Source organism: Billgrantia sp. NRB1, assembly GCF_056921725.1.
In genome coordinates this window covers 2599971-2826503 of record NZ_CM167783.1, presented here as the reverse complement: position 1 = coordinate 2826503, position 226533 = coordinate 2599971, and the positions used below count along the sequence as shown (strand labels likewise).

The 226533-nt window shown below is 66.9% G+C and carries 205 protein-coding genes, 6 tRNA genes, 3 pseudogenes and 1 riboswitch (2 of these 215 running past the window's edge); of the genes and pseudogenes, 126 read left to right on the top strand and 88 right to left on the bottom strand.

What is annotated here, in order from left to right; genetic code table 11:
* Positions 1–714, top strand: the 3' portion of a protein-coding gene (rlmM, locus tag ACZIYR_RS12865; RefSeq protein ID WP_483526945.1) for a 23S rRNA (cytidine(2498)-2'-O)-methyltransferase RlmM. Its footprint begins 381 nt before the window's first position; only the last 714 of its 1095 coding nucleotides appear in the window; its start codon lies off the left edge, out of view; its stop codon occupies positions 712–714.
* 44 nt (positions 715–758) lie between these two features.
* On the opposite strand, the gene ACZIYR_RS12860 is transcribed toward rlmM, so the two are convergent.
* The gene (locus tag ACZIYR_RS12860; RefSeq protein WP_483526944.1) at positions 759–1046 is read right to left on the bottom strand and encodes an antibiotic biosynthesis monooxygenase family protein; all 288 of its coding nucleotides are present in this window, start codon (positions 1044–1046) and stop codon (positions 759–761) included.
* 31 nt (positions 1047–1077) lie between these two features.
* On the opposite strand from ACZIYR_RS12860, the gene tusA reads away from it, so the two are divergent.
* Positions 1078–1329, top strand: coding sequence for a sulfurtransferase TusA (gene tusA, locus ACZIYR_RS12855; protein ID WP_483526943.1), 252 nt, complete (start codon positions 1078–1080; stop codon positions 1327–1329).
* 233 nt (positions 1330–1562) lie between these two features.
* Here tusA and ACZIYR_RS12850 read toward each other — a convergent pair whose 3' ends face one another.
* The 3 genes from ACZIYR_RS12850 to ACZIYR_RS12840 all read right to left on the bottom strand — a co-directional run bounded on the left by ACZIYR_RS12850 (position 1563) and on the right by ACZIYR_RS12840 (position 4923).
* Positions 1563–2285 (bottom strand): hypothetical protein, encoded by a 723-nt coding sequence (locus ACZIYR_RS12850; protein ID WP_483526942.1) that lies wholly within the window; start codon positions 2283–2285, stop codon positions 1563–1565.
* A gap of 144 nt (positions 2286–2429) precedes the next feature.
* Positions 2430–3503, bottom strand: a complete 1074-nt coding sequence (locus tag ACZIYR_RS12845) for a DUF3080 family protein (protein WP_483526941.1) — start codon at positions 3501–3503, stop codon at positions 2430–2432.
* Positions 3475–4923: an MATE family efflux transporter gene (locus ACZIYR_RS12840; RefSeq protein ID WP_483526940.1), complete on the bottom strand. Its 1449-nt coding sequence runs from the start codon at positions 4921–4923 to the stop codon at positions 3475–3477. The genes ACZIYR_RS12845 and ACZIYR_RS12840 overlap by 29 nt, the downstream gene beginning before the upstream one ends.
* Before the next feature lie 112 nt (positions 4924–5035).
* On the opposite strand from ACZIYR_RS12840, the gene ACZIYR_RS12835 reads away from it, so the two are divergent.
* Positions 5036–5608: an elongation factor P hydroxylase gene (locus ACZIYR_RS12835; RefSeq protein ID WP_473034146.1), complete on the top strand. Its 573-nt coding sequence runs from the start codon at positions 5036–5038 to the stop codon at positions 5606–5608.
* Here the strand turns inward: ACZIYR_RS12835 and ACZIYR_RS12830 are convergent.
* Complete coding sequence (locus ACZIYR_RS12830; protein ID WP_483526939.1) at positions 5569–6450, bottom strand: LysR family transcriptional regulator; 882 nt, start codon at positions 6448–6450, stop codon at positions 5569–5571. The two genes, ACZIYR_RS12835 and ACZIYR_RS12830, sit on opposite strands and share 40 nt — an antisense overlap.
* A 247-nt stretch (positions 6451–6697) precedes the next feature.
* Here ACZIYR_RS12830 and ACZIYR_RS12825 point away from each other — a divergent pair.
* The 3 genes and pseudogenes from ACZIYR_RS12825 to ACZIYR_RS12815 form a co-directional block, all read left to right on the top strand.
* Positions 6698–8170: pseudogene (locus tag ACZIYR_RS12825) on the top strand (thiamine pyrophosphate-dependent enzyme); the annotation flags it as partial.
* A 116-nt stretch (positions 8171–8286) separates the two neighbouring features.
* Positions 8287–8772, top strand: a complete 486-nt coding sequence (locus tag ACZIYR_RS12820) for a transketolase C-terminal domain-containing protein (protein ID WP_483526938.1) — start codon at positions 8287–8289, stop codon at positions 8770–8772.
* Entirely contained in the window at positions 8769–9809 is a 1041-nt protein-coding gene (locus ACZIYR_RS12815) for an ACP S-malonyltransferase (protein ID WP_483526937.1), read from the top strand. The genes ACZIYR_RS12820 and ACZIYR_RS12815 overlap by 4 nt, the downstream gene beginning before the upstream one ends.
* A 600-nt stretch (positions 9810–10409) precedes the next feature.
* Here the strand turns inward: ACZIYR_RS12815 and ACZIYR_RS12810 are convergent.
* From ACZIYR_RS12810 to ACZIYR_RS12790, 5 genes are all read right to left on the bottom strand, one after another.
* Positions 10410–10775, bottom strand: a complete 366-nt coding sequence (locus ACZIYR_RS12810) for a transposase (protein WP_483526936.1) — start codon at positions 10773–10775, stop codon at positions 10410–10412.
* 161 nt (positions 10776–10936) lie between these two features.
* Positions 10937–11302, bottom strand: a complete 366-nt coding sequence (locus ACZIYR_RS12805; protein ID WP_483526936.1) for a transposase — start codon at positions 11300–11302, stop codon at positions 10937–10939.
* A gap of 161 nt (positions 11303–11463) precedes the next feature.
* Entirely contained in the window at positions 11464–12492 is a 1029-nt protein-coding gene (locus ACZIYR_RS12800; protein ID WP_473033380.1) for an IS110 family RNA-guided transposase, read from the bottom strand.
* A gap of 312 nt (positions 12493–12804) precedes the next feature.
* Complete coding sequence (locus ACZIYR_RS12795) at positions 12805–13284, bottom strand: hypothetical protein (protein WP_483529082.1); 480 nt, start codon at positions 13282–13284, stop codon at positions 12805–12807.
* Positions 13284–14183, bottom strand: a complete 900-nt coding sequence (locus tag ACZIYR_RS12790; protein WP_483526935.1) for a TatD family hydrolase — start codon at positions 14181–14183, stop codon at positions 13284–13286. The genes ACZIYR_RS12795 and ACZIYR_RS12790 overlap by 1 nt, the downstream gene beginning before the upstream one ends.
* A gap of 105 nt (positions 14184–14288) precedes the next feature.
* Here ACZIYR_RS12790 and ACZIYR_RS12785 point away from each other — a divergent pair, with 105 nt between their 5' ends.
* Positions 14289–16256: an ATP-binding cassette domain-containing protein gene (locus ACZIYR_RS12785; RefSeq protein WP_483526934.1), complete on the top strand. Its 1968-nt coding sequence runs from the start codon at positions 14289–14291 to the stop codon at positions 16254–16256.
* A gap of 156 nt (positions 16257–16412) precedes the next feature.
* Here the strand turns inward: ACZIYR_RS12785 and ACZIYR_RS12780 are convergent, their stop codons facing one another.
* Complete coding sequence (locus ACZIYR_RS12780) at positions 16413–16868, bottom strand: universal stress protein (protein WP_483526933.1); 456 nt, start codon at positions 16866–16868, stop codon at positions 16413–16415.
* A 105-nt stretch (positions 16869–16973) separates the two neighbouring features.
* On the opposite strand from ACZIYR_RS12780, the gene ACZIYR_RS12775 reads away from it, so the two are divergent.
* Entirely contained in the window at positions 16974–17516 is a 543-nt protein-coding gene (locus tag ACZIYR_RS12775) for a preprotein translocase subunit YajC (RefSeq protein ID WP_483526932.1), read from the top strand.
* A 14-nt stretch (positions 17517–17530) separates the two neighbouring features.
* Here the strand turns inward: ACZIYR_RS12775 and slyA are convergent, their stop codons facing one another.
* Positions 17531–17974 (bottom strand): transcriptional regulator SlyA, encoded by a 444-nt coding sequence (gene slyA, locus ACZIYR_RS12770; RefSeq protein ID WP_483526931.1) that lies wholly within the window; start codon positions 17972–17974, stop codon positions 17531–17533.
* Between the two features lie 224 nt (positions 17975–18198).
* On the opposite strand from slyA, the gene fadB reads away from it, so the two are divergent.
* The 3 genes from fadB to ACZIYR_RS12755 all read left to right on the top strand — a co-directional run bounded on the left by fadB (position 18199) and on the right by ACZIYR_RS12755 (position 21946).
* Positions 18199–20388 carry a fatty acid oxidation complex subunit alpha FadB gene (gene fadB / locus ACZIYR_RS12765; protein WP_483526930.1) on the top strand — a complete coding sequence of 730 codons (2190 nt, stop codon included), beginning with the start codon at positions 18199–18201 and terminating at the stop codon, positions 20386–20388.
* A gap of 27 nt (positions 20389–20415) precedes the next feature.
* Complete coding sequence (gene fadA / locus ACZIYR_RS12760) at positions 20416–21594, top strand: acetyl-CoA C-acyltransferase FadA (RefSeq protein WP_483526929.1); 1179 nt, start codon at positions 20416–20418, stop codon at positions 21592–21594.
* Between the two features lie 148 nt (positions 21595–21742).
* Positions 21743–21946 carry a CCGSCS motif protein gene (locus tag ACZIYR_RS12755; protein ID WP_473034134.1) on the top strand — a complete coding sequence of 68 codons (204 nt, stop codon included), beginning with the start codon at positions 21743–21745 and terminating at the stop codon, positions 21944–21946.
* Positions 21947–22054: 108 nt separating this feature from the next.
* Here the strand turns inward: ACZIYR_RS12755 and ACZIYR_RS12750 are convergent, their stop codons facing one another.
* Positions 22055–23083 (bottom strand): TAXI family TRAP transporter solute-binding subunit, encoded by a 1029-nt coding sequence (locus tag ACZIYR_RS12750; RefSeq protein WP_483526928.1) that lies wholly within the window; start codon positions 23081–23083, stop codon positions 22055–22057.
* 244 nt (positions 23084–23327) lie between these two features.
* Positions 23328–23789, bottom strand: a complete 462-nt coding sequence (locus tag ACZIYR_RS12745) for a flavodoxin family protein (protein WP_473034132.1) — start codon at positions 23787–23789, stop codon at positions 23328–23330.
* A gap of 89 nt (positions 23790–23878) precedes the next feature.
* Between ACZIYR_RS12745 and ACZIYR_RS12740 the strand changes: the two genes are divergently transcribed.
* On the top strand, positions 23879–24358 hold the full coding sequence (locus ACZIYR_RS12740; RefSeq protein ID WP_473034131.1) for a YbhB/YbcL family Raf kinase inhibitor-like protein: 480 nt from the start codon (positions 23879–23881) through the stop codon (positions 24356–24358).
* Positions 24359–24425: 67 nt separating this feature from the next.
* Here the strand turns inward: ACZIYR_RS12740 and ACZIYR_RS12735 are convergent, their stop codons facing one another.
* The 3 genes from ACZIYR_RS12735 to ACZIYR_RS12725 all read right to left on the bottom strand — a co-directional run bounded on the left by ACZIYR_RS12735 (position 24426) and on the right by ACZIYR_RS12725 (position 27070).
* The gene (locus ACZIYR_RS12735; RefSeq protein ID WP_483526927.1) at positions 24426–25190 is read right to left on the bottom strand and encodes a class I SAM-dependent methyltransferase; all 765 of its coding nucleotides are present in this window, start codon (positions 25188–25190) and stop codon (positions 24426–24428) included.
* A 70-nt stretch (positions 25191–25260) separates the two neighbouring features.
* Positions 25261–26106, bottom strand: a complete 846-nt coding sequence (locus tag ACZIYR_RS12730; protein ID WP_483526926.1) for a nitrilase-related carbon-nitrogen hydrolase — start codon at positions 26104–26106, stop codon at positions 25261–25263.
* 79 nt (positions 26107–26185) lie between these two features.
* On the bottom strand, positions 26186–27070 hold the full coding sequence (locus ACZIYR_RS12725; protein ID WP_483526925.1) for a LysR substrate-binding domain-containing protein: 885 nt from the start codon (positions 27068–27070) through the stop codon (positions 26186–26188).
* Between the two features lie 122 nt (positions 27071–27192).
* On the opposite strand from ACZIYR_RS12725, the gene ACZIYR_RS12720 reads away from it, so the two are divergent.
* From ACZIYR_RS12720 to ACZIYR_RS12705, 4 genes are all read left to right on the top strand, one after another.
* On the top strand, positions 27193–28074 hold the full coding sequence (locus ACZIYR_RS12720) for a HalD/BesD family halogenase (RefSeq protein ID WP_483526924.1): 882 nt from the start codon (positions 27193–27195) through the stop codon (positions 28072–28074).
* A 110-nt stretch (positions 28075–28184) separates the two neighbouring features.
* On the top strand, positions 28185–29468 hold the full coding sequence (locus tag ACZIYR_RS12715) for a M24 family metallopeptidase (protein ID WP_483526923.1): 1284 nt from the start codon (positions 28185–28187) through the stop codon (positions 29466–29468).
* A 16-nt stretch (positions 29469–29484) separates the two neighbouring features.
* On the top strand, positions 29485–30975 hold the full coding sequence (locus tag ACZIYR_RS12710; protein WP_473034124.1) for a CoA-acylating methylmalonate-semialdehyde dehydrogenase: 1491 nt from the start codon (positions 29485–29487) through the stop codon (positions 30973–30975).
* 133 nt (positions 30976–31108) lie between these two features.
* The gene (locus ACZIYR_RS12705; RefSeq protein WP_473034123.1) at positions 31109–31480 is read left to right on the top strand and encodes a thiol-disulfide oxidoreductase DCC family protein; all 372 of its coding nucleotides are present in this window, start codon (positions 31109–31111) and stop codon (positions 31478–31480) included.
* Positions 31481–31489: 9 nt separating this feature from the next.
* On the opposite strand, the gene ACZIYR_RS12700 is transcribed toward ACZIYR_RS12705, so the two are convergent.
* The 6 genes from ACZIYR_RS12700 to ACZIYR_RS12675 all read right to left on the bottom strand — a co-directional run bounded on the left by ACZIYR_RS12700 (position 31490) and on the right by ACZIYR_RS12675 (position 36767).
* A complete protein-coding gene (locus ACZIYR_RS12700) occupies positions 31490–31912 on the bottom strand; it encodes a secondary thiamine-phosphate synthase enzyme YjbQ (protein ID WP_473034122.1) in 423 nt (140 codons plus the stop codon).
* A 117-nt stretch (positions 31913–32029) separates the two neighbouring features.
* Complete coding sequence (locus ACZIYR_RS12695; RefSeq protein WP_473034121.1) at positions 32030–32911, bottom strand: glycine betaine ABC transporter substrate-binding protein; 882 nt, start codon at positions 32909–32911, stop codon at positions 32030–32032.
* Between the two features lie 53 nt (positions 32912–32964).
* On the bottom strand, positions 32965–33696 hold the full coding sequence (locus ACZIYR_RS12690; RefSeq protein WP_473034120.1) for an ABC transporter permease: 732 nt from the start codon (positions 33694–33696) through the stop codon (positions 32965–32967).
* Positions 33697–33699: 3 nt separating this feature from the next.
* Positions 33700–34860 (bottom strand): ABC transporter ATP-binding protein, encoded by a 1161-nt coding sequence (locus ACZIYR_RS12685; RefSeq protein WP_473034119.1) that lies wholly within the window; start codon positions 34858–34860, stop codon positions 33700–33702.
* Positions 34861–34902: 42 nt separating this feature from the next.
* Positions 34903–35568 (bottom strand): ABC transporter permease, encoded by a 666-nt coding sequence (locus tag ACZIYR_RS12680; RefSeq protein WP_473034118.1) that lies wholly within the window; start codon positions 35566–35568, stop codon positions 34903–34905.
* Between the two features lie 260 nt (positions 35569–35828).
* Positions 35829–36767, bottom strand: a complete 939-nt coding sequence (locus ACZIYR_RS12675; RefSeq protein ID WP_483526922.1) for a 2-dehydropantoate 2-reductase — start codon at positions 36765–36767, stop codon at positions 35829–35831.
* Between the two features lie 221 nt (positions 36768–36988).
* Here ACZIYR_RS12675 and ACZIYR_RS12670 point away from each other — a divergent pair, with 221 nt between their 5' ends.
* Together ACZIYR_RS12670 and ACZIYR_RS12665 are read left to right on the top strand one after the other, a co-directional pair.
* The gene (locus ACZIYR_RS12670; RefSeq protein ID WP_483526921.1) at positions 36989–38569 is read left to right on the top strand and encodes a thymidine phosphorylase family protein; all 1581 of its coding nucleotides are present in this window, start codon (positions 36989–36991) and stop codon (positions 38567–38569) included.
* Positions 38569–39474 (top strand): ribose-phosphate diphosphokinase, encoded by a 906-nt coding sequence (locus ACZIYR_RS12665; protein ID WP_473034113.1) that lies wholly within the window; start codon positions 38569–38571, stop codon positions 39472–39474. The genes ACZIYR_RS12670 and ACZIYR_RS12665 overlap by 1 nt, the downstream gene beginning before the upstream one ends.
* A gap of 49 nt (positions 39475–39523) precedes the next feature.
* Here ACZIYR_RS12665 and ACZIYR_RS12660 read toward each other — a convergent pair whose 3' ends face one another.
* Entirely contained in the window at positions 39524–39772 is a 249-nt protein-coding gene (locus ACZIYR_RS12660) for a hypothetical protein (RefSeq protein ID WP_483526920.1), read from the bottom strand.
* Between the two features lie 234 nt (positions 39773–40006).
* Between ACZIYR_RS12660 and ACZIYR_RS12655 the strand changes: the two genes are divergently transcribed.
* Entirely contained in the window at positions 40007–40528 is a 522-nt protein-coding gene (locus tag ACZIYR_RS12655) for a hypothetical protein (protein WP_483526919.1), read from the top strand.
* 195 nt (positions 40529–40723) lie between these two features.
* Positions 40724–41557: a hypothetical protein gene (locus ACZIYR_RS12650; protein WP_483526918.1), complete on the top strand. Its 834-nt coding sequence runs from the start codon at positions 40724–40726 to the stop codon at positions 41555–41557.
* Between the two features lie 26 nt (positions 41558–41583).
* On the opposite strand, the gene ACZIYR_RS12645 is transcribed toward ACZIYR_RS12650, so the two are convergent.
* Positions 41584–42543 carry a zinc metalloprotease HtpX gene (locus ACZIYR_RS12645; protein ID WP_483526917.1) on the bottom strand — a complete coding sequence of 320 codons (960 nt, stop codon included), beginning with the start codon at positions 42541–42543 and terminating at the stop codon, positions 41584–41586.
* 417 nt (positions 42544–42960) lie between these two features.
* Here ACZIYR_RS12645 and ACZIYR_RS12640 point away from each other — a divergent pair, with 417 nt between their 5' ends.
* From ACZIYR_RS12640 to ACZIYR_RS12630, 3 genes are all read left to right on the top strand, one after another.
* Positions 42961–43626: a hypothetical protein gene (locus ACZIYR_RS12640; protein ID WP_473034108.1), complete on the top strand. Its 666-nt coding sequence runs from the start codon at positions 42961–42963 to the stop codon at positions 43624–43626.
* A 232-nt stretch (positions 43627–43858) separates the two neighbouring features.
* On the top strand, positions 43859–44986 hold the full coding sequence (locus ACZIYR_RS12635; RefSeq protein WP_473034107.1) for a Na/Pi symporter: 1128 nt from the start codon (positions 43859–43861) through the stop codon (positions 44984–44986).
* 26 nt (positions 44987–45012) lie between these two features.
* Positions 45013–45687, top strand: a complete 675-nt coding sequence (locus ACZIYR_RS12630; protein WP_473034106.1) for a phosphate signaling complex PhoU family protein — start codon at positions 45013–45015, stop codon at positions 45685–45687.
* Between the two features lie 19 nt (positions 45688–45706).
* Here ACZIYR_RS12630 and ACZIYR_RS12625 read toward each other — a convergent pair whose 3' ends face one another.
* The 3 genes from ACZIYR_RS12625 to ACZIYR_RS12615 all read right to left on the bottom strand — a co-directional run bounded on the left by ACZIYR_RS12625 (position 45707) and on the right by ACZIYR_RS12615 (position 47479).
* Positions 45707–46612, bottom strand: coding sequence for a complex I NDUFA9 subunit family protein (locus tag ACZIYR_RS12625; protein ID WP_473034105.1), 906 nt, complete (start codon positions 46610–46612; stop codon positions 45707–45709).
* A gap of 131 nt (positions 46613–46743) precedes the next feature.
* On the bottom strand, positions 46744–46947 hold the full coding sequence (locus ACZIYR_RS12620) for a putative motility protein (protein ID WP_309636760.1): 204 nt from the start codon (positions 46945–46947) through the stop codon (positions 46744–46746).
* 67 nt (positions 46948–47014) lie between these two features.
* Positions 47015–47479, bottom strand: a complete 465-nt coding sequence (locus ACZIYR_RS12615; protein WP_483526916.1) for an Lrp/AsnC family transcriptional regulator — start codon at positions 47477–47479, stop codon at positions 47015–47017.
* Between the two features lie 144 nt (positions 47480–47623).
* Between ACZIYR_RS12615 and ACZIYR_RS12610 the strand changes: the two genes are divergently transcribed.
* Positions 47624–48559, top strand: coding sequence for a DMT family transporter (locus ACZIYR_RS12610; protein WP_473034103.1), 936 nt, complete (start codon positions 47624–47626; stop codon positions 48557–48559).
* 67 nt (positions 48560–48626) lie between these two features.
* On the opposite strand, the gene ACZIYR_RS12605 is transcribed toward ACZIYR_RS12610, so the two are convergent.
* Complete coding sequence (locus tag ACZIYR_RS12605) at positions 48627–49643, bottom strand: TAXI family TRAP transporter solute-binding subunit (RefSeq protein WP_483526915.1); 1017 nt, start codon at positions 49641–49643, stop codon at positions 48627–48629.
* Between the two features lie 513 nt (positions 49644–50156).
* Here ACZIYR_RS12605 and ACZIYR_RS12600 point away from each other — a divergent pair.
* From ACZIYR_RS12600 to ACZIYR_RS12570, 7 genes are all read left to right on the top strand, one after another.
* Positions 50157–50621: an SUF system Fe-S cluster assembly regulator gene (locus ACZIYR_RS12600; protein ID WP_473034101.1), complete on the top strand. Its 465-nt coding sequence runs from the start codon at positions 50157–50159 to the stop codon at positions 50619–50621.
* 86 nt (positions 50622–50707) lie between these two features.
* Positions 50708–52150: a Fe-S cluster assembly protein SufB gene (gene sufB / locus ACZIYR_RS12595; protein WP_473034100.1), complete on the top strand. Its 1443-nt coding sequence runs from the start codon at positions 50708–50710 to the stop codon at positions 52148–52150.
* A gap of 199 nt (positions 52151–52349) precedes the next feature.
* On the top strand, positions 52350–53102 hold the full coding sequence (gene sufC / locus ACZIYR_RS12590) for a Fe-S cluster assembly ATPase SufC (protein WP_483526914.1): 753 nt from the start codon (positions 52350–52352) through the stop codon (positions 53100–53102).
* A complete protein-coding gene (gene sufD / locus ACZIYR_RS12585) occupies positions 53099–54463 on the top strand; it encodes a Fe-S cluster assembly protein SufD (RefSeq protein ID WP_483526913.1) in 1365 nt (454 codons plus the stop codon). Before sufC ends, sufD begins: the two co-directional genes overlap by 4 nt.
* A 3-nt stretch (positions 54464–54466) precedes the next feature.
* Positions 54467–55726, top strand: coding sequence for a SufS family cysteine desulfurase (locus tag ACZIYR_RS12580; RefSeq protein WP_483526912.1), 1260 nt, complete (start codon positions 54467–54469; stop codon positions 55724–55726).
* A gap of 2 nt (positions 55727–55728) precedes the next feature.
* Positions 55729–56301, top strand: a complete 573-nt coding sequence (sufT, locus tag ACZIYR_RS12575) for a putative Fe-S cluster assembly protein SufT (RefSeq protein WP_473034098.1) — start codon at positions 55729–55731, stop codon at positions 56299–56301.
* Positions 56302–56360: 59 nt separating this feature from the next.
* On the top strand, positions 56361–57020 hold the full coding sequence (locus ACZIYR_RS12570) for a SanA/YdcF family protein (protein WP_473035048.1): 660 nt from the start codon (positions 56361–56363) through the stop codon (positions 57018–57020).
* A gap of 241 nt (positions 57021–57261) precedes the next feature.
* Here the strand turns inward: ACZIYR_RS12570 and ACZIYR_RS12565 are convergent, their stop codons facing one another.
* From ACZIYR_RS12565 to ACZIYR_RS12550, 4 genes are all read right to left on the bottom strand, one after another.
* Positions 57262–57705 (bottom strand): hypothetical protein, encoded by a 444-nt coding sequence (locus ACZIYR_RS12565; RefSeq protein ID WP_473034097.1) that lies wholly within the window; start codon positions 57703–57705, stop codon positions 57262–57264.
* 88 nt (positions 57706–57793) lie between these two features.
* Positions 57794–58702 (bottom strand): 30S ribosomal protein S6--L-glutamate ligase, encoded by a 909-nt coding sequence (rimK, locus tag ACZIYR_RS12560; protein ID WP_473034096.1) that lies wholly within the window; start codon positions 58700–58702, stop codon positions 57794–57796.
* Between the two features lie 35 nt (positions 58703–58737).
* The gene (locus tag ACZIYR_RS12555; RefSeq protein ID WP_473034095.1) at positions 58738–59175 is read right to left on the bottom strand and encodes an ATP-dependent zinc protease family protein; all 438 of its coding nucleotides are present in this window, start codon (positions 59173–59175) and stop codon (positions 58738–58740) included.
* A 33-nt stretch (positions 59176–59208) separates the two neighbouring features.
* A complete protein-coding gene (locus ACZIYR_RS12550; RefSeq protein WP_483526911.1) occupies positions 59209–60243 on the bottom strand; it encodes a DUF3549 family protein in 1035 nt (344 codons plus the stop codon).
* Between the two features lie 259 nt (positions 60244–60502).
* On the opposite strand from ACZIYR_RS12550, the gene ACZIYR_RS12545 reads away from it, so the two are divergent.
* Both ACZIYR_RS12545 and ACZIYR_RS12540 read left to right on the top strand, forming a co-directional pair.
* On the top strand, positions 60503–60835 hold the full coding sequence (locus tag ACZIYR_RS12545; protein WP_473034093.1) for a YqcC family protein: 333 nt from the start codon (positions 60503–60505) through the stop codon (positions 60833–60835).
* Between the two features lie 10 nt (positions 60836–60845).
* Positions 60846–61346 carry a gamma-glutamylcyclotransferase family protein gene (locus ACZIYR_RS12540; RefSeq protein ID WP_473034092.1) on the top strand — a complete coding sequence of 167 codons (501 nt, stop codon included), beginning with the start codon at positions 60846–60848 and terminating at the stop codon, positions 61344–61346.
* A gap of 42 nt (positions 61347–61388) precedes the next feature.
* On the opposite strand, the gene putA (ACZIYR_RS12535) is transcribed toward ACZIYR_RS12540, so the two are convergent.
* The 4 genes from putA (ACZIYR_RS12535) to ACZIYR_RS12520 all read right to left on the bottom strand — a co-directional run bounded on the left by putA (ACZIYR_RS12535) (position 61389) and on the right by ACZIYR_RS12520 (position 68514).
* Positions 61389–65054: a bifunctional proline dehydrogenase/L-glutamate gamma-semialdehyde dehydrogenase PutA gene (gene putA / locus ACZIYR_RS12535; protein ID WP_483526910.1), complete on the bottom strand. Its 3666-nt coding sequence runs from the start codon at positions 65052–65054 to the stop codon at positions 61389–61391.
* An 86-nt stretch (positions 65055–65140) separates the two neighbouring features.
* Entirely contained in the window at positions 65141–66646 is a 1506-nt protein-coding gene (gene putP / locus ACZIYR_RS12530) for a sodium/proline symporter PutP (protein WP_483526909.1), read from the bottom strand.
* A gap of 423 nt (positions 66647–67069) precedes the next feature.
* Positions 67070–67696 carry an OmpW/AlkL family protein gene (locus tag ACZIYR_RS12525; protein ID WP_473034091.1) on the bottom strand — a complete coding sequence of 209 codons (627 nt, stop codon included), beginning with the start codon at positions 67694–67696 and terminating at the stop codon, positions 67070–67072.
* 224 nt (positions 67697–67920) lie between these two features.
* Complete coding sequence (locus ACZIYR_RS12520) at positions 67921–68514, bottom strand: OmpW/AlkL family protein (RefSeq protein ID WP_483526908.1); 594 nt, start codon at positions 68512–68514, stop codon at positions 67921–67923.
* A 290-nt stretch (positions 68515–68804) separates the two neighbouring features.
* Here ACZIYR_RS12520 and ACZIYR_RS12515 point away from each other — a divergent pair, with 290 nt between their 5' ends.
* On the top strand, positions 68805–69101 hold the full coding sequence (locus ACZIYR_RS12515) for a hypothetical protein (RefSeq protein ID WP_473034089.1): 297 nt from the start codon (positions 68805–68807) through the stop codon (positions 69099–69101).
* A gap of 88 nt (positions 69102–69189) precedes the next feature.
* Here ACZIYR_RS12515 and putP (ACZIYR_RS12510) read toward each other — a convergent pair whose 3' ends face one another.
* The 6 genes from putP (ACZIYR_RS12510) to ACZIYR_RS12485 form a co-directional block, all read right to left on the bottom strand.
* Positions 69190–70668, bottom strand: a complete 1479-nt coding sequence (putP, locus tag ACZIYR_RS12510) for a sodium/proline symporter PutP (protein ID WP_483526907.1) — start codon at positions 70666–70668, stop codon at positions 69190–69192.
* 43 nt (positions 70669–70711) lie between these two features.
* Entirely contained in the window at positions 70712–73903 is a 3192-nt protein-coding gene (putA, locus tag ACZIYR_RS12505; RefSeq protein ID WP_483526906.1) for a bifunctional proline dehydrogenase/L-glutamate gamma-semialdehyde dehydrogenase PutA, read from the bottom strand.
* Positions 73904–74065: 162 nt separating this feature from the next.
* The gene (locus tag ACZIYR_RS12500) at positions 74066–74887 is read right to left on the bottom strand and encodes a helix-turn-helix transcriptional regulator (RefSeq protein ID WP_473034086.1); all 822 of its coding nucleotides are present in this window, start codon (positions 74885–74887) and stop codon (positions 74066–74068) included.
* Between the two features lie 51 nt (positions 74888–74938).
* The gene (locus ACZIYR_RS12495) at positions 74939–75319 is read right to left on the bottom strand and encodes a hypothetical protein (RefSeq protein WP_473034085.1); all 381 of its coding nucleotides are present in this window, start codon (positions 75317–75319) and stop codon (positions 74939–74941) included.
* A gap of 85 nt (positions 75320–75404) precedes the next feature.
* Positions 75405–75478, bottom strand: a tRNA-Gly gene (locus ACZIYR_RS12490).
* A gap of 566 nt (positions 75479–76044) precedes the next feature.
* A complete protein-coding gene (locus ACZIYR_RS12485; protein WP_473034084.1) occupies positions 76045–76452 on the bottom strand; it encodes a CBS domain-containing protein in 408 nt (135 codons plus the stop codon).
* A gap of 215 nt (positions 76453–76667) precedes the next feature.
* Here ACZIYR_RS12485 and ACZIYR_RS12480 point away from each other — a divergent pair, with 215 nt between their 5' ends.
* The 12 genes from ACZIYR_RS12480 to ACZIYR_RS12425 all read left to right on the top strand — a co-directional run bounded on the left by ACZIYR_RS12480 (position 76668) and on the right by ACZIYR_RS12425 (position 88778).
* Positions 76668–77162 carry a YqaE/Pmp3 family membrane protein gene (locus tag ACZIYR_RS12480; protein WP_483526905.1) on the top strand — a complete coding sequence of 165 codons (495 nt, stop codon included), beginning with the start codon at positions 76668–76670 and terminating at the stop codon, positions 77160–77162.
* Between the two features lie 476 nt (positions 77163–77638).
* Positions 77639–78460, top strand: a complete 822-nt coding sequence (locus ACZIYR_RS12475; RefSeq protein WP_483526904.1) for an MIP/aquaporin family protein — start codon at positions 77639–77641, stop codon at positions 78458–78460.
* An 83-nt stretch (positions 78461–78543) separates the two neighbouring features.
* Complete coding sequence (gene glpK / locus ACZIYR_RS12470; protein ID WP_483526903.1) at positions 78544–80049, top strand: glycerol kinase GlpK; 1506 nt, start codon at positions 78544–78546, stop codon at positions 80047–80049.
* Positions 80050–80172: 123 nt separating this feature from the next.
* On the top strand, positions 80173–81825 hold the full coding sequence (locus ACZIYR_RS12465) for a glycerol-3-phosphate dehydrogenase/oxidase (protein ID WP_473034080.1): 1653 nt from the start codon (positions 80173–80175) through the stop codon (positions 81823–81825).
* Between the two features lie 78 nt (positions 81826–81903).
* Positions 81904–82773 (top strand): carboxylate/amino acid/amine transporter, encoded by an 870-nt coding sequence (locus tag ACZIYR_RS12460; RefSeq protein WP_473034079.1) that lies wholly within the window; start codon positions 81904–81906, stop codon positions 82771–82773.
* Positions 82774–82832: 59 nt separating this feature from the next.
* Entirely contained in the window at positions 82833–83714 is an 882-nt protein-coding gene (locus ACZIYR_RS12455; RefSeq protein WP_473034078.1) for an NAD(+) kinase, read from the top strand.
* A 10-nt stretch (positions 83715–83724) separates the two neighbouring features.
* Positions 83725–84711: a metallophosphoesterase gene (locus tag ACZIYR_RS12450; RefSeq protein ID WP_483529081.1), complete on the top strand. Its 987-nt coding sequence runs from the start codon at positions 83725–83727 to the stop codon at positions 84709–84711.
* Between the two features lie 257 nt (positions 84712–84968).
* Positions 84969–85817: a rhomboid family intramembrane serine protease gene (locus ACZIYR_RS12445; protein ID WP_483526902.1), complete on the top strand. Its 849-nt coding sequence runs from the start codon at positions 84969–84971 to the stop codon at positions 85815–85817.
* A 12-nt stretch (positions 85818–85829) separates the two neighbouring features.
* On the top strand, positions 85830–86114 hold the full coding sequence (locus ACZIYR_RS12440) for a YeaC family protein (protein WP_473034077.1): 285 nt from the start codon (positions 85830–85832) through the stop codon (positions 86112–86114).
* A gap of 49 nt (positions 86115–86163) precedes the next feature.
* Positions 86164–86964: a DUF2797 domain-containing protein gene (locus ACZIYR_RS12435; RefSeq protein ID WP_483529080.1), complete on the top strand. Its 801-nt coding sequence runs from the start codon at positions 86164–86166 to the stop codon at positions 86962–86964.
* A 259-nt stretch (positions 86965–87223) separates the two neighbouring features.
* Positions 87224–88219 (top strand): zinc-dependent alcohol dehydrogenase family protein, encoded by a 996-nt coding sequence (locus tag ACZIYR_RS12430; RefSeq protein ID WP_483526901.1) that lies wholly within the window; start codon positions 87224–87226, stop codon positions 88217–88219.
* Between the two features lie 121 nt (positions 88220–88340).
* A complete protein-coding gene (locus tag ACZIYR_RS12425) occupies positions 88341–88778 on the top strand; it encodes a CopD family protein (RefSeq protein ID WP_483526900.1) in 438 nt (145 codons plus the stop codon).
* Between the two features lie 41 nt (positions 88779–88819).
* On the opposite strand, the gene ACZIYR_RS12420 is transcribed toward ACZIYR_RS12425, so the two are convergent.
* Positions 88820–89335 (bottom strand): DUF2231 domain-containing protein, encoded by a 516-nt coding sequence (locus ACZIYR_RS12420; protein WP_473034074.1) that lies wholly within the window; start codon positions 89333–89335, stop codon positions 88820–88822.
* A gap of 84 nt (positions 89336–89419) precedes the next feature.
* On the opposite strand from ACZIYR_RS12420, the gene coxB reads away from it, so the two are divergent.
* The 23 genes and pseudogenes from coxB to ACZIYR_RS12305 all read left to right on the top strand — a co-directional run bounded on the left by coxB (position 89420) and on the right by ACZIYR_RS12305 (position 115954).
* Positions 89420–90406, top strand: a complete 987-nt coding sequence (gene coxB, locus ACZIYR_RS12415) for a cytochrome c oxidase subunit II (RefSeq protein ID WP_483526899.1) — start codon at positions 89420–89422, stop codon at positions 90404–90406.
* On the top strand, positions 90403–92922 hold the full coding sequence (gene ctaD / locus ACZIYR_RS12410) for a cytochrome c oxidase subunit I (RefSeq protein WP_483526898.1): 2520 nt from the start codon (positions 90403–90405) through the stop codon (positions 92920–92922). Before coxB ends, ctaD begins: the two co-directional genes overlap by 4 nt.
* Positions 92919–93266 carry a hypothetical protein gene (locus tag ACZIYR_RS12405; RefSeq protein ID WP_483526897.1) on the top strand — a complete coding sequence of 116 codons (348 nt, stop codon included), beginning with the start codon at positions 92919–92921 and terminating at the stop codon, positions 93264–93266. The genes ctaD and ACZIYR_RS12405 overlap by 4 nt, the downstream gene beginning before the upstream one ends.
* Positions 93257–95530, top strand: coding sequence for a heavy metal translocating P-type ATPase (locus ACZIYR_RS12400; RefSeq protein ID WP_483526896.1), 2274 nt, complete (start codon positions 93257–93259; stop codon positions 95528–95530). Before ACZIYR_RS12405 ends, ACZIYR_RS12400 begins: the two co-directional genes overlap by 10 nt.
* A gap of 95 nt (positions 95531–95625) precedes the next feature.
* Entirely contained in the window at positions 95626–96687 is a 1062-nt protein-coding gene (gene cobT, locus ACZIYR_RS12395; protein WP_483526895.1) for a nicotinate-nucleotide--dimethylbenzimidazole phosphoribosyltransferase, read from the top strand.
* Positions 96684–97661, top strand: a complete 978-nt coding sequence (gene cbiB / locus ACZIYR_RS12390; RefSeq protein ID WP_483526894.1) for an adenosylcobinamide-phosphate synthase CbiB — start codon at positions 96684–96686, stop codon at positions 97659–97661. Before cobT ends, cbiB begins: the two co-directional genes overlap by 4 nt.
* Positions 97658–98749, top strand: coding sequence for a threonine-phosphate decarboxylase CobD (gene cobD, locus ACZIYR_RS12385; RefSeq protein WP_483526893.1), 1092 nt, complete (start codon positions 97658–97660; stop codon positions 98747–98749). The genes cbiB and cobD overlap by 4 nt, the downstream gene beginning before the upstream one ends.
* Positions 98746–99272, top strand: a pseudogene (locus ACZIYR_RS12380) (bifunctional adenosylcobinamide kinase/adenosylcobinamide-phosphate guanylyltransferase). Before cobD ends, ACZIYR_RS12380 begins: the two are co-directional and overlap by 4 nt.
* A gap of 201 nt (positions 99273–99473) precedes the next feature.
* Positions 99474–100295 carry a Fic family protein gene (locus ACZIYR_RS12375; protein WP_473034065.1) on the top strand — a complete coding sequence of 274 codons (822 nt, stop codon included), beginning with the start codon at positions 99474–99476 and terminating at the stop codon, positions 100293–100295.
* A gap of 49 nt (positions 100296–100344) precedes the next feature.
* Positions 100345–101115, top strand: coding sequence for an adenosylcobinamide-GDP ribazoletransferase (cobS, locus tag ACZIYR_RS12370; RefSeq protein WP_483526892.1), 771 nt, complete (start codon positions 100345–100347; stop codon positions 101113–101115).
* Positions 101067–101702: a histidine phosphatase family protein gene (locus tag ACZIYR_RS12365; protein ID WP_483526891.1), complete on the top strand. Its 636-nt coding sequence runs from the start codon at positions 101067–101069 to the stop codon at positions 101700–101702. Before cobS ends, ACZIYR_RS12365 begins: the two co-directional genes overlap by 49 nt.
* Positions 101654–102091, top strand: coding sequence for a bifunctional adenosylcobinamide kinase/adenosylcobinamide-phosphate guanylyltransferase (locus tag ACZIYR_RS12360; protein ID WP_483526890.1), 438 nt, complete (start codon positions 101654–101656; stop codon positions 102089–102091). Before ACZIYR_RS12365 ends, ACZIYR_RS12360 begins: the two co-directional genes overlap by 49 nt.
* 199 nt (positions 102092–102290) lie before the next feature.
* Positions 102291–102538: riboswitch (cobalamin riboswitch) on the top strand.
* A 125-nt stretch (positions 102539–102663) separates the two neighbouring features.
* Positions 102664–104481, top strand: a complete 1818-nt coding sequence (locus ACZIYR_RS12355; RefSeq protein ID WP_483526889.1) for a TonB-dependent receptor domain-containing protein — start codon at positions 102664–102666, stop codon at positions 104479–104481.
* Positions 104426–105382: a cobalamin-binding protein gene (locus tag ACZIYR_RS12350; RefSeq protein WP_483526888.1), complete on the top strand. Its 957-nt coding sequence runs from the start codon at positions 104426–104428 to the stop codon at positions 105380–105382. Before ACZIYR_RS12355 ends, ACZIYR_RS12350 begins: the two co-directional genes overlap by 56 nt.
* Positions 105363–106370 (top strand): FecCD family ABC transporter permease, encoded by a 1008-nt coding sequence (locus ACZIYR_RS12345; protein ID WP_483526887.1) that lies wholly within the window; start codon positions 105363–105365, stop codon positions 106368–106370. Before ACZIYR_RS12350 ends, ACZIYR_RS12345 begins: the two co-directional genes overlap by 20 nt.
* An 82-nt stretch (positions 106371–106452) precedes the next feature.
* Positions 106453–107220 carry an ABC transporter ATP-binding protein gene (locus tag ACZIYR_RS12340; RefSeq protein WP_483526886.1) on the top strand — a complete coding sequence of 256 codons (768 nt, stop codon included), beginning with the start codon at positions 106453–106455 and terminating at the stop codon, positions 107218–107220.
* Position 107221: 1 nt separating this feature from the next.
* Complete coding sequence (locus ACZIYR_RS12335; protein WP_483526885.1) at positions 107222–108553, top strand: cobyrinic acid a,c-diamide synthase CobB; 1332 nt, start codon at positions 107222–107224, stop codon at positions 108551–108553.
* Positions 108554–108563: 10 nt separating this feature from the next.
* On the top strand, positions 108564–109175 hold the full coding sequence (gene cobO / locus ACZIYR_RS12330) for a cob(I)yrinic acid a,c-diamide adenosyltransferase (RefSeq protein WP_483526884.1): 612 nt from the start codon (positions 108564–108566) through the stop codon (positions 109173–109175).
* Positions 109176–109220: 45 nt separating this feature from the next.
* A complete protein-coding gene (locus ACZIYR_RS12325) occupies positions 109221–109502 on the top strand; it encodes an RES family NAD+ phosphorylase (RefSeq protein WP_483529079.1) in 282 nt (93 codons plus the stop codon).
* Between the two features lie 456 nt (positions 109503–109958).
* On the top strand, positions 109959–110654 hold the full coding sequence (locus ACZIYR_RS12320) for a hypothetical protein (protein ID WP_483526883.1): 696 nt from the start codon (positions 109959–109961) through the stop codon (positions 110652–110654).
* Between the two features lie 8 nt (positions 110655–110662).
* A complete protein-coding gene (locus tag ACZIYR_RS12315; protein WP_483526882.1) occupies positions 110663–112273 on the top strand; it encodes an ORC-CDC6 family AAA ATPase in 1611 nt (536 codons plus the stop codon).
* A gap of 181 nt (positions 112274–112454) precedes the next feature.
* Positions 112455–113921, top strand: a complete 1467-nt coding sequence (locus ACZIYR_RS12310; RefSeq protein WP_483526881.1) for a cobyric acid synthase — start codon at positions 112455–112457, stop codon at positions 113919–113921.
* Between the two features lie 587 nt (positions 113922–114508).
* Entirely contained in the window at positions 114509–115954 is a 1446-nt protein-coding gene (locus ACZIYR_RS12305; protein WP_483526880.1) for a xanthine/uracil/vitamin C permease, read from the top strand.
* A gap of 56 nt (positions 115955–116010) precedes the next feature.
* Here ACZIYR_RS12305 and ACZIYR_RS12300 read toward each other — a convergent pair whose 3' ends face one another.
* Positions 116011–116781: a glycerophosphodiester phosphodiesterase family protein gene (locus ACZIYR_RS12300; protein WP_483526879.1), complete on the bottom strand. Its 771-nt coding sequence runs from the start codon at positions 116779–116781 to the stop codon at positions 116011–116013.
* A gap of 175 nt (positions 116782–116956) precedes the next feature.
* On the opposite strand from ACZIYR_RS12300, the gene ACZIYR_RS12295 reads away from it, so the two are divergent.
* Both ACZIYR_RS12295 and ACZIYR_RS12290 read left to right on the top strand, forming a co-directional pair.
* Positions 116957–117517 carry a hypothetical protein gene (locus ACZIYR_RS12295; RefSeq protein ID WP_483526878.1) on the top strand — a complete coding sequence of 187 codons (561 nt, stop codon included), beginning with the start codon at positions 116957–116959 and terminating at the stop codon, positions 117515–117517.
* A 90-nt stretch (positions 117518–117607) separates the two neighbouring features.
* Positions 117608–118585, top strand: coding sequence for an NADPH:quinone reductase (locus tag ACZIYR_RS12290; RefSeq protein WP_483526877.1), 978 nt, complete (start codon positions 117608–117610; stop codon positions 118583–118585).
* Positions 118586–118966: 381 nt separating this feature from the next.
* On the opposite strand, the gene ACZIYR_RS12285 is transcribed toward ACZIYR_RS12290, so the two are convergent.
* On the bottom strand, positions 118967–119893 hold the full coding sequence (locus tag ACZIYR_RS12285) for a MurR/RpiR family transcriptional regulator (protein WP_483526876.1): 927 nt from the start codon (positions 119891–119893) through the stop codon (positions 118967–118969).
* A gap of 306 nt (positions 119894–120199) precedes the next feature.
* Between ACZIYR_RS12285 and ACZIYR_RS12280 the strand changes: the two genes are divergently transcribed.
* The 8 genes and pseudogenes from ACZIYR_RS12280 to ACZIYR_RS12245 all read left to right on the top strand — a co-directional run bounded on the left by ACZIYR_RS12280 (position 120200) and on the right by ACZIYR_RS12245 (position 132009).
* Positions 120200–120994 carry an enoyl-CoA hydratase/isomerase family protein gene (locus tag ACZIYR_RS12280; RefSeq protein ID WP_473034041.1) on the top strand — a complete coding sequence of 265 codons (795 nt, stop codon included), beginning with the start codon at positions 120200–120202 and terminating at the stop codon, positions 120992–120994.
* Positions 120995–121081: 87 nt separating this feature from the next.
* The gene (locus ACZIYR_RS12275) at positions 121082–123271 is read left to right on the top strand and encodes an acetate--CoA ligase family protein (RefSeq protein ID WP_483526875.1); all 2190 of its coding nucleotides are present in this window, start codon (positions 121082–121084) and stop codon (positions 123269–123271) included.
* The gene (locus tag ACZIYR_RS12270; protein WP_473034039.1) at positions 123268–124086 is read left to right on the top strand and encodes an enoyl-CoA hydratase-related protein; all 819 of its coding nucleotides are present in this window, start codon (positions 123268–123270) and stop codon (positions 124084–124086) included. Before ACZIYR_RS12275 ends, ACZIYR_RS12270 begins: the two co-directional genes overlap by 4 nt.
* 358 nt (positions 124087–124444) lie before the next feature.
* A complete protein-coding gene (locus tag ACZIYR_RS12265) occupies positions 124445–126358 on the top strand; it encodes an SLC13 family permease (RefSeq protein ID WP_483526874.1) in 1914 nt (637 codons plus the stop codon).
* Between the two features lie 310 nt (positions 126359–126668).
* Positions 126669–127187, top strand: coding sequence for an Hcp family type VI secretion system effector (locus ACZIYR_RS12260; RefSeq protein ID WP_473034038.1), 519 nt, complete (start codon positions 126669–126671; stop codon positions 127185–127187).
* 156 nt (positions 127188–127343) lie between these two features.
* A pseudogene (locus tag ACZIYR_RS12255) lies at positions 127344–129350 on the top strand (type VI secretion system tip protein VgrG); the annotation flags it as partial.
* 1106 nt (positions 129351–130456) lie between these two features.
* A complete protein-coding gene (locus ACZIYR_RS12250; protein ID WP_473034037.1) occupies positions 130457–131209 on the top strand; it encodes a PoNe immunity protein domain-containing protein in 753 nt (250 codons plus the stop codon).
* Between the two features lie 2 nt (positions 131210–131211).
* On the top strand, positions 131212–132009 hold the full coding sequence (locus ACZIYR_RS12245) for a PoNe immunity protein domain-containing protein (protein WP_473034036.1): 798 nt from the start codon (positions 131212–131214) through the stop codon (positions 132007–132009).
* 618 nt (positions 132010–132627) lie between these two features.
* On the opposite strand, the gene ACZIYR_RS12240 is transcribed toward ACZIYR_RS12245, so the two are convergent.
* The 4 genes from ACZIYR_RS12240 to betI form a co-directional block, all read right to left on the bottom strand.
* Positions 132628–135075, bottom strand: a complete 2448-nt coding sequence (locus ACZIYR_RS12240) for an acyl-CoA dehydrogenase (protein WP_483526873.1) — start codon at positions 135073–135075, stop codon at positions 132628–132630.
* Between the two features lie 368 nt (positions 135076–135443).
* Positions 135444–137135: a choline dehydrogenase gene (gene betA / locus ACZIYR_RS12235; RefSeq protein ID WP_473034035.1), complete on the bottom strand. Its 1692-nt coding sequence runs from the start codon at positions 137133–137135 to the stop codon at positions 135444–135446.
* Positions 137136–137378: 243 nt separating this feature from the next.
* Positions 137379–138848, bottom strand: a complete 1470-nt coding sequence (gene betB, locus ACZIYR_RS12230; protein ID WP_483526872.1) for a betaine-aldehyde dehydrogenase — start codon at positions 138846–138848, stop codon at positions 137379–137381.
* A gap of 12 nt (positions 138849–138860) precedes the next feature.
* Entirely contained in the window at positions 138861–139466 is a 606-nt protein-coding gene (gene betI / locus ACZIYR_RS12225) for a transcriptional regulator BetI (RefSeq protein WP_473034034.1), read from the bottom strand.
* A gap of 188 nt (positions 139467–139654) precedes the next feature.
* Between betI and ACZIYR_RS12220 the strand changes: the two genes are divergently transcribed.
* The 4 genes from ACZIYR_RS12220 (at position 139655) to ACZIYR_RS12205 (ending at position 140196) form a co-directional block, all read left to right on the top strand.
* Positions 139655–139731: transfer RNA gene (locus ACZIYR_RS12220), tRNA-Met, on the top strand.
* Positions 139732–139886: 155 nt separating this feature from the next.
* Positions 139887–139962 (top strand) — tRNA-Asn (locus tag ACZIYR_RS12215).
* A 30-nt stretch (positions 139963–139992) separates the two neighbouring features.
* A tRNA-Asn gene (locus ACZIYR_RS12210) sits at positions 139993–140068 on the top strand.
* Between the two features lie 52 nt (positions 140069–140120).
* Positions 140121–140196: transfer RNA gene (locus ACZIYR_RS12205), tRNA-Asn, on the top strand.
* Positions 140197–140430: 234 nt separating this feature from the next.
* Here the strand turns inward: ACZIYR_RS12205 and ACZIYR_RS12200 are convergent.
* Positions 140431–142485 carry a carboxy terminal-processing peptidase gene (locus ACZIYR_RS12200; protein WP_473034033.1) on the bottom strand — a complete coding sequence of 685 codons (2055 nt, stop codon included), beginning with the start codon at positions 142483–142485 and terminating at the stop codon, positions 140431–140433.
* 127 nt (positions 142486–142612) lie between these two features.
* Between ACZIYR_RS12200 and ACZIYR_RS12195 the strand changes: the two genes are divergently transcribed.
* Positions 142613–143911 carry a M18 family aminopeptidase gene (locus tag ACZIYR_RS12195; protein ID WP_483526871.1) on the top strand — a complete coding sequence of 433 codons (1299 nt, stop codon included), beginning with the start codon at positions 142613–142615 and terminating at the stop codon, positions 143909–143911.
* A gap of 244 nt (positions 143912–144155) precedes the next feature.
* Here the strand turns inward: ACZIYR_RS12195 and ACZIYR_RS12190 are convergent.
* The 8 genes from ACZIYR_RS12190 to ACZIYR_RS12155 all read right to left on the bottom strand — a co-directional run bounded on the left by ACZIYR_RS12190 (position 144156) and on the right by ACZIYR_RS12155 (position 151479).
* Positions 144156–144232 (bottom strand) — tRNA-Met (locus ACZIYR_RS12190).
* A 56-nt stretch (positions 144233–144288) separates the two neighbouring features.
* The gene (ychF, locus tag ACZIYR_RS12185) at positions 144289–145380 is read right to left on the bottom strand and encodes a redox-regulated ATPase YchF (protein ID WP_483526870.1); all 1092 of its coding nucleotides are present in this window, start codon (positions 145378–145380) and stop codon (positions 144289–144291) included.
* 161 nt (positions 145381–145541) lie between these two features.
* Positions 145542–146132: an aminoacyl-tRNA hydrolase gene (pth, locus tag ACZIYR_RS12180; protein ID WP_483526869.1), complete on the bottom strand. Its 591-nt coding sequence runs from the start codon at positions 146130–146132 to the stop codon at positions 145542–145544.
* Positions 146133–146403: 271 nt separating this feature from the next.
* A complete protein-coding gene (locus ACZIYR_RS12175) occupies positions 146404–147042 on the bottom strand; it encodes a 50S ribosomal protein L25/general stress protein Ctc (RefSeq protein WP_473034030.1) in 639 nt (212 codons plus the stop codon).
* 98 nt (positions 147043–147140) lie between these two features.
* The gene (locus ACZIYR_RS12170) at positions 147141–148082 is read right to left on the bottom strand and encodes a ribose-phosphate pyrophosphokinase (RefSeq protein WP_473034029.1); all 942 of its coding nucleotides are present in this window, start codon (positions 148080–148082) and stop codon (positions 147141–147143) included.
* A gap of 91 nt (positions 148083–148173) precedes the next feature.
* Positions 148174–149013 (bottom strand): 4-(cytidine 5'-diphospho)-2-C-methyl-D-erythritol kinase, encoded by an 840-nt coding sequence (gene ispE, locus ACZIYR_RS12165; protein ID WP_483529078.1) that lies wholly within the window; start codon positions 149011–149013, stop codon positions 148174–148176.
* Between the two features lie 40 nt (positions 149014–149053).
* Positions 149054–149674, bottom strand: a complete 621-nt coding sequence (gene lolB, locus ACZIYR_RS12160; RefSeq protein WP_483526868.1) for a lipoprotein insertase outer membrane protein LolB — start codon at positions 149672–149674, stop codon at positions 149054–149056.
* Positions 149675–149715: 41 nt separating this feature from the next.
* On the bottom strand, positions 149716–151479 hold the full coding sequence (locus ACZIYR_RS12155) for a tetratricopeptide repeat protein (RefSeq protein ID WP_483526867.1): 1764 nt from the start codon (positions 151477–151479) through the stop codon (positions 149716–149718).
* 245 nt (positions 151480–151724) lie between these two features.
* Between ACZIYR_RS12155 and hemA the strand changes: the two genes are divergently transcribed.
* The 7 genes from hemA (at position 151725) to ACZIYR_RS12120 (ending at position 159408) form a co-directional block, all read left to right on the top strand.
* Positions 151725–152990: a glutamyl-tRNA reductase gene (gene hemA, locus ACZIYR_RS12150; protein ID WP_483526866.1), complete on the top strand. Its 1266-nt coding sequence runs from the start codon at positions 151725–151727 to the stop codon at positions 152988–152990.
* 11 nt (positions 152991–153001) lie between these two features.
* Positions 153002–154093, top strand: a complete 1092-nt coding sequence (gene prfA, locus ACZIYR_RS12145; protein ID WP_483526865.1) for a peptide chain release factor 1 — start codon at positions 153002–153004, stop codon at positions 154091–154093.
* Entirely contained in the window at positions 154093–154938 is an 846-nt protein-coding gene (gene prmC, locus ACZIYR_RS12140; protein ID WP_483526864.1) for a peptide chain release factor N(5)-glutamine methyltransferase, read from the top strand. The genes prfA and prmC overlap by 1 nt, the downstream gene beginning before the upstream one ends.
* Before the next feature lie 439 nt (positions 154939–155377).
* The gene (locus tag ACZIYR_RS12135; protein WP_483526863.1) at positions 155378–155878 is read left to right on the top strand and encodes an Lrp/AsnC ligand binding domain-containing protein; all 501 of its coding nucleotides are present in this window, start codon (positions 155378–155380) and stop codon (positions 155876–155878) included.
* A 5-nt stretch (positions 155879–155883) separates the two neighbouring features.
* On the top strand, positions 155884–156639 hold the full coding sequence (locus ACZIYR_RS12130) for a HesA/MoeB/ThiF family protein (RefSeq protein WP_483529077.1): 756 nt from the start codon (positions 155884–155886) through the stop codon (positions 156637–156639).
* A 96-nt stretch (positions 156640–156735) separates the two neighbouring features.
* On the top strand, positions 156736–158028 hold the full coding sequence (locus ACZIYR_RS12125) for an NAD(P)/FAD-dependent oxidoreductase (protein WP_473034026.1): 1293 nt from the start codon (positions 156736–156738) through the stop codon (positions 158026–158028).
* A gap of 33 nt (positions 158029–158061) precedes the next feature.
* Complete coding sequence (locus tag ACZIYR_RS12120) at positions 158062–159408, top strand: glutamine synthetase family protein (protein ID WP_483526862.1); 1347 nt, start codon at positions 158062–158064, stop codon at positions 159406–159408.
* A 194-nt stretch (positions 159409–159602) separates the two neighbouring features.
* Here ACZIYR_RS12120 and ACZIYR_RS12115 read toward each other — a convergent pair whose 3' ends face one another.
* On the bottom strand, positions 159603–161336 hold the full coding sequence (locus tag ACZIYR_RS12115; RefSeq protein ID WP_483526861.1) for a formate--tetrahydrofolate ligase: 1734 nt from the start codon (positions 161334–161336) through the stop codon (positions 159603–159605).
* 208 nt (positions 161337–161544) lie between these two features.
* Between ACZIYR_RS12115 and ACZIYR_RS12110 the strand changes: the two genes are divergently transcribed.
* Entirely contained in the window at positions 161545–162582 is a 1038-nt protein-coding gene (locus ACZIYR_RS12110) for a GlxA family transcriptional regulator (protein ID WP_483526860.1), read from the top strand.
* A gap of 25 nt (positions 162583–162607) precedes the next feature.
* Here ACZIYR_RS12110 and ACZIYR_RS12105 read toward each other — a convergent pair whose 3' ends face one another.
* Positions 162608–165175 carry a GcvT family protein gene (locus tag ACZIYR_RS12105; protein ID WP_483526859.1) on the bottom strand — a complete coding sequence of 856 codons (2568 nt, stop codon included), beginning with the start codon at positions 165173–165175 and terminating at the stop codon, positions 162608–162610.
* Positions 165176–165444: 269 nt separating this feature from the next.
* Here ACZIYR_RS12105 and ACZIYR_RS12100 point away from each other — a divergent pair, with 269 nt between their 5' ends.
* The 3 genes from ACZIYR_RS12100 (at position 165445) to ACZIYR_RS12090 (ending at position 168996) form a co-directional block, all read left to right on the top strand.
* The gene (locus tag ACZIYR_RS12100) at positions 165445–166641 is read left to right on the top strand and encodes a glycine cleavage T C-terminal barrel domain-containing protein (RefSeq protein ID WP_473034021.1); all 1197 of its coding nucleotides are present in this window, start codon (positions 165445–165447) and stop codon (positions 166639–166641) included.
* A gap of 234 nt (positions 166642–166875) precedes the next feature.
* Positions 166876–167532, top strand: coding sequence for a glycine zipper 2TM domain-containing protein (locus ACZIYR_RS12095; protein WP_473034020.1), 657 nt, complete (start codon positions 166876–166878; stop codon positions 167530–167532).
* 66 nt (positions 167533–167598) lie between these two features.
* Entirely contained in the window at positions 167599–168996 is a 1398-nt protein-coding gene (locus ACZIYR_RS12090; protein ID WP_483526858.1) for a DNA recombination protein RmuC, read from the top strand.
* A gap of 3 nt (positions 168997–168999) precedes the next feature.
* On the opposite strand, the gene ACZIYR_RS12085 is transcribed toward ACZIYR_RS12090, so the two are convergent.
* On the bottom strand, positions 169000–170682 hold the full coding sequence (locus ACZIYR_RS12085) for a methyl-accepting chemotaxis protein (protein WP_473034019.1): 1683 nt from the start codon (positions 170680–170682) through the stop codon (positions 169000–169002).
* A gap of 296 nt (positions 170683–170978) precedes the next feature.
* Here ACZIYR_RS12085 and ACZIYR_RS12080 point away from each other — a divergent pair, with 296 nt between their 5' ends.
* Both ACZIYR_RS12080 and ACZIYR_RS12075 read left to right on the top strand, forming a co-directional pair.
* Complete coding sequence (locus tag ACZIYR_RS12080; protein ID WP_473034018.1) at positions 170979–171149, top strand: DUF6435 family protein; 171 nt, start codon at positions 170979–170981, stop codon at positions 171147–171149.
* A 194-nt stretch (positions 171150–171343) separates the two neighbouring features.
* Positions 171344–172636 carry an NAD(P)/FAD-dependent oxidoreductase gene (locus tag ACZIYR_RS12075; protein ID WP_483526857.1) on the top strand — a complete coding sequence of 431 codons (1293 nt, stop codon included), beginning with the start codon at positions 171344–171346 and terminating at the stop codon, positions 172634–172636.
* A 196-nt stretch (positions 172637–172832) separates the two neighbouring features.
* Here ACZIYR_RS12075 and ACZIYR_RS12070 read toward each other — a convergent pair whose 3' ends face one another.
* Entirely contained in the window at positions 172833–174209 is a 1377-nt protein-coding gene (locus ACZIYR_RS12070; RefSeq protein ID WP_483526856.1) for a glutamine synthetase family protein, read from the bottom strand.
* Between the two features lie 247 nt (positions 174210–174456).
* Between ACZIYR_RS12070 and ACZIYR_RS12065 the strand changes: the two genes are divergently transcribed.
* Genes ACZIYR_RS12065 through ACZIYR_RS12055 form a run of 3 tightly spaced genes read left to right on the top strand, consistent with a single transcriptional unit; the run spans position 174457 to position 178152 of the window.
* A complete protein-coding gene (locus tag ACZIYR_RS12065) occupies positions 174457–175284 on the top strand; it encodes a gamma-glutamyl-gamma-aminobutyrate hydrolase family protein (protein WP_483526855.1) in 828 nt (275 codons plus the stop codon).
* The gene (locus ACZIYR_RS12060) at positions 175271–176647 is read left to right on the top strand and encodes an aspartate aminotransferase family protein (RefSeq protein WP_483526854.1); all 1377 of its coding nucleotides are present in this window, start codon (positions 175271–175273) and stop codon (positions 176645–176647) included. The genes ACZIYR_RS12065 and ACZIYR_RS12060 overlap by 14 nt, the downstream gene beginning before the upstream one ends.
* Positions 176644–178152: an aldehyde dehydrogenase gene (locus ACZIYR_RS12055; protein WP_483526853.1), complete on the top strand. Its 1509-nt coding sequence runs from the start codon at positions 176644–176646 to the stop codon at positions 178150–178152. The genes ACZIYR_RS12060 and ACZIYR_RS12055 overlap by 4 nt, the downstream gene beginning before the upstream one ends.
* Positions 178153–178278: 126 nt before the next feature.
* Here ACZIYR_RS12055 and ACZIYR_RS12050 read toward each other — a convergent pair whose 3' ends face one another.
* The 4 genes from ACZIYR_RS12050 to gatC all read right to left on the bottom strand — a co-directional run bounded on the left by ACZIYR_RS12050 (position 178279) and on the right by gatC (position 182170).
* Positions 178279–178830, bottom strand: coding sequence for a cupin domain-containing protein (locus tag ACZIYR_RS12050; RefSeq protein ID WP_483526852.1), 552 nt, complete (start codon positions 178828–178830; stop codon positions 178279–178281).
* An 80-nt stretch (positions 178831–178910) separates the two neighbouring features.
* Positions 178911–180365, bottom strand: coding sequence for an Asp-tRNA(Asn)/Glu-tRNA(Gln) amidotransferase subunit GatB (gatB, locus tag ACZIYR_RS12045; protein WP_473034013.1), 1455 nt, complete (start codon positions 180363–180365; stop codon positions 178911–178913).
* On the bottom strand, positions 180365–181825 hold the full coding sequence (gene gatA / locus ACZIYR_RS12040; RefSeq protein WP_473034012.1) for an Asp-tRNA(Asn)/Glu-tRNA(Gln) amidotransferase subunit GatA: 1461 nt from the start codon (positions 181823–181825) through the stop codon (positions 180365–180367). Before gatA ends, gatB begins: the two co-directional genes overlap by 1 nt.
* Before the next feature lie 57 nt (positions 181826–181882).
* Positions 181883–182170 carry an Asp-tRNA(Asn)/Glu-tRNA(Gln) amidotransferase subunit GatC gene (gene gatC, locus ACZIYR_RS12035; RefSeq protein ID WP_473034011.1) on the bottom strand — a complete coding sequence of 96 codons (288 nt, stop codon included), beginning with the start codon at positions 182168–182170 and terminating at the stop codon, positions 181883–181885.
* Positions 182171–182353: 183 nt separating this feature from the next.
* On the opposite strand from gatC, the gene ACZIYR_RS12030 reads away from it, so the two are divergent.
* The 7 genes from ACZIYR_RS12030 (at position 182354) to tldD (ending at position 192257) form a co-directional block, all read left to right on the top strand.
* Positions 182354–183391, top strand: coding sequence for a rod shape-determining protein (locus ACZIYR_RS12030; protein WP_473034010.1), 1038 nt, complete (start codon positions 182354–182356; stop codon positions 183389–183391).
* A gap of 69 nt (positions 183392–183460) precedes the next feature.
* The gene (gene mreC, locus ACZIYR_RS12025; RefSeq protein ID WP_473034009.1) at positions 183461–184339 is read left to right on the top strand and encodes a rod shape-determining protein MreC; all 879 of its coding nucleotides are present in this window, start codon (positions 183461–183463) and stop codon (positions 184337–184339) included.
* A complete protein-coding gene (mreD, locus tag ACZIYR_RS12020; protein ID WP_473034008.1) occupies positions 184339–184830 on the top strand; it encodes a rod shape-determining protein MreD in 492 nt (163 codons plus the stop codon). The genes mreC and mreD overlap by 1 nt, the downstream gene beginning before the upstream one ends.
* Before the next feature lie 13 nt (positions 184831–184843).
* The gene (locus ACZIYR_RS12015) at positions 184844–185461 is read left to right on the top strand and encodes a Maf family protein (RefSeq protein WP_473034007.1); all 618 of its coding nucleotides are present in this window, start codon (positions 184844–184846) and stop codon (positions 185459–185461) included.
* A gap of 49 nt (positions 185462–185510) precedes the next feature.
* On the top strand, positions 185511–186974 hold the full coding sequence (gene rng / locus ACZIYR_RS12010; RefSeq protein ID WP_473034006.1) for a ribonuclease G: 1464 nt from the start codon (positions 185511–185513) through the stop codon (positions 186972–186974).
* 4 nt (positions 186975–186978) lie between these two features.
* Positions 186979–190806: a YhdP family phospholipid transporter gene (locus ACZIYR_RS12005; RefSeq protein WP_483526851.1), complete on the top strand. Its 3828-nt coding sequence runs from the start codon at positions 186979–186981 to the stop codon at positions 190804–190806.
* Positions 190803–192257 carry a metalloprotease TldD gene (tldD, locus tag ACZIYR_RS12000; protein WP_483526850.1) on the top strand — a complete coding sequence of 485 codons (1455 nt, stop codon included), beginning with the start codon at positions 190803–190805 and terminating at the stop codon, positions 192255–192257. The genes ACZIYR_RS12005 and tldD overlap by 4 nt, the downstream gene beginning before the upstream one ends.
* 417 nt (positions 192258–192674) lie before the next feature.
* Here the strand turns inward: tldD and ACZIYR_RS11995 are convergent, their stop codons facing one another.
* From ACZIYR_RS11995 to yjgA, 4 genes are all read right to left on the bottom strand, one after another.
* Entirely contained in the window at positions 192675–193703 is a 1029-nt protein-coding gene (locus ACZIYR_RS11995) for an IS110 family RNA-guided transposase (protein WP_483526849.1), read from the bottom strand.
* A gap of 617 nt (positions 193704–194320) precedes the next feature.
* Entirely contained in the window at positions 194321–195349 is a 1029-nt protein-coding gene (locus tag ACZIYR_RS11990) for an IS110 family RNA-guided transposase (RefSeq protein ID WP_473033380.1), read from the bottom strand.
* A 467-nt stretch (positions 195350–195816) separates the two neighbouring features.
* A complete protein-coding gene (locus tag ACZIYR_RS11985) occupies positions 195817–196845 on the bottom strand; it encodes an IS110 family RNA-guided transposase (RefSeq protein WP_483526849.1) in 1029 nt (342 codons plus the stop codon).
* Positions 196846–197104: 259 nt separating this feature from the next.
* A complete protein-coding gene (yjgA, locus tag ACZIYR_RS11980; protein ID WP_473034001.1) occupies positions 197105–197638 on the bottom strand; it encodes a ribosome biogenesis factor YjgA in 534 nt (177 codons plus the stop codon).
* Between the two features lie 110 nt (positions 197639–197748).
* On the opposite strand from yjgA, the gene pmbA reads away from it, so the two are divergent.
* A complete protein-coding gene (pmbA, locus tag ACZIYR_RS11975) occupies positions 197749–199089 on the top strand; it encodes a metalloprotease PmbA (protein ID WP_483526848.1) in 1341 nt (446 codons plus the stop codon).
* A 131-nt stretch (positions 199090–199220) separates the two neighbouring features.
* Here pmbA and ACZIYR_RS11970 read toward each other — a convergent pair whose 3' ends face one another.
* From ACZIYR_RS11970 to ACZIYR_RS11920, 11 genes are all read right to left on the bottom strand, one after another.
* Entirely contained in the window at positions 199221–199490 is a 270-nt protein-coding gene (locus ACZIYR_RS11970) for an HPr family phosphocarrier protein (RefSeq protein WP_473033998.1), read from the bottom strand.
* 2 nt (positions 199491–199492) lie between these two features.
* Positions 199493–200413, bottom strand: coding sequence for an RNase adapter RapZ (gene rapZ, locus ACZIYR_RS11965; protein WP_473033997.1), 921 nt, complete (start codon positions 200411–200413; stop codon positions 199493–199495).
* Between the two features lie 49 nt (positions 200414–200462).
* A complete protein-coding gene (ptsN, locus tag ACZIYR_RS11960) occupies positions 200463–200933 on the bottom strand; it encodes a PTS IIA-like nitrogen regulatory protein PtsN (protein ID WP_483526847.1) in 471 nt (156 codons plus the stop codon).
* A gap of 6 nt (positions 200934–200939) precedes the next feature.
* Positions 200940–201248, bottom strand: coding sequence for a ribosome hibernation-promoting factor, HPF/YfiA family (gene hpf / locus ACZIYR_RS11955; protein WP_473033996.1), 309 nt, complete (start codon positions 201246–201248; stop codon positions 200940–200942).
* 112 nt (positions 201249–201360) lie between these two features.
* Entirely contained in the window at positions 201361–202773 is a 1413-nt protein-coding gene (locus ACZIYR_RS11950) for an RNA polymerase factor sigma-54 (RefSeq protein WP_483526846.1), read from the bottom strand.
* Between the two features lie 162 nt (positions 202774–202935).
* On the bottom strand, positions 202936–203661 hold the full coding sequence (lptB, locus tag ACZIYR_RS11945; protein WP_473033995.1) for an LPS export ABC transporter ATP-binding protein: 726 nt from the start codon (positions 203659–203661) through the stop codon (positions 202936–202938).
* Positions 203662–203671: 10 nt separating this feature from the next.
* The gene (gene lptA / locus ACZIYR_RS11940) at positions 203672–204199 is read right to left on the bottom strand and encodes a lipopolysaccharide transport periplasmic protein LptA (RefSeq protein WP_473033993.1); all 528 of its coding nucleotides are present in this window, start codon (positions 204197–204199) and stop codon (positions 203672–203674) included.
* Positions 204196–204798 (bottom strand): LPS export ABC transporter periplasmic protein LptC, encoded by a 603-nt coding sequence (gene lptC / locus ACZIYR_RS11935; protein ID WP_483526845.1) that lies wholly within the window; start codon positions 204796–204798, stop codon positions 204196–204198. The genes lptA and lptC overlap by 4 nt, the downstream gene beginning before the upstream one ends.
* A gap of 3 nt (positions 204799–204801) precedes the next feature.
* The gene (locus tag ACZIYR_RS11930; protein WP_473033990.1) at positions 204802–205353 is read right to left on the bottom strand and encodes a KdsC family phosphatase; all 552 of its coding nucleotides are present in this window, start codon (positions 205351–205353) and stop codon (positions 204802–204804) included.
* A gap of 33 nt (positions 205354–205386) precedes the next feature.
* Positions 205387–206394 (bottom strand): KpsF/GutQ family sugar-phosphate isomerase, encoded by a 1008-nt coding sequence (locus tag ACZIYR_RS11925; protein ID WP_473033989.1) that lies wholly within the window; start codon positions 206392–206394, stop codon positions 205387–205389.
* 28 nt (positions 206395–206422) lie between these two features.
* Complete coding sequence (locus tag ACZIYR_RS11920; protein WP_473033988.1) at positions 206423–207373, bottom strand: calcium/sodium antiporter; 951 nt, start codon at positions 207371–207373, stop codon at positions 206423–206425.
* 158 nt (positions 207374–207531) lie between these two features.
* Here ACZIYR_RS11920 and ACZIYR_RS11915 point away from each other — a divergent pair, with 158 nt between their 5' ends.
* From ACZIYR_RS11915 to hisD, 9 genes are all read left to right on the top strand, one after another.
* Positions 207532–208344 carry an ABC transporter ATP-binding protein gene (locus ACZIYR_RS11915; protein WP_483526844.1) on the top strand — a complete coding sequence of 271 codons (813 nt, stop codon included), beginning with the start codon at positions 207532–207534 and terminating at the stop codon, positions 208342–208344.
* Entirely contained in the window at positions 208341–209123 is a 783-nt protein-coding gene (gene mlaE, locus ACZIYR_RS11910; protein ID WP_473033987.1) for a lipid asymmetry maintenance ABC transporter permease subunit MlaE, read from the top strand. The genes ACZIYR_RS11915 and mlaE overlap by 4 nt, the downstream gene beginning before the upstream one ends.
* 36 nt (positions 209124–209159) lie before the next feature.
* Positions 209160–209624: an outer membrane lipid asymmetry maintenance protein MlaD gene (mlaD, locus tag ACZIYR_RS11905; RefSeq protein WP_473033986.1), complete on the top strand. Its 465-nt coding sequence runs from the start codon at positions 209160–209162 to the stop codon at positions 209622–209624.
* A gap of 54 nt (positions 209625–209678) precedes the next feature.
* A complete protein-coding gene (locus ACZIYR_RS11900; protein ID WP_483526843.1) occupies positions 209679–210329 on the top strand; it encodes an MlaC/ttg2D family ABC transporter substrate-binding protein in 651 nt (216 codons plus the stop codon).
* On the top strand, positions 210326–210664 hold the full coding sequence (locus ACZIYR_RS11895; RefSeq protein WP_483526842.1) for an STAS domain-containing protein: 339 nt from the start codon (positions 210326–210328) through the stop codon (positions 210662–210664). The genes ACZIYR_RS11900 and ACZIYR_RS11895 overlap by 4 nt, the downstream gene beginning before the upstream one ends.
* Positions 210665–210792: 128 nt before the next feature.
* Positions 210793–211062: a BolA family protein gene (locus tag ACZIYR_RS11890; RefSeq protein WP_473033984.1), complete on the top strand. Its 270-nt coding sequence runs from the start codon at positions 210793–210795 to the stop codon at positions 211060–211062.
* 13 nt (positions 211063–211075) lie between these two features.
* Positions 211076–212338 (top strand): UDP-N-acetylglucosamine 1-carboxyvinyltransferase, encoded by a 1263-nt coding sequence (gene murA, locus ACZIYR_RS11885; protein WP_483526841.1) that lies wholly within the window; start codon positions 211076–211078, stop codon positions 212336–212338.
* A 47-nt stretch (positions 212339–212385) separates the two neighbouring features.
* Positions 212386–213048, top strand: a complete 663-nt coding sequence (gene hisG / locus ACZIYR_RS11880; RefSeq protein WP_473033982.1) for an ATP phosphoribosyltransferase — start codon at positions 212386–212388, stop codon at positions 213046–213048.
* Positions 213049–213102: 54 nt separating this feature from the next.
* Positions 213103–214428: a histidinol dehydrogenase gene (gene hisD, locus ACZIYR_RS11875; protein WP_473033981.1), complete on the top strand. Its 1326-nt coding sequence runs from the start codon at positions 213103–213105 to the stop codon at positions 214426–214428.
* 108 nt (positions 214429–214536) lie between these two features.
* Here the strand turns inward: hisD and ACZIYR_RS11870 are convergent, their stop codons facing one another.
* Positions 214537–215763, bottom strand: coding sequence for a Do family serine endopeptidase (locus ACZIYR_RS11870; RefSeq protein WP_473033979.1), 1227 nt, complete (start codon positions 215761–215763; stop codon positions 214537–214539).
* Between the two features lie 104 nt (positions 215764–215867).
* On the opposite strand from ACZIYR_RS11870, the gene ACZIYR_RS11865 reads away from it, so the two are divergent.
* Positions 215868–216629, top strand: coding sequence for a Nif3-like dinuclear metal center hexameric protein (locus tag ACZIYR_RS11865; protein ID WP_473033978.1), 762 nt, complete (start codon positions 215868–215870; stop codon positions 216627–216629).
* 36 nt (positions 216630–216665) lie between these two features.
* Here ACZIYR_RS11865 and ACZIYR_RS11860 read toward each other — a convergent pair whose 3' ends face one another.
* A complete protein-coding gene (locus tag ACZIYR_RS11860) occupies positions 216666–217118 on the bottom strand; it encodes a Z-ring associated ZapG family protein (RefSeq protein WP_483526840.1) in 453 nt (150 codons plus the stop codon).
* 187 nt (positions 217119–217305) lie between these two features.
* Between ACZIYR_RS11860 and zapE the strand changes: the two genes are divergently transcribed.
* The 8 genes from zapE (at position 217306) to ACZIYR_RS11820 (ending at position 223620) form a co-directional block, all read left to right on the top strand.
* Positions 217306–218490, top strand: a complete 1185-nt coding sequence (zapE, locus tag ACZIYR_RS11855) for a cell division protein ZapE (protein ID WP_483526839.1) — start codon at positions 217306–217308, stop codon at positions 218488–218490.
* Positions 218491–218645: 155 nt separating this feature from the next.
* Positions 218646–219074 (top strand): 50S ribosomal protein L13, encoded by a 429-nt coding sequence (gene rplM / locus ACZIYR_RS11850; RefSeq protein WP_473033976.1) that lies wholly within the window; start codon positions 218646–218648, stop codon positions 219072–219074.
* Positions 219075–219087: 13 nt separating this feature from the next.
* Positions 219088–219477 carry a 30S ribosomal protein S9 gene (rpsI, locus tag ACZIYR_RS11845; protein WP_483526838.1) on the top strand — a complete coding sequence of 130 codons (390 nt, stop codon included), beginning with the start codon at positions 219088–219090 and terminating at the stop codon, positions 219475–219477.
* Between the two features lie 211 nt (positions 219478–219688).
* Entirely contained in the window at positions 219689–220282 is a 594-nt protein-coding gene (gene petA, locus ACZIYR_RS11840; protein ID WP_483526837.1) for a ubiquinol-cytochrome c reductase iron-sulfur subunit, read from the top strand.
* Entirely contained in the window at positions 220282–221541 is a 1260-nt protein-coding gene (locus ACZIYR_RS11835; protein WP_483526836.1) for a cytochrome b, read from the top strand. The genes petA and ACZIYR_RS11835 overlap by 1 nt, the downstream gene beginning before the upstream one ends.
* A complete protein-coding gene (locus tag ACZIYR_RS11830; protein WP_483526835.1) occupies positions 221541–222308 on the top strand; it encodes a cytochrome c1 in 768 nt (255 codons plus the stop codon). The genes ACZIYR_RS11835 and ACZIYR_RS11830 overlap by 1 nt, the downstream gene beginning before the upstream one ends.
* Positions 222309–222471: 163 nt before the next feature.
* Positions 222472–223098, top strand: a complete 627-nt coding sequence (gene sspA / locus ACZIYR_RS11825) for a stringent starvation protein SspA (RefSeq protein WP_473033972.1) — start codon at positions 222472–222474, stop codon at positions 223096–223098.
* 48 nt (positions 223099–223146) lie between these two features.
* Positions 223147–223620 carry a ClpXP protease specificity-enhancing factor gene (locus ACZIYR_RS11820; protein ID WP_473033971.1) on the top strand — a complete coding sequence of 158 codons (474 nt, stop codon included), beginning with the start codon at positions 223147–223149 and terminating at the stop codon, positions 223618–223620.
* Positions 223621–223706: 86 nt separating this feature from the next.
* Here ACZIYR_RS11820 and ACZIYR_RS11815 read toward each other — a convergent pair whose 3' ends face one another.
* The 4 genes in view from ACZIYR_RS11815 to ACZIYR_RS11800 are tightly spaced (at most 28 nt apart) and all read right to left on the bottom strand, a layout consistent with a single transcriptional unit that may run on beyond the window.
* Positions 223707–224285: a BON domain-containing protein gene (locus tag ACZIYR_RS11815; RefSeq protein WP_473033970.1), complete on the bottom strand. Its 579-nt coding sequence runs from the start codon at positions 224283–224285 to the stop codon at positions 223707–223709.
* A gap of 5 nt (positions 224286–224290) precedes the next feature.
* Positions 224291–224884, bottom strand: a complete 594-nt coding sequence (locus ACZIYR_RS11810) for a phosphoheptose isomerase (protein ID WP_238975221.1) — start codon at positions 224882–224884, stop codon at positions 224291–224293.
* A 28-nt stretch (positions 224885–224912) separates the two neighbouring features.
* Positions 224913–225281: a YraN family protein gene (locus tag ACZIYR_RS11805; RefSeq protein WP_483526834.1), complete on the bottom strand. Its 369-nt coding sequence runs from the start codon at positions 225279–225281 to the stop codon at positions 224913–224915.
* A protein-coding gene (locus ACZIYR_RS11800) for a penicillin-binding protein activator (protein WP_483526833.1) crosses the window boundary here: on the bottom strand, positions 225265–226533 show its 3' portion. Its footprint extends 558 nt past the window's final position; only the last 1269 of its 1827 coding nucleotides appear in the window; the start codon falls outside the window, past its right edge; it ends in the stop codon at positions 225265–225267. The genes ACZIYR_RS11805 and ACZIYR_RS11800 overlap by 17 nt, the downstream gene beginning before the upstream one ends.

The window sequence follows — 226533 nt, the reverse complement described above, 5'->3', positions numbered from 1 at the left end:
GCGGGACTGATCAAGTCGTTGAGCCGGCCGCTGGCCTCGACGCTCAAGAAACGCGGGGCGCTGCGGCGCAGGGCGGCGGGACGGCGGCTACACCTGCTGTGGTGCGACGGCGACCGAGTCCTGCTGGGCATGAGCTTCCCCGGCAACCGCAGCGAGCTGCCCGGCGGGATTCGCCGGCTGAAATTTCCGCCGGGGGCGCCCAGCCGCTCGACGCTCAAGCTGGAAGAGGCGTGGCATGAGTTCGTGCCGCGGGATGAATGGCCGCAGCGGCTAGGCGAAGGCATGCAGGCCGCCGACCTGGGCGCGGCCCCGGGCGGCTGGACCTGGCAGCTGGTGAACCGCGGCATGCACGTCTATGCCATCGACAACGGCCCCATGGACAAGGGGCTGATGGCCACCGGGATGGTGGAGCATCGGCGCGAGGATGGCTTCGTCTGGGAGCCGCCCTGTCGGCTCGACTGGCTGGTGTGCGACATCGTCGACAAGCCGACGCGCGTCACGGCCATGGTCGAGCGCTGGCTGGTGCGGCGCTGGTGTCGAGAGGCGGTATTCAATCTCAAGCTGCCGATGAAGCGGCGCTGGGAGAGCGTGTCGGGCTGCCTGATGACGCTGGAAGGTGCCCTGGCGGACGCCGGCGTGGCGGCCGAGATTCGCTGCCGACACCTCTATCACGACCGTGAGGAGGTCACCGTGCATGTCCGGCTGCGGGATTGAGGCGGCCCGACATGCCCGGCGAGGAAGGGAAGGTAATGCCTTGCTCAGTAGGAGGGCTCATAGACGCGAATGGTCTCGTCCTCGGTCAGCAGCGGCCAGATCCGCTGCATGACGCGGGTGCGCTCCTCGCTGGTGTACCACTCCTTCCAGGCGCGCATGTCGCGCCACTTGGTGATCATCAGACGCCGGTCGCTGTGGCCCAGCTCGACGAGGGTCTCGCCGCCCACGAAGCCCCTGGCGCCCAGCGACCAGCGCATGGCTTCGCGGGCGGCCTCTTCGTACTCCTCCTCCAGGCCGGGCATGATGCGACGTTCGATAATGATCTTTATCATCTAAGCTGCTCCCTAACACCGAGGTCGATCGATGGCTGATACCGCCGACTCCCTGCCCGACTACCAGGCCGAACTGGATACTACCGGACTCTACTGCCCGGAACCGATCATGCTGATGCACAACAAGGTGCGAGACATGGGGTCCGGCGAGGTGCTCAAGGTGGTCGCCACGGATCCGGCGACCACCCGCGATGTGCCGAAGTTCTGCAGCTTCCTGGGCCATGAGCTGCTGCTCCAGCAGGAGTCGGGCGGACACTACTGCTACTATATCCGCTTGGGCTGATGCACCGCTAGGCTTTGCCCGAAAAGTGCCTGCGCTCGGCCATACGGCGTTAAAAATCAGCTCGTGCGCGAGTCCGATCAAAGTACTCATTTACACCCCGTAAACTCGAACGCGAGCCCGGTCCGCCTTCACGCCGATTTTTGCCTTGCGACCCACAGAGATGTGGGAAGTGCGTTGGCCCGTAGGGAACGGGCCTAGCCCTGACCATCGCTCGTCGACTTTTCAGGCATAGCCTAGTCTTCGGAACCGTGAGGCGATCTCGTCGAGTCGGGGATCACCATCAGTGCCAGGGCCTCCAGGGTGCTGGGGTCCTGCTCGCGAATCCGATTGGCGATGTGGCGCTGGAAGAAGTAGACCACCCGGTGGCGACTGTGGCCGGTGTAGAGGCAGGGGTCCCCGGGAAGGATCGGGGTGGTGTCGATCAGCGCCTCGTCGGCCAGCAGCGCTTCGATGCCGCCGTCGTTGTAGAGCCGCCAGCCGAACACCTGCTTGAGCTGCCAGGGCTCCTGGCCGTCGTTGATGCATAGGGCGTGGGTGCCCAGGGTGTCGGGGAGCTGCTGGATAAGGGTGACGTCTTCGGTCTCCTCGTAGTCGAAGTAGGCCGCGGCGTGCTCCAGCTCGAACGCCTTGTGGGGGGGCGCCGTTTCCAGCAGCTCTTCGGTCTCGGGGTCGCGATAGCCGATGAAGCAGCCGTGATCCGGGTCGTCGAGCCGATGGCAGGGGGTGAGCGATTCCATCCAGGGCACCAGCCCCACCACCTCTCCGTCTTCGCGCAGGCCCCAGGCGAGGATCGGCATGCCGTAGAGGGAGTCGGGATCGGACGCCAGGCTGTAGACCATTTCCAGGCCATCGAGCTCCGGGGAGAGACGCACCAGGCGCTGCCTGGCCTTGTGCCGCCGACGCATGGTATCCAGGTCGATCACCTGGGCAGGGCGGGGTGACAGTTGAGTACCCATGATCTACCTCCAGGTTCTGCACGGTCCGTGTCGGTCACGGCAACAGCAAGGCTGACGGTATCGGCGCATGCCACCTGCCTCCACCAATAGCATAGAGTGGCAGGGCAAGTTAAGCCTGGGATCATGTTTTTCGCCCACCGGGGTTCAGGGGCACCGCGCGGCCAGCGCCTGCCAGTGGTGGCGGTGCGTCTCCAGGGCCGCGCGGTAGGCGGGCAGCGGTGCCTGCGAGTTGTCCAGGGAGAGCCAGCGCCGGCGGTAGTCGGCCACGGCCGTCGGCGGTTCGATATGACTGTCCAGCAGCCCCTCCACGGCGCCCAGCCAGCGCTCGGCGTGGGACTCGAGTCGCGTCAGCCAGTCGGCTGCCGGCTGTGCCTCGAAGGCGGTCTTGAGCGCGCTCTCCGATGCCTCCAGCGCCCGGCAGGAATCCGCGCGCGAGAGGCGCTCCTCGAGCAGGGCGTTGGCCTCGCCTAGCCGCTGCTCGGCCAGCATCAGGGCGCGTAGCACCTCGGCGGTGAGCGGCCGGGAGCGCAGTGTCTTGAGGTGATTTTCCAGGGTGGAGGAGTCGTGCTGCCACGCCGGATTGAACTGGTTACGGGTGGCCTCTTGCAGCCAGACCACCGCGTCGAGCTGGGCGTCGATGGCGGTGTCTGCACCGGGTTCCAGCGGTGAGCTGGCCCGGGAGAAGCTGCCGGTCCACTCTTCGGAGTCGAACAGGGTGTTCCAGCTGACAAGCGGGAGCTGCTCGGTCTTGGTCTCGGTGAGGCGGGCCAGCCGCTCGCGATGGCTGTCGCTGAGCGTCTCGGGAATATCGCTGTTGTGGCAGGCGTGCAGCCGCCGCCACAGCTCGAGCTCGTAGATCCAGCGCTGGCTGGGCGGCGCCACCCGGCCCAGCTGGTTATTGCGCTCGGCGACCAGCGAGGTGATATGGCACTCCCGCAGGGCGTAAACGTTGAGCATTCCGTCGCGGGTCTCGGCCACCTCGAAGAGGCGTTCGCTGCGCTGTGGGAAGGCGCCGATATTGTCCGGGGCAGAGGGCTCGGGCTCGGCCAGGTCCAGGGCGGCGGCAAGCTCGCGCTGGTACGCCTGCAGCAGCGCCTCGCCCTCGCCGCTGCCGCCGCAGCCCGCCAGCAGCGCGGTCAGCAGCAGCGCCGCCAGCGGCGGGAGTCGCCTTGCCCCGGCATATGGCGTGCTAGCCTTTGGGAATCTCGATCTTGCCATGCGCCACTCCGCTTGCCATGCGCCGCAGCCGTTCTCCCAGCAGCAGCGCGGCCACGCTGAGCCCGGCGATCAGGCCGATCCAGTAGCCATGCACGCCCATGGGGGCGAGCCAGCCGAACAGTCCCTGGGTGCCCAGCCAGTGTCCGCCGCCCAGGCCGACCAGCCAGTAGGCGATCAGCGTGATCACCATGATCACCCGCGTGTCCTTGTAGCCGCGCAGGGCGCCGGCCAGGTTGACCTGCAGCGAGTCGGACACCTGGAAGATCATGGCCAGTATGACCAGTGAAAGCGTCAGGCGTTGCACTGCCGGGTCGTGGGTATAGAGCCCGATCACCGGCTCGGCGGTGAGCCACAGCACCAGGCAGTTGAGGCCGGCCACCAGCAGGCAGAGGGCGACGCCGTTCCAGGCCACCAGGCGGGCGAACTCGGGGCGCTGCTGGCCCAGGGTGTTGCTGACCCTGACGGTCAGCGCCATGCTCAGCGAGAGCGGCAGCATGAACAGGATCGAGGTGTAGTTGAGGGCCACCTGGTGGGCGGCCACCGTGACTTCGCCGAGGCTCGCGATAAACAGCGCGATCAGCGTGAACAGCGTCACCTCCACGAAGATCGCCACCCCGATGGGCACGCCGACGTAGAGCAGCTCGCCGATCATTTGCCAGCGCGGCGGGGTGGGCGAGTGCCACAGGGCGACGCGGCCGTAGGCGCTCGAGCGCCGGGTGTAGACGATCATCGCCAGGCACATCACCCACATCGACAGGGCGGTGGCGATCCCGCAGCCCAGCGCGCCCAGCGCCGGCAGGGCCTGGAGCCAGGCGGGTAGCCAGTCGCCGAAGAGCCCGGTGAGGCCGTCGCCGCCGTAGATCAGCACGAAGTTGCTGGGCACGTTCACCCCCAGGCCGATCAGGCTGATCCACAGCGAGGGGCGAGTATGGTTCATGCCGTCGGAGAAGGCACGCAGCGCCTGGAACAGCGCCACCCCGGGCATGCCGAAGGCCACGGCGGCGAGATAGGCGGCCGAGCGCGTGGCGACCTCGTCTGGCACCGCCATCAGGCGGAAGATCGGCATTACCGTGAACCACAGCAGCAGGGCGGCCAGGGTCCCCAGGGCCAGGGCCACCCACAGCGCCTGATGCACGTTGGGGCGGATGCCGGCGGTGCGTCCGCCGCCCAGCAGCTGGGCAACGATGGGGGTCAGCCCCATCAGGGTGCCGGTCATGAACAGCATCAGCGGCAGCCACAGGCTCGAGCCCACCGAGACCGCCGCCAGGTCGGTGGCGCTCAGGCGCCCGGTCATCATCACGTCGGTGACGCTCATGCCGGCCTGGGCCAGCTGGGCCCCGCAGATCGGCAGGGCGAGGCGAATCAGCGGCCGCGTTTCCGTGCGGCTGGCGCTCAGCAGGTCGGTGAAAAACGTTGCCAAGGGAGCGGCTCCATGCCAGGGAAGAAACCGTCAATAGTAGCAATCGCCGGCGATGTTCGCTCGCCGCCACGCGTTTTATAATGCCGGCCTCTCAGCCACCCCTGGAGCCTGCGTGACACATCGACTCGACGACATCATCGCCCTGTTCGACGGCCTCTTCGCGGATACCTTCGCAACGAGGCTGGTGCGGGGCGGCGACGAGCCGCTCTACCTGCCCGCCGATGCCGACTGCCCCTATCACCGGGTGATCTTCGCCCACGGCTTCTATGCCAGCGCCCTGCATGAGATCAGCCACTGGTGCATCGCCGGCGAGCGGCGCCGCCGACTGGAGGACTACGGCTACTGGTATCTGCCCGACGGACGCAGCGCCGAGCAGCAGCGCGACTTCGAGGCGGTGGAGGTGGCGCCCCAGGCCTTGGAGAGGCTGCTGGCCGAGGCTTGCGGGCACCACTTCCATGTCAGCGTCGACAACCTTGGCGGCAACGCGGAGGTGGATCGCGAGGCCTTTCGTGCCCGGGTCGAGGCGCGGGCGGCCCGCTATGTACATGAAGGCTTGCCGCCCCGGGCCGCCGCCCTGTGCGAGACGCTGCACGGCTTCTATCACCGCGGCCTCGGCCGGGAGCGAGCGGTGGCCGCCGGCCGCGCTCAGCTGCTCGCCGGCGAGGCAGCGACCGCACCGGCCTGAAGCCCGGCCCCCCAGGCCTCCCGGCCCAGCGCCAGCAGCGGCGCCAGCGCCGCCGAGGCGTGGCGTGCCGGATACGCCACGCCGATGGTCTGGGCAATGGTCAGGCCCTCCAGGGGGCGGCACTGGACGTCGTGGCGCTCCAGGATCTCCGGCCAGACGGGCACCAAGGAGGCGCCGACCCCCGCTGCCACCAGCCCCAGGGTGTACTCGATGGTGCGCAGGTGGGCGCGTACCTGGCAGCGGATGCCGGCGCCGTCGAGCGCCTCGCCCAGCCGCTCCATGGCCGCGCAGGGGCGGCGCCAGACCATGGGCAGCCCCTCCAGGTCGGCGAGCGCCACGGTGGCATGCCGGGTCAGCGGGTGGCCGGTGGGCAGGGCCAGGCGATAGCGGTCGTGCCAGATCGGCTGGAAGGCCTCGCCGGGGGCCAGGTCATGCTCGCCGATGATGCGGGCGTCGCAGGGCTCCTCCGGATTGACCAGGGTCAGCGCCAGGTGCTCCCCGCGGTGGATGACCTCCTTGAGCAGGGCGGTCATGCGGCTGGCGCCCAGCGAGCGCATCAGGCCCAGACGCACCGGGGTGGGGGAGGCGGGGTGGCGGAACTGCCGGGTGATCGTGTCGAGATCCTCGCTGACCCGGCGGGCCAGGGGGTAGAGCCGGTGGCCCTCCTCGGTGGCGGTGATGCCGCGGCGATGGCGTTCGAAGAGCGTGGTGTCCAGCCGCGCCTCCAGCTGGGCCAGGGCCGCCGAGATGGAGGGCTGGGCCACGTGGCAGCGTCGCGCGGCGGCGCTGATCGAGCCGCCCTCGTAGGCGGCGATGAAGTAGCGCAGGCTGCGCACATCCATAAGGCATTCCTATACCTGGTCCAGGATATCGATATTATCCCTTTGCCTGCCGGGCGCGCTAGGCTGTAGACACTCCCCTAGTGACTGCCGACAGGAGCCCGCTACCGTGTTCGATTCCCTGCCCCAGGAGGCACTGTTCTTCCAGGCCCTGCGTTCCGGCGACTGGCCCACACCCGACCGGGCTTGGACCCTCGATGACGCTGAACTCAGCCGTGCCGGCCTGGTCGAGCTGTTCGAGTCCCAGCTGATGAGCCGCCATCTGGACCTGCATGCCCGGCGGCTGCAGGCCCGCGGCGAGGCGTTCTACACCATCGGCAGCGCCGGTCACGAGGGCAACGCCGCCATCGCCGGCGCCTTTCGACCCACGGATCCCGCCTTTCTGCACTACCGCGACGCCGCCTTTCTGATCCAGCGCGCCCGTCAGGTGCCCGGCCAGACGCCGCTATGGGATCTGCTGCTCAGCTTCGCCGCCTCGGCCGAGGACCCCATCTCCGGCGGCCGGCACAAGGTGCTGGGCTCGAAGGCACTCGCGGTGCCGCCCCAGACCAGCACCATCGCCTCGCACCTGCCCAAGGCGATGGGGGCAGCCTATGGGCTCGGCCTGTGGCGACGCCTGGGCGGCGGGGGTGACTGGCCGGCCGACAGCGTGGTGATCTGCAGCTTCGGCGACGCCTCCTTCAATCACTCCACCGCCCAGGGGGCGATCAACGCCGCCGGCTGGGCCGCCTACCAGGGCGCCCCGATGCCGCTGGTGCTGGTCTGCGAGGACAACGGCATCGGCATCTCCACGCCCACCCCCGAGGGCTGGGTCGAGGCCAGCATGCGCGCCCGCCCCGGCTTTCACTACCTGAGCTGCGACGGCCTCGATCTGCTGGATACCCGGCGGGCGGCCCGGGAGGCGGCGCGCATCGCCCGGACGCACCGCCAGCCCGTGTTCCTGCACATGCGCTGCGTGCGGCTGTTCGGCCATGCCGGCTCCGATGCCCAGCAGGCCTACCTCACGCCCCAGCGCATCAAGGCCGACGAGGCGCGGGACCCCCTGCTGGTCAGCGCCGGGCTGCTGCGCCATCACGGGGGGCTCGACGATGCCCGGATCGGTGAGCTCTACCGGGCGGTGGGGGAGCGGGTGGCCCATGTCGCCGAAGCGGCAATTCAGCGTCCCAAGCTGGAGACGGCCGAGCAAGTGATGGCCAGCATCGTGCCGCTGGCGCGGCCGGGGCGCTGCCGCCCCTGGCAGGGAGAGCTGGACCCGGCGCCGGCCTCCATGGCGAAGCTGCTCAACCAGGCGCTGGGGCGCCTGATGGGCCGCTATCCGCATCTGGTGATGGCCGGCGAGGACATCGGCCGCAAGGGCGGCGTCTACGGGGTCACCCAGCGGCTGCAGGCCCAGTTCGGCCCGCACCGGGTGATCGACACCCTGCTCGACGAGCAGAGCATCCTGGGGCTCGGCATCGGCCTGGGCCACAACGGCCTGGTGCCGATTCTCGAGATCCAGTTTCTGGCCTACCTGCACAACGCCGAGGACCAGCTGCGCGGTGAGGCGGCCACCCTCAGCTTCTTCTCCAACGGCCAGTACACCAACCCCATGGTGGTGCGTATCGCCGGGCTCGGCTACCAGAAGGGCTTCGGCGGCCATTTCCACAACGACAACGCCATCGCCGTGCTGCGCGACATCCCCGGCCTGCTGGTGGCCTGTCCGTCCAATGCCGCCGATGCCGTCGGTCTGATGCAGGAGGCGGTGCGCCTGGCCGACGAGGAGCAGCGGGTGGTGGTGATGCTCGAGCCGATCGCCCTCTACCACCGCCGCGACCTGCTGGAGGAGGGCGACGGCGGCTGGTGCTTTGCCGACCCGGGGCCGGAGCACCGCCTGGGGGTGGGGGAGCTCGGCGTCTGGGGGAGGGGCGAGCGCTTGCCATCGTCACCTACGGCAACGGCGTCTACCTCTCGCGTCAGGCGGCGGCGCGACTGGAGGCCGAAGGCATTGCCCTGCGCATCATCGACTTGCGCTGGCTCACCGCCATCGACCACGCGGCCGTGCACCGCGGGGTCGCCGACTGCGACCAGGTGCTGGTCGTCGACGAGTGCCGCCGCTCGGGCTCGGTCAGCGAGGAGCTGATCGCCGCCCTGGTGGAGCGTGGGGTGGAAAGCCAGCGCCTGCACCGCCTGACCGCCGAGGACAGCTTCATTCCGCTGGGGCGGGCCGCCACGGCCACGCTGCCCTCGGCGGACGCCATCGTCGAGCGGGCGCGGGCCCTGATCGACAGGGCCGACAATAGTGGCGTTGACGCCCAGAAGACGCTGACAGGGAGCCAGCAAGCATGAGCGAGAGACGCGAACGACTGCTGATCGTCTGCCCCGGGCGGGGCACCTACACCCAGGCGGAGTGGGGCAGCCTGACCCGCCATGCCGGCGGCGCGGAATGGCTGGCGCGCTTCGATGCCCGGCGCCGCGAGGCGGGGCTGCCGACCCTTTCCGCACTGGATGCCGAGCTGCCGTTTCGTGCACGCCTGCATGGTCGCGGCGAACACGCCGCGCCGCTGATCTATGCCTGCGCCCTGGCCGACCTGCTGGCCATCGACCGCACTCGCTACGAGGTCGTGGCGGTCACCGGCAACTCCATGGGCTGGTATATCGCCCTGATGGCCGGCGCTGCCCTGGGGCAGGAGGACGCCTTCGAGCTGATCGGCACCATGGGGCAGATGATGCAGGAGCGGCTGGCGGGCGGGCAGCTGCTCTACCCCTGGGTCGACGAGCAGTGGCGCCCGCAGTGGGAGAGGCGGCGTGAGCTGCTCGCGCTGATCGACCGGTTGCACGGCGACCAGGGGGCCGAGCTCTATCTCTCCATCGAGCTTGGCGGGATGCTGGTGTTCGGCGGCAACGAGGCGGGGCTGGCGCGACTGACCGAGGCGCTGCCGGTTAGGGATCGCTTCCCGCTGCGCCTGCATCAGCACGCCGCCTTCCATACGCCGCTACAGCGGGAGGTGCGCGACGCCGCTCGCCAGCGTCTGCCGGCAGCGCCCTTCCGGGCGCCGAGGGTGCCGCTGATCGATGGACGTGGGCACCTCTGGACCCCCTGGAGCAGCGACCCCGAGGCCCTGTGGGATTACACCCTGGGGGAGCAGCTGGTGGCCCCCTACGATTTCACCGCGGCTCTGCGGGTCGGGGTGCGCGAGTTCGCCCCCGATCGGGTGGTGGTGCCGGGGCCCGGCACCAGTCTGGGAGGAGCCACCGCCCAGGCGCTGATCCAGTTCGGCTGGCAGGGGCTGGACAGCAAGGCGGCCTTCCAGGCGCGCCAGGCCGAGGACCCGCTGCTGATCGGCATGGGCATTCCCGAGCAGCGCCGCCTGGTGGTGGCTTAGGCACTGTCTGAAAACTGGCTACGCTCGACCATACGGCGTTAAAAATTTCGCCTGTAGGAGCGCCGGTCCCCGTCGCGACTGGCGCCGCAGGCGCCTCGGCGGAGGCTGCCGGAGTTGGCAACAACCGGGCCCATTGGCAACGCCGCCGGGAGGCTTCGCCTCCAGTCGCGAGCTGAAGCTGCTCCTACATTAGTAAATTTCGCCTGTAGGAGCGCCGGTCCCCGTCGCGACTGGCGCCGCTAGGCGCCTCGGCGGAAGCTGCCGGAGTTGGCGCTGACCGCCAGCGCAGGCAACCCCGCGGGGAGGCTTCGCCTCCAGTCGCGAGCTGAAGCTGCTTATATGGACCCGTCCCGTTGTGCAAGCCCGACACGTATCGGCGGGGGTGAGACTGCACGCTTATATCCGGCCTGTCAGTGGCACTTCGTCGGTACCTGGCCATGATGGGATGCGCGCTCTCCGATCTGATCTCCTACTCGGCCTCACGAGTGGCCATACAGCTTCACAGAGTGGCGGAGAGCCGGTCTGACCTGTCCTGCCATCTACGTACGTACCTGCGCAACCTCCGGGGGAATCTAAGTTATTTCATGCCATCTTCGTGCTTCACGGCATGGCTGTGTAGCGCGTGTCACGCGCCATCACCGCCCAGCAGATTCTGCCGAGCTTGTTCGCCAGGGCGACAGTGGCCTTGGCAGCGCCGCGTCGCGCGGCCAAGGAGCATGCCCAACGTGCCAACCGATCCGGCTGTTGCTGGCGCTGCAAGGCACGCAAGGCCGCTCGGGCACCATGCACGAGCTGTCGACGCACCTCGCCGTTGCCCCGTCTGGAGATGCCCATCAATCGCTCCTTGCCGCCACTCGAGTGCTTATATGGACCCGTCCCGTTGTGCAAGCCCGACACGTATCGGCGGGGGTGAGACTGCACGCTTATATCCGGCCTGTCAGTGGCACTTCGTCGGTACCTGGCCATGATGGGATGCGCGCTCTCCGATCTGATCTCCTACTCGGCCTCACGAGTGGCCATACAGCTTCACAGAGTGGCGGAGAGCCGGTCTGACCTGTCCTGCCATCTACGTACGTACCTGCGCAACCTCCGGGGGAATCTAAGTTATTTCATGCCATCTTCGTGCTTCACGGCATGGCTGTGTAGCGCGTGTCACGCGCCATCACCGCCCAGCAGATTCTGCCGAGCTTGTTCGCCAGGGCGACAGTGGCCTTGGCAGCGCCGCGTCGCGCGGCCAAGGAGCATGCCCAACGTGCCAACCGATCCGGCTGTTGCTGGCGCTGCAAGGCACGCAAGGCCGCTCGGGCACCATGCACGAGCTGTCGACGCACCTCGCCGTTGCCCCGTCTGGAGATGCCCATCAATCGCTCCTTGCCGCCACTCGAGTGCTTATATGGACCCGTCCCGTTGTGCAAGCCCGACACGTATCGGCGGGGGTGAGACTGCACGCTTATATCCGGCCTGTCAGTGGCACTTCGTCGGTACCTGGCCATGATGGGATGCGCGCTCTCCGATCTGATCTCCTACTCGGCCTCACGAGTGGCCATACAGCTTCACAGAGTGGCGGAGAGCCGGTCTGACCTGTCCTGCCATCTACGTACGTACCTGCGCAACCTCCGGGGGAATCTAAGTTATTTCATGCCATCTTCGTGCTTCACGGCATGGCTGTGTAGCGCGTGTCACGCGCCATCACCGCCCAGCAGATTCTGCCGAGCTTGTTCGCCAGGGCGACAGTGGCCTTGGCAGCGCCGCGTCGCGCGGCCAAGGAGCATGCCCAACGTGCCAACCGATCCGGCTGTTGCTGGCGCTGCAAGGCACGCAAGGCCGCTCGGGCACCATGCACGAGCTGTCGACGCACCTCGCCGTTGCCCCGTCTGGAGATGCCCATCAATCGCTCCTTGCCGCCACTCGAGTGCTGGCGGGGCACCAAGCCAATCGAGGCGCTGAAGGCGCGGCCATTGGCAAACCGTTTCGGATCGCCGATATGGCTGACCAGCAAGGTGGCATTGACCGGCCCGATGCCGGGCACGCTCATCAAGCGCTGACAAACCGGCGTCGTCTTGGCCAGCCGTGCCAGGCGCTGATCATAGGCACGGATGCGGGCATCCAGCGCCAGCCACTGGTCCAGGACATCATCCAGTACCACGAAGAGGTCGTCGCCCAGCTGGGCTCGATGCTCGGCGAGCACGCGCCTGACCTCCCCCTGGCGAAACACCGAGTGCCCCTTGGCCACGATGATCCCCATTTCGGCGAGCAAGCCATGCAGCTCATTACCCAGCGCCGTCCGGCTGGTGATGGCCCGTGAGCGCACGCGATGCATCGCCTGCAGCGCTTGCTGTTCCAGTGTCTTGGGCGCCACCCGTGGCGTGGCATCCCGGGCCGCTGCCTCGGCAATCGCGCGGGCATCCCGGGCGTCGCTCTTGTGCCCGAGGACGAAGGGCTTCACGTACTGGGGCGGAATCAACTGGACCTCATGCCCCAGCGCCTGGATCTCCCTGGCCCAGTAATGGGCCCCACCGCAGGCCTCCATGGCGACAACGCAGCGAGGCAGTTGGGCTAGCGTGGTGGGAAATGCCGAGCGTGACACCGTTTTGCTGAACACCTGCCGCCCTTTGGAATCGACGGCGTGAAGTTGAAAGACATGCTTGGCGAGATCGATCCCGACGATGCTAATGTGATTCATGGATGGACCCTCTCTTCGAGATGCCGTGTGGTGCCCCGTGCACCCAAGATGGCGTTGCAAACTCATCTTGGCACAGGGAGGGACGGGTCCATCCCATTTCCTACATTAGTAAATTTCGCCTGTAGGAGCGCCGGTCCCCGTCGCGACTGGCGCCGCAGGCGCCTCGGCGGAGGCTGCCGGAGTTGGCAACAACCGGGCCCATTGGCAACGCCGCCGGGAGGCTTCGCCTCCAGTCGCCGAAGCGTCGGACCGGAGCTAAAGCTGCTCCAGCAGAAGACACCTACTGCTGTAGTACTAGGAGCCGGCCCAGGGTTACTCCGGCATGCCCAGCCGCTGATGCAGGCGCAGCATCACCGCTACCTCGTGCTCGGGGCGCAGCGGTTCGAGGCCCAGCTCGCCGAACAGCTCGCCCCGGGCCCGGGTCCACTCGCCGCTGTCCAGATCGGGATAGAGGCTGTCGGCCGGGGCCAGCTCCACGAAGGGGTCGATGCCGAAGGTGTCGAAGAGCCGTGACAGGGCGGCCTCGTCGTCGCTCACCCCGGCGGTGAACAGGGTGGCGTTGAAGTGATCGTTCTCCAGCTCGCGAATCACGTCCAGGGGGCTCACGCCGAAGCTGTTGAGCTCCTCCATGCTGTAGCCGTTGAGGGCGTTCATCTCATCGTCGAGCCAGCCGTCGTCGGGCTGGATCAGGGTGTGCTTGATACGCCCGTCGGGAAGCACCCAGGCGATCGCCAGGGGCAGCTCGCCGTCCTCGCCGGTTTCCACGGCAATGAATCCGGGGATCTCTTCCATCATGCGTTCTCCTGCCGGTGGTCGGGCGCTGCGCTCTCCTGTTGCCGCTGGTCCAGGCGGAAAAAGGCACTGGCGGTGGTCGAGGTCGCCGCGGCCAGTTCGGCCTCTTCGATCCCCCGCCAGTGGGCGATTTCCCGCACGATCCAGGGTAGCAGCGCCGGCTCGTGTCGCCTGCCCTTGAGTTTGGCAGGTAAATTGCGCGGCAGCAGGTAGGGGCAGTCGGTTTCCACCATCAGCCGGCTAAGCGGGATCTCGCCGACCAGGTCGCGCAGGTGGTGGCCGCGACGCTCGTCGCAGAGCCAGCCGGTCAGGCCGATATGCAGGTCCAGGTCGAGATAGCCATACAGGGTGTCGCGATCCGCGGTGAAGCAGTGGATCACCGCGTCGCCGATCGCGTCGCGCCAGGCGTGGAGCATCTCGCGCATGCGGCGGCCGGCGTCGCGCTCGTGGACGAACAGCGGCAGGCCGCTCTCGGCGGCGAGCTCCAGCTGGGCCTCGAAGGCGCGCTCCTGCTCGGCCGGCGTCGAGAAGTTGCGGTTGAAGTCGAGCCCGCATTCGCCCACCGCCACCACCTCGGGCTGGCGGTGCAGGTCGCGCATCGCCCGCGCCAGCTCGCCGCTCCAGCGGCTGGCGTCGTGGGGGTGAACGCCGGCGGTGGCGTAGAGCCCGGGATGCCGGCGCGCCAGCGCCACGGCCTGCTCGGCGTGCTCGCGGTCGGTGCCGGTGAGGATCAGGGCGGTGACATTCGCTGCCCGCGCACGGGCGATCACCGCCTCGAGGTCGCGGGCGAAGCTCTCGTGGGTCAGGTTGGCGCCGATGTCCACCAGCGGCGCCGGGGAGCGAAAGCGCAGCGCCTCGGGCAGCGTCGTGTCGCCGTCGGGGGGGAGCGTCTCGTGCATGGCCGTGCTCAGTCTCCAGGGGCGAAAACGGCCTATTGTCACATGCCCGGTCGAGGCCTGCCATGCGTTACACTAGGGCGCCCGATGACTGGATGAGGACTGCGCGTGACCCTGCTACGTCTGGAACGTCTGCAACTGGCCTATGGCACCCATGTACTGCTCGACGGCGCCGACCTGGTGCTGGAGCGGGGGGAGCGGCTGGCGCTGGTGGGCCGCAACGGCACCGGCAAGTCGACCCTGCTCAAGCTGGTGGCCGGTGAGATTCTCCCTGACGGCGGCAGCATCTGGCGCGCGCCGGGGCTCAAGATCGGCGTGCTGGACCAGAACCTGCCCGAGGCCAGCGGCGAGACCATCTTCGATGTGGTGGCCCAGGGGCTTCCCGAGGCGGGCGAGTTGCTCTCGGAGTATCATCACCTGATTCATCAGGACGATCCGGACATGCGCCGCATGGCGACGCTGCAGACCCAGCTCGAGGCCATCGACGGCTGGTCCTTCCACCAGCGTATCGATGTGGTGCTGACGCGCCTCGGGCTGCCCGAGGATGCCGAGATGGCCTCGCTCTCCGGCGGTTGGCGCCGGCGCGTGGCCCTGGCCCGGGCGCTGGTGGCCGAGCCCGACCTGCTGCTGCTCGACGAGCCCACCAACCACCTGGATCTGGATACCATCGCCTGGCTGGAGGAGCAGCTGGCCGCCTTTAACGGCGCGGTGCTGTTCATCACCCACGACCGAACCTTCCTGTCGAAGCTGGCCACGGCGATTCTCGAGCTGGATCGCGGCCGCCTGGGGCGCTATCCCGGCGACTACGGCAAGTATCAGGAGCAGAAGGTCCACGAGCTGGAGGTGGAGGCCCGGGAGCACGCCGAGTTCGACAAGAAGCTGGCCCAGGAAGAGGCCTGGATTCGCCAGGGCATCAAGGCGCGGCGGACCCGCAACGAGGGCCGCGTGCGGGCGCTGGAGCAGATGCGCCGCGAACGCAGCCAGCGCCGCGAGCGCCAGGGCAAGGCCTCGCTCTCGGTGGACAGCGGCGAGCGCAGCGGCAAGCGGGTGGTGGAGCTCAAGGGCGTCAGCCACCGCTACGGTGAGGAGACGGTGATCCGCGATCTCTCCCTGGAGATCCAGCGCGGCGACCGCATCGGGCTGATCGGTCGTAACGGTGCGGGCAAGACCACCCTGCTCAAGATCCTGCTCGGCGAACTCGCGCCGAGCGAGGGCCAGGTGCGCCTGGGCACCAACCTGCAGGTGGCCTACTTCGACCAGCTGCGCGCGGGCCTCGATCCGGAGAAGAGCGTCTACGACAATGTGGCCCAGGGCAGCGACCGGGTCACGGTGGGCGGCAAGGACAAGCACGTCATCAGCTATCTTCAGGACTTTCTGTTCACCCCCGTGCGCGCCCGCCAGCCGGTCAAGGCGCTCTCCGGTGGGGAGTCCAACCGCCTCCTGCTGGCCAAGCTGTTCACCCAGCCGGCCAACGTGCTGGTGCTCGACGAGCCCACCAATGACTTGGATGTCGAGACCCTGGAGCTGCTCGAGGAGCTGTTGCTCGACTTCGACGGCACCCTGCTGCTGGTCTCCCACGACCGTGCCTTCATGGACAACGTGGTGACCGGGGTGCTGGCCTTCGAGGGCGATGGCGTGGTGCGCGAATACGTGGGCGGCTACAGCGATTGGGTGCGCCAGGGGGGCAAGCTGCCGCCGGCGCCCTGGGAGGGCGCGGCGCGCCAGCGGGCGGAACCCGTCGCCACGGCGACAGAGGGGGCTAGCGCAACGGCGCCTGGCACGACGGCGCCCGGCACGGTGGGGGCCGCACCAAAGGCCGACCCGGCCCCGGCGGCGAAAAAAACCGCCAAGCTCTCCTACAAGCTGCAGCGTGAACTCGACGGCCTGCCGGCCGAGATCGAGCGGCTGGAGAATGAGGTGTCGGCCTTCGAGGCCAGGGTCGGCGACCCCGGCTTCTACCAGCAGGAGAGCACGGCGGTCACCGCGACGCTGGAGGCCATGGCGGCGAAACAGGCCGAACTCGACGCCGCCATGGAGCGGTGGATGGAGTTGGAGGCCCTCGCCGCGGGGGAGTAATGGGCATAGAGGAAATGCCTCGTGGGAGGCCGTTTCATCGGGCGAAGGCGCCGGAGGGCGCCCCGCACTTGCCGCTCTGGCAGCGCGAGGCGCTGCTTGGTCGAAGCGTTGAACCGGAGCTGAAGCTCCCTCCCGCAGGACAGTGAGGGGAGGCGACTACTCGGCGCTCTTTTCCCCCTTCTTCCCCACCCGCACGGCCAGCACGTCGCACTGGGCGCCGTGGAGCACGCCGGTGGAGGTGGAGCCGAGCAGCAGGGCGAAGCCGTGCCGGCCATGGGAGCCGACCACGATGAGGTCCACACCGTGCTCATCGGCGAAGCGGTGGATCTCGGTGTCGGGCATGCCGACCACCACGTGCTGGTTCTCCTTGGCCACATGGGCGTCGGCGATCTCGGCGAGGCGCTGCTTGGCATGCTCGTCGAGCTGGTCCTGGATGCTGGTGAGATCCATGGGGATATCGCCGCCGTAGGCGAAGCCCAGCGGCTCCAGGGTGTGCATGATCGAGAGCTTGGCCTGGTTGCGCTCGGCGATCTGCAGGGCGCGCTCCAGCACCTTGTGGGAGTCCTTGGTCAGATCGACGGCGACCAGGATGTGACGATATTCATTGCTCATGAGAGGCTCCTGAAGGGTGTCGGGGTGACGAGAACATGCCTTCACTCTAGGACGAACGGTGAGCGAGGACAACGACTTGCGTCAAGATTCATTCAGGAGATACCGATGGTCTGGTTGCTGATACTGTTCGTGCTGATGCTGATGATCTCGCCGGTGCTGTGGCTCAAGCCCAGCCCGCGGCAGCGGCGCATCGCGCCGCTGCGCAGCGCCGCCGGCAAGGCCGGGGTGCAGGTGACGCTGGCGTCACCGCCGCTGCACGGTATCGCCACCGCCATGCCGGGCTATCGCTGGCCCTATCCCCAGGACGCGCCGGGGCCGCGCTTCGTGCTGGTGCGCGACAGCGAGGCCAGCGAGGCCCTCAAGACCTTTATTCCCGGCTGGCGGTGGCGCATCGAGCCGCTGCGGCCGCTGCCTGAGGCGGCGCGCAAGCCATTGGAGGCGCTGCTGATGCGCCTGCCCCAGGATGCGCTGGTGATCGAGTCGCGGGAGCCCGGCATCACCCTGTGGTGGTGGGAGTCTCAGGGTGCCGAGCGCTTTCTGACCTACGTAGCGGACTTTCGTCGGCTGCGCGATGCCCTGGCCGGTCGCGCCGACCGGCTCGAGGGGCCGCGCCCCTTTGGTCACGCCGAGGGCACCGCGCCGGAGTGAGACCCGCCCGGCGCTCAGCCGTCGCTTTCCCGGGCCTGGATTTCCAGGCCGTTATTCTCGATGTGGGCCAGTAGGGCGTCGAGCTGGTGAACCTCGGCGTCGCTCAGGCCGTCGAGCATCTCGCGGCGGGCCTGGGTGACCACCTCGTCGATCTGCTCCAGCAGCGGGGTCGCCTCCAGGGTAAGAAAGACGCGTTTGGTGCGGCGGTCCTGCTCGCAGGGGCGTCGCTCGATCAGCCCCTGCTCGGCAAGCTGGTCGAGGGTGCGCACCAGCGACGGCGCCTCGACGCCGATGGCCCGGGCCAGGTCGCATTGGGGCTGGCCGTCGCCCAGGCGCCATAGGTGGTAGAGAGTGATCCAGCGGGTCTGGGTCAGGCCCAGCGGCGCCAGTCGCCGGTCGATGATCGCCCGCCACAGGCGCGGCAGGCGTGACAGCCGGAAGCCGATGTTCTGGTGCATGGGACTCCGCATTTGCGTTGAATTTGCCGAATTGTCCGGAGCCGCCGCGTGTAATGCAAGCGGTACTCCGCTGCCCCCCCTCCTAGGGTCCGACTCGCGTCCGCCCCATTCAGTGCCACTCAGGGCTTGACGAACCGCGCCGACTGCACCAAGCTTCCAAAATCAAACGGCCGTATGAAATCGGGCGCTCCTCCAATGCCAATCCTCTGTGTGGAGATTCGTGGATGATCTATCAAGGCAATGCCATCACGGTGTCGCGCGGTACCCAGAACGGGGGCGACGACATCGCCACGCTCACCTTCGACCTGAAGGATGAATCCGTCAACAAGCTCTCCAGCGCGGTGGTGGGCGAACTGGGCGAGGCGGTCAAGGCGATCGAGGCCGAAAGCGGTCTGAAGGGGCTGGTGATCACCAGCGGCAAGGAGGCGTTCATCGTCGGTGCCGACATCACCGAATTCCACGGCCTGTTCGACAAGGGTGAAGACTACCTGGTGGAGATGAACCTCAAGGTGCATGACATCTTCAATGCCATAGAGGATCTGCCGTTCCCCACCGTGACCGCTATCAATGGCCTGGCGCTGGGCGGCGGCTGCGAGGTGCTGCTGACCACCGATTTCCGTGTGATGAGCGAGAAGGCCAAGATCGGCCTGCCGGAGACCAAGCTGGGCATTCTTCCCGGCTGGGGCGGCTGCGTGCGCCTGCCGCGCATGATCGGCGCCGACAACGCCATCGAGTGGATCGCCGGCGGCACCGAGAACCGCGCCGATGCCGCGCTCAAGGTGGGTGCCGTCGATGCGGTGGTGCCCGGCGAGCAGCTCGAGGCCGCGGCGCTGGATATCCTGGCCCGCGCCAACAGTGGCGAGCTCGACTACCGGGCGCGCCGCGATGAGAAGAAGCAGCCGCTCAAGCTCGGTCCTATCGAGCAGATGATGGCCTTCGAGACCGCCAAGGGCTACGTGGCCGGCAAGGCGGGGCCCCACTACCCGGCGCCGGTGGAGGCGATCAAGGTGGTCCAGAAAGGGGCCGGGGAGGAGCGCGGTCGCGCCCAGGCCATCGAGGCCAAGGCCTTCGCCAAGCTGGCCCTGAGCAGTGTCGCCTTCAACCTGGTCGGCCTGTTCATGAACGATCAGGTGGTCAAGAAGAAGGGCAGCAAGTACGAGAAGCAGGCGCGGCCGGTCAATCAGACCGCGGTGCTGGGCGCAGGCATCATGGGGGGCGGCATCGCCTACCAGAGCGCCTCCAAGGGCACCCCGATCCTGATGAAGGACATCAAGGACGAGGCCATCGAGCTTGGCCTCAAGGAGGCCCGCAAGCTGTTCGCCAAGCAGGTGGAGCGCAAAAAGCTCACCACCGAGCAGATGGCCGAAAAGCTCACCAACATTCGCCCGACGCTTTCCTATGGTGACTTCGGCAACGTCGACCTGGTGGTCGAGGCGGTGGTCGAGAATCCCAAGGTCAAGGACGCGGTGCTCACCGAGGTGGAAGGCCTGGTCGGCGAGGAGACCATCCTCACCTCCAACACCTCGACCATCTCGATCAACCGCCTGGCCGAGAACCTCAAGCGCCCCGAGAACTTCTGCGGCATGCACTTCTTCAACCCGGTGCACCGCATGCCGCTGGTCGAAGTGATTCGCGGTGAGAAGACCAGTGATGCCGCCGTGGCGGCCACCGTGGCCTACGCCCGGGCCATGGGCAAGACGCCCATCGTGGTCAACGACTGCCCGGGCTTTCTGGTCAACCGCGTGCTCTTCCCCTACTTCGGCGGCTTCAGCCTGCTGATGGAGCAGGGCGCCGACTTCCAGCGCGTCGACAAGATCATGGAGAAGTTCGGCTGGCCCATGGGCCCCGCCTACCTGCTCGACGTGGTGGGCATGGACACCGCCGTTCATGCGGGTGAGGTGATGGCCGAGGGCTTCCCCGAGCGCATGGGCCAGATGGGCGGTGACGGCAGCAAGAGCGCCATTCAGGTGATGTACGAGAATGAGCGACTGGGCCAGAAGAACGACAAAGGCTTCTACGCCTACGAGGAAGACAGGAAGGGCAAGCCGAAGAAGGTCAGCGACGAGGCGGCCCATGCGCTGGTCAAGCAGGTGGTACGTGAGGAGAAGGAGCTCTCCGACGACGACATCATCGCCCGCATGATGGTGCCGCTGTGCCTGGAAACGGTGCGCTGTTTGGAAGACGGCATCGTCGAGACGCCGGCCGAGGCCGACATGGCGCTGATCTACGGCATCGGCTTCCCGCCGTTCCGCGGCGGTGCGCTGCGCTATATCGACGCCATGGGCGTGGCGGCGTTCGTCGAGCTGGCCGAGGGGCTGGCCGAGGAGCTGGGTCCGCTCTATGCGCCCACCGACAAGCTGCGCGAGATGGCCAAGGACGACGAGCGCTTCTATTCCACCCAGGCGCAGAGCTGAACCCACCGCGAACAGGAGATGTTGAGAATGAGCTTGAACCCGAGAGATATCGTGGTGGTCGACGGAGTGCGTACCGCCATGGCCAAGGCCAAGAACGGTGCCTTCCGCCACGTGCGTGCCGAGAATCTGTCCGCCGCGGTGATGCAGGCGCTGTTCGATCGCAACGCCAATCTCGATCCCTCCGAGGTCGACGACGTGATCTGGGGCTGTGTCAATCAGACCCTCGAGCAGTCGATGAACATCGCCCGCAACGCGGCGATCATGACCGGCATCCCGCGCACGGTACCGGCCCAGACGGTCAACCGCCTGTGCGGCTCCTCCATGACGGCGCTGCATATCGCCGCGGCCAACATCAAGGCCGGCATGGGTGACTTCTATATCATCGGTGGCGTCGAGCACATGGAGCATGTCGCCATGACCCACGGCGTCGACGTCAACCCGGCGGCCAGCAAGTATGCCGCCAAGGCGGCGATGATGATGGGCCTGACCGCCGAGCTGCTGGGCAAGATGCACGGCATCGGCCGCGAGGAACAGGACAAGTTCGGCGTGCGCTCCCACCAGCGGGCTCAGGCCGCCATGGAGCAGGGGCGCTTCGACAATGAAGTGATCGGGGTGGAAGGCCACGATGCTAACGGTTTCCGCGTGCGGGTCGACCGTGACGAGGTGATTCGCGCCGACGCCAGCCTGGAGAAGATGGCCGAGCTCAAGCCGGTCTTCGACCCGCGCAGCGGCACGGTCACCGCCGGCACCTCTTCGGCGCTGTCGGTGGGCGCCTCGGGCATGGCGGTGATGAGCTACGAGCGCGCCCAGGCGCTGGGCCTCGAGCCCATCGCCCGGGTGCTCTCCACCGGGGTGGCCGGCTGCGATGCCTCCATCATGGGCTATGGCCCGGTGCCGGCCTCCAAGAAGGCGCTCAAGAGCGCCGGCCTGACCACCGACGATATCCAGACCGTCGAGCTCAACGAGGCCTTTGCCGCTCAGGGGCTGCCGGTGCTCAAGGATCTCGGCCTGCTCGATGCCATGGACGACAAGGTCAATCTCAACGGCGGCGCCATCGCCTTGGGCCATCCGCTGGGCTGCTCCGGCGCGCGTATCTGCACCACGCTGCTCAACGTGATGCAGCAGCGCGACACCACGCTGGGCCTGGCCACCATGTGTATCGGCATGGGACAGGGCGTGGCCACGGTGTTCGAACGTTTGAAGTAAGCCCCGACGGGTGAAGTCAGCACTTTCTGCGGTAAACCGGTGGCCCCGTCCTCGTTGGCGGGGCCACCGGCGTTTGAGGCGTTGACGACTGGGGCCAGGAGCCATAAGATGCATTTTTTATGCATCTTAACGAAGCCATCGCGAGGCAATGCCAATGGGACTCCTCACTAGCCTGCTCAAGAAAATCAAGGCAGAAGATAACCCGGCTGCGGAGAGTCAGGCCGTTCAGACCTTCGAGCCTGCTCCGTCAGCGGCGTCTGTCGCCGAGGTCGGCGAAGACGAGGCCGTCAGCGCCGACGCCGAAAAGAAGCCGCATGGGGAACCGGGCGTTTGCTGCGGCTCTTGCCACTGATCCCGGCCAGCGCGCCAGGCTGCCAGCCAGCCATCGGAACGTTACGCAGCGGGCATGCCCTTCCAGGCATGCCCGTTTTGCTCTTAACCGTTCGGCTAAAACGCCTTCTCAGCCGCTGCTCGATACTTCCGGGACGATTTCCCCAGGGCCTTCCTCGACCATGATGGTGCCTGGCTTGGCCTCTTGCGGTGCGATCCAGCCCTGTTCGCGATAGTAGCGCAGGGCGCCTTCATGTAGCGGGGCGGTGAGTCCCTCTTCGATCATCGACTCCGGGGTCAGGGTACCAAAGGCCGGATGGTAGGCTTTGAAGCGCAGCAAGTTGTCGAAGACCCGGGATACCAGACGATAGACGAGCTCCGGATCGCTATCCGCGGTGGTCACCAGGGTGGCGCGCACGCCGAAGGTCCGCACCGCCGGCTGGTCGGGACCATAGAGCCCACCGGGAATCCAGGCGCGGCTGAAGAAGGGGTAGGCGGCGATCAGAAGGTCGATCGCCGCGCCTTCCACGTCCACCAGGGCGGCGTTGCACAGCCGGATTGCCTGGGCCACCGAGTCGTTGGGATGACCGACGGTATAGACCATGGCGTCAATGTTGCCGTGGCAAAGCTCCATGGCCTGCTGATCGGCAGGCAGTTCGTTGACCTGGCGAAAGCTGTTGCGGCTCCAGCCTCGAGCATCCATGACCCTGAGCATGGTGCCGCGCTGGCCGGAGCCGGGATTGCCGATGTTGACCGAACGACCCGCCAGGTCGTCGAGTCGATGGATGCCGGCATCGCGTCGCACGACCAGGGTGAAGGGCTCGCTGTGCAGGGAGAAGACCGATCGTAGGCCGGGGTCCGGCCCAACTTCGCGGAACCCCTCCGTACCGGTGGCGGCGTAATGATGAAGATCGGACTGGGCCAGTGCCAGGGTGAGTTCGCCGCGGCGCAGGGCTTGTAGATTGGCGCTCGAGCCATCGCTGGGCACTGCCCGGCAGGGCACGTCGATGGTCCGACACAGGACGCGCCCCGCGAGGTGGTAGACGCCGGCAGGGCTGGCGGTACCGATGATCAGGGGGGTGTCGGATGATGCCGGCGACGAATACCAGCACATCAGGCCGATAAGGCCGATGGCCACACGATGGGCAGTTGCTTTCATGACTCACCTCGGGGCAGTGAGCCGGCCAGAGGCCATACCAGGATCACGTAGGGAGGCTGGGAGGAAGCCGTTGGTGATGGCTTCGCATCGGGATCTGGTCGACAGTGGTTTATTCTGATTTAGTGTCTTTTTATATTTTCTTTTTTTACATGAGAGACCATATGCCGCCCAAGATTCTGCATTGTTGGGGCTGTGGCACATAGAGAGGTATAGCACCCCTGCCCATGGTGGCAAGGGGATTTCGCTACAGCACGCCCGCCTCCAGCCCGGCGGCCAGGTAAAGTCCTAGTTCCTCGACCTGATCGACGAAGTCGCTCTGCCATTCCCCGCGCAGGATCAGCGGTTCCTGCGCCCAGCGCCAGCGCAGTCCCGTGACGATGCTCTCCACGGCTCGACGAGTGCCGGTGCCGTCGTGTCCGGCGCGGATATAGAGCGCGCAGGGCAGCCCCTGCGTCGCTTCGAGGATCGGGTAGTAGCTGCGGTCGAAAAAGTCCTTGAGCGCCCCGCTCATGTAGCCGAGGTTCTCGGTGGTGCCGAGCAGAATGGCATCGCAGGCCAGGACGTCTTCCGGACCGGCTTCCAGCGGTGGTTTGACCACGACCTCGACGTTTTCGACATTCGGGTCGCGGGCGCCGCGTTCGGCGGCCTTGCGCAGCTCTTGCGTATTGGGTGAGGGCCCGTGGGCCACGATCAGCAGTCGTTTCATGTTTGACAGTCTAGCGAGTTTTATCAACGCTGCGGTCTGCGATACTGAGTGAGTACGCCATTCCTTTCGGACCAAGGAGGATTCCTGCAATGGCATTTGCCCTGTCGAACATGCAATTGGAGAGTGCAGCCTTTGCCGCCGGTGACGCCATCCCGGCCAAGTATACCGGCGAGGGCGATGACGTCTCACCGCCGCTGGCCTGGCATGACGCCCCGGAGGGGACCAAGGGCTTTGCGGTGATCTGTCACGACCCCGATGCGCCGCTGGTGCAGCATGGCGCCTATGGTTTCGTGCACTGGGTGCTGTATAACATCCCGGCCTCCACCAGTTCGCTGGAAGAGGCCACCGCCGTGGGCACCCGTGGCAAGAACGACTTCGGTAAGCACGGCTATGGCGGGCCCATGCCGCCGGAGGGGCATGGGCTGCACCAGTACTACTTCTGGGTGCTGGCCATGGATAAGCCCACCGACGACCTGCCCGAGGGGCTGACCCTGCATGACCTGCTGGTGCGGGTCGAGCCGCACCTGATCGGCATGAACCGGCTGGTCGGGACCTATCAGCGCAGCTGATGGGGCGCCGAGCCTTCGCTTACGTCGGCCCGCGACGTTGTGCGTACCGCGGGTCGGCAAGCCAGGGTCAGGCGTGGGCCTTGAACCTCAGCCGGACTGCATCGACGGTCCACTGGCCGTGGGAGTCGCACAGGCTCGGGGCGAGCCAGGCCGCCGCGTTGCCCAGTATCGCTTCGCGCAGGTCCTCCTCCAGATCGTGCAGGACGGAGGCGGCGAAGGAGGCGAGCCAGCCGTTCATGCCCCCGGGCAGTGCCATGGGCTGTGGCACAAGCTCGATGCATTCGATGGTAAAGCCAGCGCTGGTCAGCATCTCCCGGTACTCTTCCACGGTGGGAAAGAACCACGGTAGCCGCTCGATCGCGCTGATGCCCCGAAACTCCAGGGCGGCCACCAGGGCGGTGCACACCGCGGCCATGTTGCCGTGTCCGCCAAACTCGGCAACGAAGCGTCCCCCCGGCTTCAGCGCCCGGCGTACCCCGGCGATCACCGCCTGGTGGTTGCGCAGCCAGTGAAGGCTGGCGCTGAACACGGCATCGAACTCATGATCGAACGGCAGCCGATGGGCGTCGAGCTGACGTGCCTGCAGGCCGCGGGCGAGTGCCGCCTCGACCAAAGACTCAGAGGCATCAATGCCGACCAGCTGGGCACCGGACCTGCCGAGTGTCTCAGTCAGAGCGCCGTCGCCGCAGCCCAGGTCGAGGATGCGCTCGCCGGCACACGGGGCTAGCAGCTTTACCGCTTCCATACCAGGCATGGCCATGGGGTCGGCACGGCGGGCGATGTCGAAAGCGCGCTGGCTCTGACCGGGAACGGAGCGTGGGGACTGAAACATGGTGCCTCCATTGGCGCGCGTTGGTAAGCCGCTTTGTGACCAGCATAACCTATTGGGTCGATGGCACCGCCTATCGACGTTGTCGCGAGAGCAGATCACGAATCAAGGGGCTGTCGGCGTCACGCTGGGTGGGAAGTTCGAAGCGCGCCTTGGCAATGGCGGTGCGCGACAGTTGGGCGGTGATCAGGGCATCGCCCGACGCCGCCTCGGCAAGAGTTTCGCCGCGAGGGCCGAGAATGCGTGAACCGCCCCAGAAATGGCTGCCCCCTTCGGGACCGAAGCGGTTGGCCATGATCACGGGCGTACCGTAGGTCATGGCATAGAAGCGAATGTTCAGCAGCCAGTTCTGCTCGTTGGAGAACTCCTCGCTGACGATGCCCGATGCCGAGTTTATCGGCGCACATAACACGGTCGGGCGCGCCAAGAGAGCGGCATGCACCAGCGCGGGATTCCATAGGTCGGCACAGATCATCTGAGTCGACGTCCAGCCCGGGCGCACCTGCGCATAGGTAAGCTCCTCGCCGTGGCAGAACCACTTTCCCTCCTCGAGTCCACCGTAGGTGGGCAGATTGAGCTTGCGGTGCACCGCCAGGATCTCGCCGTCCTGCAGGATGGCCAAGGCGTTGTAGTACTCGCCCGGGCTGGCTTCCTCGACGAAGCCGACTACGGTCTGCATATCGCCGCTGGCATTTGCCAGTGATGCCAGGCGGGGGTCTTCCAGTGGCATGGCGACCTGCATCACGCGACTGGCGAGTCCATAGCCGGTCAGCGAGAGCTCCGGGAAGACGAGCAGTTCGACTCCTTGTCGCCGGGCCTCCGCCATGAGGTTCAGGTGGTGCTCGATGTTGGTGTCGACTTCGCCGAGCTGGCAGTTGATCTGAGCGGCGCCAACGAGTAATCGGTCTTGGTAGTGCATAGCAACCTCAAGGGTCTTGGGTGAGAAGCCTAGTCGGGGCCGAATCCCAAGGGGAAGTCATCGGCTCGTGATGCGCGGCTCAAAAGGCCGTGTCGCCAGGCTCCGGCGAGGCCACGACGTCGCTGCCGGTGACGATGCTTTCGAGTTCCTGGCAAAAGGCTTCCAGGGCCTCGCCGCTGTGTCCAGGCCGGCGGTGCAATTCGATCTCCACTTGGCCGAGGGGCGGCAGCCCCTCCTGCTCGCCGACGATGCGACACCCTGGCGGTATGCTGCGGGGAGTCTTGACCGTGATCGCCAGTCCCGCCTGTACGGGCAGGTTGATGGCGGTGGGGGATTGGCTCGTGTAGCGCAGCTCCCAGCGTCGATCTACGCGCCCCAGTGCGGCGAGGGCATGGTCGCGGAAGATACAGCCTTCCGGGTTGAGCGCCAGCGGCAGGCGGCTCCAGGCCTGCGGCTGGCGATCCTCGGCCACCACCCACACCATCGGCTCCCAGCCCAGCAGGTGGCCCGACTGGGTCGGGGCGTGCCGCACCGACAAGACCACGTCCAGCAGGCCCTCCTGAAACCACTTCACCAGTGAGGCGCTGATTTCGCAGTTCATCTCTAGGCGGGAATCGGGAAAGCGTGCTGCGTAGCGCGGCAGTAGCTGAGGCAGGTAGGTCGCGGCCTGCTCCTCGGACGTGCCGAAGCGGATCAGCTCCCCTTGCTGGCGCTCTCCCAGCACCGCCCTGGCTTCGTCCTCGAGCTTGAGCATCTGTCGGGCATAGGGCAGCAAGCGCTCGCCGGACGCCGTCAGCAGCACGCTGCGGCTGGTGCGCTCGAACAGCGCCTTGCTCATCTGGTCCTCGAGCCGCTTGATCTGGAGACTGACCGCCGACTGGGTGCGGTGCAGCACCTTGCCGGCGGCACTGAAGCCCTGACATTCGGCGACGGTGACGAAAGCGCGCAGCAGGTCGGTATCCATGATCAATGAGCTCCTCAAATGGGTTTCATCTCAACCATTCATTTCAATTATGAATTCGTCGTCACTACCCTGTCCACACGACAACCCGAACATTTCCTCCCCGACGACAGGAGCGACGACCGATGCATGCCACGGCCGAGACACAAGCGACCGACTCCCTGGACGGCCTGATCGATCTGGGCTGCTACCCCATCGACAACCTCGACAGCCCGGCAGGCCGCGAGCTGATCGACAGCTGCCGCCGCCAGCTCGCTGAGGACGGCTGCGTGGTGCTAAAGAATTTCGTCCCCGAAGAGGCGTTGGCGCGGCTGGAGCGCGAGACCGAGCGCCTCTCGCCTCAGGCCCACTACAACCAGACCGAGACCAACCCCTACAACAGCGCCGGGGACCCCGAGCTGCCCGACAGCCACCCGCTCAACCGCTTCGATGATCGTACCAACGGCTTCGTGGCCGGTGACCGCATCGACGGCGACACCATCATCCGCCAGGTCTATGAGCATCCCGGCTTTCAGCGCTTCATCGGCGCCGTGGTGGGCATGGAGGAAATTCACCAGTATGCCGACCCCCTGGCCGACCTGGTGGTCAACGTGCTGCGCGAGGGCTGCCAGCATCCCTGGCACTACGACACCAACGAATTCATCGTCACCATGATGACCCGCCAGTCCCATGGCGGCGGCCGCTTCGAGTATGCCCCGGGCATCCGCAGCCCCGAGGGCGAGAACTTCGATGAGGTGGAGAAGGTGATCGACGGCGACCGCTCGCGGCTCAAGAGCCTCGACCTTCAGCCCGGTGATCTGCAGGTGTTCTTCGGCCGCTACTCGCTGCATCGGGTCACCCCGGTGGAGGGTGACCGTGAGCGCCATACCGTGATCTTCGCCTACGCCAAGGAGCCTGGCTTCATCGGCCGCCCCGAGCGTGCCAAGCGCATCTTCGGGCGCATGGCGCCGGTGCACGAGCGGCTGCTGGAGGAGGGTATGAGCCGCTCCGACAGCCTCGCTGACTGATCCCCGGGTCTGTCACCGAGCCGGTCCCCGAACCCGAACCGCCATAACAACACCGTGCCGATGGCCGGCGACTTGCGGCCATCGCCCTGACGACACAGCGAGAGACCCCCATGAGCATCGTAGAGTCAGAGCAGCTGACCGATAGTGAACCGGACCGGATTCCGGTCGTGCCCTCGGCCCCGATGGCCAACGGCGACAGCATCCCCACCGCCTTCGATCCCAAGCAGCTGCGCGCCGGCCGCCTGGCACGCCTGAGGGCCATGATGGCCGAGCAGGGCTACGCCGCCCTGGTGCTGTTTGACCCCAACAACCAGCGCTACGCCACCGGCTCGCGCAACATGTTCGGCTACTTCCTGCGCAACTCCACGCGCTATATCTATGTGCCGCTGGACGGCCCGATCATTCTGTTCGAATACCCGGGCAGCGCCCATGTCTCCACCTGGCTGGAGACCATCGACGAGTCGCGCACCTCCAAGGTGGTGTGGTCGGCGGTGAACCAGCGCGACAATCTCTCCTCGGACCCCTTCGGCGTGGAGATTGCCGAGCTGGTGGAGGAACACGGCCGTGGCAACCGGAAGGTCGGCCTGGACCGCTGCGCCCTCAACCTGGCTCGCTCCCTGGAGGCCCAGGGGCTGGACGTCTACGACTGCATGCAGGACACCCTGCACTGTCGGCGCATCAAGACCCCCGAGGAGATCGCCTGCCTGGCCCAGTCCATGGCGGCAAGCGAGGCCTCGGTGGCCGAGGTGGAGGCCGCCATCCGGCCCGGGGTCACCGAGAACGAGCTGTTCGCCATCATGTACGGTGAGGTGATCCGCGGCGGCGGCGAGTTCATCGAGACCCGCCTGCTCAACTCCGGACCGCGCACCAACCCCTGGTTCCACGAGGCCAGCGACCGCAAGATCCGCCCCGGCGAGCTGGTGGCCCTTGACACCGACACCATCGGCTGCCACGGCTACTACTCCGACTTCTCGCGCACCTTCCCGGTGGGGCCGGGGCGCCCCAGCGCCTATCAGCGCGAGCTCTACCGCATGGCCTATGACCAGGTGCACCACAACATGGGCATTCTTAAGCCCGGCATCAGCTACCGTGAGATCGCGGAGAAGGCCTGGAAGATCCCCGAGCGCTTCCTCGACCGCCGCTATCCCTCGATCATCCACGGAGTGGGGATGCACGGCGAGACGCCGCTGGTGGCCCACCATATGGACTTCGATCGCTTCTCCAAGGATGGCATCCTCGAGCTGGGCATGGTGGTCTCGGTGGAGAGCTACATCGGCGAGGTGGGGGCCGCCGACGGCGTCAAGCTCGAGGAAGAGGTGCTGATCACCGACACCGGCATCGAAAAGCTTTCCCGCTACCCCTTCAACGAGGCACTGCTCGGCCGTGAATTCTGACTCCCGAGGACACGAGATGCAGACCCTGACCCACTGGATCGGTGGCGACCCCGCAGCGGGGGATCGCTACCTGGACGTGATCAATCCCGCCAGCGCCGAGGCGATCGCTCGGGTGCCGCGGGGCGATGTCGCCACCGTCGAGCGCGCCATCGAGGCCGCCCGGGCGGCGCAGCCGGCCTGGCGCGACGCCCCGCCGGCGAAGCGTGCCCAGGTGATGTTTCGCTTCAAGACGCTGCTGGAGCGCGACGCCGACGCGCTCTGCTCGCTGATCAGCCGCGAGCACGGCAAGGTGCTGGAAGACGCCATGGGCGAGCTCAAGCGCGGCATCGAGAACGTGGAATATGCCTGCGGGGTACCGGAGCTGCTCAAGGGCGAGTACTCCCACAACGCCGGGCCGGGCATCGATACCTTCTCCCACCACCAGCCGCTGGGCATCGTCGCCGGTATCACGCCCTTCAATTTTCCGGCCATGGTGTCGCTGTGGATGTTTCCCATGGCGCTGGCCTGCGGCAACGCCTTCATCCTCAAGCCCTCCGAGCAGACGCCCTCGGCGGCCCTCAAGATGGCCGAGCTGCTGGAGGAGGCGGGGCTGCCGGCGGGGCTCTTCCAGGTGGTGCACGGCGACCGCGAGGCCGTGGAGGCGCTGATCGACGCGCCGGCGGTCAAGGCGCTCTCCTTCGTCGGCTCCACGCCGGTGGCGAAGGCGATCTACCGCCGCGGCGCCGACAATGGCAAGCGCGTCCAGGCCCTGGGTGGGGCCAAGAACCACGCCGTGGTACTGCCGGACGCCGACCTGGATAACGCCGCCAGCACCCTGGTCGGGGCCGCTTACGGCAGCGCCGGCGAGCGCTGCATGGCGATCTCGGTGGCGGTCTGCGTGGGCGAGGCCACCGCCGATGCGCTGGTGGAGCGGCTTGGCGAGCAGGCGCGTACCCTGAAGATCGGCCCCGGCACCGAGAAGGGCCTCGACATGGGCGCCCTGGTCAACGCCGCGCACCGCGACAAGGTGGCCGGCTATATCGCCCAGGGCGAGGCCGCCGGCGCCGAGCTGGTGGTGGACGGCCGCCGGCACCCGCTGGTGGAGGCGTCGCCGGGCTACTTCCTGGGCGCTACCCTGTTCGACCGGGTCACACCGGAGATGTCCATCTATCGCGACGAGATCTTCGGCCCGGTGCTCTGCGTGGTGCGCGTCGAGACCTTCGAGGCGGCCATCGACCTGATCAATGCCCACCAGTACGGCAACGGCACCTGCGTGTTTACCCGCGACGGCGAGGCGGCGCGGTGCTTTGCCGACGCTATCGAGGTGGGCATGGTGGGCATCAACGTGCCCCTGCCGGTTCCGGTGGCGTTCCACAGCTTCGGCGGCTGGAAGGAGTCGCTGTTCGGCGACCTTCACGCCTACGGACCCGACGCCGTGCGCTTTTATACCCGCCGCAAGGCCGTCTCGCAGCGCTGGCCCTCGTCCCAGGCCCAGGAGTCGGCGCAGTTCAGCTTCCCCTCGAACTGACCCTTCACCACCCGCTCAGCGTCTGACTCGCCCTCGCCCATCCAAGGTGATGGGCGAGGGCGTGTGTCATGGCCTCGGCCGGCCAGGCTCTGCCATGATAGTCCTTCCACGGTCAGCGCGATGAGACGCCCCTATGCCCGATATGACACTGCTCAAGGTTTACTACGACGGCCTCTGCCCCGGCTGCCGTCGTGATCGCGCCCGCTACGAACGCTGGGCCGGTGAGGCCGGCCGGCAGGTGGTGTGGTGCGACGTGACCGAGCATCAGGAGACGCTGCGGGAGAAGGGCATCGACCCGCAGGCGGCGCTGCTCTCGCTGCACGTGGAAGAGCAGGGCGGGCCCATCGTTGAGGGTATCGATGCCTATATTCTGCTGATGCGCCGGGTGCCGCGCCTGCGCCCTCTGGCCTGGCTGATCGGCCTGCCCGGGCTCAAGCCGGCATTGCGCTGGCTGTATGACGGCTGGGTCAGGCGGCGCCTGGCCCGGGAGGGGCGCCTGCCGTGAGCGCTGCCATCACGCCTCGCCGCTGAGCGTCGCCATCAGCCGCCGCGACCCACCGTGGTCGCGGTGCTCGCCGAACCAGATGCCCTGCCAGGTGCCCAGCGCCAGGCGCCCCTCGCGTACCGCCAGGGTCAGCTGGGTGCCCAGCAGGCTAGCGATGACATGGGCGGGCATGTCGTCGGGGCCCTCCAGGGTGTGGCGAAAGTAGGGCAGGTCCCCCGGTACCAGACGGCGCAGGAAGGCATCCAGGTCGTGGCGAACGTCGGGGTCGGCGTTCTCGTTAAGGGTCAGCGAGGCCGAGGTGTGGAGCAGCTGCAGATGCAGCAGGCCAACTCGGCAGTCGGCCAGCTCGGGCATGGCGTCCAGGACCCGGTCGGTGATCAGGTGAAAGCCTCGCTCGCGGGCGGGTAGACGAATCTCCTGCTGGTGCCACATCTCGCTCTTCTCCTGTCGTGAGTCGGCGCTTGCCTGCCCGCTGGGGCGGGCCTGGGCCCATGATAAGGCATGTCTCCAGAAACGACAGGAGGCCGCCGGATCGGCGGCCTCGGCGCCTTACAGCAGGCCCTGCTCCTCGAGGAAATGCTGGGCCACGCGCTCGATGGTTTCACGATCGACGTCAACGCGGGCGTTGAGCGTTGCCATGGTCTCGTCGTCGAGCAGGGCGGAGAGGGCGTTCATCTGCTCTTCGAGCTCGGGGAATTCGTCGAGGGTCTCCTGGCGCACCACCGGGGTCAGGGCGTAGGCGGGGAAGAATTCGCGGTCGTCCTCCAGCACATGAAAGTCGAAGGCCGGAATGCGACCGTCGGTGGCAAAGACAAGCCCCACGTCAACGTTGCCGTCGCGCAGCGCCTGGTAGACCAAGCCGGTGTCCATGCGGCTGACCTCTCGGCGGCCGACGCGGAACTCGTAGGCTTCCATCAGCGGACGCCAGCCGTCGTCGCGGGCATAGAACTCGGCGTTCAGGCCGACTTCCAGGGCTTCGCCATCATTGATGGCCTCGGCCAGGTCGGAGAGCGAGTGAATGCCTCGCGCCTCGGCGTCATCGGCCCGCATGGCCAGGGCGTAGGTGTTGTTGGCCGCGGAGGGGGCGAGCCATACCAGACCCTTCTCGGCATCGAGCTCCTTGACCCGCTCATAGGTCTCCTCGGGACCCAGGCGCTCGCTGATGTCGTTGTAGTTGATCAGCGAGGTGCCGGTGTACTCCCAGTAGAGGTCGATCTGACCGTTCTCCTGGGCCTGGCGCAGCACGGCTGAGCCCATGCCGGCGCGGGTGTCGACGTCATAGCCGAGCCCCTCCAGGTATTGGCTGGTCATGCTGGAAAGGATCTGCTGCTCGGTGAAGTTCTTGCCGCCTACCGTGATGTCGCCTGCCTGGGCGGCGGCCATGGTGCCGGCCAGGGTCAGGCCGGTGAGCGTGCTGATCAGTTTTTTCATGGTTGGTTACCTCTTTGCTGCGTTGTCGTCGGGGTGTTGCGGTATGTCGTGGCTCAGGCCCGGGCGGGATTCACCCCGCGGGGCACCACGATGAAGGCGATGAAGGCGATGAAGGCATCGACCACGATGGCCAGCAGCGCGGTGGGAATGGCGCCGGCCAGCATCATCACCGGGTCATAGAGATCGATGCCGGTGAAGATTAGCTCGCCAAGCCCGCCGGCGCCGATCAGGAAGGCTAGCGGTACCGTGCCCACATTGATGGTGAGCGCGGTGCGCATGCCGGCGAAGATCACGTAGAGGGCGTTGGGCAGCTCCACCTTGAACAGCCGCTGGGTAGGCGACATGCCAATGCCGGCGGCGGCTTCCATCAGGGCGGGGTTGACCCCCTTGAGCCCGGCATAGGTGTTGCGGGTGATCGGCAGCAGGGTGGCCACGAAGAGCCCGAACACCGCCGGCACGGTGCCGATACCGAGAAAGCTCATGGAGAGCGCCAGCACCGCCAGCGTGGGAATGGTGGTGCCGACATTGAGCACCTGCATCAGCGACTCGGCCCAGCGCGCCATGCTGGGACGCGAGAGCAGGATCCCGAGCGGGATCGCGACGAGGATCGCCAGACCGCCTGACACGGCGGTCAGCCACAGGTGCTCCCCCATCAGGTACTGGACATCGGGCAAGTACCAGAGGAAGTCGTCGATGAGCCCGCTCGAGTGGCTCCATACCCCAGCGAAGAAGATCGCCACCAGCAGCAGTGCGCGCAGGGCCCCTTTCACGGTCTGAATGGGCATCGATCACTCCTTGATGGCGGTATCGGGGTTCTCGGCATCGCCCTGGCGTGCTCGGAAACGGGCGCCCAGGTGACGGGTCATGGCACGCTGGGTGATCTGGCCGCACACCTTGCCGGTGTCATCCACGCAGGGCAGCCACGTGATGTCATGGGCGAACATCAGTGAGGCGGCCTTGCGAAGGTCGTCGTCCAGGCCGATCATCGCCGGCACCGCCTGGAAATGATCGCGGCAGTAGCCCTTGGTGGTGCGGGCGATCGAGCGGCTGATGATGCCGGCGGGCTGGCGGTGATCGTTGACCATCAGAATCGCGTTCTGGTAGCCGAAGTCGTCGATCCGGGTCAGGGCGTTCTCCAGGGTATCGCCGGGAGAGACGGTGCCGATCTCGTCGGTGACGATATCGCGCACCTTGACCAGATTGAGTCGCTTCAGCGCCCGGTCCTCGCCCAGGAAGGACTCGACGAAAGCGTCCCTGGGGGCGGCCAGCAGGTCGTCGGGGGCGGAGTACTGCACCAGCTTGCCTTCGCGGAAGACGGCGATCCTGTCGCCCATCTTGATCGCCTCGTCGATATCGTGGCTGACGAACATGATGGTCTTCTTGAGTTCCTGCTGCATCTTGAGAAACTCGTCCTGGATCACCGCCCGGTTGATCGGGTCGATGGCGCCGAAGGGCTCGTCCATCAGCATCACCGGCGGGTCGGCGGCGAGTGCCCGCGCCACCCCGATGCGCTGCTGCTGGCCACCCGACAGCTCGCTGGGATAGCGCTTGAGAAAGGCGTCGGGTTCCAGGGCGATCATGGCCATCAGCTCGCGAGCCCGTTCGCGGTACTTCGCCTTGTCCCAGCCCAGCAGCTTGGGGACCACCGTGATGTTCTCCTCGATGGTCATGTTGGGAAACAGCCCGATCTGCTGGATCACGTAGCCGATGTTGCGGCGCAGGGTCTGGGTGTCCATGCCGGTGGTGTCTTCACCGTTGATGAACACCTTGCCGGAGGTGGGCTTCACGATGCGGTTGATCATCTTCAGGGTGGTGGTCTTGCCGCAGCCGGAGGGGCCGAGCAGGATGCAGATCTCGCCTGGCGGCACCTCCATGCTGATATGGTCGGCGGCGACCACGGCGCCCTTGGGCGTATCGAAGACCTTGGTCAGGTTATCGAGTTCGATCATGTGGTTTCCTTGTCAGGGGCGAGGGCGTTATTGAGTGGACGGTCAGGCCGTCTCCGCGGCGCGCTCCATGCCCTTGGGCGTCAGCCGCTTCTGCACGTAGAGCAGGGTGTAGTCGACGATGATCGCCAGCAGGCTCACGGCGACGGCCCCGACGATCAGCTGGCGGGGATCCGACTGGGAGATGCCGCGGCTGATGAAGGTGCCAAGGCCGCCGGCGCCGATATAGGCGGCGATCGCCATCACCCCGATGTTGAGCACCACGGCAGTGCGCACACCGGCCATGATCACCGGTACCGCCAGCGGAATTTCCACCAGGCGAAGGCGCTGGTTGGGGCTCATGCCGATGCCCCGGGCGGCCTCGCGCAGCGCCGGATTGACGTTGTTGATGGCGGTGTAGGTGTTGCGGATGATCGGCAGCTGCGAATAGAGCAGCACCGCGATCACCGCCGGCACATAGCCGATACCGTGGCCGAAGATCGACAGCACCGGGATCATGATGCCGAACAGGGCGATCGAGGGGATGGTGACGATGATCGAGGCCAGGTAGAGCACCAGACGCGCCGCTCGCTCGTTCTTGGTGATGGCGATCCCGATGGGCACGCCGGTCAGGGTGGCGATGCCCACCGCCACGCCCACCAGGGCAATATGCTCGATAGTGCGGGTGATCAGCAGATCCAGGTTATCCAGTGCGTACTGAATCAATTCCAAGTGCGGTCTCCTCTCGAGCACGGCCGCCGGTCAGGCCGGGGCCGCAGTTCCCCACTCCCCGTTGCGCAGCAGCAGCGCGGTTGCCAGGGGGCGTTCATGAGGGCGGTGGAAGGTGAGCGGGGTGCGACAAAATGCCCCGCTGCAGCGCCATCAGCTTAGCAGAGCCCGTCATCCATTTGGCTTGTTGATGGATGACGATGCTCAATGATTAGAATTGATAGTGCTGATACGCCTGGCAGAGGCTGCGGGGAATGGGCGTTCTAGACGGTGTCCTCCCGACGGGCCGCCTGCTCCTGGGGCAGCAGGGCCGCGTAGATGATCGCGTTGACCGGTGTCGCCACGCCCGCAGCCTGTCCTAGTCGAACCACGGCGCCGTTCTGGGACTCCAGTTCCGAGGGCCTGCCTGCCTCGATGTCGCGCTGCATGGAGGCGGTGCTGTCCGCCGGCAGGGCATCGATGAAGCGCATGGCCCGCGCGGCGGCATCGTCGGGAAAATCGACGCCGTGAGCCCGAGCCACGGCGTCGATTTCCTCGAGCATCTGCTCGATGAGCCGGCGGGTCTCGGGGAGCCTACGGGTCACGCCGATCGGGGCGCGAGTCACCCCGCCGATACCGCTCATGGCGCAGATGAACAGGAACTTGCTCCACAGGGCCACCTGGATGTCGTCGGGAATCTCGGCGTTGACGCCTGGGGCTCCGTCGAAGGCGGCCTTGAGGCGCATGACCCGGTCGCTGGTGCGGTTGTCGCGCTCGCTGAAGCGCACGAAGGGGTCCACGCCGGCGTGGCGGATCCGCCCGGGAGCCTCGCGCCAGGCGAGAATGCCGCACAGGCCTTCCAGCACGACGTTGGCCCCCAGCGCCTCTTCGAGGGTGTTGGCGGCCTCGACGCCGTTCTCCAACGGCAGCACGAAGCTGTCGGGGCCGATCATCGGTCGGATAGCCTCGGCGGCTTCGCCTACCTGCCAGGCCTTCACCGCAAGGATCACGCAGTCCACCTCGCCCACGCTGGCCGGGTCATCGCTGGCGCTGGCCGGGTGGATGGTCACGTCACCCTTGATGCTCGTGACCCGAAGGCCGTCTTGACGGATGGCTGCCAGATGCTCGCCGCGGGCAATGAAGGTGACGTCTTCGCCGGCTTCCGCGAGCCGCGCGCCGAAGTAGCCGCCGACCCCGCCGCTGCCCATGATTGCGAATTTCATGTTGACTCCTGCAGGGGGATGGTTCGCCTTCTGTCAGCCTACACCCGAATGGCGGAGTCGGCATGACTGTCGAGGGAGAGCGTCGCGCATTCGAAGGCGCGCCTCATCCCGTGCCGGATGCTGCATGACGCTGGTCTACGGGGTTGCTAGGATAGGCCATCGATGAAGATCGCGTGACACCGGGCCGGGTGCTGCCGGCCTGCGCTGCAGGGAAGACCGCCGTGAACAAGAGACGCTCCGCCGCCAAGGCGCTGGACGCTACCCTTTCGCCTCTCGCCTTGAAGCGGGTCGGCATCGACACCTATCGCGAGAACGTCGCCTACCTGCACCGCGACTGCGATCTCTATCGGGCCGAGGGGTTTCAGGCCCTCTCCAAGGTGGAAGTGCGGGCCAACGGCCAGCGTATCCTGGCGAGTCTCAACGTGGTGGATGACGCGGCTATCGTGGACTGCCAGCAGCTGGGGCTCTCCGAGGACGCCTACGCCTCGCTGGGGGTGGCGGAGGGACATCCGGTGAGTGTCTCCCAGGCCGAGCCGCCGGCCTCGATTCCCGCCCTGCACCGCAAGCTGGCCGGCGAGCGGCTATCCCGCGATGACTTCTGCGGCATCATCCGAGACATCGCCGAACTGCGCTACTCCAAGATCGAGCTGACGGCCTTCGTGGTGGCCTGCGACCGCGGCGAGTTGGATCGCGAGGAGGTGTTCTACCTCAGCGATGCCATGGGCCGGGTGGGGCGGCGTCTGGACTGGCACGAGCATCCGGTGGTCGACAAGCACTGCATTGGTGGGATCCCCGGCAACCGCACCTCAATGCTGGTGGTGCCCATCGTCGCCGCCCACGGCCTGCTCTGCCCCAAGACGTCGTCCCGGGCCATCACCTCGCCGTCGGGCACCGCCGATACCATGGAGGTGCTGGCCAACGTCGACCTGCCATTCGACGACCTTGGCGAGATCGTGCGGACCCACCGCGGCTGCCTGGCCTGGGGCGGCACCAGCCAGCTGTCGCCGGCCGATGATGTGCTGATCTCGGTGGAGCGTCCGCTTTCCATCGATTCGCCGGGCCAGATGGTGGCCTCGATCCTTTCCAAGAAGGCCGCCGCCGGTTCCACCCATCTGCTGCTCGACATTCCCGTGGGCCCCCACGCCAAGGTGCGCTCGATGCCCGAGGCGCGCCAGTTGCGCAAGCTCTTCGAGTTCGTCGCCCGGCGCATGGGACTGACCCTGGACGTGGTGATCACCGATGGCAGCCAGCCCATCGGCGCCGGCATCGGTCCGGTACTGGAGGCGCGCGATGTGATGCGGGTGCTCACTCACCATCCAGATGCCCCCATGGACCTGCGTCAGAAATCGCTGCGTCTGGCCGGGCGCATGCTGGAGTTCGACCCCGACGTGCGCGGCGGCGACGGCTTCAGTATCGCCCGCGACATTCTCGATTCCGGCCGTGCGCTGGAGAAGATGCGGGCGATCATCGCCGCCCAGGGGGCCAGGCCCTTCGACCTTGAACATCCGCCGCTGGCATCGCAGCACTTCGAGGTCGCGGTCCGGCAGAGCGGCGTGGTCACCGGTATCGACAACCTCAAACTGGCGCGTATCGCCCGGCTGGCCGGCGCCCCCAAGGCCTCCGGCGCCGGGGTCGATGTGCTGGTGCGGATCGGCGATAGCGTGCAGGTGGGGCAGCCGCTGTATCGCGTCTACGCCGCCCATCGCAACGAACTCGCTTTCGCCTATCGTTCGAGCGAGCGTGACAGCGGGGTTGGCGTCGGTTCGCCCGAGGCGATCACCCGCTTGAACGTGGAGTTTTGATGAATCCCGAACTGCTCCATTTCCAGGATGAAGCGGCCCCGGCGCGGCGACTCGCCGAAGCGACGGGCCTGGTCGCCCGCGCTGTGGAACGCCATCGTTTCCCCGACGCCGAGCTCAAGCTAACGCTGCCGTTCGATGAGCCGGCGCCGGTTCCTGAGACCCTGGTGATCTACCGCAGCCTCGACCGACCCAACGACAAGCTCATCGAGCTGCTGCTGCTGGCCCGTCACGCCCGGCGGCAGGGCGTCAGGCGGCTGGTGCTGGTGGCGCCCTATCTGGCCTACATGCGCCAGGATATCGCCTTTCACCCCGGCGAGATCGTCAGCCAGACCATCGTGGGCGGCTTTCTGGCCGAGCTGTTCGACGCCGTGATCACCGTGGACCCGCATCTGCACCGCATCGAGCGCCTCGACCAGGCGATTCCCATCGATCATGCCATCGCGCTCTCCGGCGCACCGCGCCTGGCCGAGCTGATTGCCGAGAGGCGTGACGATCCGCTGCTGCTCGGCCCGGACGAGGAGGCGCTGCAGTGGGTGGCGCAGGCCGCCGAGCTGACCGGCTTCGATCATGGGACCTGTCACAAGACGCGCCACGGCGACCGGGACGTGGCGATCACGCTGCCCGCCCTCGAGGTGGCCGGCCGTCAGGTGGTGCTGATGGATGACGTGGCGAGCTCGGGCCATACCGTGGCGCGTGCCGCCGAGGCGCTGCTGGAGGCGGGGGCGGCATCGGTGGACGTGGCGCTGACCCATGCGCTGTTCGCCGACGACGCCCTGGCGGTGATCCGTGCCGCCGGGGTGGGAGAGGTCTGGAGCACCGACTGTATTGCCCATCCGAGCAACGCCATCCCCATGGCGCCGCTGCTGGCCGCGGCGCTGGGCTCCCTGCTGCGTGACTGGCGCTAGATATCATGGCGTCACCGGCCCCGCCTCAGGTCGTGGGTTATCTTGACCGTCAGCAGCAGAGCGCACGGGAGGCAGAGGCACGCAGCCGCTCCAGCGACATCACCTTCTGACCGGTCTCGGGCATATCCGTCTTGAAGCCGATCTCGAATCCCTGGGGATTCAGCTGCGGCTGCCAGTACTCTTCGGTTGCCATGCGCTCAGCCTCGAGGGCGCTGGTGGCATGAAAGAGCCCGCCTCCGAGATGCCTGTCGTGGCCACTGGGATGCACGGCGTATACGTCGACGAGAAAGGGTTTCATGCGACTCTCACTGACTGGATTGGCTGGATGTTCGACAGGACCATCTTACTCAGACGGCCCATCGCCTATAAGGAAGAGTTGATTCCCTTGTGTCACTGGCCATGTTGTAACGGCATGGCCTGATGCCGGCTGAGCAAGAGCGCCCGGGGCGCGGCCAGCAAGGCTGGAATAGGCGGGCACATCAGGGATCAGAGACGCTATGCTGAACCCAAACCGGGAACGAGGAGAGCCTGGATGACGTCATGGACGCTGATGCTGCCCGCTGCCTGGCTGGCAGCCTCGCTGTTGACCGGATGCGCCAATCGAGCCGCTGAGCCCGCCAGCACGCCATCTCCCGGACGCGACTTCGAGCCGGTGGAGATGGTGGAGCTGGCGGATCGGTACTGGATGCCGCCGCTCTTTTCCGGTCCCCAGGATGAGGCCCACTATTATATGGGGCGCATTGCGGACCGCCGCTTCGTCGCCTCCTATGGCGGTGAGGAGCACCCGCGCCCTTGGTACATCGCCGCAGAACGGCTAGGGCAAATTGGTGAGCCGGCCATTCCCCTGTTGGCGTCACGCCTCGATACGCAGAACGACTACGAACTGATGCTGGTGCTCTACGCCCTGATGTTGGCCACCCAGGACCCGCAGGTAATGGCCACTACCGGGGGGGACTATCTCGAACTTGAGAGTGTGCTGGACGCGAGCCGGAACCATGCTAACCGTGCGAAGGCGCGCGAGTGGTGGCAGCGGCAAGGCTGGCGGTGGCTGTAGAGGGCGCTGCTTTTCTTGGGGGAGGGGGTGATGGCAATACCGTTTCGTCACGGCTGCGCTACGCTGTGAGTATCTCCCTGGCAGCCTTGAGCCTCCATGCGCCATCGTCTTGCAGTTTGGTGTATCCGATCGCCGGGGCAGGGCGGCCCCTGCAGATGGCCCCACGGCTCCCAGCTGCGGAGCCTGCTGCTGCTCTTGTTGCTTGCCAGCTGGCCGCTATCGTCGGCGCTGACCCAGCCAACCTTGCGCGAAGAGTGGGAGGCGGAGGTGGCGCGCTCGCCTTTCGCGGAGCCCGTTCATGTAGCCTCCGATGAGCAGCGCCATTCGGTCAGTGGCACCGTCCACGCACGGATCAATGCGCCCTTCGCCGGGCTGGCCGAGGTGCTCGGGGCCGTGGCGGCCTGGTGCGAGATCCTGTTTCTGCACCCCAATGTCCAGGCCTGTATAGATGATGAGGGTGACACGGCTGCAGCGCTGCAGCTTTATGTAGGGCGACTCGAGGCTCCTCTGTCAGAGGCGGAACGGCTCGAGCTTCGCCTGCGAGTGACCGCCGTGGGGTCGAATTACCTGGCAGTTCGCCTGGAGGGGGAGAGCGGGCCTTACGGGACACGTGACTTCTTGCTGCATCTGCAGGCGATACCCGATGAGGCGGAAGGCAGCCTGATCCATCTGCGCTATTCCTTGGCATTCGGCGCCTCGGCGCGGTTAGCCATGCGCGCCTACTTCGCTCTGGGAGGGAGGCAGCGCGTCGGGTTTAGCCAGGAGGTGCTCGATGCCGACGGTGAACCGCGCTTGGTGGGTGGCTTGCGTGGCATGATCGAGCGCAACGTTATGCGTTTTTATCTGGGGCTTTCGGTATATCTCGAAACCTTGGCCGTGCCCGAACCGGAGCGGCTCGATGTGCGCCTGGCCGGCTACTTTGCGGCCACGGACCGCTACGCTCGACAGCTGCGCGAACTGGACGAGGCAAGCTATCTCTCCCTGAAGTATCGTCAGCATGCTGTACAGCAGGACCTGAGCCGGCGGTAAGTACAGGCGCCAGGATGAAGGCTCGCCTATCGCCGCCGCACGATCCAGTAACGCCGGCCCAGCGGGTCGGGCCGTTCGGTGATCAGAGGGGCATCACTGTCATGGGAGATCGGCATGCGGCCGTCGTCGCGTGGGGCACAGCCCAGCGCCATGAGGCGGCGGATTCGCTCCTGGGTCGGGGGATGAGTCCGTAGCCAGTCCAGCCAGGCCGGCTGGTGTCGGCCGAATAGGCTGGCCAGCCAGGCGCCGTGGAAGCGCTCCAACACCTCCAGCGCCGAGGCGAGCCCCTGAGGGTCGCCGGTCATGGCCACGGCATCCAGGTCGGCGGTGTACTCCCGGTTGCGTGACAGGCCAAGCTGCAGCAGCGAGCTCAGGGTAGGCGAGATCGCCACCAACAGTAGCGCCAGCCACGGTATGCCGGCCTCGCCGCGGATCATCATCGGTATCATCATGATCAGTACCACCTGGACCAGCGTCGCGACCCACAGGGTCAGTCGGGACATGGCCGCCGCCATCGACATGACCCGAGTGTCGTTGTGTCGCAGGTGGCTGACCTCGTGGGCGAGCACACCGGCCAGCTGGCGCAGCGACAGCGTGCGCAGCAGGCCATCGGTCAGCGCGATACCGCCGTCGCGTCGGTCACCCACCGCAAAGGCATTGAGGTCCGGAGAGGGAGCGTAATAGAGACGCGGCGGGATCGACAGGCCGGCGCGCCGGTAGAGCAGGTCCAGCACACGGTACAGCTCAGGGGCCTGATGACGCCGCAGCAGGCCGGCTCCCGAATTGGCAAGGATCAGCCGGGCCGGCATCCAGCTGCTGAGATAGACCGCCATGATGACCGCGGCCAGGCAGATCAGCACGCCGCCGACTCCCGCCAGCAGGTAGCCGGGAACCGACAGCACCAGCGAGAGCCCCGTGAGTATCAGCAGGGTCTGCAGGCTGTTCTTGAGACGGGCATGCCTGAGGTGCTGGGGTTGAATCCTCACTTTACCTTCCGCTCCTTACCGGTTGCTTGAAGGCAGGCGGCTCGCCTGCCAGTCTGGAACGACGGATAGACTCCGTGGACGGCGGAGGGTGTCATAGGCTTAGTCTAAGAGCTGGCTGCGCTCGACCACTACAGCGATAGAAATCAGCTCGTCAGCGAGCCCGGTCCTGCTTTTCACCGGTGTTGCCTTGCGACCCACATGGATGCGGGGAATGCGTTGGCCCCTAAGGAACGGGCCTAGCCCTGGCCTTTTCTCGCCGACTTTTCGGACAGTGCCTAGTAGGGCGCTTGTTGTCTACAATGGGCTGGGGCGTGCCAGCGACGTAGCTACCGCTCGGGCTTGGCGCGCTGGGTTTTCCTCCTGCTCAGGATGAGACAAGGAGGTAACGTATAACAACCGAAAGGAGGCGTATTCGGCATGGAAATGAATCATCTTGCCTTAGGGCTGGCGGGGGCGGCGCTTCTGTTCGCTTCGGTATGCGTGGTTTTGTACGCTAAGCTCCGTCCCCCATCCACCCTTCGCCATCCCCAGGAGGAGCCTGAGCCAGTCGGGTCGACTCCGTTGGCCACCAATGCCGATGAAGGCGCCGAAGAAGCCGAAGAACAAGAGGTAGAGCGTGACCGCTCGGCTGCCTCACCGCAGGCAGAGAGGGAGCCACCATCGCATCGTTTTCGCGTAGCGAGCGGTTCCGGCATTCAGCAGTGCCTGTTCGTGGTGTTCGATTGGCCGGCCAAGGATACCAATCGCCGGCTGGCAACGCGCCTTGAGACCTTCGGCGCACACTATGACAGGAAGCAGCAGGTCTACATCATTCGTGATCCCCGTGCGCGCTACAGGCTCACTGTCGCCAACGCCACGCCGCCCGGTAATATGCCGCCTTTGCATGAAGGTGGAGAGTTGCCCATTGTCCAGGGCGTGTCCGTTCTGGTGCACTTCGTCAACAAGCGGCGAGTGGCAAACAGCCCGGAAACGCTGATCGATTTCACCCTGTCGGTTGCCGAGATTGGCGGGAAGATTCTGGATGCCGATCGCCAGGAGGTGACCGAGGCGGACTTCGAGCTTTTGAGGGGGGCATCGGTTTAAGGGCCGGGGCCCCGGCGCCATGGAGAGAAACGGGGCCCTGGCGAGAACGATGTCATGAAATTGTCATGTAGAGCGGGTATGGTGCGCGCACTGACATTGAAGCGTCATCAAACCGTCATATCCCTTGCGCACCTACACGGCAGCCTTGTCTATGTCGAAACCTGATTCGTCAGCCTCACAAACCGGTCAACCCGCCCTGTCACGCCAGCCGTCGCGCGAGGCCCCGGCCTGGATGCGCGGCATCTATGCCGGTATCTGCCTCTATCTGTTCCTCGCCGCCCTCAACGTGCTGGGCGCGGGGCTGGGCGCCTTCGGACACGCCAGCGACTTCCTGTCGCAGCTCTTCGCCTATGGCGAGAATCCCTTCATCGCCCTGTTGGCCGGGGTGCTGGTCACCATGGTGGTGCAGAGCTCGTCGTTCACCTCGGCGTTGATCGTGACCCTGGTGGCCAGCGGCGAGATGACCCTCGGCACGGCGGTGTTCGCCATCATGGGGGCCAACATCGGCACGGCGGTCACCGGTGTGATCGTGGCCCTGGCCAACGTGCGGATCAAGCGCAATTTCCGCCGCTCCTTCACCGCGGCGCTGATGCACGATTTCTTCAACATCCTGACGGTACTGGTGGTCTTTCCGCTGGAGCTGATCTCCGGGCTCTTCCACGAGGCGGGGCGCGGTATCTTCTCTCAGCTGGCCGGCTGGCTCACCCAGCTGATAGGGCTCGAGGAGGTGGCGCGCCCCAACAGTCCGATCAAGGTGATCACCGCGCCTGTGGTCGACCTCTTCAACGCCATCGGGTCGCTGCTGATGCCCACCCCCGCCGCCCAGGGGCTGATGGTGGCCGGGCTCGGCATGCTGCTGATGTTCACGGCGCTGGTGTTCATGGTGCAGAACCTGCGCGGCGCTCTGCTGCGCCATATGGACGGGCTGTTTCGCACCTACTTTTTTCGCAGTGACCTGCGTGCCTACGGTGTGGGAGTGGTCTCCACCGTGCTCGTCCAGTCGAGCACCATCACCAGCAGCCTGATGGTGCCGCTGGCCGGGGCGGGGGTGGTGCGCCTGCGTCGGGTGTTGCCGTTCATGATGGGAGCCAACCTGGGCACCACCGTCACCAGCGTGCTGGCGGCAACCGCCAATCCGGTGGCGGCGGCGATGACGGTGGCGCTGTTTCATGTCATCTTCAACCTGACCGGTACCGCCATCTGGTGGCCCCTTCGTTATATCCCGCTCAAGGTCGCCACCTGGTATGGCCGCCTGGCCGGTCGCCAGACGCGCTATGCGTTCTTCTTCCTGATTGGCGTTTTCCTGGTGATTCCGCTGTTGGGGATCGGCGCCGTTGAACTGTTCACGAGCCTGCGCTAAGCGCGGCATACCCGGAGTTTTTGCCCATGTTTCGTCAGCTGTACAGTGCGCTTACCTCGGAGAACACCCTCAACCTGGCCTTCGAAGATTTGACCCAGATGCTGGAGTACGGCGCCTGGATGTTTGGGCGTGCCAACGATGTCTTGCACAGCACCGTGCCGGCGGATGAGGTGCGACAACCCCTCTATGATCGTGACCAGGCCATCAACGAGCTGGAACGCTCGATTCGCCGCAAGGTGCTGCGGCACCTGACCGTGAACCCCGGCCACGACGTGGCGATTTGCCTGGCGTTGATGAGCGTGGCTAAGGACGCCGAGCGCATCGGCGACTACTGCAAGAATGTCTTCGAGGTAGGCCACTTCTACAGCGAAGGCTTCCATGTACCGAAGTACCAGGAGCCGCTGGATGAGATGGCCGAGCAGATGACCGGCATGTTCGGCAGGGTCATCGCCGCTACCCGCGACTCCGATGAGGTGCAGGCGCGCCGGGCCCTGGCACAGGCTGTGGAGATTCGCCAGCGCTGCGACGGGCTGATCGAGGCGTTGTTTGCCGATGAGTGCCAGATCGAGTTCCATGAGGCGGTGGCCTACTCGCTGCTGGCGCGACACTACAAGCGTGTGGCGGCGCATCTGGCCAATATCGCCACTGCCGTGCTCGGGCGTCTGGAGGATCTGGATTTCTACGACACCGATGAGGCGTAGCCGGCGCGTCCTGGTCCGGTCACGATGCGGTCGGCAGGCACTCCGGTAGGCTGTCCCGCAGGGCTCGCGGGGCGATGTCCAGCGCGGCGAAGGTACCGACCGCCTCGCTTGCACAGTTGTCCTGTTGCATCAGGAAGACCTGGTCACGGGTCAGCGGCGGGTTGGGCAGCAGCGAGCCGAGCAGCGCCAGCAAATGCCATAGCGGGAAGGGAACCGGCACCATCGGGCGCTCCCTTTCCAGATAGGCAAGCAGCAGGGTGAGCACGTCGCGATAGCGGATCACCTCGGGGCCACCCAGCTCGAAGAGTCGCCAGCGGGGCGGGTTGCCGCCCAGCAGGCGAACCACGGCGCGAGCTACATCCACCACATGCACGGGCTGCAGGCGGGTCTCGCCGCGGCCGAACAGCGGAATGACCGGCAGCCGCGTGAGCCCGGCAAGGGTGCCGAGGAAGGCGTCCCCAGGGCCGAACAGCACGCTGGGCCGCACGATCACCGCCTTGGGAAAGGCGGCGATGACCTCTGCTTCGCCCTGCGCCCGGGCGCGAACATAGGCTGAGGGAGAGCGCGAATCGCTGCCGATGCCGGAAATATGCACCAGTCCTTCGAGGCCGGCTTCCCGGGCCAGGCGGGCCAGGCGACCGGCGCCCTCGACGTGGATCGATGCGAAGCGCGCCTCGCGACTCTGCACGTAGAGGCTCACCGCGTTGACTGCTCCGCCGGCCCCCTCCAGGGCGTCGACGACGCTGGCCTCGTCACGAATATCGGCGCTGACCAGCGACAGCGGATCGCCGTCTTCCGCCCACTCCGGCAGGTGGGGATGGCGAGCCGCAATGCGTACCGCCTGTCCGGCATCCACCAGCTCGCGAGCGATGGCGCTACCGAGAAAGCCGGTGCCGCCAAATACCGTGATCGGGCCGCTGGGCATGGGTGTCTCCCGTCGATGATGTCGAGTCGCCGTTCAGGGGGGCTGTCATTATGCCCGCTCTGTCGGCTCGGGGTCAGCCGGGAGGGGAGAGGCGAGGGTAAAGGCCCGACGCGAGGTCGGGCCAGGGTGCATCAGGCGTAGGTATTGATCAGGGTGCCCAGGTTGCCGCTACTGGCCAGCTGTGGGTCGGCGGTGGCCGACTCCATCAGGGCGGTGACCTGATCCTTCTGGGTATCCAGGGCTTCCTTGAACACCTGCATCTGGGCCTGCTGGGCGGTCTGCGCCTGCTGGAGTACCAGGGCCTGGCCCACGGCGCTGTTGACGGCGGAATCCATGTCACGCCTCCCTCTTTGTGAATAGAGCTCAAGCCTACCAGGCGGGTGCCGGGAGGGGCAAAGCGGGCTACAGCGGCAGCGGGCCACTCTCCTTGACCGCGCGAATGGCGAAGCTGCTGTCCACGGTATTGACCATGGGCAGCTTCTGCAGGCGACGGACCCACTGCTCGTAGCCGCGCAGGTCGGCGCTGACCACCTGGAGCAGATAGTCGAAGGCGCCGGAGACGGTGTGGCAGTTGATCACCTCGGGCATGCCGCGCACCGCCGCCTCGAACTGCTCGACCAGGCTATCCTGATGCTGGCTGAGGCGCACCTGCACGAAGATGGTGATGCCGAGCCCCAGCTTCTCCTTGTCCAGTACGGCGCGGTAGTGGGCGATCAGCCCTTCCTGTTCCAGGCGCCGGATGCGCCGGGCGCAAGGCGAAGGGGTCAGGCTGACGCGCTCGGCCAGTTCGGCAGTGGTCAGCCGGGCATCCCGCTGCAGGGCGTCGAGCAGCTGGCGATCGACTCGGTCGAGGGACGTGGCGGACATGGTGTGGCTCATAATCGCGAATCGTTGATATAAGTTGGCTGATCCAGCCAAAGGCTAGGTGAAGTCTGGGGGATTTTGCCCGCCCGCGCCAGTCGAGTTGGTCCACACTGGTGGCTTTCCATTTGCCGTCGAGCCTGCCGCCCCATGACCCTTGGAACCCCCTCGCTCACTCATGTGCAGCCGCTGCTTTCCAGTCGCTCCCAGCGCCTGCTGGGCTATGCCGCCGCCCTCGGTATGGTGCTGATCTGGTCCTCCTACTTCCTGTCGCTGCGCCACGGGGCGCTGTCGCCCATCGGCCAGTTGGACATGACGCTGTTTCGCTATGCCGTACCGGGGCTGGTGCTGCTGCCCTTGCTGATCCAGCGCAGGGCGACGATACGCCGGGTTCATCCCGTCTGGCTGGCCGGTATGGTCCTGGGGGCCGGACTGCCCTTCTTCCTGTTGGGTGCCATCGGCATGGGCTGGGCGCCGGTCGCGCAGGGCAGCACCTTGATTCCTGGTACCGCGCCGCTGTTCGTCACCCTGCTGGCGGTGGCGGTGTTTCGCCAGCCGCTGTCGTCCTGGCGCCGTCTCGGGCTCTGTGCGGTGCTGGCCGGCGTCCTCTGTCTGCTGTGGGGCGGCCAGGCCGAAGGCACCGCCATGGGGCGCGGCCAGGCGCTGTTCCTGGTGTGCAGCCTGCTGTGGGCGCTGTTCACCGTGTCGATGCGCCAGAGCGGGCTCAGCGCCCTGGAGGCGGCGGCCGTGGTGACCGTGCCCAACGGTGCCATCGCCGTGCTCTACCTGCTGGCCACCGCCAGCCCCCTGACGCTGGGCAGCGTGTCGGGCAATGAATGGCTGCTTCAGCTGCTGGTGCAGGGCGTGGCCGTGGGGCTAGGGTCGAGCTTTCTCTACGGGTTCGCCATTCGCCAGCTGGGGGCCGAGATCACCTCGTCGATCGGGTCGTTGACCCCCGTCTGCGCCACCCTGATGGCCTGGCTGCTGCTGGAGGAGCACATTGCCCTCGCCACTGCGCTGGGCATGGCCCTGGTCAGTCTGGGGGTGGTGTTCGCCAGCGGACTGCTGCAGCGCCGGCGGCGCTGAACCGAGGCGGGAAGGGCATAGCGGCGGGAGCGGCCTGAATGAGGTCGTTCACGCCGCCTGCTCCATTTCACTCGGGTTGTGCCTGCTCGGCTTCCATACTCTCGTCGTCGATCCAGCCGCGCTCGCGGTAGTAGCGCAGCGCCCCGTCATGGAGCGGCGCGGAGAGTCCGTCGCGGATCATGCCCTCGGGGTCGAGCAGCGAGTATGCCGGGTGAAAGCTGGTGAAGCGCGCGAAGTTCTCGAAGACGCTGGAGACCACCGCGTAGACCTCATCCGGGTCGCTGGCCTCGCTGGCGACCAGGGTCGCGCGCACGCCGAAGGTGGTCACCGCCGGCTGGTCCCGGGAGTAGACGCCAGCGGGAATCTCCGCGGGTGTATAGAAGGGCGCGTCTTCCAACAGCGCCTCCACATAGGCGCCTTCGACGCCGACGATGGCGGCGTCGCACAGGTCGATGGCCTGCCGGATGGAGAGATCCGGGTGCCCCACGGTGTAGACCATGGCATCGATATTGCCGTGGCAGAGCTCCAGCGACTGCTGATCGGCGGGCAGCTGGTTGACCATGGCGAAGTCGTCCAGGGTCCACCCCTTGGCGGCCATCAGCTGAAGCATGGTGCCGCGCTGTCCGGAGCCGGGGTTGCCGATGTTGACCGCCCGCTGCTCCAGGTCATCGAAGCTCTCGATGCCGGCGTCGCGTCTCACTACCAGGGTAAAGGGCTCGCTGTGCACCGAGAACAGTGACCGCAGCGAGGCGTCCGGGCCGGCATCGGCAAAGCCTTCCACGCCTTCCACGGCATAGTGCTGCAGATCCGACTGGGCCAGGGCGATGGGCACTTCACCGGCGCGCACGGCGCGCAGGTTGGCCTCGGAGCCTTCCGAAGGTCGTGCCTGACAGGGTGTCTCCAGCAGGCGGCAGATCGACTGCCCGGTAAGATGGTAGATGCCCGTGGGGCTGGCCGTGGCAATGACGATGGGGTCGTCGGCCTGAGCAGCGGTGACCAGCGGCAGGGCCAGCGCAGTGAGGGCAAGGCCGGCGGCCAGGCGTCCGGTACCGGCCAGTGGCGGCGTGCAGGGTGAGTGGCTCATCGTCGTCTCCCGCTGCGCGATTCCGGTGTCTGCGACCGGAGTCGACTCGTTGAGGGCCCATCGGGGGCTTTCGAGAAAAGTCTAGCAGGCCGGTGACGCGAGGGCCGGATAGGAAGCGCTGCCCGCCGGCGCGCTCGATGATCTGGCTCCTAGGAGCCTGTCGAACTTAACGCTGACCTGCTGCGAAACCCGAGCTTTCGGCCAATTTCATTCGATCTGATTCGTTAAATAGCGCGCTATTCGCCTCATCAGATCGATAAACTTGTCTCGAAATCCGTGTTCCTCGCGACGATCGGTCAAACCCGACAGGCTCCTAGGGCGGAGTGCGCCCGGTTGTCGAGTGAGAATGGTTGTCGTTATTGTCGTAAACGGCGGTGAACGTGCGGCGAAACCGCGCTTCTGTGACAGGAAGCGGGGCAGGGGCTTCACATCGAATCGATACAGGACTAAAATGGTCCCCAATCGAGGGCGAGGCCCAAACGCGGCTCGCCGTTGCACCCTCAGGAGTCAGGCATGCTCAAGCTTTCTCGGCTGACCGACTATGCGGCGGTGGTGATGGCGCAGATCGCCCGCCACCCGCAGCAGCCCCACGCCGCGGCGGAGCTGGCCGAGGCCGTGCAGCTGCCGCATCCCACGGTCAGCAAAACGCTGAAGATGCTGGTACGCGCCGGGCTGCTGGAGTCGCGGCGAGGCGCCCAGGGCGGCTATTCGCTGGCGCGTCCGGCCTCGCGGATCACGGCGCGCGACATCATCACCGCCATCGAGGGGCCGGTGGCGATGACCGAATGCAGCCATGCCGACGGCGACTGCGATCTGGCCAGCGTGTGTGGGGTGGCCGACAACTGGCAGCGGGTGTCGCTGGCCATTCGCACCCTGCTCGACAGCGTCACCCTCGCTCACCTGGCCGATACCGCACCGCTCAAGCTGCCGGTTCAGTTGCCCATACAGAGCGTCAGCCTGGCCTCCGATACGGCCTGAGGCATTCGCGACCCGGTTTCTTCACCGAATCACACTACCCAGGCGAGCCCGCCTCGCCGGCCCAACCGCCCGGGAGGGGAGACATCATGGCAAGTCAGGAAATGGAACAGCTCGTTCGTCGCGACTACAAGGAAGGGTTCGTGACCGACATCGAGAGCGACACGGTGCCGCCCGGTCTCGACGAGAGCACCATCGCCTTCATCTCCAACAAGAAGGGTGAGCCCGAGTGGATGCTCGAATGGCGTCTCAAGGCCTATCACCAGTGGCTGAAGATGACGCCGCCCTCCTGGGCGCATCTGGATTACCCGCCCATCGACTACCAGGCGATCTCCTACTATAGCGCGCCGAAGCGTCCCGAGGATCGTCCCCAGAGCCTCGACGAGGTGGACCCCAAGCTGCTCGAGACCTACGAGAAGCTGGGCATTCCCCTGCACGAGCGCGCGGCCCTGGCCGGGGTGGCGGTGGACGCGGTGTTCGACTCGGTGTCGGTGACCACCACCTTCAAGGAGAAGCTGCACGAGGCGGGGGTGATCTTCTGCTCCATCTCCGAGGCGATCCGCGACTATCCGGAGCTGATCAAGCAGTACCTGGGCACGGTGGTGCCGGTGGCGGACAACTATTTTGCGGCCCTCAACTCGGCGGTCTTTACCGACGGCTCCTTCGTCTTCGTGCCCAAGGGCGTGACCTGCCCCATGGAGCTCTCCACCTATTTCCGCATCAATGCCGCCAACACCGGCCAGTTCGAGCGCACCCTGATCATCTGCGAAGAGGGCGCCCAGGTCTCCTATTTGGAGGGCTGCACCGCGCCGATGCGCGACGAGAACCAGCTCCATGCCGCCGTGGTCGAGCTGGTGGCGCTGGATGATGCCTACATCAAGTACTCCACGGTGCAGAACTGGTACCCCGGCGACGAGGATGGCAAGGGCGGCATCTACAACTTCGTCACCAAGCGCGGCGACTGCCGCGGGGATCGCTCGCGGATCAGCTGGACCCAGGTGGAGACCGGCTCCGCCATCACCTGGAAGTATCCCTCCTGCGTGCTGCGTGGCCGCGATAGCGTCGGCGAGTTCTACTCGGTGGCGGTGACCAATGGCCGCCAGCAGGCCGACACCGGCACCAAGATGATCCACATCGGCGAGGGGACCCGCTCCTATATCGTCTCCAAGGGCATCTCGGCCGGGCGCAGCAACCAGTCCTACCGCGGCCTGGTCAAGGTGGGGCCGCGGGCCAAGGGAGCGCGCAACTTCACCCAGTGCGACTCGCTGCTGATCGGCGACACCTGTGGCGCCCATACCTTCCCCTATCAGGAGATCGGCAACAGCAGTGCCACCGTGGAGCACGAGGCGACCACCTCCAAGATCGGCGAGGACCAGCTGTTCTACTGCCAGAGCCGCGGTATCTCCGAGGAGGATGCGGTGAGCATGATCGTCAACGGCTTCTGCAAGGATGTCTTCCAGGAGCTGCCCATGGAGTTCGCCGTGGAGGCGGAGGCGTTGCTGAGTGTCACCCTGGAAGGCGCCGTGGGCTAAGGCAGATTCCTGTGGGAGGCCGGCTTTGCCGGGCGAATGGCGCCGAAGGCGCCCGGGCGGTGTTGCTTCAGTTGTTCTGGAGTCCGCGTTCGCGAGCTGAAGCACCCTCCCACCGGGAGCTGGACAACCCATTGCAGTCACCGACAAACGAAATGATGGAGCCGCCGAGGCGGCTCACCACGAATCAAAGGTAGTCACGATGCTCGAAGTCAAGGATCTGCACGTCACGGTCGAAGGCCAGGAAATCCTCAAGGGCCTGAGCCTGACCATCCAGGCCGGCGAGGTGCACGCCATCATGGGCCCCAACGGCGCCGGGAAGTCGACCCTATCGGCGGTCATCGCCGGCAAGGACGGCTATGAGGTGACCCAGGGCTCGATCACCTTCGAAGGCCAGGACGTGCTGGAGATGGAGGTCGAGGAGCGTGCCCGGGCGGGCCTGCTGCTCGGTTTCCAGTACCCGGTGGAGATCCCCGGGGTCAAGAACATCTATCTGCTCAAGGCGGCCCTCAACGCTCAGCGCGAGGCCCGCGGCGAGGGGGAGATCCCGGCGCCGGAGTTCATGAAGCTGATCAAGTCGCGGATCGCCGAGATGAAGATGGATGCCAGCTTCCTGCAGCGTGCCGTCAACGAGGGCTTCTCCGGCGGTGAGAAGAAGCGCAACGAGATCCTGCAGATGCTGGTGCTGCAGCCCCGGCTCGCCATGCTCGATGAGATAGACTCCGGCCTCGATATCGACGCCATGCGGGTGGTGGCCGACGGGGTCAACTCCCTGCGCGCCGAGGATCGCGGCATCCTGCTGGTGACCCACTACCAGCGTCTGCTCGACTACATCGTGCCCGACAAGGTCCATGTGCTGGTGAACGGCCGCATCGCCAAGAGCGGCGATGCCGAGCTGGCCAAGGAACTGGAAGCCCGCGGCTACGACTGGGTTCAGGAGGAATCGGCGGCATGAGCGACGTTCAGACCTTTCTCGATCGCCTGAGCGAGCGCAGCGAGGCGCGTCGCCAGGCCCACGGGCCCGAGCCGACCTGGATCGCCGCGCGGCGCCAGGCGGGGGCCGCTCGCTTCGAGGCGCTGGGCTTTCCGAATCGCCGCGTCGAGGAGTGGAAGTATACCGATGTGCGGTCCATCGCCACCGGCGACTTCGTGCTGGCCGAGAATGCCGATTTCTCGCCGGCCAGCGCGGCAACGCTGACGTTGCCCATCGAGGCGTATCGGCTGACCTTCGTCGACGGCATCTTCTCCGCCGAGCTCTCTTCCCTCGACGCTCTTCCCCAGGGGGTGCAGGTCATGCCCCTGTCCCACGCCCTGGCCGAGAACCATGAGGCGGTGGGCGGCCCGCTGGGCCGGCTGACCGGGGTGGAGTTCTCTCCCTTCGCGGCGCTCAACACCGCCTTCATGGAGGAGGGGGCCCTGGTCCGGCTGGCGCCGCGTGCGGTGGTCGACAAGCCCATCATCCTGCAGTTTCTCTCCCGCCGCGGCGAGACGCCGGTGATGAGCCATCCGCGCATCCTGATCGAGGCCGGCTCCCGCAGCCAGGCCACGCTGATCGAGCATCACGTGGGCGAGACAGAGGCCGCCAACTTCACCAACCTGGTGGAGGAGATCATTCTCGATCGCGGTGCGAATCTCACCCACTACAAGCTGCAGGAGGCGCCGCTGGCCGACCTGCACGTGGCCAGCATCCAGGTAGAGCAGGGGCGCGACAGCACCTATACCTCGTTCAACCTGAACCTGGGCGGTGGCCTGGTGCGCAATGACCTGGTTGCCGACCTCAACGGCGAAGGGGCCGAGGCCAACTTCAACGGCCTGTTTTTCGGCCAGGGGCGCCAGCACGTGGATAACCATACCCTGGCCAACCACAATGCTCCCCGGACCTTCTCCAACGAGAACTACAAGGGCATTCTCGACGACCGGGCTCGTGGGGTGTTCAACGGCAAGGTGATCGTCAAGCGTGACAGCCAGAAGATCGAGGCGCATCAGAGCAACGCCAACCTGTTGCTCTCCGACCGCGCCGAGATCGACACCAAGCCGGAGCTGGAGATCTATGCCGACGACGTCAAGTGCTCCCACGGCGCGACCACCGGGCAGCTCGACGAGGAGGCGGTGTTTGCGCTGCGTACCCGTGGCCTCGACGAGCAGACCGCTCGCGGCTTGCTGACCCTTGCCTTTGCCGGCGAGGTCATGGAGCGGGTGGCGCTGGATGCCGTGGCCGAGCGGGTCGAGCTGGCGGTGGCCGGCAAGCTGCCCGAACGCTTCAACCTGGCCGGGCTGGTGGAAGCCGCCGTGGCCCTGCATGACGACGAGGACTAAGCCATGACCGAACTGGCCACCGAAAGCGTGATCGAGACCCCGCTCCTGGACGTGGCCGGGGTACGGTCGGACTTTCCGATTCTCGAGCGCCGGGTGCACGGCAAGCCGCTGGTGTATCTCGACAACGCCGCCACCAGCCAGACGCCGCGCCAGGTGATCGAGACGTTCAGCGACTACTACGGCCGCTACAACGCCAACATCCACCGCGGCCTGCATACCCTGGCCGATGAAGCGACGGCGGCCTTCGAGGGCACCCGGGAAACGGTGCGCCGCTTCCTCAATGCCAGCGAGACGCGCGAGATCGTCTTCACCCGAGGCACCACGGAGGCGATCAACCTGTTGGCCAACAGCTGGGGGCGGGCCAACCTCGAGGCCGGCGACGAGGTGTTGGTCTCGCTGCTGGAGCATCACTCCAATATCGTCCCCTGGCAGCTGCTCGCCGATCAGCTGGGCATCGTGGTCAAGGTGATTCCGGTCGATGAGCGCGGCGTGCTCGACATGGAAGCCTACCGGTCCCTGTTCACCGAGCGCACCCGGCTGGTGGCGGTCAACCATGTCTCCAATGCCTTTGGTACCGTCAACCCGGTGCGCGAGATGGCCGCCGTTGCCCATGGCCATGGGGCGCTGATCCTGGTGGATGGCGCCCAGGCCACGCCCCACCAGCGGGTCGACGTTCGGGACATCGACGCCGACTTCTATGCCTTCTCCGGCCACAAGGTCTACGGCCCGACCGGGGTCGGCGTGCTCTATGGCAAGGCGGCCCTGCTCGAGGGCATGCCGCCCTGGCAGGGCGGTGGGGAAATGATCAAGACGGTCTCCTTCGAGACGCCAACCACCTTCGCCGACATTCCCCACAAGTTCGAGGCCGGTACCCCGGCCATCGCCGAGGTGATCGCCCTGGGGCGTGCCCTGGAGTGGGTCGGCGGCGTGGGGCTCGATGCCATCGGCGCCTGGGAAGCGCGGCTGCTGGCCCATGCCACCACGGCGGTGTCGCGTATCGACGGCCTGCGCATCCTGGGCACGGCGCCGGACAAGGCGGGGGTGCTCTCCTTCGTGGTCGACGGGGCTCACTCCCAGGACATCGGCCTACTGATCGATCAGCTCGGCGTGGCGATTCGCACCGGCCACCACTGCGCGCAGCCGCTGCTGACCCAGTTCGGCGTGGACGCCACCTGCCGCGCCTCTTTCGCTGCCTACAACACCCTGGAAGAGATCGAGGTTTTCGTCGAGGCCCTGGAGCGGGTCATTGGAATGGTGCGCTGATCATGTCGACTATCGAGCAGATTGCCAGCCTGGAGAAGGGGCAGACCCTGCCCCTTCAGCGCGACGTTGCGGCTATCTCCATCCCCTTCGGCAAGACCGTGACCCTACCCGAGGACAGTGAGGTCAGCGTCATGCAGGCCAAGGGCAGTACGGTGAGCGTCGGCTTCGAGGGCCGACTCTATCTGATCGAAGGGGCCAACCTGGATGCCCTGGGGCTCGAACCCCTGCCACGGCCGACCCTGCCTGAAGATGCCACCGAGGAGCAGATCGAGCAGTTCGTCTGGGACCAGTTGCGGACCTGCTTCGATCCGGAGATTCCGGTCAACATCGTCGACCTGGGGCTGGTCTACGGCTGTCGCATTGAGCGGTTGATCACCGGCGAGCGCATCGTCACCATCCGCATGACGCTCACCGCGCCGGGCTGCGGCATGGGCGATGTCATCGCCGCCGATGCCCGCAACAAGATCCTCGGTGCGCCACAGATCAGCCAGGTGCACACCGAGATCGTCTTCGATCCGCCCTGGAGTCGTGAGATGATGAGCGACGAGGCGAAGCTGGAACTCGGGATGTTCTAGCCCCTCCAGTGTGGATGGGGATACCTGTGGTGGCGTGGAAACTCTTCAAAGGGGTGCTGATGGCGCTGGGGGCTCTGCTGCTCCTGGCGTCGCTGCTGTTCGTGGGGGCCAACCTCTGGATGCTGGGGCAGACCCAGGGGCGTATCGAATACGAACTGCCGCTGTGCGGGCCCGACCGGGTCGGGATCGTCTTCGGCACCTCCCACTGGACGCGCAGCGGCGTGCGCAATCCCCACTTCGAAGCGCGGATGAGTGCCGCCTCGCGGCTGGTCCGCATGGGGCGGGTCGAGCACCTGCTGCTCTCTGGCGACAACCGCACGCGCTACTACAACGAGCCGGTGACCATGTGGCGCGACCTGCGCGGCCGCCAGGTCCGCGATGAGGACATGACCCTGGACTATGCCGGCTTCAGCACCTTCGACACCCTGGCCCGGGCGCGGGACGTCTTCGGGGTGGAGCGGGCGATGCTGGTGACCCAGGCGTGGCATCTGCCGCGGGCGCTGTTCATCGCCGATGCGCTTGGCCTGGAGGTCATCGGCTGCGCCGCGCCGGCTCGCCCGGTGGCCGGGCTGTGGCGGCTGCAGGCGCGTGAGTGGGTCGCCCGGGTGGCGACGCTGGGCGACCTCTACCTGTGGGGCCGCGAGCCCCACTTCCTGGGCCCGCTGGAGCCGCTGGAGATTGCCCCCCAGGCATGGCACCTGCCGGTCGAGGCGCCCTGACCGAAGGTTCTTCGCACTTTAGCGTGAACAAGTTTGGCAAGTTTTTGGTGGGAGGCCGCGGTTCGACGTCTCGACTCTGCCGGCGGTGCGACGCTTCGACGAAGGCGCCGCAGGCGCCCATGGGTAGCGCTGCGCGCTACTTCGCGAGCTGAAGTCGAAGCGTCGAACCGTCCCTCCCACAGAGCCAGTTCACGCCAGTCTGCGATGGACCTGACACCGAATAGGTTCAGCACGGATGGCGTCAGCGCTGGCGCTGTTTTTGCTGTCGGTAGAGCTCGCGGATCAGCGCGCGACACTCCTGCCAGCACCGTTCCACGGTGGGCTCCAGCGGGTCGGGCAGGGGGTGGGTCAGCAGGGTCGCCAACGCCTGCATCAGCACCCGCTCCTGCTCGAGAAGCTCGCCGATGACCACCTGGCTCTCGTTGCCCACGAAGCTCTTCAGCCGACTCCACAGCCACATGTAGTCGTCGCGCTCGACGTCGGCATCGCGCGGCAGTAGCTTGAGGTGACGGCGGGCCTGATCCCCGAGCTGGCGCATCGCCTTGGCGCGGGCTTCATAGTGGGGCTTGAGGGCTTCGCGCAGCGACGGGCGCAGGCGCTCAAGGTTGTCCTGAAAATAGTCGATACTGTCGGCCAGCGCTTCCAGTACGCTGTCCATCGCCACCTGGCGATTGTCGAGAAACATGAGCGGTCACCTCCTCCGGTGACGCCGATTGTGGGGGGGGTGACACGCTTTTGCCACCCCCGTTGACAATTATTTCGTCGCAGTCGGTTCAGCCCTTCGGCTTGGGCGGCGCCTTGCGTAAGGCGCCGGCATTCTTTTCGATGTGCTCGATGATCATGCCGGCGATATCTTTCCCGGTGGCGGTTTCGATGCCTTGAAGCCCCGGCGAGGAGTTGACCTCCATGATCACCGGGCCGTGGTTGGCACGCAGCAGGTCGACGCCGGCCACGCGCAGGCCCATGGCCTTGGCGGCGCGGATCGCCGTGGAGCGCTCCTCCGGGGTGATGCGGATCACGCTGGCGCTGCCGCCGCGATGCAGGTTGGAGCGGAACTCGCCGTCGGCGGCTTGACGCTTCATGGCCGCCACCACCTTGTCGCCGATCACGAAGCAGCGAATATCGGCGCCGCGAGCCTCTTTGATGTACTCCTGCACCATGATGTTGGCCTTCATGCCCATGAAGGCCTGGATCACCGATTCCGCCGCCTGGTTGGTCTCGGCCAGTACGACGCCGATGCCCTGGGTGCCCTCCAGCAGCTTGATGACCAGTGGAGCGCCCTTGACCATGGTGATCAGGTCGGGGATGTCGTCCGGCGAATGCGCGAAGCCGGTGATCGGCAACCCGAGCCCCTTGCGTGACAGCAGCTGCAGCGAGCGCAGCTTGTCCCGTGAGCGGGTAATGGCCACCGAGTCGTTGAGTACGTAGGTGCCCGACATTTCGAACTGTCGCAGCACCGCGCAGCCGTAAAAGGTCACCGAGGCGCCGATGCGTGGGATCACCGCATCGAAGTGCTCGATCTCCCTGCCCTTGTAATGGATGGAGGGGTGATGGGAGACGATGCTCATGTAGCAGCGCAGGGTATCCACCACCCGGGCGCTGTGCCCCCGCTGCTCGGCGGCTTCCACCAGCCGGCGTGTGGAATAGAGGTTGCGATTGCGTGACAGCAGCGCGATATGCATCTCGGGCTCCGGTTGTCAGGGGGGCCGGGTAGGGCTCAGGGTTCGCCGTGCAGGAAGGCGGTCCCGGGGGCCACCAGCAGCCGGCGCAGGGCGCGGCGGCCGAGCAGCATGGGGTGGCGCATGCTGCTGCGGTCGGCCAGGGAGAGCTCCACCATCATCTCGAGCTTGCCCAGCTGCATGGGGGTGCGAATCACGTAGCGCCATTCCGCCTGGCCGTTGGAGCTGGTCACGCGGCGGTGGTCGTGGAGATGCATTCGATAGACATGCGCCGGCGTGCCGGGGCCGCCGCCGCGGGTGGTGAAGCTGACCCAGAGGTGGCCGTCTTCCTCGAAGGTCTCGATATCCTCGGCATGCAGTGCCGAGGTGCGTGCGCCGGTGTCGGCCTTGCAGCACAGCGTCAGACGCAGTGCCGGCAGCGTGATCATTTCGCGACGGCCGATCACCGCCTTGGGGGTGTAGGGCAGTTCCTTCATGGCAGCGCCTCCTGTGTGGTTACCCCTGCGGCTTCAGCCGGCCTGTTGCGTCAGCGCGTGAAGCCGCTGGCCGATGGCCGAGTCCCTGTCGGCCTCGCGCAGCGCCATCAGCACCGGCAGGCGCAGCCGCGGGATCAGCGCCAGGTCGCGAGCCACGGCGGCGAAGTCGGCCCGAGGCTCCTCGGCCAGTCGGGTCAGAAAGCGCGGCAGGCGCTCGGCGTGCTCCAGATGCGACCAGCCGCGTCCGGCGATGGCGGCCAGCAGATCGGGACCGCCGACGCTAGGGTCGTCGAGCAGACTGTCGAACCAGGCCCCGGCGATGGCCTCGGAGGCGCCGCCCAGGGCGCGTACGCAGGCACAGAAGCCCTCGATGTCGCCCTGGGCGGCGGCCCGCTCACCGCGTGTGCGCAGGGCCTTGGCGAGCGGGTCCGGCACCTCGACATGCTCCAGGCAGTAGCACAGCGAGATCAGCACCTCCTCGGGCAGGCTAGCGAGCCTTGCGGCGAGCGAGCGGCCGCTGTCGGCGTCCAGGCGCACCGCGAAGTCGGCGAGTCCCTGCAGCCCCAGCGCCTGCCAGTCCAGTGCCTGCTGGCCGCTGAGATAGTCCTCCACCGGCTCCAGATGCTGGCTGGCGGACAGCCCCATGTCATGCCGAGCGCGGGCGTGCAGCATCGCCTGGAAGGGCAGCGACGGGGTGAAGGCCAGGGGGTTGTCCTTCATCAGGTTGTCGATGGCGCCCTCGTCCGGCTGACCTAGGCGCTGCACGCGACGTCCCAGGGTTTCCAGCAGTCGCTGCAGGAAGGCGTCGCGGGGAGCCGCCACCAGCTGGCCCTGCTCATCCAGCGGCAGGGCGAGGAACCAGATGGCCGGCTCGGGCATGTCGCCTAGCCGAAACACCAGCCCCAGGCGCGCCTGGCCCTGCCAAGGGGAGGGCCAGGGTTGCTCGCCTGCCTCGAAGCCGGCCAGGGTCGCCAGGGCGACGGGCTCGACCCGTCGGCCCAGGTGATAGGCACGGACCTCGGCGCCGGTGCGCACGAAGAATTCATGAAGGGTAAGGATTGGCTGCATGTCGGCTCCCTTGCTGAAGCGTGCACTCTACCGTGGTCGCCGGGGGCTTGTCAGCTACCCGGCCGAGCCCGGCAGCCGCTGCGCCTGGTCATGAAATGATCGCTTCCCGCGGACGCGCCTGTCATCGGGGTTTCGCACGATTTTCCAGAGATTATCCACAGGCTCATGCAGCCTATCTGTGTACAGTGCCGGTGCCGCGGGGTGGCCAGCGCAGCGATGCCTCGGGATAATGGGGGTCAATGCAAGCGAGGTGTGCAATATGACGGTTCACGAGGAGCTCGATGTGGCGCTGAGGCGGCTCGAGGCGACCCTGAAGGCGACCGATATGTGGCGAATGGAGTGCCCTGAGGCCGACGCCTTCAACAGCCAGCAGCCGTTCTGCATCGACACCATGACCCCGCTGCAGTGGCTGCGCTTCGTCTTCATCGCCCGGCTCGATGCCCTCGTCGAGGCGCGTGGCCCGATGCCGGCGAAATGCGACGTGGCCCCGGCGGTGGAAGCCTACCTGGCCCAGCGCGGCGTGCGTGCCCGAGACCGGCTGCTGGTTGCCAAGGCTGTCGAAGAGCTGGACAGGCTGATTACCGAAAACTGAGCGAAGGAACATGCCCTACTATTTTGCCTACGGCAGCAACATGAATCCGGCCCGGGTCGAGGCTCGCATTGGCGCCACCCGGCGCGCCCTGCCGGGCGTGCTCCACGACCATGTGCTGCGCTTCGACAAGGCGTCGCGGGTGGCCGGTATCGCTCATGCCAACGTGGCCCCGAGGCCCGGTGAGCGGGTCGAGGGAGCGCTGTTCGAGCTGGTGGACCCCGAGCAGATTCAGCTGATGGACCCCTTCGAAGGGTATCCCCATGAGTATGAGCGCCACCGGCTGCCGGTGGTCACGATGGAGGGTGATATCGAGGCCTGGGTGTACATCGCCGCGCCGGGGACCACCGCCGAAGCGCTGCGCCCGGCGCGTGAGTACTTGGAACACCTGTTGGCGGGCAGTGCCTTCCACAGCCGCGATTATCATGCGCGGCTGGCGGCCGTGGAGGCGGTCGGCGAGCTCGATGATGCCAGTCTGGCGGCGCTGGGACTTTCCCGACACGGGCCGCGCTAAGGCGTTTTCGGGGTTTACCCAGCTGGGTAAACCCCACGTCGCCTAGACGGCCGTTGCCAGCAGGCTAGCATTCCCCCCCGCGGCGGTGGTGTCGATGCACAGATGGCGCTCCACGACGTAGCGCTCCGGCGCGATGGTCCGGGTCTCCAGCGACACGATGGCCCCGTCACGCTCGGCGAGCGCGATGCGCAGCGCCCGGGTCCAGTCGCTGGCGCCGGCCGCGGCCACGGAGGCGATGCCCTTGACCTTGGTCAGGGCGTCGGGCGTGACGCAGCCGTCGAGGGCGGCGATAGGCGCTCCGGCGTCGATCAGCGGCCGTGCGGCCTGAGCCGCCCCCGGAACCACGAGCACCGCGGGGGAGCCAGCGCCCAGCGCCTGCACCGCCTGAGCGATGGCGATCTCCGGGGTCGGTCCGAGGCAGAGCGCCGGACCCTTGGGATACATCGCCAGGCGATTGCTTTCCCCCGTGGGCCCGGGAAGGGTCTGCGGGGTCATGTCCAGCGCCGCGGTCTCGGCGAGCGCCTTGCGGATCACACCCCCCTTGCCGGAGAGCGCCTTGCGCAGCGCTTCGACCCTATCGGGGCGCGCCGCCCAGTTGCGCGGGTCGAGCTTGTCGAGGGCTGCCTGAAGATCGTCAAGGGACACAGCCTCGCCCTGGGGCGCCGCGTGGGACTCCGCGGCGGCGGTGCGGCGGAAGCGGTTGACGTAGAGCGGGCCGCCGGCCTTGGGGCCGGTGCCCGAGAGGCCCTCGCCCCCGAAGGGCTGGGAGCCGACGATGGCGCCGATCTGGTTGCGGTTGACGTAGATATTGCCCACATGGACGCGCTCGACGATCTGCTGCACGCGATCGTCGATGCGGGTGTGCAGGCCGAAGGTCAGCCCGTAGCCGCGGTCGTTGATGGCGTCGACCACCTGGTCGATCTCCCGCGCCTTGAAGCTGGCCACGTGCAGGATCGGGCCGAAGATCTCGCGCTCGAGCGCCTCGATGCCTTCGACCTCCACCACCGCCGGGGTGACGTAGGTGCCGGACTCCGGCACCGGCAGCGTCTTCAGCACCTTGCCGGCCTTCTGCTGGTCAGCCACATAGGCGCTGATATCGGCCTGGGCCTCGGTGTCGATCACCGGGGACACGTCGGTATCGGTATTCCAGGGGTCACCGATGGTGAGCGCGTCCATGGCGCCATCGAGCATCGTCAGCAGCCGTTCGCGCGCCTCCTCCTGAACGTAGAGCATCCTCAGCGCCGAGCAGCGCTGGCCGGCCGACTGGAAGGAGGAGATCAGGATGTCGCGCACCGCCTGCTCGGTCAGCGCCGTGGAGTCGACGATCATGGCATTGAGCCCGCCGGTCTCGGCGATCAGCACCGCATCCGGCCCGGCATTCTCGGCCAACGCTTTATGGATGATCTGCGCCACCTCGGTCGAGCCGGTGAAGCAGACGCCGGCGATCCGCGGGTCGCTGGTCAGCGGCCCGCCCACCGTCGGTCCGTCGCCGGGCAGCAGCTGTAGCGCCGCCTCCGGCAGGCCGGCCTCGCGCATCAGCTCGACGGCCCGGGCGGCGATCAGCGGCGTCTGCTCGGCGGGCTTGGCGAGCACGGCGTTACCGGCCGCCAGGGCCGCGGCGATCTGGCCGGTGAAGATGGCCAGCGGGAAGTTCCAGGGGCTGATGCAGACGAAGAGGCCGCGGGCACTGCCGGGCGCCTCCGCCTCCAGACGCTCCCCCTCGCCCGCATAGTAGCGGAGGAAATCCACCGCCTCGCGTACCTCGGCGATGCCATCGAACAGCATCTTGCCGGCCTCGCGGGTGGCGATCGCGGTCAGCTCGGCAATGTGTTCCTCGTAGAGATCGGCGGTACGACGCAGCACCTCGGCGCGCTCCGCCGCGGGGCGCGCCGACCAGTCGCGGAACCCGTCCTCGGCGGCATCGAGGGCGGCCGTCACCTCGTCTCCCGTGGCCTCGTGCACCCGGCCGACCACCCGAGAACCGTCGGCGGGCGACAGGGCGTCGCGCCCCGGTCCCTGGGGGGGCGGGCTTCCCGCCAGCATGGGCCCGGCGGTCCAGGTGGCGTCGGCGAAGGCCTCGCGGGCCGAGAGCAGCGGCAGGATCGAGGCGGGCTCGTTGATCCGGTAGCCGCGGGAGTTCTTGCGCTCGGGGGCGAACAGCTCGCCGGGCTGGCGGATCAGGGGGCTGGGGATGGCGTCGCCCAGGCTCTGCAGGCCGGCCACCGGATCCTTGGCGATCTTGCTGGGGGGAATCGCGTCGTCCACCACCTGGTTCACGAAGGAGGAGTTCGCCCCGTTCTCCAGCAGACGGCGGACCAGGTAGGCCAGCAGGTCGCGGTGAGCGCCGACCGGCGCATAGATGCGGCAGTGCGTCCCCTCTGCCTCCTTGACGATGTGGTGCAGCGATTCGCCCATGCCGTGCAGGCGCTGGAACTCGTAGCTCTCCTTGTCGTCGCCCGCCATGGCGACGACGGTGGCGCAGGTATGGGCGTTGTGGGTGGCGAACTGCGGATAGATGCGGTCGCGCCGGTCGAGCAGCATCCGCGCGCAGGCCATGTAGCTGACATCGGTGTTGACCTTGCGGGTGAAGACCGGAAAGGTCTCGACGCCCATCTCCTGGGCCAGCTTGATCTCGGTGTCCCAGTAGGCGCCCTTGACCAGCCGCACCATGATTCGGCGATCGAGCCGCTCGGCCAGGTCGTAGAGCGCCTCGATCACCGGTCCGGCGCGCCGCCCGTAGGCCTGTACCACGACCCCGAAGCCGTCCCAGCCGGCGATCTCCGGGTCGGCCAGCAGCGCCTCGATCACGTCCAGTGACAGGTCCAGACGGTCCTGCTCCTCGGCGTCGATGTTGAAGCCGATATTGGCCTTGGCCGCCTGCCGCACCAGTTCCCGGGCGCGGGGGACCAGCGTTTCCATCACCATGGCGCGGTGGGTGGTTTCGTAGCGCGGATGCAGCGCCGAAAGCTTGACCGAAATGCCGGGGCTGCCTCGAACGTCGCCCTTCGCCTGCTTGGCGATGGCGGTGATCGCCCTGGCGTAGGCCTGGTGATAGCGCAGCGCATCGGCGTCGGTACGCGCCGCCTCGCCCAGCATGTCGTAGGAGTAGGTATAGCCCTGCTGCTCGAGCTCCCGGGCATTCTTCATGCCCTCCTCGATGGTCTGGCCGAGCACGAACTGACGCCCGAGGATACGCATCGACTGACCGACCGCCTTGCGCACCACCGGCTCGCCCATGCGGCGGACCAGGCCGCGCAGCGCACGCCCCGGGCCCTTGGGATCGTCTTGCAGCACCTTGCCGGTCAGCATCAGCGCCCAGGTCGAGGCGTTGACCATCGACGACGCGGACTTGCCCAGGTGCGCGCCCCAGTCGGAGGGCTCGATCTTGTCGTGGATGAGCTCGTCGATGGTCTCCGCATCGGGCACGCGCAGCAGCGCCTCGGCCAGGCACATCAGGCCGACGCCCTCGGCGGTGGAGAGCCCGTACTCGGCCAGGAAGGCCTCCATCATCGAGGGGGAGCGCTCCTTGCGAACCCGCTCCACATAGTGGGCGCCGCTGTCGGCCACCCGGCGGCGTTCGTCGTCCGACAGCCCGATACGCTCGACCAGCTCGTGCAGCAGTGCTGCCTCGTCGGCCGCATAGTAGTCGCGAATGCGCGCCCGGGTCTCACTCACGGCGCCATGTGGGGGTAGGTTGGCTTCGTTCATGGTGGTCTCCTTGGGTAACCGACACGCAGCGCCGGTGCGCCGCCCGACAGGGCGCCCGCAGGCGCCCTTGCGCTACCCTGAGCGAGTCAGGTCGTCTGTTTCTGGCGATCGATGTGCTGATACTCCCCCGCATCGGCGGTCACGCTGCTTACCACCACGATGGCGATCATGGCGGCGATGAAGCCGGGGATGATCTCGTAGACCCCGGGACCGCCCAGGAACTCGGCATTCCAGCCCAGGGTGATCCAGATCATGACGGTGGCGGCCCCGACCACCATGCCGGCGATGGCACCGGCGCCGTTGGTGCGCGGCCACATCAGCGACAGGATGATCAGCGGACCGAAGGCAGCACCGAAGCCGGCCCAGGCGTTACTGACCAGGCCCAGCACCTGGGAGTCCTCGTCGGAGGCGATGATGGCGGCGACCAGGCCCACGATCACCACGCAGGCTCGGCCGACGGTCACGGTCTCTTTATCGGTGGCTTCCTTGCGCAGAAACAGGCGATAGAAATCTTCGGTCAGCGATGACGACGACACCAGCAGTTGGCTGGAAATCGTGCTCATGATCGCCGCCAGGAGCGCCGCATAGAGGAAACCGGTGATCAGCGGATGGAACAGCAGGTTCGCCAGAATGATGAAGATGGTCTCCGGATCCTGGACATCCAGGCCGTTGCGGATCGCAAAGGCCCGGCCGAAGATCCCCACGGAAATGGCGCCGACCAGGGAGACCAGCATCCAGCTCATGCCGATGTTGCGGGCAACGGGCACGTCCTTCAGTGTCCGGATGGCCATGAAGCGTACGATGATGTGGGGCTGCCCGAAATAGCCCAGCCCCCAGGTCACCGCCGAGAGCCAGCCGACGAAGGTCAGTCCCGCCGTCCACGAGAGCAGCGTGGGATCGACTTCGTTCAGGGTCTGGGAGGCCTGGGCGAAACCGCCCCCACCCTCGCCGAAGAGCACCACCGCCGGCATGATCACCAGGGCCAGCATCATGATGCAGCCCTGCACGAAGTCCGTGAGGCTTACCGCCAAAAAGCCGCCGACCACCGTGTAGATCAGCACCACGCCGAGCGTGATCACGACCCCCATGGCGTAGTCGCTCATGCCCCCGATGTTGTAGATGCCGGAGAACGCACTCTCGAACAGCTTGCCGCCGGCCACCAGGCCCGATGCGGTATAGACCGCGAAGAAGATGACGATGACGATGGCGGAGACCGTGCGCAGGGAGAGCGCCCGGGTTGGGAAGCGGTTCGCCAGGAACTCCGGAATGGTAATGGCGTTGCCATAGTGGACGGTCTGTTCACGCAGACGAGGTGCGACCAGGGTCCAGTTGAGGAAGGCGCCCACGAGCAGACCGATACCGATCCAGGCCGAGCCCAGGCCCGAGACGAACAGCGCCCCGGGTAGCCCCAGCAGCAACCAGCCACTCATGTCCGAGGCCCCTGCCGACAGGGCCGCCACCTGCGGGCTGAGGGCGCGACCGCCCAGCATGTAGTCTTCGGATGATGACGTGGCCCTTCGCATGGCATAGACGCCAATGGCGATCATCAGTGCGAAATACCCCAACAGGCTTATCCAGACTCCAGTTGCCATGTGATTTCTCCACTTCTCGTGGGCCGGAGCCAGCTCCGGCCGGGTGGCGCATCTACCGTTTGGAGTCCGGTAGCGGCGCGGGATTATTGTTGTAGTGCCGCATTCTCCTGGCGCAACGAGGCGCTACCGCTCGTCGCGCTTGGGAAACATCTTGTGGCCTGCCTCCTGGCGTTCAGCGTTCTGTCTTCGGGAGAGTGTCGCGGGCAAGGCACGCTGCTGGCTTGACCGTATTCGAACTCTGTTATCAAGCGTAGCAGGTAAGCCGAGACACTCCGGCCGGTGTCGGTTGGGAGAATGCGCGGCGACTGCTGTCAGCGGGGGGAGATCATGCGTGGCGTTGCGGCGGGAGCCGGTACTACTTGCACGCCTGCCAACGCAACGAGGCCCGCCAGTTGGCGGGCCTCGTGACGACGCGTTGGTCGATCAGAAGCGGTAGCTGATACCGGCCATAAAGGCCCAGGGGTCGATGTTGACCGTCCCCAGGTCGTTGCCGTCCAGGCTGGCGTCGGTGTCGATATCGATATACCAGGCGGCGGCGTTGAGCGCCCAGTTGTCATCGAACAGCACGTCCACGCCCAGCTGGCCGGCGGCGCCCCAGGAGCTGCTCAGGTCGAGGTCGCCCAGGTCACTGGATTCGCTGAAGAAGGTGGTGTAGTTGAGGCCGATCCCCGCGTAGGGCTGCACCATGGCACCGCTACCGCCCAGCGGGTAGTACTGCACGGTCAGCGTCGGCGGCAGGTGCTTGGTGGAGGCCAGGGTGTCGCCGTTGAGCTTGATATCGTGCTCGAAGGGCAGGGCGGCCAGCAGTTCGACTCCAAAGTTGTCGTGGAAGCGGTAGCCGAGGGTAAAGCCCAGGGTGGTATCGCTTTTCACGTCGACGTCGATGGCGCCAGCGGCGAGGGAGCCGTTGTCGCTCTTGGGGCTGACGTGGGCGACACCCACACGGGTGAAGAAGTCGCCTTCGCCGTAGGCCATGGCCTGGGTGCTGGTGGTCACGGCGGCGGCAGCCAGGCTGGCGGCGAGCAGAGTGGGCAGGGTGGTCTTACGCATGGGCAACTCCTTGTCGATATGCGGTTCGGAGCGAGGCGGCCATAGCCGCGTGGGGATTCCTGGCGCCATATTACTCAGCTCATGCGCGGCGATTCTTGATCTGTGGCAATAGTTGTATTCGACAACTAAATGAGTATTTTACATACCTGTTATCCAGGCGTGTCCAGATCAAAACGCCGGGCGCAGGGCCCGGCGTGGTGAGACAGCAGAGGGTCTGCGAACGCTCAGAAGCGGAAGGTGACCCCGCCGCCAATGGTCAGCGGATCGATCTTGGCGGTGCCGACATGCTCTCCCCCTACGGAGATTCGTGAGTCCACGTCGGCGTAGTTGGCGAAGCCGTTGAACATGAAATGCTCGGTGACCGCTAGGTCGACGCCCAGCTGGCCCACGGCGCCATAGCTACGGCGCGCATTGACGCCCGCGGGCTCGCCGGAGAAGCGGGTGTAGTTGAGGCCGGCGCCGGCGTAGGGCTGCACGCGGGAGTCGAGCCCACCCAGCGGGTAGTAGTTGACCATTAGATTGACCGGCATGCGGTCAACGCTCCCCGATAGCGGGCCAGCCGCGAAGTCGTGCTCGACCTTCTCGGAGCTGTTGAGCTCGACGCCGATATTGTCGTGGAACAGATAGCCGGCGCCGAACGTGAAGCCGGTTTCCCCACTGCTGACGGTGTCGAGCACGCCGTTGTCGGTACGGGTGTCGGTCTTGGCGAAGCCGCCGCGGATGAAGGTGTCGCCTGCGCTGAAGGCCAGGGCGGTTTGGCTGGCGAAGAGGCAGCCGGCGGCGATCACGGCGACGGGAAGCAGTCGAGTGGTGCTCATCAGGGGAATCCTCCAGGTAGGGGTCGTGACGAGTCAGGGGTGCCGGGTGAACAGCGCCGGCGGCATTGGACAGCTTTCATTGTAGGAACGCCGTTTCTAAACGTCTTGTAAAATTATTCAATGACGTTGATTGGCGCAATATGGGAATTTTATGGCCCCTGATGCCGGGAAGCGGTGAGGTAGCAGTTATTACTGTATAAGAAATTCCGTAGTGCAGCATATGCGGATTCGCCATTCACTGCGCTATCGTCTTGACTGGGGAGGGTAGAGCAGCGTCTGGAGGTGAGCCGATGAAAAGCGATGTGTCTGCGCGAGCCGGCCTTGTCGCGCTGGTGGCGATGCTGGTGGCAGCCGTGCTGGCGATGTGGCTGCTGCTGCGTCCCGAGTTGATCAGTACGCTGCCCATGGCGCTGCGTCTGCCGTTGATCGCTCTCGGAGTCTGGGCCCTGGGGGCCGCCTTCATGCGCCCGCTGGGCCTCGAGCCGCAGCGCCACTGGCAGCGGTGGGCGACGGCGCCGCCCTGGAGCCTGATGGCCCTGGGGGCTTTCACGCTGATCCTGCTACTGAGGGCGATCTGGCTGGCGTAAGCATGGCGGTGACTGCCAGGCCATTAAAACGACAGGCCGCCCGGAGGCGGCCTGTCGAGGTAAGTGAAATGCCAGAAGCGGCAATGGATCAGGGTTCCGCGAAGGTATCGAAGTCCGCGGTCACCCGCAGGTTGGGCTCCTCGGTGGCCAGGCTCGCCGCCACGATGGCGATATAGGCGAAGAGCACCCCGGGCACGATCTCGTAGAGGTCGAACAGCCCGCCGGAGAGCTCGGCCCACACCACTACGGTCACGCCGCCCACCACGATGCCGGCCAGCGCGCCCCACTTGTTCATGCGTCGCCAGTAGAGCGACATGATCAGCGCCGGGCCGAAGGCGGCGCCGAAGCCCGCCCAGGCGTAGGCCACCAGGTCGAGCACGGTGGCGTCCGGGTTCAGGGCCAGCAGGTAGGCGATCACGGCGATGCCGACCACCGCGAAGCGACCCACCCACACCAGTTCGGTCTGGCTGGCGTCCTTGCGGAAGATCGCCTTGTAGAAGTCATCGGTCAGCGCCGACGAGGAGACCAGCAGCTGGGAGTCGGCGGTCGACATGATGGCGGCCAGGATGGCGGCCAGCAGGATGCCGGCGATCACCGGATGGAAGATCAGGTTGACCATCACCATGAACACCGTCTCGCCGTCGGCCAGGTCGCGCTGAACATAGCCCACGCCCAGCAGGCCCACGGCTACGGAGCTGACCAGCGCGATGGCGGTCCAGCTCACCGCGATGCGGCGCGCGGTGGGGATGTCACGGTCGCTGCGAATGGCGGCGAAGCGCGCCAGGATGTGCGGCTGGCCGAAGTAGCCCAGGCCCCAAGCCAGCGAGCTGATGATGCCGATCGCCGTCAGCGCCTCGCCGGTGGAGGCGTCGCGGAACCAGGCCAGCATGTGCTCGCTCTCGGCGGCGAGGGCGGCACCGGCACCGGCCGTGCCCCCCAGGTCGCCGAAGGCGATGATCGGCACGATGGCCAGCGCGGCGGCCATCATCAGCCCCTGGATCAGGTCGGTCCAGGAGACCGCGAGGAAGCCGCCGAAGAAGGTGTAGGAGATCACCGCGAGGGTGCCGATGGTCACCGCCAGGGTGTAGTCATAGCCGAAGACCGTCTCGAACAGACGCCCGCCGGCCACCAGGCCCGAGCTGGTATAGAAGAGAAAGAACAGCAGGATGAACACCGCCGAGATCACCCGCAGCAGCTGCGTCTTGTCCTGGAAGCGGTTGGCGAAGTACTCCGGCAGGGTCAGAGAGTCGCTCAGCTTGAAGCTGTAGAGACGCAGGCGCCGCGCCACGATCAGCCAGTTGAGCCAGGTGCCGACCAGCAGGCCCACGGCGATCCAGCTTGCCGAGATCCCGCTGACGTAGGCGGCGCCCGGCAGCCCCAGCAGCAGCCAGCCCGACATGTCCGACGCGCCGGCGGAGATCGCCGAGGTCCAGGGCCCCAGCGAGCGACCGCCGAGAATGTAGTCGGAAAGGTTGGTGGTGCGCATATAGGCGACGATACCGATGCCCAGCATCAGCAGCAGATACGCCACGAAGGTAAAGCCGATGGCCATGTTGTTCTCAATCATATGAGAGTTCCTTCAGTGTTGTTGTGGTTCCAGTCATGAGTGTTCACTCATCTCCCAGCGCAAGCAGTGACGCATTGCCGCCCAGCGCGGCGGTGTTATTGGTCACCGTCTTTTCCGTGGCGAAGCGCAGCAGGTAGTGCGGTCCGCCAGCCTTGGGGCCCGTTCCGGAGTGCCCCTGACCGCCAAACGGCTGAACGCCGACGACGGCGCCGATGATATTGCGGTTGATATACACGTTACCAACTCGGATTTTCTGCGCTATTTCATCGGCAAAGGACTCATTGCGGCTATGCACGCCGAAGGTTAGGCCATAGCCGCGCTGGTTGATCGACTCGATGACCCTGTCGATCTCGCTGGCCCGGTAGCGCACGATATGCAGCACGGGGCCGAACTGCTCGCGCGCCAGCGCCTCGATGCCGTCGATCTCGAAGGCGACCGGGGCGACGAAGGTCCCGTTGGCGGTATGCAGCGGGTCGAGTCGCGTCTCTGCCAGTAGGCGACCCTCGCCCTTGAGCGCCTTGATATGCTCGAGCAGCCCCTGGCGAGCGTCCTCGTCGATCACCGGGCCGACGTCGGTGCCAAGCTCCCGGGGATCGCCCACGTGCAGCTCGTCCATGGCGCCGTCGAGGATCTCGATCACTCGGTCGGCGATGTCATCCTGCAGGTAGAGTACCCGCAGCGCGCTGCAGCGCTGGCCGGCGCTCTGGAAAGCCGACTGGATCACGTCCATCACCACCTGCTCGGGCAGGGCGGTAGAGTCGACGATCATGGCGTTCATGCCGCCGGTTTCGGCGATCAGCGTCGGCAGCGGAGCGTTCTCGCGGGCGGCCAGGGCGCGGTTGATGATCTGGGCGGTGTCGGTGCCACCGGTGAAGACCACGCCGGTAATGCGCGGATCGCCGGTCAGCACGCTGCCCACCGTGGGGCCGTCACCCGGCAGCAGCTGCACCACGTCCCGCGGCATGCCGGCCTCATGAAGCAGCTCTACGACTCGGTGGGCAATGATCGAGGTCTGTTCGGCCGGCTTGGCCAGCACGGTATTGCCCGCCACGGCGGCGGCTACCATCTGCCCGCAGAAGATCGCCACCGGGAAATTCCAGGGGCTGATCGCCGCAAAGACCCCCTTGCCGGCGAGCATCAGCTGGTTGGATTCGCCGGTGGGGCCGGGCAGCACGGTCGGCTCGGCGAACAGCGTCTCGGCGCGCATGGCGTAGTAGCGGCAGAAGTCCACCGCTTCCCGAATCTCGTCGACCCCGTCGGTGAGCAGCTTGCCGCCTTCCCGACAGCACAGCGTCATCAGTTCCGCCATGTGGGTTTCCATCAGGTCGCCCAGGCGACGCACGATGGCGGCCCGCTCGGCCACCGGGGTGGCCTCCCAGCGCGGGAAGGCGGCCCAGGCGGCATCGACTGCCTGGGCGGCCTGATCGGCGCGGGTCCACTGCACGCTGCCCACCCGCCGGGTGCGGTCGAAGGGGCTGGTCACCTCGTGGGTGTTGGCCGGGTCGGCGGTAACCTCGAAGGCCAACAGCGGCCGCACGCTGTAGGTTTGATCCATGAAGCCGTCCATGGCGTCCATCAGCGGCCGGTACTGGCTGCGCACGTTCAGGTTGACGCCGCGGGAGTTGCGCCGCCGCTCGCCGTAGATGTCGCGGGGCAGCGGGATCTTGGGGTTGGCGTAGCGGCTGTGCTGCTTGAGGCTCTCCACCGGATGCACGCACAGCGATTCCACCGGCACCTTGGGGTCGACCAGCTGGTGCACGAACGATGAGTTGGCGCCATTCTCCAGCAGTCGGCGCACCAGGTAGGGGAGCAGGTCCTTGTGAGCGCCCACCGGCGCGTAGATGCGGCAGTAGGTGCCCTTGGGGGCGCGCCTTAGGGCGGCGTCGTAGAGCGCCTCGCCCATGCCGTGAAGGCGCTGGAATTCGAAGGCGCGCTGGGCGGCATTGGCCTGCTCGAGGATGGTACTGATGGTGTGGGCGTTGTGGGTGGCGAACTGCGGGAAGATGCGCCCGCGGGTGTCGTCGGAGAGCAGGAAACGGGCGCACACCAGGTAGGCCACGTCGGTGGCCGCCTTGCGCGTGAAGACCGGATAGCCGTCCACGCCAAGCTGCTGCGACTCCTTGATTTCGCTGTCCCAGTAGGCGCCCTTGACCAGGCGCAGGGGAATCTCGTCGCCCTGACGTTCGGCCAGGCGATTGAGATAGTGCAGCGTGGGTAGAGCCCGCTTGGAATAGGCCTGCACCACTAGGCCGAAGTGGCCCCAGCCCCGGCAGCTGTCGCTTTCGAAGACAGCGCGGAATACCTCCAGCGACAGCTCGAGACGGTCGACCTCCTCGGCGTCGATGGTTAGCGCCACGTGACGCTCGCGGGCCATGTCGACCAGTTTGCGCACGCTGCCCACCAGCTCGCGAAGGATCTGTTCGCGACGGCCGAACTCGTAGCGAGGGTGCAGCGCCGAGAGCTTGATCGACACCGAGGGTGCCGGGGTCTTGGTTGACAGGCCCTGGCTGGTATGGCCGACCCGTTCGATGGCGCGGGCATAGTCGTGAAAGTAGCGCTTGGCGTCGGCGCGGGTGCGAGCGGCCTCGCCGAGCATGTCGTAGGAGTAGGTATAGCCCTTGTCGAACAGCGGCTTGGAGCGTTTCAGGGCCTCCTCGATGTCGCGGCCCAGCACGAACTGCTTGCCCATGATCTTCATGGCTTCGACCATGGCGCGCCGGATCACCGGCTCGCCCATGCGGTTGACCAGCTTGTTGATGAAACCGCTGGGCTTGCCTTCACGGGGCTTGTCGAGTGTCACGACGCGACCGGTCATCAGCAGCCCCCAGGTGGAGGCGTTGACCAGCCAGGAGTCGCTCTGGCCCATGTGCGCCTTCCAGTCGGCCGGCCCCAGCTTGTCCTCGATCAGCGCATCGGCGGTGGCCTTGTCAGGGATGCGCAGCATGGCTTCGGCCAGGCACATCAGCATCAGGCCCTCATGGGTATCCAGGCTGTACTGCTGCAACAGCTCGTCGATGGTATCCACCGCGGTGTCCATCTCGCGTACTTCGCGCACCAGTTCGGCCGTCTTGCCGGCAATGCGCCGGAAGTCGTCGGCGTTGGCGCTCAGCACCTCGATCAGTTCGCCGACGAAGGCGTCTTCGTCGACCACGTAGTGTTCGCTGACGCGCGCGAAGAGCGCGTCGAGCTCCTGCTGCCAGGTGGCGGTGTCCAGCATCTTGTTGGCATCGAGCATGAGGATCCCCCGGGTATTACCCGTTTGCTAAGGCGTCACCACGGCCGCGCTCGGGCACAGTGCCCGGGGCCGGTGGGTTAGCTTGAGAGTAGGGGGCAGGTCGGCGTTGTGCTTGTCGATTTCAGGGGTAAGTTTGTCGATTTCGCGCGTGGTGACAGGAGGTTACGACTTAAGTCGAATGCTGTGGGCATTCTCGCCGCTGTGGTTCAGGCGGCCGAGCGGCTGTTGGCGCAGCTTGCTGGGGGCGCAGCCGAAGGTGCGCCGGAAGGCGTGAGACAGGGCGCTTTGGTGGGTGAAGCCGGTGGCGGCGGCGACCTCGGACAGCGGCATGCGACTCTCCAGCAGTAGCCGCCTCGCGCGGTTGAGGCGCCGGCGGCGAACGTACTGCCAGGGAGAAAGGCCGGTCTGCTCGCGAAAGCAGCTGCGAAAGTGTGCCTCGCTCAGGCAGGCCTGCGCGGCCAGGTCGCCCACCGTCAGCGGGCTGGCCAGGTGCTGGTCGATATAGTGGTCGAGCTTGGCCAGGTCGAGCCGCTGCAGGGGCGGAGGTGGCGCGCTGCTGCCCAGGCGAGCGTGCAGGCAGCCTAGCAGGGTAGCCGCCAGGCGGTCGCTCTGTAGGGGATCGTGGCAATCCGCGGGCGAGCTTGCCAGCTCATGGAGCAGGAAATCGAGGTAGCGCTTCAGGGGGTCATCGAGCTCGAAGAAGCGCGGGGCATCGAACAGGCGAACCAGCTCATGATGGTAGCCGGTCAGTGAGGGGGCGTCGGCGGGCAGGTCGAGGATCAGCTGGCGATTGTCGCCCTGGCCGACGTAGTAGTGAACATGGTTTGCCGGCACGATGCAGCCCGAAAGCGCCGAGATGGCACCGCCCAGTCCCTCGATCTCGAATTCGGCCTGTCCCCTCAGCCCGATCACGATCTGGTGAAAGTCGTGCGCATGGTGCTGGGTGGCGGTGTCGAGAGGGATCTGGCGAATGGCGCTGGACATGCACGCTCCCGGCCTGACGTGTATTGGCGTCAGAGTATAGCCGATGCCCGGTCAACGTTCATTGTCCTGTTCCTGCTGTCGCCTGAGCCGGGTGTGGGCGGCCAGGTGGTCGCGTAGGGCCGCCAGTTCCTCCTGACCCGTGGCGTCCAGCAGCGATTTGCCCTGGGGGATCTGCCAATGGCGGCCGTGCTCGCTCATCAGCCGCTGGGCGCGGCGGCGAACCCCCTCCAGGTACTCATCATGACGAATCGGGTAGCCGACGACCGCATTCCACTCATTCTCGCTGACCCGGCTCTCAAGGGCCTTGTCGAAGGCCTCCAGAAGGTGTTCGGGTTCGGTACGGTAGCGCGGCGTGTGCGAAAACATCAGGATCAGCACCATGCTGCCGATGATCAGGAGGCAGACGGCGAAGACGAGCAGCAGTAGCGCCATGCGAAGTCTCGTTGGACAGGAGCGTGACAGGGGCGCCGCAGGAGAGAACGGATACGAGTGAAGCGAGGCGTGTGGCCGCGGCGAGTGGAGCGGGTGAAGGGAATCGAACCCTCGTCTTAAGCTTGGGAAGCTTCTGCTCTACCATTGAGCTACACCCGCGACGCGGTTTCGATAGTAAAACCAAATGGTTGCCGCTTGCAAGCTGTCTCGCCCTCTAGCGCTTGTTCTCTGCCGGCATCTATGCGCTAAATGGCTGTTTTGTCGTTCTCATCCGGCACGGCCTCGTGCGCCAGGCGGGCGGCGGGCTCGCCGAGGGCGTACGCCCAGGGCGCTGGAAAAACCTATCGAGGCGCGAGAACTTTTTGGCGCAGGCGTGTCTTAGTGGGTACAGACAACAGCGCGATGGCAGTCGCTAACACTGTTGCTCTGGCTCGCAGTTTCGATCTTGCCGCCCATGGCTCCATGTGGCGGCTTTCTTTTGGCTCTTCGCTCTTTAGCGTGAATATGTTTGGCAAGCTTTAAGGTGGGAGGCCGGCTCTGCCGGGCGAAGGCGCCGTAGGTGCCCCTTGGGTAGCGCTGCGCACTACTTCGCGAGCTAAAGCTCCCTCCCACAGCACCAGTTCACGCCAGTCTGCTATGAACCTTTCTTTTGTGCGCGACGCGCCGCCGTAAACGCCTGACGCAGCGACGCCCGACAGGGTGGGCCGGGCGTCGTCAGTGGGGGATTAGGCGTGGCGCATGCGCAGGATGGCAGTCAGCACGTCGCGTCGGGTGACGATGCCGACCAGGCGCTCCTGCTCGGTCACCGGGTAGACCTTGGGCTTGGAGCCGAGCATCTCCTGGGCCAGGTCGGTGATGCTCTTGTTGGCCGTTACCGAGAGCACCTCGTGACGCATCAGCTCCCTGACCAGCGGCGGTTCCTCGTTGAGATAGGCGCTCTCCAGCAGCTTGCCGAGGACATCCTGTTCGGAGATGAAGCCGATCAGGTGATCATGGCTGTCGACCACGGGCACGCCGGGGAGTCGGTGCAGTGCCAGGCCTTCGGCCAGAGTGGTGACCGAGGTGTTGCCGGTGACCCGGTAGCAGTCGCGGGACATGATATCGCGAACGATGGTGGGGGCCTTGCTGGGCATGGCGGATCTCCTTGTCCATGGTTCTGTTGCGTTCAGCATAGCCGAATGGGGTAGGGGCGAAGCGGACGGTCGCCAACACTTTTACCAACGCTGGGCTTCCACGGCTCCGGAACCCGGCAGAGGTCGTGCGCTCCAAATGAATAATGCTTGTGCCTGGCAAGGTTCGCCGTCCAGTCTGACAGTTGGTAGCTGTTTGCCATCAAGAGGAGATCGCGATGGATGCACGGGAATACATGGCCAAGAAAGGCATTGGCGGGGGCCGTGATGAAGAGCGCCCCAATACGCTCGAAGAGAAGGCCTGGGCGCGAGCCCGCGAGGCCGGCGATCATCGCCCGCGGGCGGGGACGCCCCACGACTGGGAAGACTGGGAGCGCCACCATGACGAGCTCGCCGAGGGGGTCGAAGAGATCGATCAGAAGATCGATCACGAGGCTCACCGGGCGCTCAAGGAGGGGGAAGCCAAAGCCCTCCCGGGTCACGACGGCGACGTGTCGCAAGAGACGGGTGCCAGCCCGGTGCCGGCTCATCCCTCGGTGCGGCTGGCGTTCACGACCTTGGCGGTGTTGCTGCCGCCGCTGGCCGTTGGGCTGTCCCGCGGCGGGAGCAGGCGCCTGATGGTCAATGTGCTGCTGACCCTGCTTGGCTGGCTCCCCGGCGTGGTGCATGCGCTGCGCTGGTTGCAGCATGCCAAGGCCCGGCGTCGCTTCTGATCCCCCTTTATCACCTTCTTTCCTTACTCACCTTCTCTCGCTTCCTAGTGTCTCGTCCCGGCCGGCCGAAAAGCCGTCCTGCAGTCGTCTTCGCTGCCTCCGCGGAGGTGTCTGTGCGAGGCGCTCTGTCGTGGCGTTCCGAAAGCGGCTGCTTCCCAGATGTTCGTTTTGCATCTTTTATGATTGTGTTCGAAAGTCGTGCGGCCTGCTTGTCTGGGCGCTATTTTCGGCATGAATACGCAAGCGTTAATGTATTTTCCGGTTATTTTGCTACTAAAGTCGCATAAATTTCTCGGCATCAGGCGTTGCCTTGGGTGTCGTGTCAGGCTAATGTCGCTATCGAAATCGAACATTGAGAGGGCGGGTGTGATCGAAAGCGAACATGCCGATGGGCGGCGCAATGGCCTTCCTGTTCGTTTCGACGCAGCTCACCGATAGCGCTAACGCCAACAACCACAATACAGCGAGGATGCGTCATGACCCCTTTTCTAGGCGAGATATTCGGCACGATGCTGCTGATCATATTCGGCGGCGGCGTGGTCGCCGGGGTGGTGCTGAAGCACTCCAAGGCCGAAGCGAGCGGCTGGATCGTCATTACCTTCGGCTGGGGCCTGGGTGTGGCGATGGCCATCTATGCGGTAGGCCAGTTCAGCGGCGCCCACATCAACCCTGCGGTCACTCTGGGCTTGGCGGTCATCGGCGAGTTTCCCTGGGCCAAGGTGCCAGTCTATGTGCTGGCACAGATGATCGGCGCCTTTATCGGCGCGGTGGTGGTCTGGCTGCACTATTACCCGCACTGGGAGCGCACCGAGAGCCAGGCCGCCAAATTGGCGGTGTTCTGTACCGACCCGGCCATCGCCCATACGCCGTCCAACCTGATGAGCGAGATCATCGGTACTTTCGTGCTGGTGCTGGGCGTGCTCGCAATCGGGGCCAATGAGTTCACCGAGGGGCTCAATCCGCTGATCATCGGGCTGTTCATCCTCGCCATCGGCCTCTCTCTCGGGGGCACCACCGGCTACGCCATCAACCCGGCTCGCGATCTGGCCCCGCGCCTGGCTCACTGGCTCTTGCCGGTGGCCGGCAAGGGCCCTTCGAACTGGAAGTACGCCTGGATACCCGTGGTGGGACCGCTGGTGGGCGGGGTGGCCGGAGGGCTCTTCTACCGCCATGTCTTCATTGATAGCAGCACCGCCGCCATGATGATCGCGCTGGGGGTGATCATGACCTGTCTGGGCGTGGATTTCATCTTCGCCAAGCGCTGGCCAACCGGTAAAACGAAGCTCGAGCAAGAGTGATCGCTGCGTTACCCGCACCGTTCATCGCCATTACTAAGATAACAACAGCAACATTGCTACCCGCCACACCTAGGAGGCCACTCATGGAAAAACAATACGTCATGTCGTTCGATCAGGGCACGACCAGCTGCCGTGCCATCCTCTTCGACCGCGACGCCCAGATCGTCGGCGTCGCCCAGAAGGAGTTCACGCAGTATTACCCCACGCCCGGCTGGGTCGAGCACGATGCCATGGAGATCTGGGGGAGTCAGATGGGGGTGGCTCGTGAAGTGCTGGAAACCCAGGGGATCAAGCCTTCGCAGGTGGCCGCCATCGGCATTACCAACCAGCGCGAAACCACGGTGGTCTGGGACCGGCATACCGGCAAGCCCATCCACAACGCCATCGTCTGGCAGGACCGGCGCACGGCGTCGCTGTGCGACCAGCTCAAGGAGCGCGGCCTGGAGGATTACATTCGTGATACCACCGGCCTGGTGGCGGACGCCTACTTCTCGGGCACCAAGATTCGCTGGATTCTCGATAACGTCGAAGGTGCCCAGGAGCGGGCGGAGCGCGGCGATCTGCTGTTCGGCACCATGGATACCTGGCTGGTCTGGAACCTGACCCGCGGCGAGCGTCATGTCACCGACTACAGCAATGCCTCGCGCACGCTGCTCTACAACATTCGCAGCCTGGAGTGGGATGCCCGCATGCTCGATGAGCTGGATATTCCGGCCTCCATGCTGCCCGAGGTGCGGCCCTCCAGCGAAGTCTACGGGACCACTGGGGCCGAAATGTTCGGCGGTGCTCGCGTGCCCATCGCCGGTATCGCCGGTGACCAGCAGGCCGCGCTGTTCGGTCAGGCCTGCTTCGAGAAGGGCATGGTGAAGAACACCTACGGCACCGGCTGCTTCTTGCTGATGAACACCGGCGATACGCCGGTGCCTTCCAAGTCCGGGCTGTTGACCACCATCGCCTGGGGGCTGAATGGCAAGGTGGAGTACGCGCTCGAAGGCGCCATTTTCATTGCCGGGGCGGCCGTGCAGTGGCTGCGCGACGAGCTCAAGCTGATCGATTCCGCCGAGGACTCGGAGTACTACGCCGGCAAGGTGGATGACGCCGGTGGCGTCTACGTGGTGCCGGCCTTTGCCGGCTTGGGAGCGCCCTACTGGGACATGTACGCCCGCGGGGCGATCTTTGGCATCACCCGGGGCACGCGCAAGGAGCACATCACCCGCGCCACCCTGGATTCACTGGCCTATCAGACTCGCGATGTCATCGATGCCATGCAGGCCGACTCCGGCATCACACTCAAGTCCCTGCGAGTGGACGGCGGTGCCGTGGCCAACAACGTCATGATGCAGTTCCAGGCCGACATGCTGGGAGTCAACGTGGAGCGCCCTCGGATCACCGAGTCCACGGCGCTGGGGGCGGCGTACCTGGCCGGCATCGCCGTGGATCTGTGGACCCAGGAGGAGGTGAGCGGCAAGGTCAAGCTGGAGCGCACCTTCGAGCCGCAGATGGACGCCGAATGCCGGGAGCGTAGCTACAAGGGGTGGAAGAAGGCCGTCCGGCGCACCATGCACTGGGAGCGGGACGAAGAAGACTGACCGCTCTGCCGCCGCCTCGCACGCCGCCGGGTGCTCACGCCCGATGTCCGGTGGCGAGGCGAGGTTCGCGGTGCCGCCCGGCGCACTGGGCGGCTCCCATCTTCGCAACAGACGAGTGCTCACATGCAACTGCGTAACAGCAATATCGGCAAACTGGCCAACGATACCTACGATGCGCTGGTCATTGGTGGCGGCATCAACGGCGCCTCGGCGGCGGCGGCGCTGGCCGGCAAGGGGGTCAAAGTGGCGCTGATCGACCGCGGCGATTTCGCCGGCAGCACCAGCATGCACTCCTCCAACCTGGTCTGGGGAGGCATCAAGTACATGGAAAGCTATGACTTTTCACTGGTGCGAAAGCTCTGCAAGAGTCGCAACCACCTGATCAAGAGCTTCCCCTCTACGGTGAAGGAGATCCGCTTTCTGACCACCATCACCCAGGGGTTTCGCTATCGGCCGCGCTACCTGTGGGCGGGCACCTGGCTGTACTGGCTGATGGGCAATGGCTTTACGCGGACTCCCCGATTCCTCACGCCGGCAGCCCTCAAGCAGCGGGAGGCGATCATCGATGTCGGGGATGCCGTGGGCGGCTTCGAGTACTCCGACGCCTACCTGCATGACAACGATGCCCGTTTCGTCTTTAATTTCGTCCGCAGTGCCTTGAACTATGGGGCCGTGGCGGCCAACTACGTCGAGTCCCAGGGCGCCCGCCGCGAGAACGGGGTCTGGGTGACCCGCGCCCGTGACGTGATGGACGGCGAAAGTTTCGAGATCCGTGCCAAGGTGTTGATCAATGCCGCCGGGCCCTGGGTCGACAAGCACAATGAGCTGACCGGGCAGCAGACCCGCCACCGGCACGCTTACTCCAAGGGCATTCATCTGATCGTGCCGCGACTGACGGAGAGTCAGCGCGTGCTGGCCTTCTTCGCCGATGACGGCCGGCTGTTCTTCGTCATTCCCATGGGCCAGCGTACCTGCATCGGCACCACCGATACGCGCATGGAGAGTCCGGAGGTGCACGTCACCGACAGCGATATCGACTTCGTGCTGGACAACATCAACAAGCGTCTCGACCTGGACGCGCCGCTCAGCCGCGACGATATCATCGCCACCCGCTGCGGCGTTCGCCCCCTGGCGGTCGAAGCCAGCGCCGGCGGCAGCCGCGATTTCCTACAGCTGTCACGAAAGCATGCCGTCGATACCGACCCTGCCAAGGCGCATATCAGCATCTTCGGTGGCAAGCTTACCGACTGCCTGAACGTGGGCGAGGAGATCGTCGACGAGGTCAAGCGACTGGGCGTCGCGGTGCCATATCCTGACTACCGCTGGTACGGCGAGCCTCCCGAGTCGGTGCGCCAGGAATTCCTCCACCAGGCAAGGCTAATGGGGCTGGACGCCATGACCTCGCCGGAGGCCTCGGAGCCCTTGACGGCCCGGCTGTGGCGACGCTACGGCACTCATGCCCTGGATATGATCGAGGAAATTCGCGAGGATCCGCGCCAGGGTGAGCTGTTGATAGAGGGCACCGAATACATCCGCTGCGAGCTGCGCCAGGCTCAGCGCCGCGAGATGATCACCCGGCTCGAAGACTTCCTGCGTCGCCGCTCGAAGATCTCGCTGGTGGTCAGCAACGAGCGGATTCGCCGCTCGCCCGGTCTGCTCGAAGCCTGTGAGATCCTGTTTGGTGATCAGGCTCGGACTCGCTTCGATGAGTACTTCGCCGAGACGCCCGAGTCGGCGCCAGAGCAGGCGGAGCGCGCCGAGGCGTCGGGGCGCTAGTCAAGAGAGGACTGCATTGATGCCCGCGGCTGGGTGGGTATAATCTCCGTCAACCTGATTTTTTGACTGGAGTTAACCGTGGGCTATCTCATCGGCGTCACCGCCCTCTGGGCCTTCTCGTTCTCGCTGATCGGCGTCTACCTGGCCGGCCAGGTGGACAGCTACTTCGCGGTGCTGGTGCGGGTGGCGCTGGCGGCGCTGGTATTCCTGCCCTTTCTGCGCCCCGCGCTGCTCAAGGGCCGCCAGCGCCTGGCGCTGATGGCCCTGGGGGCCGTCCAGCTGGGCGCGATGTATATCTTCTTCTATCAGTCCTTCCTGCTGCTCTCGGTGCCGGAGGTGCTGCTGTTCACCATCTTCACGCCGCTCTATGTGGCGCTGCTCGACGACGCCCTGTTCGGGCGCTTCACCCCCTTCTACCTGCTCACCGCCGCCCTGGCCGTGCTGGGCGCGGCGGTGATCCGTTACGACGGGGTCAGCGGCGACTTCTGGCTCGGCTTTCTGGTGGTGCAGGGAGCCAACCTCTGCTTCGCCCTGGGACAGGTGGGCTATCGGCGGCTCTCCGCCGAGCTGCCGGCGTCGCTGCCACGCTACAGCGTCTTCGCATGGTTCTATCTGGGCGCCATGGCCGTGGCGCTGCCGGCCTTCGCGCTGCTCGGCAACGCAGGCGCCATGCCCACCACCGGCGTGCAGTGGGGGGTGCTGGCCTGGTTGGGACTGGTGGCCTCGGGCCTGGGCTACTTCCTGTGGAACCTGGGGGCCACCCGGGTCGACGCCGGAGCGCTGGCGATCATGAACAACGCCCTGATTCCCGCCGGTCTGCTGGTCAACCTGGTGATCTGGAACCGCGACGCCGACCTGGTCCGCCTGGCGCTGGGCGGCGCGATCATCGTCGGCTCGCTGCTGCTCAACGAATGGTGGCTTCGCCGGCGGGTGCCGGCTGCGGCTTGAGTTTGCTGGGCCCGCGGCCAGCCGCCATAATGAGCGGCCGTGATCCGAGAGGCCAGGGAATGCAATCCTTCAAGAATATCGGGCTGATCGGCCGCCTGGGCAGCGCCAAGGTGGTCGATACCCTCAAACGGCTGATGCACTTCCTCGACGAAGCGGGCTATCACGTCATCGTCGAGGATCGCACCGCGACGGTGCTGCTCGACCACGGCCATCCCGAGGCCAGTCGACGCACCCTGGGCGAGCTGTGCGACCTGGTTATCGTGGTGGGGGGCGACGGCAGCCTGCTGGGGGCGGCGCGCACCCTCTGTCACAGCGGCACCCTGGTGCTGGGCGTCAATCGTGGACGGCTGGGGTTTCTCACCGATATCTCCCCGGACGAGCTGGAGGAGCGGGTCGGCCACGTGCTGGCCGGGCAGTACGAGGTGGAGGAGCGCTTCCTGCTGGATGCAGAGCTCTATCGCGGCGATACCCTGGTCGGCAGCGGCGACGCGCTCAACGAGGTGGTGCTGCACCCGGGCAAGGCGGTGCGCATGATCGAGTTCGAGCTGTTCATCGACGGTCAGTTCGTCTATAGCCAGCGCAGCGACGGCCTGATCATGGCCACGCCCACCGGCTCTACCGCCTACTCGCTCTCCGGCGGCGGCTCCATCATGCATCCCAAGCTCGACGTCATCGAGCTGGTGCCGATGTTCCCGCACACCCTCTCCAGCCGACCCATCGTCATCGATGCCGCCAGCGAAATCCGCGTGCATATCGGTGAGACCAACCAGACCTATCCGCATATCAGCTGCGACGGCCAGACCCGCGCGGTGGCCAAGCCCGATGATGTGCTGGTGGTGCGCCGCAAGCCCCAGCGGGTGCAGCTGGTGCATCCGCTGGGACACAACTTTTATGAAGTCCTGCGCAGCAAGCTGGGCTGGAGCAACCGCCTGGGGGACTGAGGTGACGGCAATCGAAGGCTACGACCTGATCGGCGACGTGCACGGCTGCGGTGCCACCCTGGCCGCGCTGCTGGAGAAGCTCGGCTATCACCAGCGTGGCGGCGTCTACCGCCATCCGCGACGGCGGGTCATCTTCCTCGGCGATCTGATCGACCGCGGCCCGCGCATTCGGCTGGCGGTGACCATCGCTCGGCGCATGGTAGAGGAGGGCGAGGCCCATATCGTCATGGGCAACCACGAATACAACGCCCTGGCCTACTGCCATCGGGCCCCGCGCCGTCTGGGGCGGGAATGGCTGCGCGACCACTCGCCGCGCCACAACCGCATCATCAAGGAAACCCTGGATCAGTACCGCGATCATCCTGCCGAGTGGGAGGATACCCTGGCCTGGTTCCTGGAGATTCCGCTGTTCCTGGAGTTTGCCGGCCTGCGCGTGGTCCACGCCTGCTGGGACCAGTCGCTGATCGATGCCCTGTGCCGCGAGCGCCCCGACGGGCGCATCGACGAGCGCTTCCTGGAGGCCTCGGTGGACCCCTCGACCCAGGCGTTTCGCATCCTCGACCGCCTGACCCGGGGCACCCACATTCCGCTGCCCCGAGGCACCGAGATTCACTCCGGCGACGGCTTCACCCGGCGCAGCTTTCGCGCCCACTTCTGGGCCCGGGCTCCGGTCACCTGGGGCGACGTGGTCTTCCAGCCCGACAACCTCCCCGGCGATCTGGAGCAGCGGCCACTGACCGACGAGGAGCGGGCTCGGCTGAGCTTCTATGGTCCCGGCGAGCGGCCGCTGTTCATCGGTCACTACTGGTGCGAGGGCATACCCGCGCTGCCTACCGCCAACGTGGCCTGCCTGGACTACAGCGCGGTGAAGTTCGGGCGCCTGGTGGCCTACCGCTGGAGCGGCGAGTCGCGTCTGGATGCCAATCACTTCGTCTGGGTGCGGGTGCCTCGGGAAGAGGAGGCGCGACCCTGCCCCTGGGAGATCGAGTTCGACTGATGCGTTGCGTGCAAGTGACCTAGCCCGGCATACAATTTATTACATGATTTTTTTATCCCGGCGTGAACTTCCCGGGGCGATGCCCATCAGAGTAGGTGTTCCCTTGAATGATCCCTTGCTCTTGTCCGGCGGCCCCCCTTCCGCCGGATTTTTTCTGCGTGCGGGTTTTATGCTGACTCCCGCTGATATGCTGACTCATTGTGGTGTCGCCCCACTCGCCGCATGATGGGATTAGACGCCAATCTCAGGGAGAGCTCATGTATCGCGTCATGCTGTTTCCCCACGATATCGACACCCGCGATCTGCGCCAGGCGCTGTGGGCCCATCGCATCGGTCATCGTTTCACCGAGGAAGCCGAGGGGCAGGTGCTTTGGCTGGCCGACCCCGACCAGCACGAGGCCATGATGCAGCTGTTGACACGCTGGCAGCGCGGCGAGCGGGTCATGCCCGAGCGGCGGCGCCAGCCGGCAGGCGGCGCCTCGCTGGCGGTGCCCTTTCGTCAGGCGCCGGTCTGTGCCACCACCCTGGCGCTGTGTCTGCTGGTGTTCGCGCTGATGGCGATCATGGGCGACATCGTGGTGGCCATGCTCACCATCGTGCCCATCGGTATCGTCAACGGTAGTCTCGCTTTCGGCAGCCTCGGCGATGCGCTGACCTCCGGCCAGGTGTGGCGGCTGCTGTCGCCGGCCTTTCTGCACTTTGGCTGGATGCACCTGATCTTCAACATGCTGTGGCTGTGGTATTTCGGCCGCCAGGTCGAGGCCTTCCACGGCTCGCGGCGCATGCTGATGATCCTGCTGGTGGCCGGGATCGGGGCCAACCTGGCCCAGTACGCCACCGGTACGGTGCTGTTTGGGGGCATGTCCGGCGTCGACTACGCGCTGCTCGGCTATGTGTGGCTGATGTCGCGCCGCGCCCCGCACAGCGGCTTCTTCGTGCCGCAGATGCTGGTGGTGTTCATGCTCGGCTGGATGGTCTTCACCATGACCGACGCCGCCGGCGCGGTGGGCTTCGGCAACGTGGCCAACGAGGCCCACCTGGGTGGGCTGGTCGTGGGCCTGGCGATGGGCTGGTACTATTCGAGCCAGGCCCGATTTCGACAGTGACAGGATGACGCCATGAGCGATATGACCTTCGAGCGCATGATCCAGCAGATGACCCCGAGCATCTACGAGAGCCTCAAGCAGGCGGTCTCCCTGCGCAAATGGCCCGATGGGCGCCGGCTGACCGCGGAGCAGACCGAGCTATGCCTGGAGGCGGTGATGCGCTACGAGGTGGAGAGCCGGGTGCCCGAGGAGCAGCGGGTGGGCTACCTGGAGCAGCGCACCTGCGGCAGCGCCAGCAGTGGGGCCGACGTGCCGCCGGAGCTGGCCGGCCTGGCCCGGGACGCCACCCGTGACTGATGACCGGCGGATCGCAGCGACGGAGCCGCTGCAGGGCTGTCTGCGCAAGATGTACATCGAGCCCGGCGCCCCGGGCGAAGCGGCGCGCTATACCCTGCGCGCCGGTGAGCACCGACTGGATCTCAACGCCCGGCTGGGTCGGCCGCTGCGGCTGACCTGGAGCGGCGCCATCGCCTGCACCCACTGCGGGCGCGCCACCCGGAAGAGCTTTGCCCAGGGCTACTGCTATCCCTGCTTCAAGCGGCTCGCCCAGTGCGACACCTGCATCATGAAGCCGGAGCTCTGCCACTACTTCGAGGGGACTTGTCGCGAGCCCGACTGGGGCGAGCGCCACTGCTTCCAGCCCCATGTGATCTACCTGGCCAACGCCTCCGGCCTCAAGGTGGGGATCACCCGCGGCACCCAGGTGCCGACCCGCTGGCTCGACCAGGGGGCCGTGCAGGCGCTGCCGATCCTCGAGGTGGAGACCCGCCAGCAGTCGGGCTTCGTCGAGGTGCTGTTCAAGGAGGAGGTGAGCGATCGCACCAACTGGCGGACCATGCTCAAGGGCGAGACCCGGATGCTGGATCTCTCCGCCGAGCGCGACCGGCTGCTGGCCCGTCTGGCGGGAGGGCTGGACAACCTGCGCGAGCGCTTCGGCGAGGCGGCTATTCGTCCGCTGGACGCAGCGCCGGTGAGCTTCGATTACCCGGTGCTGGAGTTTCCCGCCAAGATCGTCTCCCACAACTTCGACAAGCAGCCCGAAGTCGCCGGGACCCTGCTGGGCCTCAAGGGCCAGTACCTGATCCTCGACAGCGGGGTGATCAACCTGCGCAAGTTCACCGGCTACGAGGTGGCGGTGGCCGCCTGAATGCTGGACTATCCTGTCGACAGCCAGGGTGATCGCATGACGCAACGCTTTCCCATCGGGCAGCTTTTCGCTGGGAAGACATTACCTGTGGGAGGGCGGCTCCGCCGCGCGAAGGCACCGCAGGTGCCCCTTACTGGCAGCGCTACGCGCTGCTTCGCCCGGTAAACCGGCCTCCCACAGCAGACATCACCCATTGTCGTGAGTGCTTCTTGTCGTGCGAGCCCAGTATCGAACATGAGGTTTTGGCAGGAGCTCAACCATGAGCGAGATGCGCGCGATGCGCCTGCAGGTCCCGGGCCAGCCGCTGGTGCTGGAGCGGATTCCCCGCCCCGACCCCGGTCCGGGCGAGGTGCAGTTTCGGGTACTGGCCTGCGGCGTCTGCCGCACCGACCTGCACGTGGTGGACGGAGAACTCAGCGAGCCGACGCTGCCGCTGATTCCCGGCCACGAGATCGTCGGCGAGATCACCGCCCTGGGGGAGGGTGTCGAGGCGCTGCGAGTCGGGCAGCGGGTGGGGGTACCCTGGCTGGGCTGGACCTGCGGCGAGTGCGAGCCCTGTCGGCGCGGCGACGAGAACCTCTGCGAGCGCGCCGCCTTCACCGGCTATACCCGCGACGGCGGCTACGCCGAATACGGTGTCGCCGATGCCCGCTACTGCTTTCCTCTGGAAGCCGAAGACCCTCAGGCGGCCGCACCGCTGCTCTGTGCCGGCCTGATTGGCTACCGTACCTGGCGGCTGGCGGGCGGGGAGGCGCCGCGGCGGCTCGGCATCTACGGCTTTGGCGCCGCCGCCCATATCCTCGCCCAGCTGGCCGTGGCCAAGGGGCAGGCGGTGTATGCCTTCACCCGCCCCGGCGACAGCGCCGCCCAGGACTTCGCCCGGCGGCTGGGTGCGGTCTGGGCGGGTGGCAGCGACCAGGCGCCACCTGAGCCGCTGGATGCGGCCCTGCTGTTCGCCCCGGTGGGCGAGCTCATCCCCACGGCGCTCTCGCATGTGCGACCGGGAGGCGCGGTGGTATCGGGCGGGATTCATATGTCCGACATCCCGGCCTTTCCCTATCGGCTGCTGTGGCAGGAGCGCAGCGTCCGCTCGGTGGCCAACCTCACCCGTGGCGACGGCGAGGCCTTCCTGCGGTTGGCACCCCGCGTGCCGATTCGCACCGAGACCCGTGCCTATCCGCTCGACCAGGCCAATCAAGCGCTGGATGACCTGCGTCATGGGCGACTCTCCGGGGCCGCCGTGCTGATGCCCTGAGCCTGGCGCCGGCCGCTCCGCAGGCTTGCCGTTGACAGCCTGCCTGGTCCTGGACGGGCCCCTTGGCTAGGGTGAACAGAGTCGGCACCGTCGATATCAGTCACCGTGCAAGGAAGCTGCTATGCCCTGGCTAAAGTTTCTGCACATCGTTGCTCTGGTCATCTGGTGCGGGACGCTGCTGTATCTCCCCGCGCTGCTCACCCAGAGCCTGTCTCAGCATCGAGATGCCAGCTTCGGCAGCGATGCCCCGCCCTTACCACGCGCCTTGTTCAACGGTCTGGCCACCCCGGCGGCGCTGGTCGCCATCGCCTCGGGCACGCTGCTGTTCCTGCTGCATGGCCTGCTGGGCGGCTGGCTCATCGGCAAGCTGGTGGCGGTCAGCGGCATGGTGGTCAGCCATGTGCTGCTGGGCTGGCTGATCCTGCGCCTGGAGGCGGGCAGCGAGCGCTGGCTGGGTGTCGGGGCCCTGGGCTGCGCGCTGCTGGCGGGGCTGAGCATGCTGGTGGTGATCGGGCTGGTGCTGGTCAAGCCGCTGGATTGGACGGGAGGGATGCCATGAAACTCCGGCAGACACCGCCCGGCCGTCGGGCCGGGCGCTCCTCATTCCTGACGCTCCTTAAGGGCGTGCTCCAGGTCGACGCCCACGGCGTGCTCGTAGACCAGCTGGCCGCCGAGAAAGCCGGCCAGGGCGACCAGCCCGGCGGTCAGCAGCGACAGCCCGAGCCCCCAGGGGAGGATGGCGCTGGGATCGTGAAAGCGCAGCAGCCAGTTCAGCGACGCCAGCGACAGCATCATCACCGCGACGATGGCGTGACACCAGCCGGCCACCAGGCGCCGCACCTCCTTGATGGTGGTCAGGTCGATCAGCCCCGCGATGCTGGCGATCCAGCCGCCGAAGGCGCCCACCCCGGCCAGCCACAGGCCGGTTCGCGCCCAGAAGGGATCGCCGGTGTAGAGATAGCCCAGATCGCTGGCCACCAGGGCTATCAGCATCGCCACCGGGAAGTGGATCATCACCGGGTGCAGGGGATGACCGGCGATGGCAGCGTGGCTCTTGATGGTGTGATACACCGTGCCCTTGGGCGTTTGGGTCGCGCGCTGACGTGTCCTGGCCATGGAGCCTCTCCGGGTCGTGACAGTGTCTGTCTTCGCATTCAAGGCGCCGTCCGAGCCGGGGTCAAGTCGCCTGGCCAACGCCCGGTGCTCTGGGCGCTGCCGCTGATGGTCGGCCTGGCCGGCTGCAGCGGCGATACCTCGATCCTCGACCCCGCCGGGCCGGCGGCCCGTGACGTGGCCCTGGTGTGGTGGGGCATGCTGGCCTTCTTCACCCTGGTATTCGTGGCGGTGGTGGGGCTGTGGCTTTACGCCTTTCGCCGCGGCGAGCGCCCCGAGCTCAGCGCCGAGCAGGAACGCCGCATCGCCCGGCGCTGGGTGATCGGCGGCGGCATCCTGCTGCCTGGGGTGACCATCGTCGTTCTGCTGGCCTGGGGGGTGCCGGCAGGCCAACGGATGCTGCCGCTGCCCGGCGGCGAGTCGCCGATGGTCATCGAGGTGGTGGGGCACCAGTGGTGGTGGGAGGTGCGCTACCCCGACGCCGAGGGCGGCGAGGTGGTGACTGCCAACCAGCTGGTGATGCCGGCGGGCGAGCCGGTGGACTTTCAGGTCACCGGGGCCGACGTGATCCACTCTTTCTGGATTCCGCGCCTGGGGGGCAAGATCGACATGATTCCCGGCCGCACCAACCGGATTCGCCTGGAGGCCGACCAGGCCGGCGTCTTTGGTGCCCAGTGCGCCGAGTTCTGTGGCGCCCAGCATGCCCATATGCGCCTCCACGTGGAGGCGGTGCCCAGGGATGAGCTCGAGGAGTGGCTGGCGGCGCGGCAGCCCGAGCCAGAGCCTGAGACGGTACCGGAGCACGCCGAGGCGCGGGAACACTTCCGTGAGCACTGCGCGGATTGCCATCGTGTCGCCGGTGTCAGCGAGGGTGACGTGGGGCCCGACCTCAGCGATATCGGGGCCCGGGCGACCCTGGGCGCCGGCGTGATGGCCATGCAGGAGGGCGCCATCGCCGACTGGCTCAAGCACCACCAGACATACAAGCCCGGCAATCGCATGCCCGCCCATGACGACATCGACGCCGAGACCCTGGAGCAGATCGGCACCTGGCTGGAGACCTTGCAACCATGAGCGAGACCGCCCGTCGTGACACCGCTGCGATGCACCGCAACATGGAGGAAGTGTGGGGCAACCCCCGCGGCCTGCGGGCCCTGACCATCGTCAATCATACCACCCTGGGCCTGCGCTTCATGGCCACCGGCCTGGTCTTCTTCCTGCTCGGCGGGGTGCTGGCGATGCTGGTGCGCACCCAGCTGGCGTTCCCCGACCAGGCCTTCCTGTCGCCGGAGATCTATAACCAGGTCACCACCATGCACGGCACGGTGATGATGTTCCTGTTCGCCATCCCCATGCTCGAGGGGCTGGCGATCTACATGATCCCCAAGATGATCGGCGCACGCGACCTGGTCTGCCCCCGGCTCACCGCCCTGGGCTACTGGTGCTACCTGTTCGGCGGCATCATCCTGTTCTCCAGCCTGCTGCTGGAGATGGCGCCGGACAGCGGCTGGTTCATGTACACCCCGCTGAGCTCCGGCGAGTTCTCGCCGGGGCCGGGCTCCGACTTCTGGCTGCTCGGCATCACCTTCATCGAGATATCGGCCATGGCCGCGGGGGTCGAGCTGGTGGTATCGATCCTGCGCACCCGCACCCAGGGCATGTCGCTGCTGCGCATGCCGCTGTTCGCCTGGTACATCCTGGTCATGGCACTGATGATCGTGGTGGGCTTCCCGCCGCTGATCCTCGCCAGCATCCTGCTGGAGCTGGAGCGGGCGGCCGGGATGCCGTTCTTCGAGGTGGCCGCCGGCGGCGATCCCATCCTTTGGCAGCACCTGTTCTGGCTGTTCGGCCACCCCGAGGTGTACATCATCTTCCTGCCGGCGGCGGGGATCGTCTCGACCCTGATTCCGGTGTTCGCCGGGCGCCCCATTGTCGGCTATGGCTGGGTGGTGGCGGCAGTGATCATCACCGGCTTCGTCAGCTTCGGGCTCTGGGTGCACCATATGTTCACGGTGGGCATCCCGCAGCTCGCCCAGGCTTTCTTCTCCGCCGCCAGCATGCTGGTGGCGGTGCCCACCGCCATCCAGATCTTCGCCTGGCTGGCCACCCTGTGGCTGGGCAGGCCGCGCATGACCCTGCCGATGCTGTGGATCGTCGGCTTCCTGGTGATCTTCGTCTGTGGCGGGCTGACCGGCGTGATGCTGGCGCTGGTGCCCTTCAACTGGCAGGTCCACGACACCCACTTCGTGGTGGCCCACCTGCACTATGTGCTGGTTGGCGGCATGCTCTTCCCGCTGATCGCCGGGGCCTATTACTGGCTGCCGCTGCTCTCCGGGCGGCTGCCCAACGAACGGCTGGGGCGCTGGGGGTTCTGGCTGACCTTCATCGGCTTCAACCTGACCTTCCTGATCATGCACTGGACGGGGCTGTTGGGCATGCCGCGGCGGGTCTACACCTATGACACGGCCATGGGCTGGGAGCTGTTCAACCTGATCTCGACCCTGGGGGGCTTCATGATGTCGGCCGGCATTGCCATGCTGCTGCTGGATCTGGGCCTGCACTTCCGCTTCGGCCGGCGGGCGCCGCGCAACCCCTGGGGCGCCGATACCCTGGAGTGGGTCAACACCATGCCGCCGAGTCCCTATAACCTGGTCAGTCTGCCGGCGGTGCACAGTCGCCATCCGCTCTGGGACGATCCGGACCTGCCCCGCAGCACCTCGGCCGGGGAGCACGGCCTGCCCGGGGCCCCCTACGGGCGCCGCGAGCTCTGGGGCAGCGATCCCCTGACCGGCAAGCTGCGCGAGGTGATCCATATTCCTACCAGCAGCTGGTGGCCCTTCCTGGCGGCCGCCGCCCTGGCGGTGGTGTGCGTCAGCCTGCTGGTGCGGGTCTACTGGGTGGCGGCCCTGGCCACCCTGGTAGCCACGCTGCTGCTGCTGCGCTGGTCCTGGGAGAACGGCGCCCACCCCCGCGCCGCCGCGGACGGCCGGGTGGCCGAGGGCGACCCGCCGCTGCACTCCCGCACCCTGGACGGCCCGGGGCGCTGGTGCATGGGCATCGCGCTGCTGGCCAACGGCTCGCTGCTGCTGTCGCTGCTGTTCGGCTGGTTCTATCTGTGGACCGTCTCGCCCGAATGGCGGATGCCCGAGGCCTCGCCGCTGTCGCTATCGATGCTGCTCGCCGCCGGCGCGCTGCTCACCCTGGGCTGGCTGGGCTTCGAGCGGCTGGTTCGGGCGCTCTGCCAGCGCCGCGACCGGGGGCTGGGCCCGGGGCTCTACGCGGTGGCGGCCCTGGGCGGGCTGCACCTGCTGGGGGTGATCGCGCTGCTCTGGCAGGCGCCGATCGCCCCCACCGACAATGCCCACGATGCGGTACTCTGCGTGGCGCTGATCTACCTGATGATTCATGCCGGCCTGGCCACGGTGCTGGCTCTGCTGCAGGCGCTGCGGGTCGGCTACGGCTACGTCGGCGCCGAGCTGCCCTACGAGCCGCGGGTGGTGGTGCTGCTGTGGCGCTACCTGCTGGGGGCCTACTGGCTATTGGCGGCATCGCTGTGGCTGCTGCCGACGCTGCTGGGAGGTGGCGCATGAGACCCAACCTGCCGCTGACCCATCCGCTGCATCTGGCCATCGGCCTGACCCTCTGGAGCCTGTGGTTCGTGATCGTCTATGGCGGCCTGTCCGTAGCCTGTGCGGTGGCCCCCCCGGCGCCGGAGCGGGGGGCGCTGACTCCCATCAACCTGGCGCTGGGCCTGCTCACCCTGGCCACCGTGGCACTGCTCGCCGCCCTGGCATGGCGCAGCTGGCAGGTTGCCGGGGCCGCCAGCGGCCGCGGCTGCTACGTGGCGCGCGTCGCCGCCTGGCTCTACGCCTTCTCGGCGGTGGGCACGCTCTACATCGGGGTGCCGGTGATCGCCGTGCCGCCATGCCTGTAGCGCCGTCGGCGTCGGGAACTTCCTCTCGCGAGGCGCTGTTCTCGGTGCAGGGGCTGTGGTGCACCAGCTGTGCGCTGGCGGTGGAGGCGCAGCTGCGGCGTCTGCCGGGCGTCCACTCGGCCAGCCTGCACTACCCCAGCGCGACCCTGCTGGTGAGCGGAGAGCCGGATGCGCTGGAGGAGGCGCGCCTGGCCCCGGCGGTGGCGCGGCTCGGCTACCGCCTGGCGCCGCCGGAGGCGGCGCGGGATGCCGAGGCGCGCCTGGAGGCGGAGAGCCGCTACCTGAGCCTGCGGCTGCTGGTGGCGGCGGCCTTCGGCATGTGGACCATGCTCGCCTCGCTGCTGATCTACGCCGGTGCCCTGCCCGACGACGACCTGGAGCGGGTAATGGCCTGGGTGTCGGGGGCCTTCTCGGTGCCGGTGGTCGCCTACGCAGGCCTGCCGTTCTATCGCGCCGGCTGGCGCACGCTCAGGGCGCGCCTGCCGGGTATGGATGCCCTGGTCTCGCTGGGCGCCCTGGGGGCGGTGGCCGTGTCGGTGTGGCTGCTGGGGCGCGGCTCGGCGGAGGTCTATTTCGATACCGCCGTGATGCTGATCGGCCTGCTGCTGGTGGGGCGCCTGGTGGAGACCCTCTGCCGCCACCGGGGGCTGCGTGCCCTGCAGGCGCTGCATGAGCCCCCGGCCGAGGTGTGCCGATGGGAGGGGGGGCGCTGGCAGCCTTGCGCCCTGGAGGCGGTGCGCCGCGGCGATCGGCTGTGGGTGGCGGCCGGGGCCCCCATCCCTCTGGATGGCACCCTCCGTTCGGACGAGGCGCGGCTCGACATGGCGCCGCTCACCGGCGAGAGCGCCCCGCAGCGCCGGCTGTCCGGCGAGGCGGTGGCCGCCGGCTGCCGCAATGCGGGAGCGGCGCTGGAGATGACGGTCAGCGCCGAGGCCGGTGAGTGCCGGCTCGACCGCCTCTGCGAGCAGATGTGGTGGCAGCAGGCCCGCAAGGGCGAGCTGGCGCGCCTCGCCGATCGCTTCGCCGCCTGGCTGAGCCCGCTGGCGGTGGGGCTGGCCGGGCTGACCCTGCTGCTCGCCTGGCTGGCCGGGATCCCGGCGGAGGAGGCGGTGGTGCGTGCCCTCTCGGTGCTGGTGGTGGCCTGCCCCTGTGCCGTGGGGCTGGCGATTCCTCTGGCCGGGCTCGCCGGCAGCGGTCGCGCCCTGGAGCGGGGCATCGCGTTTCGCGATCCCGCCGCCTTCGAGACCCTGGCCCGGGTGCGCTCGGCCGCCTTCGACAAGACCGGCACCCTCACCGCCGGTGAGCCCGCCGTCACCCGGCTGCTGCCGGCGCCGGACATCGAGGCGGAGCCGCTGCTGGCGCTGGCCGCCCTGGCGGCCCAGGGCAGCGACCACCCCCTGGCCCGTGCCCTGGGGCGCGCGGCCCACGATGGGGGGCTGCCTGCGGCCGGCGAGGTGGCCAGTCAGCAGGAGATTGCCGGCCTCGGCCGCCGGGTCCAGCTGGTCGACGGCCGCGAACTGTGCCTGGGGAGCCGGGCCTGGCTGGCGCAGCGGGGGATCGCCGTGCCGGCGGACGAACCCGGAGGCGACAGCGAGGTGGCCCTGGCCTGCGACGGTCGCTGGCTGGGGAGCGTCCTGCTGGGCGAGGCGGCGCTGCCCGGCAGCGCCGAGACCCTGGCGCGGCTGCGCCGCGGCGGCCTTGCCCTGGCGCTGATCAGCGGCGATCGTCCGCCGGCCGTGCGGCGGCTGGGCCGGGCACTGGGCCTGGGCGAGGCGGAGTGCTTCCCCGGCCGCTCCCCCGAGGCCAAGGCGGCGCTGATCGAGGCGCTCCCCCAGCCGTCCCTCTACGTGGGTGACGGCATCAACGATGCCCTCGGCCTGGCCACGGCCAGCGTCGGCATGGCGCCCCTGGGGGCCAGCGCGGCGGCCCGGGAGGGGGGGGCGGTGGTGCTGCTGCGATCGGGCATCGGCGGCGTCGAGGAGGCCTGGTGCCTGGCCCGGCGCACGCGGCGGGTGATGCGCCAGAACCTGGTGCTCTCGGCGCTCTACAATGCGCTGGCGCTGGGGCTGGCGGTGAGCATGACGATCCCGCCCCTGGTGGCGGTGCTGGCCATGGTGGCCAGTTCGCTGAGCGTGATGGGCAACGCCGCGCGGCTGGCCTGGAGCCAGGCGCCGGCGACCGGGGCACTGGCTCGGGCCGGCCAGCCGAGCCGCCGCTGGTCCCCCGCGGGCGGCGCCGGAGGCAGCCCGACGCAAGCGTCTTGAGCGTCTCCCTATGGCGCAGGGACGCTGGTGCCTGTCGGCGGCGGGGGAGCTTGCTATGATGGGCGCCGTTTTCGAGCCAACGCAGGATGCCCCCTATGCTCATCGAGACCATCGCGCGCCTTCGGCCGGTCGACAAGGCGATCGTCCCCCAGGTCGTCGACCACCTCAATTGCCTGACCAAGCCGCCGGGCAGCCTGGGACAGCTGGAGTCGCTGGCCGTCAATCTGGCCACTATGACCGGCGAGCCCTTGCCGCGGGTGTCGCCTCCCGGGGTGCTGGTGTTCGCCGCCGACCACGGCGTGGCGGTCGAGGGCGTCTCCGCCTTCCCCCCGTCGGTGACCGCCCAGATGGTGGCCAACTTCGTGGCCGGCGGGGCGGCGATCAATGTCTTCGCCCGGGGGATCGGGGCGCGACTCGAGGTGATCGACGTGGGGGTGGCCGAGGCGCTGCCGACCGTGGGGGTCGTCGACGAGAAGGTGCGCCTGGGCACGGCCAATGTCATCGAGCAGGATGCCATGAGCGCCAGCGAGGCCGAGCGCGCCATCGAGGCGGGCATCCGCGCCGCCGAGCGGGCCGTCGATGCCGGCTGCCGCTGCCTGATCGTCGGCGAGATGGGCATCGCCAACACCACCGCCAGCAGCGCCCTGCTGGCGGTGCTGACCGGCAAGCCGGTGGCCAGCCTGACCGGGCCCGGCACGGGGCTCGTGGAGGAGCGCCTGGCCCACAAGCGAAGGATCATTTCCCGGGCCATCGAGGCCCGGGCGCCGGATCCCGACAATCCCCTGGAGGTGCTGGCGAAGCTGGGCGGCCTGGAGATCGCCGCCATGGTCGGCGCCTACCTGGGCGGCGCGGCGCGGCGGGTGCCGCTGCTGGTGGACGGCTTCATCGCCACCACGGCGGCACTGCTGGCCTGCCGACTCAGCCCGTCGGTGCGCGACTATCTGATCTTCGGCCATCGCTCCCGGGAGCCGGGGCACGCCCACGCCCTGGCCGCCCTCGGCGCTCACCCCCTGCTCGACCTGGAGCTGCGCCTGGGCGAGGGCACCGGGGCGGCCCTGGCCTTCCCGCTGCTCGAGTCGGCCAGCCGGATGCTGAGTGAGATGGCCACCTTCGACACGGCCGGCGTCGACGCCGGCGAGGCGGACGGGGCGGGATGACCGAGCCGCTCTCCCTGGCGCTGCTGGGCCTGGTGGCCGCGGCCGTCCTGCTGGATCTGCTGATCGGCGACCCGCGGCGCCTGCCCCATCCGGTGGTGGGCATGGGCGCGGTGATCGCCCGGCTGGAACGGGCCTGGAACCGCGGCTCCCCCCGGGCCAGGCGACGCAAGGGCTACCTGCTGACGGCGCTGGTGGTGGCGGGCGTCTTCCTGCTCGCCTGGCTGGCGCTGGCGGGACTCGCCCGCCTCCATCCGGGCCTGGCGCTGGCCGCCGAGCTGTGGCTGCTGGCCACCACCCTGGCCATCAAGGGGCTGCGCGATGCCGCCCTGGCGGTGGCGCTGCCGCTGGCCCGGGGCGATCTCACCGAGGCGCGACGGGCCCTGGGGCAGGTGGTGGGACGCGACACCGAGGCGCTGGAGGAGGCCGAGATCACCCGAGGCGCGGTCGAGACGGTCGCCGAGAACAGCGTGGACGGTATCACCGCGCCGCTGTTCTTCGCCCTGCTCGGCGGGGTGCCCCTGGCGCTAGCCTACAAGGCGGTCAACACCCTCGACTCCATGGTCGGCTACCGCAGTGCGCGCTATGCCGACTTCGGCTACGCCTCGGCCAGGCTCGACGACCTGGCCAACTGGCTGCCGGCACGGCTGACCGCCCTGGCGATGTGCCTGGGGGGACTGGCCGTGGGCGGCGCTCGCCGGCGTGGGGCCATGGCCGCGGTGGTGCGCGAGGCGCCGCGTCACCCCAGCCCCAACAGCGGCTGGCCGGAGGCGATGATGGCGCGCCTGCTGGGCGTTCAGCTGGGGGGCACCAACCGCTACGCCGGCGTGGCGTCCCACCGTGCCACCCTGGGGGAGCCTCACGAGGCGCTGGGGGTGGCCCATGTTCACCGGGCGATTCGCCACATGCACGCCGGCTGGGCGCTCTTCCTGCTGATCATGGCCGGCGGGGTGCTGCTGAGGGAGGCGCTGCGATGAGCCCGTCTCCGCCATGGCCGGCCCACGGGGGCCAGGCCGCCGCGCTGCTGGGCCGCTTCGGGCTGCCCGCCGATCATCCGCTGATCGACTTCAGCGCCAATCTCAACCCCCTGGGGCCGCCGGCCTGGGTGCCGGCGAGGCTCGCGGCGCTGGTGCAGGGGCTTGCCCGCTACCCGGCGCCGGACTACACCCGGGCGCGTGCCGCCATCGCCCGTCGAGAGGGCGTCGGAATCGATCAGGTGCGGCTCACCAACGGCGGGGCCGAGGCGATCTTTCTCGCCGCAGCGCTGCACGCCGGCACCCGGGCGGCCATCGTCGAACCCAGCTTCGCCGAGTACGCCCGGGCCTGCGCCGCCCACGGCCTGGCGGTGTCGTCGATTGCGCTGACCCCACCGCACTTCCGGCTCGACCCCGAGCGGGTCGCGGCGCAGCTGGCGGGCTGTCGGGTGCTGTTCCTGTGCCGGCCCAACAACCCCACCGGCACCCTGGTGCCCCGCGAGGCCGTCGAGCGGCTGCTGGCGCTGACCGAGCCCCTCGGCTGCCGGGTGGTGGTCGACGAGGCCTTTATCGATTTCGTCGCCCCGGACGACGAGCGCCTGACGCCGCTGCTCTCGCGCTTTCCCCACCTGCTGCTGCTGCGCTCGCTGACCAAGTGCTATACGCTGCCGGGGCTGCGGCTGGGCTATCTGCTGGGGAGGGCCGAGACCCTTCGCCGGGCCGGCGACCATCAGCCGCCCTGGAGCGTCAATCACCTGGCCGCCGAGCTGGTGGAGCCGCTGCTCGACGATGACGACTTCATGACCCGGATGCACAGCTGGCTGGCGGCGGAGCACCCCCGGCTGCAGCGGGGCCTCGCCGGGCAGGGCCTGCGGGTCGTGCCCAGCCGTGCCAATTTCTTCCTGGTCCAGCCCGCCGGGGGGCCCCAGGCCACCCCGGGACTGTTCGAGGGGCTGCTGCGTCGCGGGATGCTGGCCCGCCACACCCACAACTTCGCCGGCCTCGACGGCGGCTGGCTGCGCCTGGCGCTGCGCGACCGTGCCGACAACGACCGGCTGCTGGCGGCGCTGGCCGAGGAGGCCGGGGCATGATCGCCTTCGTCAGCGGCGGGGCGCGCTCGGGCAAGAGCGAGGTGGCCGAGCGCCTGGTGGGCGAGCGGCAGCGCCGGGGCGGCGGGCCGCGGGCCTACCTGGCCACCGCCCGCCCCAGCGACTCCGAGATGGCCGCCCGTATCGTGCGCCACCGCCGTACGCGGGGGAGGGCTGGCTCACCCGGGAGGCCCCCCTGGCGCTGGGCCAGGCCCTCGAGGAGATGCCGGCGGGCGCCTGCGTGCTGCTCGACTGCCTGACCCTGTGGGCCAGCCGCGCCCTCTACGAGGCGCGATACAGCCACGATCAGGGGCTCGAGCAGTTCGTCGCCCTGCTGGCCGATGCCCGCGCCCGGCCCCTCGACCTGGTGGTGGTCTCCAACGACCTCAACGAGGACCTGCCACCCCGCGACGCCGAGACCTGGCGCTACATCGCCTTTCTGCAGCACCTGCACCGCCGCCTCGCCGCCGAGGCGGACCGGGTGATCGAGGTAGTGGCCGGCGTGCCCATCGAGTGGAAAGCATGAGGTTCATCGCAGACTGGCGTGAACTTACCCTGTGGGAGGGAGCTTCAGCTTGCGAAGTAGCGCGCAGCGCTACCCATGGGGCGCCTACGTTGAAGCGTTGAACCGCCGGCAGAGCCGCCTACCACCATAGAACCTGGCAAGCATGTTCACGCTAAAGTGCGAAGAGCCAAACATAAGTAAGGTAGAAGACAGGTGACGTGTATGGGTACCGACAAGGTGCATATCCTCGACCGACGTGGCTTCAACGGCGATGTCTATTCGATGATCGACGACGCCATGGCCTGGCTGCTCTCCAAGCTCAACGTCGCCTATATCATCAAGCACGTGAAGCGCGAGGAGCGCCCCGAACTGCCGGAGGAGGCACTGCGCGAGGCGGTGGTCAATGCCCTGGTGCACCGCGACTACCGCTCCACCGCCAATGTGCATGTCTATGTGTTCAAGGATCGGGTCGAGGTGGTCAGCCCCGGCGGCCTGCCTGCTGGCATGAGCGAGGCGGACCTGGGCATCAAGAGCATCCCGCGCAACCCGCTGCTGTTCGGCATGCTGCACCGCATGGAGGCCGTGGAGCATATCGGCTCCGGCATCCGGCGCATCCGCCGGCTGTGCGCCGAGTATGGTGTGGCCGAGCCAGAAATCGAGGTCTCGCCGCACTGGTTCGTGCTGCGTTTTCCGCGGCAGGTGATGGCTGAGGAGGGGGAGCGGGAGCGGGAGCGACTTGGTCCCGACTCCGAAAAAGTCACCCCGGAAGTTATCCCGGAAGTCACCCCGGAAGTCACCCCGGAAGTTCGCCTGTGCGGGGTTCTGGATGGGGAAATGTCGCGGCAGGCGCTTCAAGAGAAGCTTTCCTTGAAGGATGCTGAATATTTCCGTAAAGCCTATTTAGTGCCTGCCTTGGGAAAGGGGCTGATAGAAATGACCATCCCCGACAAGCCCCGCAGCAGCAAGCAGCGTTATCGGCTGACCGAGCGCGGCCGGCGCTACCTCGAAGAGCACGCCCCGGAGCAGAACGACAAGGATGCTTGATAACTCGGGATTCCCCTCAACAGTGCTGCCGATGGAGCGATAGCCCTGCATGCCTATACCCGTGAAAGATGCCGCCTACGGCCTGCTGCTGGCGCTGCAGTTCCTGACCCGCCTGCCGGTGCCGGTGGCGTGTCCCTGGACGCCGGCCACCCGCCGCTGGGCGCTGCGCTGTTATCCGCTGGTGGGGCTGCTGCTGGGGGTCGTGCTGGCCGGGGCGGCGGCGCTGCTGCAGGGCGTGCTGCCGGCGCCGCTGCTGGCGCTGGCGCTGCTCAGCCTGTGGGTGGGGCTCTCCGGCGGGCTGCACCTGGACGGGGTCATGGACGTGGCCGATGCCCTGGGCAGCAACGCCCCGCTGGAGAAGCGCTGGGCGATCATGAAGGATCCCCAGGTGGGCAGTTTCGGCATCCTGGCGCTGGTCTTCCTGCTGGCCTGGAAGGGGGGGCTGCTGTGGGCGCTGGTGGAGGCCGGGGTCAGCCTGGCCGTGCTGCTGGCGGTGCCGGCCCTGGCGCGTTTCGGCGCCGTGGCGCTGCTGAAACTGGCGCCCTGTGCCCGCCGCGAGGGCCTGGCCTGGGCCTGGCGTCAGGACCTGGGTCACCGCGACCTGCTGCTGGCGCTATGGCCGCTGCCGCTGCTGTTCTGGCTGCTGCCGGGGTGGATGCTGCTGTTCGGCGCCCTGCTGATCTTTCTACTACTCTACGGCCTGGCGATGACCCGGGCCTTCACCGGCATCAACGGCGATATCGTGGGTGCCGCCATCGAGGGAGGAGAGCTATGGCTGCTGCTGATCGCCTGGAGCTGGTGGTCGTTCGCCATGGGCTGACGGCCTGGAATCGCCAGCGCCGCTACCAGGGACAGCGCGACATCCCGCTGCTGCTGCCCGAGGCGCTCGCCGACCTGACCCGGCTGCGCGAGGCCCTGGCCGGCGAGCGCTTCGACGCCGTTCACTGCAGCGATCTGACCCGCTGTCGCCAGACCCTGGCCCATGTGCTGGAGGTCGACGAGCGCGGGACACGCTTCGATCCGCGTCTGCGCGAGCTCGATTTTGGCGAGTACGAGGGACACACCTGGGAAACGCTCAAGGAGCGGCCGGCCTACCGCGACTGGATCGACAGCCAGGGCGAGCGGGCGCCCCCTGGCGGCGAGTCCGCGGCGGCGATGCGCGCTCGCCTCGAGGCCTGGCAGTCGGAGCTCTTCGCCGCTGCGCGGCGCGAAGGGCACCGGCGGGTGCTGGCGGTGACCCACGGCGGGGTGATCCGCGAGCTGCGCCGCCGCTTCGAGACCCTCGATTTCTGGGAGGGCAGCGTCGGTCAGGCCCAGGGGCGGCGATTCGTCTTCCATCGACAACAGGGAGCATGGCAATGCAGCTCTTCATCGGCGGTGCCTGCGCCGGCAAGCGCGACGCCGTAACGGCGCGCTTTCCCGAGGCAAACTGGTATCGGCTGGTGCCGGGCCGGCCGCTGGGCGACTGGCGTCGCCAGGAATCTCCCGGCCCGGTGCGGGTGGTGACCGGCTGGCTTGGCTGGCTGGAGGCGGCGCTGGTCCATGAGCCCGACGACGATGCCCTGCGCCAGCGACTTGTCGCCGAACTGGACAGGCTGGGAGAGACGCAGCGCCGCGGCGAAGAAACGGTACTGATCCTGCCGGAGGTGGGCCGCGGCATCGTGCCCATGGCCGCCGGCGACCGCCGACTGCGCGACCTGGCCGGCTGGCTCGCCCAGGACGCCGCGGCCCGCGCCGAGCGGGTGTGGTACGTGCGTCACGGTCTCGTCCAGGCACTGCCCCAGGTCAAGGCATAGGAGCCTGTCGGACTTAACGCTGATCTGCTGCGAAACCCGGGCTTTCGGCCAATTTCATTCGATCTGATTCGTTAAATAGCGCGCTATTCGCCTCATCAGATCGATAAACTTGTCTCGAAATCCGTGTTCCTCGAGACGATCGGTCAAACCCGACAGGCTCCCAGGCCGGCGCGCGTTGACGGCTTCCGGCGGTGTTGCTAGGTTACGCGCACTCTCAGGTGCCCCAGGCGCGTCACAGCGCCGGGGTGAAACGGGAAGTCGGTGCGCGGTGCTCATGCCCAAGGCAAAGGGCCCGCCATTCCGACGCTGCCCCCGCAACGGTGATCGAGACAAGAACGGCCGAGATGCCACTGTGCCCAGGCACGGGAAGGCCGCCGTTCGGGAAGCCGGCGCTTCACGCCGCTTCCGCTCGTCAGCCCGGAGACCGGCCTGAGGTACATTGCCGGGTTGCGGTGGGCGACCTCGAGGCAGGGTAGAAGCTGCCGTTCATCTCCCTTTCTCGACGCCCCTCACGCCGTCCCGGCTTCGCCGAGAAGACCGTGCGGGTAGGCACGGCGAGCAAGGGAATCAAAATGAAAACCAAGCAACACATGGCCGCTCAGGGCCTGGCCGCCTTCGGCCTGGCCGCGCTCCCTCTGGCCGTTCAGGCCCAGACCACCTCCGCCGAAGACACCGACGCGCTCAACCCCATGGTGGTCACCGCCACCCTGGCGCCGCGCACCGCCGACGAGACGCTCTCCTCGGTGACCCTGCTCGACGAGGCGACCCTTCGCCGCCAGGACCCCACCAGCGTCACCGACCTCTTCCGCGGCCAGCCCGGGGTGGACGTGACCACCAGCGGTAGCTTCGGCAAGAACAGCAGCGTTTATCTGCGGGGTGCCGGCAACGAATCGACGGTGCTGATGATCGACGGCATTCGCCTGCGCTCCGCCACGGCCGGCGGTGCGGCCTGGCACTATCTCGACCCGCGCATGTTCCAGCGCGCCGAGATCGTCCGCGGCCCCAAAGGCAGCCTCTATGGCGCCGATGCGGTGGGGGGCGTGGTGCAGCTCTTCACCCACGAGGCGAAGGAGGGCGGCCCCCACCCGAGCGTGTCGGTGGGCGGCGGCTCCTTCAATACCCAGCGCTACAGCGCCACCTTCTCCGGCAGCAGCGGCGGCACTCGCTACAGCTTCGCCGGCAGCCGCTTCGACACCGACGGTGCCCCGGTGCGCCGCGACGGCGAGGACAAGGGCTACGACAACACCACCGGCCTGGCGCGGCTCTCCCATACCTTCGACGGCGGGGCCGAGCTGGGCGTGCTGGCGCTTAGGGCCCGTGGAAGCAACGAGTTCGACGGCGGCGAGAGCGACTTCGTCCAGCAGGTGGCCGGCGTCTATGCCGAGCTGCCGGTGACCGACCGCTGGACCAGCCGCCTGACCCTCAGCGAGGCGCGTGACGAACTCGACACCTTCAATACGACATCCCCCTCTCTCATCGAGACGCGCACCCAGACGGCCCGCTGGCAGAACACCCTGGCGTTCGGCTTGCACGAGCTGGTGGCCGGTGCCGAGTACAGCGAAGACCGGGTCTCGGGCACCACGGATTTCGATGAGAGCCGCCGTGACAACACGGCCGTTTTCGCCCAGGGGCTGCTCGACTTCGCCCCCTTTGCGCTGCAGGCCGCCCTGCGCTATGACGACAATGAGGCCTATGGCGAGGAGGTCACCGGCAGCCTGGCGTTGGGCTACGACCTGGACGACGCTCACACGCTGCGTGCCAGCGTCGGCACCGCCTTCCGCGCTCCGACCTTCAACGACCTTTTCTGGCCGAACTCGGGCAATCCCGACCTCAAGGCGGAGACGTCCGAGACGGTCGAAGTCGGTCTGCGTGGCAGCTATCAGTCCTGGTACTGGGACCTGGCGGCCTACCAGACCGATCTCGATGACATGATCGCCTGGGCGCCCACCGATAGCGGCCTCTGGGCGCCGCAGAACATCGCCGAGGCCCGCATCCGCGGTGTCGAACTCTCGGCAGGGGCACAGATCGATGACTGGACGCTTGCGGCAGCGCTGACCTGGCTCGACCCGGAAAATCGCAGCGGCGCCAATGCGGGCAACCGCATCCAGCGCCGTGCCGGTCAGAGTGCGCGCTTTGACGTCGACCGCGAACTGGGCGACTGGTCGCTGGGCGGCTCCTGGATCCTGCAGGGCTACCGCTACGACGATGCGGCCAACGAGGATCGCATCAGCGGCTTCGGGCTGGTCAACCTGCGCGCAGGCTGGGCGTTCGCGCCCATGTGGTCGGCCCGCCTGACGGTCGAGAATGCCCTGGACAAGGAGTACGAGACCGCTCGTGACTACATCAACGCCGGCCGCGCGGCCTTCGTCAGTGTTCACTTCGGCCAGTAGCGGCCGCTTCGGCGGGGTCCTTGGCTCCGCCGTCCCCCTGCTGGCCCTGTCCGGGCCGGTGGTCGGCGAGGCGCGTGCCGGTTCGCTCTGCGCCATCGACGATCTTGACCGGGAGGTGTGCCTCGAGCAGCCCGCCGAGCGCATCGCCGCGCTCTCGCCCGGTGCGACGGAGCTGGTCTACGCCGCCGGGGCGGGGGAGAAGGTGGTGGCGGTGGTGGCCTACAGCGACTACCCGCCCGAGGCTCGCCAGGTCCAGTCGGTGGGCAGCCATACCCGCATGGACCTGGAAACCCTGGTGACCCTGACCCCCGATCTGGTGATCGGCTGGATGACCGGCAACCCGCCCGAGCAGCTGGAGACCCTCGAGGGGCTGGGCATGCCGGTGTTCTACATCGAACCACGCGACTTCGAGGGCGTGTCCAGCGCCATCGAGCGCCTGGCGCGGCTGGCCGATACCCGCGAGGAGGGGGAGCGTGTCGCCGCCGAGTTCCGCGACGGCATGGCGGCGCTGGCCGAGCGCTACGCCGACGCCGAGCCGGTCTCGGTCTTCTACCAGGTGTGGGACGAGCCGCTGATGACCATCAACGACGAGCACCTGATCGGCCAGGTGGTGGCGATGTGCGGCGGCGTCAACGTCTTCGGCGAGCTGTCGCGGCTGGTGCCACGCATCGACGACGAGTCAGTGCTGGCCGCAGACCCCGAGGCGATACTCGCCGGCGGCATGGGCGAGGAGAACCGCGGCTGGCTGACCCACTGGGAGCAGTACCCCAGCCTGACCGCCATCGAACGCGACAACCTCTACTTCGTGCCGCCGTCGCTGATTCAGCGTCCCACGCCGCGACTGCTGGAAGGCAGCCGCCTGTTCTGCGAGCGTCTCGACCATGCCCGCGACAAGCGCTGAGGCCGGCATGGCCATGCCCCGACGCTCGCTGTGGTCGCCGCTGGTCGCGCTGGCCCTGCTGGGGCTGGCGGCGCTGCTGCTCTCGGTCACGGTGGGCAGCGCCGCCCTGTCGCTCTCCGACGTATGGGCGGTCGCCCGCGGCGAGGGCAGCCCCCTGGCGCGCACGCTGATCCTCGACCTGCGCGTGCCGCGCTCGCTCTCGGCCTTCGCCGTGGGTGGCCTGCTCGCCGTGGCCGGGGCGCTGATGCAGGTGCTGCTGCGCAATCCCCTGGCCGACCCCTATGTGCTGGGGCTCTCCGGCGGCGCCTCGGTGGGGGCGCTGGCGGCGATGCTGGCGGGGCTGGGCGGGGCGGTGATCACCGGCTCCGCCTTCGCCGGGGCCTTTCTCTCCACGCTGCTGGTCTTCGGCCTGGCCCACGGCACCGGCAGTTGGACCCCTTCGCGGCTGCTGCTCACCGGGGTGGTGGTGGCCGCCGGCTGGGGGGCGGTGATCACCCTGATGCTGGCGATAAGCCCCGCCGAGCGGCTGCCCGGCATGCTCTACTGGCTGATGGGGGATCTCTCCTACTCCCGCACGCCCTGGCCGCCGCTGGCGCTGCTGGTGCTCATCTGCCTGCTGCTGCTGCCGCTGGGGCGCAGCCTCAACGTCATGGCCCGCGGCCCGCTGCAGGCGGCGGCCCTGGGGGTCAGGGTGCGTCCGCTGGAGTGGACGATCTACCTCGTCGCCAGCGTGCTCACCGCCACCGCGGTGACCACCGCCGGCAGCATCGGCTTCGTCGGCCTGGTGGTGCCGCACATGCTGCGCCTGGTGCTGGGCAACGACCAGCGCCTGATCCTGCCGGCCTGCGCCCTGGCCGGCGGCACCCTGCTGGTGCTGGCCGACGCCCTGGCGCGCACGATGATCGCGCCGGAGCAGCTGCCGGTGGGGGTGATCACCGCGCTGCTCGGCGTCCCCACCTTCCTCTACCTGCTCTACCGGAGCCGCTGATGCGACCTGCACCGAATCGGGATCGGGTCACGACTGGCGCGCCCAGCGCCCTGTTGCGCTACCCGCGCCATGGGGGCCGCCGATGAACCGCCTCGAGATCCGCGAGCTGGTGATCGACGTGCCGGGGCGGCGCGACGGCCGGGCGCTGACGCTTAGCGTCGAGCCGGGGCAGGTGTGGGGCGTGCTGGGTCCCAACGGTGCCGGCAAGACCACGCTGCTGCACACCCTGGCCGGGCTGCGTGCCCCTCGCCGTGGCCAGGTGCTGGTCGACGGCAGCCCGCTGGCGGCGCTGGGCCGGCGCCAGGTGGCGCGCACCCTGGGCCTGGTGTTCCAGGAGCGCCACGACGGCTTTCCCGCCACGGTGCGCGAGACCGCGCTGATCGGCCGCCACCCTTGGCTCTCTGCCTGGCAGATGGAGGGCGGCGAGGACCTGCGCCTGGCCGAGGCGGCCCTCGAGCGGCTCGACGTGGCGCACCTGGCCGAGCGGCTGGTCAGCACGCTCTCGGGCGGTGAGCGCCAGCGCCTGGCCGTCGCCACGGTGCTGACCCAGGCGCCGCAGATCTGGCTCGCCGACGAGCCCACCAACCATCTCGACCTGCACCACCAGAGCGCGGTGATGGCCCTGCTCGCCGGTGAGGCCGCCGAGGGCCGCGCGGTGATGATGTGCCTGCACGATCTCAACCTGGCGGCACGCTGGTGCGATCACCTGCTGCTGCTCTATCCCGACGGCGAGGCGTGCTGGGGGCCGGCTGACAGCATGTTGGTGACCAGTGCCCTGGAGCGGCTCTACGGCCAGCGCCTGGCCACCGCCGAGATCGACGGCGCCCCTGTTTTCGTACCCGTGAGGTGATATGACGACTTCGACGATTCGCGGCGAGGCCCATGCCGCCCTGATCACCGCCCCCGGCTCCGGCCAGGGCAAATCCATGGTCACCGCGGCGCTGGCGCGGCTGCACCGCAATGCCGGCCGCAAGGTGAAGGTGTTCAAGCACGGCCCCGACTACCTCGACCCCATGGTGCAGGAGGTGGCCTCGGGCCAGCCGGTCTACCAGCTTCACCCCTGGATGACCGGCGAGGCCGAGTGCCGCTGGCGCCTGGCCGAGGCGGCCCGTGACGCCGACCTGATCCTGGTGGAGGGCTCCATGGGGCTCTTCGACGGCGACCCCTCCAGCGCCGACCTGGCCATCCTGGCCGGGCTGCCGGCGCTGCCGGTGATCGACGCCTGGGGCATGGCCCAGACCTTCGGCGCCGTGGCCCAGGGGCTGGCCAACTACCATCCCGAGCTCGCCATCCACGAGGTGATCGCCAACCGCGTGGGCAGCCCCGGCCACGGCCGGCTGCTGGCCGAGAGCATGCCGGCGGGGCTCTCGCTGCTCGGCGCCATTCCCCGCCACGAGGCGATGAAGATTCCCGACCGCCACCTGGGGCTGGTGCAGGCCGGCGAGCTGGCGGGGCTCGACGCCCAGCTCGACGCCGCCGCGGAGGTGCTCAAGGAGACGGGCCTCGACCGCCTGCCGGCCAGGGTGACGCTCGAGGCCGAGGCCCCCGAGCCGCCGCCGCGGCGGCTCGAGGGGGTGCGCATCGGCGTGGCCCGCGACCACGCCTTCGCCTTTCTCTACCGCGCCAATCTCGACCTGCTCACCCGGATGGGCGCCGAGCTGCGCTTCTTCTCGCCGCTGGCCGACAGCGAGCTGCCCGGCTGCGACGCCCTCTGGCTGCCCGGCGGCTACCCGGAGCTGCACGGCGGAACGTTCGCCGCCAACGCGCCGATGCTCGCCGCGATTCGTGACCATCACGGCGCCGGCCGGCCGATCCTGGCCGAGTGCGGCGGGCTGATGGCGTGCATGGACACCCTGGTGGACGGTGAAGGGCACGAGCACGCCATGCTGGGGCTGATGCCCGGCACCGCCCGCATGGCCGGCAAGCTCAGCGCCCTGGGCCTGCAGAGCCTGACGACGGACGCCGGCGAGCTGCGCGGCCACACCTACCACCACTCGCGGCTGGAGACGCCGCTAACGCCGGCCGCCCATGCCCGCCGCCTGGCCGGCAGCCCCGCCGAGCCGGTCTTCGTGGCGGGCAGGCTGGTGGCCAGCTACTTCCACGGCTACTTCCCCTCGGCGCCGGCCCTTGCCGCCGCCATCTTCCGCGGCGAACCGCTGCGTTTCACCCAGGATAAGGACTGAGGAGACCCCCATGCGCGAGAACGCCAAGGATCCCCAGCGCCATGCCCGGCGCATGGCGGCCAAGCAGAAGGTCATGCAGGCGCGCATCGCCGGCGCCCAGAAGGAGCAGGGCCTGCTGCTGGTGCTCACCGGCCCCGGCAAGGGCAAGAGCAGCTCCGGCTTCGGCATGCTGGCCAGGGCGCTCGGCCACGGCATGAAGGTGGGCGTGGTGCAGTTCATCAAGGGGCGACGGGAAACCGGCGAGGAGGCCTTCTTCCGCCAGGTGCCGGGGGTCGAGTACCACGTGATGGGCGAGGGCTTCACCTGGGACACCCAGGACCGCGAGCGCGATACCCGCGCCGCCGAGGCGGCCTGGGAGGTGGCCCGGCGGATGCTCGCTGACTCGAGCTTCGACCTGGTGCTGCTCGACGAGCTCACTATCGCCCTGCGCCATGAGTACCTGGACCTCGACCGGGTGCTCGACGACCTGCAGGCGCGGCCGGCCATGCAGCACGTGGTGGTCACCGGCCGCTACGCCCCCGAGCAGCTGATCGAGCTGGCCGACACCGTCACCGAGATGAAGGTGGTCAAGCACGCCTTCAAGGAGCAGGGCGTCAAGGCGCAGAAGGGGATCGAGCTGTAGGGTGGGACATCATCAGGAAGTAGCCCGTTTGCTGTCGCCTGCCGTCTGGGGGTCTACGAGGCAGAGGATGTCTCGATGGACACCTGGGGGCTGGCCTCCCTGCCCAAGGGCTGGGCGGCGTTCCCCTATCCGGTGGCGACCCAGACCCTCGGCTCCGAGTGGCTCCGCGCCGCAAGCGGCTTGATCCTGAAGGTGCCGAGCTGCGCCGTGCCCGGCGGGCTGGAGCCGATCGCCGTCGTGAACCCTCGGCATGAGGAGATCATGCGCCTGCAGCTCATCGAGTCGATCCCGGTGACCTACAATCCCCGAGTCTTCAAGCAGCCATAGCATGCCGCAGAAAGCTCAAGATTCCAGTGGGCATGCCGAAGTCATCTTTAGTAGGCTGGGCGTTACAGGGTGTATCCGGGCAGGGGGTTGCTGTTTCTACCAGGCGATTCTGGCGGCCCGTAGCGAGATGGCGGTGCCAAACGGTACTGCCTGGCGGTAGCGTGCCCACAGATCGGAAAATCCATACCGAGCAGGGCAGGGAGCTTGCGATTGGCAGATATCGACTCAGAGCGGTCGTGGTGGCAAAGGCAGCAGTCAGGTTCATCGGGGATATACAGCATGCACGATGATTGGTGCTATACTGCCGAGCTATACTTAATGTCTAGTGTTTTCAATAGGATGGAATACGTTCGATCGCGCAGCATAACATTGTTGAACGTGCGTGCGCGTTCAAGTGGAATATCGAGACGCTATATAATACAGCTGTTACATTTTCGATTAAAGGTATCTGGTTTCATGGATATTCAAGAATATTTTGAAAGCTTGAATAGCGAATCGCAAAAGGTATTCCTTAGATCCAAGTCGGAAAAAGACAAGCTTGGAGCACTTCATCACCTGTCTTCATGTGTTCATGAGTTTTCAGAGCATGTTGTTGACCCTCAGGAACGAAAAATTCTCGAAACAGTTAGTGTTCAGTTGGAGTCATCAACTTTCAATTTGACACTGGGCCTATATAGGCAAGCATTCTCTTCTTTAAGACTCGCATTCGAGATGGGACTGGCAGCCATATACTTCTCGGTTAATAAAATGGAGCTCTACGAGTGGCTTGATGGGCGCACAGATATTAAATGGTCACGCCTAACTGATGAAGATAACGGAGTCCTGTCGAAACGATTCGCAAGGGCGTTCTTTCCCGACCTTACTGACAATATTGATGATTATCGACAGAAAGCGACTTCTGCCTATCGAAAACTTTCAGAATACGTCCACGGGAATAGTGAAACATGGGACAGCGGTATCAAACTGGCTTACAGTGATGATCTATTTAATCGATATTTCGAATATTACAGAACTGTTTCAGACGTAATATTGTTTGCGTTGATATGCCGGTATACAGGTACATTTAATGAGGCTGCTAGAGAATCTTTAGAATTTGTGCCAGAAGAGTTTAATCACATAGCGAATATTAGAGCAATGTTTGGTCGATCATAGGGATGGCAATGAGTGATTTTTACCTTAGAACAGAGAGCATAAAACCGACAGATATTATAGGTCTATCCGTCGTTAATGAATCAGATAGGAGCATCCTAGATACTCTTAAGTCGAACGAACCTTGCCTTCTTGAGGGGTCTCGTGGAACTGGAAAATCTTTCTTAATGCGGGTCGCAGAGCTCGAACTTGAGTCAGAGAATGATCACTATGTGACTGTTTATGTTCCTTTTAATATGAGTTCGTTGATTAGCACCGATGACAATCTTCAATTCTATCATTGGATGATGGCAAAAACGCTTAAGCACTTGCTTAATAAATTAAGAAAGCGAGGCTTTGTTGTTTCAGGGTTCACTGCGAATCTATTAAGTAATGATGAGAGCGATAATGAAGGTGAGGTCGAGGTAAGCTTAAAGCAGATTGTGAAGCTTTTCGAAGAGTCATATAAAGGAAAAACTCAGATAGATATATCGGCGCTCCCCGATATTGAGGATGTAAAAGAGGCAATTCAATCGATATGTGAAGAAAATGACATAGATAGAGTTTACTTCTTTTTTGATGAGGCTGCTCATGTTTTTAGACCAGAGCAGCAAAGGCAGTTCTTTAATCTATACAAAGATATACGTTCCCCCTATATCACTTGTAATGCAGCGATATATCCAGGTGTCACTCACTTTGGCGACTCCTTTGAGCCTGCCCATGATTGCGTATATAGAAAGCTAGAAAGAAATATATACGACTCTGATTACCTTCAGTATTTTAAGGACATAGTTACAAAACAATCAGATGATAGCCTTAAGGCAGATATTGATAAGAATAGAAGTTTGTTTAACACGCTAGCACTGTCATCTGGTGGCAACCCTCGAATGTTGTTGCGCACAATTCAAGATTTGACTAAGTTCAACACTAGTGGCGCAAACTCTGCCATAAAATCTTTTTATCGATCCCAGATATGGTCTGAGCATACTGATCTGGGTGAAAAATATCGTGGACATCGAAGTGTTATCGATTGGGGTAGAGACTTTCTTGAAAACTCAGTCATTCCTCGTGTTGAGGAGTACAATAAATCACGAAAGGAAAAAGGAATTGATGAATCAACGATATATTTTTGGGTTCACAAAGATGCTCCAGCGGCGGTTAAAGAGTCGTTGAGACTTCTTACTTATACCGGGATTATTAGGAAAGTAGATAGTGCAATTAGAGCGACAAGATCTGAACTGGGAACTCGGTATGAGATAAAATATGGCTGCATGATATCTTTGGAAAGCAATCCACATGGCGAGTCGCAAGAATTTTTTAAAAATTTGTCAATTAAGAAATTTCCGGAGTTTGGAAAGAACTATGGCGCCTACTCTGGAAGTGAAAATCTGTTAGAGAATGACGATGAAATGCAATACGAAGAATCGTTAAAATCGCTCCTTCAGAAATCTATTGACGTACTGGTTGGATTGACAGCATGGCAAAAAGGAAAGCTCAAATCCGCGGGAATATTGACTATTGAAAACCTACATAATAAGTCAGAAGAAAACCTAATAGAAGACATATATGGCGTCGGACCTGCGAGGGCGCGAATAATGAAAAATGCGGCGACAGCTGAACTTCTTGAATATATCTCTGGCTAAATGTAACAAGTGGGTGAAGCTGACCGGTACTGCGCTGCGCTCCGCACCGGCAGCTTACCCAAGGCGTTACCCTGAAACTATCACCAAGGCGATGCCGCCGACGCTGATACCATCGGCCTTGGCCCTGACCAACGCTTTCGGGGCACAGGCATTCCACCAACAGCGAGGGACGGCGACTAGCATGGCGACACTGATGATCCAGGGCACCACCTCGGATGCGGGCAAGAGCACGGTGGTGGCCGGGCTGTGCCGGGTGCTGGCGCGGCGAGGCGTGTCGGTGGCGCCGTTCAAGCCGCAGAACATGGCGCTCAACAGCGCGGTGACGGTGGACGGCGGCGAGATCGGCCGCTCCACGGCGCTGCAGGCGCTGGCGGCGGGGGTGGACGCGCATAGCGACATGAACCCGGTGCTGCTCAAGCCCGAGAGCGACCGCGGCGCCCAGGTGATCCTGCGCGGCCGGGTACATGGCCACATGGACGCCCTGGACTATCACGCCTTCAAGCGCACCGCGCGGGAGAGCGTGCTGGCGGCCTGGCAGGCGCTGTCGTCGCGCTTCGAGGTGATCGTCGCCGAGGGGGCGGGCAGCCCGGCGGAGATCAACCTGCGCGAGGGCGACATCGCCAACATGGGCTTCGCTGAAATGGTCGACTGCCCGGTGGTGCTGGTGGGCGACATCGACCGCGGCGGCGTCTTCGCCCAGCTGGTCGGCACCCTGGAGCTGCTCAGCGAGAGCGAGCGCTCACGTACCCGTGGCTTTATCGTCAATCGCTTTCGCGGCGATATCGCCCTGCTCGAGCCGGGGCTCGACTGGCTCACCGAGCGCACCGGCAGGCCGGTGTTCGGCACGCTGCCCTACCTGCAGGGTTTGCTGCTCGACGCCGAGGACAGCATCGGCCGCGACGGCCGGGTGGGGCAGGGCGCCACGCTGAAGGTCGTGGTGCCGGCGCTGCCGCGCATCAGCAACCACAACGACCTCGATCCGCTGCGCCTGCACCCCCAGGTCGACCTGACCTTCATTGGGCCTAATCAGGTCGGACCCGGCCGGGAGATTCCGCCCGCCGATCTGATCATCCTGCCCGGCAGCAAGAGCACGCGTAGCGATCTCGCCTGGCTGCGCGCCCAGGGCTGGGAGGAAGCGATCATGCGCCACCTGCGCTATGGCGGCCGGGTGCTCGGCACCTGCGGCGGCTTTCAGATGCTCGGTCACGCGATTCACGACCCCGAGGGGCTGGAGGGGCCGGCGGGCTCCAGCGAGGGGCTGGGGCTGCTCGAGTTCGAGACCCGCATGGTCGCCGGCAAGCAGCTTCGCAATGTGAGTGGGCGCTTGCTAGCCGATGACGTGCCGATCGCCGGCTATGAGATCCATAACGGGGTGAGCGAGGGGCCTGCCCTGGCGCGGCCGCTTTGCGAGCTGGAAGGCCGGCCCGACGGCGCCGTCAGCGCCGACGGCCGGGTCATGGGCACCTACCTGCACGGCCTGTTCGACCGGCCCGAGGCCTGCGCGGCGCTGCTCGCCCGCAGCGGGTTGGAGGGGGCAGAGGCGGCGGTGGATTACGACGCCCACCGCCAGCGGGAACTCGACCGGCTGGCCGGCTGCCTGGAAGCGCAGCTCAATCTCGACGCCCTCCTGGCGCTGCTGGAGCGCTGACGCCCCTGAGGAGACACCCGGGAGGTATCTGACGGCGATTTTCCGGCTCTTCGCACTTTAGCGTGAACATGTTTGGCAGGTTCTATGGTGGGAGGCCGGCTCTGCCGGCGGTGCGACGCTTCGACGAAGGCGCCGCAGGCGCCCCATGGGTAGCGCTGTGCGCTACTTCGCGAGCTGAAGTCGAGGCGTCGAACCGTCCCTCCCACATAGCCTGTTCACGCCAGTCTGCGATGAACCGATTTTCCTCTCATTCTTTCGTCGATGTGGGCGCCTTAATGCGGGCGCCTCTCACCTGGCCGGGCGGCGTCGGCAAGAAAGTTGACGTTGACGTAAACGTCTTAAAAACTCCCGCTTTCTTGTCGACAATATTGGCGAATTCTCCGGTTTATCCCGCCTGGAGCGCGAGCCTTTCGCCAGCGAGGCAGCGCTGTGTCGACAACTTCGCCGCCGGCCCTGCCAAGCCTCCTTTGCCCAAGGTCGAATGTTCGCTGTCGCGGCGCCCGCGTACAACCTCTTCTCGACTATCCCCAACAACAACAACAGACCAAGGATCGCCCATGAATAAACAGAACCGCTGAGGTATCGACGTGCTGCTCAAACGTGACTATGGCCAGGAACAACCCTACTGGCCGCTGGGACCCTTCAAAGTTCGCCTTCCCTTCATCCACTTCCCCTGGGCTATCCCGGAGACCATCCAGGCCCTGGTGATGTTCGTCATCTCACTCGGGATGATTCCGCTACTGGAACAGTATCTGGGCCTGCCCTACGAGGTGGCACTGGCCTTCGTGGTGGTCTGCGGTATCGGCTTCATTCTGCCGCCGCTGCTGGGCATTCCCTTCATCGCTGGCTGGATCACGCCGGCGATTCCGGTCGTCCTGCTGTTCATCGGTGACTTTGAGCCTGGCCCCGAGGCACTCAAGGCGATGGTCGCACTGCAGCTGATGGTGTCGGCGATCTTTTTATTTATGGCGGTGACACGCCTGGGCACCAAGCTGGTCAACAACGTGCCGGCGTCGATCAAGGCGGGGATTCTGCTGGGGGCGGGTATCGCCGCCATCAGCGGTGAGATCGTCGAGGGCGGCCGACTCTACAATACGCCGATCTCGCTGGGCATCGGCGGTTTGATCACCCTCTATGTGCTGTTCTCGCTCTCCTTCCGCGACCTGGCCGAGAAGTATCGCTGGGCGCGCAATATCGTCGCCTTTGGCATGGTACCGGGCATGCTGATCACCATGGCCATCGGCTGGGGCGTCGGCGAATACCCGCTGCCTGAGGTCGAGTGGGGCATCGCGGTTCCCGATTTTGCCGGCATCTGGGCCTACCTGCCGTTCAATATCGGGGCGCCGGGTATCGAGCTGATGGTGGCGGCGATTCCCACGGCGATCATCGCCTACATCATCGCCTTCGGCGATATCGTCGTCGGTCAGACGCTGCTCAAGCGGGTCGATCACCTGCGCCCCGACGAGAAGATCGAGGTGGACGTCGACCGTGTTCACCTGATCACCGGCCTGCGCAACCTGATGCACTCGCTGCTGGCGCCCTATCCGGGGCTGGCCGGGCCGCTGTTCACCGGCGCGATGGCCACCGTCACCGAGCGCTACCGCTATGGCCGCAAGGCGATGGAGACCATCTACTCCGGCACTGCTGTGTTCTGGATTGTGGGCTTCCTGGCATTGTTCCTGCTGCCGCTGGTGACGGCCTTCCGCCCGGTGCTGCCGGTCGCGCTCTCCATCACCCTGCTGATCACCGGCTATCTGTGCATCGCGGTGGCAGTGGAGCAGATCAAGAACGCCACCGCCATGGGCGTGGCGGGCATCATGGGCGTGGTGCTGGCCACTCACGGCGCCGCCTGGGGCCTGGGCATCGGCCTGATCCTCTACTTCCTGATCGAGCATCGCGCCCGCGGCGCCCGTGAGCTCGAGGAGCAGGAGCCGATTCAGGTCGAGGACGACATGGTGGTGGAGAAGACACCGGAAGACGAAGAGGCTGCCCTTAGCGGCGACGAGGGGCTCGCGCCGCAGCCGCGTACCTGAATAGCCGCACCCTTCGGCACCATGGCGGGCCGCTCCCTTGGGGGCGGCCCGTTTTGCTATGGGGGGCTCGCGTCGACAGGCAGGTGGCCGACGAAGCGCTCGGGGTCGTCGGTGATCACGCTTTTGACCCCCCAGCCCCAGCGGGGGGCGAAGGCGGTGGGGTCGTTGGCGGTGTAGCAGACCAGCCGGTACGCGGCGGAGATCTCCCGCGCCCGGCGCTCCCCGAGCCGCTTCCAGTCGCAGTGGACGCTGAAGGGCTGCAGCGCCTCGCAGCGCCGACGCCAGTCGCGGGGAACGCCCTCGAAGAGCACGCCCAGGGCGAGGCGTTCGGCAGGGGCGAGCGCCCGGGCGTGGCCGAGGGCGTCGTCGTTGAATGAGGAGAGGATCACCCGCTCCGGCGGCAGCGCCTCCAGCAGCAAGGGCACGGCGCACTCCACCAGCGCCGCGGCGCTGCGGCCCTTGTTGACCTTGAGCTCGAGGTTCAGGCCCATCTCCAGTGCCTCGATCAACGTCAGCATCTCCCGCAGGGTGGCCATGCGCTCGCCGCAGAACGTATCGCCGAACCAGGCGCCGACATCGAGCCGGCGAGCGCTGGGGAGATCCAGATCGACCAGCTTGCCGCCGCTGTCCGAGCAGCGCCTGAGCGTGGCGTCGTGCCAGATCACCGGGGTGCCGTCGCCGAGCAGCTGGACATCGAGTTCCACCCAGTGGCAGCCGGCCCGCTGGGCGGCACGCACGGCGGCCAGGGTGTTCTCCGGGGCGTGGGCGGACAGGCCGCGATGGGCGATCAGGCGGGGCAGGGCGATAGCGGGGTGGGGGCTGGACATAGGCAACTCGTGTCGCGAGGATGGTGAAAGCGTCGGTCACGGCGTCGGGCCCGCGCTGGCAGCAGTTCGGCAGGCCGAGGCGTCAGCATAGCGACTCCGGCGCGCCGTGACACGGGCGCAAGAGGGAGAGGGTATGCTAGTCTTGCGCGTTTTCGATCATGTGACGAGGCAAGCAATGAGGGTGACGACCCCGGAACACGGCGAGCAGCGCGACGCCTGGCTGGCACGGCTGTGTGCCGATATCTATGGCAGGGAAGCCGGGCTCGCCCCGCTGGTCACCTTCAGCGGGACCCGGCAGGTGCTCTTCGCCCAGGAGGCGGCGCGGCTCTGGGCGCTGGTGGATAACCAGGGGCGCCCCGGGGCGCTGGCCCTGCTGGTCCTCGACGAATCCGGCAAGGGGATGAACCTGTGGCTGAGCGCCTCGCCCGGCGGCGATCGCGAGAGCCTGCGGCGCCTGGTTCGCGAGCTGGCGCTCAAGGCGCCGCTGCGGGTGGAGGCCACGGATCAGCAGGCGGAGGACTTCTACCGTCGCTGCGGCATCACCCGCTGGTTTGCCGCCCCCGGCGGACGTCGGCTCGGCCTGGCCGAGGGGCATCCGGCGCAGGCTGCCGGCGAGCTTGCCGAGCCGATGCACTTCGACGAGGCGGCCATCCTGCGCCGCTTCAAGCATGATGCGCGCTTCTTCGAGGACGAGAAAGAGGGCTTCGTGAGGGCTCTGGCAGCCTTTCCCGGCTGAGACGCGCGGTGGGCGAGCCTAACGCCCTTGACCGCAGGGGCAAAGGGCGGTTGGATAGCGCGACACTCCTCATGACAAGGACTCGACGATATGGCCAAGCGCATCCAGTTTGCCCGCACCGGTGGCTCGGAGGTTCTCGAACTCGTCGAGGTGACGCCAACGTCACCCGGCCCCGGTGAGGTTCGCGTTAATAACCGCGCGGTGGGGCTCAACTTCATCGATATCTATTTTCGTACCGGCCTCTACCCGGCGCCGTCGCTGCCCTCCGGGCTCGGCACCGAAGGGGCCGGGGTCGTGGATGCCGTGGGGGAAGGGGTCACCCACCTCCAGGTCGGCGATTGTGTCGCCTATGCCCAGGGGCCGCTGGGCGCCTATGCCGAGCAGCATACCCTGCCCGCCGACAAGGTGGTGACGCTGCCTGAGGCCATCGACTTCGAGACCGCCGCCGGCTGCATGCTCAAGGGCCTCACGGTGCAGTACCTGATGCGCCAGACCTTCGAGCTGAAGGGCGGCGAGACCATCCTCTGGCACGCCGCGGCCGGCGGCGTCGGCTCCATCGCCTGCCAGTGGGCCAGGGCCCTGGGGGTGAAGCTGATCGGTACCGTCAGCTCCCCGGAGAAGGCGGCGCTGGCCCAGTCCAACGGCGCCTGGGCGACCATCGACTACACCAAGGAAGACGTGGTGGAGCGGGTGCGCGAGCTCACCGATGGCGCCATGTGCGATGTGGTCTACGACTCGGTGGGCAAGGATACCTGGGAGACCTCGCTGGACTGCCTCAAGCCGCGCTCGCTGATGGTTAGCTTCGGCAACGCCTCTGGGGCGGTGGAGGGCGTCAACATCGGCATCCTCAACCAGAAGGGCTCGCTGTTCGTCACCCGCCCGAGCCTCAACGGCTATGCCGACACCCGCGAGCGCCTGGAGTGGATGGCCGGCGAGCTGTTCGAGATGCTCGAAAGCGGCAAGCTCAAGGTGGATATCGCCAATCGCTTCCCCCTGAGCGAGGCCGGCAAGGCCCAGGACGCCCTGCAGGGCCGCCAGACCACCGGCTCGACCGTTCTGCTGCCCTAAGCCCTTCGGGCAGGAGCGAGGGACGAGGGGCGAGGGGCGAGGTAAGAGGGGCGCAGCTTTCGATTCTTCGCACTTTAGCGTGAATATGTTTGGCCGATTTTATGGTGGGAGGCCGGCTCTGCCGGGCGAAGGCGCCGCAGGCGCCCCATGGGTAGCGCTGCGCGCTACTTCGCGAGCTGAAGCTCCCTCCCACAGAGCCTGTTCACGCCAGTCTGCGAAGAGCCTCGCCCCTCGCCCCTCGCACCTCGCCCCTCGCACCTCGCACCTCGCACCTCGCACCTCACCTCTCACCCCTCGCCCCTCGCCCCTCGCCCCTCGCACCTCGCACCTCGCTCCTCGCACCTCGCTCCTCGCACCTTGTCGCCCCTCGCCCCTCACTCCTCACGAATTCTCCACATAGGCGCCCATCTGGCGCATCCGCGACTCAAAACTCGCCACGTTGTCCACCAGCTCGTCGGGGCCGAAGGCCACGCACTCCGCCAGCAGCACCTCGATCAGGGTGATCGCCGAGAGGATCGACGGGAAGAAGTGCGGCGTGGCGTTGGCCACGGTGAAGGTGATGGTGGAACCGGGCACCAGCGGCGAGCGCAGGGTATCGGTCACCACGATGGGGCTGAGGCCGCTGGCCCGGGCGATCTCCAGCGCCCGCATGGTCTCGGCGCAGTAGGGCTCGAAGCCGAAGGCCACCACCACGTCCCCCTCGCCGAAGGTGGAGAGCTCGGTCAAAAGCCCCCCCTCCTGGCCGCGGATCAGCTGGATATTGGGCATGGCGATGCGCCCCACATAGGCGAAGTGGTAAGCGCAGGCGAAGGTGTCGCGAAACCCCACCACGGCAATCTTGTTGGCGCTTAGCAGCAGCTTGGCGGCATCGCGGACCCGTTTCTGGTTGTCGGCGGTGAAAAGGCGCCCGATGTTGTCGAAGGCCGCATCGCCCACGTCGAGAAACACCTGGTCGTCGGTCTGGCTGGCCAGGGTGCGTAGCTGGCTGGCGCGGCCGGAGAGCTCCACTGGGCCCGCCTGTACCGCCGACTGGAACACCTCGCGGAACTGCTCATAGCTCTCGAAACCCAGCCGCTTGGCCAAGCGCACCAGGGTGGAGGCGGTGACCTGGGCGGCGGCGGCCGACTTGCGAATCGACTGAAAGGCGATCTCGACAGGATGCTCCAGCACGTAGCCGGCGGCGAGCTTCAGCTGAGGGCTGAGTTCGGGATAGGCCTCGGCCAGCTGCTGATTGACGGCATCCAGCCCCGCGGGGGGCAGCGAATCGTCGCTGGGGGTGTCGTCACGGCGCGGTTGGTCGTCCAGCACGGCGCTCTCCTGAAGGCTGTCGCGTCGCCACCTCGGTGGCGCGGTGTCGTAAGGCGGCGCCATTGTAACGCATGCCACCGCATTATGAATGACACAATCGTTTCTCATGTTCCATTATTTCGACACGGCCGTGTTGACGGCGCTGTCGCGCTTGGCTAGGATGCGCCTCAGAACAAGCGTGTCGTAAGTTTGAAGATAACGATACGTTTGTTTCCTGGTGGGGAATGCCTCCCGGGGCGTTATAGCGCCTGCCCTGGCCGTTTCCCTTCGACTTCGCGAGTGTTTGAGAGAGTGTCCGAACCGTCCATGAGCCAAGCCAGTCCCGAAACCCTGATCATCGCCCGCCACGGCCCGGTGATGGAGATTCGCTTCAACCGTCCGCAGCGTCTCAATGCGGTGGTGGAAACCCTGTATACCGACCTGCTGTCGGCACTGGCCGACGCCGAGGCGGATGTCGACGTGCGGGCGGTGATCCTCACCGGAGAGGGGCGCGCCTTCTGCGTCGGCGCGGACATGAAGGAGCATGGCGGCGCCAAGCGCACCCTGTTCCAGCGTCGTCAGTACCTGCAGCTGGGCAACGATGTCTGCGAGGCCATCCTGCGGCACAAGAAACCGGTCATCGCCGCGGTGAACGGCTACGCCCTAGGGGCCGGCGCCGAGATGGCGGTCGCCTGCGACTTTATCGTGATGGCCGATGAGGCCCAGATCGGCTTCCCCGAGACCAGCATCGGCACCTGTGTGGGAGGCGGTGTCTCCAAGCTGCTGCCGCAGCTGGTGGGGCTCAACAAGGCCCGCGAACTGCTCTTCACCGGGCGTCGGATCGACGGCGAGGAAGCGGCGCGTATCGGCCTTGCCGCCTCCAGCTGGCCGGCGGAGTCGCTCATGCCCGAGGCGCATCGGCTGGCGGAGACGCTGAGCAAGCAGGCGCCAGTCTCCATCGCCATGCTCAAGCGACTGGTCAATCAGGGCAGCGACACCGGGCTCGAGAGCCAGTTGCAGCAGGAGCTGGATGCGGTGTTCACCTGTTCGACCACCGCCGACTGGCAGGAAGGCGTCGATGCCTTCGCCGAGAAGCGTTCGCCCCGTTTCCGGGGCGAGTGATCCCGACCCCTAGACGATACCCGCCCGGCCACGGCTGGGCCTTTGACCCCCCTTTCAACGACCCCAGAGGTCAAGGTCAGTTAGCACATGAATCCCATCGAAGGACATCTCCCCACCCGCAGCCCGCTCCACGACATCCTGGCACCCGGCGGCATCGCCGTGATCGGCGCCTCGGCCGATCCCACCAAGCGGGGCTACAAGGCCATGGTCGGGCTGATCAAGGACGGCTATCGGGGCGACATCTATCCGGTCAACCCCAAGGCCGACATGATTCTCGGGGTCAAGGCGTGGCCCTCGGTCACCGCCATTCCCGGCAACCCGGCGCTGGCGCTGATCTGCACCCCGGCGGCCACGGTGCCCGGGCTGATCGCCGAGTGTGGTCGGCGCGGGATCAAGGGGGCGGTGATTCTGGCGAGCGGCTTCGCCGAGGTGGGCGATGAGGGGGCTGCGCTTGAGCGCGAGATGCTGGAGAAGGCCCGCGCCCACGGCGTGCGCCTGATCGGCCCCAATACCTCGGGCCTCTTTAATCTTCACCATCGGGTCAACCTGCTGGCCCTGGACAACGTCAAGCCCGGCGGCGTGGGCATCATCTCCCAGTCCGGCAACATGCTGCTGTCGCTGGCACTCGAGGCCCAGCACAACGGCAACGTGGGCTTCTCCACCTACGTGGGGCCCGGGAACCAGAGCGACATCGGCTTCAACGACTACCTGCGCTACCTCGGCGAGGACGAGAACACCCGGGTGGCGACGCTCTACGTGGAGGGCTTCCGCGACGGGCGCAAGTTCCTCGACGTAGCCCGCGAGGTGACCGCCATGAAACCGGTGGTGGTCTACAAGTCCGGCTCCACCGAGGCGGGCCAGAAGGCGGCGAGCTCCCACACCGGGGCGCTGGCCGGCAGCTACGCCATGACCGTGGACCTGCTCAAGCAGTCCGGCGTCAGCGTGGTGCAGCACTCCGACGAGATCCTGCCGGTGGCCGAGGGGCTTGGTCTCTTGCAGAAGGCTCGCGGCAAGCGGGTGGCGGTGATCTCCGACGGCGGCGGCCAGGCCACCATCGCCTCCGACCGCCTGACCGAGGCGGGCCTCGAGCTCGCCGAGCTCTCCGAGGCGACCCGTCAGAAGCTGCGCGATGTGCTCTTCCCCCAGGCCTCCACCGTCAACCCGGTGGACGTGGCCGGCTCCACCGACGCCAATCCGTCGCTGCTGGCCACCTGCATGGAGATCGTCGCCGCCGACGACAACGTCGACAGCGTCTTCCTGGTGGGCATGTTCGGCGGCTACAGCATCCGCTTCGCCGAGTCGCTGCTGGGTGACGAGATGCGCGGCGCCGAGGCGATGGTGGACCTCTCCAAGGCGACCACCAAGCCGCTGGTGGTCTACAGCCTCTATACCCCCATCAAGCCGCCGGCGCTGCGCCGCCTGCACGAGGCGGGGCTACCCATCTACGCCTCCATCGAGCATGCGGTACGGGTACTCTCGGCCCTGGGCGAGCGCGGCCAGTATCTGGCCCAGGAGGAGCGCCAGAGCCGCGAACGCAGCGTCGAGCCGCAGCCCGAGCTCTCCACCATGTTCCAGCAGGCTCAGCGCGAGGGCCGCGACCTCTTCGAGTACGAGGCCAAGCGGCTGCTGCGCGACCACGGCATCGAGGTGCCCCTGGAGCTTGTGGTGAGAAGTGAGACGGAGCTGGCGGAGGCCGCGGCTCGGTTCGGCGAGACGCCACTGGCCATGAAGGTGGTCTCCAAGGATATTCTGCACAAGTCCGACGCTGGCGGCGTCAAGCTCAACGTGGTGGGTGAGGCCGCCATGCGCCAGGCCCGCCAGGCGATTCTCGAGTCCTGCCGGGCGTATGATGCCAGCGCCGAGATCGAAGGGGTGCTGGTCACGCCCATGGCCAAGAAGGGCGTCGAGGTGATCCTCGGGGTGATCCGCGATCCCATCTTCGGTCCGGTGCTGATGTTCGGGCTCGGTGGCATCTTTGTCGAGATCCTCGAGGACGTGGCCTTCCGCGCCATTCCGCTGTCGCGACGCGACGCCGAAGATATGGTGGAGCAGATCAAGGCGAAGAAGATTCTCGGCGGCGTGCGCGGCGAGAAGGCGGTGGACAAGGCCGCACTGGTGGACCTGCTGCTCAAGGTATCGCGCATCGTCGAGGCCTACCCGGCGCTCTCCGAGCTCGATCTCAATCCGGTGATCGTCAACGCCGACGGCTATGCGGTGGTGGACGCTCGGGTTATCGTGGGACGTGACGCCTCATCCGACAAGGAAGCCCTCTCATGAGCCAGACAGCGACCCAACCGAGCCTTCCCCAGCTCACCGACGCCCGCCTCTCCCTGGAGGGGCGGGTGGCAACGCTGACCCTGGACCGCCACGACGTGCGCAACGCCCTGACCGGCACCGCCCTGGTCGATGACATCGTCACCGTGGCCCAGTGGGTCAACGCCTGCGAGGCCGTCTCGGTGCTGGTGATCACCGGCGAGGGCAGCGCCTTCTCCGCCGGTGGCAACGTCAAGGACATGGCCAACCGCGGCGGCGACTTCGCCGGCGACGTGGCCGAGGTCTCGGCGCGCTACCGGCGCGGCATCCAGCGCATCCCGCTGGCGCTGGCCGAGGTGGAGGTGCCGATCATCGCCGCGGTCAACGGCCCGGCCATCGGCGCCGGCTTCGACCTGGCCAACATGGCCGATATCCGCATCGCTTCCCGGAAGGCCAAGTTCGGCGAGACCTTCCTCAACCTGGGGATCATCCCCGGCGACGGCGGCGCCTGGTTCATGCAGCGCCTGATCGGCTACCAGCGCGCCTTCGAGCTGACCTTGAGCGGCCGGGTGATCGACGCCGAGGAGGCGAAGGCGTACGGCATCGTGCTGGAAGTGACCGAGCCCGAGGCGCTGATGGAGACCGTGGGCGAGCTCGCCGCCCGCATCGCCGCCCAGCCGCCCAAGGCGACGCGCCTCACCAAGCGGCTGATGAAGATGGCCCAGCGCACCGAGCTCAAGGACTTCCTGGATCTCTGCGCGGTCTTCCAGGGCATGTGCCACAACGAGCCCGAGCACCTGGAGGCGGTCAGCGCCATGCTGGAGAAGATGGCGAAATAGCGGCTTTTGATCGGTTCATCGCACTTTAGCGTGAACATGTTTGGCAGGTTTGATGGTGGGAGGCCGCGGTTCGACGTCTCGGCTCTGCCGGCGGTGCGACGCTTCGACGAAGGCGCCGCAGGCGCCCCATGGGTAGCGCTGCGCGCTACTTCGCGAGCTGAAGTCGAAGCGTCGAACCGTCCCTCCCACACAGATCTCGTTCACGCCAGTCTGCGAAGAGTCTTTTTATCGCGGCTTTGTATCAGGCACCAAGGCGCCCGGCTTCCGCCGGGCGTCGTCGTTCGGGAAGAAAAGACTTGTCGACGAGCGGCCCGGCTGGCGATGCTGAAGGCATCCATTCATACAGGGACGTGACTCCATGGCCGACAGCACCCTGGTCTTCATCGTGCTCGGGCTGACCCTTGCCGCCTTCGTCTGGGGGCGCTTTCGCTACGATCTGGTGGCGCTGGCCGCGCTGTTGGGCTCGGTGATGCTGGGGCTGGTGCCGGGGGAGGAGGCCTTCCTGGGCTTCGGGCATCCGGCGGTGATCACCGTGGCGGCGGTGCTGGTGCTCAGCCGCGGCTTCGAGCGCTCCGGGGTGGTGGACGTCATCGCCGAGCAGGTGCTCAAGGTGGGGGACCGGCTCTTCCTGCAGCTGGCCGCGCTGACCGGCACCGTGGTGGTGCTATCCGGTTTCATGAACAACGTCGGCGCGCTGGCGCTGCTGCTGCCGGTGGCCATGCGCCTGGCCCGGGAGCACGACGCCTCCCCCTCGGTCCTGCTGATGCCGCTGGCCTTCGGCTCGCTGCTGGGGGGGCTGACCACCCTGATCGGTACCCCGCCCAATATCATCATCGCCAGCTACCGCGGCTCGGTGACCGGCGAGAATTTCGGCATGTTCTCCTTTACGCCGGTCGGGGTCGCGGTGGCCCTGGCGGGGCTCGCCTTTATCCTGCTGATCGGCTGGCGCCTGGTCCCCCAGCGCGCCGGCAAGGCCTCCACGGAGGCGATGTTCGATACCGCCAACTACCTGGTGGAGCTGCGGGTCGGCGAGGAGTCCAAGGCCAAGGGCCTGACCCTGCGCGAGCTGCAGCGGGAACTCGAGGAGACCATCCCGGTGCTGGCGGTGGTGCGCGACGACAAGCGCCGCGCCGGCCATACCTTCTTCGGCACCCTCCAGGAGGGTGACATCCTGCTGATGGAGGCGGGCCCCGAGGAGATGAAGCTGCTGGAGGGCAAGGCAGGCCTGCGCCTGGGCAAGGAGGCCGACGACGAGGAGCAGGAGGCCAAGGATAAGAAGACCGAGGATGAGGCGAAGAGGAGCGAGAAGGCCGTGCATCAGCCGCCCAGTGAGCGCCTGGTGGCGGAGAAAGCCCAGAGCAGGGGGGAGAAGGACAAGAAAGACAAGGAAGACAGGAAGAGCGGCGTGGACACCGAAGGGCTCCAGCTGGCGGAGGCGGTGGTGCGCAACGACTCCATGATGGTCAACCGCACCGTCACTCAGCTGCGCCTGCACAACCAGTTCGGGCTGCATCTGGTGGCGGTGGCTCGGGACGGCGGCCGCCTCAAGCAGCGCCTGCGCGAGATCCGCTTTCGCCCCGGCGATGTGCTGCTGCTGCAGGGGGGAGAGAGTGAGCTTACCGAGAGCTTCGCTCTGCTGGGCTGCCTGCCGCTCGCCAGCCGAAACCTGACCCTGGGCCAGCCGCGCATGCTGCTGGCGTCTCTGGGCATCTTCGCCGCGGCCATTCTCGCCATCATGTTGGGGCTGCTGCCGGCGGCGGTGGCGCTTTCCAGCGCGGCCCTGCTGGCGCTGCTGGTGGGGGTATTGCCCCTGCGCGAGGGCTATCAGGCCATCGACGGGCCGGTGATCGTGCTGCTGGGGGCCATGATTCCGGTGGGCCAGGCGCTGGAGACCAGCGGCGGCGCGGCGCTGATCGCCGAGGCGATGCTTGCGTGGGGGAGCGAGTGGCCGGTGATAGCGACCCTGGTGGGACTCTTCGTGCTCTCCATGGTGCTTTCCAATATCGTCAACAATGCCGCGGCGGCGCTGCTGATGGCGCCCATTGCGGCAAGCCTGGCACGCGGCTTCGATGCCTCCCTGGATCCCTTCCTGATGGTGGTGGCGGTGAGTGCCTCCTGCGCCTTCCTGACCCCCATCGGACATCAATCCAACACGCTGGTGATGGGCCCCGGCGGCTACCGATTCGGCGACTACTGGAAGCTCGGACTGCCGCTCTCCCTGGTGGTACTGGCAGTGGCCATTCCCATGATCCTGCTGGTCTGGCCGTTGTGACGCCTGGCCTGGGCCAACGACCTGGCGGCCTCCGTGCGCGAACTATGGCGGGCCGGCAAGCCCCGGGTGGGTCTTCGTAACTCTGATAACATTTATTAACTCTGTAGCAACAAATCGCCGGGCCATTTCTTGCCCGCAGGCAAGAAATGACCCGATTTTCAGGCAATGTATTGCCTGGAAGAAGGCCTGTGAGCACGGAGGGTTTTCGTAGGTATTTGATTATTTTGTATTTTACTGATATTGGCATGGTCCCTGCCCCTTGTTGGGTGTCCACAGGACACTCTCTTTCATACCGTCAAGGAGCAGACTCATGCCGACACCTTGCTATATCAGCATCCACGGTCAGACCCAGGGCCATATCACTGCGGGCGCCTTCACCCCGGACTCCGTGGGCAATATCTACGTGGAAGGCCACGAAGATGAGATGCTGGTGCAGGAGTTCAAGCACATCGTCACCGTGCCCACCGACCCGCAGTCCGGCCAGCCTTCCGGCCAGCGTGCCCACAAGCCGTTCATCTTCACCGTGGCCCTCAACAAGGCCGTGCCGCTGCTCTACAACGCCCTGGCCTCCGGCGAGATGCTGCCGAATGTCGAGCTGAGGTGGTACCGCACCTCCGTGGAGGGCCGTCAGGAGCACTTCTTCACCACCACCCTGACCGACGCCACCATCGTCGACATCAACCTGCACATGCCCCATGCCCAGGACCTGACCAAGGCTGAGTTCACGCAGCTGATGGATGTTTCCCTGGCCTACCGCAAGATCGACTGGGAGCACACCGTGGCGGGTACCTCCGGGTCCGACGACTGGCGCGCCCCGCTGGAATCATAAGCGCCCAGATGGCCGCCTGTGGGCGGCCATCGTCTTGGCCGTTGACGCCAGGGCGCCTCGCCGCGCCCTGGCATCAGCGGCTCGAGTGACCCCATTGGACACGCCGCGTCCACATCGCGCGGCAACCGTACCGACTTCCAGGAGGGAAGACGCCGCATGGCCCATGCAAGCGGACTGCAGTTCACCTTGACCCTGCCCGGGGGCGAGGATGTGGCGGTCATCGACTTCACCTATCGCGAGGCCCTCTCCGCCCCCTTCGAGCTCGGGGTGACCCTGGCCAGCCGCGACCCGGAGATCGCCCCCGCCGACACGCTCGATCGCAACGCTACCCTGACGGTCTGGCAGGACGGCGAGCCGCTACGCCGCGTCCACGGCATCGTCAGCGAGTTCGGCCGCGGCGACCGCGGCCACCGCCGCACCTTCTACACCCTGGTCATCCGCCCGGCGCTGTGGCGCCTGGGCCTGCGCCACAACTCGCGGATCTTCCAGGACACCCCGCCCCAGGACATCCTCGCCACCCTGTGCGATGAGCGCGGCCTGACGGACGTGGCCTTCGCCCTGACCCGCGAGCCCGCCGAGCGCGAGTTCTGCGTGCAGTACCGCGAGACCGACCTGGCCTTTCTCCAGCGCCTGGCCGCCGAGGAGGGGCTCGTCTACCTCCATGAGTTCGAGAATGCCGAAGGCGGCGCCCACCGGCTGGTGTTCATCGATGCCACCCAGCTGCTGCCCAGGGTGGGGGAGCGCACCTACCACGGCCGGGCCGGCGGCACCCCGCCGCGGCGCCATATCCGCAAGCTGCGCCAGGTGTCGCGGGTGCGCCCGGCGTCGGCGATGCTCAAGGACTACACCTTCAAGAACCCGGCCTACGACCAGCTTCACGAGCACCCGGCGCCGGACCTCGGCGAGCACGCCCAGCGGGAGGACTACGAGCACTTCGACTACCCCGGCCGCTACAAGGCCGATGCCTCGGGGGTGCCCTTCACCCGGGTGCGCCTGGAGGCGCTGCGCGCCGAGGCCAATACCGCCCAGGCCGAGAGCGACCTGCCGGAACTGGCCCCGGGAATGTGCTTCACCCTCACCGACCACGATATCGACGCCCTCAACCGCGACTGGCAGGTGGTGGCGGTGGTGCATCATGGCGAGCAGCCCCAGGCCCTGGAGGAGGATGGCGTCGCCCAGGGGGAGGCGGCTGGCCAAGGCCAGATGACCCGCTATTATAACGAGCTGGTGCTGGCCCCCGCTGAGCGCGTCTGGCGCCCCGAGCCCCCCGTCCGGCCGCGGGTCGACGGCCCCCAGGTGGCCGTCGTGGTCGGCCCCGAGGGCGAGGAGATCCACTGCGACGAACACGGCCGGGTCAAGGTGCAGTTCCCCTGGGACCGCTACGCCGAGCCCGATACCGCCGGGGCTGGCGGCGAAGCCGCTGAAAGAGGGGCCAGTGCCTGGATTCGGGTCAGCCAGGGCTGGGCCGGCGGCGGCTACGGCGCCATGGCCATTCCGCGCATCGGCCACGAAGTGATCGTCTCCTTCCTGGAGGGCGACCCAGACCAGCCGATCATCACCGGGCGCACCTATCACGCGGTCAACACCCCGCCCTATGCGCTGCCCGCGCACAAGACCCGCACCGTGCTGCGCACCCAGAGCCACAAGGCGGAAGGCTTCAACGAGCTGCGCTTCGAGGATGCGACCGACGCCGAGCAGATCTGGCTGCACGCCCAGAAGGACCTGGAGCTGCTGACCCTCAACGACCGCACCGAGACCATCCGCCGCGACAGCCGCCTCACCGTCGAGCGCCACCGCCTCGGCGAGATCCACGGCGACGACCACCTCACCGTGCACGGTCAGCGTCACACCCAGGTGAAGGGCGAGGGCGGTCAGCACCTCACCGTGCACGGCAGCCTGCACCTCGAGGCCGGCCAGGCCTGGCTGACCGAGAGCGGCCGCGAACTGCATATCAAGGCCGGCCAGAAGGTCGTGCTCAATGCCGGCCGCGAGATCACCCTCAAGGCTGGCGGCAGCTTTATCAAGCTCGATGCCTCCGGGGTGACCATCGTTGGCCCCTGGATCAAGGTCAACGCCGGCGGCAGCCCCGGCACGGGCAGCGGCCAACAGGCTGAGCCGCCGCACCTGCCCGGCGAGGCCACCCCCGAACGCAGCGACGACGTGACGCTGCGGGCGCATCAGCAGGCCCTACTCGACGGTGAGGTCAGTGAAGCGCTCAGTGCCGCCGAGCGGCTGCAACAGCAAGCCGACGCCCACCTGGCGCAAGCCGACCGGCTGCGTGAGGCCCTGAATGACGACCCCAACGACAGATCGCTGGACGACGCCGAAGCGCTGTATGCCGAGGTCGAGCGACTGATCGGCGACACCCAGGTGCAGAAAGACGCCCTGATGGACGCCGCCAGGGAGGGGCACCTCGGCGGCAACGACCTCTTCGACAGCCATTTCCTCGTCGACGAAGCGGCACAGCGTGCCAATGACCTGCGCCAGGAAGCCGAGCGGCAGGTGCGTTACGCTTCCTCGTCTGGCCAGGCGACTCGGGCGGTAGGGACGTTCGCCGCCGAGGTCTTCACGCCCTACGGCACCGCGGTGGACGCCCAGGATACCTATCAGCTGTGGGGCGAGGGGCGTTATGGCGCCGCGACGGGCATGGCCGCGCTCACGGCGGTATCGGTCGTGCCCGGCGTCCGGGCCGTGCGCAAAGTGGGTGAAGCCGGCGACGGTGTGCGCAGCGGCACCCGCAGATCGGACAGTGCAGGCATGCGCCCTGGGCGATTGCCAGCGCCCCAGGGGGCGCTCACCCCGGACGACTTCTCGCAGTACGCCGGCCTCAATCATCGCCGGGCGGCGGCGGGCGAGCACAATGCCCACCTGCTGATGCAAGAGAGAGGGTTTACGCCGGTGGGCAGTACCAACGGCCGGTACACGCCCGGCGCCCAAGGTATCGATGGGGTATACCGTAACACCAACCCACCGCCGGAATTCGTGATTACCGAGGCCAAGTGTAATCGGGCGCGCTTGGGCAAGACTGCTACTGGCCATCGGCAGGCGAGCAACGATTGGATCTTGGAGAATGACAGTCAGCGCCTGCGCAGTGCAGGCCTCAGCGAATCGGAAGTGCGCCGGATACAAGATGGACTCCGACTGGAGGACCCCAGCGTCGTCGAGAAACAGCTGATCCGTAATCTGCCGGACGGTAGTATGCAGGTTAGAACGCTGGACAAAGGCGGCTATGTATCCGGCACACCTACTGGGATTTAATGGAGGTACTAATGATTAGAGATCCGCTTAAGCCAAAAACGTACTTTGATGAACGAATTGCCTTTAAGCAGGAGTGCCTTGAGGAGGATGTTGGTCGACTTGCCAATCTTGAAAAATTCAAACCATCTGTACGTATGAATCTAGCGATTGGTATTGTTGATCAGACCCTAAGCCTGCTGATTCTTCGCTACTCCCGAGGTGATGCGATTACCGAGATGCGTGGCGAGGTACAGCAACTACTGACCTACCGTAAGCTGCAGAAGGAGTTCGCCGATGCGCTGCCCGATGTAGAGCAGCCGGATCGGGTGATGTGGGAGCGGGTTACGCAAGGCCGTTACGAAGTATTTATGAATTGGCTGGCCTTTGCGGTGAGCGTGGGCATGGAGCAGGCCTATTTCCAGGAGACCCTGGCGCTGATGGATAACGCCGGGCTGGATGCGCTATTCGATCGTATCTGCGTTCAATTGGGCGATATCAACCGTCCGGTGGCGGATACGCTGCTCTACAAGAAGCACTATGCACCGTTGTTGAAGGTGCTGGATGCCGAACCGGCTGAGCGGCCAGCCTTGATGAAGGCCTTCCTGGATAACTGGTACGATAACCGCAAGGGCCTTCCTGGCTATGACTTGCATCTTTGTAGCCCTGATGGCTACTACGGCTACTGGTGCTTCGAAGCTGCCCTGGTGGTCAAGCTGTTCGATATCGATGACAGTTCTTTCCGTGACCACCGCTACTACCCCGCCGCCCTGGTGCATGGAGACTGAGCATGCTGCGTGATACCCGCCGCTCGGCCGCGTACTTCGACGAGCTGTTACCCGAGTTCGACGAGGGCATCGAAGAGACCCAGCAGGCGCTGGATGCCGGCAATTTCGTGCTGCCCGATGAACAGGTGGACGCTGCCCATCAGCTCTATGAGCTGGCCATCCTGCGGGCGGTGGCTCACTACTCCAGCGGTGCCAGCCCGGCCGAACTGGCGCCGTTGGTGGCCGAGATCCTGCCGCTGCGCCAACAGCTCTCGGCGGTGGCGGATCGGTTGCCGGCCGGCCAGCAGGTCTACCGCCAGCCCTTCGAGGTCTTCGGCGGCCAGGGCAAGGCCTGTGGCTCGGCCAATATCAACCGCTATATCTACGCCCTGTGGTGGCTGGGCCTGCTGGTCGCCACCGACGCCGACGAGGCGCATCTTCAGCAGGCGCTGGCCTGTATCGGCAACACCGGACGCGATGCACTGCTGGACCGCATCGCCGCCCGGCTGGGCCGCCCGCCCGAGACGCCTGCCGAGGAGCTGCGCTATCCCGCCCTCTATCGTCCCCTGCTGGCCGCCTTCGATGCCGAGCCCGCCACACAGCAGACGCTGCTCGGGGTGTTCCTCGATCAGTGGTATGTGCAGTGCCAGGAGGCCGACTGGTACGACAACCACCTGTGCGATTGCGAGTTCGTCTACACCGACTATTACGTCGGCTACTGGAGCTTCGAGGCGCTGCTGGTCGCCCGGCTGCTGGGAGTAGACGACCAGGCGCTACGCGACCATGAGCATTATCCGGGGGATTTGAGCCAGCAACCTTAACGCCGGCGGCAGCCCGAGCGCGTTCGGGTCGCCCGGAGACGCCGCGGCGGCCCGGCGAGGCCATCCCCGAACGCAGCGACGACGTGACGCTCAAGGCGCATCAGCAGGCCCTGATCGACGATGAGATGGTCAGCTACAACCCCGGTGAGGAAGCGGGCCGTGTGGTCAGCAGCCATTGGGATAACGCCAAGGCAGCCACCAGGACCGCCTGGGAGGCGCTGCCATTCACCAGCGACGACGACGCCACGAAAGCCGCCCGAGGCCGTGTCGTGCAAGGTACCCAAGACGCCTACCAGGGGCTGCGCACCCTGTCAGGGCAGAGTGCGATATCTCTGGCCAAAAGCAGCTTCAGCCTGCGCAGCGGTGATATCGAGCCCACCCTTCTGGAGAGGTCGAGTTGCGTCGCCTCGCCGTGGCCGTCAACGGCCTTATCGACGGGCTGTGGATCGAGGAGCGCTGCCGGCGGAGACGCTGGAGAGTCGCGGGCTCCAGGCCACTGGCCTGGATGCCGCCTCGCGGCTGCTCGGCCTCAGGCTCGGCGAGCCTCTCTCGGTTGAGTGACCGACCGCAGAAACGCCGGTGCCCCGGCGCTGGGCCGGGGCGTGGGGAGTGGCAGCGTCAGGCGGCGTGGTGGCGCAGCACCTTGCTTTTGTCGATGACGAAGGCGTCGTACTCGAAGTCGTCCACCGTGAGCAGCTCCAGCACCTCCGCTTCGCGCTGGCGCATGAAGACGGCATCGTCTTCGCTGATCAGGCCGGCCTTGAGGGCCTCCTCGACACGCTGCTCCGGATGCAGCGCCTCCACCGGGATCTCACCCTTGGCATAGGCCTTGTTGACCGTGCGGTAGAGCGCCTCGGCGCGCTCCTGAGTCGCCAGCAGGGCGTTGTAGTGGGCCAGGGGGTTATCCTCGGCGCCATCGTTGCCGTCCCACGTCTCACGCAGCAGTTTCGTGCGCAGGGCGGTATCGCGGGAGACGGCCTGGGCAATGGTACGGGCCAGGTCGTCGTGGGGGCGCTTGAAGCGCTTGCCCCGCGGCATGACCACCACGCGCAGCACCCGGGCGAGGGCCCGGTTTGGCAGGTTGTCGAACAGTTCGTCCAGTGCCTGCTCGGCGCGGCCCAGCAGCAGCTGACAGGCGTAGTGGAAGAGCGCCGCCTCGTCCTCGACCTTGTCGCCTTCGTGCCACTGCTTGATCACCATAGAGGCCAGGTAGAGGTTGGAGAGCACGTCGCCGAGGCGCGCCGAGAGCATTTCGCGCTGCTTGAGGGTCGAGCCGAGGCTGGCCATGGCGGCGTCGGCACAGAGACCGAAGCCGGCGGAGAGCCGGGCGACCTCCTTGGCATAGGGAGCAGCGGTGGCGTCGAAGGGGACATCGGACTTGCCAAGCCCCAGCCCCTGGGTGAGGGCGCGGGCGGCGTTGCCGAAGATCAGGCCGGCATGCCCGAAGAACGCCTTGTCGAAGGCCTGGAGGTCATCGGCGTCCTTGGCGGCCAGCTCCTCCAGCACGTAGGGGTGACAGCGAATCGCCCCCTGACCGAAGATCATCAGGTTGCGGGTCATGATATTGGCGCCTTCCACGGTGATCGCCACCGGGTTGGCGCTGTAGCCTATCCCCAGGTAGTTGCGCGGCCCCAGGGTCACCGCCTTGCCGCCGTGGATATCCATGGCATCGGCGAGGACCACCCGCTGGTACTCGGTGAGCTGGCTCTTGAGGATCGCCGAAGGCACCGCCGGCTTCTCGCCACGGTCGATGGTGTTGGCGGTTTGGTAGACCGCGGCCTGAGCGATATAGCCCAGCGCGCTCATGCGCGCCAGCGGCTCCTGAATGCCTTCCATCTCGGCCACCGGTACGTTGAACTGGCGACGGATGCGGGCAAAGCCCCCGCTCCAGCCGATGGCGTAGCGGGCGGTGCCGGTGGCGCCGGAGGGTAGGGTGATGCAGCGGCCGATGGAGAGGCACTCCACCAGCATGCGCCAGCCCTGGCCGATCATCTCGGTGCCGCCGATAATGGTGTCGAGCGGCACGAAGACGTCCTTGCCCTTGATCGGGCCATTCAGGAAGGGACTGCCAATGGGGTGGTGGCGGCGGCCGATCTCCATGCCCTGGGTATTACGTGGCACCAGCGCCAGAGTGATACCGCGGTCTTCTTCCTCGCCGAGCAGGTGCTCGGGGTCGAACAGGCGAAACGCCAGGCCCACCACCGTGGCGATGGGCGCCAGGGTGATCCAGCGCTTCTCGAAGTTGAGACGCACGCCGAGCACTTCCTTGCCGTCGATCACCTGCTTGCAGACCACGCCGGTGTCGGGCAGCGAGGTGGCGTCACTGCCGGCACGGGGACCGGTGAGACCGAAGCAGGGGATCTCGCGGCCGTCGGCCAGGCGCGGCAGATAGTGGTTCTTCTGCTCATCGGTGCCGTACTTGAGCAGCAGCTCGCCCGGACCCAGCGAGTTGGGCACGCCCACGGTGACCATCAGGGTCTCGTTGACCGAGAGCTTCTGCAGTACCAGGGACTGCGCCTTGGCAGAGAAGCCCAGGCCCCCGTACGCCTTCGGGATGATCATGCCGAAGTAGCGCTCCTGCTTGAGGTGGTCCCAAAGCGGCTGGGGCAGGTCGGCACGCTCCTTGGCGATGTCCCAGGCGTTGCACATGCCGGCGGCCACGGCGCACTGGTTGTCGAGGAAGGCACGCTCTTCGTCGGTCAGCCCCTCGTCCTTGTAATCGAGCAGGGCCTGCCAGTTGGGCTTGCCGGTGAACAGCTCACCGTCCCAGGCCACGCTGCCGGCTTCCAGGGCGACCCGCTCGGTGTCGGAGACCTTGGGCGAGACTTTCTTGAACATGGCGAACAGCCGCGGGGTCAGCCACTTGCCGCGCAGCGCCGGCAGCCCGGCCGCGGCCACAGCCGCTGCGCCGAGCAGCAGCAGCAAGCCCAGCAGCGTGGAGGCGACGAGCAGGCTGGCCAGGCCGGTGACGGCCAGCACGCCCAGGGCGGGAAGGGCGCCCGCCTCGCGGCGCATCACGGTGAGCAGGCCGCCAAGGGCCACGATCAGCAGGATCAGGGTGAGCATGAAACGACTCCGGTGGTGGTGGAACGCAAGCATTCGAACAGATGTTTGAATTCTTGCAGGTTAGCTCACTTTAATGCAACCGGCCAGCATCACAAAAACGGACTCTTCGCACTTTAGCGTGAACATGTTTGGCAGGCTTTATGGTGGGAGGCCGGCTCTGCCGGCGGTGCGACGCTTCGACGAAGGCGCCGCAGGCGCCCCTTGGGTAGCGCTGCGCGCTACTTCGTCGAAGCGTCGAACCGGAGCTGAAGTCGAGGCGTCGAACCGTCCCTCCCACAAAGCGAGTTCACGCCAGTCTGCGAAGAACCCAAAAATGCCCCGCGCTGCAGGGCAGGGCGGGGCGCAGTGGTAATGCTTGACCGGCTTTCTCAGTCGAGGCGGCGCTGGGGCTCTTCCCGGGCCGGGGCGCCATCCGCCACGTAGTAGGGGGCGTCGCTTGGCGGCAGCGGTTCGCGGCCGCGGATCCGGTCGGCGATCTTCTCGGCCAGCATGATGGTCGGGGCGTTGAGGTTGCCGGTGGGGATCAGCGGGAAGAGCGAGGCGTCCACCACCCGCAGCCCCTCCAGGCCGTGCACGCGGCCCTGGCCGTCCACCACGGCGTCGTCGCCTTCGCCCATCCGGCAGCTGCCGCAGGGGTGGTAGGCGGTCTCGGCGTGGGCGCGCACGAAGGCGTCCAGCTCGGCATCGGACTGGACGTCCGGCCCCGGCGAGATCTCCCGGCCGCGGTAGGGATCGAAGGCGGGCTGATTGATGATCTCGCGAGTCAGGCGAATGGCGTCGCGAAACTCCTGCCAGTCCTTCTCGGTGGACATGTAGTTGAACAGGATGCTGGGCGCCGCATTTGGGTCTCGGGAGGTGAGGCGGATGCGACCGCGGCTCTCCGAGCGCATGGAGCCGACGTGGGCCTGGAAACCATGGGCCTGCACCGCGCTCTTGCCGTTGTAGCTGATGGCGATGGGCAGGAAATGGTACTGCAGGTTGGGCCACGCCTCCTGGTCGTTGCTGCGGATAAAGCCTGCCGCCTCGAACTGGTTGCTGGCCCCGATGCCCTTGCCCAGCAGCAGCCACTCGGCGCCGATCTTCGGCTGGTTGTACCACTTGAGTGCCGGGTAGAGGGAGATCGGCTGCTTGCACTCGTACTGGATGTACATCTCCAGGTGATCCTGGAGGTGGGCGCCGACGCTGTCGTTGACCTGCACTGCCTCGATGCCGAACTCCTCTAGCACCTCGGCTGGCCCCACCCCGGAGCGCTGCAGGATCTGCGGCGAGGCGATGGCGCCGGCGCAGAGCAGCACCTCGCGGCGGGCATGCACTTGCTGCGTCTTGCCGCGCCGCAGATAGCGCACCCCTGTGGCTCGCTTGCCCTCGAACTCGATAACGTCGGTGGTGGCGCGGGTCTCGATGGTGAGATTGTCGCGCCCCTTGGCCATGTCGAGATAGCCCCGTGCCGTGGAGGCGCGCCGGCCCTCGGGGGTCACGAAGCGGTCCATGGGGCCGAAGCCCTCCTGCTGGTAGCCGTTGACGTCCTCGGTCTCCGGGTAGCCGGCCTGCTTACCCGCCTCGATAAAGGTGCGATAGAGGGGGTTGTTGCCCGCCTTGGGGGTGGTCACGCTGATCGGGCCATCGTCGCCGTGGTAGGCGTTGGCGCCGATATCGCGGCTCTCGGCCTTCTTGAAGTAGGGCAGGCAGTCGGCGTAGGTCCAGTCCTCGAGCCCGGGCGCCTTGGCCCAGCCGTCGTAGTCCAGGGCGTTGCCGCGGATATAGCACATGCCGTTGATCAGCGAGGAGCCGCCCAGCCCCTTGCCGCGGCCGCACTCCATGCGCCGATCGTCCATGTGGGGCTCGGGGTCGGTCTCGAAGGCCCAGTTGTAGCGCTTGCCCTGCAGCGGGAAGGCGAGCGCCGCCGGCATCTGGGTGCGGAAGTCGAAGCGGTGGTCGGGGCCGCCGGCCTCCAGCAGCAGGACGGTGGTATCGGCATCTTCGGTGAGCCGGGCGGCCAGCACGTTGCCGGCGGAGCCGGCGCCGATGATGACATAGTCGAATTCACGAATCTGGGACATAACATCTCTCAACTAGAACGCGAGGGAAGTGGCCTGCTGCCATATGCAAGGAGTGCCGGTCTGAGGCGAGTGCTGCTGGCTGCAGCGAGGGGCGCCGGGGACAAGCCGAAGAGGAGGTCCTACGCCATGGATGGCGTAGGTAGCGCCCAGGGAAGGGTTCATAGCGCCTCCTCAAAGGCTTGTCGACGGATCAGCCCCGAGCGGTACCCGCTCGCTGGGATGGCCGGGGGCGTATTTTTCCTGTCAGAACACCGACTCGAACGGTCCCATCTCCACCTGTACCGACTTGGTCTGGGTGTAGTGGGCCAGCGTCTCGACGCCGTTCTCGCGGCCGATGCCGGACTGCTTGTAGCCCCCCACCGGCATCTCGGCCGGCGACTCGCCCCAGGTGTTGATCCAGCAGATGCCCGCCTCGAGGCGATGAATGGTGCGGTGTGCCCGGGCGAGGCTCTCGGTGAAGACGCCGGCCGCCAGGCCGTAGTGGGTGTCGTTGGCGCGGCGAATCACCTCCTCTTCCTCGTCGAAGCTGAGGATCGCCATCACCGGGCCGAAGATCTCCTCGCGCACGATGCGCATATCATCGGTGCAGTCGGTAAAGACGGTGGCCGGCGCCCAGGCGCCGCCGGCGAAGTCGCCCTCGGCAAGCGGCTCGCCGCCGATCAGCACCGCCGCGCCGTCCTGCTTGCCGTACTCGAGATAGGTGAGCACCTTGGCCTGGTGTTCGAAGCTCACCAGCGGGCCGAAGTTGACGCTGTGATCGAGCGGGTCACCGGCGCGGATGCGCCCCACGCGCTCTACGATCTTCGCCTCGAAGTCGGCCTTCACCGTCGCCTCGACGAACACCCGGGTGCCGTTGGTGCAGATCTGGCCGCTGGAGTAGAAGTTGGCCATCATGGCGGCGTCGGCAGCGCGGTCGAGGTCGGCATCGGCGAAGACGATCAGCGGCGACTTGCCGCCCAGCTCCATGGTCACCTCCTTGAGGGTGGAGCCACCGGCTGCGGCCATCACCTGCTTGCCGGTACCCACTTCGCCGGTGAACGACACCTTGGCAATGCCGTCGTGCTCGGTGAGCATGGCGCCTACGCGACCGTCGCCGTGCACGACGTTGAAGACGCCGTCGGGCAGGCCCGCCTCGGTGAAGATCTCGGCCAGCTTCGCGGCGGTCAGCGGGGTCACTTCGCTGGGCTTGAAGACCACGGCATTGCCGGCCGCCAGCGCCGGGGCGGCCTTCCAGCAGGCGATCTGGAGCGGATAGTTCCAGGCCCCGATAGCGCCGATCACCCCCAGGGGCTCGCGGCGGGTGTAGACGAAGGAGGATTCACGCAGCGGAATCTGGGCTCCCTCGATGGCGGGCGCCAGGCCGGCATAGTACTCGATGGTGTCGGCTCCGGTGGCGATGTCCACGGCGGCGGTCTCGCTGATTGGCTTGCCGGTGTTGCGGGTCTCGAGCTCGGCCAGCTCATCGTTGCGCTCTCTCAGCAGCGCCGCAGCGCGCTGCAGGATGCGCCCGCGCTGCATGCCGGTCATGGCAGCCCAGACCTTCTGGGCCGCTTCGGCGGCGGCCACGGCGCGATCCACGTCGCAGGCCGAGGCGTGCTGGACCTTGGCCAGTCGGCGACCGTTGAAGGGGTTGATGACGTCGAAGGTCTCGCCGGAGCTTGCCGCTACGTGGCGGCCGTCGATATAGAGAGGCTGTGCATCGCAGGTTGCCATGGGGATCTCCTGTCAAGAAGTGGGTAGGGGTTCGTAAGCGGCCAGCAGCTGGTTGAGGTAGTTGTGGGCCAGGCGTCTTGCCCGGTCGGCATCCAGCCCCTCGGGAGTGAGAGCGCCGCGCAACCATAGGCCATCGATCATTGCCGCCAGGCCGCGGGCGGCGTCCCGCGCATCCTCGCGTGGCATCAGGCGGCGGAACTGATGGCAGAGATTGGCGTAGAGGCGGCGATCATTGACCTGCTGCAGGCGGGCCAGCTGTGGTGCGTGCATGCTGCTGGCCCAGAACGCCAGCCAGGTCTTAGCCACGGGCCCGGTCACCTGGCTGCTGTCGAAGTTGCCGTCGATGATGGCGCCAAGGTGGGCCCGCGGCGAGCCATGGGCCAAGGCGCGTCGCCGCACCGCCACGGCATCGCCAAGATCGGTTAGGATCTGTCGCATGGTGGCCTCGAGCAGTCCGTCCTTGCCGCCGAAGTAGTGGCTGATGATGCCGGCGGAGACGCCGGCGTGACGCGCGATGCGCGCTACCGTGGCATCGGCGAGGCCGACCTCGTCGATGGCGGCCATGGTGGCCCGGATCAGCTGCTGGCGGCGAATCGGTTCCATTCCAACCTTGGGCACCGTGAAGACTCCTGTGCATGCTTGGCCCTGTTCCGGCGTTGCCGGATCGATGGCGACCAGAATGCCATTTTTTTATTGAACGTTCAATCAATAAAAACTCGCTGCCGTCGCCGACTTGCCAGTGAGGCATGCCTCGGGCATAATCTCGCTCCGTCGACGCTCACACAGGCTGTGACCGCTTCGATAAAGGCTACGTAGCTCAGCTGGTTAGAGCACATCACTCATAATGATGGGGTCCCCTGTTCGAATCAGGGCGTAGCCACCAGACTCGCAACAAGGCGCCCACTCGGTCCAACCGGGTGGGCGCCTTGCGTTGCGGGGTGAGGTGGTCGAGCGCAGGGGCGGTAGGGCTAGGTTGTGGCTCCCGGGACTTGACCTTGTCGCCGCGTTACGTATACTACGCCCCGTGTTCGCGGTCGTTCCCCGATAGCTCAGTTGGTAGAGCAAATGACTGTTAATCATTGGGTCGCAGGTTCGAGTCCTGCTCGGGGAGCCAAACAACGCGGATGCTGAGTTTCGGTGCCATTCCTCGATAGCTCAGTTGGTAGAGCAAGTGACTGTTAATCACTGGGTCGCAGGTTCGAGTCCTGCTCGAGGAGCCATCGGCATCCCCCTGCCAGGCAGCATCGGTCTCGTGCCGTTGTGCCACCTTGTTCCCGGATAGCTCAGTTGGTAGAGCAAGTGACTGTTAATCACTGGGTCGCAGGTTCGAGTCCTGCTCCGGGAGCCATCTTCCTGCGATTCCGTCCTTTCGCATCGGCTTCTTTCTTCTGCTCCGATGTGATGCTGAGATCCGTTCCGGCAGACTGCCTCCACAGGTCTAGCAGTTTTCCCGCGTGATTTGTCCGTGCTTCGAGTGTGACGACGGCGCCGCTTGCTTGCGTGCCCGGCCTGTTGCGCGCCTGAGTGGCAGCGCCACGAAGCCGGCCCCTGCCGAAGCAAGGGCCGGTGGTGGCGAGAGGGGTTAGCGGCGTGCGGCCAGCCGCTGCTGGCTGAGTTCCGCGTAGTCAGCGAGGATCTCAGCCGCCTCGATGACCTGCACCCGCTCGACGGGCTCCTCCTCGTCGGCATCCTCGCCGCGGGCATCGATCCACTCCTCGAGCAGCTCGAGGCCGAGGGCCTCGCGTCGCTGGTTCTCCAGGGCCAGCTGTTCGGCCTCCTGCGCTTCGGCCTCTTGCTGGCGCTGCTCACGGTCGAGACTGACGCTGGTATGTTCCTCACGCAGCTGGCGAGCCAGGTCGGCGCGGCGCTCCAGGTAGACGAAGTTGGGGCGCGTGTCGGCCCGCTCGCGGTGACGTGACCTAAGGGTTTCCATGTACTCCCAGGGCTCGCCGTAGTGGCGGTACTGCACTTCCTGGACGGTATCCCATTCCAGGGCGTTATCCAGGCTGCTCTCACCGATCCGCTCGGGGTCCACCAGGTTGGGGAAAAGGATGTCGGGCTCGACGCCGCGGTGCTGGGTGCTGTCGCCGGAGATGCGGTAGAACTTGGCGCGAGTGAGCTTGATCTGCCCATGGCTGAGATCGCTTAGGGTCTGCACCGTCCCCTTGCCGAAGGTGGCGTTGCCCAGCACGAGCCCGCGGCCATAGTCCTGAATGGCGCCGGCAAAGATTTCCGAGGCGGAGGCTGATAGCCGGTTGACCAGCACCGCCAGGGGGCCGTCATAGAGGGTGCCGGTCTCGGTGTCGCCATACAGGCTGATGCGGCCGCGGGCGTCGCGCACCTGGACGGTGGGGCCGCGGTCGATGAACAGGCCGATCAGCGAGTTGGCCTCCTGCAGGGCGCCGCCGCCGTTGTTGCGCAAGTCGAGCATGATGCCGTCGATCCCCTCTTCCTTGAGCTGTTCCACCTGGCGGGCGACGTCGCGGGTGGTGCTGCGGAACTCCTCTTCGCCGGCCTGCCAGGCATCGAAATCGACATAGAAGGTGGGGATGGTGATCACGCCGATACGCTTGGTCCCTTCGCTGCGGTCGATCTCGATGACCTCGCTGCGTGCGGCCTGCTCCTCCAGATCCACGGTGTCGCGGGTGATCGCGACCTCCCGGGAGCGGGTCATGTCCACGGCTTCGGCCGGCACCACATCGAGGCGAACCGTGGAGCCCTTGGGGCCGCGAATCAGCTCGACCACTTCATCCAGGCGCATGCCCACCACGTTGACCATCTCACCCTCTTCCTGGCCGACGCCGACGATGCGGTCGGCGGGTTCCAGCACGCCCGCGCGGTCTGCCGGTCCGCCGGGCACAAGGCTGACCACCTTCACGTATTCCCCGTCCGACTGCAGCATGGCGCCGATGCCTTCCAGCGACAGGCGCATCTGGATGTCGAAGGATTCGCCCTGGCGCGGCGAGAGGTATTCCGTGTGCGGGTCGATGCTGCTGGTCACTGCCGCCATGAACAGGCCGAACACGTCCTCGCCGTTGGTTTGCCGCAGCCGAGTGAGCTGGCCTTCGTAGCGCTGGCGCAGGTTGGCCTCGATCTGCTCGCTGTCCTGGCCGCTGATGTCCAGCGTCAGGGCGGCATTCTTGAGCCGCTTGTGCCACAGCTCGTCCAGCTCGCTCTCGCTGCTGGCCCAGGGGCTCTCCTTGCGGTCCAGCTCGAGCCGCTTCTGGTTGTCGTATTGGAAGTCCAGCCCGGCGTCGAGATGCTCGAGTAGCCACTCGTAGCGCGCCTCGGCACGCTCGTGATAGCGGCGATAGAGCGCGTAAGCCGGTTCCAGGTCGCCGTCAAAGAGGATGTCGTCGAAGCGCGTCTCCAGGTGACGATAGGCCTCGACGTCGCGGTCGAGCAGGAAGGCACGCTGGCCGTCGAGCACATCCAGGTAGCGCTCGAAGGCGATCTTTGACCACTCATCGTCGAGGTCGATGTCGGCGTAGTGGCCATAGCGCAGGGATTCGGCGACTTCCGCCGCCACCTGACGCTGGGCTTCGCTGGGGTGAATCTGCGCCAGGGCCACGGTGCAGGTCAGCATCAGCAGTACCAGCAGCAGGGCCGAGCGCCGAACAACGGCTAACAGGCTCATCAATGAAGCACTCCCGGTTTCGTGTACACTTCCTTCCCTAGACACGCGCAAGGCTGGCGAGTTGCGAAGGCCGATGGCGCATTGTAGCAGCTGTTACGTTATCCACAGCCCCTTGAAGAGGATCCTCATGTCCCGGGAAGCCCGTATCGAGCGACTGCTCGAGTTTTTGAAGCGATCTCCCACCCCCTGGCACGCCGTGGCCGTCATGGCCGAACGCCTGGAGGCCGCCGGCTTCCGGCGTCTCGAAGAGACGCACCCCTGGCAGCTGACCCCGGGTGAGCGGGTCTATGTGACCCGCAACGATTCCTCGATCATCGCCCTTCAGCTACCTGCAGAGGGGCTGGAGGCGCTGCGCATGATTGGCGCTCACACCGATAGCCCCGGGCTGCGGCTCAAGCCCAATGCGGCGCAGACCGCGGCCGGCTGGCTGCAGCTGGGGGTGGAGGTCTATGGCGGTGTGCTGCTGGCTCCCTGGTTCGATCGCGACCTGGGGATCGCCGGTCGGGTCCACGTGCGCCATCCCGACGGGCGCCTGGAGGGCGTCCTGCTCAACGTCGATCGGCCGGTGGCGATCGTGCCGAGCCTGGCAATCCATCTGGATCGGGAGGCCAACAACGGCCGTGCCATCAACGCCCAGACGGAGATGGCGCCGGTGCTCCTTCAGGGCGGTGAGGCGCCCGATCTGCAGCGCCTGCTCGCCGGCTGGTTGGTGGAGCAGCACGGTCTGGAGGGTGTCGAGATCCTCGATTTCGAGCTGGCCTTCCATGATACCCAGCCTCCGGCGCGTCTCGGCGTCGCGGGGGAGCTGATCGCCAGCGCGCGGCTGGACAATCTGCTCTCCTGCTTCATCGGGCTCGAGGCGCTGCTGGAAAGCGATGGGCGCCAGGGGGCGCTGCTGGTGGCCAACGACCACGAGGAGGTCGGCAGCGCGAGCGCCTGCGGCGCTCAGGGTCCCTTCCTCGGCGACGTGCTGCGGCGGGTCGCCGAGCAGCTGGGCGCCGAAGGGGAGGAGGGCGTGGTGCGCCTGGTTCAGGCATCGCGCATGATCTCCTGCGACAACGCCCATGCGCTCCATCCCAACTTCCCAGACAAGCACGATGCGGCCCATGGTCCGGCGCTCAACGGCGGGCCGGTGATCAAGGTCAACGCCAATCAGCGCTACGCCACCAACAGTGCCACCGCGGCCCTGTTCCGCGACCTGTGCCAGGAGGCCGGGGCGCCGGTGCAGACCTTCGTGACCCGGGCCGACATGGCCTGCGGTAGCACCATCGGGCCGATCACCGCCACCGAGCTCGGCGTGCCAACCCTGGACGTGGGGGTCCCCCAGTGGGCCATGCACTCGATTCGCGAGACTGCGGGCGCCGGGGACGTCGACCACCTGACCCGCGCGCTGGCGGCCTTCGTCAACCGCGCCGAGCTGGCCTGAGCCACCCGGCGGGCATAAAAAGTTCTTCGCACTTTAGCGTGAACATGTTTGGCAGGTTTTATGGTGGGAGGCCGGCTCTGCCGGCGGTTCGACGCTTCGACGAAGGCGCCGCAGGCGCCCCATCGGTAGCGCTGCGCGCTACTTCGCGAGCTGAAGCTCCCTCCCACAGGGTAAGTTCACGCCAGTCTGCGATGAACCAATAAAAAACCCGGCGCCAGAGGCGCCGGGTTTTTTTTTCGATCTCTGGTGGCTACGCCCTGATTCGAACAGGGGACCCCATCATTATGAGTGATGTGCTCTAACCAGCTGAGCTACGTAGCCGTGCAACGGGGGCGAAGTCTACGGGCTTGCCTGGGCCGCGTCAAGTGGCCTGGGCATCAAACGTTGAAGCGGAAGTGGATAACGTCGCCGTCCTGAACGACGTAGTCCTTGCCTTCCAGCCGCCACTTGCCGGCGTCCTTGGCGCCCTGCTCGCCGCCCAGGGTCACGAAGTCGTCATAGGCGATGACTTCCGCTCGGATGAAGCCCTTCTGGAAGTCGGTGTGGATCACCCCGGCGGCCTCGGGGGCGGTGGCGCCCACCTTGACCGTCCAGGCGCGCACTTCCTTGACCCCGGCGGTGAAGTAGGTCTGCAGATCGAGCAGGGCGTAGCCGGCGCGAATCACCCGGTCGAGCCCCGGCTCGGCCATGCCCATCTCGTCAAGGAACATGGCGCGCTCCTCGTCATCGAGTTCGGCGATCTCGGCCTCGATCTGGTTGCACACCGGCACCACCACGGCGCCCTCCTCGGCGGCGATCTCATTGACCACCTCCAGGTAGGGATTGTCCTCGAAGCCGTCCTCATTGACGTTGGCGATGTACATGGTCGGCTTGAGCGTCAGGAAGCCGAAGCTCTTGAGCTGCTTCTTCTCATCGTCGTCGAGGCCGAAGCTTCTCAGCGGCAGGCCCTCGGCCAGGTGCGGCTGGATGCGCTCCAGGATCGCCTTGGTGGCGATGGCCTCCTTGTCACCGCCCTTGGCTACCCGCACCAGGCGCTGGATGGCGCGCTCGACGGTGTCGAGGTCGGCCAGCGCCAGCTCCAGGTTGATGGTCTCGATATCCGTGCGCGGGTCGACCTGGTTGGCCACGTGGATGACGTTGTCGTTGTCGAAGCAGCGCACCACGTGGGCAATGGCCTGGGTTTCGCGGATATTGGCCAGGAATTTGTTGCCCAGGCCCTCGCCCTTGGAGGCACCGGCCACTAGCCCGGCGATGTCCACGAACTCCATGGTGGTGGGCAGGACCTTCTGGGGCTTGACGATCTCGGCCAGCTTGTCGAGGCGCGGGTCGGGCATCGGTACGATGCCGACATTGGGCTCGATGGTGCAGAAGGGGAAGTTCTCGGCGTCGATGCCGGACTTGGTCAGTGCATTGAAAAGCGTGGACTTGCCGACGTTGGGCAGGCCGACGATACCGCAGTTGAAACCCATGGGATCTTCCTGGAAAGCGTGTTCGAAATTGGCAGTCATTCTAAGCCGTAAGCGATAAGTAAGAAAATCTAACGGTTTCGATACCATTGCGGCTTACGGCTTACGGCTTACGGCTTACGGCTTACGGCTCCGGGCGAAGCCCGGCTCTTATGGCTGGCTTTTCAGCCGGAGGCAGAAAAGCTGTGCAGCCGGTTCATGGCCTGCGCCCAGTTGCCGGTAACGGCCAGGGGCAGGGTGGCCAGGCACTCGTCGATGGCCGCCTCGATGGCGGTGAGTTCGGTCTTGCCGGGACGGCTCAGCACATAGTGCGTCACCTGGCGGGCCTCGCCGGGATGGCCGATGCCGATGCGCAGCCGGTGGAAGCCCTTGTCGTTGCCCAGGGCGCTGATGGTGTCGCGCAGCCCATTGTGGCCGCCGTGGCCGCCGCCGGTCTTGTAGCGGGCGGTGCCCGGGGCGATGTCCAGCTCGTCGTGGGCCACCAGCAGCTCGCTTGGGGTCAGCTTGAAGAACTGGCACAGGGCCGCTACGGCAGCGCCGCTGCGATTCATGAAGGTGGTGGGCTCGAGCAGGTGGAGGTCATGGCCGTCGAGCTGAACCTTGGCGTAGAGGCCGAGAAACTTCTTCTCCGGGCGCAGCTCGGTGCCCGAGCGGCGCGCCAGCGCTTCCACCATCCAGGCGCCGGCATTGTGGCGCGTCGCTGCGTAGTCGGGACCGGGGTTGCCCAGTCCGATGATCGCCTTGAGCTGGCTCATGGGTGCCTCCATAAAAAGGTTCATCGCAGACTGGTGTGAACTTGCCCTGTGGGAGGGAGCTTCAGCTCGCGAAGTAGCGCGCAGCGCTACCCATGGGGCGCCTGCGGCGCCTTCGTCGAAGCGTCGAACCGCCGGCAGAGCCGGCCTCCCACCATAAAACCTGCCAAACATGTTCACGCTAAAGTGCGAAGAACCCAAAAAAAATCAAGCGCCGGGGCGCTTGATCGGAACCGGGAGGGCCGTGCCAGGCACGGCCCCGAAGCGGGCGCGATTATTCGGCGCTCTCTTCGCCTTCCTCGCCACCTTCTTCGCTTTCCTCGCCGCCGCGGACCTTGGGCTTGGAGATGCTCAGAATGGCGTTGTCGTGATCCTCGCCGTGGGTCAGGTCGACCAGGGTTACGCCGGCCGGCAACTTGAGGTCGGAGAGGTGAAGGGTGGTGCCCAGCTCGACGTCGGTGATGTCGACCTCGAGGAAGTCGGGCAGGTCCTTGGGCAGACAGCTGATCTGGATCTCGTTGGAGAGCACGTGCAGCTCACCGCCCTGGTCCTTGACGCCCTTGGACTTCTCTTCGCCCACCACGTGCAGCGGCACGTTGATGGTGATCTCGTGGGTGGCATCCACGCGCATGAAGTCGGCATGGGTCACCAGCGGCTTGTAGGGGTGGCGCTGCAGGTCGCGCACCACAACCTTCTCACGCTTGCCGTCGATGACCAGCTCGATCACGGAAGAGAAGAAGGATTCACTCTCGATGGCCTTGTAGAAGGCGGACTTCTCCAGCGAGATCGGCTGCGGCGCAGACTCGCCACCGTAGACGATGGCCGGCACCTCGAGGTTCGCACGACGCAGGCGGCGGCTCGCACCTTTCCCCAGGTCGTTACGAACGCTGGCGTTAAGGGTAAAATCGGACATGATGTTGCCTCTTGCTTGAAGTAAGGAAAGCGCCACGGCCCGCGACCTGACCGTGACGTTTCCGGAAGCCCCGCAGGGCGGTTTTCCGGCGCCTGCTCTTAGTGGAACATGGCGCTGACGGATTCTTCGTTGCTGACCCGGCGGATCGCTTCGGCGATCAGGCCCGCTACGCTGAGCTGGCGAATCTTGCCGCTGCGGCGGGCCAGGTCGGACAGCGGAATGGTGTCGGCGACGACCACTTCGTCGAGCACCGAGTTGGTGATGTTGTCCACCGCCGGGCCGGACAGGATCGGGTGGGTGGCGTAGGCGACCACGCGGCGCGCGCCGTGGGCCTTGAGCGCGTCGCCGGCCTTGCACAGCGTGCCGGCGGTATCGATCATGTCGTCCACTACCACGCAGGTACGATTCTCGATCTCGCCGATGATGTGCATCACCTGGGCCTGGTTGGCCTGGGGGCGGCGCTTGTCGATGATCGCCAGGTCGGCGTTGAGCTGCTTGGCAATGGCGCGTGCCCGCACCACGCCGCCGACGTCCGGCGAGACCACCACCAGGTCGTCATAGTTCTGGCGCTCGATGTCGTCGAGCAGGATCGGTGAGCCGTAGACGTTATCCACCGGCACGTCGAAGAAGCCCTGGATCTGGTCAGCGTGCAGGTCCATGGTCATCACCCGGTCGACGCCGGCCTTGACCATCATGTCGGCCACCACCTTGGCCGAGATGGGCACCCGGGCGGAGCGCACCCGGCGATCCTGGCGGGCATAGCCGAAGTAGGGCACCACGGCGGTGATTCGCGTGGCGGAGGCCCGGCGCAGGGCGTCCACCATCAGGATCAGCTCGAGCAGGTTGTCGTTGGTCGGCGCACAGGTGGATTGCAGGATGAAGACGTCCTTGCCGCGAACGTTCTCGTTGATCTCGACCGCGATCTCGCCGTCGCTGAACTGGCCAACCGTGGCGTTGCCCATGCGGCTATCCAGGCTGTCGGCGACCTTCTGGGCGAGTTCGGGATTGGCATTCCCGGCAAAAACCATCAATTTCGACACGCGCATCCACCTATGCAGTGTTGGGGGTCATTCGGGGGTCCGGCTCCTGGCCGAAAGGCCGTCATGCTTGCGGCCCGGTGGGGCGCCAGCGTCATCGACCCAGGGCGGCATGTAGCGGGGAGGCATTGACGCCGCGGGCCGTAAAGGCCGTGAAATGCCCGGGCAGATCGGCCGCGATTCGCTGCGCTTCGGCGCGCGTGGCGGTCCAGGCAAAGATACAGGCGCCGGTGCCGGTCAGCCTGCTCGGTGCCCGGGCGCTGAGCCAGTCGAGTGCCTCGGCGACCTGCGGATAGAGTGACCTGACCGTGGCTTCGCAGTCGTTGCGCCAGCTGGGCGCTCCCCCCTGCAGTGCGCGCGCCATGGTAATCGGGGGGGTGTTGCGTGTCAATTGTGCCGCCCCGAACACCGCGGGGGTGGCCACCGAGACACCGGGGTGCACCACCAGGAACCAGGGGGTGTCGAGCGTCACCGGGATCAAGCGCTCGCCGACGCCCTCCGCCCAGGCGGCCCGGCCGTGGACGAAGACCGGCACGTCGGCGCCTAGCTGCAGGCCGAGCTCGGCGTGGGCATCGAGCCCGAGCTCGAGCCCCCACAGCCGGTCGAGGCCGAGCAGGGCGGTGGCGGCATTGGAACTGCCGCCGCCGAGTCCGCCGCCCATGGGCAGGCGCTTGGTCAGGCGAATGTCGGCGCCGAGCCGACAGCCGGTGGCGGCCTGCAGCAGCCGAGCGGCGCGGATCACCAGATTGTCCTCGGTGGCTAGGCCGGCAATGGACGGAGTCAGGCGAATCTCGCCATCCTGGCGAAGGGTGACCTCCAGGCTGTCGCCGTGGTCGAGGAACTGGAACAGCGTCTGCAGCTCATGGTAGCCGTCGGTACGACGGCCGACGATATGCAGCATGCGGTTGAGCTTGGCCGGCGCCGGCAGCGACAGCGTGTCGGAGCGGGGGGAATGTGTCGGGCATGTCGCGTCGTCAGTCGTCGAGCTGGGGGCGCCACTCGGTGACCACCAGGGTCACGCGCAGGTCGTCGTAGTTCATGATCAGGCGTCGCGGCAGCCACAGCGATTCGACCTGGGTCCAGTCGCGATAGGCGATCTCCCAGCCATCCTGCTCGAGGCGCTGGGGGAAGCCCAGCTCGTCGCTTTCCAGCCGGTGGGGGCTGTGGTCGGCGGGCAGCCCGCGAATCCAGTCGGCGAGGGCGCTGACCGGTAGCGACCAGCCGAGCTGCTGCTGCATCAGGGCCTCGGGAGTTTCGGCCTCGAAGCGGCCCTCCGAGGTGGTCAGCGAAAAGCGCCCCTCGCGACCCTCGAGGGTGCTACGGCCGCTGCCGAAGGGGCCACTGATCAGCAGCCGGTAGTAGTGGGGGTGCTGGCTCCAGTCGAGGTTGGCGCTGGTCGACTCCTGGGGAGTGCGCAGCCCGGCCTTTCCGGCCAGCATCCAGGTCTGCAGCTCCGCCAGGCGATCCTGCTGGGCCTCCCACTGGCCCTCTCCGCGCTCTCCGTCGGGGGCCGGCAGGCGGGGGGCGCAGCCGGCGAGCAGGGCCAGGATCAGGCCGATCAGGAGCAGGCGCAGGGCGGTGGCGTGGGGCATCATGGCGGCGTCTCGTCGGGTGTGCAGGGAGGTTGGACTTCGGCTCAGGGAGCCAGTTCAGGGATGCGTTCGAGCAGTTCGTCCAGGTGAGTGCGGTCCTCGTAGCGCTCGAGCGCCTGCTCGACCTTGGCCCGGGCCTCGTCGGGGCGATCCAGCGCCCAGAGCACCTCGGCGAGATGGGCGGCGATCTCCGGGTCGGGCATGGCGGCGTAGGCGCGCTCCAGCCAGGGCAGGGCGCGCTCGGGCTCGCCGAGCCGGAAGTAGACCCAGCCCAGGCTGTCCATGATGGCGGCGTTGCCGGGATCGAGTGCGTGAGCGCGCTCGATCAGTTCGCGTGCCTCCTCGAGTCGCCCCTCGATATTGAGGTCGGCCAGCGTATAGCCCAGGGCATTGAGCGCCATGGCGCTGTCCGGGTTGTGCTCGATAATGCGACGCAGATCGCGCTCCATGGCCTCGACGTCGCCGCTTTGCCAGGCCCGCATGCCCCGCTGATAGAGCAGTCGCTCGTCGTTGGGGGCGCGCTCGAGTTGGCGGTCGAGCAGGTCCTCGGCTTCCCCGTCCAGCCCAAGCTCGTCGAGCAACTCCACCTCGAGGGCGACCAGCTCGCTGATCTGCTCGTCGTGGCGCAGGCGCTCGATGCGCAGGAAAGCTCGGGCGTCCAGCAGCCGATCGTCCTCGATCAGCATGCGGGCGGCACGCAGCCGGGCCATCAGGAATTCGCCACCCGGTGCGACCTGGCGATAGTAGAGCAGGGCGTTGTCGACCTCGCCTTCCTGTTCGGCGATGGCGCCGAGCAGGAAGTAGGCCATGGCGGGCGTCTCTTCGTCGCTGACCAGCGGCACCAGGAGGCGCCGCGCCGGTTCCGGGTGGTGGCTCTCCAGGTAGAGATTGGCGAGCGCCAGGCGCAGTTCGTGGCCGCCTTCGTGGCGCTCCAGCAGCGCGTCGGTGCCGGCTTCGGCGGCGGCCACGTTGCCCAGCGCCAGCTCGGCCTGGGCCAGCAGCAGGATGAAACGTGGATCCTGAGGGGCGACTTCCAGCCCGCGGCGGGCGTCGTCACGGGCGCGCGCCGCCCGGCCGGCGTCCAGCGCCAGTTGGGCCCGCGTCAGCCACAGGGCCGGCAGCTCCGCGTGCTCGCGGGCCAGGGCGTCGAGTCGCGCTTCGGCGCGCCGCGTCTGTCCGGTGGCGGCCTCGAGCATGGCCATGGCCAGCTCGGCGTCGTGCCGGTGGGCGCCGTCGGTGGATCGGGCCAGGTGTTCGCCAAGACGTTCGCGCAGGGGTAGGGGGTCGGCATTGGCCTCCAGGGCCCTCTCCACGAAGCCGGCCAGATCGCCCTGGCCACCGCGCGCGGCCAGCTGCAGGCGCTGCTCCAGCGCGGAGATCCAGTCGCCGCGCTGCATGGCCAGACTGGCCAGCAGGCGACTGGGCGCCTCCGACTGCGGGGCCAGCCGCTGCCACTGCTGCACGACCTCCTCGAGCAGCAGCGGGTCGCTGCTGAAGCGTGCGGCCAGGGTGGCCCGCTCGGCCAGTTCGGCAGAGCGATACCGTTCGGCCATCTCCCGGTAGCCGCTGGCGGCACGGCGATAGTCGCCGCGCTGACCGGCCAGCTCGGCGGTCAGCAGGGTGGCCAGCCCCCCGGCGTCCAGGCCCTGGACGATGGCGGGGGCCGAGTCGAGAGGATCCTCGACGGTCGCAGGCTCGGCCCGGGGGGACAGCGTCTGACAGCCGGCCAGCAGCAGCACCAGGCCAAGGCCTGCCAGCCCATGGCGAGGATGAGGAGTCAGGAGGCGACAGCGGAGGGGTGAGGGCATGCGAATCTCGTCAGGAATGCCAAGTCGCCAGCATACCGGCTCGCGGCCGGCGGGCAAAGGGATCGCCTGCTGTGTCGACGGCCCGGGGGCGGGCAAGGCCAAGGCGCTGTCTCTTGTCGTGCGTCAATAGTGTGGCCTGTCATGCACATGGCGCCGGGGGGGCAAGGCTGTGGTAGAATCTGGCGCCGCAGAGGCGGGCTTTATTTCGGTGCCGCCTGACGACATCACGCGAAGACGCCTAACGCATGACGCTGCTTGCCCTCGGAATCAATCACAAGACCGCGACCGTCGCGGTGCGCGAACGGGTCGCCTTCACGCCTGCTCAGCTGGAGTCGGCGCTGGGCGAACTGCGCCATATCCCCCAGGTGCAGGAGGCCGCGGTGCTGTCGACCTGTAACCGGACCGAACTCTATTGCGTGACCGAGTCCAGCGGTGAGCGGGTGATTCTCGACTGGCTGAGCCATTTTCATGGCCTGCCGGTGGATGATCTGACCTCCTGCGCCTACCACTATCTCGATAATGACGCCGCCCGCCACCTGATGCGGGTGGCCGTGGGGCTCGACTCCATGGTGCTGGGCGAGCCGCAGATACTGGGCCAGCTCAAGGAGGCCTATCAGTCAGCGCGCGAGGCGCGCGGGCTCGGCGGCGAGCTCGAGCTGCTCTTCCAGCATACCTTCTCGGTGGCCAAACAGGTGCGTACGCGTACCGGCATCGGCCAGAATCCGGTGTCGGTGGCCTATGCGGCGGTGAGTCTGGCAAGCCGTATCTTCGACGATTTCGGCCGCTCGCGCGCGCTGCTGATCGGCGCCGGCGAGACCATCGAGCTGGTCGCGCGCCACCTGCGCGAGGCCGGAGTGCGCGAGATGATCGTCGCCAACCGCACCCGGGAGCGGGCCGAGCTGCTGGCCGGCGAGTTCAACGCCGAGGCCATCTCGCTCAACGAGATTCCCACCGCCCTGGAGCGTTCGGACATCGTCATCTCCTCCACCGCGGCGCCGCTGCCGATCCTCGGCAAGGGGATGGCCGAGCGGGCGTTGAAGAAGCGCCGCCATCGGCCGATCTTCATGGTGGATATCGCCGTGCCGCGGGATATCGAGCCGGAGGTCGGCGACCTGGACGACGTCTTCCTCTACACCGTCGATGACCTCCACGAGGTGATCCAGGAGAACCGCCGGCATCGCCAGGCGGCGGCCGACCAGGCCGAATCCCTGATCGAGTACGGCGTCGGCGTCTGGCTCCAGGAGCGTCGCATCCGCAGCGGCGGCGAGCTGATTCGCCGCTATCGTGGCCAGGCCGAGAGCCTGCGCGCGCTCTCCGAACGCCAGGCCCTGGCCCGGCTGGCGCGCGGCGAAGACCCGGAAACGGTGATTCGGCTGCTGGCGCATCAGCTGACCAACCGCCTGCTGCATCGCCCCACGGTGGCGATGCGCGAGGCATCCGGCGGCGAGCGTCGCGATCTGCTGACCGCCGCCGAAACGCTGCTGCTCGACCCCCCGTTAACGAAACCCTGACAGGACACGCCATGAAAGCGACCCTGCGCCAGCGTCTCGATGCCTTCGTCGAGCGCTTCGAGGAGCTTGCCGCTCTGCTGGCCGAGCCCGAGGTGATCGCCGATCAGGCCCGCTTCCGCGACTACTCCCGTGAATATGCCGAGCTCGAGCCGCTGGTTGAGGCCTGGCGCGACTATCGCGCCACCGAAGGCGATCTGGAGACCGCCGAACAGCTGGCCTCCGACAGCGACGCCGACATGCGCGAGCTGGCCGAGCTGGAACGCGATGAGAGCCACGCCCGGCTCGCCGAGCTCGAGGTGCGGCTCAAGCAGCTGCTGGTGCCCAAGGACCCCGACGATCATCGCAACGTCTTTCTCGAGATCCGGGCGGGAACCGGCGGCGACGAGGCGGCGCTGTTCGCCGGCGACCTGTTCCGCATGTACTCCCGCTATGCCGAGAAGCGCGGCTGGAGGGTCGAGGTGGTCAGCGCCAGCCACGGCGAGCAGGGCGGCTACAAGGAGATCATCTCCCGGATCAAGGGCGAAGGCGTCTATGCGCGGCTCAAGTTCGAGTCCGGGGCGCATCGCGTCCAGCGTGTTCCCGCCACCGAATCCCAGGGGCGCATCCACACCTCGGCCTGCACCGTGGCGGTGATGCCCGAGGCCGACGCCGTGGGCGACATCGAGATCAATTCCGCCGACCTGCGGGTGGACACCTTTCGCTCCAGCGGTGCCGGCGGCCAGCACGTCAACACCACCGACTCGGCCATTCGCATCACCCACCTGCCCAGCGGCACGGTGGTGGAGTGCCAGGAGGAGCGCAGCCAGCACAAGAACCGCGCCAAGGCGATGTCGCTGCTGGCCGCGCGCCTCAAGCAGGGCGCGGTGGATAGTCAGCGTCAGCAGCAGGCCGATACCCGGCGCTCCCTGGTGGGGTCGGGGGATCGCAGCGAGCGCATCCGCACCTACAACTTTCCCCAGGGGCGGCTCACCGACCACCGCATCAACCTGACCCTCTACAAGCTCGGCGAGGTGGTCAGCGGCGAGCAGCTTGACGAGGTGATCGAGCCGCTGATCCACGAGCATCAGGCCGAACAGCTCGCGGCCCTGCAGCAGAGCGCCTGATGCGCCTGGACCGGCTGCTGGCGCGGGCCGCCGAGCGGCTGACGCAGGCGGGCTCGCCGAGCGCCCGGCTGGACGCCGAGGTACTGCTGTGCCACGTGCTCGGCCGCGATCGCACCTGGCTCTATACCTGGGGGGACCGGCAGGCGCCGCGATACGCCCGGGCGCGGTTCGAGGCGCTGGTGGCGGCGCGCGCGGCCGGCCATCCGGTGGCCTATCTCTGCGGCGAGCGGGAGTTCTGGGGGCTTGGCCTTGCCACCGACCCCAGCACCCTGATACCGCGACCCGATACCGAAACGCTGGTGGAAGCGGCCCTGGCCCTGGCCGAGGCGCCTCACGGCCGTCTGCTCGACCTGGGGACCGGTACCGGCGCCATCGCCCTGGCCTTTGCCAGCGAGCGACCCGGCTGGGCGGTGACCGGGGTCGACCGGGAGCCCCGTGCGGTGGCGCTTGCCGCGGCCAATGCCCGACGCCTGGCGATGTCCCATGTGCGGTTCATCGAGAGCGACTGGTTCTCGGCGCTTGCCGGTGAGGCCTTCGAGCTGATCGTGGCCAATCCGCCCTATATCGACGGGCGCGACCCTCATCTGACCCGGGGCGACGTGCGGTTCGAGCCGCGCAGCGCCCTGGTGGCCGATGGCGGCGGCCTGGCCGATCTTCGCCACCTGGTCTCAGCCGCGCCGGCTTACCTGGTGCCCGGCGGCTGGCTGGCCATGGAGCATGGCCATGACCAGGCGGACGCCGTGAGGGCGCTGCTGCGCTCGGCCGGCTATCGCGAGGTGGCGAGCCGGCGCGACCTGGCCGGGCATGAGCGGGTAACCCTGGGGCGGATGCCAGCGCCGCGTTGAGGGAAGGGCTAGCACAGTCACGAAAAGCGAGGGGCGCTGGGGGCAAGTCGAAGAGGAGATCCTGCGCCAGGGGTGAGGAGCACTGCTCCGAACGGGCTGGCCATGGATGGCCAGCCCCGGTCCAGCAAGCGGAGCAGGATGCGGGAGCGCAGCTGGGCGCCGGTAGCGCCCAGGGAGGGGTTCACAGCGCCTCCGCGCAGGCTTGCCGACAGGTCAGCCCCGAGCGACGCAAGCTATCTGCGATAGTCCTCGCGTTGAGGGCGCTTGACTGGAGGCCGTGGCGCTCGCTGTGGTACACCTATTCAGGAAATAATTCCGATAGTCGCCGGCTTTGTGAGACCGAACACCAGCAGCAAGGATGATTGCCGCTGTTTTTCAGTTCGATTTGCTGCCATGTCGACATCTTTCGTTCATCCTGATCGGTTTGCCCAATACGATAATGAAAGCCAAGACCCGCTCCCTCGACCGTATCGACCTCAAGATCCTGCGCTCCCTGCAGGAGAACGCCCGCATCTCCTACGTGGATCTGGCCGCGCAGGTGGGCCTCTCCACCACTCCCTGCCTGGAGCGCGTCAAGCGACTCGAGCGGGCGGGAGTCATCCGCGGCTACAAGGCGGTGCTCGATCCCCGGGCCTTGAAGGCCAACCTGCTGGTGTTCGTGGAGATCAGCCTGGAGACCCAGTCGCCGGCGGTGTTCGATGAGTTTCGTCGTGCCGTGGCCCGGCTGCCGCAGATCCAGGAGTGCCACCTGGTCTCGGGGCAGTTCGACTACATTCTCAAGTGCCGCATCCCCGAGATGTCGGCCTACCGTCAGCTGCTCGGCGACGTGGTGTTGACCCTGCCGGGCGTCAAGGAATCCAAGAGCTATGTGGTCATGGAGGAGGTCAAGGAGGAGTTCTCCCTCTATGTGCCCGATATCGAGGAGCTGGAAGGCAAGTGATCACCATGAACGATGAGGCGCTGCTGCGTTACAGCCGGCAGATCATGCTCGAGCCGATCGACATCGCCGGCCAGGAGCGCTTGCTGGCCTCGCGTGCCCTGGTGGTGGGAGCCGGCGGCCTGGGCTCGCCGGTGGCGCTCTACCTCGCCGCCGCCGGGGTGGGCCATCTGACCCTGGCCGATGCCGATGCGGTGGAGCTCTCCAACCTGCAGCGCCAGATCGCCCATGGCATGGCCGATCTGGGGCGCAACAAGGCCGAGTCGGCCCGGGAAGCGGCGCTGGCGCTCAATCCCGGCTGTGAGATCCAGGTGCTCGGTGAACACCTGGACGTTGCGGCGCTGGAAGTGGCGGCGGCAGCGGCGGACCTGGTGCTCGACTGCACCGACCGCTTCTCCAGCCGCTACGCCATCAACCGCGCCTGCCTGGCGACAGGCACACCGCTGATCTCCGGGGCGGCTATTCGCTTCTCCGGCCAGCTGGCGGTCTTCGATCCCCGCGACAGCGAGAGTCCCTGCTACGCCTGTCTCTATCCCCCCGGGGAGCACGGCGAGAGCGACGAGGCGCTCTCCTGCGCCGAGAGCGGCGTGGTGGCGCCGCTGGTGGGGCTGATCGGCAGCTTCCAGGCCCTGGAGGCGATCAAGCTGCTCAGCGGTGCCGGCACGCCCCACCGGGGATTGTCGAGCTTCGATGGCCTCTCCGGCCAGTGGCGCCACTTCAAGGTGCCGCGGGATCCGGGCTGCCCGGTCTGCGCCACGTCCTGAGCCCGCCATGGCCGGCATGCCGTCGCGCTGCGCGATCGCCTCGCTGAGCCATACTACCCGTGGGCGGGGGCGACCCGTCGCGGTTAGGATGGGCTCATGACCGTCACGTCACCCTTTGCGTCCGCGGCGTCCTATTATCGTGATACCGCCGCCGTCGAACTCGCCGCCTGCCCGCCGCTCGCTGGCGAGGCGCGCGCCGATGTCTGCGTGATCGGAGCCGGGATCACCGGCTGTTCGGCGGCGCTGGAGCTCGCCGAGCGCGGCTATTCGGTGGTGCTGCTAGAGGCCCGCGACATCGGCTATGGCGCCTCGGGGCGCAGCGGCGGGCAGATCCTGCCGGGGCTCGGCACCGACATCGCCACCGTGGAGCAGGTCTTGGGCCGCGAGTCCGCCCGGGAGATCTGGGAGATGAGCCGTGAGGCGGTGCGCTGGACCGCCGAGCGGGTCCGGCGCCACGCCATCCCCTGCGACCTCGCCTGGGGCTACCTGCATGCCGCGGTCAAGGCCCGTCACGTCAAGGAGCTGCTGGCGCTGCGCGACCGCCTGGCTCGGGACTACGGCTACGGGGCGCTGCGCTGGCTGGAGGGGGCGGCCCTGCGCCAGCACGTGGTGACCGACGCCTACCGGGGGGCGCTCTACGAGAGCGAGGGTGGCCACCTGCACCCCCTCAACTACACCCTGGGCCTGGCCCGGGCCGCCCAGCGGGCCGGGGTGGAGATCCACGTCGACAGCGCCGTTCGGGAGGTCCAGCGCGGCAGTCCGGCGCGGGTGATCACCGACCGGGGGCGGGTCACCGCCGACTTCGTGGTGGCGGCCGGCAACGCTTACCTGGGCCGGCTGCTCCCCGAGCTGGATGGGCGCATCATGCGCGCGGCCAACTACATGATCGCCACGGCGCCGCTCAGCCCGTCCCAGGCGACCCGCGTGCTGCCGCAAAACGATGCGCTTTCGGACGCCAACTTCGTGCTCGACTACTACCGCCTGTCGGCGGACAGGCGGCTGATCTACGGTGGCGAGGTGAGCTATGACGGCCGTGAGCCGCGCGGCCTGCGCCGGCGCATGGATGCCAAGATCGCCCGGCTGTTTCCGGTGCTTCAGGGCGTGGGGATCGACTATCGCTGGGGCGGCGATGTCGCCATTACCCTCAACCGCGCCCCGGACCTGGGCCGGCTGGGCAGCAACCTCTACTATGCCCAGGGCTACTCGGGGCACGGCATGGCGCTGGCCGGGCTGGCCGGCCGGCTGCTCAGCGAGGCCATCGCCGGGCAGAGCGAGCGCTTCGACGCCTTCGCCGCCATGCCCCACCGGCGCTTTCCCGGCGGTGCGCGGCTGCGCACGCCGCTGCTGGTGTTGGCGACGACCTTTTACAAGCTCCGCGATCGATTCTAGATGCCGCGGTCCCGGTCACAACGCGAGGTTCCCATGAAAGATCTGGAAAGCTGGCTCAAGGAGCGCAACATCACCGAAGTGGAGTGCCTGGTCAGCGATATCACCGGCATCGCCCGGGGCAAGATCACGCCGGTCTCCAAGTTCGTGGCCGAGAAGGGCATGCGGCTGCCTGAAAGCGTGCTGTTGCAGACCGTCACCGGGGACTACGTGGACGATGATGTCTACTACTCGCTGCTCGACCCCGCCGATATCGACATGCTGTGTCGGCCGGATCCGACCGCCATCTACCCGGTGCCCTGGGCGCTGGAGCCCACCGCCCAGGTGATCCACGACTGCCACGACAAGCGGGGCAACCCCATCGAGCTCTCCTGTCGTAACCAGCTCAAGCGAGTGCTGGCGCTCTATGCACAGCGCGGCTGGCGGCCGGTGGTGGCCCCGGAGATGGAGTTCTACCTGACCAAGCGCTGCGAGGACCCGGATCTTCCGCTACAGCCGCCCATCGGGCGCAGCGGGCGACAGGAGACCGGCCGCCAGTCCTTCTCCATCGATGCCGCCAACGAGTTCGACCCGCTGTTCGAGGACATGTACGACTGGTGCGAGGCCCAGGGGCTGGACATCGATACCCTGATTCACGAGGAGGGGACCGCCCAGATGGAGATCAACTTCCGTCACGGCGACCCGCTGGAGCTGGCTGATCAGGTCTTCCTGTTCAAGCGTACCCTGCGTGAGGCGGCGCTCAAGCACGACGTGGCCGCTACCTTCATGGCGAAGCCGGTGACCAACGAGCCGGGCAGCGCCATGCATATCCATCAGAGCGTGCTCGACGCCAAGAGCGGACACAGCGTCTTCTCCAACGACGACGGCAGCATGAGCCAGCTGTTCCTGCACCACATCGGCGGCCTGCAGCGCTTCATTCCCGAGGCGTTGCCGCTGATGGCCCCCAACGTCAACTCCTTCCGCCGTTTCCTGCCCGACACCTCGGCGCCGGTCAACGTTGAGTGGGGCGAAGAGAACCGTACCTGCGGGCTGCGGGTGCCCGACTCAACGCCCCACAACCGGCGCATCGAGAACCGCCTGCCCGGCGCCGACGCCAACGCCTATCTGGCCATTGCGGCCAGCCTGCTTTGCGGCTATCTCGGCATGGTGCACGGGCTCAATCCCTCGGCGCCGGTGCAGGGGCGCGCCTTCGAGCGCCGCAACATGCGCCTGCCCTTCACCCTGGAGCAGGCCCTGGAGCGCATGGAACACTGCAGCGAGCTGCAGCGCCATATGGGGCAGCGCTTCGTCACCGGCTATGTGGCGGTGAAGCGGGTCGAGAATGAGAATTTCAAGCGGGTGATCAGCTCCTGGGAGCGGGAGTTTCTGCTGCTCAGCGTCTGAGCCGCCTGGTGGCGCCCCAGACGCCTAAAACAGGGTCATCGCAGACTGGCGTGAACTGGCCTCTGTGGGAGGGAGCTTCAGCTCGCGAAGTAGCGCGCAGCGCTACCCCAGGGGTGCCTGCGGCGCCTTCGCCCGGCAGTGCCGGCCCATCTTGAAGCTTGCCAAACATGGCTCACGCTAAAGCGCGAAGAACCTTAAAACAGTCCGGTAATCTCGCCGCTCTCGTCGACGTCGATGTGGGCGGCGGCGGGGTCGGCGCCAAGCCCCGGCATGGTGCGGATATCCCCGCACAGGGCGTAGACGAAGCCGGCGCCGGCAGAGAGCCGCACCTCGCGCACCGGCAGGGTCCAGCCGGTGGGTGCGCCGGGCCGGGTGGCATCCGCGGTGAGCGACAGGTGGGTCTTGGCGATGCACACCGGCAGCCCACCATGGCCCTGCTGCTGGTAGGCGTCGATCTGGCGGCGCGCCTCTGGGCTGAAGGCGACGTCGGCAGCGCCGTAGATACGGGTGGCGATGCGCTCGATCTTGGCGTCCAGGGGCAGCGCGTCGGGGTAGAGGAACTCGAACTCGCCGCCCTGGTTGGCGGCCTCGGCCACCGCCTGGGCCAGGGCCATGGCACCGGCGCCGCCGTCGCGTACGTGGGTCGAGACGGCGGCGGTGACGCCGGCCTCCCGGGCGATATCGGCAATGGCGGCGTGTTCGCTGGCGTGGTCGCCCGGGAAGGCGTTGATCGCCACCACCGGGGTGATGCCGTGGGCGCGGATGTTGTCGATCTGCTTGACGAGGTTGGCGGCGCCGGCGCGCACGTCCTCGGGGCTTTCGGCGCGCATGGCGTCAGGCAGCGGCTTGCCGGCCGTTACGGCGTACCGCCCGGAGTGGAACTTCAGGGCCCGCACCGTGACCACCAGCACGGCGGCGTCCGGGGTGAGGCCCGAGGCGCGGCACTTGATGTTGAAGAAACGCTCGGCGCCCATGTCGGCGCCGAAGCCCGCCTCGGTGACCAGGAAGTCGCTACCGGACAGGCCGATGCGGTCGGCCAGTATCGAGGAGTTGCCGTGGGCGATGTTGCCGAAGGGGCCGGCGTGAATGAGCGCGGGGGCATGCTCTAGGGTCTGCAGCAGGTTGGGCTTGATCGCCTCCTTGAGCAGGGCGGTCATGGCCCCGGCGGCGCCGATCGCCTCGGCGGTCACCGCCTCGCCCCGATGGGTCTGCCCCACCACGATCCGCCCCAGGCGGCAACGCAGGTCCGCCACCGAGTCGGCCAGGGCGAGCACTGCCATGACCTCGGAGGCGGCGGTGATCTCGAAGCCGCTCTGCCGGGTGACGCCGTCGGCGCGGGGGCCAAGCCCGATGACGATCCGGCGCAGGGCGCGGTCGTTGAGATCCATCACCCGCGACCAGCACACGCTCTCCGGGTCCAGGTCGACGCCGCGGCGATGATAGAGATGGCTGTCGATCATGGCGGCCAATAGGTTATGGGCGGCCGTCACCGCGTGAATATCGCCGGTGAGATGCAGGTTGATCCGCTCCATCGGCACCACCTGGCTGTAGCCGCCCCCCGCGGCGCCACCCTTGAGGCCCAGGGTGGGGCCCAGGGAGGGCTGGCGCAGGGTCACCGTGGCGCTGTGACCGAGCTGCTGAAATCCCTGGACGAGGCCGATGGCGGTGGTGGTCTTGCCTTCGCCGAGTGGGGTGGGGGTGATCGCCGAGACCACCACGTAGCGCCCCTGGGGACGCGCGGCCAGGGCGTCCACGGCGCCAAGGTCCAGCTTGGCGATGCCGCGGCCGTAGGGTTCCACGGCCTCTCCGGGAATCCCCAGCCGGTGGGCGATCTCTTCGATCGGCCACAGCCGGGCGCCGCGGGCGATGGCGAGGTTGTCGGGCAGCCAAGGCTGCGTCGGCTCGATATCGGGGGAATGAATCGCCATCGCCCTTGCCTCCTGAAGTCTCGATCTGCGCGTCGGATGACCGTAAGCCCATTATTTGCGCCGCCGCTGGTTGGGGTTTGCTTGCCGGCGTCGGGCGACATCGTCGTAACGACAGCCGCGGGGGCAACGGGGTGGGTAACTCCCTCTATCGTGACGCATCGACTATCGGTAATCTAAGCATACTGGCGTCGCTCGGTGAGGAGGTAGCATGCGCCCCGCCACCACTGCGTTGAATAGCCGCTATACGGTCGGTTTCCTGCTGCTGCCGGGGTTCTCCCAGCTGGCCTTCTCCTCGGCGCTGGAGCCGCTGCGCATGGCCAATCACCTCAGCGATCGCGCCCTCTACGCCTGGCGGCTGGTGAGCCGCGGTGGCGCCCCGGTGCGTGCCAGCAGTGGCCTGGCGACCGCGGTGGATCACGCCATGGCCGAGGCCCCGGCGCCGGATCTGCTGCTGGTGTGTGCCGGTGTCGATGTTCAGGACCACTGCGACCGCGAGACCCTCGCCTGGCTACGTCGGCTCGCCGCGGAGCGCACGCCCCTGGGGGCGGTCTGCACCGGCGGCTATGTGCTCGCCAAGGCGGGGCTGCTCGACGGCTATCGCTGCACCCTGCACTGGGAACACTTCTCCAGCATCCACGAGGCGCTGCTGTTTCCCGCGGTCACCTTCACCTCGGAGCTGTTCGTGCTGGACCGCGACCGCTACACCTGCTCCGGCGGCATTGCACCGCTGGACATGGTGCTGACGCTGATCGCCCGCCATCAGGGGCTCGAGCTGGCCGAGGCCATCGCCGAAGAGTTCATTCACGAGCGGATTCGAGGCTCCGGGGATCATCAGCGTCTGCCGCTGCGAGTGCGCCTGGGCCATAGCCATCCCAAACTGGAGGAGGTCGCCACCCTGATGGAGGCCAACCTCCAGGAGCCGCTTGCCCTGGATGAGCTGGCCCGCTACGCCAATCTGTCACGGCGCCAGCTGGAGCGGCTCTTTCAGCGCTATGTCGACTGCCCGCCGCTGAAGTACTACCTGGAGCTGCGCCTGGCGCGGGCCCGGCTGCTGCTGCGCCAGACCCACATGCCGATCACCGAGGTGGCGCTGGCCTGCGGCTTCATTTCCCCGCCCCACTTCTCCAAGTGCTATCACGATCGCTTCGGGCATTCGCCGAGCGGCGAGCGCAAGCGCCGCCGCGACCATCAGGCCGGTGATGGCGAACCGGCAGCGTCATCGGGCGGCCCGCCCGGCCAGTCCTGAGCGCGACCGGCCTGGCGGGGCCGCATCAGCTCTTGGGACGCTGGTTGTCCGGATCGTAGAGTGCCCGATAGCCCACCGCCTCGACCCGCAGCGGGTAGTGCTCGCCGAAGTACTCCATGCTTAGGGTGTGGCCGACCCTGGCGTGCTCCTCAGGCAGGTAGCCCAGGGCGATGATCTCGCCCAGCGAGGGGCCGTAGGCGATGCTGGTCACATAGGAGCGCCGCCCCAGGGCGTCCACCAGCACCTCGCCGCTTGCCGGGTCGAGGATCGGCGAGTGCCCCACCGGGTAGCGGGCCACGCCCTGGGCGTCGCGGTGCTCGCGCAGGGTCAGGGTGCAGAGGTAGGCGGGCTGGCGGTCGCGCTCGCGCTGTGCCAGGTGGGCGGTCTTGCCGTGAAAGTCGGCGGGCTTGACCCGGGGGCGGGCCAGGCCGGCCTCGAGGAGGTTGTACTCGGTGAGCAGGTCGACGTTCTGCAGCCGCAGGCTCTTTTCCAGGCGCCGGCTGTTGGCGTAGGTCTCGATGCCCACCGGGGTGACGCCCTGGTCGAACAGCCGGTCCCAGAGGGCGAGCCCGTAGCTGAAAGGGGTGTAGAGCTCCCACCCCTGCTCGCCCACATAGGAGATGCGAAAGGCCCAGACCGGCAGCCCCCCGATGCGGATCTCGCGGGCCGTGGCGAAGGGAAAGCGCTTGGCGGAGAGCGCCTGGGGATCGTCCGCCACCGCCTGCAGGGTGCGCCGCGCGTTGGGGCCCCATAGCCCCAGGGTGGCCAGGCTGTCGGTGCGGTCTTCGAGATGCACCTGGCTCAGCCCGCGGGTCTCGGCCATGCGGGTGATCCAGACGCGATCCCGGGGGCCGGTGTCGCCACCGCAGATCACCCGGAAGGCGTCGCCTGCCAGGCGCACGATGGTCAGGTCCGAATGCACCCCGCCGAAGGCGTCCAGGAAATGGGTGTAGACCCCCTTGCCCGGCGGGGTGTCGCCACCCACCTTGGCCACCGAGAGGTACTCCAGCAGCGCCTCGGCGTCGGGCCCGGTCAGGTCGTAGATGGCGAAGTGGGAGAGGTTGATCATGCCCACGTCCTCGCTCAGGGCGAGGTGCTCGGCGTTGGAGACCCGCCAGAAGTGGCGGGCGTCCCACTCGTTGGTGCGCTCGGGGATACGCTCGGCGTAGCGGCTCAGCAGGGTTTCGTTGGCCGCATAGCCGTGGGCCCGCTCCCAGCCGGCGGTCTCCATGAAGTAGCCGCCGAGCGCCTGCTCGCGAGGCCAGAAGGGACTGCGCCGCAGGTTGCGGCCGGTCTCGAAGGGTTCGCGGGGATGGACCGGCGGATCATAGATCTTGCAGGCGATCTCGCGGCAGCGTCCTAGGACATAGTCCGGCGTCTTCTGCACCGGGTAGAAGCGGGCGATGTCGATGCCGTGGGGGTCGAGCTCGGGGCGTCCCTGAGTGATCCAGTCGGCCAGCACCTTGCCCATTCCCGGGCCATCCTTGACCCAGACCGCCTCGCAGAACCACAGTCCGCGGGTCTCCGGCGACTCGCCGACCAGCGAACTGCCGTCCACCGTGACCGACAGCAGGCCGTTGAAGGAGTGCTTGTCGTCCCAGCCCAGCTCGCCAAGCACCGGGGTCAGCTCCACGGCCCGGGAGAAGGCCTCGGCCACCTGGTCGATGTCGAGGTCGCGCATGGAGGGCGACAGCCGTGCCTGGTCGCGTCCGAGGATGTCGCGGGGATGCACCAGGCGCGGCTGGGTCGGTTCGTAGTACCCCCACTCGAGCTGGCCGCCCTCGGTGGTGCGGGGGTCGCCGGTGTCGCGCATATAGGCCGAGTTGCCCTGATCCCTGAGCAGCGGGTAGCCGATCTCGCGGCCGCTGCCGGCGAAGGCGTCGAAGGGGCCGAAGAACATCAGCGGGTGCTCCACCGGCATCAGCGGCAGGGCAGCGCCCCCCATGGCGGCGGGAATCGGCCCCCAGATGCCCGCGGTGACGATCACCAGCGGCGTCTCGATATAGCCCCGCGGGGTCTCGACGCCGTGGACGCGGCCGTCGCGCACGTCGATGTCCAGCGCCGGGGTGTCGGCGAAGACCCGCAGCCGGCCGCCGGCCACCGCCTCCTCGATCAGCTCGCCGGCTACCTGCTGGGAGCGCGGCACCACCAGGCCGGCGTCCGGGTCCCAGAGAGCGCCCTGGATCAGCTCCCGCTGCAGCAGGGGGAAATGCTCGACCGCCTCGTCGGGGCCGATCATGCGGGCGTTGGTGCCGAAGGCCTTGCCCGAGGCGACCTTGCGCTGGAGCTCGGCGAGCCGAGCGTCGTCGCCCACCCGTGCCACCTCGAGGCCGCCGACGCGGCAGTAGTGGCCGCGGGCCTCGTAGAAGCGACGGCTGTAGGTGGTGGTGTAGCACGACATCGGGTCGTGGGCGGTCATGTAGCAGAAGTCGGAGGCGTGGGAGGTGGAGCCCACGTCGGTGGGAATGGCGGAGCTGTCCAGGCCCACCAGGTTCTCCCAGCCCTGTTCGATCAGGTGGTGGGCCACCGAGGCGCCGACGATGCCGCCCTGACCGATGATCACCGCATCCGCCCGCGAGGGTAGTGTTGCCATGGCCGCTCTCCCGTGGTGACGCGCCGGGCGCGCCAGTTGCGCTGTTTCCCCTACTGTAGCGGTCGGGGGAGCGCGTCTCGCTATGCCGTGGCGACGCTGATTTAGCTGGGCGCGACAGGTCGCGGGCAGCTGTCGCCGACACCAAAATCTTCGACGCCGCTGGCGATACGGCCACGGGGGGCTGGACTAGTGTCGAAGGCAAGGATCGCCGGCAACGGTGATGCGAAGGCGAACATGGCTGGCCGCGATACCACTGAGGAGAGACGCACATGTCCCAGGTTGCCGAGCACCTCGAACACCGCCAGACGGCTCCGGAAATCCTGCTGTACCCACGGATTCGCAAATCCCCCTTCTTTTACGCCTCCCGGCGCCACGGGGTGCGCAAGTACAGCGTCTATAACCACCACTACCATCCGCGCCTCTACACCGACCCCGTGGATGAGTACTGGGCCCTGGTGCAGGGGGTCACCCTCTGGGACGTGGGCGTGGAGCGCCAGATCGAGATCAGTGGTCCCGACGCCTTCGCCTTCGTGCAGCGGCTGGTGCCCCGCGACATGCGCCAGTGCCAGGTAGGGCAGTGCAAGTACGTCTTCGTCACGGCGCCGGATGGCGGCATCATCAACGACCCGGTGCTGCTGCGCATCGAGGAGAACCGCTTCTGGCTGTCGCTGGCCGACAGCGACGTGCTGCTGTGGTGCCAGGGCCTGGCCCACGGCTCCGACTTCGATGTCACCATTCGGGAAGTGGACGTGGCGCCGGTGCAGGTCCAGGGGCCCAAGGCCAAGGCGGTGATGGTAGACCTGTTCGGCGAACGGGTGCTGGAAATGCCCTACTACTACCTGATGGAGGCGACCCTCGACGGCATGTCGGTGGTGATCTCGCGTACCGGCTACTCCGGCGAGATCGGCTACGAGATCTACCTGCGCGACGCCTCCCGCTGCGGGGAGCGGCTCTGGCAGCGGGTCTTCGAGGCGGGCCGTCCCCACGATATGCAGGTCATCGGACCCTGCCATGTCCGCCGCATCGAAGGGGGGATTCTCGCCTTCGGCTGCGACATCTGGTACGACACCAATCCCTTCGAAGTGGGCATGGGCTACGACTGGATGGTCGACCTGCGCGGCGACGACGACTTCATCGGGCGGGCGGCGCTGGAGCGCATCAAGGCCGAGGGAGTGTCGCGCAAGCTGGTGGGAGTGGAGATCGACGGCCCGAACATCGGCTACTTTACCGACGGCTCGATGATCGATGTCTTTCCGGTCTTCGATAGCGCCGGTGAGCGCATCGGTCAGGTGACCTCGGCCACCCACTCGCCACGCCAGGAACGCAATATCGGCTATGCCATGGTGCCGATCGGCCATGCCGAGCTCGGGACGCCGCTGCGCATCGAGGCCAATACCGGCCTGCAGGACGCCGTGGTGGTGGAGAAACCCTTCCACGACCCCACCAAGGATATCCCCAAGGGCTGAGCGGCCCGGCGTCGCGCGGATACGCTGTCACCGTCTGGCGACGCCGGGTCATAGAATGTGCAAGTCGCGCGTTGGGCCTGCCGCCGCCCGAAAGGCGGCATATACTCCTGTCCAGGAGTGCAGGAGGCGCTCTTCCTCTCGCAACCCTGATCCCGGTGACACCTCTCCCGGAGCCGATGCCGTCCATCGGAAACGGCGCGATGCAAGACGCCTTAGCGCCCTAGGAGGTGACAGATGACGAAATCGATTGTGGTCGGTACGACGCTCGCCGTCTTCGGCCTGGGTGGCTTGGCGCTGGGCGCCTGGCAGGTCCAGCAGCCCCAGGAGCCAAGCCAGCAGTTTGCCGAGATTCTCACCGTGGAGGCGGCGACGCGCCGCGTGGAGCGCCCCCGCGAAGTGTGCGAGGACGTGGTGGTGAATCGGGAAGTGCCGGTGGAGGTGCCCGTCGCTCAGTCCGGGCAGGCCGCCGGCAGTCATGATCCGCACCGGATCGTCGGCACCGCGGCCGGCGCCATCGTCGGTGGCCTGCTGGGCAGCCAGGTAGGGGGCGGCAGCGGCAAGAAGCTGGCCACGGTGGCCGGTGCCGTGGGCGGCGGCCTGGCCGGTCGCGAGGTGCAGAACCGCGTCGAGGCCCACCAGCACGCCCAGGCGGGCCAGTCCCAGCCCCGCACCGAGACCCGAATGCAGACCCAGCGAGTGACCGAACGGCAGTGCCAGACGGTGATGGAGACCCACCAGGAGCCCCACGGCTATGAGGTCACCTATCGCCTCGATGGCGAGGTCAGGTCGCATCGTCTGGACGCCGCCCCTCAGGCGGAGCGGCTGCCGGTGGTGGAAGGCGAGGTGCAGTGGCAGGCCGCCCTGGAGGAGGCTGGTCGGGTGGAAGGGTGACAACAGGGCCGATCTTGGGGAGACTCTCGCCTCGGCTCACGTTCCCCGAGACAGGAGAGTGCTCTCTTGACCGACTTCGCCAGCTCGCTGACCGCGCTTCCTTCCGACTATGCCGTGGCGCTTTCGGCGCTACTGTCGTTCCTGCTGGCCCTGGGTCTTGCGGCCGGGCTTGCCGCCCGGCGGCGCGGCGTCGAGGGAAGACGCCATGCCGCCGCGCTCGCCGAGCTGCGTGAGCGGCTGGCGGCCCGCGAGCGGGAGCTGGCGTCGCTGCAAGCTTCCCTGCAGGAGGCCGAGATCGCTCGGGCACGCCTCTCCACGACCCTGGAGCAGAAGCAGCAGCACTTTTCCGAACAGTTCGCGCTGCTGCGCGACAGCCGCGACCAGCTCAAGCAGGAGTTCGAGCACCTGGCCAACGAGATCCTCGAGCGCAAGGGGCGCGCCTTCTCCGAGCTCTCCCAGCAGCGGATCAGCGGATTGCTGCAGCCGATCCAGGCCGAGATGAAGGGGTTTCGCGAGAAGGTGGAGTCGATCCATCGCGTCGACACCGAGCAGCGGGCGAGTCTGCGCACCGAACTGCAGCACCTGCAGGGGCTCAACCGCGAGATCACCGACCAGGCGGAGCGCCTGACCCAAGCGCTACAGGGTCAGAAGAAGGTGCAGGGCAACTGGGGCGAGCTGATGCTGGAGAACGTGTTGGAGGGCTCCGGTCTTCGCGCCGGCAAGGACTATGCCCGCGAAGTCAGCTTCACCACCGATCAAGGACGGCGGCGCCCCGATGCCGTCGTCTATCTGCCCCAGGGGCGGCATCTGGTCATCGACGCCAAGACCTCGCTTTCCGCCTACGTGCGCTACGTGAACGCCGACGAGGAACCGGAGAGGCGCCAGGCGCTGGCGGAACATGCCCGGGCGGTGGGCGAGCGCATCGCCGAGCTCGCCGACAAGCACTACTACGATCTGCCGGGGCTCAACTCGCCGGAGGTGGTGGTGATGTTTATTCCGGTGGAATCCGCCTACGTTGAAGCGCTCAAGCACGACGAATCGCTCTTCCAGCGGGCCATCGAGCGCAATGTCCTGGTGGCGACCCCGACCACGCTGCTCACCAGCCTCAATATCGTCCGCCAGCTGTGGCGCTTCGAGGACCAGAGTCGGCACAGCGCCGAACTGGCCGATCGCGCCGAGAAGGTCTACAACAAGCTGCGGCTGTTCCTGGAGAGCATGGAGGACGTGGGCAAGAAGCTCGATGGCGCGCGTGACAGCTATGACCGGGCCATGGGCCAGCTGGTCCAGGGCCGCGGCAACCTGATCAGGCAGGCGGCCGATTTCCAGGAGCTCGGGGTGGCGGTGAAAAAGGAGCTGCCGGAGACGCTGGTCGAGCGGGCGCGGCTCGAGCTCACCCCCGGCGATACCGGCTGCCGGGAGCCGGCCACGGGAGGTGCGGCGTCGCCCTCCCGCAGCCAGTCCTAGGTCTCAGGCGGGCTGGAGGCGATAGTCCTGCGGTGCCGCCTGTCGAAGGTCCGACGCCGGCAGCTGATGCGCCAGTGCCTGCTGTCCCCAGCGATGATTTTCGGGGAGCCGGAAGGCCGACATGGCGTGAAGCAGCTGCTGGGCATGCTGGCGCAGGTTGGCGGCAGACGAGGCACTCTGGTTCACCAGGGTGGCGTTCTGCTGGGTCACCCGATCCATTTCATAGACCGCCTGGCCGGCTTCCTCAACGCCGGCGCGCTGCTCCACGCTGGCCTGGCTGATCTCCTGCATGAGCTGGCTGACCCGGCCGACGGCGGCGATGATCTCCTCGGTTGCCTGGTTGGCATCGGCGGCACGGGCGTTGCCGTGCTTGACCTGCTCCACGTTGCGGGTGATCAGCTCATGGATTTCCTGGGCCGCGTCGGCGCTGTTCTGGGCCAGCTTGCGGACCTCGGCGGCGACCACGGCAAAACCGCGGCCGTGCTCGCCGGCGCGGGCGGCCTCCACCGATGCATTGAGCGCCAGAATATTGGTCTGGAAGGCAATGTTGTCGATGGTGGAGGTGATGCTGGCGATTTCGCTGGCGCTGCGGTCGAGTTCGTCCATGGTCGCGGCGACCTGCTGCACGGCGCTGCCGCCGCGCCTGGCGGTGTCGGAGGCGCCTGCCGCCTCCTGGCTCGCCCGCTCGGCATTGGCCGAGTTCTGGGTCACGGTACCGTTGAGTTCCTCCATGGCCGAGGCGGTCTGGGTCAGGGCGCTGGCCTGCTGCTGCGTGCGTGATGCCAGGTCGTTATTGCCCTCGGCAATCTGCTCGCTGTTGCTGGCCACGGCGTCTGCGGCGGCTCGCACCTGGGCGACGATGCCCTGCAGCTGTCGGGCCATCTCGACCTGAGCGGCCATGATGCTGTGGTTGTCCCTATCGCGCAGCCGTCCGGTGGTGGTCAGTTCACCGCGTCCGATTGCCTCGGCGAAGGCCTTCACCTCATGGGGCTCGGCGCCCAGTTCGCGCAGCAGCTGACGCGAGAGCAGGTAGGCAATGATACCGCCGGCCAGCAGGGCGGCCAGGCAGAGCCCCAGCATCAGCATCTGGAACCCCTCTGCGGTGTCCCTGGCGCTGGCCGTGGCGATGGCATTCTGGCTTTCCTGGTGATCGATGAAGACATTGATCTCGTCCAGCCATGCAAAGAAGGCGGGGCCGGCCTCGGTCAGTACGAGGCGTCGAGCGCCCTCGAAGTCGCCCTGCTGACGCTGGTCGATGATGCGCTCGGCCAGGGCGTTGGTGCGCTCGGCCTGGCCCTGTACCGCATCGAGCATTTGCCGCTCGGTGGCCGTTGCAGCCTCCTGGTCGGCGGCCATGAGTTCGGTCATCCCCCGGTCGGCCCGGGTGTAGTCCTCCTCCAGTTGCCGATAGGCGCCCAGCAGCGCTTGCAGATCGTCATCGGCGGATACCAGGGTCATGTCGCGCAGGAGAATGGCGCGGTCGTGTACGCTTCCGCGCCAGTCGATGGCATGGCGCAGCTTGACGCCGTTGACGTCGTTGATGGTGGTCAGTCCGCGGTCGATTCGATTGACCTGATGAATGCCGATGGCGGTGAGCAGGACGATCAGCGCAAGCACGGCAGAGAACCCTATCCCCAGGCGGGTGCGGATGCCCAGGCGGGCGATGTTGGCAGCGAGTGTCTTCATGGTTGTTGTCCTTCTTCAGGTGAGCTTTGCCGGGCCGGCGCAAGCGGAAGATGAGACGACTCTATTCTTTGTACATCACTTGTACAATAGTTTATTCTCCAACGTAGCATTCGATTCTTTGATATGGACGCAGCGCCAAGGCTCTGTGATGTTCCTTTTTTATCGGTAAGTTATGAGGCGGTATGCGCGTTGGACGGTCCGTTCGCCGTATCCATGTGGCGATTGGCCTGTCGTGAATGATACGGGATCGATGCCGAGTGCGTTTTTCTTGTACAAGAAATGATGGAGGTGACCATATGTTTGCCTGGTTCAGATCCGACCCGGCCAAGAAGCTGCAAAAGGCCTATGAGCGCAAGCTCGAGCAGGCGATGCAGGCATCGCGCAACGGGGACATGCGCGCCAATGCCGCCTTGACCGAGGAGGCCGAGGCGATCCTCGCCGAGATCGAGGCACTGAAGCGGAAATAGGGTGGGGCCCCTTCCCGGAAGGCCTGATGGGTAGCGACTGTTTGTTATTTTATAATCGACGTAAGGGGGTCGCCTCAGGCTCCCTTCACTCTCCTTCATCGCTTTTATTTCCGATTTCCGGCTTGTCTGGCTGAGGGAGGTCGAGTGCGGTAAGCTGTGATGGTTAAAATAATCAACGCTAGAGGAGCGAAGCGATGCCCGCCCAGCAGTCTGTCCATCACGTGGCCTCATTCTATGCCGCCTCCGCCCATCCGAGCCCGGAGCGCCCCCCGGTCAACGGCCGCGTGGAGTGCGATATCTGCGTGGTGGGGGCCGGTTTCACCGGCATTTCCGCCGCCCTGCATCTGGCCGAGCAGGGCCAGTCGGTGGTGGTGCTGGAGGCGGCCCGGGTCGGCTTCGGTGCCTCGGGGCGCAATGGCGGCCAGCTGGTCAACAGCTACAGCCGCGACATGGACGTGATCGAAGCCAAGTACGGCGACGAGACCGCCCGGGCCCTGGGCAGCATGGCCTTCGAGGGCAATCGCATCATTCGCAGCCGCATCGCCCAGTACGAGATCGCCTGCGATCTCAAGGAGGGCAACCTCTTTGCCGCCTGCAATGCCAAGCAGCTCGAGGGGTTGCGCGAGCACAAGGCGCTCTGGGAGCGCTACGGCCATGACCGGCTCGAGCTGCTGGAGGGGGAGGCGGTCAAGCGGGAGGTGGGAAGCGCCCGCTACACCGGAGCCCTGGTCGATCACTCCGGGGGGCATGTTCACCCCCTCAACCTGGTGCTGGGCCAGGCCGCTGCCTTCGAATCCCTTGGCGGGGTGATTCATGAGCAGAGCCCGGTGATCAAGCTGACCCACGGCGAGCCGGTGGTGCTGACCACCCCCGGCGGCGAGGTGTCCGCCCAGCGGGTGGTGCTGGCGGGCAACGCCTACATGCAGGGCCTGCTGCCATCGCTCGAGAATAAGTCGATGCCCTGCGGCACTCAGATCATCACTACCGAGCCCCTGGGCGAGGCCACCGCCCGGGCGCTACTGCCCAACGACATGGCGGTGGAGGACTGCAACTACCTGCTAGACTACTTCCGCCTCACCGCCGACAACCGGTTGCTCTACGGCGGCGGCGTCAGCTATGGCGGCCAGGACCTGACGAGCATCGAGGCGGTGGTCCGCCCCAAGCTGGCGAAGACCTTTCCACAGCTCGCCGACGTCAAGGTGGATTACGCCTGGAGCGGCAACTTCCTGCTGACCCTCAATCGCCTGCCCCAGTTCGGCCGGCTCAACGGCAACGTCTACTTCGCCCAGGGCTACTCCGGTCATGGCGTCACCTGCTCGCACCTGGCCGGCAAGCTGATCGCCGAGACGATGCGCGGCGAGAGCGAACGCTTCGACGCCTTCGCCGGCCTGCCGCACCTGCCCTTCCCGGGGGGGCGCCTGCTGCGGGTTCCCTTCTCAGCCCTGGGCGCTTGGTACTACGCCACCCGCGACAGGCTGGGTATCTGAGCTCTGCCGCTCGCCCCGCTCCCTAGCGGCGCGGGGTATGTCCCACCTTGCGGGTCGCCAAGCTGGCCCCGTGCCCTAGGCCGGTCCGTGCTCTAAAGCGCCAGGGGGCCGCAGATACGGCCCCCCTGGCGCTTGCTTTCGATGCCCCCACTGGACGCCGTGCGCCGAGTGAGCCGCTGACGCGATCAGCGAGCGATCAGACGTGGCGTAGATACCAGTCGTACTCCAGTTGACTCACCGCCTGCATGGCCTGGGCCCGCTCGGCACGGCGGTTGGCCACGAAGACGCGGATAAAATCGCGCCCCAGGGCCTCGCCCAGCACCTCGTCCGCCTCCAGCAGGTCCAGGGCCTGCTGCCAGCTGTTGGTCAGGCTGTTCTCCACCTGCTCGTAGGCGTTGCCGGTGATCGCCGGGGGCGGGGTCAGCTCATGGCGCAGGCCGTGATGCAGGGAGGCCAGCAGGGCGGCCAGCAGCAGGTAGGGGTTGGCGTCGGCGCCGGCCACCCGGTGTTCGATCCGCCGCGCCGCTCGTGGTCCGGAGGGAATGCGCAGGGCGACCGAGCGATTGTCGAAGCCCCAGGTTGGGGCCATGGGCACGTAGAGCCCCGGCTGGAAGCGGCGGAAGGAGTTGAGGTTGGGCGCGAACAGCGCCATGGCGCCGGGCATGCGTTCCAGCAGGCCGGCCACCGCCTGGTTGAGGCGGGGGCTGCCGAGCACATCGTCGCCGGTTTCGCTGAAGACATTGTTGCCCTCGGCGTCGAGCAGGCTGATATGCACATGGGTGCCGTTGCCGGCCTCCTGACCGTAGGGCTTGGCCATGAAGGTGGCCTCGAAGCCATGCTTGAGCGCCACCCCCTTGATCAGTCGCTTGAGCAGCACGGCGCTGTCGCAGGCCTGGAGGGCGTCGGCGCAGTGGATCAGGTTGACCTCGAACTGCCCCGGGGCGCACTCCTTGAGGGCGGTGTCCAGGGGCAGCCCCTGAATCTCGGCGGCGCTCTGGATCTCCTCCAGGAAGTCGGCGTATTCGTCCAGCTCCAGCATGGAATAGAGCTGGCTCTGGGTGGCGCGCTCGCCGCTGCCCGGGGAGCAGGGCGGCTGGATCAGCCCCGCCTCGGTGCGTTGGCGATCCACCAGGTAGAACTCCACCTCCAGGGCCACCACCGGGGTCAGGCCCATGGCGGTCAAGCGCTGCAATACGCGGGAAAGTACCTGGCGGGGGTCGGCGAAGAAGGGCGAGTCGTCGGGCTCCTCCATGGTCATCAGCAGCTGCCCCTGCCGGCCGCCGCGCAGCCAGGGTACCGGCATCAGGCTGCCGGGAACCGGCTGGCAGAGTCTATCGCCGTCGCCTGTGGCGAGCCCCAGGCCGGTCTCCTCGATGGTGTTGCCATTGATGTCCAGGGCGAAGACCGAGGCGGGCAGGGCGATGCCGCTGCGGTAGGCTTTGGTCAGGTTGCCCCTGGGGATGCGCTTGCCGCGGATGACGCCGTTGAGGTCGCTGATCAGCAGATCGAAACTGTCGATCTCCGGGTGGCGGTCGAGAAAGGTTGGGACGTCATCGGTGGGGAGGTTAGGCATCGCGCTCACCTGTAGCTTTCTGGTCGTTGTTGATGACCGTTATCCTTTCTTGATGTCGGTGTGTTGTCAAATATTTTACGCTATTGGAGTATTGCTACTTTTGCTCGATAGTGGTTTTTATCCTTTATATACAGATATTTATTATTTTTTCACGAGTTATGCCGACCGCAGGCTTGGAAAGATAAATCAACGGATGTATGTTGAGTAAACCATAACAACGCCTGAGCGACCCTGCGAGGAGCCAGCCATGACCAGAAGACCCCTGGTGGGAGTGATCGCCTGCCGCCGCGAGGTGGAAGGGCACGCCGCCCAGATGGTGACCGACAAGTATCTTAGCGCCCTGCGTGAGTATGGGCTCAACCCGGTGATCCTGCCGGTGTGGAGCGATCAGGAGAGTGATCGCGACGCGGCCCGGGAGCTGCTCTCCCGAGTCGATGGACTGCTGCTGACCGGCAGCTACACCAATGTGGAGCCCCACCGCTATGGCGCCGAGCGGGCGCCCCAGAATACCCGGGACGATCGGCACCGGGATGCCGCCGCTCTGACCTGGATTCATGAGGCGCTCGCCATGCGGCTGCCGCTGCTGGGCATCTGCCGCGGCTTCCAGGAGCTCAACGTGGCCTTCGGGGGCAGCCTTCACCAGGCGGTGCAGGAAGTGCCCGGGAAACTCGATCACCGGGAGCCCGGCGGTGCCGACAAGGCGGCCCAGTACGCCCCGGCGCATGACCTGGCGCTGCGAGCCGATGGCGCCCTTGCTAGGTTGCTCGGTGACACCCACACGCGGGTCAACTCCCTGCATCAGCAAGGCATCGACCGACTGGGCGAGGGGCTGGTCGCCGAGGCCTGGGCCCCGGATGGCCTGATCGAGGCGGTCTCGGTGGCTGATGCCGCCGCCTTCGCCCTGGCGGTGCAGTGGCACCCTGAGTGGCAGCCCCGGGAGCATCCCCTCCACGATGCCCTGTTTCGCGGCTTCGCCGCCGCCTGTGCTGCCCACCGCGGCGGCGCTCGCTCCCCTTCCCATCCCTCAGACGGCCTGATGGCCCCCAGCGGAGACATTGCCAATGAGCACTCGTGACTATCAGGCCCTGGATCACGCCCACCACCTGCACCCCTTCACCGACTTCAAGGCGCTGGGGCAGGAGGGCAGCCGTATCATCGAGCGCGCCGAAGGCGTCTACATCCATGACAGTGAGGGCAATTGCATCCTCGACGGCATGGCCGGCCTGTGGTGCGTCAACCTGGGCTATGGGCGCCGCGAGCTGGTGGAGGCGGCCACCGCCCAGCTCGAACAGCTGCCCTACTACAACAACTTCTTCAAGACCACCCATCCGCCGGCGGTGAAGCTGGCCGAGAAGCTGGTACAGCTGGCACCGGCGCATATCACTCATGTCTTCTTTACCGGCTCCGGTTCCGAGGCCAACGACACCGTGCTGCGCATGGTGCGACGCTACTGGGCCCTGAAGGGGAAGCCGGAGAAGCAGTGGATCATCGGTCGCGAGAACGGCTACCACGGCTCCACCCTGGCGGGCATGAGCCTTGGCGGCATGGCGCCCATGCATGACCAGGGCGGACCCTGCGTGCCGAACATTGCCCATATTCGCCAGCCCTACTGGTTCGGCGAAGGGCGTGACATGAGTCCCGAGGCCTTCGGGCGAGAGTGCGCCGCGGCCCTGGAGGAAAAGATCCTGGCGCTCGGCGAGGAGAACGTGGGTGCCTTTATCGCCGAGCCGGTGCAGGGGGCCGGCGGTGCCATCATGCCTCCGGCGAGCTACTGGCCGGCGGTCAAGGAGGTGCTGGCCAGGTACGATATTCTGCTGGTGGTGGACGAGGTGATCTGCGGCTTCGGGCGGCTCGGCGAGTGGTTCGGCAGCGTTCACTATGACCTCAAGCCCGACCTGATGCCCATCGCCAAGGGGCTCTCGTCCGGCTACCTGCCGATCGGTGGCGTGCTGGTGGGTGAGCGGGTGGCCGAGACCCTGATCGAGGAGGGCGGTGAGTTCTTCCACGGCTTCACCTACTCCGGGCATCCCGCCTGCGCCGCCGTGGCGCTGAAGAACCTGGAGCTGATGGAGGCCGAAGGGCTGGTGGAGCGGGTACGTGACGACCTCGGTCCCTACCTGGCCGAGCGCTGGAGTGAGCTGGCCGAGCATCCGCTGGTGGGCCAGGCCCGCTGCCTGGGCCTGATGGGTGCCCTGGAGCTGATCGACCCGGCCACCGGCGAGCGCTTCGACAAGGCCCTGGGTGCCGGCAACCTGTGCCGGGACCTCAGCTTCGAGAACGGCCTGGTGATGCGCTCGGTGGGTGATACCATGATCATTTCACCGCCTTTGGTGATCTGCCACGCTGAAATCGATGAGCTGGTGAGCAAGGCCCGTGCGGCCCTGGACGCCACCGCGGCGCGTCTGGCCCGCATCCCCCAGCCGGAGGAGACCGCATGACCGCAAGCCAACGCCCCCAGAGCCGTGCCGACTGGCAGGCCCTGGCCGATCGCCTGATCCCGAACCTGGAGACCCGCGCCTTTATCGATGACGCCTTCGTCGATGCCGCGAGCGGCGAGACCCTGGAAACCCTCAACCCGGCCACCGGCGAGACCCTGGCCCGGGTGGCCAGCTGCGACGCCGCCGACGCCGAGCTCGCCGTGGCCGCGGCCCGGGCCGCCCATGCGCGGGGCGACTGGGCGCGGCTGGCCCCTGCCAAGCGCAAGCGGGTGCTGCTGCGTCTCGCCGACCTGATGCAGGCCCATCGGGATGAGCTGGCGCTGCTCGACACCCTGGACATGGGCAAGCCGGTCTCCAGCTCGCTGGGCGACATGGCCGGCGCCATCGGCAGCATTCGCCACCAGGCGGAGACCATCGACAAGGTCTACGGCGAGGTGGCCCCCACCGGCGACGATAGCCTGGGCCTGGTGCTGCGCGAACCCCTGGGGGTGGTAGCTTCCATCGTGCCCTGGAACTTCCCGCTGATGATGACCGCCTGGAAGATTGCCCCGGCGCTGGCCGCCGGCAACAGCGTGATCCTCAAGCCCTCTGAGAAGTCGCCGCTCTCGGCGCTGCGCCTGGCCCAGCTGGCCAAGGAGGCGGGCCTGCCGCGCGGCGACTTCCAGGTGCTGCCGGGCTACGGCCACACCGTGGGCAAGGCGCTCGCACTCTCCATGGAGGTCGACTGCCTCTCCTTCACCGGCTCCACTCAGGTGGGCAAGCAGCTGATGCAGTATGCCGGCCAATCCAACCTCAAGCGGGTCTACCTGGAGTGCGGTGGCAAGAGCCCGAATCTCGTCTTCGCCGACTGCAAGGACCTGGACAGGGTGGCCAAGCACGCCGCCGCGGCAATCTTCCACAACCAGGGAGAGGTGTGCATCGCCGGTTCGCGCCTGCTGGTGGAGAATTCGATTCGCGAGGCCTTCGTCGACAAGGTGGTGGAAGCCGCCAAGGGCATGCAGCCCGGCGACCCCCTGGACCCCGCCAGCTTCATGGGCGCCATGGTCGACGAGACCCAGTATCGGCGCGTGCTCGATTATATCGCCAGGGGACGCGATGAGGGGGCGAAAGTGCGCGCCGGAGGCGAGGCCCTCGAGGGGCCGGGGCTCTTCATTCCTCCTACGGTGTTCGACGGCGTGACCGCCGAGATGGCCATCGGCCGGGAGGAGATCTTCGGCCCGGTGCTCTCGGTGTTCGGCTTCGACAGCGAGGAGGAGGCGGTGGCGATGGCCAACGACAGCGTCTACGGTCTGGCCGCCGGACTCTGGAGTCAGGACATCGACCGCATCATGCGCGTCACCCGGCGGCTGCAGTCGGGGCAGGTGTTCGTCAACAACTGGGCCGGCGGCGACCAGACCATGCCTTTCGGTGGGGTCAAGCAGTCCGGCAACGGCCGCGACAAGTCCCACCACAGCCTGGCGGAGTACACCGAGCTCAAGAGCGTCTGGATGTCGCTGGACGGCTGAGTTTCGTGCCCCGGCACGCACCTCCAGTGAGCGCTCGTCACTTGCAGGTGCCCGCCGCAGCTACGGCGCAATGGCGCCGGGCGGGCGCCCTGGACGGGCGGTGTCGTCACTGGGGGGAGGGGCGACTCAGAAGGCTTTGGCGGGGGTGGTGCAGCTCACCAGGCGGCAGGGTTCGCTGCCCGGGTTGCGGAAGCGGTGGGGCACATTGGTGTCGAAGTAGTAGGCCTCGCCGGGGCCCAGCAGTCGGGTCTCGGCGCCGATGGTGATCTCGATCTCCCCTTCGAGTACCACGCCGGCCTCCTCGCCGAGATGGGCGATCATCTCGCGGCCCGTGTCGGTGCCCGGGGGATAGGTCTCGATCATGAAGGAGAGCGCCCGGGACTGCCGATTGGCGCCCACGAGCTTGTAGATCACCTCGCCGCTGCCCACGTCGGCCAGCTCGTCGGTCGAGTAGAAGACCTGATCGCGACTCTCCAGGTCCATGGTGAAGAAGTCCCCGACGCTCATGGGGATGGCATCGAGGATCTTCTTCAGGGAGCTCACCGAGGGGCTCACCTTGCCCTGTTCGATCAGCGACAGGCTGGAGTGGGTCACGCCGCAGCGCTTGGCCAGCTCGCGCTGGGAGATGCCGCGCAGCGTGCGCAGGGCGCGCAGCCTGGCACCCACATCATCAGACATCGGGGTCTCCTCTTGCCGCTGGAGGCGTCCAGAGAGTTGGCTCGAGCCGCCCGCGGGCTGACCAGCGGGCGGCGGGGCGCTCAGCACAGAGCGTCGAGCTTCTCTTTCAGCAGCTTGTTGACCTGCTGGGGGTTGGCGGTGCCGCGAGAGGCCTTCATCACCTGGCCGACGAAGTAGCCGATCATCTTGCCGCGCTTGTCCGGCTCGGCGTCGCGGTACTGGGCCACCTGGGCGGGGCTGTCGGCGATCACCTGGTCGATCATCGCCTCGATGGCGCCCGTGTCGGTGACCTGCTTGAGACCCTTGGCTTCGATCACCTCGTCGGCGCTGGCACCCTGGCCGTTCCAGAGTGCCTGGAAGACCTGCTTGGCGGCCTTGCCGTTGATGGTGTCGTCGATCACGCGGGCGATCAGCTCGCCGAGCCGGTGGGCCGACACCGGGCTGTCGGTGATCGCCAGCCCCTCGCGGTTCAGGGCGCCGGAAAGCTCGCCCTGGACCCAGTTGGCGGCCTGCTTGGCGTCGCCGCAGACGTCCTTGACTTCCTCGAAGTAGTCGGCCATCTCGCGGGTAGCGGAGAGCACGCTGGCGTCGTAGGCGGAGAGCCCGAGCTCGCTCTCGAAGCGGGCGCGCTTGTCGGCGGGCAGCTCCGGCAGGTTGTCGCGCAGATGGTCGACGTAGGCTTGGTCGAGCACCACCGGCAGCAGGTCGGGGCAGGGGAAGTAGCGATAGTCGTTGGCTTCCTCCTTGGTGCGCATGCTGCGGGTCTCGTCGCGCTCGGGATCGAAGAGCCGGGTCTCCTGGACCACCTGGCCGCCGTCCTCGATCAGCTCGATCTGGCGCTCCACCTCGAAGGCGATGGCGCGCTCCACGAAGCGGAAGGAGTTGACGTTCTTGATCTCTGCGCGGGTGCCGAATTCTGCCTGCCCCTTGGGGCGCACCGAGACGTTGACGTCGCAGCGCATCGAGCCCTCGGCCATGTTGCCGTCACTGATACCGAGATAGGTGACGATGGAGTGAATGGCCTTCAGGTACGCCGCCGCCTCCTTGGCCGAGCGCAGGTCCGGCTCGGAGACGATCTCCAGCAGCGGTGTGCCGGCGCGGTTGAGATCGACCCCGGTCATGCCGTGAAAATCCTCGTGCAGCGACTTGCCGGCGTCCTCCTCCAGGTGGGCGTGGTGCACGCGAATGCGCTTGGTGGTGCCATCGTCCAGCGAGATCTCTACCTCGCCGGCGCCGACGATGGGGTGGTACATCTGGCTGGTCTGGTAGCCCTTGGGCAGGTCCGGATAGAAGTAGTTCTTGCGGTCGAAGACCGAGACCTCGGGAATCTCGGCGTGGATCGCCAGGCCGAACTGCACGGCCATGGCCACCGCCTGCTCATTGAGCACCGGCAGTACGCCGGGCAGGCCCAGGTCCACGGCGCAGGCCTGGGTGTTGGGCTCGGCGCCAAAGGCGGTGGAAGCGCCGGAAAATATCTTCGAGCGGGTCGCGAGCTGGACGTGCACCTCCAACCCGATCACGGTTTCCCATTGCATCAGGCGGTCTCCTCGGCGAAGGCGGGACGGCGGCGGTGCCAGTCGGTGGCCTGCTGGAACTGATGGGCGACGTTGAGCAGCTGCGCCTCGGCGAAGTGGGTGCCGAGTATCTGCAGGCCCAGGGGACGGCTTCCCACGAAGCCCGCGGGCACGCTGATGCCGGGAATGCCCGCCAGGTTGATGGCGATGGTGTAGATGTCCTGCAGATACATCGACACTGGGTCCTTGTTGGCGCCCAGGTCGAACGCCGGGGTGGGCGAGGCGGGCCCCATCAGCACGTCCACCTCTTCGAAGGCGTCAAGGAAGTCCTGGCGGATCAGTCGGCGCACCTGCTGGGCCTTCTTGTAGTAGGCGTCGAAGAAGCCCTCGGAGAGGGTATGCGTGCCGATCAGGATGCGGCGCTTGACCTCGTCGCCGAAGCCCTCGGCGCGGCTGCGCTTGTAGAGGTCGATCAGGTCGGTGGGGGCCTCGCAGCGGTGGCCGAAACGTACCCCGTCGTAGCGCGACAGGTTCGACGAGGCTTCCGCCGGGGCGATCACATAGTAGGCGGGGATCGCATAGTGGGTGTGCGGTAGACTGACCTCGCGCACCGTGGCGCCCAGCGCCTCGAAGGCCTGGATCGCCGCGCGGGTAGCGGCCGCAACCTCGGGATCGAGGCCGTCGCCGAAATACTCCCGGGGAAGACCGATCTTGAGGCCCGAGAGCGGGGCATCGAGCTCTGCACGGTAGTCAGGCACGCCTCGGGCCACGCTGGTGGAGTCGCGCAGGTCGTGGCCGGCGATGGCGTTCAGCAGCAGGGCGCAGTCCTCGGCGCTGCGGGCCATGGGGCCGGCCTGGTCGAGGCTCGAAGCGTAGGCGATCATGCCGTAGCGCGAGACCCGCCCGTAGGTGGGCTTGAGTCCGGTGATACCGCAGAAGGCCGCCGGCTGACGGATCGAGCCGCCGGTATCGGTGCCCATGGCCGCCGGCACCAGACCGGCGGCGACCGCGGCGGCGCTGCCGCCGGAGCTGCCGCCGGGCACGGCGGTCAGGTCCCAGGGGTTCTTCACCGGCCCGAAGAAGCTGTTCTCGTTGGAGGAGCCCATGGCGAACTCGTCCATGTTGGTCTTGCCCAGGCTCACCGTGCCGGCGGCCTTGAGCCGTTCCACCACGGTGGCGTCGTAGGGGGCGATGAAGCTGTCGAGCATCTTCGAGCCGCAGCTGGTCTTGACGTCGCGGGTACAGAAGATGTCCTTCAGCGCCAGCGGCAGGCCGGTCAGCGGGCCGGCTTCGCCTCGGGCACGGGTCGCGTCGGCGGCATCGGCATCGGCCAGGGCCTGGTCGAAGGTCACGGTGATGAAACTGTTGAGCTCGCCGTCGAGGCGGTCGATGCGCCCGAGCAGATGCTGGGTCAGCTCGCGGCTGGAAAACTCGCCGGCATCGAGGCCGCGGGCGAGTTCGGCAAGAGTCTTGTCATGCATGCGGCATGGCTCCATAAAGGCGTGCCGTTAACGGAGATAGCGCGGAGAGCGAGTCGGTCACTCGACGACCCGCGGCACCAGATAGAGGCCGTTTTCCACCGCCGGGGCGCAGCGCTGGAAGCGCTCGCGCTGGTCGGATTCGGTGACCTCGTCGGCGCGCAGGCGCTGGGTGGCGTCCAGCGGGTGGGCCAGCGGGGCGACGCCCTCTGTGTCCAACGCCTGCAGCTGGTCGACCATCTCCAGGATACGACCGAGGTCGTCGACATAGCGGGCGGCGTCATCGTCGTTCAGGCCGAGGCGGGCCAGGTGGGCGGCCCGCTGCACGTCAGCGTGTTCAAGCGCCATGGGCTGGGTGTCCTCGCACGGGTTGCGGGTGGGGAAATAGCCGCAAAATGTACCACATTCGCCCCGCCGCGGGCACTCTTGGCGTGGCGCGGCCCCCGCGGCATCTCGCTTGCCGCGGGGGGGCCGCGATGGTACCGTTTGCCTCCGCACAGGGTCCCCGGTCTGCACTAGGTAATCACGTCCATGTTCAAACGTTTGAGGGGGCTGTTCTCCAGCGATCTGTCGATCGATCTGGGGACGGCCAATACACTGATTTATGTGCGCGGTCGCGGCATCGTGCTCGATGAGCCGTCGGTGGTGGCGATTCGCCAGGCCGGCAACATGCGCAGCGTGGCCGCGGTGGGCTCCGATGCCAAGCGCATGCTGGGCCGCACGCCGGGCAATATCACCGCCATTCGCCCGATGAAGGACGGCGTGATTGCCGACTTCACCGTTACCGAGCAGATGCTCCAGCACTTCATCCGCAAGGTCCATCAGAGCACCTTCCTGACCCCGAGCCCGCGGGTGCTGGTGTGCGTGCCCTGCATGTCAACCCAGGTCGAACGGCGCGCCATCAAGGAGTCGGCGGAAGGCGCCGGGGCCCGCGAAGTGTTCCTGATCGAGGAGCCCATGGCAGCCGCGATCGGCGCCGGCCTGCCGGTGGACGACGCCCAGGGCTCGATGGTGGTGGACATCGGCGGTGGCACCACCGAGATTGCCATCATCTCGCTCAATGGCGTGGTCTACTCCGAGTCGATTCGCGTCGGCGGCGACCGCTTTGACGAGGCGATTACCGGCTATGTGCGCCGCCACTACGGCAGCCTGATCGGCGAGGCCACCGCGGAGCGCATCAAGGAGGAGATCGGCTGCGCCTACCCCGGCGGCGAGCTGCGCGAGATCGACGTGCGCGGCCGCAATCTGGCCGAGGGGATCCCGCGCAGCTTTACCCTCAACTCCCACGAAATTCTCGACGCCCTCCAGGAGACCCTGGCCTCCATCGTCTCGGCGGTGAAGAGCGCTCTGGAGCAGTCGCCGCCCGAGCTCGCCTCGGACATCGCCGAGCGTGGCCTGGTGCTCACCGGCGGTGGCGCCCTGCTGCGTGACCTGGATAAGCTGATCGCCGAGGAGACCGGGCTGCCGGTGATCGTCGCCGAGGATCCGCTGACCTGTGTCGCCCGCGGCGGCGGCAAGGCGCTGGAGATGATCGACCGGCATACCTTCGAGCTGCTGTCCAGCGACTGACGCTCGCGTAGTGCGGGGGGATTCTCTATCAAGCCGCTGTTCTCGCACGGATCGGTACCGGGCTATCGCATGCTGCTGTGCGCGATAGCCGCTTCCGCACTGATGTTCGTCGACCACCGCTTCACCCGCATGGAAGAAGTGCGGGCCCAGCTCTCCACGGTGGTGGCGCCGATCCAGTGGGCGGTCAGCGTGCCCAGCGACGTCCTGACCTGGGGCTCGCTGGCGCTTTCCGACCAGCGCGCCCTGTTGGAGGAGAATCGTCGCCTACGCGAGCAGATCCTGCATCTCTCCCATCGCGTACAGCACATGTCCAGCCTGACCGCCGAGAACGTGAGGCTGCGCGAACTGCTGGGGGCCGCAGCTCGCAACGATGTCCCCTATATCACCGCCGAGCTGCTCTCCCTGGACAGCGACCCCTTCGCCCATCAGATGGTGATCGACCGCGGCCGCCGCAACGGCGTCTATGTGGGGCAGCCGGTCATGGATTCCTCGGGGCTGGTGGGCCAGGTCACGGCGGTCTCGGCCTACTCCAGTCGGGTACTGATGGTCGCCGACGCCAGCCATGCCCTGCCGGTGCAGGTCAACCGCAACGGGCTGCGTTTCGTGGTGCAGGGCACCGGTCAGTACGATGCCCTGAGCGTGCTCCACGTGCCGGATACCGCCGATATTCGCATCGGCGACCTGCTGGTTACCTCGGGGCTGGCCGGTCGCTTTCCGCCGGGCTATCCGGTGGCACGGGTCAGCAAGGTGGAGCATGATCCCGGCCAGCCCTTTGCCCAGGTGTCGGCCGAGCCGGTGGCGCGGCTGCAGCGTTCGCGCCATTTCCTGCTGCTGTTTCCCCCGGAGCCCGCCCCGGTGCCTGACGATGCCGGCTGGGATCGCGATCTGCCCGGCGATATTACCCCCGACGCCTTGATCGAGGCGCCCGACACGGAGGCCTCCGGCTGATGGCTGCTGCACCCGCTACCGCGCTGCCCTGGGTATGGCTGACGCTGCTGCTGGCGCTCTGCCTGCAGGTGATGCCGCTGGCCGATGGCTGGCAGATCTGGCGGCCCGACTGGCTGGGTCTAATGCTGATCTACTGGTGCATGTCGGCGCCTGCCCGGGTCGGCGTCTTTCACGGCTTCGTGCTGGGGATCCTGCTCGACCTGATCGAGGGCGCGCCGCTTGGCCAGAACGCCCTGACGCTGTCGCTGCTGGCCTTCCTGGCGGCCCTGATCTATCCGCGCTTTCGTGCCTATTCGCTGCTCCAGCAGTCGCTGCTGATTCTGGTGCTGCTGGGGCTGGTACAGCTGGTCGAGCAGTGGCTGCGCACCCTGTTCGGCCCCTTCTCGATGCATCTTTCCTTTCTGCTGCCGTCGCTGATCGGCGCTGTGCTGTGGCCCTGGCTGACCACCATGTTCCAGGCCATGGAACGCCGGCTGGCCGGTAACGCCTGAGTCAGGAGTCCTGATGAGCGTGTCTTCCCGATCCCCTGCCGCGGCCTCGCCGCCGCGGCTCTGTCTCGCCTCGGCCTCGCCGCGCCGCCGTGAGCTGCTGGCCTCGATCGGCGTGGCGGTCGAGGTCAAACCGGTGGACATCGACGAGACGCCGAGGGCCGATGAGTCCGCCGAGGCCTATGTCATCCGGCTGGCCCGGGAGAAGGCGCTGGCCGGCGCGCGCCATTCGTCCCTGGCCATCCTGGGGTCGGACACCGCCGTGGTGCGCGACGGCGAGATCCTCGGCAAGCCCCGCGACCGGGCCCACGCCGCCGCCATGCTGCGCTCCCTGTCGGGGCGTGATCATCAGGTGCTCACCGCCGTGGCGGTGAGCGGGCCCGCCGGCGTGCTCGAGCGCTGCGTGGCGACCCGGGTGACCCTGCGCGACATCACCGAGGATGAGATCGCCGCCTACTGGGCCACCGGGGAGCCCGCCGACAAGGCCGGCGGCTATGCCATTCAGGGGCTGGCGGCGGTGTTCGTCGCCCGCCTCGAGGGCAGTCATTCGGCGGTGGTGGGGCTGCCGCTGTTCGAGACCGCCGAGCTGCTGGCGCGGCAGGGGGTTCCTTACTGGTGCGGCGCCGCCACATGATGGCAGTGTGTCATAATGCCCCGAGACTGGACTGGATAAGGATTTCCGCATGAGCGGCGAAGTATTGATCAACCTGACGCCGATGGAAACCCGCGTGGCCGTGGTGGAAAACGGCGTGCTACAGGAAGCGCTCATCGAGCGGACCCGGCGACGCGGGATCGTCGGCAATATCTACAAGGGGCGCGTGGTGAGGGTCCTGCCGGGCATGCAGGCGGCCTTCGTCGACATCGGCCTGGAGCGCGCGGCCTTCATCCACGCCCACGAAGTGATGCCGGTCGGCACCCCGGCCGATGAGCAGGTCTCCATCGGGGCGCTGCTGCATGAGGGGCAGGCGCTGGTGGTCCAGGTGACCAAGGATCCCATCGGCTCCAAGGGGGCGAGGTTGACGACCCACCTGTCGGTGCCGTCGCGCTACCTGGTCTACATGCCCGATTCGCCCCACCACGGCGTCTCCCAGCGCATCGAGGACGAGCGCGAGCGCGAGCGACTTCGCGAGCGCCTCGAGCAGGTCCAGGCCCAGCAGGAGCTGGAGGTGACCGGCGGCTTCATCGTGCGCACCGCGGCGGAGAGCATCGGCAACGAGGAGCTCTATGCCGACATGCATTTCCTGCTGCGGCTGTGGCGCAAGGTGAGTGAGCGCAAGATCACCGCCCCGGCCCCCAGCGTGATCTATGACGACCTGCCGCTGTTCATCCGCACCCTGCGCGACCTGATGCGCGACGATATCGAGAAGGTGCGCATCGACTCCCGGGAGAACTACGTCAAGCTGGTGGAGTTCGCCAGGGAGTTCATGCCCGACTCCTCGGCGCGTATCGAGTACTACCCCGGTGAGCGGCCGATCTTCGATCTCTACAGCGTCGAGGACGAGATCCAGAAGGCGCTGGGGCGCAAGGTGCAGCTCAAGTCCGGCGGCTATCTGGTGATCGACCCCACCGAGGCGATGACCACCATCGACGTCAACACCGGCGGCTATGTGGGGCACCGCAACCTCGAAGAGACCATTTTCAAGACCAATCTCGAGGCGGCCAACGCCATCGCCCGACAGTTGCGGCTGCGCAACCTGGGCGGCATCATCATCATCGACTTCATCGACATGGAGGAGTCCGAGCATCAGCGCCAGGTGCTGCGGGTCCTGGAGAAGGCGCTGGAGCGCGATCATGCCAAGACCAAGTGCACCGGCGTGACCGAGCTGGGGCTGGTGCAGGTAACCCGCAAGCGCACGCGCGAAAGTCTGGAGCAGACGCTATGCGAAGCCTGTCCAACCTGCAGTGGACGCGGCACCCTGAAGACCGCGGAGACGGTGTGCTACGAGATATTTCGCGAGATCCTGCGCGAAGAGCGCGCCTACAATGCGGAGACCTACATGGTGCTGGCGTCCCAGGCAGTGGTGGATCGCCTGCTCGATGAGGACTCCGCGGCGGTGGCCGACCTGGAGACCTTCATCGGCAAGACCATTCGCTTCCAGGTCGAAAACCACTATTCCCAGGAGCAGTACGACATCGTGCTGATGTGAGCCGATGCATCCGATACGCCTGCTGAGTCGCTGGCTGCTGACCCTGGCGGCCATCGCCCTGTCGCTGCTGGCCGTGGCGCTACTGGTGCTGCGCCTGGCGCTGATGCAGGTAGAGGGCCAGGCGCCGCGGCTGGAGTCGCTGTTGGTGGCGCGCTTCAATGCCCAGGTCGAGCTCGGACACCTGCAGGCGGAGCTTGCCGGTCTGGATCCCCGGGTGGAGGCCGGCGAGCTGACCATCCGCACCGCCGAAGGCCACGGCTCGCTGCCGCTGCTGGAGGCCGAGCACGCCCGCCTGCGGCTGGACACTGCCGCCAGCCTGCGCGGCGGCATCCCGGTAGTGGAGGATGCCCGGCTGCGCGGGCTGACCCTGCATCTCTACCAGGATGAGCGGGGCGGCTGGCACTGGCCCGACCCCGCCGAGATTCCCCCCGAACTGCGCCCCGAGACCGAGTTCGACCTCGAGCGTCTGGACTTCTGGGTGGGCGTGCTGCTGCGCCAGCGCGCTTGGGTCGAGGACCTGCGACTGGTGCTGCACGGCCGGGAACGCCGCGTCGAGCTGCATGCCCCGCGGGTGTTGATGACCGGGGATGCTCGCCACACCCATCTCGAGGGCGAGGTACACCTGGCCGGCCAGCAGCAGGCTTCGCTGCAGGCGGTTCTGGAGGTTTTTCCCGGACCGGCGGGGTTGAGTGACTTCAGCGCCGCCCTGCAGGCCGACATGCGCCTGGACACGCTGATCGACCTGGTCGAGGTGTTCACCCGCAATGACCCCTTGCGCCTGGAAGATGCTCAGGGGGAGGCGCGGCTGTGGGGGCGCTGGCATCGCGGTGCCCTGGCCGATGCGCGGCTCGACCTGGACGTGCCGCGCCTGGCCTTTCGCCACGACGCCGAGATCGTCGCCCTGGAGAGCCTCGAGGCCCGCGGCCAGTGGCTGCGCGGCGAGACGGGCTGGGACGCCTGGCTGGAGGGCGATGCCGTCGCCGTCGACTGGGCCGAGCCCGGCGAGCTGGCAGACGCCCCGGGACCGGCGCTGCCGCGGCACTGGCACCTGCGCCATCGCGGTGAAAACTGGTGGCTCAACACCAGCGAGTTCGATCTCGCCTCGCTGGCGGCCTGGCGCGATCGCGTCCCGCTGCCGGAGGGGTTGACGCGAGTGGTCGAGACCCTGGCCCCCCGCGGTCGCGTGGCGGGTCTTGGCGTTGGCCTGCAGGAGGGGCACTGGCTGGCCCGAGCGGCAGTCCACGGCGTGGAAGTGGACCCTTGGGGGCAGGCCCCGGGCGGTGGGCCCATCGACGCCTGGGTCGAATCCCGCGACCTGGCCGGGCGGGTGCGTTTCACCGGCACCGACGAGGCGACCCTCGATTTCCCCGAGGTCTTCGCCGCGCCCCTGGCGCTCTCCCATGCCAGCGGCGAGGTGGCCTGGAGCTATGACGGCCCCCGCACCTTCGTCAGCGGACGAGGACTACGGGCCGGCTGGCAGGACGCCGAGATCGAGGGCGGCTTCGGCCTGGCGGTGGGCGGCGGGATGCCCGGGGGCTTCGGCCTGGACCTGCGCTTCCGGGATGCCGACGCGGTGGAGCGGCCGCTGGTCGACTGGCTGCCCGTGGAGGTGCTGGGCGACGAGCTCAACGCTTGGCTGGCCGACGGGGTGGGGGGGTATGTCCCCGAGGGCAGGCTGCAGCTGCATCTGCCGCTGTTCGCCGCCGGTGAGCGGCTCGATCCCAAGCTGGATCTCGACCTGGCCATCGAGCGCGGGCGCCTGCCCTTTGCTCCCGGCTGGCCGGCACTGGAGGCGGTGGAGGGGCGGCTGCGGCTGGGCGTGGGCAGCCTGGAGGGGGAAGTGGTGCATGCCGAGAGCCGCGGTGTCGAGGCACGCCGGGGGCGGGTCAGCCTGGAGGAGGATCGCCTGCGGGTGAGCGGCGAACTGGCCGCCGATGCCGAGTCGCTGCGTCGCTACCTGCAGGCGCTGCCATTCGACGGTATGCAGCAGGTGGACGACTGGCAGGGGCAGGGGCGCGCCGAGGGCGAACTGGCGCTGGACATGCGGCTGGGGGAGCCCGAGGCCTTCCAGCTCGATATCGACACCGAGGTGGCCTTCGAACGGCTTGAGCAGCGGCCCCTGGGGCTGGTGTTCCAGGACCTGCGCGGCCCTCTGGCCTGGCGGCAGCGCGGCGAAGACGGCGGCCTGGAAGGCGCGCTGGAGGGGCGTCTGCTGGGCGGGCCCGTGGCGGCCGATATCGATACCCGGGCCGGCGGTATCGACCTGGCGGGCAGCGCTCAGGCCGCCCGGCTGCTTGCCCTGGGCGGTGTTGCCGGGCTCGACGAGCGGCTCTCTGGCGCTCTGGCCTGGCAAGGGCGGCTGGCGCTGGGCGACGCCGGCAATAGTCTGGCGCTGCGCAGCGACCTGAGCGGCGTGGCCATCGACCTGCCGAAGCCGCTGGGCAAGTCGGCCGGGACCCTGCGCCCGCTGCGCGTGAACCTGGACTTCGACGCTCCAGCGCTGCGCGCGGAGCTGGGCGGTGACGCCCTGCTGCGCTGGCGCCGTCACCGGCCCGACTCGGCCGCGGGGCAGGGGCAGCTATGGCTGGGGCGCCTGCCCGCGGCGCCGTCCTGGCCCCAGGCCGAAGGCTGGGAGGTCTCGATCCAGCAGCCGCGCCTCGACCCCGTCGCCTGGGGGCGGGCCCTGGCCCCCCTGGCCGGCGCGCTCGGCTCTCCGGCGGCTGAGGGGGTGGCGCTGCGTCGGCTGAATCTTGGGATCACCTGCCTGATGGGACCTGAGGGCTGTATCGGCTCGCTGGACGCCGGGGGCGAGCCCCAGGCGGGGGGCGGCTGGCGCCTGGCGCTGGATGGCAGCCTGGTCGAGGGGCATCTCGACTACCGCCCGCGGCTCGATATCCCGCTGGATATCGCCCTCTCACGGCTGTCGCTGGATGGGGCTCTGGCCCAGGCTCGGCCGCCCGGGGAGCTTCTCGATGAGGTCGCGGTGCCCGAGCCGGTGCCGCTGCCGGGCTGGGTGAGCGGGCTGCCCGACGGCCGGCTGCGTATCGCCGACATCGAGCGTCGGGGGCGTCGTTTCGGGCCCTTCAACGCCCACTGGTCCGCGGGCCCCGACCGGCTGGAGATCGCCCCGCTGGGCCTGACGCTGGGGCAGGTGTCGGCGCGGGGGGAGCTCGTGTGGGAAGCCGCCGGGCAGGGGGCCAGCCTGACCCGGGCCCGGCTCGACCTGGACGGAAGAGACCTTGGCACCGCCCTGGAGCGGCTGGGCCAGCCGGTGACCGTGCGCAGCGCCGATACCCGGGTAAGCAGCCAGCTGGCCTGGGCGGGGGCGCCCTGGCAGTTCGCCCTGGCCCGCTCCCGCGGAAGCATCGACGTCGCCCTGCGCGACGGACGCTTCGTCAACGTGGAGTCGCCCTCGGCGCGGCTGATCGGGCTGTTCAACGTGGATAACCTGGTGCGCCGGCTGCGGCTGGACTTCTCCGACGTGACCGGGCAGGGTACCGCTTTCGACAGCGTGGACGGGGGGGCGACTCTCTACGAGGGCGTCCTCGAGACCCGAGGGCCGATCGCCATCGAGGGGCCGGCCACCGCCTTCACCCTGGAGGGCAGCGTCGACCTGGTCCGGCAGGAACTCGATCAGCGCCTGGGCGTCACAGTCCCGGTGAGTCGCAATCTTGCGCTGGCCGCGGTGATCGCCGGCGCCCCGGTGGTGGGCGGTGCCTTGTTCATCGCCGATCGCCTCTTCGGTGGCGCCATCGATCGGGTCACCCGAATTCACTATCGCGTGCGCGGTCCCTGGACCGCGCCGCAGATCACACTGGAAAGTGCCGAATGACTTCACGATCGCATGCCATGCTCGATACCGCCGCCGACATCCTGCTGACCCCCGGCGGCCTGGACCTGGAGGCGCTCGACGCCGGTCTCGGTCATGTCCTGGCCCCCGGCGTCGACTATGCCGATCTCTACTTTCAGCGCAGCTGGCATGAGAGCTGGGTGCTGGAGGACGGCGAGGTCAAGGAGGCCGGCTACAACATCGACGGCGGCGTCGGCGTGCGCGCCATGGCCGGCGAGAAGACCGGGTTTGCCTACTCCAATCAGATCACTGCCGATGCCCTCGCCGAGACGGGGCGCACCGCCGCCGGCATCGTGCGCAGCGGACCTCGCCTGGCCGTGGCGCCGCGGGTGATCAGCCAGTCCACGGCCCGCTACGCCGCCCTCGACCCGCTCTCCGGGCTAGGCGCCGAAGAGAAGATCGCCATGCTCAAACAGGCCGACCGGGTGGCACGCGCCGCCGACCCCTCGGTGGTCCAGGTCAGCGCCTCGCTCACCGGGGTGCACGAGGTGGTGCTGGTGCGTGCCAGCGACGGCAGCCTGGCGGCAGACGTGCGGCCGCTGGTGCGCTTCAACGTCAGCGTGATCGCCGCCAAGAACGGGCGTCGCGAGCGCGGCAGCGCTGGTGGCGGCGGCCGTTACGACATGGCCCGGCTGCGTGACGAGAATGTCGCCGAGCGGTTTGCGCGAGAGGCGGTGCGCCAGGCGCTGGTCAATCTCGAGGCGGTGGACGCCCCGGCCGGCCAGCTGCCGGTGGTGCTGGGGCCGGGCTGGCCCGGCATCCTGCTCCACGAGGCGGTGGGCCACGGCCTGGAGGGCGATTTCAACCGCAAGGGCAGCTCGGCCTTTGCCGGGCGCATGGGCCAGCGGGTGGCGGCGCCGGGGGTGACGGTGGTGGACGACGCTACCCTGGCCGACCGGCGCGGCTCCATGAGCGTGGATGACGAGGGCACCCCGGGGCAATACACGCCGCTGATCGAGGACGGCATCCTCACCGGCTACATGCAGGACAAGCTCAACGCCCGGCTGATGGGCATGGCGCCGACCGGCAACGCCCGGCGCGAATCCTTCGCCCATCTGCCGATGCCGCGCATGACCAACACCTATATGCTGGCCGGCCAGGAGGATCCCCAGGATATCCTGAAGAGCGTCAGGCGCGGCCTCTATGCGGTGAGCTTCGGCGGCGGCCAGGTGGATATCACCTCGGGCAAGTTCGTGTTCTCGGCAAGCGAGGCCTACCTGGTCGAGGATGGGAAGATCACCGCGCCGGTGAAGGGCGCCACGCTGATCGGTAACGGTCCCGAGGCCATGGGCCGGGTCTCGATGATCGGTCACGACCTCGAACTGGATACCGGGATCGGGGTCTGCGGGAAGGAGGGGCAGGGCGTGCCGGTGGGCGTCGGCCAGCCGACCCTAAAGCTCGATGAGCTGACGGTGGGCGGCACGGCGTCCTGAAGATAGACGGCGTGTCGGAGGCTGGTGTGAGGTGTACTGTGTGAGGCCGGCTGTGCCGGGCGAATGGAGGCCGCAGGACTCCCAGGCGGCAGACGCTGACGGCAGGCAACGCCGCCGGGAGGCTGTCGCCTCCAGTCGCGAGCTAAAGCTGCTTATATGGACCCGTCCCGTTGTGCAAGCCCGACACGTATCGGCGGGGGTGAGACTGCACGCTTATATCCGGCCTGTCAGTGGCACTTCGTCGGTACCTGGCCATGATGGGATGCGCGCTCTCCGATCTGATCTCCTACTCGGCCTCACGAGTGGCCATACAGCTTCACAGAGTGGCGGAGAGCCGGTCTGACCTGTCCTGCCATCTACGTACGTACCTGCGCAACCTCCGGGGAAATCTGAGTTATTTCATGCCATCTTCGTGCTTCACGGCATGGCTGTGTAGCGCGTGTCACGCGCCATCACCGCCCAGCAGATCCTGCCGAGCTTGTTCGCCAGGGCGACAGTGGCCTTGGCAGCGCCGCGTCGCGCGGCCAAGGAGCATGCCCAACGTGCCAACCGATCCGGCTGTTGCTGGCGCTGAAAGGCACGCAAGGCCGCTCGGGCACCATGCACGAGCTGTCGACGCACCTCGCCGTTGCCCCGCCTGGAGATGCCCATCAATCGCTCCTTGCCGCCACTCGAGTGCTGGCGGGGCACCAAGCCAATCGAGGCGCTGAAGGCGCGGCCATTGGCAAACCGTTTCGGATCGCCGATATGGCTGACCAGCAAGGTGGCATTGACCGGCCCGATGCCGGGCACGCTCATCAAGCGCTGACAAACCGGCGTCGTCTTGGCCAGCCGTGCCAGGCGCTGATCATAGGCACGGATGCGGGCATCCAGCGCCAGCCACTGGTCCAGGACATCATCCAGTACCACGAAGAGGTCGTCGCCCAGCTGGACTCGATGCTCGGCGAGCAAGCGCCTGACCTCCCCCTGGCGAAACACCGAGTGCCCCTTGGCCACGATGATCCCCATTTCGGCGAGCAAGCCATGCAGCTCATTGCCCAGCGCCGTGCGGCTGGCGATGGCCCGTGAGCGCACGCGATGCATGGCTTGCAGCGCCTGCTGTTCCAGTGTCTTGGGCGCCACCCGTGGCGTGGCATCCCGGGCCGCTGCCTCGGCAATCGCGCGGGCATCCCGGGCATCGCTCTTGTGCCCGAGGACGAAGGGCTTCACGTACTGGGGCGGAATCAACTGGACCTCATGCCCCAGCGCCTGGATCTCCCTGGCCCAGTAATGGGCCCCACCGCAGGCCTCCATGGCGACAACGCAGCGAGGCAGTTGGGCTAGCGTGGTGGGAAATGCCGAGCGTGACACCGTTTTGCTGAACACCTGCCGCCCTTTGGAATCGACGGCGTGAAGTTGAAAGACATGCTTGGCGAGATCGATCCCGACGATGCTAATGTGATTCATGGATGGACCCTCTCTTCGAGATGCCGCGTGGTGCCCCGTGCACCCAAGATGGCGTTGCAAACTCATCTTGGCACAGGGAGGGACGGGTCCATCCCATTTCCTACAGCGGAGGCATGGAGGCTGTCGCCTCACGTCGCGATGCAGAGCAGCGCTCCTATGCGGCAGTCGCTGAGCTTGTAGGAGCGTCCGGTAACGGAGGGTTGGCCTGTAGGAGCGCCCGGTTCGGCGCTCCGAGTTCCCGTCGCGACTGGCGCCGATAGGCGCCCCGGCGGAGGCGGCAGCGTCGGGGGTAACTGCCGGTGCTGGCAACACCGCCGGGAGGCTGTCGCCTCCAGTCGCGAGCTAAAGCTGCTTATATGGACCCGTCCCGTTGTGCAAGCCCGACACGTATCGGCGGGGGTGAGACTGCACGCTTATATCCGGCCTGTCAGTGGCACTTCGTCGGTACCTGGCCATGATGGGATGCGCGCTCTCCGATCTGATCTCCTACTCGGCCTCACGAGTGGCCATACAGCTTCACAGAGTGGCGGAGAGCCGGTCTGACCTGTCCTGCCATCTACGTACGTACCTGCGCAACCTCCGGGGGAATCTAAGTTATTTCATGCCATCTTCGTGCTTCACGGCATGGCTGTGTAGCGCGTGTCACGCGCCATCACCGCCCAGCAGATTCTGCCGAGCTTGTTCGCCAGGGCGACAGTGGCCTTGGCAGCGCCGCGTCGCGCGGCCAAGGAGCATGCCCAACGTGCCAACCGATCCGGCTGTTGCTGGCGCTGCAAGGCACGCAAGGCCGCTCGGGCACCATGCACGAGCTGTCGACGCACCTCGCCGTTGCCCCGTCTGGAGATGCCCATCAATCGCTCCTTGCCGCCACTCGAGTGCTGGCGGGGCACCAAGCCAATCGAGGCGCTGAAGGCGCGGCCATTGGCAAACCGTTTCGGATCGCCGATATGGCTGACCAGCAAGGTGGCATTGACCGGCCCGATGCCGGGCACGCTCATCAAGCGCTGACAAACCGGCGTCGTCTTGGCCAGCCGTGCCAGGCGCTGATCATAGGCACGGATGCGGGCATCCAGCGCCAGCCACTGGTCCAGGACATCATCCAGTACCACGAAGAGGTCGTCGCCCAGCTGGGCTCGATGCTCGGCGAGCACGCGCCTGACCTCCCCCTGGCGAAACACCGAGTGCCCCTTGGCCACGATGATCCCCATTTCGGCGAGCAAGCCATGCAGCTCATTACCCAGCGCCGTCCGGCTGGTGATGGCCCGTGAGCGCACGCGATGCATCGCCTGCAGCGCTTGCTGTTCCAGTGTCTTGGGCGCCACCCGTGGCGTGGCATCCCGGGCCGCTGCCTCGGCAATCGCGCGGGCATCCCGGGCGTCGCTCTTGTGCCCGAGGACGAAGGGCTTCACGTACTGGGGCGGAATCAACTGGACCTCATGCCCCAGCGCCTGGATCTCCCTGGCCCAGTAATGGGCCCCACCGCAGGCCTCCATGGCGACAACGCAGCGAGGCAGTTGGGCTAGCGTGGTGGGAAATGCCGAGCGTGACACCGTTTTGCTGAACACCTGCCGCCCTTTGGAATCGACGGCGTGAAGTTGAAAGACATGCTTGGCGAGATCGATCCCGACGATGCTAATGTGATTCATGGATGGACCCTCTCTTCGAGATGCCGTGTGGTGCCCCGTGCACCCAAGATGGCGTTGCAAACTCATCTTGGCACAGGGAGGGACGGGTCCATCCCATTTCCTACAGCGGAGACATGGAGGCTGTCGCCTCCAGTCGCGAGCTAAAGCTGCTCCTACAGCGGAGGCATGGAGGCTGTCGCCTCCAGTCGCGAGCTAAAGCTGCTTATATGGACCCGTCCCGTTGTGCAAGCCCGACACGTATCGGCGGGGGTGAGACTGCACGCTTATATCCGGCCTGTCAGTGGCACTTCGTCGGTACCTGGCCATGATGGGATGCGCGCTCTCCGATCTGATCTCCTACTCGGCCTCACGAGTGGCCATACAGCTTCACAGAGTGGCGGAGAGCCGGTCTGACCTGTCCTGCCATCTACGTACGTACCTGCGCAACCTCCGGGGAAATCTGAGTTATTTCATGCCATCTTCGTGCTTCACGGCATGGCTGTGTAGCGCGTGTCACGCGCCATCACCGCCCAGCAGATCCTGCCGAGCTTGTTCGCCAGGGCGACAGTGGCCTTGGCAGCGCCGCGTCGCGCGGCCAAGGAGCATGCCCAACGTGCCAACCGATCCGGCTGTTGCTGGCGCTGAAAGGCACGCAAGGCCGCTCGGGCACCATGCACGAGCTGTCGACGCACCTCGCCGTTGCCCCGCCTGGAGATGCCCATCAATCGCTCCTTGCCGCCACTCGAGTGCTGGCGGGGCACCAAGCCAATCGAGGCGCTGAAGGCGCGGCCATTGGCAAACCGTTTCGGATCGCCGATATGGCTGACCAGCAAGGTGGCATTGACCGGCCCGATGCCGGGCACGCTCATCAAGCGCTGACAAACCGGCGTCGTCTTGGCCAGCCGTGCCAGGCGCTGATCATAGGCACGGATGCGGGCATCCAGCGCCAGCCACTGGTCCAGGACATCATCCAGTACCACGAAGAGGTCGTCGCCCAGCTGGACTCGATGCTCGGCGAGCAAGCGCCTGACCTCCCCCTGGCGAAACACCGAGTGCCCCTTGGCCACGATGATCCCCATTTCGGCGAGCAAGCCATGCAGCTCATTGCCCAGCGCCGTGCGGCTGGCGATGGCCCGTGAGCGCACGCGATGCATGGCTTGCAGCGCCTGCTGTTCCAGTGTCTTGGGCGCCACCCGTGGCGTGGCATCCCGGGCCGCTGCCTCGGCAATCGCGCGGGCATCCCGGGCATCGCTCTTGTGCCCGAGGACGAAGGGCTTCACGTACTGGGGCGGAATCAACTGGACCTCATGCCCCAGCGCCTGGATCTCCCTGGCCCAGTAATGGGCCCCACCGCAGGCCTCCATGGCGACAACGCAGCGAGGCAGTTGGGCTAGCGTGGTGGGAAATGCCGAGCGTGACACCGTTTTGCTGAACACCTGCCGCCCTTTGGAATCGACGGCGTGAAGTTGAAAGACATGCTTGGCGAGATCGATCCCGACGATGCTAATGTGATTCATGGATGGACCCTCTCTTCGAGATGCCGCGTGGTGCCCCGTGCACCCAAGATGGCGTTGCAAACTCATCTTGGCACAGGGAGGGACGGGTCCATCCCATTTCCTACAGTGCGGTAATTGCTGTCCTTGTAGGAGCGCCGCTCCGCGTCGCGACTGGCGCCGCAGGCGCCCCGGCGGAGACGGCAGCGTTGGCGGTCATTGCCAGCGCTGGGCAACACCGCCGGGAGGCTGTCGCCTCCAGTCGCGATGCAGAGCAGCGCTCCTACAGCCCCGCGGTATCGCGGATCAGCTTGAAGAGCTTGCGGGCGCTGGCCGGGGGCTTGCCCCTCTCGCGCTCGCGCTGGGCGTTGCGGATCAGCTGGCGCAGCGCCTGGCGGTCGGCGTCGGGGTGGTCGGCGACGAAGGCCTCGACGGCGGGGTCGCCCTCCTCGAGAAGACGGTCGCGCCAGGCTTCGAGCCGGTGAAAGGCCAGATCGCGACGCCGCGCCTCGTGCTCGACCTCGTCGAAGACCGCCTGGATCGCCTCCAGGTTCTCGCGGCGCATCAGCTTGCCGACGTACTGCATGTGCCGCCGCCGGCCTTCGTGGGAGCGGATCCGCGCGGTCTCCTCCACGGCCGCCAGCATGTCGTCGGAGAGCGGGAAGCGGGCGCGCTCGGCGGGGGTCATGGCGATGATCGCCTCGCCCAGCTGCTGTAGCGCATGCATCTCGCGCTTGAGCTGGGACTTGCTGGGCCGTTCGTCGTCATCCGACAGCGTGATCTGGGCGAGCAGCTCGCGGGGAGAATCCTGGGACATGCCGTTTCCATGGTTGAGAATAGAGAATAGGCCCAGTATACCAGTCCGCAGCCGCGGGCTTGATAGCCACATGAGAGCATCCGGCCCGGTGCCGGAGAAGGGAGATCAGCATGACACAGGCTTTTGATGCCGCCGCCCAGCAGGCCCAACTGGAATCGGGTGCCGAGCAAGCGCTGGCGCTGGCGCGCCGTCTGGGCGCCGATGCCTGCGAAGTGGGGGCCAGTGTCGACCAGGGGGTCGGTGTCAGCGTCCGTGAGGGCGAGGTGGAGACCGTCGAACTGTCACGCGATCAAGGCATCGCGGTGACCGTCTACGTGGGAGCCCGCAAGGGGAGCGCCTCCTCCACCGATAGCGGCGAGGACTCGATTCGCGCGGTGGTGGAAAAGGCCGTGGCGATCGCCCGGCATACCGGCGAGGATCCGGCCGCCGGGCTCGCCGATGCCGAGCTGATGGCAAGCGACCTGCCCGACCTGGACGTGCACCATCCTTGGCCGCTGACCACCGAGCAGGCCATCGACCTGGCGCTGGCCTGCGAGACGGCCGGACGCCACGAGCCGGGCATCCGCCAGTCGGAGGGGGCCTCGCTCTCCAGCGGCGAGGGGGTGAGGGTCTACGCCAACAGCCACGGCTTTCTGGGCAGCCAGCGCGGCAGCCGCCACTCGCTGTCGTGCATGCTGATCGCCGAGGATGCCGGCGGCATGCAGCGGGACTACGACTACACCAGTGCCCGGGACCCCCGGGCGCTGCTGTCGCCGGAGCAGGTGGGCAAGAGCGCCGCCGAGCGAACCCTGTGCCGCCTGGGTGCGCGGCGGCCGGCCACCGGGCGGCTGCCGGTGCTGTTCGACCCCAGCCTGGCCAGCGGGCTGGTCGGGCATCTGCTGAGCGCCATCGCCGGCGGTTCGCTGTATCGCCAGGCGTCGTTTCTCTGCGACCGGCTCGGGACGCCGCTGTTTCCCGACTGGTTCTCGCTGGAGGAGCGTCCCATGGAAAGGGGAGCCATGGCCAGCAGCCCCTTCGACAATGATGGCGTGCAGACCCGCAACAACGTCTTTATCGACCAGGGGCGCCTGGCGAGCTATATGCTCTCCGCCTACAGCGCCCGTCGCTTGGGGATGCAGACCACGGCCAACGCCGGTGGGGCCCGTAACCTGCGCCTCACTGGGCCGCTGGAGACGCGTGAGGCACTGCTGGCGCGCCTGGGGCGCGGCGTGCTGGTCACCGAGCTGATGGGGCAGGGCGTCAACGGCGTCACCGGCGACTATTCACGCGGTGCCGCCGGCTTCTGGGTGGAGAACGGCGAGATCCAGTATCCGGTCGAGGAGTTCACCATCGCCGGCAATCTCGAGGCGATGTTCCGAGGGCTGGTAGGGGTCGGCAGCGATATCGATACCCGGGGCAGCATCCACAGCGGCAGCTGGCTGATCGACGAGATGACCGTGGCCGGCAGCTAGGCCGGGCTGCGCCCTGACCCGCCCCGGCTTCGCCGGGCCGGGAGCTATAAGCTGTAAGCTGTAAGCTGTAAGAGAAACCCATCGCCACCAGCAAAGAGGTGGGTATCGTTACGGCTTACGGCTTACGGCTGTCATTCGTCCTCGTCGAAGCGGGCCTCGAACAGTGCCTCTACCGCCTCCAGCGCCGCCTCGGCGTCGTCGCCTTCGGCGCAGATGGTCAGCTCGGTGCCGTGGGGAGCGGCCAGCATCAGCAGCGACATGATGTTGGCCGCGTCGGCCTCCTGGCCGCCGCGGGTGACGGTGATGCGGGCGGTGAAGGGCTGGCAGCACTGGACCAGCCGGGTGGCGGCGCGGGCGTGCAGGCCGCGCTTGTTGGTCAGGGTCAGCTTGCGACGGGGCACGCTCAGGACTCCTCGCGGTCAGGGGGCGCCGGGGCCGTGGGAGGGGCAGCGGTCAGGGCCCGGTGGATGCCCAGCTCGCGGTGGCGAAGGCGCACGGCCGGCTGCTGGCTGGCCAGCTGCTGGGCGAGCTTCTCGGCCAGGTAGACCGAGCGGTGCTGGCCGCCGGTGCAGCCGATGGCCACCGTCAGGTAGCTGCGGTGGCTGTCGCGGTAGGCTGGCAGCCAGCGCTCGAGCCAGCCCAGGATGTCGGCATACATCTCGGCGACCAGCGGATACTGCTCGAGGAAGGCCACGATGCTGGGGTCCTGACCGGTGGCGGAGCGCAGGCTGGGGTCCCAGTAGGGATTGGGCAGACAGCGGGCGTCGAAGACGATATCGGCGTCCAGGGGAACGCCGCGCTTGAAGCCGAAGGACTCCACCGTCAGGGTCAGCTGCTTGGCACGGTGGCTGGCGACCTGATCGGCGATGCGCCCACGCAGCTCGTGGACCGATAGCCGGGAGGTATCGATCACCAGGTCGGCCAGATCGCGGATGTCGGCCAGCGTCTGCTCCTCGGATTCGATCGCTTCGGCCAGGGTCATGTCGCTGCCCTTGGTCAGCGGGTGACGGCGGCGGGTGGCTGAGTAGCGCTCGAGCAGGATGCGTGCATCGGTGGTCAGGTAGATGACCTGACAGGCGATGCCACGCTGGCGCAGTTCCTCCAGCAGGCGCGGGAAGCGCTCCAGGGCGTGCGGCAGGTTGCGGGCATCGATGCTGACGGCAACGTTCGATTGACGGGCGGGGCCGCAGCGCAGTTCGTCAGCCAGAGAGCCCAGCAGCATGGCCGGCAGGTTGTCGATGGCGTAAAAGCCGAGGTCCTCGAGGGCCTGTAGGGCGATCGACTTGCCCGAGCCTGAGCGGCCGCTGATGATGACGAGCTGCATGCGGGTCTCCTGGTCGTTGTGCTGGCCGGGTGGCCCGATTGCGTGGGTGTCAGGTGGCTGCCTGTCGTCGGATCGCCTCGATCAGGCGCTCATGCAGCTCCCGCTGACTGGCGCTCTTGCGCAGGGCCGTGCGGGTCTCGACGTCGTTCATGATGCCGGCCACCTGGCCCAGCAGCGCCAGATGGGTATCGTCGGCCTCCTCCGGGACCAGCAGCACGAAGACCAGATCGACTGGCTCGCCGTCGATGGCGTCGAATTCGATGGGGTCGGCAAGCCTGAGAAAGGCGGCCACCGGAGCGTGGCAGTGGGGGCTTCTCGCATGGGGGATGGCCACGCCGTTGCCGATGCCCGTGCTGCCCAGGCGCTCCCGGCCGATCAGCCGGTCGAAGACCTCCTGGCTATCCAGGCTCGGGGTGTTCTGGGCAATGAAGGTGCTGAAAAACTCCAGCACCCGCTTCTTGCTGCCGCCGGGAACCCCGAACAGGGTGCGTTCGGGGGGCAGGATGGTTTCCAGTGTCATGGGGAATCAGCGAGCGCCGGCGCCCTGGGCGCGGGCCTGTGCTTTTTCCTTGTGCTTGACCAGCTGGCGGTCGAGCTTGTCGGTCAACGCATCGATGGCGGCATACATGTCGGCGTCCATGGCTTCGGCATGAAGGTCGGCACCGGCGGCATGCAGGGTGCAGGCGGCCTGCTGGCGCTCTTTCTCCACGGAGAGCGTCACCTGCACATTGGTGATGTTGTCATAATGGCGCTGCACGCGAGTGAGTTTCTCGTCAACATAGTCGCGCAGGGCATCGGTCAGCTCTACATGGTGGCCGGTGATATTGACTTGCATGGCAGGCTCCTTCGTCTTTCGTGTGGTGATTCGATTGTAACCCTTTTTCCTGCCTTGCAAACCCCCTGTTTCAGCGCCTCGCCACGGGGGTCGGGCGCGGCGGCGAACGGCGTCATTTGAAGCGCTTGCGCTCGCTCGAGGAGGGAATGCCCAGGGCCTCGCGATACTTCGCTACCGTGCGTCTGGCCACGCGGATGCCGTCCTCGGCCAGCAGGTCCACCAGGCGGCTGTCCGACAGGGGCTTGCGAGGCGCTTCTCCCTGCACCAGCTTGCGGATGCGGGCGCGAATCGCCGTGCTGGAGTGGGCGTCACCCTCGCCCTCGCCGCCGACCTGGCTGGAGAAGAAAAACTTCAGCTCGAACACGCCCCGGGGGGTGTGGATGTACTTCTGGGTGGTGACCCGGGAAATGGTCGACTCGTGCATCTCCACGGCCTGGGCGATATCGGCCAGCACCAGCGGCTTCATGGCCTCCTCGCCCTGCTCGAGGAAGTCGATCTGGCGGGCCATGATCTCGCGACCGACGCGCAGCAGGGTATCGTTACGGCTGACCAGGCTCTTCATCAGCCAGCGAGCTTCCTGCAGGTGATCCTTGAGAAACTGGTTGTCCTGGCTTTTGTCGGCGCGACGCACCAGGGCCATATAGTCGGGCTGGATGCGCAGCCGCGGGAGCGCTTCGGCGTTGAGCTCGATGCGCCAGCCGCGGTGGTCGTGCAGGGCCACCAGATCGGGGATGACGTAGTCGCTGCCCACCTCGCCGTAGGCGCTGCCGGGGCGGGGGTCGAGGGTGCGGATCAGGCGGATGACCGCGTCCAGCTCGGCATCCTCAAGGCCCAGGCGACGCTTGAGGAGCCGGCGGTCATCGGCGGCCAGGGCCTCCAGGAACTGACGGACCAGGCGCCGCGCCTGGGGCAGCAGGGGCGTGTCGTCCGGCAGCGCCCCTAGCTGCAGCATCAGGCATTCACGCAGGTCGCGGGAGAAGACGCCGGTCGGCTCGAACTGCTGCAGGCGCAGCAGCACCTGCTCGACCTCGCGGGTCGGCAGGCCCTCGAGTCCCTGCTGGCGAAGGCCGTCGCGGATCTCTTCCAGCGGTTGGGCCAGGTAGCCGGCGCCGTCCACAGCGTCGATCAGGCTCTCGGCAATCAGTCGCTGACGCGGCTCCAGGTCGGTCATGGCCAGCTGCCAGACCAGGTGGCCATTGAGGCTCTGGCCCTCGGCCTGGCGCTCGAAGTCGGGGCCCTCGCCCCCGGCGGGCGCGCCCAGGTCCTGGTAGGTGTCCGACCAGTCGCTGTCGGTGCTGAGCTCGCTGGGAATCTCGCTGGCCCAGTCGTCCTCGGGGGTCTCGCTGACCTGCTGTTCGCCGAAGCCGTCGTCGAGCTCCAGCATGGGGTTGGACTCGAGCGCCTGCTGGATCTCCTGGCGCAGGTCCAGGGTGGAGAGCTGCAGCAGGGCGATGGCCTGCTGCAGCTGAGGGGTCATGGTCAGCTGAGTGCCGACGCGCAGTTGCAGAGAAGCTTTCATGGCCATGAGAGACGTTGCTCATTTGCCGAAAAGCCCCACCCTAGACCGCGGCCGGGTGACATGCAAGAGACTCTTCGATAAATTTCTTGCAATAAGTATACCAGGCGCAATCTGTGTGCCGAGGTGGCGCAATAACATTCATATCAGCATGTTGCGATCAATATAGGATTAGAGGCGAAAGTCCTCGCCCAGATATACCTCGCGCACCCGCCGGTTGGTGAGGATGGCTTCGGCGTCGCCTTCGGCGATGATCTGACCGTCGCCGACGATGTAGGCGGTGTCGCAGATATCCAGCGTTTCGCGCACGTTGTGGTCGGTGATCAGCACGCCGATGTCCCGCGCCTTGAGCTGGCGAATGATGCCCTTGATCTCGCCCACGGAGATGGGGTCGACGCCGGCGAAAGGCTCGTCGAGCAGGATGAAGGCGGGCTCGGTGGCGAGCGCCCGGGCAATCTCCACTCGCCGGCGCTCGCCGCCGGAAAGGCTCATACCGAGGTTGTCGCGAATGTGGGTGACATGGAAGTCTTCGAGCAGGCCCTCGAGGCGCGCCTGGCGGCCGCTGCGGTCCAGATCCTTGCGGGTCTCGAGAATGGCCATGATGTTGTCGGCCACCGATAGCTTGCGAAAGATCGAGGCCTCCTGCGGCAGGTAGCCGATCCCGGCCCTGGCGCGCTCGTGCATGGCGGCGCCGGAGAGATCGCGATCGTCGATATGCACCGTGCCGGCATCGGCGCGTACCAGGCCCACGATCATATAGAAGGAGGTGGTCTTGCCGGCGCCGTTGGGGCCGAGCAGGCCGACGATGCTGCCCTGCTCGATGGTCAGGCTGATATCGTGAACCACGCGGCGGCGCTTATAGCTCTTGGCCAGATGGCTGGCCTGCAGAGTCTTCATGGAGGATGCCTTACTGCTCGGGCTGCAGGGTCATGCGGATGCGCTGGCGGCCTTCAATCCCTTCGCCCTCTGCGCGGGCCTGGACCACGCGGCGGTCGAGAAAGTACTCGAGATAGCCGCCGGCGAAGGTGTCGCCGCGCTGGTGAAGTTCGGCGCGATCGATCAGTTCCACGCGCCGTTCGGCCACATGGTAGACGACGGTGCGGCCCCAGCCGCGCACCACGGGCTCGTCGGGGTCCGGCTGCTGCTCCAGGTAGGCTCGCTCACCGGTGGCGATCGCCCGGGATAGCTCGCCGGCCGCGTTGCGCTGGATCTCGACCCGATCGCCGGTCACCCGCAGGCTGCCCTGCCGGATGTCCACCTCGCCGGTATAGACAGCGGTGCCGGCGCGGTCGTCCAGGTCGAGGCGGTCGGCCTCGACTTCGATGGGGGCGCTGGCATCGTGTGCCTTGACCGTCATGGCGCTCAGCGCGACGCCGGCCAACAGCAGACCGCCCAGCGCCAGGGCGGCGAGTGAAGGGAGTGCGGGTCGAATCATGACTCGGGGTCCTCATGGGTGGCGCCGGAGGCTTCCGGAGGGTGGTGGCCGCGAACATTGTCCGTCAAGCGGGCGCGATTGTCATCGAACCAGGCGTCGAAGCGTTCGCCGCTCATGCGCTGGGGCGGCTGTTGCAGCAGTGCCGGGCTCTCGCTCCAGGCGTGGCCGAGGTCGGCGTCCACATGGAGGATCTCGGTATCGAGCTGCCAGCGCTCCTCGGGAGCGAACAGCCGTGCGCTGCCGCTCAGGGTCAGCGGGCTTCCGCCCGGCCCGAGTCGTCCCACGTCGCCCCGGGCGATCCACAGTCGCCCTTCGCTGTCGTGGACATGGGCCACCGGCGTCTCGGCCCGGGTCACGTCGTCATGGGGCGTGTGCACCAGGCGCGGGGTGTCCAGCCGCTGGTGGGCGCGTCCCTCGGTGTTGAAGCGCGTCAGTCGCACCTCCTCGAGGTAGTAGTCGGGCTCTCCCTCGGCGTCGCTGGGTACCGGCCCGGGGCGGGGCGCCTCGCGAGGATCGAGCCAGACAAGCAGGCTGCCAAGCGCCAGCAGTACCAGCAGCAGCCAGAGCCGGTAGCCGGGGCGGGGCAGGCGCAGCGACACGGCTCAGCCCTGCAGGTAGGTGTCGACCAGGGCGTCGCGATGCCCCTGGGCCTCGAGCAGGGCATCGCAGATCTCGCGAACGGCGCCGTGACCGCCGCTGCGCTCGGTCACCCAGTCGGCCAGGGCCTGAATATAGGACGGTGCGCCGGGCACGCTGATGCCAATGCCGGCGCGCTGGATAGCCGAGAGATCGGGCAGGTCGTCGCCGCAGTAGGCCACCTGCTCGAGGCTGAGCTGCTGGCGCTGGCACAGTTCGCGCAAGGTGGCGAGCTTATCGCCGCAGCCCTGATAGACATGGTCGATGCCGAGCGCCGCGGCGCGGTGGCTGACCATCGGGGAGTCGCGGCCGGTGAGCAGGGCGACCTGCAGGCCGGCCCGGCGCAGCAGCTTGATCCCCAGGCCGTCCTGAGTATGAAACGCCTTGATTTCCACGCCATCGGCCTGGAAGTAGAGGCGGCCGTCGGTGAGTACGCCGTCCACGTCGAGGGCCAGCAGGCGAATCAGGCGCAGGCGGTCGAGAAGATGGGGAGCGATGGGCGGGGTTGCCAGGGTCATGGGCGTTCCTTGAGTCGGGTCATCGGGGAGGGGTCAGATCACGCCGCTGCGCAGCAGGTCGTGCATGTGCAGGGCGCCGACCGGGTGCCCTTGGTCGTCTACCACGGCCAGCGCGGTGATGCGGTTGTCTTCCATGACGCGCACGGCCTCGGCGGCCAGCAGGTCGGGGGCAATGCGCTTGCCGGGGCGAGTCATGACGTCATCGACCCGCAGGCGGCTGAGGTCGCGGTGCTGGTCCAGGGTGCGCCGCAGGTCGCCGTCGGTATAGACGCCGGCCAGCCGGCCGCGTTCATCCACCACGCAGGTGAAGCCGAGCCCCTGGCGGGTGATCTCCAGCAGGGCGTCGCGCAGGGGGCTGCCCAGGGGCACGCAGGGCAGGCGGTCGCCGCCATGCATCAGGTCGCCGACGCGCAGCAGCAGTCGCTTGCCCAGGCTGCCGCCGGGATGGGAGCGGGCGAAGTCCTCGGCGGTGAAGCCGCGCGACTCCAGCAGCGCCACGGCCAGGGCATCGCCCAGCGCCAGGGCCGCGGTGGTCGAGGCGGTCGGGGCCAGGTCCAGGGGGCATGCCTCACGGGCAACGCCGGCGTTGAGGTGGGCATCGGCATGTCGCGCCAGGGTCGAGTCGGGCCGGCCGGTCATGCCGATCAGCGGCGTGCCCAGGCGTTTGAGCAGCGGCAGCAGGGCATTGACCTCGGCGGTCTCGCCGGAGTTCGACAGCGCCAGCACCACGTCGCCCAGGGTGATCATGCCCAGATCACCGTGGCTGGCCTCCCCGGGATGAACGAAGAAGGCGGGCGTGCCGGTGCTGGCAAGGGTGGCGGCGATCTTGCCGCCGATATGGCCCGACTTGCCCATGCCGGTGACGATCACCCGTCCCCGGCAGGCCAGGATAAGCTCGCAGGCGCGGTCGAAGTGGCTGTCCAGGCGCTCGGCGAGGGCCGCAATGGCCTGCTCTTCCACCTGCAGGGTGCGTCGCGCACTGTCGCGCAGCGGTGAGCCGCCGTTGGAGGTAGCGCCGGAGGGGGAGGTGTCGGTACTCATGACAGTGATTGTTGCCCGTCGTGTGGTTTCACTCAAGAGGGCCGCTCCCGCTCAGCGCCAGCCAGGCCAGGTAAGCCAGATAGATCGCCAGGAACAGGCCGCCGGGCAGTCGCCCCAGGCGGCCGTGGCGATGCCACAGCAGCAGCATGGCCATGCCCAGAGTCAGCAGCAGCATGACCGGGAAATCGCGGCTGGCGGCCGCCGGGTTAACCGGGCCCGGCGCAAGCAGGGCGGGGATCGGCAGCACGGCCAGCAGGTTGAATAGGTTGGAGCCGATGATATTGCCGATGGCCAGGTCATGGTGGCGCTTGAGGGCGCTGGCCACGCAGGCGGCCAGCTCCGGCAGGCTGGTGCCGATGGCCACCACGGTCAGGCCGATGGCCAGCTCGCTGACGCCCAGGCCCCTTGCCAGCTCGCCCGCGCCCCATACCAGCGCCCGTGAGCTGACGCCCAGCAGCGCCAGGGTGGCCACCAGCCAGCCCAGTGCCGGCAGCAGCGTCATGCCGGGGGCGGTGGCAGGCGGGTCGGCATCGGGAGTGTCGGCGCGCAGCAGCCACCACAGGCTAAAGCCCAGCAGCAGAGCCAGAAACAGGGCGTCGAAGCGTCCCAGGATGCCGTTGGCCAGGGCGTAGCCCGCCATGCCGGTGGCGCCCAGCAGCAGGGGCAGTTCGCGGCGCACCAGCGAGAAGCGCACCGGAACGGGGGCGACCAGGGCAGTGACGCCCAGCACCAGGCCGATATTGGCAATGTTGGAGCCCAGGGCGTTGCCGATGGCAAGGTCCGGGAGGTCGTCGAGGGCGGCGAACAGGGCGACCACCATCTCCGGGGCCGAGGTGCCCAGGGCGACCACCGTCATGCCGATCAGCAGGGTGCTGAAGCCGGAGCGGTAGGCGGTGGCGGCGGCGGCCGCGACGAAGCGGTCGGCGCTCCACAGCAGGCCGGCGAGGCCGATCAGGACCAGTAACAGGGGCAGCAGCATGGCGTCGGCACGGGCAAGGTAAAGGCGTTGTCGATAACGAAAGGGCGCCCATTAAACGTGCTGGACGGCCGCGGTGCAAGGCGGCGTCCGTTGTGCTGGCGTTGCCCTGGCGGGTTAGGATACGATGTTCGACAATTTTTTGACGGACATGGTGCGGCATGAGCGACTCCCCCTTCGTGGTGGTGGAAGGGCTCTCTTTTTCCCGTGGTGACAAGGACATCTTTAGCGGCGTGGACCTGCGTATCCCGCGCGGCAAGATCACCGCCATCATGGGGCCGAGCGGCACCGGCAAGACCACGCTGCTCAAACTGATCGGCGGGCAGCTCACGCCCGATGCCGGTCGCGTCGTCATCGACGGCCAGGACGTGCATGCCCTGTCGCGCAAGGCGCTGTTCAGCCTGCGACGGCGCATGGGGATGCTGTTCCAGAGCGGGGCACTGTTCTCCGATCTCAGCGTCTATGAGAACGTGGCCTTTCCGCTGCAGGTGCATACCGACCTCCCCGCGGCGATGATTCGCGATGTGGTGCTGATGAAGCTTCAGGCGGTGGGCCTGCGCGGTGCTCGCGAGCTGATGCCCTCGCAGCTCTCCGGCGGCATGGCACGGCGGGTGGCGCTGGCCCGCGCCATTGCGCTCGACCCGGAGCTGATCCTCTACGATGAGCCCTTCGTCGGCCAGGATCCCATCTCTATGGGGGTGCTGGTACAGCTGATCAAGCGGCTCAACGAGGCGCTGGGGCTGACCGCCGTCGTGGTCTCCCACGACATCAAGGAGACGCTCTCCATCGCCGACTATGTCTACGTCATCGCCGATGGCCAGGTCATGGCCCACGGCACGCCGGCGACCCTGGACGTGGACGACGACCCCCGTGTCAGTCAGTTCGTGCACGGCGAGCCCGATGGACCGGTGCCTTTTCACTATCCGGCCGCAGATTTCTTCTCGGACATCCTCGACTCAGGAGGCCGTCAATGATCCAGCGTATCTGGTGGCTGGGGCGTCGCGGCTGCGAGCTGCTCGAGGCGCTGGGTCGCTCGGGACAGTTCCTGCTGCAGTCGGCGGTGGGGATTCCCTCCCGGGAGGGCTGGTACCTGTGGCTGCGGCAGATGCACTTCGTCGGGGTGCTGTCGCTGGCCATCGTGCTGGTCTCGGGGCTGTTCATCGGCATGGTGATGGCGCTGCAGGGCTACACCATCCTGGTCGACTTCGGTGCCGAGCAGGCGCTGGGTCAGATGGTGGCGCTGTCGCTGCTGCGCGAGCTGGCGCCGGTGGTGGCGGCGCTGCTGTTCGCCGGCCGGGCGGGGTCGGCGCTGACTGCCGAGATCGGCCTGATGAAGGCCACCGAGCAGCTCACCAGCATGGAGATGATCGGCGTCGACCCGCTGCGCCGGGTCGTGGCGCCGCGGCTGTGGGCCGGCTTCGTGGCCCTGCCGCTGTTGACCATCGGTTTCAGCGTGGTGGGCATCTACGGCGGCTACCTGGTGGGCGTCGAGTGGCTGGGGGTCTTTGAGGGCTCGTACTGGGGCAACATGCAGGCCAGCGTCGACTTCATCGGTGACGTGGGCAACGGCATGGTCAAGAGCCTGGTGTTTGCCCTGGTGGTGACCTGGATCGCCGTCTTCCAAGGCTACGACCTGATCCCCACGTCGGAAGGCATTTCCCGGGCCACGACCCGCACCGTGGTCTACTCCTCCCTGGCTGTCCTGGGCCTGGACTTCGTGCTCACCGCGCTGATGTTCGGCGAGTTCTCCTGATCCGGAGAGGCTTTAATTGATGTTTGGAGGCGTGCGATGAAACGCAGCAAGACGATGGAACTGGGCGTTGGCCTGTTCATGCTGGCCGGCATCCTGGGCCTGCTGTTCCTGGGCCTGCGGGTCAGCGGACTGGCCTTCTCGCCGCCCGGCGACACCTTTCGGCTGGAGGCCAACTTTGCCAACATCGGCAGCCTCAAGCCGCGAGCGCGGGTCACCATGTCCGGTGTCACGGTGGGGCGAGTCAGCTCGATCGAGCTGGATACCGACTGGTACGACGCCCGGGTGATCCTGGAGATCGACCGCGACCTGGAAGATCGGCTCTCACGGGATACCACCGCGGCCATTCTCACGGCCGGCCTGCTCGGCGAGCAGTATATTGGCCTGACTGTGGGTGGGGACCCGCAGACGCTGGCCGATGGCGATACCATTCGTGATACCCAGTCGGCGGTGGTGCTGGAAGAACTCATCCAGCAATTCGTGTCCAATATGGTCAGCGACTGAGGACGAATCTCGCCGCGCCCTGACTCCCCGTACCGTACCGCTTGAGGACGAAGTATGACGCACTACCTTGCTGCTTTCCGCCCGCTGCTCCTGGCGCTGTGCCTGGTGCTGATCTCCCTGCCGGCCCAGGCCGAGCCGGAGCGCAGCCCAGAGCAGGTCATACGCCACAGCGTCGAGACGATGATGAATGAGCTCGAGGGGCGGGAAGACTATTACGCCAATAACCTCGACGAGCTCAAGGCGCTGGTCGACGACAGCCTCGACGACATCGCCGACTTTCGCTATATCGGGGCCAGCGTGATGGGACGCTACTTCCAGAACGCCACCCCCCAGCAGCGGTCGCGCTTTGCCAATACCTTCCGCCAGACGCTCGTGGATACCTATACCAAGGGCCTGGTGACCTTCGACTACCGCGAGCTGCGCGTGCTGGACAGCCAGCGGCCGCCGCGCCACGAGGATCAGGCCAGCGTGGCCATGGAGGTGGTGGCAGTGGACGGCTCCGTCTACCCGGTCAGCTACACCCTGCGACTCAGCGACGGCGAATGGCGGGTCGTCAACGTGATCGTCAACGGCATCAACTTGGGGCTGACCTTCCGCAACCAGTTCGATCAGGCGATGCGCGACCACGGGCGCGACTACGACGCGGTGATCGACGGCTGGGCGCCGGAGCTCGCCGTCGAGGAGCTCGAGGAAGGCGGCGGATGAGTTGCCTGCTCGACCGCAACGGCGTGTGCCTGGCGGCCGGCCCCGAGGGGCTGGCCGTGAGCGGTGAGGTGGATTTCGATGCGGCGGCCTCGCTGGCCGAGGCCGGCAGTGCCTGGCTGGCCACCCAGCCTGCCGGGACCTCGCTGACGCTGGATCTCAGCGGCGTCGGTCGGGTCAGCAGCGCGGCGCTCAGCGTGCTGCTGGAGTGGACTCGGCGGGCGCGCGTCGCCGGCGTCGAGATCCAGCGGGTCGTGCTCTCGCCGCCGCTGCTCAGGCTCACCCGCGTTGCCGGCCTCGACGCCCTGCTGCCGGTAGCCGAGCCCGCCGTCTCCTGAATCGCCCTTCTCGCCGCCATCGCCAAGCGCGGCGCTTTTCATTACCATGTGAAGATTCCCTGACCCGGTACGCGCCCTGTTGTCGCAGCGCGTGCCGTTCATTCCGCATTCAAGGAGTTCCGGTTTCCATGCAACCCAGTGACGTCAAGGCGCTGCTCGAGGCCCGCATCGAGGGCTGTGATTTCCATATCCAGGGCGAAGGCTGCAACTTTCAGGTCATCGCCGTGGGCGAGGTGTTCGACGGCCTGTCACCGGTGAAGCGCCAGCAGCTGGTCTACGGCGCGCTCTCCGAGGAGATCGCTTCCGGGGCGGTGCATGCGCTGAGCCTCAAGACCTATACGCCGACGCAGTGGGCCAGCGCGCCGGAGAACGCGTCGGCATCCGGCGGGGATGCCTGACGGGCCAATCACCATGGACAAACTGATCATTACCGGCAACGGTATCGCCGACGGCGAGGTGTGGGCCAGCGGCGCCAAGAATGCCGCCCTGCCCATCCTCTGCGCGACGCTGCTGGCCGACGAGCCGGTGACCATCGGCAATCTGCCGCATCTCCAGGACATCACCACCACCCTGGAACTGCTGGGGCGCATGGGCGTCGAGCCGGTGATGGGCGAGCGGATGAGCATCCAGCTCGACGGCGCCCAGGTGAAGGACTGCCACGCACCCTACGAGCTGGTCAAGAAGATGCGCGCCTCGATCCTGGTGCTGGGCCCGCTGCTGGCGCACTTCGGCCATGCCGATGTCTCGCTGCCCGGTGGCTGCGCCATCGGCTCGCGCCCGGTCGACCTGCATATTCGCGGGCTCGAGGCCATGGGCGCAGAGATTCGCGTCGAGGGCGGCTACATCCGCGCGCGGGTCGACGGCCGGCTCAAGGGGGCCACCATCTTCTTCGACACCGTGACGGTGACCGGCACCGAGAACCTGCTGATGGCGGCGACGTTAGCCTCCGGCACCACCGTGCTCGAGAACGCCGCCCGGGAGCCAGAGGTGGTCGATCTCGCCGAGTGCCTCATCAAGATGGGGGCCAGGATCCGCGGGCACGGCAGCGACACCATTGTTATCGAGGGCGTCGAGCGCCTGCACGGGGCCTATCACGATGTGATGCCCGACCGCATCGAGACCGGTACCTTCCTGGTGGCGGCCGCGGTGACCCGTGGCCGGGTGCGGGTGCGCAACACCCGCGCCGATATCCTCGAGGCGGTGCTGGCCAAGCTGGAGGAGGCCGGCGGCAAGGTGACCGTCGGCGACGACTGGATCGAGCTCGACATGCAGGGACGTCGGCCGCGGGCGGTCAACGTGCGTACCGCGCCCTATCCGGCGTTTCCCACCGACATGCAGGCCCAGTTCGTCGCCATGAACGCCGTGGCCGAAGGCACCTCACGGGTCGTCGAGACCATCTTCGAGAACCGCTTCATGCACGTCCAGGAGCTCAACCGGATGGGCGCCAGGATCGCACTGGAGGGCAATACGGCGGTGATCGAGGGCGTGGAGCGTCTCTCCGGGGCGCCGGTGATGGCCACCGACCTGCGCGCTTCGGCATCGCTGGTGGTGGCGGCGATGATGGCCGAGGGGGAGACCCTGGTGGACCGTATCTACCATATCGACCGCGGCTATGAATGCATCGAGGAGAAGCTGCAGCTGCTGGGTGCGCGGATCCGTCGAATTCCCGGCTGAGCGGTGCGCCGGCAGGCGTGCGCCACCCCCGACCATAGAGCGAAATCATGAGCAAGCAACTGATTCTGGCCCTCTCCAAGGGGCGTATTCTCGACGAGACACTGCCGCTGCTGGCCGATGCCGGGATCACCCCCGCCGAGGACCTGGGCAAGAGCCGCAAGCTGCTGTTCGACACCAACCTGGCCGACGTCAAGCTGGTGATCCTGCGAGCCACCGACGTGCCTACCTATGTCCAGCTGGGCGCCGCCGATCTGGGTGTGGCCGGCAAGGACGTGCTGCTCGAGCACGGGGCCGAAGGCCTCTATGAACCGCTCGACCTCGAGATCGCCAAGTGCAAGCTGATGACGGCCGGCATCGAAGGCGCCGAGCCGGCCCGGGCCCGGCGCCGGGTGGCCACCAAGTTCGTCAACGTGGCCCGTCGCTACTACGCCGAACAGGGCATTCAGGCCGAGGTCATCAAGCTCTACGGGGCCATGGAGCTGGCGCCGCTGATGAACCTCGCCGATGAGATCGTCGATATCGTCGATACCGGCAATACCCTACGCGCCAACGGCATGGCCCCTCGCGAGCTGATCGCGCCGATCAGCACCCGGCTGGTGGTCAACAAGGCGGCCATGAGCATGAAGCACGCCCGCCTCAAACCGCTGATCCAGCGCCTCGGCGAGGCGGTGGGCAAGCGCCGGTCCGCTGAGACGGTGGCGAGCCCCTGATGCTGTCGCGCGCCGGCACGACTGGTTTTCATCTTGATAGAGGCAGGACCTAGCATGAGCGAGATCCTTGAGGCCGTCGAACTGACACGGCTTTCCACCGGCGACGCCGACTTCGATACCCGGCTCGATGCCCTGCTGGCCTGGGAGGGCGTGTCCGATGCGGCGGTACAGCAGCGGGTGGACGACATCATTGCCGCGGTCAGAACCCGTGGCGATGCCGCCCTGATCGAGGCCAGCAACCGCTTCGACCGGCTCACGGTGACCAGCATGGCCGAGCTAACCCTCGACGCGGCGCGCCTGGAACAGGCCTACGCGGGCCTGCCCGAGGCCCAGCGCGAGGCGCTGGCGCTGGCCGCACAGCGCATTCGTGACTATCACGAGCGTCAGAAATCGTCCTCCTGGTCATACACCGAGGCCGACGGCAGCGTGCTGGGACAGCAGGTTACCGCCCTGGATCGTGCCGGTATCTACGTGCCGGGTGGCAAGGCCGCCTATCCCTCGTCGGTATTGATGAATGCCATTCCGGCCCACGTGGCCGGGGTGCGCGAGATCGTCATGGTGGTACCCACGCCGGATGGCGTGCTCAACGAACTGGTGCTGGCGGCTGCCCATGTGGCGGGCGTGGATCATGTCTTCACCATCGGCGGGGCCCAGGCGGTGGCCGCCCTGGCCTATGGCACCGAGAGCGTGCCGCGGGTCGACAAGATCGTCGGCCCCGGCAATATCTACGTGGCGACGGCCAAGCGGGCGGTATTCGGTCAGGTGGGCATCGATATGATTGCCGGCCCCTCCGAGATCCTGGTGGTCTCCGATGGCGGCACCGACCCCGACTGGCTGGCCATGGATCTGTTCTCCCAGGCCGAACACGACGAGGATGCCCAGGCCCTGCTGGTGAGCTGGGATGCGGCGCACCTGGAGGCGGTCGAGGCGGCCATCGAGCGCCTGCTGCCGACCCTGGAGCGCGAGGCGATCGTGCGCGAGTCGCTGTCCAGGCGCGGGGCACTGATCCACTGTCGCGATCGGGAGGAGGCGGTGGCGCTGATCAACCGCATCGCGCCGGAGCACCTGGAGCTTTCCATGGGGGATCCGGAGGCGCTGCTGCCGGAAGTGCGCCACGCCGGGGCCATCTTCATGGGGCGCTACACCGCCGAGGCGCTGGGCGACTACTGTGCCGGTCCCAACCACGTGCTGCCTACTTCGGGCACGGCGCGTTTCTCCTCGCCGCTGGGGGTCTATGACTTCCAGAAGCGCTCCTCGATCATCCACTGCTCGCCGGAGGGGGCCTCCACCCTGGGCGAGGTGGCGTCGACGCTGGCCCGCGGCGAGGCGCTGACCGCCCACGCCCGCTCGGCGGAGTATCGCATTCGCCCCAAGGCCTGATCGCCCGTCCCGCGGCCGCGTGACGCCCGACAGAGAGGTGGTAGAGTGCAGAGAAAACGCCGCGGCCCCGCCAGATGATGGCGGGGCCGCGGTGTTTTCGCCTGGGTGTCAGCGGTCGGGCGGGCGCCGCTCGGGCTGCGGCCGCTCTCCCACTTCCAGGTCGATGTCGAGTCGCTCGCCGCTGCGCACCACGGTGAGCGGCAAGGTGGAGCCGGGCTGGATGGCGGCAATGTCGCTCATCGCCACCCGAGCGTCGACGATGGGGCGTCCGTCTACCTCGAGCAAGACATCCCCCGGGCGCAGCCCCGCCTGGGCGGCGGGGCCATCGGGGACCACCCCGGCGATGACCACGCCGCGCGGCGCCTGCAGGCCGAAGGAGGCGGCCAGCTCCGGGGTCATCTCCTGGGCCTCGATGCCCAGCCAGCCGCGAATCACCCGACCCTGGGTGACCAGCGCATCGAGGATGCTGTGAGCCAGGCGAGTGGGGATGGCGAAGCCGACGCCCTGGGAGCCGCCGGAGCGCGAGAAGATGGCGGTGTTGATGCCCACGAGGGCGCCTTCGGCGTTGATCAGGGCGCCCCCGGAGTTACCCGGGTTGATGGCGGCATCGGTCTGGATGAAATCCTCGTAGGCGGTCAGCCCCAGGTGGCTGCGGCCGGTGGCGCTGATGATCCCCATGGTCACGGTCTGGCCGACGCCGAAGGGATTGCCGATCGCCAGGGCGACGTCGCCGATGGCGACGTCGGCGGTGTCGGAGAGCTCGATCACCGGCAGGTCGTCGAGCTCGATGCGCAGCACGGCCAGGTCGCTTTCCGGGTCGGTACCGATGACCTCGGCGAGGGTCTCGCGGCCGTCGCGCAGGGCGACCTGAATCTCGTCGGCACCGTCGATCACATGATGGTTGGTCAGCACGAAGCCGTCCGCGCTGACGATCACCCCGGAGCCCAGGCTGGAGAGCAGGCGCTGCTGACTGGGCAGGTCGTCGGCGAAGAACTGGCGAAAGAAAGGGTCCGACATCAGCGGGTGCTGTTCGCGCTCGATGACCCGCGAGGAGTAGACGTTCACCACCGCTGGTGCCGCCTTCTCCACCGCCAAGGAGTAGCTTGCCGGTCCCTGATCGCGGCTCAGCGGCGGGGCCTGACGGACATCCGGCGTGGGCCGGGTGGCGACCTCGCGTGAGGCGCCGGGTTCGACCAGCGGCTGGGCGGGAGGCTGAACCGCCGGCGGTTGCACGTCCGAGCGGCCCAGCAGCTGGGGAAAGGTGTTGAGCAGTACGATGGCCAGCAGCACGCCGGTGATGACGGGCCATGCGTAGGCGGCGAGCGAAGGTCGCATGGGGGCGTTTTCCTGGTCGGCGGGGGCCTCGCTGGCCTCCCGTAGCGTCGTTATGATGTGGGACTAGTGTAACATTGGCGATAAACCACTGTCCGGAGGCCTGGATGATTTCCCGCGACGAGCTGACCAGGGCATGCGATACGCTGCTCGATGCCACCCGTTTCAAGGACTACACCGTCAATGGCCTGCAGGTGGCCGGTCGAGAGGGCGTGGTCCGCGTGATGACCGGGGTCACCGCCTGTCAGGCGCTGCTCGACGAGGCGGTGGCCTGGCAGGCCGATCTGCTGCTGGTGCACCACGGCTACTTCTGGAAGAACGAGCCGGTGACCGTCACCGGGATCAAGCAGCGGCGGCTGCGTACCCTGCTGCTCCACGACATCAGCCTGCTCGCCTATCACCTACCGCTGGACGCCCATCCGCGGCTGGGCAACAACGCCGAGCTGGGGCGCCTGCTGGGCTTCGAGGTCGACGGCTGTGCCGACGGCGAACTGGGCGAGGGGCTGGTCTGGCTGGGGCGCCCGGCCGATCCGCTGACCCCCTCGGGACTGGCCGCGCGTCTCGGCGATACCCTGGCACGGGAGCCACTGCTGATCAAGGCGCCGGGGGGCGGAGAGATCCAGCGCATCGCCTGGTGCACCGGCGGTGCCCAGGACATGATCACCTTGGCCTGGGAGAGCGGCGCCGACGCCTTTATCTCCGGCGAGATCTCCGAGCGTACCACTCATCTGGCCCGTGAGCTGGGCATTCATTACCTGGCAGCGGGTCATCATGCGACCGAGCGCTACGGCGTTCAGGCGCTGGGGGAGTGGCTGTCGCGGGAGTTTGGTATCGAGCACCGCTTCGTGGATATCGACAACCCCGCCTGACCGCCGCGGTGCGTTGCGGCCAGACGGGGCATGGCGTCAGTAGCGCGGCGGCTGGGGCGCGTCGGCCTCGTCGCCCTTGAGCCCGAAGTCCTCGGAGAGGGTGCCGCGCGTGCCGTCGGCGTAGTCGCGGGGGGCGGGGATATCGTCGCCCTGGGCATCCGGCGTTGGCAGGCTGTCGATGTCGAGGCCCCGCGGGGACTGAGCCTGGCCGAAGCCGGCGGCGTCTTCGGCCAGGCGGTGCTCCAGGGCGCGCGCCTCGCGCTGGAGATTGCTCACCATGGCGCCAACGGCGGCAAAGTGATCGCCCATCTCGCGGCGCGTCTCGGATAGCTCACGCTCACGCTCGGCGAGACGCTGGCGCAGGTCCTGTAGCTGGTTGGCTCCGCCGCTGAGCAGTCGATAGCCCGCCGCGCCTGCGCCGATCCCGATCAGCAGGCTGGCAATCGCCAGTATCCAGTTGATGTTGCCGTATTCCACTTGATTCTCCATCAGTGCTCGTGTGCGACCGGGCTCGGCGATCGACGGGCGGCGCTGCCGCCGGGGCCTTCCGGCGGCCCATTATAGGGGCGGCGGCGCCCGGTCGGTCAACGCGTGCCTGACTTTCCTGTGCCTCGCGGTGTGGATAGGTATAATACCTGGCTTGCCAACCTTCGAGCCAAGCCAGCCAGGAATTGCCATGTGCGCGACTCTGTCCCCTGCGGGGGCCTCCGGGGGCGCGGGTAGCACGCCGCTGCAGCGTTACCGCGCCGATCTCGAACGTGACGATTTTCAGCACGACCCTGCTCAGGAACGGGCGGTCCAGCACCTTCAGCGCCTTTACGACGCCCTGCTGGCGGCGCCGCGCACCGAGCCTCGTGCCGTGACCACCGGCCGTGGACTCAAGTCCCGCATGGCGGGGCTGCTGGGGCGCCGTAGCAGGCCGGTCGACGCGCCGGTGCTTCCCGATATCCAGGGCCTCTACCTGTGGGGTGGGGTCGGGCGCGGCAAGACTTATCTGATGGATGTCTTTCATGAGTCGCTGCCTTTTCCGGACAAGATGCGGACCCACTTCCACCGTTTCATGCAGCGGGTCCACAACGAACTCGAGCACTACAAGGGGGAAAAGAATCCCCTGACCCTGATCGCCGGCAAGTTTGCCGCTGAGGCCCGGGTGATCTGCTTCGACGAGTTCTTCGTCAAGGACATTACCGATGCGATGATCCTGGCCAACCTGCTCGAAGCGCTCTTCGAGCGTGGGGTGGTGCTGGTGGCAACCTCGAATATCGTCCCGGATGAGCTCTACAAGGACGGCCTGCAGCGGGCGCGCTTCCTGCCCGCCATCGAGTTGCTCAATCGCCACTGCGAGGTGGTCAATGTCGATAGCGGCATCGACTATCGGCTCCGGGCGCTGGAACGTGCCGAGATATTCCATGCCCCTCTGGACGAGGCCGCGGAAGTGGAGCTGTCCCGCAGCTTTCGCGAGATCGCCGGTCAGGAGGGGGAGCGGGACGTGCCCATCGAGATCAACCACCGCGTTCTGCAGGCCCGACGGCTGCATGACGACGTGGTGTGGTTCGAGTTCAGGGAGCTGTGCGACGGGCCGCGTAGCCAGAACGACTACATCGAGCTGGCCCGGGAGTATCACACCGTGCTGGTCTCCAACGTGACCCGCATGAGCGGTGCCACCGATGATCAGGCGCGGCGCTTCATCAACCTGGTCGATGAGTTCTATGATCGCGGCGTCAAGCTGCTGATGTCGGCCGAGGCGCCGGCCGAGCGTCTCTACGCCGATGGTCGTCTCGAGTTCGAGTTTCAGCGCACCCTGTCGCGACTGCAGGAGATGCAGTCCCATGAGTACCTGGCGCTGCCCCATAAGCCTTGATTGCCTCTTACCCTGGGCGGGCGAGTCGTGTAGAATGCCGCCTCGCTCGAACGTTGTCGGTGGCTGTGTCGCCGGCAACCAAGAAAAATAGGGACGATCCCGCCTCGGTTCGGCCGGCGGCAGGATCCAATACATCGATTGTGGTGATTTCATCCATGAAGACGTTCACTGCTAAGCCGCAGTCCGTCCAGCGCGATTGGTATGTCGTCGACGCTGCGGACAAGACGCTCGGCCGCCTGGCCACCGAAATCGCTCGTCGCCTGCGCGGCAAGCACAAGCCGGAGTTCACTCCGCATGTCGACACCGGCGACTACATCGTCGTGATCAACGCCGAGAAGGTGAAGGTGACTGGCAACAAGGCCCAGGCCAAGACCTACTACCGTCATACCGGCTATCCGGGTGGGCTGCGTTCCATGAATTTCGAAAAGATGATCGCTCACGCTCCCGAGCGGGTCATCGAGTCCGCCGTCAAGGGTATGCTGCCGAAGGGCCCCCTGGGTCGCGCCATGTATTCCAAGCTGAAGGTATACGCGGGCACCGAACACCCGCACGCCGCCCAGCAGCCGCAAGAACTGAACATCTGAGGGGGTCATCGCCATGACACAGCAGTATTACGGTACCGGGCGCCGCAAGACGTCTACCGCCCGCGTTTTCCTCAAGCCGGGCACCGGCAAGATCACCGTCAACAGCCGTGATCTGGACCAGTATTTCGGCCGCGTCACCGGTCGCATGGTGGTGCGCCAGCCGCTGGAGCTGACCGAGACTCTCGGCCAGTTCGATGTCTACGTCACCGTCAAGGGCGGCGGCGGCTCCGCCCAGGCGGGCGCCATTCGCCATGGCATTACCCGCGCCCTGATGGCGTACAACGAAGACTTCCGTCCCACGCTGCGTGCGGCGGGCTATGTGACCCGTGACGCCCGTCAGGTCGAGCGCAAGAAAGTGGGTCTGCGCAAGGCGCGTCGTCGCCCGCAGTTCTCCAAGCGCTAAATCGACGTTTGCAGCACGAAAAAGCCCGGGCAATGCCTGGGCTTTTTTTCTTTTTGTTCAGTGAGTTGTGTTGAGAATTACACCTTGGTCAGGCCCTCTCTGCCTTGTGCCGAGCGTCGTGATTCCTTAAGATGTGGCGGATTTGGTATCCGTGATCACGGGATCGAGCTCGTGGTGAGTCAACGGGTAAGCTGATGGGAGAAACCAGAAAATGGCAGATAACGGCGTAAACAAAGGGCGGCGCCGACTGCTCCTGGGTGCCACCACCGTCGTGGGTGCGGTGGGTGCCGTGGGAGTGGCGGTTCCCTTTGTGGCTTCCTGGCAGCCGAGTGCCAGGGCAAGAGCGGCGGGGGCGCCGGTCCAGGCGGATATTTCCAAGTTGGAGCCGGGGCAGCGGATGACCGTGGAGTGGCGCGGACGTCCGGTGTGGATCGTCAAGCGTACCCCGGACATGATCGAGCGAACCGAAAACTTCGATCCCTCCCGCTTGGCCGACCCCGATTCCGAGGTTCCCCAGCAGCCGCCGTATGTCACCGGCCCGCTGCGTTCCATCCGGCCCGATATCTCGGTGCTGATCGGCATCTGCACCCATCTGGGTTGCTCGCCGCTGTTTCGCCCGGGGCCCGACGATGTGGACATGGCGGCTTGGCCGGGCGGCTATTTCTGCCCCTGTCACGGCTCCTACTTCGACCTCTCGGGCCGCGTGTTCCGCAACGTGCCGGCACCGTCCAACCTGGAGGTGCCGCCGTACCGCTTTGAGACCGACGACATCATCATCGTTGGCGAAGACGAGGAGGCTGCGTGATGGGTAATCCGAATCGGGTCAAGGCGGAAGGCGGCTTCATGCGCTGGGTCGATGATCGCTTCCCCGCCACACAGATGTGGCAGGATCATCTCTCCAAGTACTACGCGCCCAAGAACTTCAATTTCTGGTACTTTTTTGGCTCGCTGGCGCTGCTGGTGCTGGTCAACCAGATCCTCACCGGCGTCTGGCTGACCATGAGCTACAACCCCTCCGGCGAAGGCGCCTTCGCTTCCGTCGAGTACATCATGCGCGACGTGGAGTGGGGCTGGCTGATCCGCTACATGCACTCCACCGGCGCGTCGGCCTTCTTCATCGTCATCTATCTGCACATGTTCCGCGCCCTGCTGTACGGCTCCTACAAGGCGCCCCGCGAGCTGGTGTGGATCTTCGGCATGGCCATCTACCTGCTGCTCATGGCCGAAGCCTTCATGGGCTACCTGCTGCCCTGGGGCCAGATGTCCTACTGGGGGGCGCAGGTGATCATCTCGCTGTTCGCCACCATTCCGTTCATCGGACCGGACCTGGCGCAGTGGATTCGCGGTGACTTCTTGATCTCCGGTATCACCCTGAACCGCTTCTTCGCCCTTCACGTGGTGGCGCTGCCCATCGTGATCCTGGCGCTGGTGGTGCTGCATATCATCGCCCTGCATGAGGTCGGGTCGAACAATCCCGACGGCATCGACATCAAGGAGAAGAAGGACGAATCCGGCAAGCCGCTGGACGGCATTCCCTTCCACCCCTATTACACTGTTAAGGACATTGCCGGTGTGGCGGTGTTCCTGTTCGTCTTCGCGGTGGTGATCTTCTACTTCCCCGAGGGCGGCGGCTACTTCCTCGAACGACCCAACTTCGAGCCGGCCAACCCGATGGTGACCCCGGACCATATCGCACCGGTGTGGTACTTCACGCCCTTCTACGCGATCCTGCGGGCGATCACCTTCGATATTGGGCCGCTGCAGGCCGAGTTCCTCGGCGTGGTCTTCATGGGCGGTGCGATCGCGGTGCTGTTCGTCCTGCCCTGGCTCGACCGCAGCCCGGTGCGCTCCATGCGCTACAAGGGATGGATGTCCAAGGCGATGCTGACCCTGTTCGCCGTGAGCTTCGTGATCCTGGGGGTCCTGGGGGCCATTCCTGCCACGCCGATTCGTACCGCGGTGGCACAGCTGTGCACCGTCCTCTACTTCGCCTTCTTCCTGCTGATGCCGCTGTACACCAAGCTGGAGAAGACCAAACCCGTTCCGGAGAGGGTGACTGGCTAATGAAAAAGCAACTTTTCGCATTGCTGTTCGCGCTGGTGCCTTTCACTGCCATGGCAGCGCCACTGCCTGAACAGCCCTTCTCGATGACGCCGGATATCAACGACCAGGCGTCCCTGCAGCGGGGCATGCAGCTCTATGTCAACTACTGCATGAGCTGCCACTCTCTGGAGCATCAGCGCTTCTCGCGGGCCGCAACGGATCTGGGCATGCCCCAGGATCTGGTGGAGGAGAACCTGATTTTCTCCTCGGATCTGGCCTTCAACGACCAGATGCACATCGCCATGCAGCCGGGTGACTCCGAGAACTGGTTCGGTGTGACGCCGCCTGACTTGACGCTGTTCAACCGTGTCAAGGGGCCGGACTACATCTACTCCTACCTGCTGGGGTTCTACCGTGACCCGGACCAGCCGCTCGGTGTCAACAACATCGTGCTGGAGGCGCCGGCCATGCCCAACGTGCTCGAGCCGCTGCAGGGTGTGCAGGAGATGGTGTGCGCCGAGACCGACCGGCCCGTCGAGGGTGCGGAGCTCGACCCGCTGACGGGCAAGTACCAGTCCTGCGAGGTGCTGCAGATCACGCGCCCGGGGAGCATGGAGCCGGAAGAGTTCGAGGATGCCGTGTACGATCTGACCAATTTCCTGGTCTACGTGGGCGAACCCTCCAGGCTGCATGCCCAGACCCTGGGACCGAAGGTGCTGATCTTCATCTTCATCTTCGGTGTGCTGGCCTATCTGCTCAAGCGCGAGTACTGGCGCGATATCCACTAACGTAGTGTAGCGTTGCGGTGTGATGCATCGTGCAGCAGGGGGCGCATGGCCGCGAGCCATGCGCCCCCTGTGTCGTCTTTTGCGCCTGATGGCGTAAGTGGCACGCCCCCGGTAAGCGGGTGCGTGTTATCATCCCGGTTCGATTTGATGCGAGGATTGTTTCATGGGTGTAGTGGCCAAGCGGTCGTCGATGATTTTCTACTCAGGAGGCGACGATCACTTCAGTCATCGCGTGCGCATCGTGCTCGCCGAGAAAGGCGTGGCGGTGGATATCGTCGAGGTCAACGGTGATCAGCGCCCCGAAGAGCTTGCCGACCTCAACCCCTACAACAGCGTGCCCACGCTGCTCGACCGGGACCTGGTGCTCTACGAGTCCAAGGTGATGATGGAGTACCTCGACGAGCGTTTTCCCCATCCGCCGCTGCTGCCGGTCTATCCGGTGGCCCGAGCGCAGAGCCGGCTGTGGATGCACCGCATCGAGCGTGAGTGGTGCCCGCTGGTCGAGCAGATCGAGCAGGGGCCGAAGAAGGAGGCCGACAAGGCGCGCAAGGAGCTGCGCGAGAGCCTGGTGGGCATTTCGCCGATCTTCGAGGACATGCCGTACTTCATGAGCGAGGAGTTCTCGCTGGTGGACTGCTGCCTGGCGCCGATCCTCTGGCGGCTGCCGATGCTGGGCATCGAGCTTCCCGAGAAGCAGGTCAAGCCGCTGGTGACCTACATGGAGCGGCTGTTCGAGCGCGACGCCTTCACTGCCTCGCTCAGCGAGAACGAGCGCGAGATGCGCACCTGAACGCGGTGCCGGGCCTGGCTCGGCACCCAGCAACGGAGGAGGGCACTGATGCTATCGAGCCGTCCCTATCTTGCCCGCGGCCTGTATGAATGGCTGCTGGACAACGAGCAAACCCCCTACATCGTCGTCGATGCCGAGCAGGCCGGGGTCAGGGTGCCCAGGCAGTTCGTGCAGAACGGCCAGATCGTGCTCAACGTAGGGCCCACCGCGGTGCGCGACCTGCATATCGAGAACGATGCCATCACGTTTCATGCCCGCTTCGGCGGCCAGCCGATGCAGGTGGTGGTGCCCATGCCGGCGCTAGTGGCGCTCTATGCCCGTGAGAACGGTGTGGGCATGGTCTTCGGTCATGAGCCGGTGATGCCGGCCCCGGAGCAGTCGGAGCCGGAGGAGGCGTCCACCGAGCGTTCCGGGCTCTCCAGCGTCGAGCGCGATGACGAGGGGGCGACCAGTAACGAGGGTGAGGCCGCCGAGGAGACGCCGCCCACCAAGGGGCGCCCGTCGCTGCGGGTGATCAAGTAGTCGCACCGAATGCGGTGCCCGACGCGACGACGGCAGGCCTTGTGGCCTGCCGTCGTCGTTTTGCTGCTGCGAAGGCGCCGGTGGGGTCAGTCCAGGTAGTCGAACACCTTGACGATTCGCTGTACGCCGCCGATTCGCGAGATGGCATCGACGATGCGATCCGATTCGGCCCGGGTGACGATCCCCATCACGTAGACGCTGGCGTTTTCGGTGATAAAGCGCAGGCGGCCGGTGTCGATGGTGTCATCGGTGGCCAGGCTGGTGCGGATCCGGGTATTGAGCCAGGTGTCGGAGAGCCGCTGGCTGGCCGGCAGGTTAGCGGCGATGGCCAGTTCGTTGTGCACGTCGCGGACATTGCGTACCTCGCCGGCCACCTCGCTCGCCTTGTTCTTGAGCTCCTGGCTGGGCACCTGACCGGTGAGCAGCACCACGCCGTTGTAGCTATCGACGTTGATGCGGGCGTCGCCCAGGCGGGCGTCGCTGCGTCGTAGGTTGTGGGCGATCTTGGTCTCGATGCTCTCGTCCTCGACCTGAGCGCCGAGGGTGCGCTTGCCGTAGTTCTCCTCGATGGTGCCGGGGTTGGCCACCCCGGTGACGGTGGTGCAGCCGCCCAGCACCAGCAGGGCGGAGAACACAAGGGCAAGGGGCAGTGTCTTGAAGGGCATGGGGATTACTCGCTGCTGCCGAAGAGTTGTTCGTCAATGAGGTCGCACAGGCAGTGGATCACCAGCAGGTGGACCTCCTGAATGCGGGCGGTAGAGGTGGCCGGGACGCGAATCTCGCAGTCGTCCTGGCCGAGCAGGGATGCCATGTCGCCGCCGTCGCGGCCGGTCAGGGCCACCACCGCCATGTCCCGGTCGTGGGCGGCCTGGATGGCCTGGACGACGTTGGCGGAGTTGCCGCTGGTGGAGATCGCCAGCAGGATGTCGCCGGGCTGGCCCAGGGCGCGCACCTGCTTGGAGAATACCTCGTTGTAGCTGTAGTCGTTGGCGATGGAGGTCAGCGTCGAGGTGTCGGTGGTCAAGGCCAGGGCCGGCAGGCTGGGGCGCTCCCGCTCGAATCGGTTGAGCAGCTCGGAGGAGAAGTGCTGGCAGTCGCCAGCGCTGCCGCCGTTGCCGCAGGCCAGAATCTTGCCCTCGTTGACCAGGGTCTGCACCATCATCTGGCTGGCCACCTCAATGAAGGGGGGCAGCACCTCGCTGGCGTAGGTCTTGGTGTCGAGGCTGGCGTTGAAGTGGCCGAGTATGCGCTGCTGGAAATCCATTCTGTCTTCCTGGTCCTGGGGGCGCCTGTCAGAATGCCTCGAAGGCGCCCTGTACCCACTCGAACTCGAGCTCGGGCGGGGTGCCGGTCACGGCCAGGGCGTCGAAGCGGCAGGGACATGATAGCCGGTTGCGCGCGAGATAAAAACGCGCCGCACGGATCAGCCGACGCTGCTTGGCGGCGGTGATGGTTTCCAGCGGATGGCCATGACGCGAATCGGCCCGGTGGCGCACCTCGACGAACACTAGGGTGTCGCCGTGGCGCATCACCAGATCCAGCTCGCCCCCCTTGGCATGCTGGTTGGTCGCCACCAGGGTGAGGCCGCGAGCGGTGAGCCACTGCGCGGCGAGTCGTTCGATTCGCTCGCCGCGGGCCCGGGCGTCAGTTGCTTGGGGCATCGAGACGACCGTCCTCCAGCAGTTCGCCGTTGGGCAGGTGGATGCCGTCGCCGCCGTTGCCCAGCGGGTCGCTGCCGAGCAGGTCGATGCTGAGGATCGGCTGGGGGATGCCCCGCTCGAAGCGCGCCCAGGGCAGGCGTCGCTGAATGCGGCCGTCCGACGCGGGGCTCAGGGTGCCGGTGGCGCCGAATAGTTCGCTGTCGGGCATCAGCTGGAATTGCGGCAGCCGCCGTGCCAGCTCGTAGGCGTCCACGCCCATGGCCATCAGGCGAAAGACGGCGGGGTCGGCATCCTCCCGGAGCTGACGATAGCTGTCCGAATAGGGCAGAGCTTCCACGCCGCCTACCGCGGCGTCGGGTATCTGCCAGGGGATGTCGAGGAAGTTGACGGCATCCAGATCGTGGTCCAGCAGCGGCTGCGGGCGCCCCTCGAAGAGGTGCGAGGTGGCATAGACCGGCAGGTTGGCCGCGTCGTAGTACTCCAGGGTTGGCGGCACCTGGCGGGCGTAGCTCGGCAGGGCCAGCAGGAACAGCATGTCGGGGCGACCGCCGGCCAGGGCGCGGCGCGTGCTTTCGGTTGCCGAGCCCCCGGGATTGTAGGTGACCACGTTGGTCACGCTGCCGTCGAGGCGCCGCCATTCGCGCTCGAAGGCGCGTCCGACCCGGTTGCCCCACTCGTTGTCGGGGATCAGCAGGGCGGTGCGGCGGTGGCCGTCCTCACGGCCGCGACGCGCCACCTGGCGGGCCTCGTCCTCGGCGGAGAGGCCGTACTGGAAGAACCCGCGGGCGCGGTTGCTCTCGCCATGCCCGTAGTTGAGGCCGAGGGTCGGCAGCGGGACCTGGTCGCGGCGTTCCAGCTCGGTGACCTGATCCTTGTCGAGGGGTCCGATGACCACCTGGGCGCCGCGATCCTGAGCCTCCTCGTAGAGCCTGTCGAGGTCGCCGCGGCTGGCGTCGAGAAAGCTCAGGCGCACGCCGCCGTTGTGCGCTGCCGCGGCCTGGTGCTGGGCGCTGATCCCCGCGCGAATCGCTTCCGCGACGCTGCTCAACGGGCCCGATTCGGGCAGGAAAACGGCGATATGGCGGACTTCCTGGCCCCGCAGGTCGCGCAGCGCGGTGAGGTCGCCCGGAAGCGCCCGGGCAGCGGGGTGCCGGGCGTTGCGTTCGCGCCAGGTCTCCAGGCGCTCGGACAGTCGCTGGATATCGCCGCCGCTGTCGCGCACCAGCCCGGCCAGGACGAGCCATTCCCGGAT

Bases quoted from the DNA above. Each gene is read 5' to 3' on its own strand.
- ACZIYR_RS12860 (WP_483526944.1), bottom strand. From the start codon at position 1,046: ATGATAAAGATCATTATCGAACGTCGCATCATGCCCGGCCTGGAGGAG.
- tusA (WP_483526943.1), top strand. From the start codon at position 1,078: ATGGCTGATACCGCCGACTCCCTGCCCGACTACCAGGCCGAACTGGAT.
- ACZIYR_RS12850 (WP_483526942.1), bottom strand. From the start codon at position 2,285: ATGGGTACTCAACTGTCACCCCGCCCTGCCCAGGTGATCGACCTGGAT.
- ACZIYR_RS12845 (WP_483526941.1), bottom strand. From the start codon at position 3,503: ATGGCAAGATCGAGATTCCCAAAGGCTAGCACGCCATATGCCGGGGCA.
- ACZIYR_RS12830 (WP_483526939.1), bottom strand. From the start codon at position 6,450: ATGGATGTGCGCAGCCTGCGCTACTTCATCGCCGCCTACGAGGGCGGC.
- ACZIYR_RS12815 (WP_483526937.1), top strand. From the start codon at position 8,769: ATGAGCGAGAGACGCGAACGACTGCTGATCGTCTGCCCCGGGCGGGGC.
- ACZIYR_RS12810 (WP_483526936.1), bottom strand. From the start codon at position 10,775: ATGGCCAGGTACCGACGAAGTGCCACTGACAGGCCGGATATAAGCGTG.
- ACZIYR_RS12805 (WP_483526936.1), bottom strand. From the start codon at position 11,302: ATGGCCAGGTACCGACGAAGTGCCACTGACAGGCCGGATATAAGCGTG.
- ACZIYR_RS12800 (WP_473033380.1), bottom strand. From the start codon at position 12,492: ATGAATCACATTAGCATCGTCGGGATCGATCTCGCCAAGCATGTCTTT.
- ACZIYR_RS12795 (WP_483529082.1), bottom strand. From the start codon at position 13,284: ATGGAAGAGATCCCCGGATTCATTGCCGTGGAAACCGGCGAGGACGGC.
- ACZIYR_RS12790 (WP_483526935.1), bottom strand. From the start codon at position 14,183: ATGCACGAGACGCTCCCCCCCGACGGCGACACGACGCTGCCCGAGGCG.
- ACZIYR_RS12780 (WP_483526933.1), bottom strand. From the start codon at position 16,868: ATGAGCAATGAATATCGTCACATCCTGGTCGCCGTCGATCTGACCAAG.
- ACZIYR_RS12775 (WP_483526932.1), top strand. From the start codon at position 16,974: ATGGTCTGGTTGCTGATACTGTTCGTGCTGATGCTGATGATCTCGCCG.
- slyA (WP_483526931.1), bottom strand. From the start codon at position 17,974: ATGCACCAGAACATCGGCTTCCGGCTGTCACGCCTGCCGCGCCTGTGG.
- fadB (WP_483526930.1), top strand. From the start codon at position 18,199: ATGATCTATCAAGGCAATGCCATCACGGTGTCGCGCGGTACCCAGAAC.
- fadA (WP_483526929.1), top strand. From the start codon at position 20,416: ATGAGCTTGAACCCGAGAGATATCGTGGTGGTCGACGGAGTGCGTACC.
- ACZIYR_RS12755 (WP_473034134.1), top strand. From the start codon at position 21,743: ATGCCAATGGGACTCCTCACTAGCCTGCTCAAGAAAATCAAGGCAGAA.
- ACZIYR_RS12750 (WP_483526928.1), bottom strand. From the start codon at position 23,083: ATGAAAGCAACTGCCCATCGTGTGGCCATCGGCCTTATCGGCCTGATG.
- ACZIYR_RS12745 (WP_473034132.1), bottom strand. From the start codon at position 23,789: ATGAAACGACTGCTGATCGTGGCCCACGGGCCCTCACCCAATACGCAA.
- ACZIYR_RS12740 (WP_473034131.1), top strand. From the start codon at position 23,879: ATGGCATTTGCCCTGTCGAACATGCAATTGGAGAGTGCAGCCTTTGCC.
- ACZIYR_RS12735 (WP_483526927.1), bottom strand. From the start codon at position 25,190: ATGTTTCAGTCCCCACGCTCCGTTCCCGGTCAGAGCCAGCGCGCTTTC.
- ACZIYR_RS12730 (WP_483526926.1), bottom strand. From the start codon at position 26,106: ATGCACTACCAAGACCGATTACTCGTTGGCGCCGCTCAGATCAACTGC.
- ACZIYR_RS12725 (WP_483526925.1), bottom strand. From the start codon at position 27,070: ATGGATACCGACCTGCTGCGCGCTTTCGTCACCGTCGCCGAATGTCAG.
- ACZIYR_RS12720 (WP_483526924.1), top strand. From the start codon at position 27,193: ATGCATGCCACGGCCGAGACACAAGCGACCGACTCCCTGGACGGCCTG.
- ACZIYR_RS12715 (WP_483526923.1), top strand. From the start codon at position 28,185: ATGAGCATCGTAGAGTCAGAGCAGCTGACCGATAGTGAACCGGACCGG.
- ACZIYR_RS12710 (WP_473034124.1), top strand. From the start codon at position 29,485: ATGCAGACCCTGACCCACTGGATCGGTGGCGACCCCGCAGCGGGGGAT.
- ACZIYR_RS12705 (WP_473034123.1), top strand. From the start codon at position 31,109: ATGCCCGATATGACACTGCTCAAGGTTTACTACGACGGCCTCTGCCCC.
- ACZIYR_RS12700 (WP_473034122.1), bottom strand. From the start codon at position 31,912: ATGTGGCACCAGCAGGAGATTCGTCTACCCGCCCGCGAGCGAGGCTTT.
- ACZIYR_RS12695 (WP_473034121.1), bottom strand. From the start codon at position 32,911: ATGAAAAAACTGATCAGCACGCTCACCGGCCTGACCCTGGCCGGCACC.
- ACZIYR_RS12690 (WP_473034120.1), bottom strand. From the start codon at position 33,696: ATGCCCATTCAGACCGTGAAAGGGGCCCTGCGCGCACTGCTGCTGGTG.
- ACZIYR_RS12685 (WP_473034119.1), bottom strand. From the start codon at position 34,860: ATGATCGAACTCGATAACCTGACCAAGGTCTTCGATACGCCCAAGGGC.
- ACZIYR_RS12675 (WP_483526922.1), bottom strand. From the start codon at position 36,767: ATGAAATTCGCAATCATGGGCAGCGGCGGGGTCGGCGGCTACTTCGGC.
- ACZIYR_RS12665 (WP_473034113.1), top strand. From the start codon at position 38,569: ATGAATCCCGAACTGCTCCATTTCCAGGATGAAGCGGCCCCGGCGCGG.
- ACZIYR_RS12660 (WP_483526920.1), bottom strand. From the start codon at position 39,772: ATGAAACCCTTTCTCGTCGACGTATACGCCGTGCATCCCAGTGGCCAC.
- ACZIYR_RS12655 (WP_483526919.1), top strand. From the start codon at position 40,007: ATGACGTCATGGACGCTGATGCTGCCCGCTGCCTGGCTGGCAGCCTCG.
- ACZIYR_RS12640 (WP_473034108.1), top strand. From the start codon at position 42,961: ATGGAAATGAATCATCTTGCCTTAGGGCTGGCGGGGGCGGCGCTTCTG.
- ACZIYR_RS12635 (WP_473034107.1), top strand. From the start codon at position 43,859: ATGCGCGGCATCTATGCCGGTATCTGCCTCTATCTGTTCCTCGCCGCC.
- ACZIYR_RS12630 (WP_473034106.1), top strand. From the start codon at position 45,013: ATGTTTCGTCAGCTGTACAGTGCGCTTACCTCGGAGAACACCCTCAAC.
- ACZIYR_RS12625 (WP_473034105.1), bottom strand. From the start codon at position 46,612: ATGCCCAGCGGCCCGATCACGGTATTTGGCGGCACCGGCTTTCTCGGT.
- ACZIYR_RS12620 (WP_309636760.1), bottom strand. From the start codon at position 46,947: ATGGATTCCGCCGTCAACAGCGCCGTGGGCCAGGCCCTGGTACTCCAG.
- ACZIYR_RS12615 (WP_483526916.1), bottom strand. From the start codon at position 47,479: ATGTCCGCCACGTCCCTCGACCGAGTCGATCGCCAGCTGCTCGACGCC.
- ACZIYR_RS12610 (WP_473034103.1), top strand. From the start codon at position 47,624: ATGACCCTTGGAACCCCCTCGCTCACTCATGTGCAGCCGCTGCTTTCC.
- ACZIYR_RS12605 (WP_483526915.1), bottom strand. From the start codon at position 49,643: ATGAGCCACTCACCCTGCACGCCGCCACTGGCCGGTACCGGACGCCTG.
- ACZIYR_RS12600 (WP_473034101.1), top strand. From the start codon at position 50,157: ATGCTCAAGCTTTCTCGGCTGACCGACTATGCGGCGGTGGTGATGGCG.
- sufB (WP_473034100.1), top strand. From the start codon at position 50,708: ATGGCAAGTCAGGAAATGGAACAGCTCGTTCGTCGCGACTACAAGGAA.
- sufC (WP_483526914.1), top strand. From the start codon at position 52,350: ATGCTCGAAGTCAAGGATCTGCACGTCACGGTCGAAGGCCAGGAAATC.
- sufD (WP_483526913.1), top strand. From the start codon at position 53,099: ATGAGCGACGTTCAGACCTTTCTCGATCGCCTGAGCGAGCGCAGCGAG.
- ACZIYR_RS12580 (WP_483526912.1), top strand. From the start codon at position 54,467: ATGACCGAACTGGCCACCGAAAGCGTGATCGAGACCCCGCTCCTGGAC.
- sufT (WP_473034098.1), top strand. From the start codon at position 55,729: ATGTCGACTATCGAGCAGATTGCCAGCCTGGAGAAGGGGCAGACCCTG.
- ACZIYR_RS12570 (WP_473035048.1), top strand. From the start codon at position 56,361: ATGGCGCTGGGGGCTCTGCTGCTCCTGGCGTCGCTGCTGTTCGTGGGG.
- ACZIYR_RS12565 (WP_473034097.1), bottom strand. From the start codon at position 57,705: ATGTTTCTCGACAATCGCCAGGTGGCGATGGACAGCGTACTGGAAGCG.
- rimK (WP_473034096.1), bottom strand. From the start codon at position 58,702: ATGCATATCGCGCTGCTGTCACGCAATCGCAACCTCTATTCCACACGC.
- ACZIYR_RS12555 (WP_473034095.1), bottom strand. From the start codon at position 59,175: ATGAAGGAACTGCCCTACACCCCCAAGGCGGTGATCGGCCGTCGCGAA.
- ACZIYR_RS12550 (WP_483526911.1), bottom strand. From the start codon at position 60,243: ATGCAGCCAATCCTTACCCTTCATGAATTCTTCGTGCGCACCGGCGCC.
- ACZIYR_RS12545 (WP_473034093.1), top strand. From the start codon at position 60,503: ATGACGGTTCACGAGGAGCTCGATGTGGCGCTGAGGCGGCTCGAGGCG.
- ACZIYR_RS12540 (WP_473034092.1), top strand. From the start codon at position 60,846: ATGCCCTACTATTTTGCCTACGGCAGCAACATGAATCCGGCCCGGGTC.
- putA (WP_483526910.1), bottom strand. From the start codon at position 65,054: ATGAACGAAGCCAACCTACCCCCACATGGCGCCGTGAGTGAGACCCGG.
- putP (WP_483526909.1), bottom strand. From the start codon at position 66,646: ATGGCAACTGGAGTCTGGATAAGCCTGTTGGGGTATTTCGCACTGATG.
- ACZIYR_RS12525 (WP_473034091.1), bottom strand. From the start codon at position 67,696: ATGCGTAAGACCACCCTGCCCACTCTGCTCGCCGCCAGCCTGGCTGCC.
- ACZIYR_RS12520 (WP_483526908.1), bottom strand. From the start codon at position 68,514: ATGAGCACCACTCGACTGCTTCCCGTCGCCGTGATCGCCGCCGGCTGC.
- ACZIYR_RS12515 (WP_473034089.1), top strand. From the start codon at position 68,805: ATGAAAAGCGATGTGTCTGCGCGAGCCGGCCTTGTCGCGCTGGTGGCG.
- putP (WP_483526907.1), bottom strand. From the start codon at position 70,668: ATGATTGAGAACAACATGGCCATCGGCTTTACCTTCGTGGCGTATCTG.
- putA (WP_483526906.1), bottom strand. From the start codon at position 73,903: ATGCTCGATGCCAACAAGATGCTGGACACCGCCACCTGGCAGCAGGAG.
- ACZIYR_RS12500 (WP_473034086.1), bottom strand. From the start codon at position 74,887: ATGTCCAGCGCCATTCGCCAGATCCCTCTCGACACCGCCACCCAGCAC.
- ACZIYR_RS12495 (WP_473034085.1), bottom strand. From the start codon at position 75,319: ATGGCGCTACTGCTGCTCGTCTTCGCCGTCTGCCTCCTGATCATCGGC.
- ACZIYR_RS12485 (WP_473034084.1), bottom strand. From the start codon at position 76,452: ATGCCCAGCAAGGCCCCCACCATCGTTCGCGATATCATGTCCCGCGAC.
- ACZIYR_RS12480 (WP_483526905.1), top strand. From the start codon at position 76,668: ATGGATGCACGGGAATACATGGCCAAGAAAGGCATTGGCGGGGGCCGT.
- ACZIYR_RS12475 (WP_483526904.1), top strand. From the start codon at position 77,639: ATGACCCCTTTTCTAGGCGAGATATTCGGCACGATGCTGCTGATCATA.
- glpK (WP_483526903.1), top strand. From the start codon at position 78,544: ATGGAAAAACAATACGTCATGTCGTTCGATCAGGGCACGACCAGCTGC.
- ACZIYR_RS12465 (WP_473034080.1), top strand. From the start codon at position 80,173: ATGCAACTGCGTAACAGCAATATCGGCAAACTGGCCAACGATACCTAC.
- ACZIYR_RS12455 (WP_473034078.1), top strand. From the start codon at position 82,833: ATGCAATCCTTCAAGAATATCGGGCTGATCGGCCGCCTGGGCAGCGCC.
- ACZIYR_RS12445 (WP_483526902.1), top strand. From the start codon at position 84,969: ATGTATCGCGTCATGCTGTTTCCCCACGATATCGACACCCGCGATCTG.
- ACZIYR_RS12440 (WP_473034077.1), top strand. From the start codon at position 85,830: ATGAGCGATATGACCTTCGAGCGCATGATCCAGCAGATGACCCCGAGC.
- ACZIYR_RS12435 (WP_483529080.1), top strand. From the start codon at position 86,164: ATGTACATCGAGCCCGGCGCCCCGGGCGAAGCGGCGCGCTATACCCTG.
- ACZIYR_RS12430 (WP_483526901.1), top strand. From the start codon at position 87,224: ATGAGCGAGATGCGCGCGATGCGCCTGCAGGTCCCGGGCCAGCCGCTG.
- ACZIYR_RS12425 (WP_483526900.1), top strand. From the start codon at position 88,341: ATGCCCTGGCTAAAGTTTCTGCACATCGTTGCTCTGGTCATCTGGTGC.
- ACZIYR_RS12420 (WP_473034074.1), bottom strand. From the start codon at position 89,335: ATGGCCAGGACACGTCAGCGCGCGACCCAAACGCCCAAGGGCACGGTG.
- ctaD (WP_483526898.1), top strand. From the start codon at position 90,403: ATGAGCGAGACCGCCCGTCGTGACACCGCTGCGATGCACCGCAACATG.
- ACZIYR_RS12405 (WP_483526897.1), top strand. From the start codon at position 92,919: ATGAGACCCAACCTGCCGCTGACCCATCCGCTGCATCTGGCCATCGGC.
- ACZIYR_RS12400 (WP_483526896.1), top strand. From the start codon at position 93,257: ATGCCTGTAGCGCCGTCGGCGTCGGGAACTTCCTCTCGCGAGGCGCTG.
- cobT (WP_483526895.1), top strand. From the start codon at position 95,626: ATGCTCATCGAGACCATCGCGCGCCTTCGGCCGGTCGACAAGGCGATC.
- cbiB (WP_483526894.1), top strand. From the start codon at position 96,684: ATGACCGAGCCGCTCTCCCTGGCGCTGCTGGGCCTGGTGGCCGCGGCC.
- cobD (WP_483526893.1), top strand. From the start codon at position 97,658: ATGAGCCCGTCTCCGCCATGGCCGGCCCACGGGGGCCAGGCCGCCGCG.
- ACZIYR_RS12375 (WP_473034065.1), top strand. From the start codon at position 99,474: ATGGGTACCGACAAGGTGCATATCCTCGACCGACGTGGCTTCAACGGC.
- cobS (WP_483526892.1), top strand. From the start codon at position 100,345: ATGCCTATACCCGTGAAAGATGCCGCCTACGGCCTGCTGCTGGCGCTG.
- ACZIYR_RS12365 (WP_483526891.1), top strand. From the start codon at position 101,067: ATGGCTGCTGCTGATCGCCTGGAGCTGGTGGTCGTTCGCCATGGGCTG.
- ACZIYR_RS12360 (WP_483526890.1), top strand. From the start codon at position 101,654: ATGCAGCTCTTCATCGGCGGTGCCTGCGCCGGCAAGCGCGACGCCGTA.
- ACZIYR_RS12355 (WP_483526889.1), top strand. From the start codon at position 102,664: ATGAAAACCAAGCAACACATGGCCGCTCAGGGCCTGGCCGCCTTCGGC.
- ACZIYR_RS12345 (WP_483526887.1), top strand. From the start codon at position 105,363: ATGCCCGCGACAAGCGCTGAGGCCGGCATGGCCATGCCCCGACGCTCG.
- ACZIYR_RS12340 (WP_483526886.1), top strand. From the start codon at position 106,453: ATGAACCGCCTCGAGATCCGCGAGCTGGTGATCGACGTGCCGGGGCGG.
- ACZIYR_RS12335 (WP_483526885.1), top strand. From the start codon at position 107,222: ATGACGACTTCGACGATTCGCGGCGAGGCCCATGCCGCCCTGATCACC.
- cobO (WP_483526884.1), top strand. From the start codon at position 108,564: ATGCGCGAGAACGCCAAGGATCCCCAGCGCCATGCCCGGCGCATGGCG.
- ACZIYR_RS12320 (WP_483526883.1), top strand. From the start codon at position 109,959: ATGGATATTCAAGAATATTTTGAAAGCTTGAATAGCGAATCGCAAAAG.
- ACZIYR_RS12315 (WP_483526882.1), top strand. From the start codon at position 110,663: ATGAGTGATTTTTACCTTAGAACAGAGAGCATAAAACCGACAGATATT.
- ACZIYR_RS12310 (WP_483526881.1), top strand. From the start codon at position 112,455: ATGGCGACACTGATGATCCAGGGCACCACCTCGGATGCGGGCAAGAGC.
- ACZIYR_RS12300 (WP_483526879.1), bottom strand. From the start codon at position 116,781: ATGTCCAGCCCCCACCCCGCTATCGCCCTGCCCCGCCTGATCGCCCAT.
- ACZIYR_RS12295 (WP_483526878.1), top strand. From the start codon at position 116,957: ATGAGGGTGACGACCCCGGAACACGGCGAGCAGCGCGACGCCTGGCTG.
- ACZIYR_RS12290 (WP_483526877.1), top strand. From the start codon at position 117,608: ATGGCCAAGCGCATCCAGTTTGCCCGCACCGGTGGCTCGGAGGTTCTC.
- ACZIYR_RS12280 (WP_473034041.1), top strand. From the start codon at position 120,200: ATGAGCCAAGCCAGTCCCGAAACCCTGATCATCGCCCGCCACGGCCCG.
- ACZIYR_RS12275 (WP_483526875.1), top strand. From the start codon at position 121,082: ATGAATCCCATCGAAGGACATCTCCCCACCCGCAGCCCGCTCCACGAC.
- ACZIYR_RS12270 (WP_473034039.1), top strand. From the start codon at position 123,268: ATGAGCCAGACAGCGACCCAACCGAGCCTTCCCCAGCTCACCGACGCC.
- ACZIYR_RS12265 (WP_483526874.1), top strand. From the start codon at position 124,445: ATGGCCGACAGCACCCTGGTCTTCATCGTGCTCGGGCTGACCCTTGCC.
- ACZIYR_RS12260 (WP_473034038.1), top strand. From the start codon at position 126,669: ATGCCGACACCTTGCTATATCAGCATCCACGGTCAGACCCAGGGCCAT.
- ACZIYR_RS12250 (WP_473034037.1), top strand. From the start codon at position 130,457: ATGATTAGAGATCCGCTTAAGCCAAAAACGTACTTTGATGAACGAATT.
- ACZIYR_RS12245 (WP_473034036.1), top strand. From the start codon at position 131,212: ATGCTGCGTGATACCCGCCGCTCGGCCGCGTACTTCGACGAGCTGTTA.
- ACZIYR_RS12240 (WP_483526873.1), bottom strand. From the start codon at position 135,075: ATGCTCACCCTGATCCTGCTGATCGTGGCCCTTGGCGGCCTGCTCACC.
- betA (WP_473034035.1), bottom strand. From the start codon at position 137,135: ATGTCCCAGATTCGTGAATTCGACTATGTCATCATCGGCGCCGGCTCC.
- betB (WP_483526872.1), bottom strand. From the start codon at position 138,848: ATGGCAACCTGCGATGCACAGCCTCTCTATATCGACGGCCGCCACGTA.
- ACZIYR_RS12200 (WP_473034033.1), bottom strand. From the start codon at position 142,485: ATGAGCCTGTTAGCCGTTGTTCGGCGCTCGGCCCTGCTGCTGGTACTG.
- ACZIYR_RS12195 (WP_483526871.1), top strand. From the start codon at position 142,613: ATGTCCCGGGAAGCCCGTATCGAGCGACTGCTCGAGTTTTTGAAGCGA.
- ychF (WP_483526870.1), bottom strand. From the start codon at position 145,380: ATGGGTTTCAACTGCGGTATCGTCGGCCTGCCCAACGTCGGCAAGTCC.
- pth (WP_483526869.1), bottom strand. From the start codon at position 146,132: ATGAGCCAGCTCAAGGCGATCATCGGACTGGGCAACCCCGGTCCCGAC.
- ACZIYR_RS12175 (WP_473034030.1), bottom strand. From the start codon at position 147,042: ATGTCCGATTTTACCCTTAACGCCAGCGTTCGTAACGACCTGGGGAAA.
- lolB (WP_483526868.1), bottom strand. From the start codon at position 149,674: ATGATGCCCCACGCCACCGCCCTGCGCCTGCTCCTGATCGGCCTGATC.
- ACZIYR_RS12155 (WP_483526867.1), bottom strand. From the start codon at position 151,479: ATGCCCTCACCCCTCCGCTGTCGCCTCCTGACTCCTCATCCTCGCCAT.
- hemA (WP_483526866.1), top strand. From the start codon at position 151,725: ATGACGCTGCTTGCCCTCGGAATCAATCACAAGACCGCGACCGTCGCG.
- prfA (WP_483526865.1), top strand. From the start codon at position 153,002: ATGAAAGCGACCCTGCGCCAGCGTCTCGATGCCTTCGTCGAGCGCTTC.
- prmC (WP_483526864.1), top strand. From the start codon at position 154,093: ATGCGCCTGGACCGGCTGCTGGCGCGGGCCGCCGAGCGGCTGACGCAG.
- ACZIYR_RS12135 (WP_483526863.1), top strand. From the start codon at position 155,378: ATGAAAGCCAAGACCCGCTCCCTCGACCGTATCGACCTCAAGATCCTG.
- ACZIYR_RS12130 (WP_483529077.1), top strand. From the start codon at position 155,884: ATGAACGATGAGGCGCTGCTGCGTTACAGCCGGCAGATCATGCTCGAG.
- ACZIYR_RS12125 (WP_473034026.1), top strand. From the start codon at position 156,736: ATGACCGTCACGTCACCCTTTGCGTCCGCGGCGTCCTATTATCGTGAT.
- ACZIYR_RS12120 (WP_483526862.1), top strand. From the start codon at position 158,062: ATGAAAGATCTGGAAAGCTGGCTCAAGGAGCGCAACATCACCGAAGTG.
- ACZIYR_RS12115 (WP_483526861.1), bottom strand. From the start codon at position 161,336: ATGGCGATTCATTCCCCCGATATCGAGCCGACGCAGCCTTGGCTGCCC.
- ACZIYR_RS12110 (WP_483526860.1), top strand. From the start codon at position 161,545: ATGCGCCCCGCCACCACTGCGTTGAATAGCCGCTATACGGTCGGTTTC.
- ACZIYR_RS12105 (WP_483526859.1), bottom strand. From the start codon at position 165,175: ATGGCAACACTACCCTCGCGGGCGGATGCGGTGATCATCGGTCAGGGC.
- ACZIYR_RS12100 (WP_473034021.1), top strand. From the start codon at position 165,445: ATGTCCCAGGTTGCCGAGCACCTCGAACACCGCCAGACGGCTCCGGAA.
- ACZIYR_RS12095 (WP_473034020.1), top strand. From the start codon at position 166,876: ATGACGAAATCGATTGTGGTCGGTACGACGCTCGCCGTCTTCGGCCTG.
- ACZIYR_RS12085 (WP_473034019.1), bottom strand. From the start codon at position 170,682: ATGAAGACACTCGCTGCCAACATCGCCCGCCTGGGCATCCGCACCCGC.
- ACZIYR_RS12080 (WP_473034018.1), top strand. From the start codon at position 170,979: ATGTTTGCCTGGTTCAGATCCGACCCGGCCAAGAAGCTGCAAAAGGCC.
- ACZIYR_RS12075 (WP_483526857.1), top strand. From the start codon at position 171,344: ATGCCCGCCCAGCAGTCTGTCCATCACGTGGCCTCATTCTATGCCGCC.
- ACZIYR_RS12070 (WP_483526856.1), bottom strand. From the start codon at position 174,209: ATGCCTAACCTCCCCACCGATGACGTCCCAACCTTTCTCGACCGCCAC.
- ACZIYR_RS12065 (WP_483526855.1), top strand. From the start codon at position 174,457: ATGACCAGAAGACCCCTGGTGGGAGTGATCGCCTGCCGCCGCGAGGTG.
- ACZIYR_RS12060 (WP_483526854.1), top strand. From the start codon at position 175,271: ATGAGCACTCGTGACTATCAGGCCCTGGATCACGCCCACCACCTGCAC.
- ACZIYR_RS12055 (WP_483526853.1), top strand. From the start codon at position 176,644: ATGACCGCAAGCCAACGCCCCCAGAGCCGTGCCGACTGGCAGGCCCTG.
- ACZIYR_RS12050 (WP_483526852.1), bottom strand. From the start codon at position 178,830: ATGTCTGATGATGTGGGTGCCAGGCTGCGCGCCCTGCGCACGCTGCGC.
- gatB (WP_473034013.1), bottom strand. From the start codon at position 180,365: ATGCAATGGGAAACCGTGATCGGGTTGGAGGTGCACGTCCAGCTCGCG.
- gatA (WP_473034012.1), bottom strand. From the start codon at position 181,825: ATGCATGACAAGACTCTTGCCGAACTCGCCCGCGGCCTCGATGCCGGC.
- gatC (WP_473034011.1), bottom strand. From the start codon at position 182,170: ATGGCGCTTGAACACGCTGACGTGCAGCGGGCCGCCCACCTGGCCCGC.
- ACZIYR_RS12030 (WP_473034010.1), top strand. From the start codon at position 182,354: ATGTTCAAACGTTTGAGGGGGCTGTTCTCCAGCGATCTGTCGATCGAT.
- mreC (WP_473034009.1), top strand. From the start codon at position 183,461: ATGCTGCTGTGCGCGATAGCCGCTTCCGCACTGATGTTCGTCGACCAC.
- mreD (WP_473034008.1), top strand. From the start codon at position 184,339: ATGGCTGCTGCACCCGCTACCGCGCTGCCCTGGGTATGGCTGACGCTG.
- ACZIYR_RS12015 (WP_473034007.1), top strand. From the start codon at position 184,844: ATGAGCGTGTCTTCCCGATCCCCTGCCGCGGCCTCGCCGCCGCGGCTC.
- rng (WP_473034006.1), top strand. From the start codon at position 185,511: ATGAGCGGCGAAGTATTGATCAACCTGACGCCGATGGAAACCCGCGTG.
- ACZIYR_RS12005 (WP_483526851.1), top strand. From the start codon at position 186,979: ATGCATCCGATACGCCTGCTGAGTCGCTGGCTGCTGACCCTGGCGGCC.
- tldD (WP_483526850.1), top strand. From the start codon at position 190,803: ATGACTTCACGATCGCATGCCATGCTCGATACCGCCGCCGACATCCTG.
- ACZIYR_RS11995 (WP_483526849.1), bottom strand. From the start codon at position 193,703: ATGAATCACATTAGCATCGTCGGGATCGATCTCGCCAAGCATGTCTTT.
- ACZIYR_RS11990 (WP_473033380.1), bottom strand. From the start codon at position 195,349: ATGAATCACATTAGCATCGTCGGGATCGATCTCGCCAAGCATGTCTTT.
- ACZIYR_RS11985 (WP_483526849.1), bottom strand. From the start codon at position 196,845: ATGAATCACATTAGCATCGTCGGGATCGATCTCGCCAAGCATGTCTTT.
- yjgA (WP_473034001.1), bottom strand. From the start codon at position 197,638: ATGTCCCAGGATTCTCCCCGCGAGCTGCTCGCCCAGATCACGCTGTCG.
- pmbA (WP_483526848.1), top strand. From the start codon at position 197,749: ATGACACAGGCTTTTGATGCCGCCGCCCAGCAGGCCCAACTGGAATCG.
- rapZ (WP_473033997.1), bottom strand. From the start codon at position 200,413: ATGCAGCTCGTCATCATCAGCGGCCGCTCAGGCTCGGGCAAGTCGATC.
- ptsN (WP_483526847.1), bottom strand. From the start codon at position 200,933: ATGACACTGGAAACCATCCTGCCCCCCGAACGCACCCTGTTCGGGGTT.
- hpf (WP_473033996.1), bottom strand. From the start codon at position 201,248: ATGCAAGTCAATATCACCGGCCACCATGTAGAGCTGACCGATGCCCTG.
- ACZIYR_RS11950 (WP_483526846.1), bottom strand. From the start codon at position 202,773: ATGGCCATGAAAGCTTCTCTGCAACTGCGCGTCGGCACTCAGCTGACC.
- lptB (WP_473033995.1), bottom strand. From the start codon at position 203,661: ATGAAGACTCTGCAGGCCAGCCATCTGGCCAAGAGCTATAAGCGCCGC.
- lptA (WP_473033993.1), bottom strand. From the start codon at position 204,199: ATGATTCGACCCGCACTCCCTTCACTCGCCGCCCTGGCGCTGGGCGGT.
- ACZIYR_RS11930 (WP_473033990.1), bottom strand. From the start codon at position 205,353: ATGACCCTGGCAACCCCGCCCATCGCTCCCCATCTTCTCGACCGCCTG.
- ACZIYR_RS11925 (WP_473033989.1), bottom strand. From the start codon at position 206,394: ATGAGTACCGACACCTCCCCCTCCGGCGCTACCTCCAACGGCGGCTCA.
- ACZIYR_RS11920 (WP_473033988.1), bottom strand. From the start codon at position 207,373: ATGCTGCTGCCCCTGTTACTGGTCCTGATCGGCCTCGCCGGCCTGCTG.
- ACZIYR_RS11915 (WP_483526844.1), top strand. From the start codon at position 207,532: ATGAGCGACTCCCCCTTCGTGGTGGTGGAAGGGCTCTCTTTTTCCCGT.
- mlaE (WP_473033987.1), top strand. From the start codon at position 208,341: ATGATCCAGCGTATCTGGTGGCTGGGGCGTCGCGGCTGCGAGCTGCTC.
- mlaD (WP_473033986.1), top strand. From the start codon at position 209,160: ATGAAACGCAGCAAGACGATGGAACTGGGCGTTGGCCTGTTCATGCTG.
- ACZIYR_RS11900 (WP_483526843.1), top strand. From the start codon at position 209,679: ATGACGCACTACCTTGCTGCTTTCCGCCCGCTGCTCCTGGCGCTGTGC.
- ACZIYR_RS11895 (WP_483526842.1), top strand. From the start codon at position 210,326: ATGAGTTGCCTGCTCGACCGCAACGGCGTGTGCCTGGCGGCCGGCCCC.
- ACZIYR_RS11890 (WP_473033984.1), top strand. From the start codon at position 210,793: ATGCAACCCAGTGACGTCAAGGCGCTGCTCGAGGCCCGCATCGAGGGC.
- murA (WP_483526841.1), top strand. From the start codon at position 211,076: ATGGACAAACTGATCATTACCGGCAACGGTATCGCCGACGGCGAGGTG.
- hisG (WP_473033982.1), top strand. From the start codon at position 212,386: ATGAGCAAGCAACTGATTCTGGCCCTCTCCAAGGGGCGTATTCTCGAC.
- hisD (WP_473033981.1), top strand. From the start codon at position 213,103: ATGAGCGAGATCCTTGAGGCCGTCGAACTGACACGGCTTTCCACCGGC.
- ACZIYR_RS11870 (WP_473033979.1), bottom strand. From the start codon at position 215,763: ATGCGACCTTCGCTCGCCGCCTACGCATGGCCCGTCATCACCGGCGTG.
- ACZIYR_RS11865 (WP_473033978.1), top strand. From the start codon at position 215,868: ATGATTTCCCGCGACGAGCTGACCAGGGCATGCGATACGCTGCTCGAT.
- ACZIYR_RS11860 (WP_483526840.1), bottom strand. From the start codon at position 217,118: ATGGAGAATCAAGTGGAATACGGCAACATCAACTGGATACTGGCGATT.
- zapE (WP_483526839.1), top strand. From the start codon at position 217,306: ATGTGCGCGACTCTGTCCCCTGCGGGGGCCTCCGGGGGCGCGGGTAGC.
- rplM (WP_473033976.1), top strand. From the start codon at position 218,646: ATGAAGACGTTCACTGCTAAGCCGCAGTCCGTCCAGCGCGATTGGTAT.
- rpsI (WP_483526838.1), top strand. From the start codon at position 219,088: ATGACACAGCAGTATTACGGTACCGGGCGCCGCAAGACGTCTACCGCC.
- petA (WP_483526837.1), top strand. From the start codon at position 219,689: ATGGCAGATAACGGCGTAAACAAAGGGCGGCGCCGACTGCTCCTGGGT.
- ACZIYR_RS11835 (WP_483526836.1), top strand. From the start codon at position 220,282: ATGGGTAATCCGAATCGGGTCAAGGCGGAAGGCGGCTTCATGCGCTGG.
- ACZIYR_RS11830 (WP_483526835.1), top strand. From the start codon at position 221,541: ATGAAAAAGCAACTTTTCGCATTGCTGTTCGCGCTGGTGCCTTTCACT.
- sspA (WP_473033972.1), top strand. From the start codon at position 222,472: ATGGGTGTAGTGGCCAAGCGGTCGTCGATGATTTTCTACTCAGGAGGC.
- ACZIYR_RS11820 (WP_473033971.1), top strand. From the start codon at position 223,147: ATGCTATCGAGCCGTCCCTATCTTGCCCGCGGCCTGTATGAATGGCTG.
- ACZIYR_RS11815 (WP_473033970.1), bottom strand. From the start codon at position 224,285: ATGCCCTTCAAGACACTGCCCCTTGCCCTTGTGTTCTCCGCCCTGCTG.
- ACZIYR_RS11810 (WP_238975221.1), bottom strand. From the start codon at position 224,884: ATGGATTTCCAGCAGCGCATACTCGGCCACTTCAACGCCAGCCTCGAC.
- ACZIYR_RS11805 (WP_483526834.1), bottom strand. From the start codon at position 225,281: ATGCCCCAAGCAACTGACGCCCGGGCCCGCGGCGAGCGAATCGAACGA.